The sequence below is a fragment of the Streptomyces cyaneofuscatus genome (assembly GCF_042718795.1).
Taxonomy (GTDB): domain Bacteria; phylum Actinomycetota; class Actinomycetes; order Streptomycetales; family Streptomycetaceae; genus Streptomyces; species Streptomyces cyaneofuscatus_A.
Genome location: NZ_JBHXOX010000006.1, coordinates 57251 through 284512 on the forward strand (window position 1 = coordinate 57251; position 227262 = coordinate 284512).

The following is a 227262-nucleotide window of genomic DNA, read 5'->3' on the forward strand; positions in this document are numbered from 1 at the left end:
GAAGGGGACGAGGAGGCGGGGCAGGTTGCGGCGGGCGACCCAGACGCGGTTGCGGGCGTTGAGTCGGTAGAAGGTGTCGTGCCGGGCGGGGTTGGTGGCGGGGTGGTGGACGACGATGTCGGGGACGTACCGGCCGGTGCAGCCCAGGTTCCACAGCCGCCAGGCCAGCTCGACGCCTTCATGGAAGAGGAAGAAGTCTCCGGGCCAGCCGCCGGCCCGGTCGTAGGCGTCGCGGCGGACCATGACGACGCCCTCGGCCATGACGGTGACGATGCCGGGCCGGGTGGGGTCCGAGGCCCGCAGGCGGGGTACCCAGCGGCGGAGGGTCTCACCGGTCACCGGATCGCTGATGCGCGGCTGTACGTACGCGAGCTGGGGGTCGCGGTGCAGTTCGGCGATGAGCCGGGCGAGGGTGTCGGTGTCGGGCAGGTGGGCGTCGTTGTCGAAGAAGAAGAGGTAATCGCCCTTGACGTTGTCGGCCCCTACGTTGCGGCCTTCGGGGATGCCGACGTTCTCGGGCAGCGTGACCGTGCGGACGCCTGCGGGGATCTGTTCAGGTGCGCAGCCGTTGCCGACCACGATGACGTCGAGGTCGATGCCTGCCTGTGCGAGGAGCGAGGCCATGGCCCGGGGGAATTCCTCGGGCCGGTCGTTCATGGTCAGGACGACCGCGCCGACCGTGGGACGCGAGGCGCCGGAGCTCACAAGGGTGCCCTTCTGCTTCTGTTCACGAGGAGTTCAACCCTAGTGTTCACCGGGGGTCGGCGGTGACGCCGTGGAGGTGCGGAGCGCGTGCGCCGCTGCGGCAAGCGCCGTGTGGAGTGCGTGTTCGGTGTCCGGCGAGTGCTGGCGCGGGCGGCGGTCGACGAGGGAGTCCGCGATGGCGAGGACGGTGGCGACGGCGACCGTACGGCAGTGGCCCACGGCGAAGACCGCGGCGGCTTCCATGTCGGCGGCGAGGATGCCTTCGGCTCCGTACCGGGTGACTTCTGCCGCTGTCTCGCGGTACGGGGCGTCTGTGGTCCAGATCGGCCCGCGGGTGACCGGCCGGTCGTGCGGGGCCAGTGCTTCGGTCAGGTGCTGGGTGAGGGTGGGCGAGGGTGAGGCTGTCCGGCCGGGTGGCAGGTAGTGGTGGGAGAGCCCTTCGTCGCGCAGCGCGGTCGCACCTACGACGAGGGCGCCGGGGCCGAGGTTGAGCTGGAGGGAGGCGGCGGTGCCGACGGTGATGATTCGCCGGGTGCCGAGCGCGGCGAGTTGCTCGACAACGAGGGCGGCGGCCGGGGCGCCGAGGCCGAAGCCGCCGCACAGGGCGAATCTGCGGCCCTGGTCCTCGACCAGGTGCAGGCCACCGCGCACCCACCCCGGGCGGGGGCGGGTGCGGTACGTACGCAGAGCGTGCTCCAGCAGCCGCCCCTGGTAGAGGAGGACCACTCCGTCGAGCGTGGAGAGGTCCGCATCAGGGTCGGTGGTGCGGACGTACGCGGCGTGCTCGGCCGGGTCGGGTACGGCGGGCAGGGCGTGCTTGCCCGGGTGGAGGGGGAAGCCGTTCACCCGAGAGTGCTCTCGCGCTCGTAGAGGGAGGTGGCCAGTTGCTGCTCGGCGGTGGTGCTGACGTGGTTGAGGGTGTGCCAGGGCAGGACGGGCTCGTCCATGTGCCGCAGGCGGCGGTCGTACGACAGGCCGCGCCGGGCGAGGGCCTCGACGAGTTGGCCCTTGGTCACCGTGTGCAGGTCGATGTTCGCGTCGTAGAGGTCTTCCAGGACCAGCCCGATCCGGCGGTCGCCTCGCGAGCAGATGACTTCGAGGTGCATGTGGCTGGCGCCGAGGTCGAGGACCCGGAAGTGCTGTTCCAACTTCTCGTCGCCGACGAGGGCGCGCAGGCGGTCCTCGATCTGTGCGGTGTAGGTGTGGACAAGGTCGGGGTCGCTCATCCGCAGGCGCTGGCTGGCGGTGCCGGGCTTGGGCATGAATTGGTGGAGCTTGACGATCACCGTGCCGTCGGGGTGCCCGAGCCGGTCCAGGACGTCCTGGGCGTAGTCGGCGATGGCGAGGCGGTCCGCGTCGCGCTCGCCCGGTGCGCCGACGATGAAATAGAGCATGACGGTGTTGACGTCCTTGCTCTTGCGACACAGTTCGATGGCGTTGTCGACGCGTTCGCGGCGCTGGGTCTTGCCGTACATCGCGACGAGGTCCGGGGAGGCCCACTCGGGGGCGATGGTGATGATGCCCCGGGCCTGGTCCAGGTTCAGCTCGGTGAACAGGTGCCCGAACTCTTCGAGTTCGGTGACCGACTCCAGATAGTCCGCGGTGAGTTCGTCTGCCCGGATGGAGCCGATGATGGTGGTGACCGTCTCCCCTTCGGCTGCCGCCCGCCGGGCGTAAGCGCTGATGTGGTCCAGGAGTTCGCGGCGGTGCCGGTACTGGGTGAACGTGGGCGAGCTGATGATGATCCGCCGGATCTTCCGCGCTTCGAGGCGGTCGATGTAGTCCTTGAGCATGCCGATGGGCGCGTGGCGGAACGGGGGGACGCCGAGGTTGCAGAAGTCGCAGGAGTGCCGGCAGCCGAGGGTGGGGTGGATACCGGCGGCGGTGCCGTCGCTCTTGGGGTAGACGAAGTGGGCGGGGTGCAGCTCACGTACGGGGAGGTAGGCGGGGCTGGCCTTCGCCGGGACGGTGAGCTTCTTCGGGGTGACCGCGGCCACGCCGCCGCCGGGCAGATACTCGCAGGTGTACAGCGACGGTACGTACAGGCCGGGGATGCGGGCCAGCTTCTCGTACAGGCTGACGCCGCTTCCGGGCTCCTCGCGGTGCGCGCGGACGACGCGCAGCAGTTCGAGCAGGGACTCTTCGGCTTCGCCGAGGGCGATGACGTCGAGGTAGTCGGCCATGGGCTCGGGGTCGGCGAGACCGGAGTTGCCGCCGACGATCAGCGGGTGCTCGCCGGGGATCCGGTCGGCGCTGCGCCGGGGTACTCCGGCGAGGTCGAGCTGCTGGAAGACGGAGTGCAGGCTGCCGGAGTTGATGACGGAGACGCCGATCACGTCCGCCGTGCCGACGGGTAAGGGTGACTCGATGCTGCGGTAGACCTCCCCGTCCGGCGTGGTCACGCGGTTTCCCTCGTGGATCAGGCACTCGTAGTGCAGGGCGCGCTCGGCGACGGCGGGGACGTCCTTCGTACGGTTGATGAGGTCGTGCAAGCCCATGGGGCCATTGCCCATCAGGCTGAAGGCGTGTCCGTACGGGATCATGAAGACCATCCGCAGGAGCCCGTCGGGATCCTTGAGTTCGTACGGGTCGACGAGGTGGATCTCGCGCTCACGGATGCCGTCGATTTCCTTCTTGAGCTGAGACATCAGCCGTTCTCCTTGATGGTGGCCGGGTGGAGTTGGGCGATGCTGGCGGTGGCCCGGCGGATGGCATCGCGGACCTGGGTCTCTTCGCCCTCGGTCATCTGCGGGTGGAGGCAGGGGCACAGCAGGCGGGCGGCGAGCTGTTCGGCGCGCGGGCAGTGCTGGCCGGCCGTGTGGGCGCGGATGAGGTCGTGGCCGAGGTAGGTGACCGGGTCGGAGACGATGCTGCCTACCCCGTACCGGTCGGCGAGCACATCCATCAGCTCGTCGCGGCTCCGGCCCGCCCATGCTTCGGGGACCAGGAGGTTGTGCCGGTAGTAGAGGTGCAGGTCCTCGGCGAGCGTCGGAGGCAGGGTCAGCTCGGGAATGTCGGCAAGGGCCGCCGTACGGTCGTAAGCCCGGGTGATCCGGGCGGCGTTCATCTCGTCCAGGCGCGCGAGCTGGACCAGGCCGACCGCGGCCTGGGCTTTGGTGAGCAGTTGGTTGGTACCCCAGCCAGCCCGCCCGCCGTACGTCCGTAGCCCGCGCAGCCGCTCGGCCAGGACGTGGTCGTCGATGGTGACCATGCCGCCCTGGCCGAAGGTGGTCATCAGCTTCTTCGACTCGAAGGAGAACACTGTCGCCCAGCCCTCAGCGCCGACGCGCGCTCCGGACGGGGTCCGGCCGCCGCAGGCGCGGGCGGCGTCCACGATCACGACCGGCGGCCCGTGCACCGGGTGTGGGTGGCGAGCGGCCAACTCGACGAAGCGGCCGATGTCCGCGCTCGCGCCGTTCCAGTGGGTCACCAGGATCGCCCGGGTCCGCGGGCCGATCCGTTCTTCGGTGTCGGCCAGGTCGAGGTTGAGGGTGACCGGGTCTGGCTCGGCCAGGACGAGTCGGCCGCCCTGCCCGATGACGGCGATGTGCGGTCCGACGAAGTTGATCGCGCAGGAGATCACCTCGTCCCCCGGCTTCAGCTCCAGGGCGCGGAGCACCATCTCCATAGCGGTGCCGCCCGAGTTGAACGCCAGGGCGTGACTCGCCCCGGTGTACCGGGCGAAGGCGTCCTCGAAGCTGGTGACGTACTCGCCACCCCTCCAGCCCGTGTGCCAGTCCTCCGAACTGGACATGGCCATGCGGATGGCATCGTGCTCGGCTCCCGTGTACCAGCCGCCCTGGGCTGGCTCGAACGGGATCGTCAACGCTGCGGTGGTGCGGGGAACGGTGCTCTGATTGGTCGGCATTGGCGCTCCTCGTACGGGTCAGGGAAGGGGCGGGGGGATGACGCGGCCGGTGCTCTCCAGGTCGTGGATCATCTGCACCTTGCGGGCGGCGGACGCGGTCGGGTCGAAGCGGTGGGCAAGCCATTCCTCGGCGAGCTGCTTGGCCAGGGCCAGGCCGATGATTCCGGCGCCGAAGGTGAGGACCTGGGCGTTGTTGGAGAGCACGGAGGCCCGCACGGACAGGGAGTCGTGGGCGGTGACGGCGCGGACGCCGGGCACCTTGTTCGCCGCGATGGCGACCCCGAGGCCGGTGTGGCAGATGAGCAGGGCCCTGTCGACGGTGGCCTCTGCCACGTGCCGGGCAGCCGCCTCGGCGATTTGCGGGTACGCCTCTTCGGTCCAGAGGTGTACGCCAACGTCGAGCACGGACGCGACGAGGTGGTGATGCTGCAGGTACGCACCGAGCGCGTCCTTGTACTCCTGACCGGCACGATCGGCGCCGATGGCCACGTGCAGGGGAGGCAGTACGTCGGGGCGGGCCACTGGCACCGGGCGGCGCGGGGTCACGGGAGCATTTCCTCGACGCCCGCGTTGCGGCTGCGGATGCGCGTCTGTGCGGTGTGCGGGGCCGTGACGACGGAGTTGTCGGGGACGGCGCGGATGGCGAGGGTGACGCCGCTGTCGATCTGGCTGTTGCGGCCGACGAGGACGCCGGGGCCCAGACTGATGTTGTTCCCGGTCTGCACCTTGTCGCCGATGACCGCGCCGAACTGTGTGGTCCCACACCGGTACATGCCCGCCGTGGTACGCAGGCAGATCTCGCGGTCCGGCCTGGACATGTTGGCGCTCACCGCGATGGCGGCCACCGTCACCCCGTCCGACAGGTGGGCTCGGTTGCCGACGATCGTGCGGTTGATGCCGATGCGATGGCCCAGGACCGCGCCCTCGCCGACGAACGCGGCGGTGACCTCGCAGTTGAAGCCGACGGACGCCCCGGCGCACAGCACGCTGCCCTTACGGACGGTGGAGAACTCGTACACGTTCACACCCGGGCCGATGATGACGTCGTCCCCGATGATCGCCTGCGGGTGGACGTAGGCGGAGGGGTGGATACGGTCGTCGCCGAGCAGGGCGAGGGCCTCTTCGTGCAGCTCCGGCCACCGGGCGAGGAAGTCTGCCAGGTCGTAGGTGTGCAGGCGCCCGTACGGGGTGGCGGCGAGCTGTCCGTAGGTGGGCGCGGTGACGTAATCGCCGAGCAGGAGCGGCTTCATGGTGTTCCGGCTTTCCGTGAGTTGGTCGTGGCGGGAGGGCCTGAGGGGGTCGCCCTTGCGGGGCGGGACGGCGGTCTACGCCGTGCGGCACCGGGCGGTCTGAACTCGGTTCGTCTAAAGGGGTGTTGTCTGCGACAACCAGTCCGGGGCGGCCTGCGGCGTGGTCTGCAGCCACCGCACGTAGCGCTCCACCCCGTCCGCGAGCAGCACCTTCGGCGCCCAGCCCAGAACGTTCTCCATGTGGTGGACCGAGGCGCAGCCGCCGAGCGGGTCACCGGCCGGCAGGGGCGTCTCCAGGAGTTCGGTGTCCGGGTAGTGGGCCCGGACCAGCTCCGCGACGTCCCGGATGCTGGTGGCGATGCCGGTGCCGATGTTGATCGTCTCGTTGTGGGCCCCGGGGCTGACCAGCGCGCGCAGCGTGCCCTCGGCGATGTCCTCGACGTGGGTCAGGTCCCTGACCTGGCCACCGCCGCCGTTCAGGTGGAGTGGCAGGCCGAGCGAGGCGCGGGCGGCGAACCAGGCGACGACCCAGGAGTGGCTGTTCGGCCTGATCGTCTGCGGCTCCCCGTACACGGAGAAGTGCCGCACGATGCTGTACGAGATGCCGACCTGGCCCAGCACGATCGCGGTCTGCTGCTCGCCCCACGCCTTCGTGGCGCCGTACATCCATACCGGGCGCATGGAGTCGAACTCGTGGAACTGGCGCGGGATACGGCCGCGGACGCTCTCCAGGAGCTGCCGCATGGCGAGCACCTGGCGGCTCTCCGTCTCCTCCGGTTCTCCGTCTCCATAGACGCTGCAGGAGGAAACGAAGACCAAGCGGCGCACGCGGCGGCTCGCGGTGACGGCGTCCAGGACGGCCTGGGTACCGGCGGTGTTGACGTCGATCGCGTCCGCCGGATCCCGAGTGCAGGCAGCGATGTCCGCGAGGGCGGCGGCCTGGATGACGTAGTCCGACTCGGGCGACCAGCTTTCGCACCAGGGCGGTCTCCCGTACGTCTCCGATCACCGTGTTCGCATGGGTGGTGTCGACGCCGAACACGCCGGAGTAGACGTGCTCGGGATAGGCGTTCATGTTGCGCAGGGCGATCGGGCGGGCTCCGGCCTGCTTGAGCCGAGCCGTGATCCGGGAGCCGATGAGCCCCGCGCCACCGGTCACCAGAACCGTGGCGCCGTTGAGTTCGGACAGGACGGAGCGGTTCTGCACAAGGCCTCCTGAACGATTCGGGATGGAGCGTGATGGTCGGGTCGGTCGGCCGCCGACTCCAGGTCGACGGCCGACCGGGGCTCCGCGCGGCGTGCTCCGCTGCGGTGCCACGCCCCTCCTGTCGTCGGGCTCTGCAGGGATCATCTGCGGAGCCGGAGGGGCCCCTTCGGAGGGTCGAATCTGTCGGGCGGGGGCCTTGGCAGATACGACCGGGTCAGAAGATGAGGGGAAAGTGCCACCTGCCACCCAGTTCGCGACCGGGGCCTTGAGGCTGAAGTCCAGGCTCAGAGGTGCCGAAGGCGCTCCGCCGCCGTCCCTGAGATTGCGGACCCCCGGCCGGGGAAGCGACGAAGTGGTTCGATGCCAGGCCCGTCCCGTCAGGAAAGTTCCCTCGGGCCTTCAGCGTCGGGCAGGCTTCGTCTTCAACATCCACAGCTCAGAGGCCTCTGAGCCCGACGAGCACGCGACCGAGCACGTTCAGATCCACTGGTGCGGCCATAGGCACCCGAGGCCCGGCGGACGGAAGTCGGCCGGAGGAACACTCCGTCCCCTTTTTCTCACCAAGCAGGCTCGCGGGGACGAGAGCGACCTCGGCCCACACCACCTTGCCGGGCATGTTCCGAGCCGGGTAGTGCCCCCAGTCCCTGCTCATCATCGCGACGATAAAGATGCCCCGCCCACCTGTGGCCTCGCCCCCGACCTCCTTCAGGACGGGCGGCCTCGTGTCGCGGTCCCACACCGAAAGCCTGACGGCGTCGTGAAGCATCTCCAGTAACAGCTCAAAGGACTGCACAGCGTTCTGTGAGGAGAACACCGAAGCCCACTCGTCGCTTTCCGTGGGATGCCGTACGGCATTCGTGGCCAGCTCCGACACCAGGAGCTGCGCCGTCTCCGCAAGGTCGGAGGGCACGCTCCAGCGGGCGAGGACCTCGGCAGTGTGCAGCCGCGCCAACCCGACAGCGTCGGGCGTCTCCGTCAGCGTGAGTCTGCTGTGCAAGTGTCGTTCCTGGGACACGGTGTGCCCTCCCGAGTTGAGAGAGGAGCGCTGATCCGTTGCCGGCTCTCGCGCTTCATGACGTGAATCAGAGTCGCCACACAGGCCGTTCGGATACCGTGTGATCAACTCACACCAACGATGAAAACGGCTGGGAGCCTCAATGGGGAGTCCCTGGATGGAGCCCCACACGCTGGCTCCGCAGGCCCCATCCAGAGCCGACCGGTGTCGTTGGCATCTATCCGCAGAGCAAACGGAAGTTCGCGGTGGGGGGAAGAGTGGGGCAACAGCCGAAAGAACTGACTCCAGGGGTGGGCCCATGGCACCGCTGGGGATACGAGTTACGCCAGTTCCGTGAGGCCCGTCGGCTGTCGCAACAGGCTCTCGCCAGAAAAGCACTGATCGACCGCTCACATCTGGGGCGCTTCGAGCGCGCTGAGCGTCCCGTGCCACGGCACGTGGCCATCGTCCTTGACGATGCCCTCGATGCCGCCGGCGCACTGGTCCGTGGCTGGGATGAGGCGGAACACGAGGCCCCCCAGGGTAATTCGGCCATGGCGTCCAGAGTCGAGACGACGACTCATGGGGCCAATACAAGGGGCCATGGAGCCAGCCGTCTGGCGCCCCTGGCATCGAGCGGGCTCAGGCAGGCAGTCTCACTCCGAGACGACACCGACACGGTCGTCGTCCCCGCCCGCATCCACGGAAGGATCCGCTTCGTGCCCGTGCCCCGCCGTGTCGTTCTCGCCTCCGGGCTGGCCGGCCTGGCTGCGACTGCCATCCCGGCCGCGACGGTGGCTACCGCCACCGAACTCGCTGACATGGGCTCTCCCTTCGAGCACTTCACACAGCTCCGCCGAGTGATGATCCAGACCGACAACCTCATCGGTCCCCGGCATGTTCTGCCCGCTCTTCAGCAACATCTCGTCTCCCTTGCCGCAAGGCGCCGAGCCGCCCGCGGCATCGATGCCGTCAAGCTCCTCTCCTTGGAGACGCGATACGAAGAGCTGGCGGGGTGGTTCGCCCAGGACATGGGCGACGAACGCACCGCCCACGGCCATACGGCGAAAGCACTCGACGCTTCCCACATCACCGGCGACGCCGATCTCACGGCCTACATCCTCGCCCGTAAGGCCCAGCTCGCGGTCGACACCGGACATCCCGCTGACGCCCTCGGACTCGCCACCGCCGCCCGACGCACCGCCCGGCCTGGGACCCGCCTGGAAGTCATCGCCGTTCTGCACGAGGCCCATGCGCGTGCCCTTCTCGGGGAAGGCGGTGAGGCACAAAGGGCTTACGAGGCCGCGCTCGCCCTTCTCGGTCGTGCAGACTCCGACGACGTCTGGGGTTCCTGGCTCGACACTGCGTACATCAACACTGCCAGGGCCCGTTCCCTTGCCGCGCTCGGCGACTTCGAGCAGGCCGCAGCCGGCTTCGACAACGCCATCGCAATGCTGCCACCCGCCTACCGCCGGGACCGCGGTGTCCACCTCGCCCGTGCTGCTCGTGCCCATGCAGGCACGGGCAACATGTCCCTGGCCGCCCGAATCGGGGCGCAGGCCGTGGGGATCGCAGCTGAGACAGGCTCCGCACGGATCTTCGATCAGCTCGACCGCCTTGATCAGACACTGACCCCCGCGGCAGGTGAGGAGGGCGTCACCGAGTTCCGGGCATCACTCGACCGCATCGTCCTGCATCCCGCCTGACCCACTCGTCCACACCCTCTGGAGACAGCGTGCCCCGCCCGTACATCCTGTTGTCCGCAGCCGTCTCGATCGACGGCCACCTCGACACCCGTCCGGGCGAGGCGAGGCTGATGTTGTCCAACAAGGAGGACTTCGACCGCGTCGACTCCGTACGAGCCGGCGTCGACGCCATTCTCGTGGGAGCCGGAACACTCCGGGCCGACAACCCCCGTCTTCTCGTCAACTCCGAAGAGCGCCGGGCCTCCCGGATCGCGGCCGGTCAGCCTGAGTACCCGCTGAAAGTCACCGTCACCGGTACGGGCGACCTGGACCCTGGCTGGAAGTTCTGGCACCACGGTGGGGACAAGCTCGTCCTGGCCGTGGGTGACGCGGCCACGGCGAAGGCACGGGCCAATGTGGGTGGCCTGGCCACTGTTCAGGGCCTCCCCACCGAGGGCACATGGCCGACCGCGCTCGACGTCCTCGGCAACGTGTACGCCGTCCAGCGGCTCATGGTCGAAGGCGGCGGCACCGTCCACACTCAGCTCCTCGGGGCTGGGCTCGCCGACGAACTCCAGCTCGTCATCGCCCCGCTCCTGGTCGGCCAGCCCGACGCCGTGCGCATGCTCGGTCCGGCGGGCTACCCCGGCGGACCCACCGCCCGACTCCGGCTTCTGGAGGCTCGCCAGATCGGTGACGTGGTTCTCATGCGGTACGCCCCCAAGGACACCTCTACGGCGCCCCGATGAGCCCTATCCCCTCGGCAGGTGCCCCAGGCACCGGCCGCAAGCCGAACACCGCGGACCGGAACTGGCTCGCTCTCGCCTGCGAACTGGCCGCCCTCTGCCCGCCCTCGACGACCGCCTTCAGCGTGGGGGCGGTCATCGTCGGGGCCGACGGGACCGAAATGGCCCGTGGCCACTCCCGTGAGCACGACCCCCACGACCACGCCGAGGAGGGCGCCCTCGCCAAGCTCCCCGCCGATGATGCCCGGCTCGCCACCGCCACGATCTACAGCTCCCTGGAGCCTTGCGCCGAGCGGGCATCCCGTCCTCGCCCCTGCGCCCAACTCATCCAGGATGCCGGGCTCCGCCGTGTCGTCACCGCCTGGAGCGAGCCGGACACCTTCGTCGCCGATGCCGATGGCACCGAGACCCTGCGAAGTGCCGGTGTGTCGGTTGTCGTACTGCCCGAGTACGCGGACGCCGCACAGGCCCCCAACCGGCACCTGCTCTGACCGCCCGGACGGATGGCGAAGCTGGGTACGCATTCCGAAGTCAGCGTCCTGGGACCGGTGCCTCTTCGCCCTCGCTGAGGGCGAAGACGGCTCTTTCGTCGGTCTCCTCCCGCTACTGCTTGCTCGCGATGCGCTCCTCCGCGGGCTCCTCGTGCACCTCGGCGGCCTGCTCCTCCGGCGCCGACTTGGGGAGCCAGCGCAGGGCGGCCGTTCCGAGGGCGGCGTGCAGGAGGCTCGCCACGACCACGACCACGTGCAGGCCGGTGACGAACGCGGACTTCGCGTCCTGGATCGCGGACGGGAGCAGGGAGGGGAGCTGGAGGGTCTCGTCGAGGGTGGGGGCGAGGTCCGGGCCCTGGAGGCGGAAGAGCAGTGCGGCCAGGGAGCCGAGGAGCGCGATGCCGAGGGCGTTGCCGATCTCGTTGCTGGTCTCGGCGATCGCGCCGGCCGAACCCGCCCGCTCCGCGGGGACCGCGCCGACCGCGGTGTCCGCGACGACGGCGAAGGAGATGCCGTATCCCAGTCCCGCGATCACGGTCGAGGCGATGTACCAGCCGATCCCGCCGGTGACCGTGGTGGGAAGCAGCATCAGCAGGCCGCCCGCGATGGAGAAGTGGCAGATGAGGAGCGCGGCCCGCTTGCCGATGCGCTCGACGACGGCCGGGGTGACGATGCAGGAGATGGTGAGGGCCGCCGCGCCCGGGAGGGCCAGGAGCGCCGCGTGCAGGACGCTCAGGTCCAGTACGGACTGGAGGTAGATGCCGGACAGGTACGCCGCCGCAGACCAGGCGGCCAGGGGCAGCAGGCCCGTGATGATGGCGATGGTGAAGACGCGGTCGCGGAAGAGGGAGAAGTCGATCAGCGGGTTGTCGAGGTTCCGTTGGCGCAGGCCGAAGAAGGTCAGTACGGCGATGCCGGCGATCACCGTGATGATCGGGAGGGCCGAGATCCCGTCGGCGGCCAGGTGCTTGATCCCGTAGATCGTGAGCAGCAGGCCTCCTGCGGAGGTCACGACGCTGAGCGGGTCGACGCGGCCCGTCCCGCCCGACCGGACCTCGCGGAGGAGGATCGGCGCGAAGACCAGGAACACGGCGATCACGGGGAGGTTGACGAGGAAGACCGAGCCCCACCAGAACTGGCCCAGCAGCGCGCCGCCGACGACCGGGCCGATGGCGAAGCCGGCCGCGAAGGCAGCGGCGAAGATGCCGATGGCCTGGGCCCGGCGCCGGGGGTCGGGGAACAGTTCGCTCAGTACGGCCAGCGCCGAGGGCAGCAGGGTGGCACCGGCCACGCCCATGAGCGCGCGGCAGGCGATGAGGAGTTCGGGGGTCGGTGCGAACGCGGCCCCGGCGGAGCCGAGTCCGAACACGGTCGCGCCGATCATCAGGAGCTTCAGCCGGCCGTAGCGGTCACCGATGCTGCCGAAGGCGACCAGCAGGGAACCGACGGCGAAGCCGTAGATGTCCAGGATCCACAGCGCCTGGTCGGCGGTGGGCGAGAGGGCCTGGCTGATCCGGGGCATCGCCAGGAACAGGATCGATCCGTCCATGGAGACGAGAAGAACCGGTCCGAGGACCACGGCGAGCCCGAGCCAGGCCCGCAGTCCGGGTGCGTCGTTCGTATGCTGTCGAGTCATGGTGCCGACACTCGGGCACGGCGTGGCCGACAGCCATCCCCATGGTGTGGGTACACCCGACAGGTACACCCACGGGGCGGGCGAGCGCCCTACGCTCGTAGGTATGGAGAGCCTCGGAACGTTCCTGAAGAGCCGCCGTGACCGGGTCACTCCGGCGGAGATCGGTCTGCTGACCTACGGCACCTCCCGCCGGGTTCCCGGCCTCAGACGGGAGGAGCTCGCCCAGCTCGCCGGGGTGAGCGCGGGGTACTACACGCGGCTGGAGCAGGGGCAGGCGGAGAGCGCCTCCGAGCAGGTGCTCGACGCGCTCGCCCGGGTGCTCCGGCTCGACGAGGTGGAGACCGTACATCTGCACAACCTCGCCCGGCAGTCGGTGAAGCCCGGTCTGGGCGATCCGCCCGCCGAGGAGCCGCACCCGCGGGTGCTGACCCTCCTGGAGTCGCTGGGCGATGCCACGCCCGCGGTGGTGCTCGGCCGGCGCGGCGACGTCCTCGCGTGGAACCGCACCGGGCACGCGCTGGTGGCCGAGCACATCCCCTTCGAGGCGCCGCGGAACGCGCAGGGGCGTCCGTCGATCCCCCGGATGTTCTTCCTCGACCCCCACACCCGCGACATGTACCGCAACTGGCCGGACCTCGCCAAGGTCCACGTCGCCTATCTGCGTCTCACCGCGGGCCGCTATCCGACGGATGCCCGGCTCGCCGGGCTGATCGGCGAACTCACCATGAGCAGCCCGGACTTCGGCGCGATGTGGGCGACGGGGGACGTCTCCGACTGCACGACGGGGGCCATGCATCTGCAGCATCCCACCGTCGGGGCGGTGAGCGTCGACTACCAGGTGTGGCTCCAGCCCGACAGCCCCGACCACCGGGTCGAGATCTACACGCCCAACGACGCGACCTCAGCGGACGCGTTGCGCGTGCTGAACCAGCAGAGCGGCCGGGGTGACGAGCCGGAGTCCACCCTCGTACGGGCCGAGCGGCGCTGAAACCGCCCCGCCCCGTCCGGGGGACGCCCGCGGAGGGGCGGGGGCGTCCGTACGGAGGGAGCGGGGCGGGGCGCTTGCGCGTACGCGGAGAGCACGCGGGGTGCGTGGGTTCAGGAGACGGTCTGCTCCTGCCGCTCCGGGGCCTCGGCCTTCGTGTCGCGCTCCTCGCGCGGCAGCCAGCGGATCGCGAGGATACCGAGCGCGAGCGTGAGGGCGGCCGCGACGCCGATCGCCGCGTGCAGGCCGGTGACGAAGGCGTCCTTGGCCTGCGCGGCGCTCTCGTCGGACAGGCCGGGGGTGGACAGGGTGGTGTCGAGCGTGCCCGCCGTGCCGGGGCCGAGGAAGCGGAAGAAGAACGCGGCGAGCGAGCCGAGCAGGGAGATGCCGAGCGCGCCGCCCAGCTCGTTGCTCATCTCCGCGATGGCTCCGGCGGAACCGGCGCGCTCCGCGGGCACCGCCGCGACGGCGGTCTCCGCGACCAGGCTGAAGGAGAACCCGTAGCCGACGCCCGCGATGACGGTGGAGGCGATGTACAGCGCCGCACCGGCGGTGGTGCCGGTGAACATCAGCAGCAGGAGTCCGGTGCCGATGAAGAAGTGCGAGGCGATCAGCGCGGACCGCTTGCCGATCCGGTCGACCACGCCCGCCGTGCCGATGCAGGCCACGGTGAGCACCGCCGCGCCGGGCAGGGCGAGGAAGGCCGCGGTGAGCACGGTGAAGCCGAGCACCGACTGGAGGTAGACACCGCTGAGGTATCCGGCCGCGGCCCAGGCGACCAGGGAGAGGAGCCCGGTCAGTACGGCGACGGTGAAGACCCGGTCACGGAAGAGGCCGAGGTCCAGCAGCGGCTCCTCCAGCGTGAACTGCCGACGCACGAACCACACCAGCACGGCGATGCCCAGCGCGCCGATGGCCAACTGCTCGATGGAGAACCCCTCCGCCGCGGCGGCCTTGACGGAGTAGACGGCGAGCAGGATGCCGACCGCCGACAGCGCCACGCTCAGCCCGTCCACCCGGCCGGGCCTGGCCTCGCGGACCTCCTTCAGGAGCTTCGGGGCGAAGGTCAGGAAGACCACTACGACCGGAAGGTTGATCAGGAAGACCGAGCCCCACCAGAAGCGGTCGAGGAGCAGACCGCCCGCGACCGGGCCGACCGCGAAGCCCGCCGCGAAGGTGGCCGCGAAGATGCCGATCGCCCGGGCCCGCTGCCTGACGTCGGGGAAGAGGTTGCTGACGATCGCCAGACCGGAGGGCAGCAGGGTCGCGCCGCCGAGTCCCATCAGTCCGCGGGAGGCGATGAGGAGTTCCGGGCTGGTGGCGAACGTGGCGCCCGCCGATCCGATGCCGAAGAGCATCGCGCCGCCGAGCAGGAACTTGAGCCGGCCGTGCCGGTCGCCGAGGTTGCCGAACGCGATGAGCAGCGAGGCCACCACGAAACCGTAGATGTCGACGATCCACAGGGCCTGGCTCGCGCTGGGCGAGATCGCGTCGTTGATGCTCGGCATCGCGAGGTAGAGCACCGAGTTGTCCATCGCCACCAGCCCGACGAGGCTGAGGACCAGGGTGAAGCCGAACCAGGCCCGGCGGGGTGTTGTGCTGTGTGTGGTCAACGTACTTCCTCCAGAGTGAGTGCGGCCGGGCCGCGGAGCGACGAGGGGGACGACCGCCCGACAAGAAACATAGTGCTCATTATTATGTTGGCATAGTAGCCGCTCCTTCGCCAGATCGGGTGATAGTCATGAGGCCGTGGAGAGGAGAAGGCTGTGCGCATAGCGCTGACGGGGGCCACGGGAACGGTGGGGGGCCAGGTGGCGCGCCTCCTCGCCCCGCGGTACGACCTGCGCTGCCTGACCCGCTCCCCGGCACGGGCGGCGGCCCGCCTACCGGGGAGCGGCCTGGCCGTCGAGGCGGATCTGGACGACACCTCCTCCCTGACACGGGCGCTGGCCGGGGCGGACGCGCTCCTGGCGGTGACGTTCGACCCGCTGCGGGACACCCATGACGAACACCTCCTCACCGCCGCACGCCGGGCCGGGGTCCGGCACGTCGTGAAGATCTCGGCCCTCGCGGTCACCGACCCCCGGGCGCAGGACGCGATCACCCGGTGGCAGCGGACGTGCGAGGAGCGCGCCCGGACGTCCGGGCTGTCCTGGACGCTGCTGCGCCCCCGCGCCTTCATGTCCAACTGCCTCGACTGGACACGGTCCGTGCGCGAGGAAGGCGTCGTACGTACGCTGCACGGCTCCTCCGCCAACTCCTGCGTGGACCCCCGGGATGTGGCCGAGGCGGCGGCCCGCGCCCTGACCTCCCCGCAGTGCGCGGGACGGGCGTACGCGCTGACGGGCCCGGCGCCCCTGTCGGCCCGGCAGCAGGCCGCGCAGCTCGGGGAGGTGCTGGGCCGGCCGGTGCGCCACGAGGAGCTGACCGAGGCGGAGGCCCTGGCCGCGTGGCGCGCCCGCTACCCCGACGCCATCGCGGCGGCGCTCCTCGAAAGCGCGGACCGGCAGGCCCAGGGGGCCAAGAGCGGCGTGGACCACGGGGTTCGGGAGGCGATCGGCCGGGAGCCCGGTACGTTCCGGGCGTGGGCCCGTCGTCATGGCGCCGCCTTCCGTGCGGAGGGTGCGGAGGAAGCGGTGGAGGGGTCCGTGGAGGCGCAGCCCTCGGCGTAGACGGTGTGCGGGAGGGCCGGGTCGGGGCGGGCCCTCCGGGATGGCCGGTGCGGCCGGGCCCTCGCGGACGACGGTCATGACAGGGCCCCCACCGGCGCGCCGGCCAGCTCGGACCGCACCGCCGAGGCGACCTCCGCCGCGGTGCGCCCGTGGGTGGACACCACGGCCCGGGCCACGGACAGGTACAGCGGGCGCCGCCGGGACATCAGGCCGAGCCACCGGCCGGCGAAGTCGTCCCGCAGAAGCGGACGGGAGTCGTCCGCCCCCAGGCGTTCCCGGACGTCCGCGAGCGTGGCGTCCAGGAAGACCACCGGCAGCCCGCGCAGCGCCGCGCGCGTCCCCGCGTGCAGGACGGCCCCGCCGCCCAGGGCGAGCACCCCGGAGTGCTGGTGGAGCGCCGCGCGGACCGCCTCGTGCTCGATGGCGCGGAAGTGCGGCTCGCCCCGTTCCGCGAAGATCTGGCTGACGGTCCGTCCGGTCAGCCGCTCGATGTCCCGGTCGGTGTCGCGGGCCGCCGTGCCCGTACGCGCCGCGAGGATCCGCGCGACCGAGGACTTGCCCACGCCGGGCGGGCCGACGAGCACGGCCAGGGGGGTGGTCATGCGATCTCCAGGTGGGTGAGGAAGCCGGAGACGTTACGACGGGTCTCGGCCACGCTGTCGCCGCCGAACTTCTCCGCCACCGCGTCGGCCAGGACCAGCGCCACCATCGCCTCCGCCACGATCCCGGCGGCCGGCACCGCGCAGACGTCCGAGCGCTGGTGGTGCGCGACGGCCGCCTCGCCGGTGCTGACGTCCACGGTGGCCAGGGGGTGCGGAACCGTCGCGATCGGCTTCATCGCGGCCCGTACGCGCAGGAGTTCACCGGTGGTCAGGCCGCCCTCGGTGCCGCCGGAGCGGCCGGAGGAGCGCCGGATGCCGTCGGCGGTGGGCACGATCGCGTCGTGGGCCAGCGAGCCGGGCACCCGGGCCAGCCCGAAGCCGTCGCCCACCTCGACCCCCTTGATCGCCTGGATGCCCATCAGCGCGGCGGCCAGCCGCGCGTCCAGCCGGCGGTCCCAGTGCACGTGCGAGCCGAGGCCGACCGGAACCCCGTGGGTGACGACCTCGACGACGCCGCCCAGGGTGTCGCCGTCCCGGTGGGCCCGGTCGATCTCCGCGACCATCGCCTTGGAGGCGTCCGCGTCCAGGCAGCGCACCGGATCCGCGTCGAGCCGCTCCACGTCGCCGGGCCGGGGCACGTCCCCGTAGGGGGCCCGCGCGGCGCCCAGCTCCACGACATGGCTGACGATCTGGATCCCGGCCGTATCCTTCAGGTACGAGCGGGCCACCGCGCCGAGGGCCACCCGGGCGGCGGTCTCCCGGGCGCTGGCGCGCTCCAGTACGGGGCGCGCCTCGTCGAAGCCGTACTTCTGCATCCCCGCCAGGTCGGCGTGGCCCGGACGCGGACGGGTCAGCGGGGCGTTGCGGGCCAGGCCGGCGAGCTCGGCGGGGTCGATCGGGTCGGCCGCCATCACCCGCTCCCACCGGGGCCACTCGGTGTTGCCCACCATGACGGCGACCGGGGAGCCCAGGGTGAGCCCGTGCCGGACGCCGCCGAGGAAGGTCACCTCGTCCTGCTCGAACTTCATCCGCGCGCCGCGCCCGTACCCCAGGCGCCGCCGCGTCAGCTCCTCCCGCACCATCCCCGTGGTGATGGGCACGCCCGCGGGGAGTCCCTCCAGCGTCGCGACGAGTGCGGGGCCGTGCGACTCCCCCGCCGTCAGCCAGCGCAGCCTGCTCATCCTCTCCCTGCTTTCCTCTTGCGCGTGTAGGCGGTCATCAGCGGTGATCCGGTACGTCGTAGGACGGGAAGAGCCGGGCCATCTCCCGGTGGAACCCGGGGAAGGTCTTCTTCACGCAGGACGGGTCGTCGAGGGCCAGCGGAACCTGTGCGGCCATCCCCAGGACCGAGAACGCCATGGCGATGCGGTGGTCGCGGTGGCAGGCGATGCGGGCCGGGCGCAGCGGGCCGGGGTGGACGGTGACCGAGTCCTCCGTCTCGTCCACCCGGACGCCGCAGGCGCGCAGGTTCTGCGTCACCGCCGCTATGCGGTCCGACTCCTTGTACCGGGCGTGCCGCACCCCGCCGATGGTCAGGGGGGCGTCGGCGAGCGGGGCGATGGCGGCGAGGGTCATGAAGGTGTCGGAGATGTCCCCCATGTCGAGGGTGAGGCCGCCGCGCAGCCGTCCGGTGCCCGTCACGGTGACGTCCCGGTCCGACACCTCCACCTGGGCGCCCAGTTGCCGCAGGGTGTCCACGAACCGCAGGTCGCCCTGGAGGCTGCGCCCGCACAGGCCGGGGACGGTCACGCGGTGCCCGGTCGCCGCGGCGGCGGCGAAGACGTAACTGGCGGTGGAGGCGTCGGGTTCGATGACGAGGGCGGCGGGCCGGTATCCGCCCGGCCGCACCTCGACCACCCCGGTGCCGGACTCCTGGACGTCGGCGCCGAAGCGCCGCATCAGGGACAGCGTCATGTCCAGGTAGGGGCGGCTGACGGAACCGCTCAGGTCGGCCCGGACCGGACGCCGCATCAGGGGGGCGCTCATCAGCAGGCCGCTGAGGAACTGGCTGCTCATGGAGGAGTCCACCCGCAGCTCGCCGCCCTCCAGCCCGGTGGCCCGTACGGTCAGCGGGAAGCGACCCGGGGCCGGGGTCTCCAGCTCGGCGCCGAGCGCGGTCATGGCCTTCATCAGCGGGGTCAACGGGCGGGCCCGGAGCTGTTCGGAACCGTCGAAGGTGAAGGTGCCCTCGCCGGTCGCGCTGAACGGGGGCAGGAAGCGGGCCGCCGTACCGGCGTCCGCGCACCACACCTCGCCCGCGCCGACGGGTCCCCGGCCGTGGCCGGTGACGTCCCAGAACTGGTCGCCGGGGCTGTTCTCGACCCGTACGCCGAGGTTCCCCAGGGCCTCCCGGAAGGCGAGGGTGTCGCGGCTGACCAGCGGGGCCCACAGGGTGCTGGTGCCCTTCGCGGCGGCGGCCAGCAGCAAGGCTCTGGTGGTGATGCTCTTGGAGCCGGGGATGCGCGCGGTCAGCGGGCGCAGCCGGGATGCCTGGGTCGTCATCGGCGGGCCGCCTTCTCCATGGCGGTCTCCACCTCGGCGGCGATCGCCTCGGGGGTGAAGCCGAACTCGCGGAAGAGCAGCGCACCGTCGGCCGAGGCCCCGAACCGCTCCAGGGACATCACGCGCCCCGCCTCGCCCGCGATGCGGTCCCAGCCGAGGCCGACGCCGGCCTCGACCGTCACCCGTACGCGGACGTCGGGCGGCAGCACCAGGTCCCGGTAGGAGCGGTCCTGCTCCATGAACCACTCCAGGCAGGGCATCGACACCACCCGGGCCGCGATGCCGCGCCGCTCCAGCAGCTCCTGGGCGGCGACCGCCAGGGACACCTCCGAACCGGTGGCCACGAGCAGCGCCCGCGGAACCCCGCCCTCGGCCTCGCGGAAGACGTAACCACCGCGCGGAACCTGGTCGTTGGGCCGGTAGACGGGCAGGTTCTGCCGGGACAGCACGATCCCGTGCGGGGCGGGGTCGGCGCTGTGCCGGCGCACGATCTCCGCCCAGGCCGCCGCCGTCTCGTTGGCGTCGGCGGGGCGTACGACGTTCAGTCCGGGGATGGCCCGCAGGGAGGCCAGATGTTCGACCGGCTGGTGGGTGGGCCCGTCCTCGCCGAGTCCGATCGAGTCGTGGGTCCACACGTAGGTGACCGGGAGCCGCATCAGCGCGGCGAGCCGTACGGCGGGGCGCATGTAGTCGGAGAAGACCAGGAAGGTGCCGCCGTAGACGCGGGTCGCGCCGTGCAGCGCCACCCCGTTCATCACGGAGCCCATGGCGTGTTCCCGGATGCCGAAGTGCACGGTGCGCCCGTACGGGTCGGCCTGCGGGAGGGCGTTGCCCAGCGGCAGGAAGGAGGAGGTGCTGTCGATGGTGGTGTTGTTGGACCCGGCCAGGTCGGCGGAGCCGCCCCACAGCTCGGGCAGCAGCGGCCCCAGCGCGGCGAGTACGGTGCCCGAGGCCTTGCGGGTGGCCACCGAGGTGCCGGGCTCGAAGACGGGGAGCTTGTTCTCCCACCCGGTCGGCGGCTCCCCCTGGGTGATCCGGTCGTACTCGGCGGCCCGGCGGGGGTCGGCGTCGCGCCACCGGGCCAGTCTCCCGGCCCAGGCGGTGTGGGCGGCGCGGCCACGGACCAGGGCGGTCCGGGTGTGCGCGAGCACCTCCTCCGGTACGTGGAAGGAGCGGGCCGGGTCGAGGCCGAGGACCTCCTTGGTGGCCGCGACCTCGTCCGCGCCGAGGGCGGCTCCGTGCGCGGCGGCGGTGCCCTTGGCCTGGGGCGCGGGCCAGGCGATGACCGAGCGCGCGGCGATCAGGGTGGGCCGGTCGCGTACCTCCTTGGCGGCGAGGAACGCCTCGCGCAGGGCGCGGGGGTCGAGGTCGCCGTCGGGCTTCGGCTCGACCCGCTGCACGTGCCAGCCGTAGGAGGCGTACCGCTGCAGGACGTCCTCGGAGAACGCGGTGCTGGTGTCCCCCTCGATCGAGATGTGGTTGTCGTCGTAGAGCACGACGAGATTGCCCAGCTTCTGGTGCCCGGCCAGTGACGAGGCCTCGGCGCACACGCCCTCCTGGAGGTCGCCGTCGCCCGCGATGACCCAGACCGTGTGGTCGAAGGGGGAGGTGCCGGTGGCGGCCTCGGGGTCGTAGAGCCCCCGCTCGTAGCGGGCGGCCATGGCCATGCCCACCGCGTTGGCGACGCCCTGGCCCAGCGGCCCGGTGGTGGTCTCCACCCCGGGCGTGTGCCCGCGCTCGGGGTGGCCGGGGGTGAGGCTGCCGTGCCGGCGGAAGGCCTTGAGGTCGTCGAGGGTCAGCGGGTAGCCCGCCAGCATCAACTGCACGTAGAGCAGCAGGCTGGCGTGCCCGGCCGAGAGGACGAAGCGGTCCCGCCCCTCCCAGCCGGGGTCGGCGGGGTCGTGGCGCATGACCTTCTGGAAGAGGACGTACGCGGCCGGGGCGAGGCTCATCGCGGTTCCGGGGTGTCCGTGCCCGGCGTGCTGCACGGCGTCCATGGCGAGGGCGCGGGCGGTGTCGACGGCCAACTCGTCGAGCGCGTTCCATTCCTGTGCGCTGCGGTCCTGTGCGCTCCGGTCCTGTGGGCTCCGGTCCTGTGCGCTGCGGTCCTGTGCGCTGCGGTCCTCGGTGCGCTGTGCCGGCTGATCCGGTGCGGTCTGCGGTGGTGACTGCATGGGGTCGTCCCTACGGAGTTCGGCGGTCCGGGAGAACCGCGGGCTGGTCGGGAGGCTCTGCCCGGGGCAGAGCTCGGTCGAGACATGCGGGCGTGCGTGTGCGGACTTGCAGGGGTGCGTGAACAGGCGTGCGGGGGTGCGTGCGTGAGCAGATGAGCAGGCGTGTGGGGGGGGGCTGGTCCGGGGTGGGCCCCGGTCCTGTGCCGGTCCTCGCTGTGGGGGGGGGCGGCGGCGTGCTGCGCGCCGGACGGGAGACCGGCGGCGGGGCGGCCCTCGGCGGGGCCGGGCCGTTCCTCGGCCGCCGCTCCAACTTATGGGGAGGCGGCGGGGCGTCCAAGCCGGATGTCGATAACTAGCGCGCCATGTGCGGAAGATGCCGGGCGGGGTCGCCCAGCATGGTCACGGCGTGGGCCGCCGAGGCGAGCGTGACGTGCCGGTGCCAGCCGGTGAAGGAGCGCCCGGTGAAGTCCCGGATGCCCACCCGGTCGGCCACCACCGCGGCGTCCCGGGCCGCCCGGGCCGTGAGCTGTCGCAGCCTGGCCAGATACTCCATGGGGACCGTGGTCAGGTTGGACAGCCACAGTTCGGCCGGCCAGCGACTGCCGTAGTCACCCATGCCCAGGAGTACGAGCTGCCGGTGCTCGGAACCCCGCGCGGATGCGGGGAGTTCGACGCGGACGGCGGCGGCGAGGGGCAGGCTCTTCACCATCCCGGGCAGCGGGCGCCTGCCCGGGACCGGACGCCGCATGTTGCCGGCCATCGCCATGATCCGGTGCGCGGGGAGCGTGCTCTGCTCCCGCCCGCCCATGACCCGGTCGACCACGGTGAGCAGGGTGTCCTCGCCCACCCTCGCCATGAGCGGCGCGTGGCTGGTGGCGAGCGTCTCCAGGAGCGGCTCGGGCGCCTCGTCCAGATCGAAGACGACGGGCCGCACCGGCAGCCCCCAGCCGAGCTGGGTCTCCCGGGACGCCTCGACCGCGCAGCCGTACAGGCTCTCCTCCCCCGCCCCCTCCGGGACCGCCGCCTGACTGCGCCGGGCGTCGTCGGTGTGCCATGAGGAGGGCAGGTACAGGCGCCAGTTGACCGGTACGCTCGCGGATTCCGACGCGGCCCAGACGCCGACGGCCCGCTGCGCGTTCAGGGTCTGGCCGAGCGCCGCCGAGAAGTGCTGGCCCACCCCCACGGAGTTCTGGCCGGCCTTGGGGATGGTCATGGGTCTCACCACCCAGGCCCGGGTCGGCAGGGCATCGTCCACGGCTTCGGCCAGGGCCCGGCGTATGGGCACCCAGTCCCAGGTGGAGTCGCTGATGAAGTGGTGCAGGTTCTGCTCGGAGGCCTGGGTGCCGAGCAACTTGGCGATGTTGCGGATCGACTTGCGCCCCTGGACGGTCAGCAGGCCGTCCAGGTACTGGAGGCCCTTGCGGCGCTGGTCGCTGCGGGGCAGCGAGGCCAGGACCCTGGAGGACAGTTGGGCGAGGACCAGGTCACGGGAGCCGGTAGGAGCCGGCGCCTGAGCCGGGAGCGCGTGACCGGTACGGACGGCGGACGGGTAGTGGTCGATCATGGGATTCCTCACTGTTGCCCGGGGGTGAGCCACCCGGGGGGATCGGCGTCGGGGCGGATCGGTGTCCGGCTGAGTGGCACCTCGGCCGCGCGAGGTGCCACTCGACGGGCCGCCGCTACGGGGCGCTCGTGCCCAGCAGCCGGCGGTAGAGGTAGGCGGCGGAGGCCAGCGTCATGTGGTGGTGCCAGCCCGGGAAGGAGCGGCCCTCGAAGTCCAGGAGACCCAGCTCGGTCTGCACGTCCCGGACCACGACATCGGTCAGGACGCTGCGGTGGGCCAGCCCGCGCACGGTGGTGGGCGGGGCGTCGCGCAGCGAGGTGATCCAGAACCGGGAGGGCCGTTTCGGCGCGGCGGCGACCTCCGCCACGAGCCGGTGGGGCTGGTGCGCGGCCGGTGCCGGGGGGCCGGGCGGCAGGAGGCGTACCGGGGCCGAGAACAACTGCGCCCGCCCGGGCAGCGCGGAGGTCGTCCGCCGGCAGTGCGCCGCGACGAGGGCCGCCGCGTCGCCGCGGGGCGCGGTGGCCGGGGAGGGGACGTCCCCGCGCGGGGACACCGGGGTGAGCGGCTGCCCGGGCGGCACCTCCAGGACGAAGTCACGCCGCTGGCGGGCGAGTTGCGAGACCACCTGGCGGACGCCCGGGGAGAAGTCACGGCCGAGCACCACGGGCGCGGACTCGGCCACCCCCGCGGCGGCGAACTGCTCCACCATCTCCAGCACGAGGGCCCAGGCGGGGCGGGGCGTCACCGTCTCCGGGATCCGCACGCGGCGGCGGCGCTCGGGGTCCTCGCACCATGCCTCGTCGAGGAGGAGACGCCAGCCGACCGGGATGCTGTGCCGGGCTCCGGTGAGGAACAGTCCGATGCCGACCTGGCAGTTCACCCGCCGACCGGTGCCCGGGGCGATGCCCTCGCGCACCCCCACCGAGTGGCTTCCCCGCTTGCGCAGCATCACCGGCTTGGCCGTCCAGACGGCGTCGGGCAGCAGTTCGGCGGCGATCCTGGCCAGCTCCACCCGCGCGGGTGTCCACTGCCAGGGGCTGGCGCTGATGAACTGCTGGAGAGCCTGCGGCGCACTGTCGGGCAGGTCCAGCGTCCGGGCCATCCGCCGTACGGTCTTGCGCCCGGGCGTGGCGAGCAGCCCCCGGAGGTAGGCGTCCGCCCAGCGGCGCTGATCGCTGCGGGGCAGGTATCCGAAGACCCGCTCCCCGTAGGCGGTCAGGCCCTCCGGCCCCTCGCGCCGCGCGCTCTCCGGTGCGCCGAGGATCACTGCGGCCCCTGCAGACATGGCTGGCTCCTTGAAGGCTCCCGGCCGGCGGTGACCGCCGGCGACAACAAAAACATAACCATCATTCTTGTTCTTTTGAAGAGTGAGGATGCCTTCCGGGTGCAAGTTCGTCAACTCGGCGTTGTGAACGGCGGATGACCCGGGGAGCGTAGAGAGTTGATCAGTGGACGAGAAGCAGGAGGTCACGGTGACATCGGACGGATCGGGAAGGAGGCCGGCGAAACAGCAGGAGAGATCCCTGCTGACGCGCGGCACCCTGCTGGACACCACCGCACGCGAGATCGACCGGCACGGCCACGGCAGCATCGCCATGCACCGCATCGCCCGTGAGGCCGGCCTCACGACCGGTGCGCTGACCTTCCACTTCCCCACGAAGGGGCAGCTCCTCACCGAGCTCAAGGAGCTCGGGCTCGCCCGGATCGAGGAGCGGGTGAGCGAGGCGGTCGCGCTCCCGGCGGCCCCCCTGCGCCGGGCCCACCTCCTGCTGCTCGCCCTGCTCGAACTGCTGCACCGCGACGTCGTGGTGCGCGCGGCCGTACGGCTCTCCGGGGAGCTCCCGGAGGGCGGGGACTGGTCGGATTCCTGGCTCCCGCCGGTGCGGCAGATGCTCCGGAGCGCGGGCGAGGAAGGAAGGCTGCGGGCGGGCGTCACCCCGGAAGCGGTGACGGAGATGGCCCTGCGCCTGGCCACCGGGACGGAGGTGCGCGCCCGGGGCAGCGATCCGGAGCCCGACGGCGCCGAGGCCGGCGGAGAGCACGTCGCCCACTTCTGCGACCTGTTCCTGTACGGGATCTCGGCCGTCCGCCCGCCAGAGACGGACCGCACCCCCCGATAGGGGCGACCCCGCCCGGACCCCCCGGCCCCGCCCGGATTCCTCCCGCCCCCGCCCCTGACACCCGCTAGCAAAAATACATAAGGACCATTATTCTTTTCTCGTCAGGGGGCCACCCGCGAGGGCGGCCCCGGGGGGTCAGATGCAGTCCATGGGGAGTGGGAGCTCGACATGACGAGGGACACAGGCTTACTGCGCGACAAGGTCATCATGATCACGGGGGCGTCCAGCGGGATCGGGGCGGCGGCCGGGCACGTGTTCGCCACCGAGGGCGCGACCGTGGTGCTCATGGCGCGGCGCGAGGAGCGGCTGCGCGAACTGGCCGACCGGATCGTCGCGGGCGGGGGCCGTGCGATGGCGGCCGTGGGGGACGTGACCCAGGAGGGCGAGGTCGAGCGGGTCGTCACCGAGGCGGTGTCACGCTTCGGCCGGCTGGACGGGGCGTTCAACAACGCCGGTTACGCGACGGCCGGCAGCCTGCTGCACGAGACGGACGGCGCGGCCTTCGAGCAGATCATGGCCGTGAACGTCCGGGGCGTGTGGAACTGCATGCGTCACCAGATCCCCGCGATGCTCCGCTCCGACCGCCCCGCGGCGATCGTGAACACCTCCAGCGTCGCCGGGGTGCTGGCCACGGGCGCCTCCTCGGCCTATGTGGCGGCCAAGCACGCGGTCCTCGGGCTGACGCGGGCGGCCGCGGCCGAGTACGGAGGGCGCGGGGTCCGCGTGAACGCCCTGGTGGTGGGCAGCACGCGCACCGAGATGATGGACCAGGTACTGAAGGAGACCCCGTCGCTGGAGGAGCAGTTCGTCGGGCGCTCCATGCAGCGCCGGATGGCCGAGCCGGAGGAGATCGCCCGCAACGCCGCCTGGCTCTGCAGCGATCAGGCCTCCTTCGTCACGGGGGTCGCGATGCCGGTGGACGGCGGCTGGACGGCCGGCTGACGCCGGGTCGGCCGCCCCGACGGCGACGGCGGCCCGCCCCCTTCGCGGGGGCGGGCCGCCGTCGCCGTGTCAGCGCGTACCGGAGAGGCGGGACCCGGGGGGGCTACCGCGGGAACGGGATGACCTCGCCACCGGCCCGGGCGAGGGCGCCGGCCCCGGGGCCGGCCTTCCGGGTGAGCCGCACCGTGGCGGTGAAGCACTCGACACCGTTCTGCCACAGCGAGACGACCGTACGGCGGTGGCCTTGCGCGTCCGGCTCCAGCGGCCGCGCCTCGATCCGGCACGGCGCGTCCAGCTCGACGTAGCGGGCGAAGGAGGTCTCCATGCCCAGCACGGACTGCGGGTGGTCGGCGGGAAGCATCAGGGCGGCCTGGCGCGCGGCCTCCAGGAGGAGCAGGCCCGGGGCGTGGTCGAGGGGGTGGTCGAAGAAGAGGGGGTGCGCGGTGTCCACCCGCAGCCGCCACCGGCCGAGGCCCACCGCGGGACTGAGGACGACGTCGCGGAGCCGGGTGCGCGCCAGGGCGGACGCCGCGATCGGCGCGATGGGGGCGGCGGGCAGCACGGCGACGGCCTCGGGGGTGGAGCGCCCGGCCCGCAGGCGCTGGTAGACGGCCGGGGACTGCACGGTCAGGCGCGTGCCGCACTCGGCGAGCAGCACCCCTTCCTGGACCACCGATATGAGCAGGGTCAGCGCCGCCGCCCGGCCGCCTCTTCGGGTCGACTCCCGGCAGGTGACATGGAGCTCGACCGCTCTGCTGTGGTCTCTCGGGGCCAGGGCGGCGGGAGTCAGCTCGTAACCGAAGGTGTCCCAGAGCAGGTGGTGGCCGAGGGGGACGTCGTAGGCGCTGTGGCACAGCAGGGGGAAGGCCTGCCGCACCGTCTCGGTGAGGAGCAGCGGGTCGAGCGCGGTCCGCCCGGTCGCGTAGAACTCGTGCACCTCGGGCCAGTGGGCCGAGACGACGAACCCGTCGCCCCCGTCGGGCCGCAGACCGGTCAGGAGCACCGAGCCGGGACGGGCCTTGTGGACGAGCTCCCCCGCGACGAACGCGACGGGCGGGGCAAGGGTGGCGGTGGCGGTGGCGGTGCTGAGCATGCGGATACTCCCCCGGTAGAGGCATGAGAGGTACGGACACAGAGCGCACGGGACACTGAGTGGGCGCACCCGCCTGGACGGCTGGGGCCCTGAGAGATAAAATAAGGATGATTCTTTTTTTTGTCCACACTTTGCTGATGAAAGGAGCCGGAACATGGAACGTCAGATGCAGGACCGTGCGGTGCGCACGAGGGAGATGCTGCTGCGCGCGGCGGCGGAGGAGTTCGACGCGTCCGGGTACGCGGGGACGGGTCTCAACAAGATCGCCAAGCGGGCCGGGCTGACGGTGGGCGCCCTCTACTTCCACTTCGAGTCGAAGGAGGGCATCGCCCGGGCGGTCATGATGGCGCAGCCCGAGAGCATCGAGCCGCACCTCGACACCCAGGGGCTGCAGCGCATCGTGGACATCACCCGGGTGTGGTCGCACCAGCTCCTGCAGGACCCGCTGCTGCGCGCCGGTGTCCGGCTCTCGGTGGAGCAGGGGAGCTTCGGCGTCCACGACATCACGCCCTACCTCCAGTGGCGGGACGTCATGGAGCAGTGCCTGTGCGACGCCCGGGACAGCGGGGAGCTGCTGCCGGGGATCGACCCGGGGCGGGTGGCGGAGTTCGTCGTCAGCGCGTGTACCGGCGTCCAGTTGTACGCGCAGCTCGTCAACGGCCGGGAGGACCTGCCGGAGCGCACGGTGGAGATGTGGCGGCTGCTGCTCCCGGGGATCGCCACGCCGGGGACCCTGCCCCGTATCGATCTCAGCCCGCACCTCGACAGGTCCTGAGCCGGCCGGCCGGCGTACGGCCCGCCGGCTCAGGACCTGTCGCGTCAGCGCGCGGCGACCGGCTCCGGGAGGTCCAGCAGCTCCGGTGCCTCCCGGCTCCAGGGAAAGCCACGGTGCAGTTGGAGGGCGGACGGTACGCCGGTGTCCGCGAGGAGGGCCACGGCCGCCAGCACTCCGCGCTCGGGTTCGAGCTCCAGGAACCGCCAGGGCAGCTCTCCTTCGGACTCCGGCGGCCGGAACGCCAGGACCCCTCGCTCCTCGTGCAGGGTGAAGGAGAAGCTGTCGAAGGGGAGCCCGAGGCCCAGCCCTCGGGCCTTCGCGTACGCCTCCTTGAGCGTCCACAGCCGCAGGGTCCGGCAGTCCCTGGGGCGGCCTGGCGTGGCGCGCGCCACCCAGTCGCGCTCGTCCCGCGCGAAGGTCTCGATGATCCCTTCGAGGCCCTGCTCACCCCGGTCGACCCGCTCCACGTCCACCCCGATCCGGTGACTGCGCACCACGCCGAGCAGGTTGTGGCCCTCGGCGTGGGACAGGTTGAAGTCCAGCTCCTGTCCGCCGCGCGGCAGTCCGACGGGGGGCCGCTGGAGGAACGGCCGCCCCCGCTCGGAGCGCCAGATCACGGCCTCCGCCTCGGGCAGACCGCTCTCCAGCGCGAGGACGCGCCGTACGAGGGCGTGGGCGACCAGATACTGCCGCCGGTCCTGTTCGAACAGGAAGCGGCTCGCGGTCTCCTGCTCCTCGTCGTCGAGCCAGTGCCGGGCCAGGGTGGTGGCCAGTACGTGGTCGAGCTCGTCGTTGGAGCAGTACCAGAGCTTGATGGGTTCATGGGCACCGCCGGGCAGCGGCAGGAACAACGGGGCCGAGGAGCCGGACGCCGGGGGATCGGGCGCCGAGGAGCCGGCTTCCGTTCCCGGGCCGGGTGCCTTGCGCCGTTCCGCGAGGAGCCACACGGCCTGCTCGCGCTCCAGAAGCCCGGCCTTGAATCGGGTGAGTATCTCGCGTTCGTCCATGGTCGTCGTCCGTTCACGCCCGGTGAGGCAGCCGCGTGAGCGCCTCGTCCACGGAAAGCCGGTCCGCGCGCACCGAGTCGAGGAGCGCGCCCAGTTCTTCGTCGGCCGCCGCGTCGTCGGTGGCGGGCGGTGCGTCCGCCCGGGCGGCGTGGGCGGCGTGGGCTATGTGGGCGGCGTGGGCTATGTGGGCGGCCATCGCGGCGAGGCCGGGGCGGTCGAGCAGGGTGACGGCGGGCTCGTTCAGGCCGTACGCGTCGTTGATGGCGGCGACGAACTTCGCCCCGCGGATGGAGTCGACGCCCAGCAGGTTGAAGGGGGCCGCAGGGTCCAGGGCCGCCGGCTCGCAGCCAAGGATCCCGGCCAGGCGCTCCCGCAGGAACCCGAGGATCTCCTGCGTGGCGGGCGCGGCGGGCTCGGCAGGCGCGGCGGTCGCGGCCGGCTCGGCAGGCGCGGCCGACGCGGTGGGCCAGGCGGACCGGGCCCCCCGCTCCCCCGCCCCGGTTTGGCGGGCCACGTGTCCGGCGAAGGCCGACAGCGTCGGGTGGGCGAACAGGGAGGTGGGGTCGAGGCCGGTTCCGTAACGGGCGTTGACCGCGGAGACGAACTGCGTGGCCGCCACCGATCCGACGCCCGCCGAACGGAACGTCAGTCCGGGATCGAGCTGCTCGGGCCGCACCTTCAGCACGTCGGCGAGCAGGGGCACGAGCTCGGCCGCCACCGCGGCCGGTGCCACGCCGGACACCGCGGCGAGGTTCTGGTGTTCAGGGGACATACGAGGACTCCAAAGTATCCGTGCGGGGTACGGCGGCCTGCCGCGCAGGCTCGTGAACGGCGGCGGCTCCCGGGCCCGGCCGTGCCGCCGGACCCGGGAGCGGCCGGTCAGCCGACGCGTGCGGCGGTCAGGCTTCCCAGAAGGGCGGCGAAGACCCCGGGGCCGTTCTGGGTCAGCACGGATTCGGCGTGGAACTGCATGGAGGCGAAGCCTTCGGCATGCAGACCGTGCACCTCACCCGTCTCCGGATCGCGGCTGATCCGTACGGGCCCGTACTCGGGGTGATCGAACCCGTCCACCTCGGCGTGGGCGGCGAAGGTGTTGTAGAAACCCACCCGCGCGCGGCCGCCGAACCAGTCGATCTCGTGCTGCACGCCCTGGTTGGGGACCGGCCTGCGGTGCAGCGGCAGGCCCAGGACGGTGCTGAGCACCTGGTGGCTCAGGCAGACGGCCAGGAAGGGCCGGCGCGCCGCGAGCAGCCCGGTGACGGCGCCCCGCAGATGGGCGATCTTGGGGTGCTCCGTCTCGCGCGGATCCCCCGGCCCGGGGCCCATGATCACCAGGTCGTGGGCGGTCACGTCGTACGGCTCGTCGAAGCGCCGCACCGTCACCTCACAGCCGAGCGAGCGCACCTGATGGGCCATCATCTGGGTGAAGGTGTCCTCCGCGTCCACCACCAGGACCCGCTGCCCCGCCAAGGGCTGCTCCTGCCCGCGGTGGCCGTCCGGTTCACGCAGCCAGAAGTCGGCGATGCCCTCGTTCCGCCGGTCGAGGGCCGTGCGGACGGCGGGGTGGGCGCCGAAGCGGACGGGCTCGGGTTCACCGAGCGCCGCGAGCAGTCCCTCGGCCTTCACCCGGGTCTCGCGCACCTCCGACCCGGGGTCCGAGTGGCGCACCAGGGTCGCGCCCGTCCCGATGCTCATCCGCCCGGTGGCGTCGATGTCGGCGGTACGGATGAGGATCGAGGAATCGAGGGTGCGGCCCCCGGCGGCGTCGCGGCCGATGAGGGCGGCGACTCCGCTGTAGTAGCCGCGTCCGACGGGCTCGTAGCGGCGGATCACCTTGGCCGCGCTCTCCAGCGGGGAGCCGGTCACGGTCGGGGCGAACAGGGTCTCGCGGAGGATGTCCCGGACGTCCCGGTCGGTCGTGCCCTCGATGAAGTACTCGGTGTGGGCCAGGCGCGTCATCTCCTTGAGGTAGGGCCCCACCAGCCGGGCGCCCGACGGGCAGACCCGCCCCATCATCTTCAGCTCCTCGTCGACGACCATGTAGAGCTCGTCGGTCTCCTTGCGGTCGTCGAGGAACTCCAGGACGCCGTCCAGGGAGGGACCGTCGGCGGGGTAGCGGTAGGTGCCGCTGATGGGGTTCATGACCGCCACGCCGCCGTGCACGCTGATGTGCCGCTCAGGGGTGGCGCCGACGAACGTACGCCCGCCCGTGTGCACGAGGAAGGTCCAGTACGCACCGGACTCGCGCTCCACCAGCCGACGGAAGACGGACAGGGCCACCTGCCGGGAGAAGTCGGGCAGTTGGGCGACGAAGGAGCGCTTGATGACGAAGTTGGCTCCCTCCCCGGTGCCGATCTCGTCGTCGATCACCCGGCGCACGATGTCCGCGTACTCCTCGTCGGGCACGTCGAACCGGCCGTCCACGACCTTGACCGGTCCGCCCGGCAGCCGGGACAGCGTCGCACCGAGGGGCGCCGTGGCCTGTTCCCGTACGGCCATGGAGAGCAGCGACTCACCGTCGTCGCGGGCCTGGTAGCCGCGCTCGGTGATCTGCCCGTACGGGATCATGACCAGCAGGTCGTGTCCCGCACCGGGCGCCGGCTCCGCCGCGACCGGCAGGTCCTTGAGGGCGGCGACCTCGGTCACCTCGCCGAGGAGGATCTCCAGGGTGTCGGCGCCGGCCTGCTCCGGCCGGTGCAGCAGGGCGAAGTCCGCCGCGCGGCCGTCGAGGACGCGCGCGAGGAGGTCGGGAGTCTCGTTCACTGATGCCATGGTGTTCCCCGTGGGGTGAGATGGTGCGGACTGCGCTGTCATCGGCCGGCTCCGGACGCGCCGAGGTCACCGGCTGCGCCGGGTCCACCGAGTTCGCCGAGTTCGCCGAGGGCGGTCTTGGTGGTGAGCACCCGGCCGGCGCGCCGGGCGACGTAGTTCAGGGCGAGACGGTGGTCCTCGGCCGAGAAGTCGGCCACGGCGTCCGCCACCAGGAAGGGCTGGATGTCGTGGGTGTACGCGTCCACGGCGGTCATCAGGACGCCGATGTGCGCGTACACGCCGCAGACGATCAGTTGGTCCCGCCCGTGGTGACGCATGCGCTCCAGCAGGTCGGACCGGTGGAAGGCGCTGTACCTCCACTTGGTGAACTCCCAGTCCTCCGGGCGGGGTTCGAGTCCGTGGACGACCCTGCGGTCCTCCGGGGTGGGGTTCATCCCCGGCCCCCAGAAGTCGAGGAGCAGACCGCGCTGCCGCGGGGTCATGCCGCCGGGCTGGGCGGTGTAGGCGACGGGGATGCCCAGCTCGGCGCAGCGCTCCCTGAGCAGGGTGGCGTTGGAGACGAGGGCGCCGCCAGGTTCGCCGCTGCGGGGGAAGGGCCTGAGGAAGAACTCCTGCATGTCGTGCAGCAGCAGCACGGCCCGGTCCGGGTCGGGCACCCAGCTCACGGTGTTGTCGGGGAGGTCCCCTTCCGCCGGCATGGGGTAGGGCTCGACGGGCGGTATATGAGGCATGGGCGGTCGCGTCCTTTCCGTGGTGAGTGGTGAGTGGTGAGTGGTGACGAGGGGGGCCGCCGGCGGTACGGCGTGGGGGGCGGGGGCCGCCGGCGGCCGTGTGGGGGGAGGTGGGGGGAGGTGGGGGGCGTACGGGCGGTGGTGGGGCTATCCGCGCCAGGCGGAGACGACCTCGACCGCCTGCTGCGGGTTGAGCCGCGGGTCGCAGAAGCTCAGGTACTTCTCACCCAGCCGCCCCAGCTCCGCCTCGTCGCGCACGCACTCGACGACGGCCTCCGGAGTGGTCTCCAGGTGCAGCCCGGCGGCCACCCCGCCGTTCCTCGTCACCGCCTCCTGGAAGTTCACGACCTCCTGGACCACGGTCCTCACCAGGCGGGTCTTGGTCCCGTCCGGTCCGCTGACCGTGTTGCCGTGCATGGGGTCCGACAGCCACAGCACCGGGTGGCCCGCTTCGTGGACCGCCTTGACCAGGGCGGGAAGGGTGCGGGCCGCGTGGTCCGCGCCCATCCGCGAGATGAGGGTGAGCCGGCCCGGCTGGCGCTGGGCGTCGAGGCGGTCGCACAGGGCCAGCAGCTCGTCCGGCGTCATCGTGGGCCCCACCTTGACCGCGACCGGGTTGGAGACGGCGGCGAGCAGCGCGATGTGCGGGCCGTCGAGCTGACGGGTGCGCTCCCCCACCCACGGCCAGTGCGTCGAGGTGAGGAGCAGGGAACCGTCCAGCTCCCGCCGCAGCAGGGGCACTTCGTAGTCGAGCAGCAGCGTCTCGTGGCTCGTGAACACCGGCGCGTCGAGGTCCGTCCTGCACTCGGTGCCCCGCCAGCCCAGGAAGTGCATGATGTCGCTGGCGGCGCGGTACCCGGTCAGCAGGTTCCGGGGGTCGGGGCGGCGCAGCTCCGCGTCGGGCTCGGGGCGGTTCACCATATGGCCCCGGTAGACGGGGAGTTCACGCCCGTCGACCATCTCGACGGGCGCCGAGCGGGGCTTGGCGTACTGCCCGGCGATCCGGCCGACCCGCAGCACCGGGAGGCCGGAGGCCAGACGCATCGTTCCGGCGAGGACGTCCAGCAGCGCGCCCTTGCGTCGGACGTCCGCCGGGGTCGCCTCCGCGGGGTCCTCCGCGCAGTCGCCGGCCTGGACGATCTGGACACGGCCCGCCGCGGCTTCCATGAGCAGGGAGCGCAGCCGCTGTGCGGCCTCGGCATCGACCAGGGCGGGCATCCGGCCCAGGTCCGTGCGGACCGCTTCGATGTCCGGATGGCCCTCCCAGTCGGGCTGCTGAAGTGCGGGCATGGAACGGAGGTAAGAGACTATGTCGATCATTGAGTTCCCTCGAATGGGCCGGACCCGGGTGGTCCGGCTGTCGACAGACCTGGTGATGCGCCCTGTCGGACGGAAGTGCGACGGAAGAGCGGGCGCAGAGGCAGAAGCAGAAGCAGATGCAGGTGCAAGCGCAGGTGCAGGTGCAGGTGCAGGTGCAGGTGCAGATGTAAGGAGTCGCGCGTTCTTCGGCGGCTTTCGGCAGGGGAATTCCCGCGCCGGACGAACGCCCATGGAGATCCCGGGTATGGAGCCGTGTGTCCACCGCTCACACGTGGAATTCCGACGCTTTTCACACCGTCGGCCGACCGGGACCGCCTCTCTGACGGACACCACTCTTGGCCGGACGGCGTCCGGTGGACAACTCGGCGGAAGGTAATCCGTCAGGTGGCCCTCGGCGGGGGCCTCGCTGCCGCCGAGGGGCGGGGCGCGGCGGGCGGGGCGCGGCCGGCGGACCTGACGGACTCCGGCTCAGGGGCTCGAATGTTCGGTTCGGCCGGTCCTAGCATCACGGCGCGCCCTGGGTGACGGGAAGGGGACTGCGCCGGCCTCGCCCCGCGCAATCACTTTCCTGTTCGCCCGGCATCGAGCGTCCGACGTCAAGAGTCGGCGTAATCCAGTTATGCGATACGGAGATTCATCATGCGACTTGCGCGAGTGATGGCCGACATCATGGAGCAGTATGCCGAGCGCCCCGCTCTCGGGGAACGCGTGAAGACACTCGTCGAGGAAGCCGGCACGGGCCGCACCCGTATCGGTCTGGTGCCGCGGTACGAGATGACCACCTACGGCGAACTCTGGCAGCGGGTCCGCTCGGTGGCGAGTGCGTGGCACCACGGCGGCGATGACGCGGTGCGGGCCGGGGACCGGGTGGCGATTCTCGGTTTCGCCAGCGTCGACTACACGACGGTCGACCTGGCCTGTGCCCATCTCGGCGCGGTCAGCGTCCCCCTGCAGACCAGCTCCGCGGTGTCACAGCTGAACACCATCGTCGAGGAGACCGAGCCGGTCACCGTCGCGACCAGCATCGAGCGCCTGGACACCGCGGTCGAACTGGCCCTGGCGAACCCGTCGGTGCGGCGCCTGGTGCTGTTCGACTTCGAACCGGCGGTGGACGACCAGTCCGACCGGTTCGCCGCCGCCCGGGCCCGCCTGGCGGAGCACGGGCGTGAGCTGGGCATCGACGTGCTGGAGGACGTACGCGTACGAGGGGCCGCACTCCCCGAAGCGCCGCTGTTCGACGTCGAGGGTGACGAGGACCCGCTCGCCATGCTCATCTACACCTCGGGCAGCACGGGAACCCCCAAGGGGGCCATGTACACCGAGCGGCTGGCCCGGGCCATGTGGGGCGGCGCCTGGTCGCAACTGTTCTCGGACGAGCACGCGGCGAACCTCCATTACATGCCGATGAGCCACGTCGCCGGGCATTCCTCGCTGAAGAACACTCTGGCCCGTGGCGGCACCACGTACTTCACGGCGAACAGCGATCTGTCGTCCTTCCTGGAGGACATGGCACTGGCGCGGCCCACCGAGATGTCCCTGGTTCCCCGCGTGTGCGAAATGCTCTTCCAGAAATACCAGAGCGAACTCGACCGCCGGTCGGCCCGGAGCGGCGACGGAGATCAGGAACGGATCGAGGCCGAGGTCAGGAAGGACATCCGCGAGAACGTCCTCGGCGGCCGTGTGGGGTGGGCCAGTTGCGGATCGGCTCCGCTCTCCGCCGAACTGAAGGAATTCACCGAGTCCCTGCTGGGGATCGATGTGCACATCATCTACGGTTCCACGGAGGCCGCCGCGGTCTCGGTGGACGGAAAGCTCCTGAAGCCCCCGGTCCTCGACCACAAACTCATCGACGTACCGGAACTCGGTTATTACCGGACCGATTCACCGCATCCCCGGGGCGAACTCCTCCTCAAGACCGAGGCGATGGTGCCCGGCTATTACCGCAGGCCCGACCTCAACGCCGAGATCTTCGACGAGGAGGGCTATTACCGGACGGGCGACATCGTCGCGGAGATCGAGCCGGGCCGGCATGTCGTCGTGGACCGGCGCAAGAACGTGCTCAAGTTGTCCCAGGGCGAGTTCGTCGCCACCTCCCGCCTGGAGGCCGTCTTCGCCGTCAGCCCGCTGGTCCGGCAGATATTCGTGTACGGGAACAGCGAGCGGTCCTATCTGCTCGCGGTGGTCGTCCCGACCGCGGACGCCCTCGATCAGTGCGGCGACGACGAGACGACGCTCAAGAAGCTCCTCGGGGAGTCGTTCCAGGAGATCGCGAAGGAGGTCGGGCTGAACTCCTACGAGATACCGCGTGACGTCCTGATCGAGACCGAGCCGTTCGGCCAGGAGAACGGCCTGCTCTCCGACCACCGCAAGCTGCTGCGCCCCCAGCTCCTGGCGAAGTACCGCCCGGCCCTGGAGGAGACGTACTCCGCCATCGCCTCCCGGGAGAAGGAGGAGCTGCGCGAGGTGCGCCGCGGCGGCAAGGACCGGCCGGCTCTGGAGACGGTGCAGCGGGCGGCCCGGGCGCTGATGTCCACCGCGACCTCCGCGATCGGTCCCGGCACGCGCTTCCGGGAGATCGGCGGAGACTCCATGTCCGCGGTCACCTTCTCCGATCTCCTCGTGGACATCTTCGGCATCCGTGTCCCCGTGGACCTGATCATCAGCCGCGGTACCGACCTGGGGCGGATCGCCGCCCATGTCGAGGAGAAGCTCGCGGCGGGGCCCCGGCGGGTGAGCTTCGAGTCGGTCCACACCGCGGGCGGCTCCCGCGTCCACGCCAAGGACCTCACCCTCGACAAGTTCATCGACGAGGAGACGCTCGACCAGGCCCTGTCCCTGCCCCGGACCTTCGGGGATCCGCACACCGTGCTGCTCACAGGGGCCAGTGGCTATCTCGGCCGGTTCCTCTGCCTGGAGTGGCTGCGGCGACTCGCCCCGGTGGGCGGCAAGCTGATCTGCGTGGTGCGCGGGGCGGACGACGCCGCGGCCCTGGCCCGGCTCGTGGAGGCGTTCGGCGACGGGGACGGCGAGGCCGCCCGCACCTTCCAGGACCTGGCCCGCGACCACCTGGAGGTCCTGGCGGGCGATATGGCGGAGCCCCGGCTGGGGCTGGGCGAGGAGGTGTGGCAGCGGCTGTCCGGAGAGGTGGACCGGATCGTGCACGCCGGCGCCCTGGTGAACCACGTGCTGCCCTACAACCACCTGTTCGACGCCAACGTGGTGGGCACCGCCGAGCTCATCCGGCTGGGGCTCACGGACCGGCTGAAGCCGTTCACGTACATCTCCAGCGTGGCGGTCGCGGCGTCCCTGCCCGGCGGCCGGGCCCTCGACGAGGACCGCGACGTACGGGTCGCCCTCCCCGACCAGCCGGTCGACGACGGCTACGCCAGTGGCTACGCGACCAGCAAGTGGGCCGGTGAGGTGCTGCTGCGGGAGGCGCACGACCTACACGGCCTCCCGGTCACGACGTTCCGGTCGAACATGATCCTGGCGCACAGCGACTACCCGGGACAGCTGAACATCCCCGACATGTTCACGCGGCTGCTGCTCAGCCTCGTCGTCACGGGCATCGCCCCGCGCTCCTTCTACGAGCCCGACGGCACGGGCCGCCCCCCGCGCGCCCACTACGACGGCCTTCCGGTCGACTTCACCGCCGAGGCCGTGGTGACGCTGGGGGGCGAGGCACGGGCGGGGTACCGGACGTTCAGTCTGGTCAACCCGCACGACGACGGCATCTCGCTCGACACGTTCGTCGACTGGCTGAACGAGGCCGGCCACCGCATCGACCGCGTCGAGGACTACGACGACTGGCTCGCGCGGTTCGAGACGGCGCTGCGCGCGGCGCCCGAGGTGCAGCGGACCCACTCCATCCTTCCGCTGCTCGACGCGCACCGGACGCCGGAGGTCGTCGTGAACGGATCGGCCATTCCCTCCGCCCGCTTCCAGGCCGCCGCCGAGAGCGCGCGCCTGGGCCGGACAGGCGCCGTTCCGCAGCTCTCGCCCGCTTTCATCAAGAAGTACGCGGACGACCTGGCGTACCTGATCGCTCCGTGACCGAGGGGCCGGACCCGTCCTAGCCGTTCCCCGTCGCGGCCCGCAGGGTCAGGCCGAGGCCGACGGCGACGACGAGGAGCGAGGTGACGACCGGGCCGGTCCGCGCCAGCTTCCTGAGCAGGGGGTGGTGGCGGAGGGACCAGGCCCGGTCGTGGCGCTCGATCCGTTCGCGCAGGCGGACGAGGAGGAGGCCGGCGAGGGTGAGTGTGGCGGCCATGCCGAGTCCGTAGCCGATGACGAGAAGGACGCCGAAGGCCGTACGCCCCAGGGCGACGGCACCGAGGAGGACGACGAGGGCGGACGGGCTGGGGACGAGGCCGCCCGCGATGCCCATGCCGATGAGGCCGGTCCTGCTCGTACGCCGGGGCTTCTCGGGGGCCGTCGATGTGGCCGGCGGGTGGTGGGGGTGGTGATCGTGGGTGTGGCCGTGGGTGTGGCCGTGGGTGTGGTCGTGGTCCGGCGGGGCCAGCGTCGCGACCGTGGAGTTGCCCCGGAGCTCCCCGGCCGGCGGTCGGGCGGGAGCGGGGACCGGTGTGGCGGGGCCGTGGTGGTGCGGGGGGGTGTGGTCGTCGCCTCCGGCACCGTGGCCGTGGCCTCCGGCACCGTGGCCGTGGCCTCCGGCACCGTGGCTGTGGTCGTGGCTGTGGCTGTGGTCGTGGTGATGGTGCCCGTGGCCGTGGTGATGGTGGTGGTGTTGCGGTCTGCCCCGGAGCGCGCCCAGGAGGAGCCAGAGGCCGATGCCCGTGACGAGGAGGCCGCTTGCGGCGCCGAGCCACAACAGGACGGTCTCACCCGCCAGATGGGTGGAGACCGGGAGGGCCAGGCCGAGGACGAGGACGCCTGCGGTGTGGGTGAGGGTGACGGTGGCGCCGACGGTCAGGGCGTCCCGTCCGGTGCCTCGGCGGCCCGCCAGGTAGGCGGCCATGATGGTCTTGCCGTGGCCGGGCATCGCCGCGTGGGAGGCCCCGAGGACGAGCGCCAGGAGCAGGGCCAGCAGTCCCACGGGGAGGGTGATCTCGCGGGCTCCGACGAGTGCGTCGAAGGCCCCGGTGACCTTGGCGAGCACCCCGCCGACCAGGTCGGCGCCGGGGAGGTCCGCCGCCACCGCCGGAAGGGCCCCCGTACCCCGCCCGGGCTCGCTGCGCAGTTCTGCCGCGCGCTGGTCCAGCGGGGAGACGAGGGGGTCCTGCGGGTACTGGCGCAGCTCGCGGGTGACGGAGGTGGCCGGTACGTCGGTCCGGGTGACGCGGACGCCCCGGCCCGTGGCCGTCATCTCGTGCCAGCCGATGCGGATCGTGTCGTAGTCCGTCCGGGCGCGGATGTCGGCGGGTCCGGTGAGATCGGCCGGGGTCGTCAGTGCGCAGGTGAGGCGGCTGGTTTTGAGGCCCGCCTCCCCGTTCGCGTACACCAGGGTGGCCGAGGTCCGCTTCCAGTCCGCCCGCGTGCCGCCCACGCTCAGGTGGAGCCGGCCGCTCAGGTCGGAGCAGGCCTTCTCGGCGTGGGCGCGCGATTCGCTGTCGCTTACCCTGCCGTCGTGGTCGGTGTCGATGGCGGGGCGTTCCTGGAGGGCGGAGATCTCCGCACGGTCGACCACGACCCGGGCGTCGATCCGGTCGGGACGGAGGACGAGGCCCGTGTGGTGGTTGACGCTGAAGTTGCCCAGCGGGTGGGCCGTGGCGGCGGGGGCCGACGCCACGCTCGCGACGGCGGCGAGGGCGGTGGCGGCCAGGGCGGTGAGGGCTCGGCGCGGGGTGTGGTTCATGGTGTGGTGTCGATTCGCTGGAGCAGGTCACGGGCGGTCGTGGCGTGCAGGGGGTGGAAGCGCGGCTCACGCAGCGCCTCGGTCAGGTCGCGGCGGGCCGCCTCGTCATCGCCGAGGGCGTGGTGGATGGCGGCGCGGTGGTAGCGGAAGAGGGCGCTGCGGGTGCCCAGGGCCAGGGCTCTGTCCGCCTGGGCGAGGGCTTCGGTGTGCCGGCCCGCCCGGTGCAGGGCCCAGGCGTACGCATCGTGTACGGCGACGAAAGGGCGGGCGCGCAGGGTTCGTTCGGCCAGGGTGACGGCGCGTCGCGGGCTGCCGTGATCGGCCTCGAAGAGGATCGCGTCGGTGTCCGCCGGGTCCCCGGCGGCTTCCCGGATGCGGTCCTGGGCACGTAGGAGGGCGTAGCTCTCCTCGGCCCGTTCGCCGTTCCCCAGGGACTGTTCGAGTTCGCCCAGGCCCAGCAGGTGGTGCGGCAGGGGGGCGATGGCGACGGCCGCCCGGTAGTCGGCGACGGCCTTGGTGGTGTCGCCCCGGGCCAGGTGGGCGCGGGCGCGGGTCTCCAGGAGGGCCGGATCGTCGGGGGCGGCGGTGAGCCCGGTCCGCGTCTCGGCCAGGGCTGCCCGGGGGTCGGCGTCCTGGAGGTCCAGGGAGGCCAGGACGGTGTGGGCGAACGCCCTCTCGGCCGGGGTGGCCGATGCCGCGAGGGAGCGCCGCATCAGGGCGCGGGCCCGGTCGGTGTCCCCCTTGAGCTCGAAGGCGTACGAGGCGCGGGCGAGGGAGGCGGCGTCCGGGCGCAGGTCCACCATCTTCTGGACGGCCTCGTCGGCTTCGTCGTAGCGGCCCAACTGGGTGTAGGCGTCGGCGAGTACACCGTGGGCGGAGGAGTTGTAGGGGCCGCCGGCGACGGCCTTGCGGGCCCAGCGCAGCGCGGTGGGGAAGTCGTGGCGGGCGGCGGCCAGGGCCCCCATGGCGGTCTCCGCGTCCGTGTTGTCCTCCCCCTGTACGGAGAGGGAGGTCCGCAGCGCCTTTTCGGCCCGGTCGTAGGTGGCCGGGTCGGCGGTGGTGCGCGCCTGCTGGACGTAGGCCATTCCCAGGGCGGCCCAGCCGCCCGGGTCCTTCGGCAGCCGGGCCACCCGGGCCTGGAGTGCTTCGACCGTCCCACCGGGCGCACCCGCCGGCCGGCCGTGGCTCGCCGGGCGGGGAGCGGTGGTCCCGTCGGGGGTCAGCAGGACCGCGCCGGCGGCGAACATCGCCGCGCCCAGGCCCAGGGTGACCGCGATGCTCCGCAGCCGCCGGCCGCCTCGGGAGGGGGCGGGCGGTGGCGTGGACGTGGGTGCGGCGGGTGTGGCGGGTGCGGTGTCGTCCGGGTGCACGAAAGGTCCTCCCCATGGTTCGGTGGCGCCCGGGCCGAGGTGGTGTTCCCCCGGCCCGGACACCTTCATGGCCTCGATCCGTGTTCTGCTACGGCCGGTTCAGCTGTCCTTGCCGCGGCGGCGGAGGCGGAAGCCGCCGACGCCGAGAAGCAGCGCACCGGCCCCGGCGAGCGCCGCCGCGTGGGTGGGCCGCAGGGCGGGGCTCGCCCCGGTGTTCTCCGCCGAGGACTGCTCGGCGTCGCGCCCGGCCGCTCCCGGGCCCCGGTTCACGTTCTTGGTGTGCGGCAGCGCGACGTACGGGAACGAGGCGCCGAACGGGACCTCGTTGGTGTCGACCTTGTCGCCGTCCGCGAGCGCGGGGACGAGGACACCGGTCTGCGCGGCGCCCTCGACGGCCTGGAGCGAGATGTCGATGACGTCGTCGGCGAGACGGCGCCCGTTCGGGAAGCCGGCCAGGTCGCCCGCGAGGACGCCGAGGCGCTGGGGCCTGGCGGTGGGCGGGATGGCCATGTTCAGGCGCAGCTCCTCCGCCGGGACGATCCGCTTGAGCGGGGCGTCCTTGTTGAGGCGGTGGGCGTTCAGGTCGGCCTTGATGGGACCGCAGACCTTGCAGATGCCCGTCAGGTAGATCTCCGCGAGGTCGTTGCGAGGCGTCTTGGGGGCCGGGACGCCGTAGACCTGCTGGATGAGCTTGGGCAGGATCGGGTCGTACACCTTGTCGACGACGGGCTGGACGGTGCGGTCCTGGCTGGGGTTGAGGGTGTTGAAGGCGTCCTTGAACTTCAGCGGTACGACGACCTCGTTGACCAGCGGGTTCCCGAGGCGGGAGACCTGCTTCCACTGCTTCGTGGCGCCCTTGTCCCGGGAGTCGTTGACGGTGACGCCCGCACGCTCGGTGGTCGACCACACGCCGATGACGGGGTTGCGGGAGGTGTTGCCCCTCAGGGCGAGCTGCTTCTTGGGGATCTGGATGGCGATGGTGTTGACGTTGTAGCCGGCCAGGGTGTCCTGTCCCCGCTCGCTCAGGTCGCCGCCGTACAGGAGGTCGAAGACGCGGAGGTCAGCGAAGAACGGGTCCTCGGCCTGTCCCGCGTACGTCCTGCCGCCGCCCGGCAGACCGAAGGTGGCCTGCTTGCGCAGCGCCGCGTAGTCGGGCATCGACGCCTGGCCGGTGCGGGACGGGGCGGCCGGCACCCCCGACAGGAGGGTCCGGCTCTTTCCTCCGGTGGTGACGACGAGGTCGTAGACCTGGCGGAAGTTCAGGTCCGGGTCGTTCAGCGAGGTGACCTGGCCGGTGTTGTAGAGGAACTGGTTCGCGTCGTCGCGGTAACTACCGCGGAAACGCCAGCTGTAGGTGACGTCGGCGACGCCGTCACCGGTGTTGTCGACCTTGATGTTGTAGCGCAGGTCGTCACCGAAGGCGTAGAAGTTCGGGCCGCCGTTGGGTTCCTCCATCGGAATCCAGTTCGCCACCATCGTGACGGTGTCGGCCTTGTCGGGACTGGTGAACGCGTACACGTCCGTGTTGTCCGCCCGCGGGTCCCCTGCGATGAGGGGAGCCTCACGGTGGCTGGAGGCGGCGCTGAGGCCCGGGGCGAGGGTCATCGCTCCGATTCCCGCGACCAGAGTGGTGGTGCCGAGAACGAGCAGGGACCGGTCCAGGACGCGTCGTGAACGGGGCCTGGCCTGGGAAACCTTCACAGAATTGCTCCTGTCCGCCGACCCCTGCTCCGGCATGCGCGAGCGCACGCCGGAGCAGGGGTCGGCTGATGGTGATGGCGTTCGGCACCGCGGCGAGACATCTCGCTCTGACCGGGCCGGGCCGAAAGGAGAGGATCAGCGGGCGGGCGGAGACCCGGTCCCGCTGTCACGCAAGAACTGCGCAGCCGTAGACAAGCACGCCGACATACCATCCCGTGCACATCCCGGCCGGATTCCCGGGCCGGACACCACGGTCCTCGGCGGAGAAAAAGGCCGGTGGGACCGGTGAATCGGCGAATTGGGCATCCCAGGAAAATCCCTGACGACACATCTGCCGACCATTGGGCCGAATGGGGCAGAACCCTCTTATTGCATGCTGTTCGCAATAAGGACGGCGGGGAAATCACCGAAACGCGACCCGCTCATCGCACGCCCGTGGCTCCGTTCGGGTGCCTCTCGGCATACGACCCATCCGCGCGGGTCCGGGCTCCGAACCAGCAGGGAAACCGCTCGGCATCCCGTGCCGGACACCGGACTTCCCCTGGAGCATCATGCGTACTCGTAGAACCGTCGTCGCTGTCTCCGTCGCCGTGGTCGCGGCCCTCTCCGTGCCCGCCCTGGCGTCCGCCGACGGCCACGGCGGACCCCGCGCGGACCACCGGAGCCACAAGGCGCTCACCGCCATCGGGCTCACCGCCGACCAGCGGCTGGTCGCGTTCGCCGTCGACCGGCCCGCCGGGGTCAAGGCGATCGGGAGGGTGTCCGGGCTGCGCGGGGACACCAAGGTCGTGGGCATCGACTTCCGCGTCCAGAACGGGAAGCTCTACGGTGTCGGCGACAAGGGCGGCGTCTACACGCTCGGCACCACCAACGCCAAGGCCGTGAAGGTCTCCCAGCTCACCGTCGCCCTCTCCGGCAGGCAGTTCGGCGTCGACTTCAACCCCGCCGCGAACCGGCTGCGCGTCATCAGCAACACCGGGCAGAACCTGCGGCACAACCTCGACGACAACGCCGCTCCCCTCGGCACCACCGCCGACGGCACGCTCACCAACCCCACCATGCCCCCCTCCACCGCCATGGGCGTGACCGGAGCGGCGTACACCAACAACGACCTCAACGCGGCGACCGCGACGACGCTGTTCGACATCGACACCCTCGCCGACCGCGTCTCCCTGCAGTCGCCCGCCAACGCCGGCACCCTCGCCCCGACCGGGAACCTCGGCGTGGACGCGGGCCCGGACGCCGGCTTCGACATCTACTTCTCGCCCAAGTACGGCACCAACCAGGGATTCGCCGCCCTGAACACCGCCGGCGCCGCCCGTCTGTACGCGGTCGACGTGCTCACCGGGGCCGCCCGTGATCTCGGCGCGTTCCCGCGGCGCCAGCAGGTGACCGACCTCGCCCTTCCGCTCGACCAGCAGCGCTGAGCAGCCGGCCACCGGGTCATACGCCCCGGTGGCCGGTCAGGCTGGCGTAGACGACGACGTTGTCCGCGTAGCGGCTGTCCTTCTCGGAGTAGGCGCCGCCGCAGGTGATCAGGCGGAGTCCGGCGTGGTCGAGGTTGCGGTAGACCTCGACCGTGGGGAAGTCGTCCTTGGGGTACGTGGCGGTCCGGTCGACGGTGAACTCCGCCGTCGTGCCGTCCTCGCGGCTGACGTCGATGCGGTCACCGGGTTCGAGTTCGGTGAGCTCGAAGAAGACGGCCGGTACTCCGTCCCAGGTGACATGTCCGGCGATCACCGAGGGGCCGATCGCGCCGGGGGTGGTCCCGGGTCGGTACCACCCGGCCTTCGCCGGGTCCTTCGGCGTCTCCATCGCGCGGTTCTTCCCCAGACCGAGCTGTTCGAGGTCCGAGGTGACCTTGAGGGACGGGATCGTGATGCTGACGGGCCGGGAGGGCGGCAACGGGGTCACCCGCGGCTCGGCGGAGGGTTCCGGTGAGCGCGGGGCGGCGGACGCGCCGGCAGGAGGGGCGCTCCTGCCGGCCGAGGGAGGCGGGGCGGGCTGCTGCCGGATGGTTCCCAGTGCCAGCAGCAGCCCGCCCGTCAGGAGCAGCGCGGCGATGGCCGCGAGAGGGACCCGACGCCGCCAGGACGGCCTGCGGGGCGGCTCCTCGTCGGGTGCCCTGTCCATCGCTTCACCTTTCCCTTTCCCTGTTCCCTGTCGCCTGTGCTCGGCCGTGACGGGTCGTCGATCAGGTGCGGAGCCGGTGGTCAGCCGTCGTGACGGGCGTCCGCGGTCCGCGTCCGGCGGCGTACGGCGAACAGTCCGCCGGCCGCGAGGACGGCCGCGCCGCCGGCGGCGAGCATGCCCGGGGACTCCACGCCCTCGGTGGTCCCGCCGCCGGTCTCGACACCGCCCACCGGCATGGAGCCGACGGCCGCGCCCTTGACCATGCCGCAGTTGGCGGGGGCGGTGGCCTCCTGGGGCAGCTTCGGGTCGAGTTCGCTCTTGCCGGCGCCGAAGTCGTACTTCCCGTCGCTGTTCCGGTCGATGCCGTGCTGCACGATGTGCAGGTCCTTGAGGTGGTCCGCCACGTCCTGGGAGACGGTGATCGTGCGGGAGTAGGTCAGCTTGCCGTCCTTGTCCGCGACGGGCATCCGGTCCACCGCGAGGCCGCTGTCCTTGGAGGTGTCGCCCTTGGTGGTCAGGGAGATGTTGATGTCTCCGTACTGCGGCAGGCCCTCGGCGGTGGTGACGATGCCGTCGCCGTCCTTGTCCGCGCTCTTGTCCGGGCAGCGGAAGTCGTGGCCGTCGGTGGAGCCGTGGATGTGCTGGGCGTGCGGCTGGCCGGGGACCAGCCCCTGCGCGTCGATCTTCACGGTCAGCTTGTCGCCTTCCAGGCTGACCAGGGCGGCGCCGCTGGCACCGGAGTCGTTCAGCTGCTCCAGGTCGATCTGGTACGTGTCGCCGTCGACCGCCTTGGTGGTCCCGGCGGGGTGCCCCTCATGAGCCAGGGCGGGCGCGGCCACCCCGAGGGTGAGCGCGGCGGGCAGGACGAGCAGGGCGGCGAGGCGGGTGGTACGGCTGGCTATCACGAAGACACATCCCCTTCCGGAAGTTCCGGCGCGGGGCCGGAACTTCGTTCGGTCGCTGATGTGGTCTATTCGGAGCCGACCACGGGATTGATTGGTCGGGTCACGACAAAATTCTCCGGGAGGGTGGCTTACTCAGGGCGGGTTGCTCCGGGAGGGTTCACCTCGCGGACGCGGCCCCGTCTTCTCCCTCACCGCCCCCGCGTCAACCGGTGGAGGCGCAGCGCCAGTTGGATCTCCAGCGCGCGCGGTGGCTCGTTCCAGTCCGGGCCCAGGAGGCGGCCGATGCGTTCCAGGCGCTGCACCACCGTGTTCACGTGGACGTGGAGCAGGGTCTTGGTGCGGGTGAGGCTCGCTCCCTGGGCGAAGTACGCGTCCAGGGTGGTGACCAGGTCCGTTCCGCGCGCCGTGTCGTAGTCGAGTACGGGGCCGAGCGTCCTGGTGACGTACCCGCCGAGATCCGCCTGGTCGCCCAGGAGTACGCCGATGAACCCCAGGTCCGCCGTGGCCCCGCCGCTCCCCGTGTGGCCGAGCGTGCGCAGGGCGGAGAGGCAGCGGTCCGCCTCGCTGTGGGCGTCGGGCAGTTCGGCCGGTCCGGTGGCGGGGCCAGCCGCGCCGACGGTGACCGGGCAGCCGGCCGCCTGGCCCAGTTCGGCGGCGAGCGCCTGGGCGTCGGGGCCCGGGGTGTCGGAGGGGGCGACCAGGACGACGTGGTCGTGGTGGAGGCCGGCCAGGCCGTTGCGGGTCTGGGCGCTCCGCGCGGCGGCGGCCAGCAGGCGGTGGCGGGGGGCCGCGTCGCTGTGGGCCACGAACACGCTGTGCAGGCGGCCCAGGTCGACGCCGAGGCGGCGGGCCCTGGCCGTCAGGGTGCCCGGGTCGCCGGTGCGGGAGAGCAGGTCGCCGAGCAGCTCACCCCGTACCCGGTCCTCCGTCTCGGCGACCGAGCGGCGCAGCAGCATCAGGAGCGCGGTGACCACGCTGGCCCGCTCGAAGAGGAGGCGGTCGGCGTCCGCGAGGCCCGCCCGGCCGGTCAGCGCGATGGAGCCGAGGAGTTCGGGCCCGGCGAGGACCGCGCAGACCCAGGTGCCGTTGAGCGGGACGGCCCGGCCCCGGGCCCGGGAGGCGGCGACCGCCGGGGTCGGCGGGGGGTGCGGTCCGGTGCGGGCGCGGGCGAGTTCGGCGCCGTCCGCGTCATGGATGAGGATGCCGCCGTCCAGGATGTCGGCGAGGGCGGCGGCCACGTCGTCGGCTCCGCCGCCGCGCAGGACGAGGTCGGTGAGCTGGTCGTGGGCCTCCTCGGCCCGCCGCATCGCCTCGCTGTGCGTCCGGATGGTCTCCGAGGCGGCGTTGAGGTCGACGAGCGCGGCCCGGGTCTCCTCCAGCAGCCGGGCCCCGTCGATGGCGATCGCCGCGTGGTCGGCCAGTGAGGAGAGCAGCGCCACCTCCCCGGCGGTGAACTCGCGGGGGGCGCGGTCGGCGGCGTACAGGACGCCGATGATGCGGCTGCCCAGGCGCAGCGGTACGCCGAGGATGGCGCGCAGCCCCTCGTCCAGGACGGCGCTGTCGATGGTGGTGGTGTGGTGGAAGCGGGGATCGGCCGCGTAGTCGCCGGTGGCGTACGGGCGGGCCGTCTGCGCGACGAGTCCGCCGAGCCCCTCGCCCATGCCGAGCCTGACCCGCTGGAACGCCTCGGCCACCGAGCCGTCGGTGACCCGCATATAGGTGTCGCCCGCCGCGTCGTCGTTGAGCGAGAGGTAGGTGACGTCGGTGCCGAGCAGCAGTTTGGCCCGGTGGACGATGGCCCGCAGGACGGCGTCCAGGTCGCGCAGGGCCGCGAGGTCGCTGGCCGTGTCGAAGAGGGCGGTGAGCTGGGCCTCGCGGACCCGGTGCTGGCTGAGGGTGCGCCGGATGCGCAGCGCCACGGTGGTGGCCTCCGCGATCCCGGCCAGTTCGGCGGCGGGGGCGCCCGCCTCCCGTGCGCCGGCGGCGGGCCGGTCGAACTCCTCGGCCGCCGCGCCCTGGGCCAGCAGGTCGAGGAGGTGGCGCAGGGCCGCTGCGGCGTGCTGGGGGGCGGGGGGTGTCACGCCGGTGAGCATACGGTGATCGCCTTCCGGTGGGACGGCCGCTCCCGCGCGCTCCGGGGAGCCGGGCGCGCGGGAGCGGGGTCGAGGTCAGCGGCCGAGCGGGACCGAGTTTTTGACGGTGGCGGCCGGCGCGGCCGGGACCGACTCCGCCAGGCCGTCCTTGGCCAGGTCGCGGCCCCGGGTCTCCTTCGCGATCCACACCGTCACCGCCGTGACCAGCGCGGCGAAGCAGAGGTAGAGCGAGATCGGGACGGACGAGCGGTAGTCCTTGAGCAGCTCGACCGCGATCAGCGGAGCGAGCGCGCCGCCGATGATCGAGGCGAGCTGGGAGCCCATGGAAGCGCCGGAGTAACGGACCTTCGTGTCGAACATCTCCGAGATGAAGGCCGCCTGCGGCCCGTACATCGCCCCGTGCAGCAGCAGGCCGACGGTGACCGAGAGGACGATCACCGGGAACGACTTGGTGTCGAGGAGAGCGAAGAAGCCGAAGGCCCAGACCGCCATGCCGAGTGCGCCGATCAGCGTGACCGGGCGGCGGCCCAGCCGGTCGGAGAGGGCGCCCCACAGCGGGATGGTGACGAAGTGGACCGCCGAGCCGATCAGTACGGCGTTCAGCGCGTCGCTCTTGGACATCTCCAGGTGCACGGTCACGTAGACCAGCAGGAACGCGGTGAGGATGTAGTACGAGATGTTCTCGCCGAACCGGGTGCCGATGGCGAGGAGCACCTCGCGCCAGCTCTTGCGGAACACCTCGACGACCGGGGGCTGTTCCTTGACGCCCGCCGCGGCCTGCTCCTGTGCCTTCTGCTGCGCCTCCAGGAAGACCGGCGACTCCTCGACGGAGATCCGGATCCACAGGCCGAGCATCACGAGGACGCCGGAGAGCAGGAACGGGATGCGCCAGCCCCAGGCGAGGAAGGCCTCGTCGGACTGGACGGCGGCGAGCAGCGCCAGGACACCGGTGGCGAGCAGGTTGCCGCCGGGGGCCCCTGCCTGCGGCCAGGAGGCCCAGAAGCCGCGCCGCTGGTCGCCGCCGTGCTCGGAGACGAGCAGGACGGCGCCGCCCCACTCGCCGCCGAGTGCGAAGCCCTGGACCAGGCGCAGGACGGTGAGCAGGATCGGGGCCCAGACGCCGATGCTGGCGTGGGTGGGCAGCAGGCCCATGGCGAAGGTGGCGCCGCCCATCATGAGCAGGCTGATCACCAGGAGCTTCTTGCGGCCGATCTTGTCGCCGTAGTGGCCGAAGACGACGCCGCCGAGCGGCCGGGCGGCGAAGCCGACCGCGTACGTGAGGAAGGCCAGGAGCGTGCCGACGAGCGGGTCGCTGCTGGGGAAGAACAGCGTGTTGAAGACGAGCGCGGCGGCCGAGCCGTAGAGGAAGAAGTCGTACCACTCGATGGTGGTGCCGACGAGGCTGGCCGCGACGATCCGGCCGATGCGGCTGGTGCCGGGCGGGGCCGCCGGGGCGGAGGGCTGGGCGGGGGTTGGGGAACCCATGGTGAGTCACCGTGTTTCGTTGGCAGGTGGGGCAGGGACGGGGGTGCGGGTGGAGCGGGGTGGTGCGTCCGGCTTCGGGTGGCTGCCGGGTGTGGGGTTCAGCGGGCGCCCCAGCCTCCGTCGACGGGGAGCGAGGCGCCGGTGATGTACGAGGTGTGCGGGCCGCAGAGCCAGACGCAGACGGCGGCGACCTCCTCGGGCTCGATCAGCCGCTTGATCGCGGACCGGTCCAGCAGGACGTCGGCGACGACCTCGTCCCGGGGGATGCCGTGCGCGGCGGCCTGGGCGGCGATCTGGCCCTCGACCAGGGGGGTCCGTACGTACCCGGGGTTGACGCAGTTGCTCGTCACCCCGTGCGGGGCGCCCTCCAGGGCGGCCACCTTGCTCAGCCCCTCCAGGCCGTGCTTGGCGGCGACGTACGCGGACTTGAAGGGGCTGGCCCGCAGGCCGTGCATGCTGGACACGTTGACCAGCCGGCCCCACCCCCCGGCGTACATGTGCGGGAGACAGTGCCGCATCAGGTGGAACGGGGCGGTCAGCATCACCTTCTGGATCAGCTCGAACCGCTCGGCCGGGAAGTCCTCGATGGGCGCCACGTGCTGGAGCCCGGCGTTGTTGACCAGGATGTCCACGGCCCTCGGCAGCGCCCCGACCGCCTCCGCGTCGGCGAGGTCCACGACATGGGCCACCCCGCCGGTCGCGGCGGCGACGGCCTTGGCGGCGTCGGCGTCGCGGTCGGCGACGTGCACCAGGGCCCCGGCCGCGGCGAGCGCCTCGGCGGTGGCCCGTCCGATGCCGCTGCCGCCGCCGGTGACCAGGGCGGTGCGCCCGCTGAGGTCCACGGCTCCGGGGCCCTGCGCGGGAGGGCCGGACGCTGCGGGAAATTGGCTCGTCATGGCCGGAAACGCTAGAGACACCCGGCCGGACATCCCATGGGGCGGATCGCCACAGTGGTGGCGGCCGGTATGGCGGCCGCCACCACTGTCTAGCCGCGCAGGGGGCAGTACGTGAGCAGCTTCCCGGCGTCCGCCCCGGCCGGCAGCTTCAGCGTGCGGCTCGACGGGGGCCGTACGCCGTGGTCCAGCCAGCGCTCCAGGGCGGTGGCCGCCGAGCGATGGCACGGCACCAGGGGGCGCACCCGGCCCGGGAAGGCGTCGGCGAGCGAGTCCACGTGCGTGCCCGCCTCGACGCGGTAGTACCGGTGGAGGTGGCCCCGGCCCTCCCGCTCCACCAACCGCGCGTAGACGTCCGAGCTGCGGGAGATCGGCAGAAGGACGTCGTAGGTGCCGTGGAAGCTGATCAGCGGTTTGCCGATCCGGCCGGTCAGGGCGATCTTCGCGACGGCCTGGTGGACCTCCTCCGGCCGCTCGGCGTAGACGTAATCGGCGTCGCAGGCCGGGGTTCCCGGTGCGCAGAACGGTGTCCCGGCCTCCGTCGCCCCGTCGAACCCCGGGTCCAGCTCCTCCCGGTAGATCCGCTGGGTGAGGTCCCAGTAGTACTGGTGGTGGAAGGGCCAGAGGAACTCCGAACCGGCCGGGAAACCGGCGTCCGTCATCGCCCGGTGGGCCTGCTCGGCGCCCGCGCCGCCGGCCGCGTACGAGGGGTAATGGCGCAGGGCGAGCGGGAGGAAGGTGAGGAGGTTCGGGCCCTCGGTGCGCCAGAGGGTGCCTTCCCAGTCCACCCCGCCGTTGTACAGCTCGGGGTGGTTCTCCAACTGCCAGCGCACCAGGTAGCCGCCGTTGGACATGCCCATCGCCAGGGTGCGGGTGGGCGGGCGGTGGTAGCGGCGGGCGACGACCTGGCGGGCGGCCCGGGTGAGTTGGGTGACCCGGTGGTTGCCCTCGGCCAGGGCGTCGCCGGGGGCCTCGCCGTCGCGGTGGAAGGCGGCGCCGGTCGCGCCCTTGTCGGTGGCGGCGAAGGCGTAGCCCTGCGAGACCGCCCAGTCCCCGAAGGCCCGGTCGTTGGCGTACTGCTCGCGCACGCCCGGCGCGCCGGAGACGACCAGGCCGCCGTTCCAGCGGTCGGGGAGGCGGATGACGAACTGGGCGTCGTGGTTCCAGCCGTGGTTGGTGTTGGTGGTGGAGGTGTCGGGGAAGTAGCCGTCGATCTGGATGCCGGGGACGCCGGTGGGGGTCGCCAGTCCGGCCGGGGTGAGGCCCGCCCAGTCGGCGGGGTCGGTGTGGCCCGAGGCGACGGTTCCGGCGGTGGTCAACTCGGTGAGGCAGGCGGCTCGCTGGTGAGCTGCTCCGGGGACCTTGAGCGTGTCGGTACGGGAGCAGAGGGCAGGTCGGGCGGTGTCCGGGGGCAGGGGGGCGGCGGTGGCCGGGGCGGCGGTCCAGGCGGTCAGGGCGGCTGCGGCGAGGGCGGCGGGGCGGAGCCATCGGCGGTGATGGTGTCTCCGGGGGGCGCGCGGCATCGGGAGAATCTCCTTCAGGTCAGGTCAGGTCAGGGGCAGGAGCCGGTGGCGATCGTGTAGTGGCCCGCCGGGGATTCCTTGAGGGTGCGGGTCACGAAGGTGTTGTAGAGGCCGAGGTTCTGGCCGGAGCCCTTCGCGTAGGCGTAGCCGCCGGTGGTGGTGGCGCGGCCCGCGCGGACGTGCTCGTAATTGCTGGCGGTCCAGCAGGCGGCGGGCTCGGTGGGCGGGTCCACGGGAGGCTCGGTGGGCGGGTCGACCGGCGGCTCGGTGGGCGGCTCGGTCGTCGTCCCGTCCAGGCCGAAGAATGCGGTGATCCAGTAGCTGGAGCAGATCGACGCGATGAAGTGCTGGGTGCCGGTGGCGCCGCACTGCTGCGGGCCGGTGCCCGGGGCGACCGGGGTGCCGTGGCCGATGCCGGGCACCTTGTTCACCTCGACGGCGGTCCGCCCGCCGGCCGTGACGTACTCGCTCCTGCGGGTGTTGTTCGGGCCGAGCGTGGAGGTGCGGGAGGGGGTCTGGCCGAGGCCGTGGACCGCCGTCCACTGGTCCCGGAGCTCGTCGGCGTTCCGGGGGGCGACGGTCGCGTCGTTGTCCCCGTGCCAGATCGCGACCCTCGGCCAGGGTCCGGCGAACCCGGGGTGCGCGTCGCGTACGGCCTGCGCCCAGGCGGCCGGGGTGCGGTCGGCGCCGGGGCTCATGCAGCTGAACGCCGAGACCACGTCGACCCCGCAGCCGTACGGGATACCGGCGACCACCGCGCCCGCGGCGAACACCTCCGGGTAGGCGGCGAGCATCACCGAGGTCATCGCCCCGCCCGCCGAGAGGCCGGTGACGTGGGCCTTGGCCGGGTCGGTGCCGTACGCGGCGGTGGCGTGGGCGACCATCTGCCGGATCGAGGCGGCCTCGCCCTGGCCCCGCCGGGTGTCGCCCGGCTGGAACCAGTTGAAGCACTTGTTGGCGTTGTTGGCGGTGGTGGTCTCGGCGTAGACGACCAGGAAGCCGTGCCGGTCGGCGAAGGTGTTGAGGCCGGAGTTGTCGGCGTAGAGCTGGGCGCTCTGGGTGCAGCCGTGCAGGGCGACGACGACCGGGGCGTCGGCGGGGAGCGCGGCGGGGCGGTGGACGTACATGGTGAGGGCGCCGGGGTTGGCGCCGAAGTTCGCGACCCGTTCGAGCGCGGCGGCGGCCCTCGGGGCGGCGGTCGGCGCGGCGGCGCGGGCCTCCGTAGCGGGGCTGAGCAGCGCGGCTCCGGTGGCGAGTGTGACCGCGGCGGCGAGCGCGGCGAAGAAGCGGCTCCGGCGGCCGCCGCCTCTCCGTGGTGGTGCCGGGTGCGATGGCATGACGTACGGCAACGTGACCTCCCGTGGCGCGGCGGCACGGGATCGCCCGTGATCCCGTGGCCCCGGAGGCGCTGTCCCGCAGAGCCCCCGAGGTCCGTCACCGTAGGAAGCGGGCGGTGGGCCGGGTAATGGCGGTGCGCGCCACAACCCGGCCCGGAACCAGGCGCCGCCACCCGTTGCGGCGGCGCGCTTCCCCCTGCTACACGCGTACGCCCCGCTGCTCCACGCCCGCGTCCAGCCGTACGGTCAACTCCGCGCCCGTGGCGGCCCGGACCTCGTCCACCGTGACCCCGTCCGCCACCTCCCGCAGCACGAACCCCTCGGCGGCGATGTCCAGCACCGCGAGATCCGTGATGACCTGGTGCACCACGCCCCGGCCGGTCAGCGGCAGCGTGCACTCCCCCAGCAGCTTCGGCGAACCGTCCCGCGCGGTGTGCTCCATCACCACGATGACGTGCCCGGCCCCGTGGACGAGGTCCATGGCCCCGCCCATCCCCTTGACCACCTTGCCCGGGATCACCCAGTTCGCCAGGTCCCCGGAGGCGGAGACCTGCATGGCCCCCAGGACCGCCACGTCGATGTGGCCTCCCCTGATCATCGCGAAGGAGAGCGCGGAGTCGACGCAGGAGCCGCCGGGCCGCAACGTCACGGTCTCCTTGCCCGCGTTGATCAGATCGGGCTCGACCTCGGACTCCTCCGGGTAGGGGCCGACGCCCAGCAGGCCGTTCTCCGACTGGATCACCACCTCCACGCCCTCGGGCAGGTAGTTCGGGATCAGGGTCGGCAGGCCGATGCCCAGGTTGACGTAACTGCCGTCGGCCAGCTCCCGGGCGGCGCGGGCCGCCATCTGCTCACGGGTCCGTGCCATCTCAGGCCTCCATGTGTACGGTGCGGCGCTCCACGCGCTTCTCCGCGCGCGGGTCACCGGCGGCGACGGGGACGACCCGCTGCACGAAGATCCCGGGCAGGTGGATGTCGTCGGGGGCGAGTTCGCCGGGCTCGACCAGCTTCTCCACCTCCGCGATCGTGACGCGTCCGGCCATCGCCGCCAGGGGGTTGAAGTTGCGGGCGGAGGAGTGGAAGCGGAGGTTGCCGTGCCGGTCACCGACGGCGGCCCTGACCAGGGCGAAGTCGGTGGTGATGCCCTCCTCCAGGAGGTGGTCGCGGCCGTCGAAGACCCGGGTCTCCCTGGGCGGTGAGGCGACGGTGACCGAGCCGTCGGCACCGTACCGCCAGGGCAGTCCGCCCTCCTCGACCCAGGTGCCCGCACCGGCCGGGGTGTAGAACGCGGGGATGCCCGAGCCGCCGGCCCGCAGCCGTTCCGCGAGGGTGCCCTGGGGGACCAGCTCCACCTCCAGCTCACCGTGGAGGTACTGCCGGGCGAACTCCTTGTTCTCGCCGACGTATGAGCTGGTCATCCGCGAGATCAGCCCCGCCCGCAGCAGGAGGCCGAGGCCCCAGTCGTCCACCCCGCAGTTGTTGGACACCACCCGCAGCCCGCCGACGTCCCGCTCCAGCAGGGCGTGGATCAGCACGCCGGGGATGCCGCAGAGCCCGAATCCGCCGACCGCCAGTGACGCCCCTGGCGCCACGTCCGCGACCGCGTCCGCCGGGTCGGCGACCACCTTGTCCACACTCATCCGTCCGTCCTCTCCCCGCCGCATCGAATGCGACGAGACTAGGAACGGAGGACGGCGTACGGCGATGGCGTCCGCCCACACATCGCCGCCGGTGAGGGTGGTTGTTGCCCATGCCCCCGGCGTATGCCCTACCGCCCCCGGCGTACGCTCTACCGCCCCCGCCGCTCCTTCGCCAGCCACGGCCCGAACTCGCTCTCCAGCACCAGCCGCCCCAGCTTCCGGTACTCCTGGAGCACCGCCGTGACGAGCTGGTCCATGGTCAGCGGCGCCCGCGACTCCGCCGCGAGGTAGGCGGCGGTCACCGCGCAGGCCCGGATCGAGCCGCCCGCCAGCTCGAAGCGGGCCGCGCAGAACTCCAGGTCCAGCGCCGGATCGCGCGGGATCGCGGTGCCCAGGCAGCGGTCCCAGAGGGCGAGGCGCTGCTCGGCGTCCGGGATCGGGAACTCCGCGATCACGTCCAGGCGACGGGTGAACGCCTCGTCCAGGTTGGCGCGGAGGTTGGTGGTGAGCACGGCGATCCCGTCGAAGGACTCCATGCGTTGGAGCAGGTACGCCGACTCCACGTTGGCGTGCTTGTCATGGGCGTCCTTGACCTGCGACCGCTTCCCGAAGATCGCGTCGGCCTCGTCGAAGAGCAGGATGCCGTTGACGTCGGAGGCCTCGACGAAGATCCGCTCCAGGTTCTTCTCGGTCTCGCCGATGTACTTGTCCACCACGGTGGAGAGGTCCACGACGTAGAGCTCCATGCCCAGTTCGCGGGCGATCACCTCGGCCGACATGGTCTTGCCGGTGCCGGACTCGCCCGCGAACAGGGCGATGACCCCGCGCCCCCGGCCACCGCCCGGCCGCATCCCCCACTGCCCGAGCACCTGTTCGCGGTGGCGGGCGCGCAGGGCGAGTTCGGTGAGCTGGGTGCGGGTGGCCGGGGGCAGGACCAGGTCGTCCCAGCCGACGGCGGGTTCGATGCGGCGGGCGAGCCGCTCCAGCCCGGCGCCGTTCTGGGCACGGACCGCCGTGCGCAGGTCGTCCGGGTGGACCGGGCGCTGCTCCTGGGCGGCGAGGCGGGAGGCGACGGTGGCGGCCTTCCGTAGCTGGTCGGAGTCGAGGCGGTAGGAGGCGGTGGCCTCGATCAGCCGGTCGTCGTCGGCCGGTGCCGGCGCGTCCGGCAGCCCCACCGCTCGGGCCGCCTCCGCGAGCGCCTGGCGCCAGCGGCGGGCCGCGCCCGCCGGGCCCGGGGGCAGGACGGCGACCGGGACCGGGCTGTCCCGGGTCCAGAGCGGGTCCCAGTTCTTCTTCCCGTACGCGATCAGGGGCGTGCCGCTCACCGCCGTACAGAGGGAGGCCAACAGGCTTGCGCCCTCCGGCCGTTCGGGGGCGAGCGCCTCCAACGGGCCGAGCACGACACCGCCGTGGGCGAGGCGGGCCTCGGCGGCCAGGGTCCGTACCAGCTCGGGCACCCGGTCGCCGGCCGCCGCGAGCACCGCGATGTCCACCACGAGGGGGCGGCGTCCGGTGGCGGTGAGCGCCTGGACGGCCAGCCCGGAGGGGTCGCCGCCTCGGTCGAGCAGGTGCACCAGGCCGCTGCCCGTGGCGAGGGCGGCGGCGATGCGGTGGGCCTCCGGGCGGTCGTCGGACTCGGCTGCGGGGACGGGCACATGGACCAGGCCGCGCAGCCTCCCGTCCGGTTCGTCGTCGCCGAGGAGGTGGGCGGTGATCCGGTCGGGCACCCGCAAGGTCCGGGAGAGCAGGGGGCGTTCGGGGTCGCCGATCTCCAGGAGGCCACCCGCGACGAGCGGGGCGGACGGCTGGAACCGGAAGCGTCCGGAGCCGGCCGCGGGCAGCCCGCAGAGCTCCAGGGCCAGGCCGATGGCAGGGCGGCGGCGGGTCAGGTCGTCGTTGAGGTAGCCGTAGAGGCGCTCGAACCGGGCGTCGATGTCCGGCGCCATCGCGACCAGCAGCAGCTCCACGTCCAGCTCCGCCAGACCGAAGCTCCGGACCAGCCCGCCGAGCCGGGAGCCCGGCTCCGTGACGTACGCCGGTGGCTCATCACCGTACGGAGGTACGGGCGCGAACGCGTCCCGCGACTCCAGGACGCGTTCGACCGCGTCGGGGGTGAGGTACTGCCCCCGGTACGGATCGTCCGGCTCCGGGTCGGTGGCGCGGCGGGCCGCCACCGTGTGCCGAACCCGCTGCTCGACGCGGCCCAGCCGCTCCCACAGCACCTCGACGTCCGCCATCGGCGGCGCGCTCTCCGTAGCGTGCACGGTCACCGTCATCGCGCCGCGCTCCCCCGCTTGCGCCGGCCGGGCGGCAGTTGCCGTTCCCGTGTCGCGGCGAAGCCCTCCGCGTCCAGGTCGGCCGCTCCCTCGTACCGCAGGCGGCGGCCCGGGTCGTCGGTGGCCGTGCCGTCCACGGCGGGGGCGGCCTTCATCACGAGGCCCTCGGTGACCGGCGGTCCGGCCGGGGCCCGTTCGCCGGCGAGCGGGGCGAGGACGCGCAGGTCGATCGCGGCCTTCAGCTCACCGCCGAGCGCCGACCACACGTCGGAGGCGGAGGGGCCGTCGGTGCGCGGGCCCGCCGCCTCCAGCTCCACGGTGAGGGCGAGCTCGGCGAGGCTGCCGGTGAGCATCGGGGCGGGCAGCGTGTCGTGCCGCATCAGGCAGCGCAACACCTCGGAGAGCAGGCGGTGTTCGTCCTGCGGGCGGTTGGTCCAGGCGGTGACCAGGTAGGTCAGCTCGAACCAGCGCGGCGGGGTGCGCCAGCCGATGACCATCCCGTTCTCGTCGTGGTCCTCGGCCGTGCCGGTGCGCCGCCTGCCGGCGTCCTCGCGGATGCCGTGCAGGAAGACGCTGATGGTGGGGGCGTTGCGCCGGGCCGACCAGTCCTTCGTCGGCGCGTCGAAGACCAGGTCGACCCCGCTCTCCTGGAGTCCGGCGTCGACCAGCAACAGCCTCAGTCCTTCGTCGACTTCGTGGATCATCGGCGGATCACCTCGTCCGGCGGGGTGATGGTGCCGAGCACCACGAGGAAGTCGGTGGTGACCGGGGAGAAGCCGGGGCCCCTGGCGGTGATGGTGCGCGGCCCGGTCCGGTCCTTGGCCAGGATGAGCAGTTGGGCGATGAACGTGCCGTCCGGGTTGGGCAGGGTCGGCGCGGCGGCCGCCGTGATGCCCGGCTTCCACCTGAGCTTCACGGGCGCGCCGGGCGGGAAGTCCTTGCCGCGCACCGAGGTGACGAATCCGGGCTTGCCGATGGCGGGCACCGCGATGATGCGGGGCTGGAGGATGCGCAGCGGGATGCGGGAGCGGTTGTCGCCCCGGTTCGCGTCCGTGCCGGTGGTGGTGAGCGTCGCGGTGATGGACGTGCGCAGCGCGCGGTCCGGGGAGAGGACGACGCGGACGACGGTGGAGGCGCCGGGTCCCAGGTCGGGCAGCGTGCACTGTCCGGCCGTGCAGCCTGCGGGGAGCGGGCCGGACGGGATGGTGTTGGGCAGGCCGAGCTGGAGCCGGAGGCCGGTGGCGGTGGCGGTGCGGCCGTTGCGCACGGTGTACGTGACGACGACCTTGCCGCCGACGTAGCCGGGGCTGGGCTGGGCCCGCACCACGACGCCGGGGCCGGCCAGGGGCGCGGGCGGCAGGGGGGCCGGGGGGCGCGGGGCGGGCGGGCGCGGGGCCGGGGGCGGAGGGGGTGCGGGCGCGGTGGTCGGGGGCGCGGGGGTGGGGGTCGGAGGCGTGGGAGGGGTCGGCGTGGGAGGGGTCGGGGTCGGAGGCTTGGGCGTCGGGCTCGGCGGGGGCGGATCCTGGACGGGTACGAGGGTGCCGGTGGCGTTGTCCGTCGGGTTCGGGTCGAGCACGGTGCCGGTGACGGACCAGCCGATCGGCTGGTCGCCGCGTGTGACGCCGGTCAGCTTGGCGGTGATCTCCACGCTCGCGCCGGGCGGGACGACACCCAGGGCGCACTGGGGCGAGCCGGCTCCACAGGTCCCGGCGGGCGTGGTCAGCTCCTCCAGCCGTACGCCGGGCGGGGGGTCGGCCGTGAAGACGGTGCCGGGCGAGGGCGAGGGGCCGTGGTTGGTGACGGTGACCTTCACCTCGACCGAGGAGCCGACCTCCACGGCGGGCCCGGTGGGCGGGGCCGTCACGGCGAGGTCGACCGACTGCTGGTAGCTGGGCTCCTTCTGCCGTCCGGCGTGCTCGTTGTCCAGGGGCGTCAGCTCACCAGAGGCGAGGTCCAGGACGGAGAGCTGCTCCATCGAGTTGACGGCCTGCTCCCGGCGCGAGGACAGCGCGATCCGGCTGCCGTCCGGCGACCAGGCCACGTCACGGGGCTGGAAGGGGCCGGTCCCGGTGGTGTCGGGGATCGGCAGTTCGCAGCCGAGCGGGTTGTCCCGCTCGGAGGAGGGCAGCACGACCCGGCAGCCGCCGCCGCTCAACGGCTTGACGATGATGCCCGCCCGCTCGTTGATCCGGCCGCCGCCGTCCTTGCGGTTGAAGGCCACCCGCGTACCGTCCGGGGAGAACGCCGGGCTGTCGTCGATGACTTCGCAGACGCCGGGGCAGATGGTGGCGCTGAGGTCCCGCTGCTGGTCGAGCCGGTTCACCGGCACGGTCCAGATGTGCTTGTTGCCGCCGTTGCCGTTGATCACCTGCGTACGGGTGAAGGCGAGGTTGACGCCGTCGGAGGACCAGGTCGGCTGGGCGTCGCCGCCCTGCTGCTGGCCCTCGGGCGGGCGGATCTCGTCGAGGATCGCGCCGGTGGCCACGTCGGCGATGAGGATGCGGCCCGGCCCGGCCGCCTCGCCCACGCCGCCGGGCGAGGTGCGGGTGAACGCCAGCTTGGTGCCGTCGGGCGAGAAGGTGGGGTCGGTGTCCCAGTCGCGCTCACCGCGTCCGGCGAGCGGGAGGGCGGCGCGGTTGGTGCCGTCGGCGTCGACCATCCAGATGCGCTGGACGCGTGCCTCGGGCGGGCCTTCGAAGCGGGTCACGACGATGCGGCGGCCGTCGGGGGTGTAGTTCTGCCGCTCGGTCCACGGGTCGTACCCGGCCGCCGGGTTGAAGAGCGGGTCGATCGCCGGGTCGGTGTTGGTGCGGGCGGCCGGGTCCTCGTTCAGGATGGTGAAGTTGAGGTCGCGCGGGTCCGAGCCGTCCTGGCGTACGTCCTGGAGCGTGACGGTGTTGGCCTGGGCGGCGGTGATCCGGGAGACGATGACGTCGCCCGTCCCGCTGTCGCTGCCGGTCCAGGTCGGGGACTCGACGTCGCGGTCCTCGGAGACCAGTTGCTCGGGCGTCTGCTCGGAGAAGGCCGGGCCCCGGTAGACGTGGTCGAAGTCGTCGCAGCCGCAGACGTGGAAGGGGCTGAGGAAGAGGACGTCGTCGCCGTTCGGCAGCCAGGAGACGGAGTGGCTGCCCCACTCCGCGTGGCCGCCCGCCAGCAGCGGCCGGTCGGTGCCGATGCCTTCGGTGACCCGCAGCCGGTAGCCCTTCTCCGGGTCGGGGTCGGTGATGTGGGTGTACGCGACCCGGCTGCGGTGGGTGGCGTCGTCCACCGGGTTCCAGGACGGGTCCTTGGCGTCGCCGGGCGGGCCGTCGCTGATCCGGGTCCGCTCGCCGCCCGCGAAGGGCTGCTCGTATATCTGCCAGCCCAGGGAGGCGTCGCCGTCGCAGGCGTACGCGATCCGGGTGCCGTCCGGGGAGAAGGTCGGCGACTCCTCGTTGTCGGGGGTGTCCGACAGCCGCCGCAGACCCGAGCCGTCGACGCCGACCGACCACAGGTCGCGCTGGACGGTGTCGTCGGGGCCGGGCTCGGCCGAGTCGAAGACGACGGTCCGCCCGTCCGGGGAGAGTTCGGGGTTGGCCGCGTCCCGGTCGGTGGTGAGCCGGCGTACGGTCCCGTCCGCGTCGCGCACGTACACCTGCGGCCGCACGCTGTCGCGGAGGCTGGTGAAGACGAGCACCCCGCGGCGGGCGGAGGGGTCCTGGTCGTAGTGGGTGGGCCCGTCCCCGAAGAGGGGGTCGGTGGCCTTGTCGCCGTTGGCCTGTCCGAGGCTGCGGTGCTCCGTACCGGCGAAGGCGATCCGCCCGGCCTCCGCCGGGTCGGCCTCCGCCGCCGCGGCGACCGCGTCGGCCGTCCCGTGCGGGGTGGCGGCCGAACCGACCACCAGCAGCGGCGCCAGCAGCACCACCGCGCCCGCCAGTCGGCTCCACCGGGAATGCTTCGCCGGGCCAGCAGTGCCGGTCACGGCCCACCTCACAGTCTGTTGATGACGCTCCACCGTCGAGCATCGCGCCCGCGCGGGGCAGGAAGACAGGCCTCAAGTACCCGGACCGGGGGAAGGAGCGGCTGCCCTTTGCGGCGCGCCCCCTCCCGCCGGAGGTCCGGTGGACCGCTCTCAGATCAGCCCGTGCCGCATCGCGTAGCCCACCGCGTGGGCGCGGTTGCGCAGTTCGAGCCGGGTCGCGACCTCGTGCAGCACGTTCTTGACGGTGCGTTCGGAGTACGAGGTCTTCTGCGCGATCTCCGAGGTGTCGAAGCCCTCCGACACCAGCCGGATCATCTCCGCCTCCCGCGCCGTGAGGGTGGAGAGGGTGAGCCCGCGGGGGTCCAGGACCGTCCGCTGGAGGCTGCTGACATGGTCCAGGAGCTTGCCCAGCAGGTCGCCCGGGAGGACGCCCTCGCCGTTGGCCATCGCCTTGACCAGATGGATCAGCCGGTCCTGGTCGGCCTCGCCGCGCCGCAGCACGGCGGCGACCCCGCACTCGATCATCGTCTGCAGCGCACCCGACTCGAAGAAGCCGACGACCAGCCCGGTGCGGGTGGAGGTGTTGCGCTGGAGGCGGTGCAGGAGCTGGACGGTGGCGTCGTCCACCATGTCCACCACCACCAGGGAGACCTGGGCCTGGTCCGCCTCGGCCTCCGGTATCAGTTCTATCTCCGGCCGCATCCGCAACTGGTGGACCATGCCGGTCTGGAGGATCAGGTCCTCCGCGTACACCGCCACGGTGACCCTTCCGCCGGTCCCCGCCCCGGGGGTGGTCCGGGCGGCCCGCCGGTCCGCGTCGGGCCTGCGGTACTGCGCGCGCTCAGCCGTCCTGCTCCTGGTGGCTGCCGTCTCCGCCGTGGCCCTGCTCTTCGCGTCCGCCGTCGTCATCGTGTCTGCCGTCGTCATCGTCATCGTTCCGCGCCGTCTTCCTCAGGTACTTCCGCCCGATATGCCTTCTCTCCGCCCCGACCGCACCGGTCTTCGGCAGGGGGCGCGGGCGCGGGGCGGGGGCGTGGGGCCACCGGGGCGGTGTGCGTTCGGGGCACCGGCCCTGCCCGCTCGTTGCCCTCGCGACCCTGCTGCGCGGCCGCAGGGGCGGCTTACGGTCGCAGGGTGACCACATCTGCCGAACTCGAAATGCCCACGGTGACGGTGTCGCCCGGCGGTACCGCGACGACGACCCTGACCGTGCGCAACGACGGTGACATCGTCGAGGCCTACACGCTCGAAGTCGTCGGCGACTGCGCCGCGTGGAGCACCGTCGAGCCGGCCCGCGTGTCGCTCTACCCGGGCACCTCCGAGACGGTGACCCTCACCTTCGCTCCTCCCCGCTCCCACGAGGTCAGGGCGGGCGAGACCCCGCTGGCCGTCCGCGTCCTGCCCGTGGAGCACCCGGAGTCGGTGGTGGTGCCCGAGGGCACGGTCACCGTCGAGCCGTTCCACGAGCTGCGCACCGAGCTGGAGCCGCGCCGCCGCCGGGGCTGGCTGGGCGCCCGCTTCCGTACCGCCGTGCAGAACAAGGGCAACACCCCGGTCGACGTCGCCTTCACCGGCAGGCAGGCCGGGGAGGAGCTGCGGCTGGGCTTCACGCCGGGTCAGAAGCGGCTGGAGCCGGGCGAGTCGGCCGAGATCCGGCTCAAGGTCCGTGCGGCCAAGCTGATCTGGTTCGGCGAGCCGGTCACCTGGCCGTTCGAGGTGGAGGCGGCCGAGGTCGTCGCGCCGGTGGAGGCGCCGGTCGCGGTGGCCGCCGGCAGCGGCGAGACCGTACGACCCGAGGCCGTACGACCGGAGACCGTACGTCCGGAGACCGTACGTCCGGAGACCGGGGGCGTGGAGGCCGTACGTCCGGAGCCGGTGCCCGGTGAGTTCCTCCAACTGCCCGTGCTGCCCAAGTGGCTGCTGATCCTGCTGGCCGCGCTGCTGGCGCTGCTGCTGGCCTGGTTCGCGCTGGTCCGGCCGGCGGTGAAGAGCACCGCGAAGCAGGCGGTGACCGAGGCCGCGCAGGAGGAGGCCGCCCGCGGCGAGCAGCAGCAGGGCGCGCCCACGCCGGGCGGCCCGGACGACCCGACGGGAGGCCAGGGACAGGGCACCGGCCCGGACGCGCCGGGCACGCCCGGGGGCACCGGCGGCTCCGGTACGGGACCGGGCACAGGCTCCGGGCCGGGCGGCACGGGCGCCGGGGGCACCGAGCAGAGCTCCGCGACGATCGACGTGGAGACCAACGCCGGGATCGAAGGGGTGGGGACGTACAAGGTGCCGGCGGGCAAGGTCTTCGGCATCACGGACATCGTGGTGGCGAACTTCCAGGGCGACGAGGGAGTGCTGACCATCTCCTTCGGAGAGCGGAAGATCACCACCATCGCGCTGGAAACCTTCCGCAATCAGGACTATCACTGGGTCACCCCCATTCAGGTTCCGGAGAACGCCACGGTCACCGCTGCCGTCACCTGCGCCAAGCCCGGCACTCCGGCGACCGGAACACAGGCCTCGGGCTGCCATCAGGTGATTAACGTCAGCGGTGTACTCAGCGATCTCGCACGGTAGAAGCTCGTCGGTGGAAGTACGTCGGTAGAAGTAGTCGGTAGAAGCACGGTAGATCCGCGGCGGAAACAGCGGCGCCGGGCACCGTGCTCCACCTATCCATGACGACAACAGCAGATACCCGGCCCCGGGGGAAACCCGGCGTGCCGAGCAATGGCGGATTCATCCTCCCGAATCCACCAAAGGTCTAGACCAATTCGGTCATCCCTGCCGCCGACGACCCCGGAAGAATATCCGGTTGCGGCCGACCGGATCACGAACGAGCCTGATCAGAGCCGCTCCTGACGGTTCGGGGGAAGACATCGGGCGCCCGATCGGAACCATCGGGCGCCCGTTTCCGTCGGCGGAACCTGGCCGGACGACCACCTGTTCTGGGCGCATTCTGGCCGAATCCCGTCAGTCCACCCCGATTGCCGGTGGGCCCCGTACGGCTTTTTACCGTTCGGCGTTCATCCAGAAAAAGAGATACCGAACACATACCCCCAGGGAAGCGGAACCTCTAATTCCGTCGAATCCCCGGAACGATGGCGGGAGCGGAAACAGTTCCGTGACCCGCCGTTCTCCTCCGCGTCATCTCGGGCCTCCCGAATACGCCCGCCGCCGCGAATGGGCGAGGGGCGCGGCCGGCCCGCCAAGGGCAGCATGCGCGGCAGCGGGGGTGACCGGGAAGGCAGCGTCATTGCCCCGCGCCCAGGACTTTGAGGCCTACTCCGCGCCGCCGCAGCCGGGCAAGACTGATCGGTGAACGAGTGACCACCCCGAAGGAGCGAGCATGCCGTCGTACCTCACCCCCGGTGTATACGTGGAGGAGGTGCAGTCCGGAGCACGGCCCATCGAGGGAGTCGGCACCGCGGTCGCAGCCTTCGTCGGCTTCGCCGAGACGGGCCCCTTCCACCAGCCGACGCTGGTGACCAACTGGGACCAGTACGTCCAGACGTTCGGCACCTTCACCGCCGACACCTACCTCACCCACGCCGTGTACGGCTTCTTCGCCAACGGCGGCGGCGCGGCCTACATCGTGCGCATCGGCGGCCCCGCGCAGGGCTCCTCCGAGGCCGCGGCGCCCGGTGCCGTCGGCCAGGCCCCGGCGCCCGTCGCGCTCGGCGGCTTCCTGGTCTCCGCCAAGTCCGGTACGAGCGACGGTCTCTCCGTCGAGATCGCGGACCCCGAGGGCGACAGCCCCCCGGAGGACCGTTTCCGGCTGCTGGTCCGTCAGGCCGGCAAGGTCGTGGAGACGTACGACGTCTCCACCCGCAAGAACGTCAAGGGCTACCTGGTCACCCAGGCCCGCGAGTCCAAGCTCATCCAGGTCACCGAGCAGCCCGGCACGGCCCAGAGCCGCCCCGAGAAGCAGACCGTCGCCCTCGCCTCCGCCCCCGCCACCGGCACCCCCGGTTCCGGCGTGGCGCGGCTCGACGCGTCCGAGTACGTCGGTGACCCCGCCGCCCGCACCGGGTTCGGCGGCCTCGAATCGATCGACGAGATCACCATGGTCGCCGTCCCGGACCTGATGAGCGCCTTCCAGCGCGGCGACATCGACGCCGAAGGCGTCAAGACCGTGCAGCTCGCGGTCATCTCGCACTGCGAGCAGATGGGCGACCGCGTCGCCGTCCTGGACACCCCGCCCGGCATGAACGCCCAGCAGGTCCGCACCTGGCGCAACGACGAGGCCGGCTACGACTCGCGCTACGCCACCCTGTACTACCCGTGGGTCAAGGTCTTCGACCCGGCGGCCGGCCGCAACTCCCTGGTCCCGCCGAGCGGTCACGTGGCCGGTGTCTGGGCGCGCAGCGACGGCGAACGCGGAGTCCACAAGGCGCCCGCCAACGAGGTCATCCGCGGTGCGGTGGACCTGGAGATCCGGCTCAGCAAGGGCGAGCAGGACCTGCTGAACCCGATCGGCGTCAACTGCGTCCGCGCCTTCCCCGGCCGCGGCATCCGCATCTGGGGCGCCCGCACCCTCTCCTCCGACCCGGCCTGGCGCTACCTCAACGTGCGCCGGCTCTTCAACTACCTGGAGGAGTCCATCCTCCTGGGCACCCAGTGGGTGGTCTTCGAGCCGAACGACGACCGCCTCTGGTCGAGCATCCGGCGCAACGTCACCGCCTTCCTCACCGAGGAGTGGCGACGCGGTGCGCTGTTCGGCCGCACGGCCGAGGAGGCGTTCTACGTCCGCTGCGACCGGAGCAACAACCCGCAGGAGTCGATCGACCTCGGCCAGGTCGTCTGCGAGATCGGCGTCGCGCCGGTGAAGCCTGCGGAGTTCGTGGTCTTCCGGCTCTCGCAGTTCTCCGACAGCACCAGCCTCGTCGACGAGTGACCCTCGCGGCCCCTTTCCACCACCCACAGCACCATCGCAACCGGAACAGGTGACACACAGTCATGGCAGAGGGCGACGCTCTTTCCACCCACGTCTTCGGCGTGCAGCTCGGCGGCTATCTCGTGGAGTCCATCCAGGAGATCAGCGGGCTGACCGTCGAGGAAGAAGTCGTCGAGGTCCGTCAGGTGACCGCCGAGGGCAAGCAGATCATCCGCAAGCAGCCGGGCGCGCGCCAGGCGGGCGAGGTGACGATCACCCGCGGGCTCGACCAGAGCAGCGAGTTCACCACGTGGATCAAGGAGACGCTCAACAACGGAGCCGTCGACACCGCGCGCCAGAACCTCACCATCGAGATCAAGGACTCGACCGGTGCCACCGTCCGGCGCATCCAGCTCATGCAGGGCTGGGCCTCCAAGTGGGAGGGCCCCTCGCTCAAGGCCGGCGAGTCCAGCGCCGCGACCGAGACGGTGACCATCACCTTCGAGGAGATCGTGGTCGAATGAGGCGCCGGACCGTCTCGCCGGGCAGCGGCCTCGAAGAGACCCTCGACAACCTGGCCGCCGCGACCGCCGCACGCCAGGAGGCTCCGGCCGCCGCGGCGCCCGCGGCGGCGGCCCCCGCCCGCGCACCCCGGCGCGAACGGGAGTCCCTGCAGACGGAGTTCGCCTTCGAGCTGCCCCGCGGGTACGTCGACGACGAGGGCCAGCTGCACCGGCACGGCACCATGCGGCTCGCGACCGCCCGGGACGAGTTGCGCCCGCAGATCGACCTGCGGGTGAAGGAGAACCCGGCGTACCTGTCCGTGGTGCTGCTGAGCCAGGTGATCACCCAGCTCGGCACGGTCACCGACGTGCACGCCGGGATCGTGGAGCGGATGTACGCCACGGATGTGGCGTTCCTCCAGGACTTCTACCGCCGGATCAACAGCGAGGGCCACACGCACGCCGCGGTGACCTGCCCGCTCTGCCACGGCTCGTTCGAGGTGGACCTCTCGGGTGGGCGCCTGGGGGAATCGTGACGTACGCGCTTCCCCGGTTGCGGGAGGAGATCGCGTACGTCGCCTACCACTTCCATTGGCAGCGTGAGGACATTCTCGACCTCACCCACGCGGAACGTCAGCAGTGGGTACGGGAGATAGCGCGGATCAACACCCGCGTCAACGAAGGCGGGTGATCGTGTGGGGCTCGGGGACTGGCTGCGCCGCCGGACGGACGGGCAGGGGGGCGGTGTCGCCGATGCGGTTGCCGGTCCGGCTGCCGGTCCCGGGGCTGTCGCCTCGGCTGATGCCGCGGCCGGTGTCGCGGCCGGTGTCGCGGCTGATGCTGCGACTGGCTCCGCTTCCGGCGGCTCCGACTGGGACGGGGGGTGGCGTCGGGTCGCCCCGCCCTCGGTGACCGTCGCCCGGTCCTCGATCGGGGTGAGCGACGGGCTGCGGTTCCGGTCCCAGCTCGCCTCGTGGCAGAACCCCGCCCTCGGCGGCGAACTGGGCCATGCCGTCCTGCCGTCCGCCCCGGTGGGCCTCATCCATGGCGTGACCCGCCCGGGCTCCGCGCGTTCCGCCTCGCCCGGTGGGCCGCTGCTGCTGCGGGCGGCCCGGCCGCAGGCGGAGGGTGAGGCGGAGGCCGGTCCGGCTGCGGCGGATCTGCCGTCCGCCTCGGCCTCGGCGGGGCGCGCGGGTGGCCGGACGCCGGGGCGGAGTGCCCCGGTCCAACGACGGGGGACGGGAACGGGGGCCGCGCCTGGCGCACGCCCGGAGCCCCCCTCGGCTGCGGGCGCGGGCGCGGCGGCCATGCCGACGGTGCAGCGGGCCGCGAAGGCGGGTGCGGCTCCGGCTTCTTCGGACGCCGTCGCCGCCGCTGCCTCGAACGCACCCGCTCCTTCGACTTCGACTTCGACTTCGGTTCCGGTTCCGGCTGTTGAGCGTGCGCGTCCCGCCGCCGTACGTCCTCGGCGGACCGCGCCTCCCCTGATCGTCGCCCGGCGCCCGGCGATGCGGCTGCGGCATATCACCGGGCTGCCGCCGGCTGCCCCTGCCACCGCCGCTCCCACCGCCACAACCGCCACTCCTTCCGCCCCGGCCGCATCTGCCGCTCCCGCCGCACCTGCCACTTCCGGCACCGTGCAGCGGAGCAGCGCGGCTCAGCCGCAGGCGGAGCAGCCGGCCGCGCCAGCACGGCAGGAGAGCCCCGGCCGAGCAACGGCTCCCGCACCCGAGGCCGTACGCCCTCCTCTGGGCAAGCCTCTGCGGGAACTGCCCTCAGGGGCCATCCCCGCCGGCCCGGCAGGGCAAGGACAGGTAGCGCCAACTGCCCCGGCAGGGCAGGAGGCGGCGGCCATGCCGGTGCTCCAGCGTCAGGCGTCGGAGACGCCGGCGGCAGCCGCACCGGTCTCTCCGGCCTCACCGGCGGCGACTCCGCCGCCGGGGCAGACACCGGCAAGCGCGTCACGCACACCCCAGCGCCCCAGCGCCCCCGTGCGCCCGGAAAGCGTGCAGCCCGCCGCCGCACCCGGCCCCCGTGGCCGTACGCGAGGCGGGATCGGCGCGCCCCTCACCTCGCTCCCGTCGACCGCCCGGGTCCAGCGCGACGCGCCGCTCCTCGGTGACCGTCGTCGTACGCAGCCGGGCCCCTCGGGCGCACCGGCACCGCAGGCCACGCCTCCGCAGGCCACCCCGCCACCGGCCGCCACGACCTCACCGAGCACGCCCGCCGCGATGCCGATACGTTCCTCCGCCGCCGCGCCCGTACAGCGCGCGGCGGAGGGCGAGCGCCGCCCCCACCCGCGTACGCCTTCGGGTACGAGTACGGGTACAGGTACGGGGCCGGGCACAGCGACGCCCGCACCCGGAACCGCCGCCTCCCCGGCCACTCCCCCGGCCCCGGTCCGTATCCGGAACATCGGCCCGAGGCAGGAGGCCGGACGGCCCCTCGCCACGCCCTCCGCCGGTACCGCCGCGCCGACGCCCACCGTCCAGCGTTCCCGCACCCTGCTCTCGGGCCGGGACCTGAAGGTGAACACCGGTGCGGCCGAAGGGTTCTCGGCCGCACCGACGGCAACAGCGGGCGGCAGCACGGCCCGCCCGGTCGTGGCAGCCACCTGGCGCCGCGACGTACAACAGCCCGGGCAGGCCGAGCCCGCGAACGCGCGAACCGACGCCCCGCGGCCCGGGGGGCACCAGACATCAGCGGGTGTGACGCCCCGGCGCAGCGCACCCCGCACCCGTACGCCCGGCGCGGCTCCCACGACGGCAGCGGCTCCGGCTCCCACGATGGCCCCGACGGCGGCAGCCCCCACGTCCGGCGCCACCGTCCAGCGTGCCGGGCACGCGGCCCCGGCGCCCCGGCGCACCACCGCCGGCGGACGCTCCACCACCGCCCCGAAGGCAGCGCCCGGGCAGCAGGCGCCCCAGGCCGAGCGCACCACGCGGACCGCCACCGCCCCGGCCAGGAGCGGGTCCGCCATCGGCGGCGCGCTCCAGCGGCTCGTACAGCGCCGTTCGGTACGGAATACGGCGACCACCACCCCGTCGTCGCCCAGCCCCCAAGCCCGCCCAGCAGGGCAGACACCGCAGCAGTCGGCATCGACGCGGCCGGCGTCACCATCGCCGTCGCCGTCGTTGTCGCCGCCTCGATCAGCCTCTTCCCAGCACAGCGGGCACAACACCCCCACCCCGCAGTCCGCCCCGCCCACCCGCGCGGTCCCGGTCGTCCGCCCCCATCCCCCCGTGGCACCCCCGCCCGGAGCCACCGTCGTACCCGTCCAGCGCATGCCGCTCCCGGTCGTGCCCGACCCCGCAGGCCCCCCGCCCGCAGGCCCGGCGCCCGGTGGCGACGCCCCCCTGGCCGGCCCGCCGGCCCTCTCCGTACGGGTTCCACCGCGCCCGCACACACCGGCCTCCGGACCGAGCGGCACAGGCCCGAGCCCCAGCGCCAGCGCCAGCCCCGGCGTCGGCACCACCCCAGGACGGCCCCCGACCCAGGCCCAGGTGCTGCAACGCGCCGCCGCCCAGGCCGGCCTCACCGGCATCCCGGTCACGGCAGTCCCGCCGAAGAGCACACGAACGGGCACACGAGCGGACACACAGACGGGCGCGCGAAGGAGCACCCAGCCCGGCGTCCCGAAGCCCGTTCAGCGCGCGGCCGACGACACTTCCGGCTTCGCCCCCACCTCCGAGACGCCGACGGAGAACGCGGCAAGCACCGCGAGCCGCCTCTCCGGGTCCGAGATCGAGGAGCTGGCCCGCCGTCTCCTCGACCCCGTGAGCCGGCTCATTCGCGCCGACATGCGCCGCGGCCGGGAACGTGCCGGGCGGCTCCACGACGGCCGCCGCTGACACCGCGCACCGCCCCGGCACGACCCGCACCAGCACCAGCACCAGCACCAGCACCAGCAGAGACGAAGAAGAAGAGAAACGGCATGACGGACAACATCTTCGCGACGAGCGTGTTCTTCAAGCTCGTGATCGGCGGCAGTGACCTGGGTGCCTTCCACACCTGCTCGGGACTGGGCGCCGAGGTCGAGATGGAGACGTACGCCGAGGGCGGCAACAACGGCTTCACCTGGCAGTTGCCGGGGCGCATCACCTGGACCAACATCACGCTGACCCGCCCGGTCACCGCCGACACGATGAAGATCGCGCGCTGGCTGAACGAGACGATCCGCCGGGTCGAGCCCAAGGACGGCGAGATCGTCGCGCTGCGGCCGGACCTCAGCCGGATCATCAGCTGGCAGGTGCAGGGCATCGTCCCCGTGCGCTGGCAGGGACCGTCGTTCGACCCCGCCAGCTCCCAGGCGGCGATCGAGACGCTGGAGATCGCGCACGAGGGCCTGGAGCCCTCCTGATGCTCCGTCACCTGATTACTTACCAGGCCCCCCAGGAAGGAGGAACGCCATGTCACCCGCTCTCCGTGCGAGCCGTGCGCGCGCGCAACTGACCATCATGGAACCGCCGTCCACCGTCGGCGCCAAGCCGGGCGGCAAACTCGCCCAGCTCACTCTCCAGTTCAACCCGAACAAGCTGTCGCTGAGCAAGAGCACCGAGTGGCGGCGCACTCCGTCCCGGATGGCCGGGCAGTCCGCGCTGCCCGAGTTCGTCGGGAGCGGGCCCCGCTCGCTCTCCCTGGAGGTCTTCCTCGATGCGACGGCCACCCATGACAACTCCGTGGAGAAGGCGGTGGAGCAGCTCATGATCGCCTGCGTGCCCACGCCGACCAGCCTCGCGCGCAAGACGCCCGCGAGCCCGTGGGTGCGGTTCGACTGGGGCACGTCGCGGACGACCTCGTTCGACGGCGTACTCTCCAACCTCTCCGTCTCCTACACCCTGTTCGACGTGGACGGGAAGCCGCTGCGCGCCACGTGCTCCCTCTCCATCAAGGAGGCGAGCGTCGATCCCGCGGGCCAGAACCCCACCTCGGGTTCGAAGGAGGCCCGGCGGACGCACCGGGTCGTGGCCGGGGACAGCCTGCCGCTGCTGGCCTGGCGCGAGTACGGCGATGCCACCGCCTGGCGCACGATCGCGGACGCCAACGACATCGACGACCCGATGCGGTTGGTCCCCGGCAGCGAGCTCCTGGTGCCGGGACTCGAGGACCACCTCGCGGAGGGCGGCCGATGAGCCCCGCCGCCCCCGGGCGTTCCTTCGCCGCCGACCCGATCGTGGAGATCCCCGCCGAGCTGCCGCTGGGCTGGGCCGCCCAGTTGGTGAGCTGTGTGGTCGACGAGAACGTCGGGCTGCCGGACACGGCGGTGCTGATGTACCGGGACCCGGACCACGATCTGCTCAGCGAGAGCGGGATCACCCTCGGCACTCCGCTGAAGATCTCCGTCGTCACCGTCCAGGACCGGGTCCGTGAGCGGCTGTTCACGGGTGAGGTCACGGCGATCGAGCTGGACCACGACACCACCGGCACGTTCACCGTCATCCGCGCGCTCTCCAAGGCGCACCGGCTCCAGCGCGGCCGGAAGGTGGTGGCGTACCGGAACATGAAGACGGCGGACATCGTCCGCAAGGTCGCCACGAGCGCCGGGCTGACCTGCGGCAAGGTCGAGGCGGCACCGATCACGTACAAGCAGCTCACGCAACCCAACGTCTCCGACTGGGAGTTCCTCCAGCATCTGGCGGCCGAGAGCGGCGCGCAGGTGCGGGTGGACGACCAGGGCGTGCTGCAGTTCACCAAGCCGAAGCCCGCCTCCTCGGCGCCCTCGCCGGACACCCGGGCCGCGAAGAACCCGATGGTCCTGGAGTACGGGGACAACCTGCTCGCGCTGCGGGCCGTGGTGACCGGCGCGGACGGGGCCGGGGACGTCGAGGTGCGCGGCTGGAACGTCGACACCAAGACGCGGCTCGTGGCACGGGAGCAGTCCGTGCGCAGCAAGACCGTGACGCCGGGGATGAGCCCGTCGGTGGCGGCCGGGGCGTTCGGGGCGAAGGCCCGGGTGACCGTCGCCGACACCCCGTACCGGACCCAGGCGGAGACCACGGCCGTCGCGGGTGCGGTGGCGGCCTCGGTCAGCTCCGGCTTCGGCGAGATCGAGGCGGTCGCCTTCGGCAACCCGCAACTGCGCGCGGGCGCGCCCGTGGCGCTCGGCAACGTCGGCCCGACCTTCTCCGGCCGCTACACCGCCACCGCCGCCCACCACGTCCTGGAACCGGACGGCGGCTACCGCACCACCGTGATCGTCAGCGCCTCCCCCGACCGCTCCCTGGCCGGGCTGACCGGCGGCGGGGCCCCCTCGCGCGGTCCGCGCATGCCGGGGCTGGCGATCGGCGTGGTCACCGACATCCGCGAGGGCAAGGGCCAACGGGGCTGGGTGCGGCTGAAGTTCCCCTGGCTGGACGACACCTACGTGACCGACTGGGTCCGTACGGTGCAGTGGGGCGGCAACGGCGGCGGCGGGGTGTTCAGCCCCGAGGTCAACGACGAGGTGCTGGTCGGCTTCGAGCAGGGGCTGCTGGACAGCCCGTACGTGCTCGGCGGCCTGTACAACGGGATCGACCGCCCCTCCGAGCATGACGTACCCCTCGTCGACAAGACCAGCGGCAAGGTCAACCGCCGCTCCCTGGTGTCCCGTTCGGGCAACCGGCTGGAGCTGCTGGACACTCCGCGCGGCCCGTCCGGCGTGCGGCTGGCCAGTGGCAACAAGCGGCTCGAAGTCACGCTCGACGAGCGGAAGAACGAGATCGCCCTCACCGTGTTCGCCCCCGGCTCCAAGCGCCCGCAGAGCTCCGTGACGCTCTCCTCGACGGGCATCACGCTCGACGCCGGTACGGGGAACGTCGAGGTCAAGGGCCGTTCGGTGACCATCAACGGCAAGACGGGGGTCACCGTGGACGGCGGACTGCTCGCGGTCCTGAAGGCCAAGATGATCCGCATCAACTGACGCCCGCCCCCTCGACCACCCAGCCTTTTCCACAGCAAGGAGAATCCCGGCCATGCCCCCCGCAGCCCGCTCGGGCGACAGCACCGTCCACGGCGGCGTCATCGGCCCCCCGCCGCCGGGCGCGCCGGCCGTGGCCACCGTGTGGATCGGCGGTCGGCCCGCGGCCGTCACCACGAGTGTCGCCCCGCCCCGACCCGGCACTGTGCACGCCTGCGTCATCCCGCCGCACGCGGCGCTCGCGGCCGCCAACGTGATCCTGCCCAACCCGGCGGCGGCGCTCAGGGGCCAGGTGCTGATCGGCGGCATGCCCGCAGCCCGGGTGGGCGACAAGACCACCTGCGGTGCGGTCATCCTCACCGGCGCGCCGAACGTCATCATCGGAGGCCCGATATGAGCGGCAGCGAATACGCCGGGCACGGCGGCGGCTTCATCGGGCGCGGCTGGGGCTTCCCGCTGCGGACCGGCGCGACGGGCGGGATCGCCCTGGTCGAACGGGACAAGGAGATCGAGGAGGCCATCGGGCTGATCCTCGGTACGGCACCGGGCGAGCGGCCGATGCGGCCGGAGTTCGGCTGCGGCATCCACGACTACGTCTTCGCGCCCGGCGACGGCGCGACCGCCGGGCGGATCGCCCAGGAGGTCCGTACGTCGCTGGAGCGGTGGGAGCCGCGCATCGAGGTGACGGACGTGGTGATCGCGTTCGACGCGATCGAGGAGGGCACGCTCTACATCGACGTGCGCTACACCGTGCGGGCCACCAACGACCTGCGCAACCTGGTCTTCCCGTTCTACACGATCCCGTCCGAAGAGGGCTCGTCGCAGGCGTCGCAAGCCCCCGAAGCAGAGGCGCGCTGATGGCCCTCCCCTCCCCCAACCTGGACGACCGCCGCTTCCAGCAGCTCGTCGACGAGGCCAAGCGGTACGTCCAGCAGCGCTCCCCCGAGTGGACCGACCACAACGTCTCGGACCCCGGGGTCACGCTGATCGAGACGTTCGCGTACATGGTCGATCAGCTCCTGTACCGGCTGAACCGGGTGCCCGACAAGAACTACGCGGCCTTCCTGGACCTGCTCGGCGTGACCCTGTTCCCGCCGACCGTGGCCCGGGCCGAGGTCGACTTCTGGCTCTCCGCACCGCAGCCGGAGACCGTGCACCTGGTCGCCGGTACGGAGGTGGCGACGGCACGCGGCGAGGCCGAGGAGCCGGTGGTGTTCACCACCTCCGAGGACCTGCCGATCGTGCCGAGCGAGCTGGTCCGGCTGGTCACCGCGCCGAAGACCGGCGAGCAGACCGACCGCACCGGGCCGCTCGGCGCGGGCAAGGACATCCCGTGCTTCTCGCCGCGCCCGGAGCCGGGGGACGCGCTGCTGTTCGGGCTGCCCGCCGCCGTACCGCGCTGCATCGTCGCCGTACGCCTGGACAGCCGGGTGGAGGGCGTGGGCGTCGACCCGCGTCAGCCGCCGCTGGTGTGGGAGGCGTGGGACGGGGCGCGCTGGGTGGAGTGCGCGACCGGGGACGACAGCACGGGCGGGCTCAACCGGCCGGGCGAGGTCATCGTGTTCGTCCCGGCCGGGCACACCGCGTCCGTGGTCGCGGGTACGCGAGCCGGCTGGCTGCGCTGCCGGGTGACGCCGGCCGAACCGGGCCAGCCGTTCTACTCCGAGTCCCCGACGATCCGCGAGGCCGAGATCTTCACGGTCGGGGGCACGGCGGCGGTCGAGCACGCGGAGACGGTCCTCGACGTGCCGCTCGGGGTCTCCGAGGGTGTGGCCGGGCAGCGGTTCTCGGTCAGCCGGGTGCCGCTGTTGATGGACGGCGAACCGCCGGTGGTCCAGGTGTCGACCGCCGAGGGCTGGCAGGTCTGGACGCCGGTCGAGCACTTCGGCGCCTCCGCGCCGGGCGACCGGCATGTCCGGATCGACGCGGTCTCCGGTGAGTTCGCGTTCCCGCCGGAGGTGCGGGAGGAGGACGGCACGATGCGTGCGTACGGCGCCGTCCCGGAGAAGGGCGCCCAGCTCCGCGTCCCGCGCTACCGCACGGGCGGCGGGTCGGCGGGCAACGTGGCCCGGGGCGCGATCTCCGTGCTGCGCAGCTCGGTCCCGTACGTCGCGGGGGTCGGCAACCGGGAGGCGGCGACCGGGGGCGTGGACGGGGAGACCGTCGAGAACGCCAAGGTGCGCGCGCCGAACATCCTGCGGGTGCAGGAGCGGGCGGTCACGGCCCGGGACCACGAGGTCATCGCCCGCGAGGCGGCGCCCTCGCTGCGCCGGGTGCGGTGTCTGCCGGCCGTCGCGGGCGAGGGCGGTGCGGTACGGGTCCTGGTGGTGCCGGACGCGGTGCCCGACGAGGGCGGCCACCTGCGGTTCGAGCAGCTCATCCCCTCGGACCAGGTGCTGGCGGCAGTGGCGGAACGCCTGGACGAACGCCGTCTGGTGGGCACCCGGCTGGTCGTGGAGCCGCCCGCCTACCAGGGCGTCACCGTGGTCGCCCGGCTGGTCGCGGCCCCGGGGGACGTGGACCGGGTGCGCGCGGAGGCGCTGGAGGCCCTGTTCCGTCACATCGACCCGCTGCGGGGCGGTGCGGACGGTACGGGGTGGCCGTTCGGGCGGCCCGTGCAGTACGGGGAGGTCTTCGCCGTACTCCAAGGAGTACGGGGCGCCGGTCTGGTGGAGGACGTCCGGCTGTTCCCGGCGGACCCGATCAGCGGGCGGCGCGGCGGGTCCGTGGACCGGATCGACGTGGCTCCGGGCGCGCTGGTCTTCTCGCACCAGCACCAGGTGATCGTCACGGCGAGCGGGCCGGGTGAGGGCGTATGAGCCGGGCCGCCGTACCCGGGCTGCCGAGCCGCTACCCGATCGGCGAGCTGCTGCCCGCCCTGTACGCCGACGACGACCTGGCCCAGCGGTTCACGGCGGGCCTCGACACGGTCCTGGCCCCGGTCCTGTCCACCCTGGACAACCTCCCGGCCTACTTCGACCCGGCTCTCACCCCCGCCGACTTCCTGCCGTGGCTGGCGACCTGGGTGGGCGCGGGCATCGACCCCGACTGGCCGCCGGAGCTGCAACGGGCGGTGCTGGCGCGCGCGGTGGAACTGCACCGGTGGCGCGGCACCAGGCGCGGCCTGGTCGAACACCTCCGCCTCTGCTTCGGCGTCCACGCCGACGTGCGGGACGGCGGAGGCGTGGCGTGGTCGTCCGAGCCCGGTACGGCCCTGCCTCCGCCCCCGACCGGTGAACTGCTCGTACGGGTCTGGCCGGCGGCCCCCGGAGCCACGGTGGACGAGAACCGGGTCCTGGACGTGGTGACGGCCTCGTGCCCGGTCCACCTCACCTGCCGGGTGGAGATCCTGCCGGGCCCGCCGGACACAGCACCCGAAGTGACACCCGTAGAGACAGGAGACTGACGCGATGCGCGCGTGCCCGGCATGCGGTACGGCCAACCGCGAGGACGACGACTTCTGCGGGAACTGCGGGTCGTACCTGGGATGGTCCACGGAGCCCAGGCGCACCCCGCCGACACCGTTCCCGGAACCGGAACCGGAACCGGAACCGGTCCCGGAGCCGGAACCGGCAGCCGTGCCGGAACCGGCGCGACGCCCGACCCCGGAACCACAGCCTCAGCCGACACCACAGGCAGAGACAGAGACAGAGGCACAGGCGACCCCGCCAGCGCCGACACCACAGCCCGAACCCGAGCCGAGCCATGCGCCGAGCCCGGCGCCCGAGCCAACACCTGCACCGGCACCGGCACCCCCACCCCCCTCGGCACCCCCGCGCCCCACCCCCGTACGCCCTCAACACCCCCCGCAGCCCGCCCCCCTACGCCCTGCCGCACCCCCGACGCCCCCCGTTCGACCCGCCCGCCCCGCACAGCCCACACCCACATCCACATCCGCCCCCACACCCACGCCCGAGGCCGAGGCGCCGATCGGGGCCGTTCAGCCGGCGAAGCCCGTGGCGCGGCGGCCCGTGGTCCGGCCGGTGGAGGAGGACGCGGCGTCGGACGGGCCGCCGTGCCCGAAGTGCGGTACGCCGAACCTGCCCGGGCGGCGGTTCTGCCGGCGCTGCGCGGCCCCCCTGCACCCCAAGGAGGAGCCCGCGCCCCTGCCGTGGTGGCGCACGGTGTGGCCGTTCCACCGCCGGGTGCGGGTCCGGTCGGGCCGGGCGCTGCGGCGGATCCTGCTGGTGCTGGCGGTCGTCGGGCTGCTCTTCGTGGGCTTCCTGTTCCTGCCGGCCGGCCGCGTGCTCTTCGAGGACGTCCGGGACAAGCTCGGCGGCACGGCGGAGATCAGCCCCTCCGGCGTGACGGCGAGCGGCGAGGCCCCCGGCCATCCGGCGGGAGCGGCCATCGACGGCCTGACCAACAGGTACTGGGGCGCGCCGTCGTTGGGCTCGTCGCTGACCGCCACCTTCGCCGCACCGTTCCGGCTGGTCGGGGTCGTCCTGTACACCGGGGCGTCGAAGGAGCCCGAGGAGTTCCGGCGCGAGCCGCGGCCGATCCGGGCGGAGCTGGTCGTCACCACGGCGGACGGCACGCGCCACAAGAAGCAGCTCACGCTCAACGACAAACCCGGCGAGCAGACGGTACGGACCGGCATCAGCGATGTCGTCTCCGTCCAGCTCGTCCTGCTGGAGGCGGCGGGCCGGGCCGAGGGCCGTCCGATCGCCCTCGGAGAGGTCGAGTTCTTCAAGCGCACCTGACCGGTATGGCCCCGGCGTGGCCCCGGTGCGACACACGGGGCCACGCCAGTGGTGTTCAGTCCCAGAAGACCTTCAACTGCTCATAGCTGCACAGCAGTTCTGACCGATGAAACAATTTCGGTCACATATGGCTTCCCTCCACCCCTCCACAAGGGGTTGACTATGCATCACGCATGGTGACGCGATCGGCCTCGCCGGCTCGCCGACCCGGCCTCGGCGCCCCGGCCCCGGCGGAGGAGAGAGGACAGCGATGACCGGCTCACCTCGTACGGTCATCCCTTGGCCAGGACCTGCGGACGCCCGGCGGCCGCCCTCCGGCGGGAGCGCGCCCGTGCGCGATCACCGGGAATGCGCGGTGCGCATCGCCCATCCGTACTCATTCGACGAGGGGCAGCAATGAGCCAGATAACGTTACCGGCGTTTCACATGCCGTTCGCCAGCGCTGGGTGCAATCCGGGTCTGGAGAAAACCAGGGAGGCCGCTTGGGAATGGGCGGAAGCGGAGGGACTGATCCTCTCTGTTCCGGCCCGCAGGAAGATGATCCGCACCCGGCCGGAACTCTGGATTTCCCTCATCTTCCCGGAAGCGTCGCAGCACCATCTGGACCTCTTCTGCCAATGGCTGTTCTGGGCCTTCCTGGTGGACGACGAGTTCGACGACGGCCCGGCCGGCCGTGACCCCCTGATGTGCGAGGCGGCGATCACCCGGCTGGTGGACGTGTTCGACGGGGCGGAGCCGCGCGGGCCCATGGAGCAGGCGCTCGCCGGGCTGCGCGAGCGGACCTGCCGCGACCGGTCCCCGCAGTGGAACCGGCAGTTCCGGCGGGATACGGCGGCCTGGCTCTGGACGTACTACGCCGAGGCGGTCGAGCGGGCGGCCGGGCAGGTGCCGAGCCGGGCGGACTTCGTCAAGCACCGCCGGGACTCGGTGGCCATGCAGCCGTTCCTGGATCTGCATGAGATCACCGCCGGAATCGATCTGCCGGATTCCGCCCGGAGCCTGCCCGCGTACATAGCGCTGCGGAACGCGGTGACCGATCATTCGGGGCTCTGCAACGACATCTGCTCGTTCGAGAAAGAAGCCGCGCTCGGCTACGAGCACAATGCGGTACGGCTCATCCAGCGGGACCGCGGCTCCACACTCCAGGAAGCCGTCGACGAGGCCGGAATTCAACTGGCACGTATTGCCGAGCGCGTGGTGCGGGCCGAAAAGGAACTGATCGAGGAAATCGACGCGGCGGGGATCGGTTCCACGACCCGGGCCGCCCTCGAACGGTGCGTCCAGGACTACCGGGGTCTCGTACGAGGCGACTTCGACTACCACGCGCGCGCCGAGCGCTACACCCGCCCGGACTTGGTGGAGCTGGACGCGCGGAACTCGATGTCCCGGTATTTCGCCGCCTGAGAGCGGCGCCCCGCCGCGCCTGCGGAGGACCAGGGCTTGGAGGGCGGACACCTTCCAAGCCCTGAAGTCCGCTCCCTCACCCCGGAGCAGGTCGATCAGAGCTCGATCCGGTCACATCGCAATCGATCGATAAAGAACAAGTCCGGTCAGAAGCGATCGCATGGAAGACTGTGCCGTGCAAGCATGTCCCGGGTCGCCCCACCGGCCGGGCCGGCCACTTCGCCGTGCCCCCGGTCAGCGGCTGACCGGTCGGAATGCCATGTCTTCCACCACAGTCCCCGGGAAATCACACGTGAGATCACAGCGAAGAATCTGGACCACGGCTGCCGTCGCGACCGCGGCCGTGACGGGCGTCCTGGTGTTCCAGGGCGTCGGTGGCAGCTCCACCCCCGACGGTGAGGCGGACGCCAAGTCCGCTCCCGCGAAGGTGGATGTCCACCGCACCCCGCTCAAGACCTCCGAGGACGGCGCCTCCGCCTCTCTCCCCCAGCGCTCCACCGAGCGGTTCAGCCTGCTCGGCGTGACCTGGACCGACCCCGCCGCCAAGGTGACCGGCCGGGTCGAGGCCCGTACCCGCTCCGCCGCCACCGGCGAGTGGACCGGCTGGCTGCCCCTCGACACCGAGATCGACGGCCGCACCGAGGCCGGCCGGGCCGGCGTCCGGGGCACCACCGAGCCGCGCTGGGTCGGCCCGTCCGACGGCGTCGAGGTCCGGATCAGCGCCGCCGACGGCGTCAGGGCCGGGCTCCCCGACGGGCTGCGGCTCGACACCGTCGACCCGGGCGGCAGCACCACCCCGCTCGCCGCCGAACCGGCCGCCTTCGCCGCTGAGCCCGCCGCGTTCGCCGAGCGGACGCCGACCGACGAGCCGACGCCGTCCGCCGAGCCCTCCTCCGATGAGCCGACCGAGGAGCCTTCCCCGGAGCCGCCCGCCCCCACCCCGACGACCGCGTCCCCGACGCCGCCGGCCTCGAGCCCCACCCCGACCCTGACCGCGACTCCGAGTCCGGCCCCCACCACCGCGTCGCCCACGCCGAGCGTCACGCCGACGCCGACGCCCACCGCCACCACGACCCCGACGCTGCCGCCCGCCCCGCCGTCCACGGCCCCGCGGCCGACGATCGTCTCGCGGGTCGCGTGGAAGGCCGACGAGTCGCTCAACAACGAGTCGCCGGCCTACACGAACGCGGTCAAGGCGGTGTTCGTCCACCACACCACGCAGAGCAACACCTACTCCTGCGCCGACTCCCCGGCGATGGTGCGCGCGCTGCACGCGTACCACGTGAACGGGAGCAAGTGGAAGGACATCGGCTACAACTTCGTCGTCGACAAGTGCGGCACGATCTTCGAGGGCCGCAAGGGCGGAGTCGACCGGCCCGTGATCGGAGCGCACGCCAGCGGCTTCAACCGGGACACCACCGGAATCGCCGTGATGGGCATGCACACGGACACTCCGGCCACGAGCGCCGCGACCGCCGCGGTCGCCCGAGTCGTCGCCTGGAAGCTCGGCCAGTACCAGGGTGAGCCGAACCGCACGGTGGAGCTGACCGCCGGGGTGGACGGCGGCAATCACGCGGGCAAGGAGTTCGCCGTCGGGAAGAACTACCCCTTCCAGCAGCTCTCCGGGCACCGGGACGCGTTCAACACCCAGTGCCCCGGACAGAGCCTCTACAACCAGCTCCCCGCCATCCGCTCGCAGGCCGCCGCCCTGCTCACCGACAAGGTCACCGGCCTCTCCGTCACCTCGGTGACCGGAGCGAGCGCCTCCGGCTCCACGTACTACACCAGGTCGGCCGTCACCGTCGGCTGGAAGGCGGCCACGCCCGCCGCCCTCGTGAAGCAGTACGAACTGCTCGTCGGCGGCAAGCCGGTGGCCACCGTCCAGGGCAACGTCGCCTCGGCCGCGGCCACCCTCGCGGTGGGCAAGCACTCCGTGCAGGTGCGGGCCACCCACCAGTCGGGCAAGGTCACCACATCGGCGGCCGCCACGGTCGTCGCCGAGCGGACGGCCCCGGTCTTCACCACCAAGCCGGCCCTGACCCTGCGCACCGGCACGGTGAACACGGCCGCCGTCCCGCTCACCCTGACGTGGAAGGCCACCGACGCCACCGCCCTCAAGGAGGTCCGGCTCACCGCGCCCGTCGCCAAGACGTACGGGCCGACGACCGGCAGCGCCTCGCACACCGCGAAGTCCGGTGCGGCGACGGCCTGGAAGATGACGGCGTACGACCACGCGGGCAACACGGCCGCCGCCTCGGTCTCCGGCACCGCGGTGATCCTCCAGGAGACCTCCGCCACGAAGAGCGGGAAGTGGACGGCGAAGTCCTCCGCCGGCTACCTGGGCGGCAAGTCCCTGACCAGCAGCACCAAGAACGCGAGCCTGACCTGGACGTTCACCGGCCGGTCAGCCGCCTGGGTGGTGTCGCGGGCCGCCACTTCGGGGCAGGCATACGTCTATGTCGACGGCAAGAAGGTCGCCACGGTGGACCTGAAGTCGGCCTCCACCAAGTACCGGGACGCGATCTGGACGCGGTCCTGGTCCACCAGTGCCAAGCACACGGTCAAGATCGTGGTGGTCGGTACGAAGGGCCGCCCGACCCTCACCATGGACGGGCTGGTCTACCTGAAGTGACCCGCTGAACCACCGCACCGCGAGAGGGGTTGGCACGCACCATGTCCGACATCGTGGAAGCCACGGCCAGGACCGTGCAGGGCACCGTACGCGGTGCGGTGGAGAAGGGGGTCGCGGTCTTCCGCGGCATTCCGTACGCGGCTGCGCCGGTGGGCGCCCGGAGATTCCGCGCGCCGGAGCCGCCGGAGCCGTGGGAGGGCGTGCGCGACGCCCTCGCGTTCGGGCCGACCGCCCCCAAGCGCCCCTACGCCCCACCGCTGGACCGGCTGCTGCCGGACCCGGCGGTGGCGGGCGAGGAGTGGCTCAACCTCAATGTGTGGACGCCGTCCACGGGGGCCGCGGGGCTCCCGGTCCTGGTCTGGATCCACGGCGGTTCGCTGCTGCACGGTTCCTCGGCGGTGCCGGTGTACGACGGGTCCGCGTTCGCCCGGGACGGGGTGGTGCTCGTCTCGGTCAACTACCGCCTGGGCGTCGAGGGCTTCGGCCTCTTCCCGGACGCGCCCGCCAACCGGGGGCTGCTGGACCAGCTCGCGGCCCTGGAGTGGGTGCGGGACAACATCGCGGGGTTCGGCGGCGACCCGGACCGGGTGACGGTGGCCGGGGAGTCGGCGGGGGCGGCGAGCATCGGCGCCCTGCTGGCCACGGACCGGGCGGCGGGGCTGTTCCGGCGGGCGGTGCTCCAGAGCGGGGTGCCCGCCGCCCTGGCCCCGGACGCCGCGCGCGGGACGACCGAGCTGATCGCCCGGCGGCTCGGCGTCCCCGCCACCGCCGCCGCGCTCGCCGCGGTGGACCCGGAGGCGCTGCTGACCGCGCAGACCGAGGTGACGAGCGGCGGCAACCCGCTGACCGGCCGCAACTCCTTCCAGCTCGTGGTGGACGGCGAACTGCTGACCCGGGACCCGGCCGAGGCGCTGCGTACGGGCACGGGCAGAGGCACCGGCACGGGTACGGGAAGTGGAACGGGAACAGGCACCGGCGCGGCGGCCGCCGGGATCGACCTGCTGATGGGGACGAACACCGAGGAGTACCGGCTCTGGTTCGTCCCCGGCGGCCTCACGGAACGGATCAGCAGGCTCAAGCTCCGCCTGGCCCTGCTGAAGTTCAAGGTCCCGAACGCGACCGCCCGCACCTACCGGGCCAACCGCCCCGACGCGACCCCCGGCGAACTCCTCGGCGCCCTCGCCACGGACCTGCTGCTCCGGGTCCCGCTCAACCGCCTGGCCGACGCGCGGGCCGGCGCCCCGGCCTCCACGTACGTCTACGAGTTCGGCTGGCCCTCCCCCGTACAGCGGCTCGGTGCCTGTCACGCGCTGGAGCTGGGTTTCGTCTTCGACACGCTCGCCCATCCCGACACGATGGCCCTGACCGGCCCGGACGCCCCGCAGGAGCTGGCCGGCGCGATGCACCGGGCGTGGGTGGACTTCGCGACGACGGGGGACCCGGGGTGGCCGTCCTGGGACGCGTCCCGGCCCGTACGGTTCTTCGGGCCCGGCGCCCCGGCCCTCGTCCTGGCCCCGCGCGACGACGAGTTGCGGGGCTGGGGACAGGGTTAGGGCCGTAGCGAGATCCCGTGCGATGCGGTCCCGGTGGCGGCGAGGGGCACGTACAGCCAGATCGCCAGGCGTGCGTCGCGGCGCCGATCTCCGGGCTGTACGCCTCCGGGTGGGCGCGGATGGCCTCCGCGCCGATGACGACGGCGAGCGCGGAGAAGAGGACGGTACGGAGCAGAGTGGTGACCCCGCGCCGGGTATCCGCAGCTTCCCGGTGCCGCGCGCGGCGAGCCCGGGGCCGAACACGGCTATCGGGGCGGCCGGATCGGCGGGAGGTCCGGAGACCATCACGGCTCGATCCTCTCCGGTGGCCACATACCCGGCAAGCCGCACAGGTCCCCCGGCCGGCCGAGGGCGGCCGGGGGTCCCGTCGTGGCTCAGGCCTTGTTCTGCGCGGCCCAGAACTCGTCGAAGGTGAGCAGGCCGTCACCGTTGCCGTCGTGGGCGTTGATGATCGCCTGCGCCACCGTCTCGGTGACGAACGGGTCGCCCAGCTGCGCCATCGCGCTCTTGTACTCGTTGGCCGTGATGAGACCGTCGCCGTTCGCGTCGAACTTCTCGAATACCGTCCGCGCCGACTCGATGTCCGCCACTGTTCCCGCCCCTTCGTGGTGCTGAATGTCGGGATCAGATTATCGGGCCGTACGGGTGACGGATGCGGCGGCCGGTGCCGGGGACGGGCGGCCCCTGGCGCCGGGGCCGGGCGGCCCGTGGCACACCGGCCTGACGTCAGCTCAGCAGCTCCGTGGCGGTCACCGCGCGCAGCCCGCGCCGCTCGATCTCGGTGAGGAGCAGGGGCAGCGCGGCGACGGTGTGGGGCCGGGCCAGACTCAGCCCCACCACGGAGCCGTGCCGGAGCTCGCCCGTCACCTTGCGCAGGACGGCCGGTACCCCGGTCGCGGCGTGGTCGAGCGACTCCACGTCGTACGAGAGGACGTGCGGGTATCCGGCCCGCCGGGCGAGGTGCTGGACGAGCGGGGTGGCGTCGGGGCCGGGCGAGGGGCGGAACCAGGTGCCGATGGAGCCGGTGAGCCGGCGCAGCCGCCGGGCGCAGGCGGTGATCTCCTCGTACGCGGCGCGCTCGTCGAGGGCGGCGAGGTCCCGGTGGTTCTGGGTGTGGTTGCCGATCTCGTGGCCGCCGTCGAGGATGCGGCGGGCCATGGAGGGGTGCGCGTCGAGCCAGTTGCCGACGGCGAGGACGGTGACCCGGGCGCCGGCCCGTTCGATCCGGCCGAGCGCGGCGGTGGCGAGGCCGGGGTCGCCGCGGCCCTCGAAGGTGAGGGCGACCCGGGGCCGGTCGCGGGGGCCGTGGGTGATGCGGGCGGGCAGGCCGGGGAAGCGGCGCGGGGCTCGCGCGGCGGTGGGGGCGTACGAAGGCGACGGTGAGGGCGCGGGCGCCCCGCCAGCCGCGGCGGCCGTACCCCCCGGGCTCCTCGCGCAGCCCGCCGCGAAGGCTGCCGCGAGGAGCCCGACCCCGGTGCCCAGCGCGTCGCGGCGGCGCATCGGCGCCCTGCGTCCGTCCATCCCGACCACCTCGCGTTCCACGGAGCCCTCGGATTCCCCGGATTCCCCGGAGCCCCCGGATTCCCCTGACTTTCCGGGACACAGTAGAGGCGGAGCGGGCGAAATATCCCGATTAACCGATTTTCGGAATGATCTATGAATCATTCATGGCGCGGCATGATGATGCATGGAAAGCCAGGCGAGTGACCGAGCCCACCTGCGATTCAGCCAAGAAATGCCCTGCATGTCCGAGAATCACCCGAAAGGCCTCTTTGGCACCGAGGTCGCCCGTCTGCCATAGTCGGAGCCACGACCCCCATTGACCCGGGCCGAGGTCGTCGCGAACGGCCGTGAACCCACCCCACCTTTCACGGCCCCCCACAGAAGCCCCCGCAGCGCCGCACCACGGCCGACCGGGGGCTTCTGTGCGCCCGGCACGTGTCAGTGGCCGGATCAGCGGTCAGCTCAGCGGTCGGAGATCCGCATCTCGAACCAGGTGGTCTTGCCGCGCGGCAGCAGATCGACGCCCCACCGGTCGGAGAGCTTGTCGACGAGGGAGAGGCCCCGCCCGCTGATGTCCATCTCGCGCACCGGCATCAGACACGGCAGTCCGCGCGAGGGGTCCCGCACCTCGATCCGGATCCAGCCCCGGCGGCGCACCATCCGTAACCCGAAGACGCGGGCGCCGGTATGGCGCACCGCGTTGCCGACGAGCTCGGAGACGAGGAGCACCGCGTACTCGGCGGTCTGCGGCGAGAGGGCCCACTGCCGGAGCACCACACAGGAGGTGAGCCGGCGGGCGGTCGCCGCGGACTCCGGCCGCGACGGCAGCCGGACTTCCCCCTCGGTCGGATTTCCGAACAACTCCAGCGCCTTGAACGCCTGTTCGTCATCCATACCCGACGTCCAGCGTGCCGCGGTCGCGCTGCTGCGCGGTCGCGGCTGATCCACACCCTCCAGGCCCGCCATGCCCACCATCATGGACGGAGAATGCGCACCCCGGGGCCGTTCCGAGGGAATCCGCCCCCCGGAACACCCCATTCCGCACAGGGCAGTTGGCATATGCCGGAGGCAAGGCGAGGCTCTTCGGGGCCTCGTTGAGCTGCGGCGATGCGCGGCCCGGGCGGGATGACCCCGAGGGATACGGCACCGGGCCTTAAGGTTGCCTTAAGACCCGGATAATCCGCTCGGAGGGATGAACCCGCGCCAGGAGTGCATCCGGAAAAAGCGGTGGGAGAAAATCAGAGGAACTTCGCCTTTCCGGGGCCCTCCTCCACGAAGCTGCGCATCCCGCGCTCGCGGTCCTCGGTGGCGAACAGCCCGGCGAACCAGTTCCGCTCGACGGTGAGCCCGGTGTCGATGTCCGTCTCCAGCCCCGCGTCGACCGACTCCTTGGCGGCGCGCAGCGCCAGCGCGGGCCCCTTCGCCAACTGGGCGGCCCAGGCGTGCGCCTGCTCGTAGACCTCGGCGGCGGGCACCACCCGGTCCACCAGACCGAGCGTCAGGGCCTCCTCCGCCTTGACCATACGGCCGGTGAAGATGAGGTCCTTGGCGCGGGACGGGCCGATCAGCCGGGCGAGGCGCTGGGTGCCGCCGGCGCCGGGGATCAGTCCGAGCAGGATCTCGGGCTGGCCGAGCTTGGCGTTGTCCGCGGCGATGCGGAAGTCGGCGCAGAGGGCCAGTTCGCAGCCGCCGCCGAGCGCGTACCCGGTGACGGCGGCGACGACGGGCTTGGGGATGCGGGCGACGGCGGTGAAGGAGTCCTGGAGCGCCTTGGACCGCACGACCATCGCCGTGTGGTCCATCGCCTGCATCTCCTTGATGTCCGCGCCGGCCGCGAACACCTTCTCGCCGCCGTAGAGGATCACCGCGCGCACGTCCTCGCGCCGGGTGGCCTCCTCGGCGAGCTCCCGCAGCCGGTCCTGGACCGCCACGTCCAGGGCGTTCATCGGCGGCCGGTCCAGCCGGATGGTTCCGACGTTGTCGCGTACTTCGAGAGTCACAGTCATGCAGGCAGGTTAACCAGTGCTAACGCGGGCGGACCCGGTGCCGTCGGTCACAGCACGGGCCGGAGCGATGTGACCCCTGGCTCCCGTGCAACAAACTGCTTGTCCCGGCTGGTTGATGACGCTTCTGTATCTACATCTACATCTACACGAACGCCGCCGATCCGCGGTGGCGCACCGGCATCAGGGGTGGGATCAGAGTTGAGGAACACGTTAGGAAGAAGCGGCCGCGGGCTGGCAGCGGTGCTGTTGACGGGTGTGCTGGCCGGGTCGGGGCTGACGGCGGCCACCGGTACCGCGTCGGCGGCTCCGGGGGCCGCGGCGGCTGCGGCGGCTGCCGTGGTGCCGGCGGGGCCGGGCATGGAGTTGTCGGCCACCTCGTTCACCCAGATGACGGTGGACGAGGCCGGTCGGCGCGTATGGATCGCCGGTGACCGGGTCTACCCGGACGGGTCGCGCCGGGGTGAGGTGGTCGGCCTGCTCTACGGGGGCGTGGGGCCCGCCGTCGCGAGCGCCGACGGGGCCGCCCCGCTGTCAGGTGTCGCGGTGGAGCCGGGCGGCTCGAAGGTCTATGCCGGGCAGTCGGACCACATCGCGAGCTACGCCCATGAGAACGGGTCCCTGTCGCCTCTCGACCCGATTCCCGCTCCGGCCGACGGCTGTGGGCGGGAGCTGGTGCACACCGGTGGGCGGCTGTTCTTCACCAGCCGGCCGGCTGCGTCGCCCGAGGACTGCTCCGGTGCGCAGGGAAGTGTCAGCGTCGCCGCGGCATCCACGGACGCCCCGGCCGGGGTGGTCATGTACACGGGCACCGAGGTCCATCTGGAGGGTGGGCCCGGAGGGCTGCTGGTGACCGCTCCGGAGCGCTGGTCCCCGACCGACGACCCCGACCTGGGGATCTACCGCGTGACGGACGGGGCGGACGGGGCCGACGGGTCGGACGGGAACGTGCTGGAGTTCCTGGGCGAGCGCCGGTTCGCCGAGGACGGCACGGGCGAGGGCATGGACTTCCGGGACGCCGACTTCTCCGCGGACGGCTCCGTCCTCGCGGTCGCCGACGGGGTCCGGGGGACGGTGCTGCTCGACAGCCAGGACGCCCGCTTCCGCGAGAACCCCTACGCGCCGCTGCCGCAGGGCGTGGCACCCACGGCCGTCGCCTTCAGCCCCGACGGCAAGTGGTTCGCCCAGGGCGGTGCGGCATCGGGCGACACAGCCGACCTGACCCTGGCGTTCGCCGACCCGTCGGTCGAGCACCAGCCGCTGCGCATCAGCTTCGAGGACGAGGCAGCCGGCCACCGCGTGGTCCCACGGGGCATGGAGTTCTCCGGGGACGGAGAACAGCTCTTCGTCGTGACCTCCAACCAGGAGGGCACGAAGTTCTGGCTGCACACGCTGCAGACCCGGGAGGCCCTGGCCCCGTCCCGCTTCGTGGACGTGACACACGGCCCGGCCGTCGCCGGGGCGCCGTTCAGGGTGACCGGACGACTGGAACTGGACGGACCGGAGCCGGCCGAGGCGCCGAAGATCACGGTCCTGCGGATGAACGGCTCCGAGGTCACCGACCTGCCGCCGGTCCCGGTCGCCGAGGACGGGACGTTCGTCCTCGAAGACGTCCTGCCGGACCGGGCCGGGGACGTCCTCTACATCCTCGGCTACGCGGGTGGCGAGCACCACCAGCTCTCGGAGCACTGGCTCGCGGTGGAGACGGTCGAGGCGCCGAGCGCGGTGCGCGACAGCGGGCGGTAGACGGCGAGCGGTAGACAGTCGGCGGGCCCGGTGCTGTGGGTCACAGCACCGGGCCCGCCGGGGTACAGCCGGGAAGTCGTAGGCGAGGAAGCCCTACTTCTTCCACTCCTCCCAGTCCATGTTCCAGCCGTTGAGGCCGTTGTCCGGCGCGATCTGCTTGTCCTCGGAGTTCTTCACGATGACCACGTCGCCGATCAACGACTTGTTGTAGAACCACGCCGCCGGCGTCTGGTTGTCGTAGCCGCCGCGCACATCACGCAGACCGACACAGCCGTGGCTGGTGTTGGTGGTGCCGAAGATCGAGGACGCGCCCCAGTAGTTGCCGTGCAGGAAGGTCCCGGAGGTGGAGAGCCGCATGGCGTGCGGCACGTCCTTGATGTCGTACTCGCCGCCGAAGCCGACGGTGTCGCCGTTCATCCGGGTCACCTTGAGCTTCTCGCTGATGACCATCTGACCGTTGTACGTGGTCGTCGCCGGGGCGCCCGCGGAGATCGGGATGTCCTTGATCTGCTTGCCGTCACGGACGACCTTCATCCGCTTGCTGCTCGCGTCGACGGTCGAGACCTGGCTGCGGCCGATGGTGAACGTCACCGCCTTGGCCTGCTTGCCGTAGACGCCGGGCCGTCCCTCCACGCCGTCCAGGTGGAGCTCCACGGTCACCTTGGTGCCCGGCGCCCAGTACTTCTCCGGGCGGAAGTCGAGGCGGTCGTTGCCGAACCAGTGGCCCTCGATCTCGACGGCGGGCTCGGCGGTGACCTTGATGGCCTTCTCCACCGCGGCCGGCTCGGTGATGCCCCGGGTGAAGTTGATCGAGACCGGCATGCCGACCCCGACGGTGGAGCCGTCCTCGGGTGTGTAGTGCCCGATGAAGGAGTTCTCCGGCACCAGCGTGGTGAAGGTGGTGTCCTTGGCCGACTCCCGGCCCTTCGCGTCCTTGGCGACCGCGTGCACCGCGTACTTGGTGGCGGCGGCCAGGTGCCGCTCCGGCACCCAGCTCGCGCCGTCGGCCGCGATCTCGCCCGCGACCGCGTTGCCCTTGGGGTCGGCGACCTCGACCGTGGTCAGCTTGCCCTGCGCGGCGGTGATCTTCAGCGCACCGCTGGTCGCCACCGACTTCGCGCCGTCCTCCGGCGCGATCGTCACCACCGCCTGCGAGGCCGTGGTGTCCTCCGCCTTCGCGCCGGCCTTGCCGCCGCCCTTGTTTCCCGCTTCCGCGTCCCCGCCGCACGCCGTCACCAGCAACAGCATGGCGCCCAGGGCCAGGGCCAGAGGCCCCGATCCGCCGCGCCGCTTTCTGCCCGCCCCGGCCGATGCCCCCGATATCGGCTGCACGTCCACTGTGGTGTCTCCCCTCGCAGGGCCTGGCTCCGAAGCCATGGCCCGCATCCCCCGCGCGCTGCACGTACGCGCTCCACCGCAAGATAATCACACCGTCGGCGCGGTGGATCCCCTCCGGAATGTCACCGTTCCGTCCCAAGTGGCGGGCAGAGCCGTGCAGGTGGGACGGGGTGCGGGGCGCCCCCGGGGGGCAGGGGCGCCACACCCGGGGGCAGCGTGCTGCAGGAGCGCCGCACCCGGGGGTCAGCGCGCGGCAGGGGGTCCGGGCCCCCAGGGGGTCAGCGCGCGGCGGGGGCAGCGCGCGGCAGGGGCGCCGGGCTCCCCGGGGTCAGCCCAGGGCGGAGCCCGCCTTCCACTTCTTCCAGCCCATGTTCCAGCCGCTGAGCCCGTTGTCCGGCGCGACCTTCCTGTCCTTGGAGTTGACGACCTCCACCACGTCCCCGATCAGCGTCCGGTCGAAGAACCAGCCGCCCGGCGTCGTCGCGCTGCCGCCCTTCGCGTCACGCAGCCCGATGCAGCCGTGGCTGACGTTCTCCTCACCGAAGACCTCCTCGTCGGCCCAGTAGTTGCCGTGCAGGAAGGTGCCGGAGGTGGTGAGCCGGATGGCGTGCGGGACGTCCTTGATGTCGTACTCGCCCTTGCCCTTCTTGTCCGTGAAGCCGACCGTGGCGCCGTTCATCCGGGTCACCTCGTGCAGCTCGGAGACGACCATCTTCCCGTTGTACGTGGTCGTCTTCGGGGCCCCCGCGGTGATCGGGACCGTGCTGACCAGCTCCCCGTCCCGGCGCACCTCCATGGTCTTGGCCTCCGCGTCGACGAGGGAGACCTGGGAGCGCCCGACGGTGAAGGTGACCGTCTTGTCCTGGCTGCCGTAGACCTTCGGCGCGCCCTCCACGTCCCGCAGTCCGATGTCGACGGTGACCGCGGTGCCCGGCTTCCAGTACGTACGGGGGCGGAAGTCGAGGCGGTCCTTGCCGAACCAGTGGCCGACGACCTCCACCGCCGGTTCGGCGGTCACCCGGATGGCCTTCTGCACGGCCGCCCGGTCGGCGATGGGCCGGTTGAAGGAGAAGGAGACGATCATGCCCGTGCCCACGGTGGACCGGTTCTCCGGCTTGAAGTAGCCGATGAAGCGGTGCTCGGGGACGAGCGTGGTGAACGTGGCGTGGCGGGCCGAGCGCTGTCCTGACGCGTCCACCGCCACCGCGTCGACGCTGTACTTCGCGGCCAGGGCGAGCCGGGCCGCGCCGGACTCCGGTTTCCAGGAGAGGCCGTCCCCGGCGATGCGACCGGCCACCGTCTGCTGCTGGGCGTCCTCGATCCGCATCACCTTGACGCTCTCCAGCCGGCCGTCGGGGATCTTCACCCGGATCGGGGTCTCCGCGTCGACCTCCTTCGCCCCGTCCTCCGGAAAGATGCTGATCACGTCGTTGGGAGAGCCTGGTTTGCCGTTGAGCAGCGCCTCTCTCGTATCGGTGCATCCGGTCAGCAGGACCAGCATGGTGAGCAGTCCTGCGCATGTCAGCACGGCGGCCGAGCCCGCCCGTGCGCTCTTCGCTGCGTGGTTCACGCTCCCCCAACGACCAGGGCCGGTCGGGGGAAACGTGAGTGCGGGGCCCCCGGTGGGCAGAACAGAGGGAAGGACCACCAGGAGAGGGCCGCGGCCGGGACGTCGCGCGCCCCCTTTCCGGTGCCCGTCCTCATGAGCCGCGGGAGGCGACACGGTGTCGAGCGCAGCCGAGCAGGAGGCAGTACAGGAACCGGCCGGGACGGCGGTGAGACCCGGGGAACCACCGGGCCGCCCCGCACCCGGCTCCCGTACGGACGTCACGGAGGCCGTACGCACTCAGTTCGCGGAGTTCACCGCGACCGTACGCGCCGAGCCCCGCGCCCCCGTCGTGTGGCCCGGGGCGCCCATGCCGCTCGGGGCCCGTTTCCGGGTCGGTCCGGACGGGGTGGCGGGGACCAACTTCGCGCTCTGGGCGGGCGGGGCCGAGGCGGTCGAGGTGTGCCTCTTCGAGGAGGACGGTGCCGAGACCCGCTGCCCGCTGACCGAGCTGACGCACGAGATCTGGCACGGCTTCCTGCCGGGCATCCGGCCCGGTCAGCGGTACGGCTACCGGGTGCACGGCCGCTGGGACCCGTGGACGGGCGCCCGCTGGAACGCGGCCAAGCTGCTGCTCGACCCGTACGCCCGTGCGGTCGACGGCGACTTCACCCTGCCGCCCGAGGTGTACGGCCATATGAGGGACTGGCCGGACCAGCATGTCGCCGACACCGTGCGCGACGACCGGGACTCGGCTCCGTACGTCCCCAAGGGCGTGGTCGTCCACGATGACGACGACTGGGTGGAGGACCGCCGCCCGAAGACCCCGTGGGCCGACTCGGTCATCTACGAACTGCACGTACGCGGCTTCACCAAGCTCCACCCCGACATCCCGCCCGAGCTGCGCGGCACGTACGCCGGGCTCGCGCACCCGGCCGCGATCGACCACCTGACGCGGCTCGGGGTGACCGCCGTCGAACTGCTGCCGGTCCACCAGTTCGCCCACGAGGACCATCTGCTCCGGCGCGGGCTGCACAACTACTGGGGCTACAACTCCATCGGTTACTTCGCGCCGCACGCCGGCTACTCCGCCTCCGGCACGGCGGGCGGCCAGGTCGGCGAGTTCAAACGCATGGTGCACGCCCTGCACAGCGCCGGGATCGAGGTCATCCTCGACGTCGTCTACAACCACACCGCCGAGGCCGGCGAGCTCGGCCCGATGCTCTCCCTGCGCGGCATCGACAACCGCGGCTACTACCGCCTCCAGAACGACCCCCGCCGCTACGCCGACTACACCGGCTGCGGCAACACCCTGCACGTCGTCCAGCCCCAGGTGCTGCGGCTCATCACCGACTCACTGCGCTACTGGGTCACCGAGATGGGCGTCGACGGCTTCCGCTTCGACCTGGCGGCGGCGCTGGCCCGCTCGATGCACGACGTCGACATGCTCTCCCCGTTCCTCGCGGTCATCGCCCAGGACCCGGTGCTGCGCCGGGTCAAGCTGATCGCCGAGCCGTGGGACGTCGGCAACGGCGGCTACCAGGTAGGCGCCTTCCCTCCTCTCTGGACCGAGTGGAACGACCGCTACCGCGACGCCGTACGGGACTTCTGGCGCGGCGCGCTCCCCGACGTACGGGATCTCGGCTACCGGCTGACCGGCTCCAGCGACCTGTACGCGTGGGGCGGCCGCCGCCCGTACGCCTCGGTCAACTTCGTCACCGCGCACGACGGGTTCACCCTGCGCGACCTGGTCTCCTACGAGCACAAGCACAACGAGGCCAACGGGGAGGGCAACCGGGACGGGACGAGCGACAACCGGGCGTGGAACTGCGGGGCCGAGGGCGAGAGCGACGACCCGGAGATCAGCGCGCTCCGCCGCCGCCAGCTCCGCAACCTGCTCACCACCCTGCTGCTCTCCACCGGGGTGCCGATGCTGGTGGCGGGCGACGAGATGGGCCGGACCCAGGGTGGCAACAACAACGCCTACTGCCAGGACAACGAGATCGGCTGGCTGGACTGGTCGCTCCTCGAACAGCCCGGGTGGCGGGAGCTGACCGAGCTGACGGCCCGGGTGCTGAAGCTGCGCCAGACCCATCCGGTGCTGCGCCGCCGCGCGTTCTTCTCCGGCCGGGCCCAGGCGCCGGACGGGCTGCGGGACCTGGCGTGGTTCACCCGGGACGGGCAGGAGATGACGGAGGGCGACTGGTACGCGCCCGCCGCCACGCTCGGCCTCTACCTCTCGGGCCGGGACATCCCGGGGCGGGACGCGCGGGGCGAGCCGGTCACCGACGACAGCTTCCTCGCCGTCCTGCACGCGGGCGCGGAACCGGTCGCCTTCGCGCTGCCGGGAGCGCCGTGGGCGGCGGCGTACGAACTCGTCCTGGACACCTCCCGCGAGGACCAGGCCGAACCGCCCGGCACGGTCCTCGAAGGCGGTACGGAGCTGGGCGTCCCGGCCCGCTCGGTGCTGCTGCTGCGGGTGGCCGCGTAAGGCCCCGGGAGGTCAGCCGAGGATGCCCCGGTCGTAGCCGACGGCCACGGCCGCGGCGCGGTCCTTGGTGCCGAGCTTGGCGAAGATGTGGGTGAGGTGGGTCTTCACGGTCGCCTCGCTGATGAAGAGTTCGGCGGCGATCTCCCGGTTGGTCGTGCCCTTCGCGACCAGCACCAGCACCTCGCGCTCCCGGCCGGAGAGAGAGGCGTCGGCGGGGGCGGCGGGGGTACGGACCCGGGTCATCAGGCGGGAGGCGACGGCGGGCGAGAGGACGCTGCGGCCGTCGGCGGCGGCCCGGACGGCGGCGAACAGCTCCTCGCGCGGAGCGTCCTTGAGCAGGTAGCCGGTGGCGCCCGCCTCGATCGCGGGGAGCGTGTCGGAGTCGGTGTCGTACGTCGTCAGCACCAGGACCTGGGAGCGGGCGCCGCGCCGGGTCAGCTCGGCGATGGCGGCCACTCCCCCGCCGCCGGGCATCCGCAGGTCCATCAGGACCACGTCGGGATCGTGGCGTTCGACGACGGCGAGGGCGTCCACGCCGTCGGCCGCCTCACCGAGGACGTCGAAGCCGGGTTCGGCGGTGAACATGCCGCGCAGGCCGTCGCGGACGACGGGATGGTCGTCGACGAGGACCAGGGTGATGGTGCGGGTGGGGTTCTCGGTCATGGCAAGGGCCACCGTACGGCCGCTCACACCTGCCTGACCAGGGGAACGCGGGCGGAGACCGCCGTGCCCCCGCCCGGTTCCGACTCCACCTCCACCGTGCCCGCGATGCGTTCCGCGCGGGCGCGCATACCGCCGAGGCCGAAGCCGCCGCTGCGGCTCGCCGGTGCGGCGGCGTCCGGGTCGAAGCCGCGGCCGTCGTCCCGTACGTCCAGGGTCAGTTCGTCGTCCATGAAGGAGAGCGTGATGCCGACCCGGGAGGCCCGGGCGTGGCGGCCCGCGTTGGCCAGGGCCTCGCCCGCGATGCGCAGGAGGGTGGCGGCGACCTCGTCGTGGACCGGTTCGGCGGTGCCGGTGACGGTGAAGTCGGCCCGTACACGGTGCTGTTCGGCCCAGGTGGCGACGGTCTTCTCCAGGGCGCCGGTCAGCTCGTCGTGCTCCAGGGCGACGGGGGCCAGGTTGTGGACGGAGCGGCGGGCCTCGCCGAGGCTGTGGCGGGCGAGGGCGGCGGCCCGCTCCAGGTGGACGCGGGCGGTCCGCGGATCGCGGTCCGTGACGGAGGTGACGACCTGGAGCTGGGCGATGATCCCGGTCAGGCCCTGGGCGAGGGTGTCGTGGATCTCGGCGGCGAGCCGGCGCCGCTCGTCGTCGACACCGGCCTCGCGGGCCTGGACGAGGAGCTGGGCGTGCAGGGCCGCGTTCTCCGCCATGGCCGCCTCCAGCCGGAGGTTGGTGCGCTCCAGCTCGGCGATGGTCGCGGCCTGGACGCGGGCCTTCTCCTCCTCCCGCAGGCCGACCTGCCAGAAGAAGAGGGCGAGGGTGGCGTTGACGACGTACAGCACGCCGAAGGCGATCCAGTTCATCAGGGAGGCGGGCGGCAGGCCGCCGCTCTGCGAACCGGCCAGGGTGAGGGCGGTGGTGAGCAGCCCGGCGCGGACGAAGCGCTTGGGAAGCAGGGGTTCGACGTCGAAGTAGCTGAGCGCCGCGTAGATCGCGAAGAACGGGTTGAGCCAGGACAGGGCGAAGGCGAGGAGGGTCCGCCCGGTGTAGTAGGCCACCCCGGCCGGGGCTCCCGGAGCGGTACGCGGGCGGGCCCGGCCCCACCAGGCCTGGAGCCCGTACGCGGCGACGGCCAGGACCCCGGCGGCGTACATCTCGGTGCGGGTCATGATCAGGTCGGCGGCGACAGCGGCGACCAGGACGGCGAGGGTGAGGACGGCGTAGGGCCCGTACCGGTGGAACTGCTCCCAGCGCTGCTCGACCGTGGCGGGGGCCGCCGGTGCCGGCACGAAGGGGGCGGTACGGCGGGGCGAGGACGTCATGCGGGCAGTCTCCCCCGGCCGCACCGGGCCCACCAGCCCCGCCTGCTCCCCGCCCCCGCCCCCACTCACTGCCACCGGAACAGACGGCTCGCGGCGGCGCCCATCGCGGCGGTCCACAGGGCGACGATCCCGAGGTGGATCCAGCCCGGCCAGCTCCCGGACGCGGCCTGCTCCAGCGCCTGGGAGGCGGCCCCGAACGGGGTGATCTCCACGATGCGGCGCAGGAGGTCGGGCATCGTCCGGACGGGCAGCCAGACCCCGGCGGTGAACATCATGACCAGGTAGGCGGCCGAGCCGACCGCCGTGGCCGCCTTCGCCGTCCGGGCCAGGGCGCAGATCATGGCGCCCAGGCTCAGCGCGGCGGCGACGGCGAGCAGCAGCGCCAGCAGGTAGCCGGGGAGTTGCCCGGGCAGCGCGACCCCGTAGGCGGCCCGGCCGACGACGGTGACGAGGAGCGCGGAGCCGAGGCAGGCCGCGCCGTGCAGCAGGATCTGGGCGGTGAGCAGGGCGGAGGGCCGTACCGGGGTGGCGGACATCCGGCGCAGGATGCCGCGCTCGCGGTAGGCGGTGAGGACCGGAGGCATCGCCTGGATCCCCGCCGTGATCATGGCGAGCAGGATCGAGATGGGGACGTACAGGTCGATGACGCGCCGTCCGCCGAGCTCGTCCCGCACCTCCTTGAAGGCGGGCACGAAGCCGAGGATCACGAGGAGGAGGGAGGGGAAGACGAAGACCCAGAAGAGGCTGCCCGGTTCGCGGAGGAAGAGCCGGGTCTCGGCGATGAGGACGGCGGTCGTGGGACCGCGTCGCCGGGCGGCGCGGGGCTCGGGGGCGGTGTCCGGTGCGGTGGTGGTCGATGCGGTGGTGGTCGATGCGGTGCTGGTCGATGCGGTGCTGGTCTCGGTCTGCATGTCAGGCGTCCTGTCCGGTGAGGTCGAGGAAGGCGTCGTCGAGGCTGGTCTCGGTGATGCGCAGCCGGTGGGCGGTGACGGCGAGTTCGGCGAGCAGGGCGACGAACGGGGTGACCGTCTCGTCGGTGCCGTGCACCGTGAACGTCTCCTCGCGGTCGGGCGGGGTCACGGACGCGACGCCGGGAAGCGCGGTGAGCCGGGTGAGGTCGGGGCCGGTGAGCGCCCGGGAGGGCGTGAAGGAGATGACGGTGGAGCCGGTGGCCCGCCGGATCAGCCCCGCCGGGGTGTCCAGGGCGACGACCCTGCCGCGGTCGATGACGGCGATCCGGTCGCAGAGGCGCTGGGCCTCCTCCATGAAGTGGGTGACGAGCAGGACGGTCACCCCGCCGTCGCGGATCTCCTCGATGAGCTTCCAGGTGTCGCGGCGGGCGCGCGGGTCGAGGCCGGTGGTCAGCTCGTCGAGGACGACGACCTTCGGGTCGCCGATCAGGGCGAGCGCGATGAACAGCCGCTGCTTCTGGCCGCCGGAGAGCTTGGCGAAGCGGGTGGTGAGCTTCTGGTCGAGGCCCAGCCGGGCGGCGAGCGGGCGCCAGTCGACGGGGGCCGGGTAGAACGAGGCGTAGAGCTCCAGCGCCTCCCGTACGGTCAGTTTGGCCTGGAGCTCGCTCTCCTGGAGCTGGGCGCCGAGCAGCCGCGTCACCCGGTCGTGGTCGGCGACGGGGTCGAGCCCGGCGACCTTGACCGTGCCCGCGTCGGGGATGCGCAGGCCCTCCACGCACTCGACGGTGGTGGTCTTGCCCGCCCCGTTGGGACCGAGGATGCCGAAGATCTCGCCCTCCTCGACGGAGAAGGAGACCCCGTCGACCACATGGCGGCCCGCGTAGGTCTTGCGCACCTCGTCGACTTCGATGATTGCCATGCCCCCAGGGTTCCGGCGGGCGGTGGCGGGCGGTATCCGTCATCACGCTCGACGCTCCATCAACCGATCGGTTGACCCGGGGGTACGACCCGGAGGTGCGCGCCGCGGCGGGGTCTTCGGCTCGCGACGCCGCGGCCTCCGGCGGAAATGGGGAGGCCCGATGTCAGTGGTGAAACGTACAGTCAGTTCTGATGCCCGAAAAGCCTGCAGAGCACACGGACCGGTCCGCCGTGCGCTCCCTCCTGCGTCTGTGGCCTTATGTCCGCCCGGTACGGGTCCGCCTGTTCACCGCCGCCTTCGTGGCGATCGTGGCGTCCTGTCTGTCGCTGGTGATCCCGCTGATCCTGAAGTGGATGGTGGACGGCCCGGTCGCGGACCGGGATCCGGGCGGCGTCTGGCTGGGCGCGCTGTACCTGCTGCTGCTCGGCATCGCGGAGGCCGTGCTGTTCGGGTTCCGGCGGTGGCTGGTGGCACGTCCGCTGGCCGGGGTCGAGGCGTCGATGCGCGCCGACCTCTACCGCCATCTGCAACGGCTGCCGGTGGCCTTCCACGACCGCTGGCCCTCGGGCCAGCTCCTGTCGCGGGGGACGACGGACCTGATGCTGCTGCGGATGTTCCTGGCGTTCCCGCTGACCTTCCTGGTCGTCAACGCGGCGACGATCCTGGTCGGTTTCGTCATCCTCTTCGCGCAGGACTGGTCGCTCGGGCTGGTGCTGCTGGCGCCCGCCGTGCCGCTGATCATCCTGTGCTCGGTCTTCGAGACGAAGTACTCGCTGGTGGCGCGGAAGGCCCAGGACCAGGTCGGTGATCTGACCACGGTCGTCGAGGAGAGCGTGCTCGGCATCCGGATCGTCAAGGGCTTCGGCCGCCACCGCAGCCAGGCGAAGGCCTTCAAGGCGCTGTCGCAGCGGCTGCGCTCCACGGAGCTGGGCAAGGCGCGGCTGCTCGCCGGGATCTGGGCGCTCATCACCACCATCCCGGAGCTGGCGATCGGGGCGGCGCTGGTGCTCGGCACGGTCCAGGTGGCGGACGGCTCGCTCTCGGCGGGCACCCTGGTCGCCTTCCTCTCGACGGCGCTCGCCCTGCGATGGCCGGTGGAGTCGATCGGGTTCCTGCTGGCGATGAGCCAGGAGGCGGCGACCGCGACCGACCGGTACTTCGAGGTGATGGACGCGGCGGAGGAGGAGGACGCGGCGGCCGCCCGCAAGGATGCTCCCGACGCGCAGGACGCGCCCGCCGGGCTGGTGTTCGAGGGCGTGGAGTTCCGCTACCCGGACGCGGAGCCGGGCTCGCCGCCGGTCCTCGCCCGGATCGACCTGCGGGTGCGGCCCGGCGAGACGATGGCCCTGGTGGGCGGTACGGGCTCCGGCAAGACGACGCTCACCGCGCTGGTCCCCCGGCTGCACGAGGTGACCGGCGGGCGGATCACGCTGGACGGTGAGGACATCGCCACGATGGAGCGGACGCGGCTGCGGGAGCTGGTGTCGGTGGCGTTCGAGGAGCCGACGCTGTTCTCGGCGACCGTCGGCGAGAACGTGCTGATGGGGGCCAAGGACGCGGACGAGGACCAGGTGCGCCGGGCGCTCGCGGTGGCGCAGGCCGACTTCGTGCACGCCTTGCCGAAGGGCCTGGACACGGAGGTCGGCGAGCAGGGCCTGAGCCTCTCCGGCGGCCAGCGCCAACGCCTCGCCCTGGCCCGGGCGGTGGTGGGCCGGCCGCGCTTCCTGGTGCTGGACGACCCGCTCTCGGCGCTCGACGTGCACACGGAGACGCTGGTGGAGGCGGCGCTGCGCCAGGTGCTGGAGGAGACCACGGCGGTGGTGGTGGCGCACCGGCCGTCGACCGTGATGCTGGCGGACCGGGTGGCGCTGCTGTCGGAGGGCCGGATCACGGCGGTGGGCACGCATCAGGAGCTGCTGCGGTCGAACGCGGAGTACGCGTGGCTGATGTCGGGGGCGGAGCCGGGCGGGGGCGGTGGGGACCCCGTTGCCATGGCCCCCGGTGACCCTGTCGCCATGGCCCCCGGGGACCCCGTCGCCACGGCCCCCGGGCCCGTGACCACCAAGACCACCACCGACACCCCCACCCAGCAGGTCCCCGTCGAGGAGGGCAGTAGCCGATGACCACCACCACCGACGACGCCGCGCGCCCCGCCCCCGGTGACGACGAGGGCCCGGAGCCCGGCCGAACGGCCCAGGCCCAGACTCCGACCCCGACCCCGACCCCGACCCCGACCCCGACCCAAGCATCCGCCCAGCCACCCGCCCCGGACGGCCCCGGCGACCCCTTCGACCAGGACGACCTGCCCGCCCCGCGCGGCGCGACCCGATCGCTCCTGTTCTCCCTGCTCCGGCCGATGCGCGGCCGGGTGGCGGTGGCCGCGCTGATGCTGATCCTCCAGCAGGCGGCGGTCCAGGCGGGCCCGCTGCTGGTGGCGTACGCGATCGACAGCGGCGTCCCGGCGTTCCGGGACCACGACTACGGGCCGCTGATCGCGGTGGCGGTGGGCTACCTGCTCTGTTCGGTCGGCGCGGGCGTGCTCCAGTACGCGTTCATCCGGGGCTCGGCCCGCATCAACCAGGACGCGCTGCTGGACCTGCGCGGCCGGATCTTCCGGCACGCCCAGGTGCTGAGCGTGGACTTCCATGAGCGCTACACCTCGGGGCGGCTGATCTCGCGCTCCACCACGGATGTCGAATCACTCCAGGAGCTGCTGAGCGAAGGGCTCCAGGAGCTGATCACCGTGGTCCTCTCCTTCGTGTCGATCGGGCTGGTCCTGCTCTGGCTGGACCTCGGCATCGGGGGGATCGCGGTGCTCTCCTTCGTACCGCTGTATCTGCTGGTACGGCTCTACCGGCGGCGGGCGGGCATCGTGTACGGGGCCAGGTCCACGGCCATCGCGTCGGTGATCGTCAAGTTCGCGGAGACCATGAACGGCATCCGGCCGGTCCAGGCGTTCCGCCGGGAGCGGTCCAACGACACCGCGTTCGCCTCGCTCAACCACGTCCACGAGCGGCGCAACGGTGACGCGCTGCTGGAGATGGCGCGGTACGTGGTCGGCTCGCGGCTGGTCGCGAACACGGCGGTCGCCGGGATGGTCCTGTGGGGCGCCTACCGGGTGGCCGACGGGACGCTGGCGCTCGGGGTGCTGGCGGCGGCGGTGCTGTATCTGCGCCGGCTCTACGACCCGATCGACCGGCTGGGGATGTTCCTCAACTCCTACCAGTCGGCGGCGGCCTCGCTGGAGAAGATCGCCGGCCTGCTGGCCCAGACCCCGACGGTCCCGGTGCCGGCGGACCCGAAGGAGCTGCCGGCCCGGTCCGACGGCCACCCGGGCCGGGAGGTCAACTTCGACGGGGTGCGGTTCGCCTACCGTACGGGCGGCGAGGTGCTGCCCACGTTCGACCTGCGCATCCCGGCGGGCGCCACGCTGGCGGTCGTCGGCTCGACGGGCGCGGGCAAGTCGACCCTGGCCAAGCTGCTGGCCCGGTTCTACGACCCGACCGACGGCCGCGTCCTGCTGGACGGCGTGGACCTGCGGGACCTGGCCACGGCCGAGCTGCGCAAGGGCGTGGTGATGGTGACGCAGGAGGCGTTCCTGTTCTCCGGGACGGTCGCGGAGAACATCGCGATCGGCCGCCCGGACGCCACCCCGGACGAGATCGAACGGGCGGCGAAGGCGATCGGCGCGCACGACTTCATCGCCGCGCTGCCCGACGGCTACGACACCGACGTACGCAAGCGGGGCGGCCGGATCTCGGCGGGCCAGCGCCAGTTGGTCGCCTTCGCCCGCGCCCTGCTGGCGGACCCGGCGGTCCTGATCCTGGACGAGGCGACCAGCTCCCTGGACATCCCCGGCGAGCGGGCGGTGCAGCGCGCCATGGACACGGTCCTGCACGGCCGCACGGCGGTGGTCATCGCCCACCGCCTCTCCACCGTGGAGATCGCGGACCGGGTGCTGGTGATGGAGGGCGGCCGCATCGTGGAGGACGGCGCGCCGGCCGAACTCATCGGCGGCACGGGCCGGTTCGCGGGACTGCACCGGACGTGGAAGGAGAGCCTGGTCTGAGCGTGGTCCGAGCCAGGTTCCGCGCTTTCGTGAGCACTTCCGCGTGATCACCCGGCAGCCGGCACCCGGCTCCCGGCTCCCGGCTCCCGGCTCCCGGCTCCCGGCTCCCGGCTCCCGGCAAGTGGACAGCGTGTTCGCGCCCAGCCGCCAGGTCGCCGAGGCGCAGAGGCGCACAGGCGCAGAGGCGGCGGACAGCGCCGGTGGCCGCGCTGCGGAACGGCGTCCTTCCTGGTTGACTGAACGAAAAGGTGGGCCTTTGCCTCAGGGGCAAGTCCGGCCCGTCCGATTCCGGCGGTGGATGTGCCCAAGCTGCTGATCGTGGAGGATGACGCGGCGACCGTCGTGGCGCTGGAAGGGCTGCTCGGGCCGTGCGGGTACGACGTGGTGTCGGCGTCCGACGGCCGGGAGGGGCTGCGGCTGCTGTTCGCGCAGCGGCCCGACCTGTTGCTGCTCGATCTCGTGGTGCCGGGGCTGGACGGCTGGCGGGTGCTGGCGCGGGTCCGTGACATGAGCGACCTGCCGGTGCTGGTGCTCTCCGGCAGGGGCGACGTGGCGGACCGGGTGAGGGCGTTGCGTGCGGGCGCCGACGACTATCTGGTCAAGCCCTGTGACGGTGAGGAGCTGGTGGCGCGGGTCGGGGCTCTGCTGCGCAGGGCGGGACACCGGCAGTGGGCCGGTGAGCGGGTGGGCGAGCACCTGCGACTCGTTCCTGAGCGGCGGGCCGTGGTGTGGTACGGCGGCGAGGTACCGCTCAGCGAGATCGAGTACCGGCTCCTGCAGATCCTTGTCCGCAACCGGGGCCGGGTCGTGACCACGAAGCAACTGCTGACCCGGGTATGGGACGACGAGAGTGCCGTGGGTGGCGACCGGGTCAAGTTCGGGGTGCTGCGGCTGCGCCGGAAGCTGCGCGGGGCGGCCGGTCAGCAGGGCCGGGACCCGGTCGAGGCGGTACGGGGGCTGGGGTATCGCTTCGTCCCCGCGGAGGAATCCGAATCCGACGGGGAGAAGGGCCCCTGACTTCCAGGGCGAAATACCGGGACAAAGATCCCATATTGGTTGAAAGTGCACTTAGCAACCGTTGGGCAACCGAGGCGCACCGATCGCAGCAACCGCCGCGGGCGAAGCTCCGGTCATGACTTTCTCCGCAGAACGCACTGTCGCCGTCGTCCTCGGGACCCGCCCTGAGCTGGTCAAGCTCGCGGGAGTGATCCGCCTGCTCGGCCCCGCCGCCCGGGTCATCCACACCGGCCAGCACTACGACGACGCACTGTCCGCCGACTTCCTGGACGAGCTGGGGCTGCCCGAACCGGAGTATCTGACCGGTGTGGGCGGGCAGCCGCGGGCGGTGCAGGTCGCAGCCGCTCTGGCCGCGCTCGACGAGCGGTTCGCGGCCGATCGGCCGCTCGCCGTGATCGTCCAGGGTGACACCAACGCCGCGCTCTCCGGCGCTCTCGTCGCGAACGCGCGGTCGGTCCCGCTGATCCATGTCGAGGCGGGGCTGCGCAGCCACGACCGCGCGATGCCCGAGGAGCACAACAGGGTGCTCATCGACCGGCTGGCGGACGTCCTGTGCGCGGCGACCCCGCAGAACCGGAACCTGCTGCTGGCCGAGGGGGTGGCCGACGAGCGCATCGAGGTGACCGGCAACACCGTCGTGGAGGCCGTACGCGACAACCTGCCGCCGCGCCGGGAACGGGCACGGCTGCTCGGCGGCCTCGGCCTGGAAGCGGACGGATACGTGCTGGCGACCGTGCACCGCCCGGAGAACACCGACGACCCCGCCGTACTGGCCGTGATCCTCCGCGAACTGGCCGCTCTGGGCCGTACGCTTCCCGTCGTCCTCCCCCTTCACCCGCGCACCCGGTCCCGGGTCGAGGGCGCCGGTCTGCGGCCGCTCCTCGACGGGATGACGGTGATCGACCCGACCGCGTACGGCACGTTCCTCGCGCTGGCCCGGCACGCCGCGCTCCTCGTCTCCGACAGCGGCGGGATCCAGGAGGAGACCACCGTCCTCGGCCGCCCCCTGATCGTGGTCCGCCGGTCCACCGAGCGGCCCGAGGCGTTCGCCGACTTCGCCGACCTCGTCGCACCCGGGCCCGGCATCGGCGCCGCGGGGCACCGCCGCCTCGCCGAGGGCCCCGAGGGACTGCACCGCCTGGCGTCCCTCCCCAGCCCGTACGGCGACGGCAGCGCGTCGCGCCGGATAGCGGACCTGGCGACCGCGACGATCCTGCGCGACACGCCGCTGGGAGCCGCCCGAGGCCTGCTGGTCGCCGCCTGAGCGACGACGGCCACGAGCCACGCGCCGAGTCCGACCACCCGTCACCGCCCCCGACTGGAGGGATCGCATGCTCCCGGAGTACATCCTCTACATCTTCCCGTTCGTCCTCCTGGGCTGCTTCCTGCTCTACTGGGCCGGCTCCCGGCACGCCTACGCCCGTCGCCGCCCCACCGAGGCGGGCGATCCCGGCGCACACGACTGGCACTTCTTCGTTCCGTGCCGGGACGAGGAAGTCGTGATCGCGACCACGGTCACCCGGCTGCGGACCGACTTCCCCGCCTCCCACGTCTGGGTCATCGACGACGCCAGCGACGATCGCACCGGTGAGATCGCGGCGGCTCTCGCCGCCGAGGACACGTATGTGCGTCTCGTCTCGCGCCGCCGCCCCGACGCCCGTATCGGGAAGGGCGCCGCGCTCAACGCGGCGTACGAGGCGATGAACACCCACCTCGGCGACGTGGACCGCTCCCGCGTCATCGTGTGCGTGATCGACGCCGACGGCCGGCTGGCACCCGACGCGACGAAGTACGTCAGCGGCCCGGACGGCTTCGGGGACCCGGAGACGGGCGATGTGCAGATCGGCGTACGGATGCGGAACGTGGAGGACCGACGTCCGCTGCCCGAGCGCGGCCGGCTCGCCAACGCCTACGCGCGTCTGCTGATCCGGATGCAGGACGCGGAGTTCGCCGTCTCCAACACCGGGATGCAGTTGCTGCGCCGCCGCACGGGATCGGTGGGCCTCGGCGGCAACGGGCAGTTCACCCGGCTCACCGCACTCGACCGGATCGCCGCCGCGGAGCGCCGCCCCTGGAAGCAGGACGCCCTGCTGGAGGACTACGAGCTCGGTATGCAGATGCGCCTGGCGGGCTACCGGGTCACCCACGTTCCCGACGCGTGGGTGACGCAGGAGGCCCTGCCCCGCACCCGCCGGTTCCTCACCCAGCGCACCCGCTGGGCCCAGGGCAACATCCAGTGCGTGCGGTACGCGGGCCGGATCGTCGGCTCACGCCACTACCGCGCCCGCGGAGTCCTGGAGTCGCTCTACACGTTCTTCCAGCCGATCGCCCACCTCACGGTCCTCGCCCTGACCACGGTCCTGGTCTTCATCCTCCTCACCGGTGTCACGGGCGCCGTCCTCTTCGCCGCGTGGCCGCTCGCACTGGCGCTCGGGATCCTGTCCGTCGTGCCCTTCGTGCTGTGGGGCCCGGTCTACCGGAAGGAGTTCGCCCCGGACCGCTCACGCCTCACCGGGGTGCTGTGGGGCATCACCCTGTGGCTGTACGCCTACCACCTGTTCATCGTCTCCGCTCGCGGCTCCGTACGCCTCCTGCGCGGCAGGACCGGCTGGGCCAAGACCCGGCGCAACGCCGAAACAGCCGGTACCGGCCCCACCGCCACCGAAGCCTGATCCGTGCCCGAAACCGAAACCCCGGACAAGGAGCAGTTGTGAAGACGCCCGCCGTACCCGCCCCCCGGCACACCGACGGTGCGTGCGTGGGCGCCCTGCTCGCCATCGCCGTGGCCGACGTGCTCCTGGGGCCGAGCGTGACTCTCCTGGCCCTCTTCGCGGCCGCACCGGCTGTCGCGGCTTCCCGGACCACGGCACGCGCCGTTGTCGGCACCGGGCTGTTCGCTGCCCTGATCGCCGTGACGGTCAGCCTCCATGAACGCCTGCTCGGCTCCCCGGAAGGCTTCCTGCCGCTGCTGGCGCTGGGAATCGTCACCCTGTTCTCCGCCGCCGCCGCCCGCACCAGGGCCCGCCAGCAGCACCGGCTCACCCAGCTGAGCGATGTCGCCGGGGCCGCGCAGCAGACCATCCTCGGGCCGCTGCCCGCCACGTCCGGTCCCGCGCGCATCGCGGCCTCCTACGAATCCGCCGCGGACGGCGCGCAGGTCGGCGGCGACTTCTACGATGTGACCCCGGTCCGCGACGGCGTGCGCCTGGTGGTCGGAGACGTCCAGGGCAAGGGCCTCGATGCCGTGAAGACGGCCGCCACCGCCCTGGCCGCCTTCCGCGAGAGCGCCCCGGTCTCCTCCCGCCTGGAGACGGTCGGCCTGAAGATGTCCTGCGCCCTGGCCCGCAGGGGCACCGAGGACCGGTTCGTCACCGCGGTCCTCGCGGAGCTGTCCGACGACGGCACGCTGACCCTCGTCAACTACGGCCACACCGCACCACTGGTGCCGCCCGCACCCGGCGGAATGGCAGAGGCGGCCCCCGACCACCCCGGCATGCCGCTCGGCCTGGACGCGCTGGGGGACGGCAGGCCGGGCCGATACCTCCGTACCCTCGCGCCCGGAGACCGCATGCTCTTCCACACCGACGGCCTCGACGAGGCCCGTGACGCCACCGGGCGGTTCTACCCTCTGGCCGCCCGCACCGACCTCCTCCGGGTCGGCACCCTGGCCACCGGCCTCGAAGCACTCCGCACCGACGTCCACCGACACACCGCACCCGCCTCCCCGGCGGACGACTCCGCGCTGCTCCTGCTCGAATACACCGGAACGCACAACGCCTCCCCGCAGCGGCGGCCGGGACCTCTCCTCGGAGTCACCCGGTCGGCGTGCGAGAAGTGCGCGGTCACCGACTGCGCGATACCTCCCCGGCTCCGCCCCCACCACAACCCGCCCGAATGACCCAGTCCGAAGGCCGGAAGAACGCCTGCCTCGACGCCACCGTCCAAGCCGATGACGGCAGGATGACCCTCATCAACGACAGCCACCCCGCACCGCCGGTGCCGCGGAGGACCGCAATGAGCTTCACGTTCTTCGGCCGCCCGATCACAGCCGCCCTCGCCTGGGCACGGCCCCTGGCCCCGCGGCTGCTGCCCTTCTACATGATCGCTACCGGAATCGTGTTCCAGCTGGTCACCCAGTACGTTCCGGCTGCCCTCGGCCTGTCCGACATGGCCGAGGACCCCTCCCCGCCCGACGTACAAGAATTTCCCCCAGGCTCAACGCTCCTGCTGTACACCGACGGCCTCTCCGAAGCTCGCGACATGAGCGGTACCTTCTACGACCCGGTCACGTCGCTGACCGGCCGCACCCATGCCACCCCCGAACATCTCTTGAGCGCCCTCTCCGAGGACGTACGACGCTTCTCCGGCACGGACACCTTCGACGACATGGCCCTGCTCGCCGCACACCGCCCCGGAGAAGGGCCCGCGGCACCGGCCGCCGGGCGCGGTGCTCGCGGTCGTGAGGCAGTGGTGCGGCGTGTCCCACGCACGGGGCAGGGGCGGAGTCGGCCCTGACCTACCGCGTGTCCGGAAAGTAGTGGTTGACAGCGTTTTGAATCTCCGGGGCGGCTGGGCGGCGTAGGCCGGTGTTCACCGGGCGGGGATCAGCCCAACGCGTCGGCCACGGTCCGCCCTTGGGCAGCGGCGCACACGACGGGAGGGCGGCGGGCCTGCCTGTGCGGAGGCGCCCTCGGACGGAATCTCGACCGAACGGAGTTGCGTCATGGCCCTGGTGACCGTCACCGACGACACCTTCGACACCACGGTGGTCCATGCGGGCGGGCCGGTACTGGCCTACTTCTGGGCGGAATGGGCGGGACCGTGCAAGATCATGACCCCGGTCCTGGAGGACCTCTCCGACGAATACGCCGGACGCCTCACCATCGCGGCCCTCGACATCGACCACGACCCGGGCACCCTGCCCCGCTACAAGGAAGACTCCGTCCCGACCATGCTGCTGTTCAAGGACGGCACGGTCATCGGCAAGAGGATCGGTGTGCACAGCAAGGGCCAGATGCGGGAGTTCCTCGATGCGCACCTGTGACCTGTTCCTGTTGCCGGGGTAGCCGGGGGCCGGACACCAGGAGAGACCGAGGCCTTCCGTACGGGGACGGCTTGCCGGACGAACTACGGTGTGCGGCCCTGCCGGGCAACCGCGGCCGCTCGTAGGAGCTTCTTGTCGGGCTTGCCCGCGTCGGTGAGCGGCAAGGCGTCGGCGAAGTCGACGTGATCGGGTTCGTACAGAGGGCCGCGGCCGTCCCCGACCCACGTCCGCAGCTCCTCTGCGGTGACCGTGGAACCGGGTGCGGTCACCACGGTGGTGTGGATGCGTTCGTGGCCGCCCGCGCTCCGCACGCCGTAGACGGCGCTCTGCCGCACGGCGGGGTGGGTGTTGAGGAAGTCCTCCAGTTCGATGGTGTACACATGGCCGCCGACCACCGGGATCATGTCCTTGATCCGGTCGACGACGCTCAGGTAGCCCCGCTCGTCGAGCAGGCCCAGGTCGCCGGTGTGCATCCAGCCGTCCCGCAGGACCTGGGCGGTGAGTTCGGGGTTCTTCCAGTAGCCCTCCATCATCTGGTCGGAGCGGACACAGATCTCCCCGACCTCGCCGGCCGGCAGAACCCGTCCGGCCTCGTCACGGATCTCGACCTCGACGCCGGGTACCGGGCGTCCGGCCGTGCGGAGGATCTCCGGCCGGTCCGGGGCGTGTTCGGCGGCGGGCAGCACGCTGACCGCGCCCGCCTCGAACTGCCCGTACCCCTGCTGCAGGACGGGGCCCAGCCGGCGTACGGCCTCGGCGATCCGGGCCGGTGAGGACGGCGTGCCGCCGTAGGTGATCTGACGCAGGCTGGAGAGGTCGGCGTGCTCGATGTCCGGGTGGTCGAGCACCTGGTACAGCAGCGGCGGCAGGAGCATCATGTTGGTGATCCGCTCCCGGGCGATCGTGGAGAGGATGTCGGCCGGATCGAAGACGTAGTGGAGCACGACCGTCCCGCCGGCGGACAGGGTGCTGTCCGCGATGAACCCGGCGGCATGGGACAACGGCGTGCACACCAGATCCCGCCGGCCCGTTCCGCTGAACAGCTCACGGGTCCGCGCGATGCCCTCCTGCATCCTGCCGAACGTACTGCGCACCCCCTTGGGGTGACCGGTCGTACCGCCCGAATGGCGGATGAAGCACAGGTCGTCGGCGCGCGCGGCACTGGCCACGGGGGTGCCCGGCTGCTTCTCGGCGAGAGCGAGCAGGTCCTCGCCCAGCTTCCGCTCCTCCCCGTCCGCACCCGCGGGCGCGCCGCCCAGCAGCAGGACATGCGCCACGGGCGGCACCCGGCCGAGGAGTTCGGCCGCCCGGTCCGCGAGCCGGGGATCGACGATGAGCGCGTACGTGTCGACATCGGCCATCATCAGGGCCTGCACGTCGGCCGAGAGCCGGTTGTACAGGTGGTTGAAGTGCGCGCCCAGCAGGTTGACCGCGTACCGCACGGCCATCGTCTCCGGGAGATTCCCGCACAGCAGCGTCACCGTCCGTCCCGGACCGACCCCGCACTCCCGCAGGGCGTGCGCCAGCCGGTGGACCAGTGAACGGAACTCGCCCGAGGTGAGGCGGTGTTCGCCGCTCACAAGGATCTCGTGGCCAGGCTCCTCGGCCAGGCCGTCGAGGATGATGTCGACGTAGTTGCGGAACACGGGCGACACAGACAAGGGGTGTCCTTTCCGAGGCACCGGCCGCAAGGCGTGCCGGCCAGGTGCCGCGCTCCTTCGCGGGCAGCGCCCCCGCGGTGATCGGCCGGCGTATTGCCGTCCACGAGCACCCTCTCCCGTCATGGTCCCGGCCGTACCGCATACGGCAGACCCAGGCGGTCGAATTCCGGCCGTCCAGCCGGCGGGACCGATTCCCCTCCTTGAGCCGAACCGTTCCTGCCGCCGCAAACGGCTCGCGACGACGGAGGGGGGTGCCGTTGCCCGGCCGGGCAGCGGCACCCCCCTCGCGTTCGTACGTCAGGCGGTCGCGTCGCCCTTGCGGCGGCGGCCCAGCGCGAAGACGACACCGGCGCCGGCGAGGATCGCCACGCCGCCGATGGTCGCGATGACCGGCAGGTTGGAGTCCGACCCGGTCTGGGCGAGGGTGCCCTCGGGCTTGATCTCCGTGTTGCCGACGGGCTTGGCCGGGACCGGCCTCTTGCCGCCCGTCTGGGGCTCGGCCTCGTTGGGCTCGCCCGCGTCGGCGTCGGCGGCGAGGACGTCGAACTCGTAGAACTCCTGGCCCTCGGGGTAGACGCAGTTGCCCTCCTCGTCGGCGTAGAGGCCGATGATGAAGGCGAAGCCGAAGCCCTCGGGCGCCTGCTTGTCGACGCTCAGGCGCAGGTCGATCGAGAAGGACTCCTTGGCCCGGATGCCGGTGTAGCCGATGTAGCCGATGACCTCGTCGTCCTGGTCGAGCGAGATGTCCGTCCAGACGCCCGTCTCCGGGTCCTTGAACTGGAGCGTGAGGTGGTCGGTGTTCGGCAGCCAGTTGTCGTCGTCGATCTGCGCGGCGATGAGACCGAGGTCGACCCGCTGGTAGGCCTTGCCGCCCTTGTTCTCCACGTTCAGCTGGAAGCCGTGGAACCCGCTGCCCGCGATGACCTCGGTGGGAAGACCGGAGAGCGAGGTGCGCAGGTTCTCGTCGGTCTGCGGCTCCTCCGTGTCCTGGCAGATGTCACTGGGCGAGGTGACGGACGGGGCCGGGGTGGGCGGGGTGGCGGAGGGGGACTCGGGCTTGTCCCCGGGCTTCTCCTCCTCGCCCGAGGGCTTCTCCGCCTGCTTCTCCTCGTCCTGCTTCTCCTCGTCGGCCGGGAGCTTCTCCTCACCCTCCTCCTCGGCAGGGAGGTTCTCCCCCTCCGGGGCGACGGGCACGGTGTCGGTCTCCTCGTCCGCGGGCGGCGTCCCGGGCTCCTCCGACGCGGTGGCGGTCTCGGTCGCCTCCGGGGTGGGGCTCGGGGTCGCGAAGGCGGCCGGGGACGAGAGCAGGGTGACCGGGGCGAGAACAGCGGTCGCTGCTGCGACGGCCAGAGCGCGGCGGATCTTCATGGGGCGAGGTCCTCTGGGGAGTCTGGGGGCCGCCGCAACGGCCCGAAGGCTGGGAGGGCCGTCCGGTTTCGAAGGTGTGGAGGAGACACGGGTGAGGCCAATGGGTGTGACTGTCACCGGTGGTGCGGGGTTGCACCCGACAGGCGACCGATTCGTGTGAGACGACACACATCCCGCACACAGGAACACCACATTCCACGCCTACCGGTCACGCCTTCACCCCGGAAGCAGCCGCACCGCCCCGTTCCGCAGCCGGGTCCGCTCCGCACTCATGAAGCGGTGCAGGGTCCGGGAGGCGAAGGCGGTCCGGACACCCCGGCGGCAGCGGGACTGGACGACCTGGACCGCTTCGTACGGGAACTCCTCGACGCGGTGTATCCGGCGGACGCAACTCCGGCCCGACCGTTCCGCTGGCGACATCTGGCCAGAACCCGCCCCCGTCTCACCAGCTGGGCGGTAACTGCTTCCGGGGGCACCGTTCGCTTGTGCCCCCGGCGCACCGAACCTGTGCGCACCCTGTGAATACGGGCCTTCCCACACCCCGGCAACATTCCGGCAATGATCGGCGAAACGTCCGCTTAACGAACATGACCTTTCCGGCAACGAACGAATTCCGGCCAACTTGTTGACGCGCTCCTGACAGGCGCACGGATCTGCTGACACTCTTCACCCCGTTCTGCGCACCGCCTGCACCGTCCCGGACGGCTCATCCAGCGCCGCCGGGTAACCCCCCTCGCAGAAGGAGTCCGCGTGAGATCCACGCCCAGCCGTCGCACCACCGCGACCGGCGCTCTGATAGCCGCAGCAGCCATGATCGCCGTCGGACTGCAGTCCGGCGCCGCCACCGCCACCCCGGCCTCGGCCGCCCCGGCCGGCGGGATCACCGCCGGCACGAAGGCCGACCCGGGTTCGCTCCCCGCCAAGCTCTCCCCCGCCCAGCGCGCCGCGCTCCTCAGCGAGGCCGACGCCACCAAGGCGGCCACCGCCAAGGAGCTCGGGCTCGGCGCCACGGAGAAGCTCGTCGTCCGCGATGTCGTCCAGGACCGGGACGGCACGACGCACACCCGCTACGAGCGCACCCTCGACGGGCTCCCCGTCCTCGGCGGCGACCTGGTGGTCCAGGAGACGACGGCCGGCAAGACCCTCAGCGTCGTCAAGGCGTCGAAGGCGACCACCGCCCAGCTGAAGGCCGTCGGCCTTGACCCCGACGTGGCCCCGGCCGCCGCCGAGAAGCAGGCGCTCGGTGCGGCGAAGACCGAGGGCTCGAAGGCGACGAAGGCGGAGAAGGCGCCGCGCAAGGTCGTCTGGCTGGGCAGCGGCTCCCCGCAGCTCGCCTACGAGACGGTGGTCGGCGGACTCCAGCACGACAGCACCCCCAACGAGCTGCACGTCATCACCGACGCGGCCTCCGGCGAGAAGCTGTACGAGTGGCAGGCCGTCCACAACGGGACCGGCAACACCCAGTACAGCGGCCAGGTGACGCTGGGCACCGCGCCCTCGTACACGCTGACCGACACCGCGCGCGGCAGCCACAAGACGTACAACCTGAACCGGGGCACCTCCGGCACCGGTTCGCTCTTCACCAACTCCACGGACGTGTGGGGCAACGGCACCCCGCAGAACCTGGAGACGGCCGGCGCCGACGCCCACTACGGCGCCGCGCTCACCTGGGACTACTTCAAGAACGTGCACGGCCGCAACGGCCTGCGCGGCGACGGGGTCGGCGCGTACTCCCGCGTCCACTACGGCAACAACTACGTCAACGCGTTCTGGCAGGACAGCTGCTTCTGCATGACGTACGGCGACGGCGACGGCAACGTCAAGCCGCTGACCTCCATCGACGTGGCCGCCCACGAGATGACCCACGGCCTGACCTCGGTCACGGCCAAGCTGGTCTACAGCGGTGAGTCCGGCGGCCTCAACGAGGCGACGTCCGACATCTTCGCGGCCGCCGTCGAGTTCAACGCGAACAACGCCCAGGACCAGGGCGACTACCTGGTCGGCGAGAAGATCGACATCCGGGGCAACGGCACGCCGCTGCGCTACATGGACAAGCCGAGCAAGGACGGCAGCTCCAAGGACGCCTGGTACTCCGGCATCGGCGGCATCGACGTCCACTACTCCTCGGGCCCGGCCAACCACTGGTACTACCTGCTCTCCGAGGGCAGCGGCGCCAAGACGATCAACGGCGTCAGCTACGACTCGCCGACCTCCGACGGGCTGCCGGTCACCGGCATCGGCCGGGACAAGGCCTCGCTGATCTGGTTCAAGGCGCTCACCACCAAGTTCACCTCGACGACCAACTACGCCGCCGCCCGCACCGGCACGCTCGCGGTCGCCAGTGAGCTGTACGGCGCCACCAGCCCCGAGTACACGGCCGTGGCCAACGCGTGGGCCGGCATCAACGTGGGTGCCCGTCCCGGCGGCGGCGACCCGGGCGGCAAGGTCTTCGAGAACAACACCGCCGTGAACATCCCGGACGCGGGCGCGGCCGTCACCAGCACGGTCAACGTCACCGGTGTCACCGGCAACGCCCCGAGCACCCTCAAGGTCGACGTCAACATCACGCACACCTACCGCGGTGACCTCGTGATCGACCTGGTGGCCCCGGACGGCACCGCCTACCGGCTGAAGAACTCCTCCTCCGGCGACTCCGCGGACAACGTGGTGGCGACCTACACGGTCAACGCCTCGTCCGAGGTGGCCAACGGAGCCTGGAAGCTGAAGGTCCAGGACGTCGCGCGAGCGGACACCGGCCGCATCAACAGCGTCAAGCTCACCTTCTGACCCCACGGGATCACCGCTCCACCGCACGAGACCGAACGGCCCGGCAGGGGTTCTGCTCGCCTGCCGGGCCGTTCGCCATGCTCAACGCACCGACCGTCAGGCCGGGTTGTCGGCCTGGGGCCCGGCACCGCGCCTCGCGGTAACGGGCCCCACGTCCGCTCGACTCAGCGCATCAGTACGCCCGCACCCTCCCCCGTCGCCTCGTTCGGCACCGCGACCAGGCCCAACTCGGCTCCGGTGGCCAGCAGTTCGTGCGAGGGCAGGACGCGCACCGTGTAGCCGTACGGTCCCGTCCGGTCCAGGGCGAGCGGGCCCTCGTACAGCCAGCGGTCCTCCAGGTCATGGCCGCCCGCCGGCTTCAGCGGGAAGACCTGGGCGTCCACGATGGCGTCGGCCGAGTCGACCCGGCCCGCCACCACCTGCACCTCGACGTCGTCCGGGTCCAGGCCGCCGAGGGCGATCCGCACCCGGAGCGACAGGGTCGCCCCCAGCTCCGCCGAGCCGCCCGCCACGGTGCCGGTGACCGACTCCACATGGTCGACGGAGACCTCCGGCCAGGCCGCCCGGACCTTCGCCTTCCACTGAGCCAGGTCCCGCGCCACCGCCGGGCCGAGCGCCCGCCGGGACTGTGCGGCGGGGGCGTAGAGCCGCTCCACGTACTCGCGCACCATCCGCCCCGCGAGCACCTTCGGCCCCAGGTTGACCAGGGTCGAGCGGACCATCTCGATCCACCGGTCGGGCAGCTCCGTGGCGCCCCGGTCGTAGAAGCGCGGGGCGACCCGGTCCTCGATCAGGGCGTACAGGGCGCCCGCCTCCAACTCGTCGCGGCGGTCCTCGTCGACCGCCGAGCCGTCGGCGGTGGGGATCTCCCAGCCGAAGTCCGGGTCGAACCACTCGTCCCACCAGCCGTCGCGCACGGAGAGGTTGAGGCAGCCGTTGAGCGCGGCCTTCATCCCGCTCGTGCCGCACGCCTCCAGCGGGCGCAGCGGGTTGTTGAGCCAGACGTCGCAGCCCGGATAGAGCTTCTGCGCCATGCCCATGCCGTAGTCCGGCAGGAAGACGATCCGGTGGCGCACCCGCGGGTCGTCCGCGAACCGCACCAGCTCCTGGACCAGCCGCTTGCCACCGTCGTCGGCGGGGTGGGCCTTGCCCGCCACCACGATCTGGATCGGGTGCGTCGGGTGCAGGAGGAGCTCCCGCAGCCGGTCGCGGTCGCGCAGCATCAGCGTAAGACGCTTGTACGAGGGGACGCGGCGGGCGAAGCCGATGGTGAGGACGTCCGGGTCGAGGACGTCGTCGATCCAGCCCAGCTCGGCGGTGCCCGCGCCGCGCCTGCGCCAGGAGGCGTAGAGGCGGCGGCGGACCTCGGTCACCAGTTGGCCGCGCAATTCGCGGCGCAGCTCCCAGATCTCCTGGTCGCCGATCCCGCCGACCGCGTCCCAGCGGCGCGGGGTGCCTGCCTGCGGCGAGGAGGAGGCCTCACCGTCCACCGGTCCGCCCGCCAGGACCTGGTGGGCGCGGCCGGTGCCGACCTGTCCGGCGCCGAGGCGGAAGACCTCGGGGGCGACCCAGGTCGGGGCGTGCACCCCGTTGGTGACGGAGGTGATCGGCACGTCGGCGGGGTCGAAGCCCGGCCAGAGCCCGGAGAACATCTCCCGGCTGACGGCCCCGTGGAGCGTGGAGACGCCGTTGGCGCGCTGGGCGAGCCGAAGGCCCATCACCGCCATGTTGAACAGCTCGGGCTCCCCGCCGGGGTAGGTCTCCCGGCCCAGGCGCAGGATCTTCTCCACGGGTACGCCGCTCAGCTCGCCGTCGTCGCCGAAGTGGCGGGCGATCAGCTGCCGGTCGAAACGGTCTATCCCGGCGGGTACCGGGGTGTGGGTGGTGAAGACGGTCCCGGCCCGGACCACTTCGAGGGCCGCCTCGAAGTCGAGCCCGTCGGCGGCCAGTTCCCGGATGCGCTCCAGACCGAGGAAGCCGGCGTGGCCCTCGTTGGTGTGGAACACCTCCGGCTCCGGGGTCCGGGTGAGCCGGCACCAGGTGCGCACGGCGCGCACCCCGCCGATGCCGAGCAGCATCTCCTGGAGGAGGCGGTGGTCGCTGCCGCCGCCGTAGAGCCGGTCGGTGACGTCGCGCTCGCCCGGCGCGTTCTCCTCGACGTCGGAGTCCAGGAGGAGGAGCGGGACGCGGCCGACCCGGGCCAGCCAGATCGAGGCGTACAGCGAGCGCCCGCCGGGCAGGGCGAGCACCACCCGGGCGGGGGTGCCGTCGGCCTCGCGGACCAGGTCGAGCGGGAGTTCGTTGGGGTCGAGGACCGGATAGTGCTCCTGCTGCCAGCCCTCGCGGGAGAGGCTCTGGCGGAAGTAGCCGTGGCGGTAGAGCAGTCCGACACCGATGAGCGGAACGCCCAGGTCGCTGGCGGCCTTGAGGTGGTCGCCGGCGAGGATGCCGAGGCCGCCGCTGTACTGGGGCAGTGCGGCGGTGACGCCGAACTCGGGTGAGAAGTAGGCGATGGCGGAGGGGAGTTCGGCGCCGGCCGCCTGCTGTTCCTGGTACCAGCGGGGGCCGTCCAAATACTCCTTCAGGTCGGCGGAGGCCTCGGCCAGGCGGCCCAGGTACTCCTCGTCCCGGCCCAGTTCGGCCAGGCGCCCGGCGGTCAGGGAGCCGAGCAGCCGTACGGGGTCGGCGTCCGCGGGCCGCCACCCCTCGGGGTCGGCGGACCGGAACAGCTCGCGGGTCTCGGTGTGCCACGACCAGCGCAGGTTGCGCGCGAGGTCGTGGAGGGGTCGGAGGGGTTCGGGGAGGACAGGACGCACGGTGAATCGACGAATGGCCTTCACGTACTCCACCTTTACAGGGGACTTGCGCATCCGAGCGGACGCACCACGGTGTGCGTCCCTTCCGTCACCCTCGACGGTAGCGGCCGTCCGTGGCCGCCTGCCACGGCGCGTGGACGGCTCACACAGTCCGGGAGCGGGCGCCGGGCGCCTCCCCCCAGCAGCACCACGCGCACCACCGGCCGTCTCCCACCCCACCCTTCACCTGCGGGTTTGGCCGATTTCGTTCCCGTACGCAGCCTTGTGGACCTTCCTGTCACAGGGAAGGCTGCCGTGTGGCGCCGCAGAGCGGGTATCCGGAACCTGTGAGGGCGCTTAGGTCTCCCGTACGCCGTGGGGCGTACGCCGGGCGCCACCGGACCCCGACCCGGACCTGACCGAGCGGTTACGACCGAGTAGTTAACACGGCGCCGGATTTCCCGCGGACGAACGCGGGGAAGGCTTTCCCGGTGTTCCCAGGACTCTTCCCGGCACTTCCCCGTACGCAGCACGACCCGGCCCGCACACCCTCCCCAGCGCATCCGAAACATGCGTGAAACCCCCGTGACCCACCCATTCGAGTGCCATTCGGGTGAACGCGGACAGGAGCGGCCATGCCCACAGCCCGTCAGCAGTCAGCTGAGCAGCTACAAAGGACAGATTCCCATCATCGCGGCACGCGCGGTCGGTCCTCCGCATCCGTGCCGTCTCCCCTGCACGCCGAGCTCCTCCAGCCCCCAGGTGATTCCATGATCGGTCGTATTCCCGTCCTGGACGTCCGTCCCCTCGTCGACTGCGGCAGACGGCCGGCGAAGGCGGTCGTCGGTGAGACCTTCCAGGTCACCGCCACCGTCTTCCGCGAAGGCCATGACGCGGTGGCGGCCAACGTCGTCCTGCGCGATCCGAGCGGACGGGTGGGACCGTGGACCCCGATGCGCGAGCTGGCCCCGGGCACCGACCGGTGGGGCGCGGAGATCACCCCGGACGCCGAGGGCCGCTGGACGTACACGGTGGAGGCGTGGAGCGACCCGGTCGCCACCTGGCGCCACCACGCGGCGATCAAGATCCCGGCGGGCATCGACACCGATCTGGTGCTGGCGGAGGGCGCGGCGCTGCTGGAGCGGGCCGCCGCCGGCGTACCGAAGAAGAACGGGCGTGAGGCGGTGCTCGCCGCGGTGGACGCGCTGCGCGACACCGGCCACTCCCCGGCCGCCCGGCTGGCCGCCTCCCTGACCCCGGCCGCCGAGGCCGTCCTCGGCCGCCACCCGCTGCGCGAACTGGTCACCCGGTCCAAGCCGCTGGCGGTGCGCGTGGAGCGCGAGCGGGCGCTGTACGGGTCGTGGTACGAGCTGTTCCCCCGCTCGGAGGGGGCGAAGCGGGTGCCGGTGGACCCGGCCGACACCTCGCCGGGCGCGGAGACGCGACTGGTCAGCGGCACCTTCCGGACGGCGGCCGAGCGGCTGCCGGCGGTCGCCGCCATGGGGTTCGACGTCGTGTACCTGCCCCCGATCCACCCGATCGGGACGACCCACCGCAAGGGCCCGAACAACACCCTGACGCCCGGTGAGCACGATCCGGGCGTGCCGTGGGCGATCGGTTCGCCGGACGGCGGGCACGACGCGATCCACCCGGAGCTGGGCACCCTGGAGGACTTCGACCACTTCGTGGAGGTGGCCCGCAACCTCCGGATGGAAATCGCGCTGGACTTCGCGCTCCAGTGCTCGCCGGACCACCCGTGGGTCAAGGACCACCCGGACTGGTTCCACCACCGGCCCGACGGCTCGATCGCGTACGCCGAGAACCCGCCGAAGAAGTACCAGGACATCTACCCGATCGCCTTCGACAAGGACATGCGCGGTCTGGTGGCGGAGACGGTACGGATCCTGCGCCTCTGGATGGACCACGGCGTACGGATCTTCCGCGTCGACAACCCGCACACCAAGCCGGTGGTCTTCTGGGAGAAGGTGATCGCGGAGGTCAACGGCACCGACCCCGATGTCATCTTCCTGGCGGAGGCGTTCACCCGCCCGGCGATGATGCACACCCTGGGCGCGGTCGGGTTCCAGCAGTCGTACACGTACTTCACCTGGCGGAACACCAAGCAGGAGCTGACGGAGTACGTCACGGAGCTGTCGGGGGACGCCGCCTCGTACATGCGGCCCAACTTCTTCGTGAACACCCCGGACATCCTGCCGGGCTACCTCCAGCACGGCGGCCGCCCGGCCTTCGAGGCACGGGCCGTGCTCGCCGCCACCCTCGCCCCGTCCTGGGGCGTCTACGCGGGATTCGAGCTGTGCGAGAACACTCCGGCCAAGCCGGGGAGCGAGGAGTACCTGCACTCGGAGAAGTACGAACTGCGCCCGAGGGACTGGGAGTCGGCGGAGCGCGAGGGCCGTACCCTGACGCCCCTGATCACCTCGCTGAACCGGATCCGACGACGCAACCCCGCGCTCCAGCAGTTGCGTGACGTCCACTTCCACCACGCCGACAACGAGTCGGTGATCGTCTACAGCAGGTGTTCCGGTTCGAACACCGTTCTGGTGGTCGTGAACCTCGACCCGCACCACACCCAGGAGGCCACGGTCTCGTTGGACATGGAGCGGCTCGGCCTTCAGGGGCACGAGCGCGTACCGGTGCGCGACGAGCTCACCGGCGACACCTATCACTGGGGCAGGGCCTTCTATGTGCGCCTAGAGCCGGGCATCACGCCCGCGCACATCGCCGTCCTGCGACCGTCCCCGCCGACCGGAGGGTCACCCACACCATGATCGTCAATGAGCCTGTCCACGACACGTTCGAGGACACCCCCGCCAAGGACCGTGATCCCGACTGGTTCAAGCGCGCCGTCTTCTACGAGGTGCTCGTCCGGTCCTTCCAGGACTCCAACGGCGACGGAATCGGCGACCTCAAGGGCATCACCGCCAAACTGGACTACCTCCAGTGGCTCGGTGTCGACTGTCTCTGGCTGCCGCCGTTCTTCAAGTCGCCGCTGCGCGACGGTGGTTACGACGTCTCCGACTACACCGCCGTGCTGCCGGAGTTCGGCGACCTCGCCGACTTCGTGGAGTTCGTGGACGCCTCGCACCAGCGGGGCATGCGCGTCATCATCGACTTCGTCATGAACCACACGAGCGACCAGCACGAGTGGTTCCAGCAGTCCCGCACCGACCCGGACGGGCCGTACGGCGACTACTACGTCTGGGCGGACGACGACAAGCAGTTCCAGGACGCCCGGATCATCTTCGTCGACACCGAGACGTCCAACTGGACCTTCGACCCGGTGCGCAAGCAGTACTACTGGCACCGCTTCTTCTCACACCAGCCGGACCTCAACTACGAGAACCCGGCCGTGCAGGAAGAGATCATGGCCGCCCTGCGCTTCTGGCTGGACCTGGGCATCGACGGCTTCCGGGTCGACGCGGTGCCCTACCTCTACCAGCGCGAGGGCACCAACTGCGAGAACCTCCCCGAGACCCACCACTTCCTCAAGCGGGTCCGCAAGGAGATCGACGCCAACTACCCGGACACCGTGCTCCTCGCCGAGGCCAACCAGTGGCCGGAGGACGTCGTCGACTACTTCGGCGACTACGAGGCGGGCGGCGACGAGTGCCACATGGCGTTCCACTTCCCCGTCATGCCGCGCATCTTCATGGCCGTGCGCCGCGAGAGCCGCTACCCGGTCTCGGAAATCCTGGCGAAGACCCCGGAGATCCCGAAGAACTGCCAATGGGGCATCTTCCTGCGCAACCACGACGAGCTGACCCTCGAAATGGTCACGGACGAAGAGCGCGACTACATGTACGCGGAGTACGCCAAGGACCCGCGGATGCGCGCCAACATCGGCATCCGGCGGCGCCTGGCCCCACTGCTGGACAACGACCGCAACCAGATCGAGTTGTTCACCGCGCTGCTGCTGTCGCTGCCCGGCTCCCCGATCCTCTACTACGGGGACGAGATCGGGATGGGCGACAACATCTGGCTCGGCGACCGGGACGCGGTCCGCACCCCGATGCAGTGGACGCCCGACCGCAACGCCGGGTTCTCCTCCAGCGATCCGGGGCGGCTCTACCTCCCCACGATCATGGACCCGGTCTACGGCTACCAGGTCACCAACGTCGAGGCGTCGATGGCCTCGCCGTCCTCGCTGCTGCACTGGACCCGGCGGATGATCGAGATCCGCAAGCAGAACCCGGCCTTCGGGCTCGGCGAGTACACCGAGCTGCCGTCCTCCAACCCGGCGGTGCTGGCGTTCACCCGTGAGTACAAGGACGACCTCGTCCTGTGCGTGCACAACTTCTCGCGGTTCGCGCAGCCGACGGAACTGGACCTCCGATCGTTCAACGGACGTCATCCGGTGGAATTGATCGGCGGGGTACGCTTCCCGGCCATCGGCCAGTGGCCCTACCTGCTGACACTGGCGGGACACGGCTTCTACTGGTTCCGGCTGCGCAAGGACGCGCCGCCGGCCTGATGTGTCCGCGACCCGTGCGGGGCGGTTTCCGCCGTCCCGCACGGGGCACCCGTCCCGTACCGGGCCTTCCCGGCCCAGCGCTTCACGGTTCGGCCGTTCGAGTCCCTCAGCACCTTCCTGTCCCGACACGTCCCGCACAGCCGGACAGCCATTGCCGCAATCCGGGACACTCTTCGCATCCTGTGTGCCCGGGGAAAGGACGCGATGCCATGTCGGAGCGTGCATCCACTCACGTCGCCCTGGCGAAGAGCACGAGGAACAGCGCGACCCCGAGCAGTACGGTGGACGGCGCCCTGCTGCCGTCCCTCGCCCCCCTGCTCCATCAATGGCTGCCGCGGCAGCGGTGGTTCGCCGGAAAGGGCCGGCCGGTCACCGGTTTCGCCCTGGTCGCGGCCACCGAGATGCTGCCGCTGGACGGCAGCGCCGGGCCCGGTCTGCTCCATCTGCTGGTCCGGGCCCAGCAGCCGTCGCCGTCGGACCGCCCGGCGGACGACTGCTACCAGATCCTGATCGGCGTACGGAGTTCGCTGCCGACCACGCTCGCCGGAGCCCTGATCGGCCGGGTGGAGCGCGGACCGCTGGCCGGGCGGACGGTCTACGACGCGCTGCACGATCCGCGCCTGGCGGACCTCCTGCTGGAACGGTTCCGCGTATCGGGGACTCTCGGCGCCCTCCGCTTCGAGCAGACCGCCGCGATCCCGGCCGGTCTCGCGCCCCGGGTGCTGGACGCCGAACAGTCCAACACCTCGCTGGTCTACGGCGATGCGTACATCCTCAAGATCTTCCGCCGGGTCTTCCCGGGCACCAACCCGGATCTGGAGCTGCCGCTCGCCCTGGCCCGCGAGGGGTGCGACCGGGTGCCGGCGCCGGTCGCCTGGTTCGAGGCCCCCGGCCCCGAACCGCTCACCCTCGGTGTCCTCCAGCCGTTCCTGCACGGCGCACGGGACGGCTGGCAGCTCGCCCTGACCGCGCTCACGGCGGGCCGCGACTTCATCCCCGAGGCACGGGCGCTGGGCCGGGCCACCGCCGAGGTGCACACCGCGCTCGCCGCGGCCCTGCCCACCCCGGCACTGCACGGCACGCAGACCCGGCAGCTCATCGCCCAGATGACCCAGCGTCTGGAGGCCGCCGCCCAGGCGGTGCCCGCCCTCGTCCCGTACGTCCCCGCCCTGCGCACCGCGTTCGACGCCGTCACGGCGCTCGGGCACCGGGGCGGCGGCTGGGCGCAGCACCGGGTGCACGGCGACCTCCATCTCGGCCAGGCGCTCCGCTCCCCCGACGGCTTCTGGTCGCTGATCGACTTCGAGGGCGAACCGGCCCGCCCGCTGGACGAGCGCCGCCGCCCGGCCCCCCCGGTCCGCGATGTGGCGGGCATGCTGCGCTCCTTCGACTACGCGGCCCGCTCGCACCGCCCGTGGAACCCCGAGTGGGCGGCCCGCTGCCGTGCCGCCTACTGCGAGGGGTACGCGCTCGCGTCGGGCACCGATCCGCGCGGCGAGCCGGAGCTGCTGCGCGCCCATGAGACGGACAAGGCGGTGTACGAGGTGGTGTACGAGGCCCGGCACCGCCCCGACTGGCTGCCGGTCCCGATGGCCGCCATCCAGCGCCTGGCCCAGTCCGCCGCGGCCTGAGCCCCCACTCCCCTCATCTCCCCTCCGCCCTCCGAACCCCTCCGAGGAGGCAGTCCCTGTGACCGCCCGCAAGCCGTCCCGTAAGGGATCCCGCAAGACCGCCGAAGCCGCCGCCCCCGAAGCCGTGAGCGTGGAGACCGTGCCCGCGACCGCCCCTGCGGAAACCGCCGAGGCCGCGGAGGCCGCCGCGACGACGACCGAGCCCGCAGCCGCACCCGCGCCCGCTTCCGCTTCCGCTTCCGCTTCCGCTTCCGCCAAGCGTGCCCGGCCGGGGCGCGCGGCCGCCGTCCCTCCGCTCCCCCGGCAGGCCGGCGACGCGAGCGCCCGTCCCGCACCGGCCCTGGACCTCGCCGACCGCGGCCGGCTGCTGGCCGGTGACCACCACGACCCGCACGCCGTGCTCGGCGCCCGGCCGATCCCGGGCGGGGTGCTGGTCCGGGCGCTGCGCCCGTTCGCCCGCTCGGTGACGGTGCTGACCGATGACGTACAGGCCGAACTGCACGACGACGGGGACGGGTTCTTCTCCGGGGTGGTGCCGGTGAAGGAGGTCCCGGCCTACCGTCTCCGGGTCGCGTACGAGGACAACACCATCGAGGTGGACGACCCGTACCGCTTCTGGCCCTCGCTGGGCGAGCTGGACCTGCATCTGATCGCGGAGGGCCGCCACGAGGAGCTGTGGCGGGCGCTCGGCTCGGAGCCGATGGTCCACCAGGGGGTGGCCGGGACCCGGTTCACCGTGTGGGCGCCGAACGCGCGCGGGGTGCGGGTGACCGGTGACTTCACGTACTGGGACGGTACGGCTCTGCCGATGCGTTCGCTCGGCTCGACCGGGGTGTGGGAGCTGTTCCTGCCCGGGATCGGCGAGGGCGCGCTCTACAAGTACGACATCTGCCGCCCGGACGGTTCGCACACGGTCCGGGCCGACCCGATGGCCCGTCGCACCGAGGTCCCGCCCGCGACCGCCTCGGTGGTCACCGCCTCGCACCACGAGTGGCGGGACGATGACTGGATGGCGCACCGGGGCGACCGCCCGGTCCACGAGGCCCCTTTCTCCGTCTACGAGGTCCACCTCGCCTCCTGGCGACCGGGCCTGACCTACCGTCAACTCGCCGACCAGCTTCCCTCGTACGTCAAGGACCTCGGCTTCACGCACGTCGAGCTGATGCCGGTCTCCGAGCACCCCTTCGGCGGCTCCTGGGGCTACCAGGTCACCGGCTTCTACGCGCCGACCTCCCGGATGGGCACCCCGGACGACTTCCGGTATCTGGTGGACGCCCTGCACCGGGCGGGTATCGGCGTCATCATGGACTGGGTCCCGGCCCACTTCCCGCGTGACGACTGGGCGTTGGCCGAGTTCGACGGGCGGCCGCTGTACGAGCACGCCGACCCGCAGCGCGCGGCGCACCCGGACTGGGGGACGCTGGAGTTCGACTACGGCCGCACCGAGGTACGCAACTTCCTGGTCGCCAACGCCACGTACTGGTGCGAGGAGTTCCACATCGACGGGCTGCGGGTCGACGCCGTCGCCTCGATGCTCTACCTCGACTACTCCCGCGAGGACGGCCAGTGGTCGCCCAACGACCAGGGCGGGCGCGAGAACTGGGACGCGGTCGCCTTCCTCCAGGAGATGAACGCGACGGTCTACCGGCGCAATCCGGGCGTCGTGACGATCGCCGAGGAGTCCACCGCCTGGGACGGCGTCACCCGGCCCACCGACAGCGGCGGCCTGGGCTTCGGGCTGAAGTGGAACATGGGCTGGATGCACGACTCGCTGCTGTACGTGGCGAAGGAGCCGGTGCACCGCAAGTACCACCACAACGAGATGACGTTCTCGATGGTGTACGCGTACAGCGAGAACTACGTGCTGCCGATCTCGCACGACGAGGTGGTGCACGGCAAGCGGGCGCTGGTGGCGAAGATGCCGGGCGACTGGTGGCAGCAGCGCGCCACGCACCGCGCCTACCTGGGCTTCATGTGGGCCCACCCCGGCAAGCAACTCCTCTTCATGGGGCAGGAGTTCGCCCAGGGCGCGGAGTGGTCGGAGGGCCACGGACCGGACTGGTGGCTGCTCGACCCGACGTACGAGGCCTCCGGCGACCACCGCGGGGTGCGCAACCTGGTGGGCGACCTGAACGCGGTGTACGGGGCGGTGCCCGCGCTGTGGCAGCGCGACACCGTGCCGGAGGGGTTCAGCTGGGTGGACGGCGGGGCGGCCGAGGACAACGTCTTCGCGTTCCTGCGCTACGACGCGGACGGCTCGCCGCTGCTCGCGGTCTCGCACTTCTCCCCGGTGGTCCGGCACGACTACCGCCTCGGGGTGCCGGAGACCGGGACCGAGGGCTGGGTGGAGGTCCTGAACACGGACGCGGACCGGTACGGCGGCAGCGACGTACGCAACGCGGAGCCGCTCAAGGCCGAAGCGGTGCCCGCACACGGCCGCCCGTCCAGCATCTCCCTGACGCTGCCGCCGCTGGCGACGGTGTGGTTCCGGCCGACGTGAGGGGCTGAGCCACGGTGAAGGGGCCCGTCCCGTGTCATGGCCGACACGGGACGGGCCCCTTCTCCGCGCTGCCGGTCACGCGGCGGCGAGGACGTCCTCCAGTTCCTGGAGCAGCTTGCGCTTCGGCCGGGTGCCGACCATCGACGTCACCGGTTCGCCCGCCCGGAAGACCATCAGGGTCGGTGTCGCCATCACGCCGAAGCGGACGGTGACACCGGGGTTGCGGTCGACGTCGAGCTGGACGACCCTGATCCGTCCGGCCTCCTGCCGGGCGATCTCCCGGAGCACCGGGGCGAGTTGGCGGCAGGGGCCGCACCAGTCGGCGGTGAACTGGACCAGCACCGGCAGAGCGGAGCCCAGCACCTCCGCCTCGAAGGTCTCGTCGTTCACGTCGGCCACGTCGGTCACGTCGGTCAGGTCGGTCGCGTCGGTCGCGTCTTCGGTGCGGATCATCGTTCGTCTCCCAGTTCGCAGCGGGGCGGCGGACCACCGGGCAGGCCGGCCGACGCCTCCAGTTCGGCTCGGGTGAGCTGGAGGCCGACCTCGGCACGTACCGAACGCAACTGGTCGATCAGCGCGTCCAGTTCGTCGAGCTTGCGCCGGTAGACGGCGAGCGAGGCGGGACAGGAGTCCCCGGCCGGGTGGCCGGCCCGCAGGCAGTCGACGAAGGGCCTGGTCTCCTCCAGGTCGAACCCGAAGTCCTGGAGGGTCCTGATCTGCTGGAGGAGACGCAGGTCGCCCTCGTCGTAGCTGCGGTAGCCGTTCTCCGCCCGCCGCGCGGGCAGCAGCCCGCGCGACTCGTAGTAGCGGAGCGTCCGCGTCGTCGTCCCGGCCCGTTCGGCCAGCTCCCCGATTCGCATGGGCCGACCGTAATCCTTGACGCCGACGTCAAGGCAAGGCCGGCGCCGGGAGCGCGCGGCCGTCAGCTCGCGCGGGCCGCCGGCGCCTCGGTGACGCGCAGCGGCAAGGACACCCGTACCGGGGGATACGGGTGTCCTTGGGTGGGGGGTGTCGCAGTGGCGGGAAAGGGCCGGTCAGACCTTGGCGGGCTCGGCCGCCTTCTCACGCGGCTCGGGGACCTCGGTGGAGTCGGCCGGGGCGCCGTGGCCGTCGTCGACCAGGGTCCGCTCGTCGAACGGGAACTGTCCGGCGAGGACCGCGCCGACGCGCTCCTTGTCGATCTCCTTGGTCCAGTGGCCGACCAGGACCGTGGCGACCGCGTTGCCCGCGAAGTTGGTCAGGGCGCGGGCCTCGCTCATGAAGCGGTCGATGCCGACGATCAGGCCGACCCCGTCGACGAGTTCGGGGCGGTGCGACTGGAGGCCGCCCGCGAGGGTCGCGAGGCCGGCGCCGGTCACACCCGCCGCGCCCTTCGAGGCGATGACCATGAAGATCAACAGCGAGATCTGCTCGCTCGCGCTCAGCGGGTCGCCCATCGCGTTGGCGATGAAGAGCGAGGACATCGTGAGGTAGATCGCTGTGCCGTCGAGGTTGAAGGAGTAGCCGGTCGGCACGGTGATGCCGACGACGGGCTTGCTGACCCCCAGGTGCTCCATCTTCGCGATGAGCCGCGGCAGGGCGGACTCGGAGGAGGAGGTGGAGAGGATGAGCAGGAACTCGCGGCCCAGGTACTTCAGCAGGGCGAACAGGTTGACCCCGGCGACCAGGCGCAGAATCGCGCCGAGCACGACGAAGACGAAGAGACCGCAGGTGACGTAGAAGCCGATCATGATGATGGCCAGGGACTTCAGGGCGTCGAGGCCGGTCTCGCCGACCACCGCCGCGATCGCGCCGAACGCGCCGAACGGGGCGGCCCACATGATCATGGCGAGGATGCGGAAGACGAGCCGCTGGATGTGGGTGATGCCGCGGATGATCGGCTCGCCCGCCGAGCCCATGGCCTGGAGCGCGAAGCCCGCGAGCAGCGCGACCAGCAGGGTCTGGAGCACCTCGCCCGCCGTGAAGGCGGAGACGATGGTGGTCGGGATGATGCCGAGCAGGAAGTCCACGGTGGACTCGCTGGCACCGGACGCCTGCTTCTCCCCGGCGGCGCGGGCCGCCTCGGTGATGTGGAGGGTGGAGCCGGGCTCCAGGAAGTTGCCGACCAGCAGGCCGATGGCGAGGGCGACGGTCGACATGACCAGGAAGTAGCCGAGCGCCAGGCCGCCGACCGCGCCGACCTTGGCCGCCTTGCGCACCGAGCCGACGCCCAGCACGATCGTGCAGAAGATGATCGGCGAGATCATCATCTTGATCAGGTTCACGAAGCCGGCGCCGATGGGCTTGAGCTCGACGGCCACCCCGGGGGCCACGAAGCCCACCAGGATGCCGAGCGCCACGGCGGCGATCACGGCGATGTACAGGTAGTGGGTACGGTCCCGCTTTTTGGCTGCCACAGCCATCGTGGGGCTCCTCGGCTCGGTCACGGCTCGCGCGCCCCGTCCCCGGGGCTTCCGTCCCCCGTCCCTGGGGGCTCCGGCGACTATCCACCGCCCTGTGACCCCGGTCACCCTTGCGTTCATATCGTTCACGGGCGCTTTCGAGCCACTGGGAGAGCGCGCTCCGGCCGAGGCAGACTGTGGGGCATGCGCCTCCCCCGTACCCGCCCCCGCAGCCTGGCCGGGCAGCTCTTCGCCATGCAGGTCGTGCTGATCGCCGCGGTGGTGGCCGGGTGCGCGGTCTTCGCGTACGTCTCCGGCTCCGCACAGGCCGAGGAGACGGCCGCCCGGCAGGTACGGGTGGCGGCCCTCGCCGTGGCCGACTCCCCCTCCGTACGGGAGGGCATCCGTGGCCCGGACCCCTCCGCCGTTCTCCAGCCGTACGCGGAGCGGGTGCGCCGGGACACCGGGATCGCCTTCGTCACGATCATGGACACCGAGCGGCGCAGGTGGACACACCCGGACACCCGCCAGATCGGGGACACCTTCCTCGGGAACACCGCGAAGGCCCTGCGCGGACAGACCTTCACCGAGACGTACACCGGCACCCTCGGCCCCTCGATACGGGTGGTCACCCCGGTCCGCGACGGCGAGGAGATCATCGGCCTGGTCAGCGCGGGCATCACCGTGGACCGGGTCTCCTCGCAGGTACGCGAACAGCTCGGCGCCCTCGCGCTGGCGGCGGGCGGGGCGCTGGCGCTGGGCGGGATCGGCACGTACGTGATCAACGCCCGGCTGCGGCGCCACACCCACGGGATGAACGCGGCCGAGCTCAGCCGGCTGCACGACTACCACCAGGCCACCCTGCACGCGGTGCGCGAGGGGCTGCTGATGCTGGACGGGCAGCGGCGGATCGCGCTGATCAACGACGCCGGGCGGGAGCTGCTGGGCATCGCCCCGGAGACCGAGGCGCTCGGCCGGACCGTGGACGAGCTGGCCCTGCCCGCGCCGCTGACCGGGGCGCTGCTGGCCTCTCAGGCGCGGGTGGACGAGCTGCACCTGACGGCGGAGCGGGTGGTCGTCGTCAACACCCGTCCGGTGGTGGGCGGGGAGCGGCGCGGCACGGTGGTGACCCTGCGGGACCACACCGAGCTCCAGGCACTGACCGGTGAGCTGGACTCCGAGCGCGGCTTCACCCAGGCGCTGCGCTCGCAGGCCCACGAGGCGGCGAACCGGCTGCACACGGTGGTGTCGCTGATCGAGCTGGGCCGGGTGGAGGAGGCGGTGGAGTTCGCGACGGCGGAGCTGGAGCTGGCCCAGGTGCTGACCGACCGGGTGGTGGGCGCGGTGGAGGAGCCGGTGCTGGCCGCGCTGCTGCTCGGCAAGGCGGCCCAGGCGAACGAGCGCGGGGTGGAGCTGGAGCTCGCCGAGGACAGCCTGATCGACGACGGGGCGCTGCCCGCCTCGCTGGCCCAGCGGGATCTGGTGACGATCCTCGGCAATCTGATCGACAACGCGGTGGACGCGGCCTCGGAGGGGGACGCGGTGGCGGCCGTTCCGGCGCAGCGTACGGCTGCGCCGGGCGGAGCCCGGCGGGCCCGGGTCACCGTGACCGCGCTCGCCGACGACCGGGAGCTGCTGCTGCGGGTCTCCGACACCGGGGCGGGCATCGGGCCCGAGGAGGCGGACGAGGTGTTCCGGCGCGGCTGGTCCACGCACGGGGCGGGGCGCGGGCTCGGCCTCGCGCTGGTGCGGCAGGCGGCCCACCGCAACGGCGGGTCGGTGGAGCTGGACCGGGCGCCGGAGGGCGGGGCGCGGTTCACGGTGCGGCTGCCGCTCGGGGACCGTACGGCTTCCTGCGGCGACCGTACGGCTGCCGCTCGCGCGAAGGAGGTCACCGCGTGATCCGGGTCCTGGTGGTGGAGGACGATCCGGTGGCCGCCGACGCGCACCAGCTGTACGTGGAGCGGGTCGCCGGCTTCACGGTGGCCGCCGTGGCCCACACCCGGGCGGAGGCCGTACGGGTCCTGGAGCGCACCCCGGTCGACCTGCTCCTGCTGGACCTGTACCTCCCCGACGGGCACGGGCTCGGGCTGCTGCGCTCGCTGCGGGCCGCCGGCCACGGGGCGGACGTGATCGCCGTGACCTCGGCGCGGGACCTCGCGGTGGTGCGGGAGGGGGTGTCGCTGGGGGTCGTCCAGTACGTCCTGAAGCCGTTCACCTACCCCACGCTGCGGGACCGGCTGGTCCGGTACGCGGAGTTCCGGGGCGCCGCGGGTGAGGCCAGCGGGCAGGAGGAGGTGGACCGGGCGCTGGGCGCGCTGCGGGTCACCGAGCCGGCCGCCCTGCCGAAGGGGCTCAGCGGGCCGACCCTGGAGGCGGTGACCCGGGTCCTGCGGGAGTCGGCGGAGGGGGTGACGGCGGCGGCCGCCGGGGAGCGGCTCGGGATCTCGCGGATCACCGCGCGCCGCTATCTGGAGCACCTGGTGACCGTGGGGAGCGCGGCGCGGCGTCCACATTATGGGCAGGTCGGCCGACCTGAACTCCACTACCGCTGGCTGGCCGGAAGTCGTTGAGCGTCGGGCGACAGAACATATCGCAAGCGCTTGCCACAAGGGCGCACGGAGGTATTCGGGTAGTGATACCGGTGGTAAGGAAAGCGCTGGTGGGACCCATGATTGCGTACCGCCCGCCCGGTTCGCGCTAGGAGGTTCCTACGAAGCGTGTTCTGCGCGGAACAGACCGTAGCCAGGACGGAAATGGACTCCTACGGTGGGGCCGTGCACCCCACCCCGCCCTTCAACGCCCCCGCCGCGCGCCGTCTCCGCGAGGCACTGGGGATGGCTCCCGGACATGTCGCGTACGGCCTCGCCGCCCAGTACGGGCTCCGGATACCCGCCGAGACCGTCATCGCCTGGGAACGCGGTCTCGCGACCCCCGGTGAACGTGAACTGACCGCCCTGGCCGGTGTCCTGTGGTGCGCCCCCGGCGAGCTGCTGGCCGCCGCCTCCACCCTGCGCGAGCACCGGATGAGCCGGGAGCTCTCGGTGGACGACCTGGCACGGCAGCTCGGGATGACCGGGGCCTCGTACCTGCGGATGGAGGAGACGGGGCGCTGGAAGGGCAACGAGCGGCAGTCCACCGCGCTGTGCCGGGCGCTCGGCATGTCACCGGCCCAGTTCCTCACGGCGACGGGCCGTGACGAGGAGCTGGCCGAGCTGCTGACGAGTGCGGTCACCACGCGCTGGCAGGCGTACGTCCGGCCGGTGGCGAAGATCGTCCCGCTCGACCGGGCCCAGATCCAGGACGTCCTGGAGCAGATGCACGCCGACTACCAGGCCCTGATGGTCTCCACCCTGAGCTGGAGCAGCACGGGCCAGGAACGGTCCGGGTCGACGGGCGACGCGGGACGGGCGTTCCTGGCCCGGGTGGTGGACCAGTTCTGGCGGACGGCGGGGGTGTGAGGCCCGCAACCGGTCGGACGGCCGGCGTGTGAAACCCGTACGCCTCAGGCCGCAGAGGTCTAGAACACCGACTCCGCCTCGTACATCCGGTCCAGCGGGACCGTCTTGAGCCGCGTGACCGCGTCCGCGAGCGGGACCATGGCGATCTCGGTGCCGCGCAGGGCGGTCATCCGGCCGAAGTCGCCGCGGTGGACGGCCTCCACCGCGTGCCAGCCGAAGCGGGTGGCGAGGACCCGGTCGTACGCGGTGGGCGTGCCGCCGCGCTGGACGTGGCCGAGAATGACCGGTCGGGCCTCCTTGCCGAGCCGGGTCTCCAGCTCGACGGCGAGGCGGTTGCCGATGCCCTGGAAGCGCTCGTGGCCGAACTGGTCGATGGCGCCCTTGGCGTACGGCATCGAGCCCTCGGCCGGGTGCGCGCCCTCGGCGACACAGATGACGGCGAACTTCTTGCCGCGCGCGAACCGCTCCTCGACCATCTTGACCAGGTCGCCGACCTCGAAGGGGCGCTCGGGCAGGCAGATGCCGTGGGCGCCGCCGGCCATCCCGGACTCCAGCGCGATCCAGCCCGCGTGGCGGCCCATGACCTCGACGACCATCACCCGCTGGTGGGACTCGGCGGTCGTCTTGAGACGGTCTATGGCCTCGGTCGCGACGCCGACGGCCGTGTCGAAGCCGAAGGTCCGGTCGGTGGCGGAGATGTCGTTGTCGATGGTCTTCGGGACGCCGACGACGGGCATGCCCGCGTCGGAGAGCATCCGGGCCGCCGTCAGGGTGCCCTCGCCGCCGATCGGGATGAGCGCGTCCAGGCCGTAACGGCGGGCCAGCTCCTCGCAGTTCTCGGCGGCCTCGCGGAGCCGGTCGCGCTCCAGGCGGGCCGAGCCGAGGATGGTCCCGCCGCGGGCGAGGATGCCGCTGACCGCGTTGAGGTCGAGGGGGCGGACGTGGCCGTCCAGCAGCCCCTTGAAGCCGTCCTCGAAGCCGATGACCTCGTCGCCGTGGCCGACGACGGCCCGGTGGACGACCGACCGGATCACTGCGTTCAGGCCGGGGCAGTCGCCGCCCGCGGTGAGAATTCCGATGCGCATCGAGGTGTGTCTCCTGCTCGTTAGTCGCGCTTTTCCGGGAGGCCGACCGAGGCGGCCTCCGTGCCCTGAACCAGGTCGATTGTCCCATGCCGGGCACGTGCGCCGCGCTTTCGGCCGGGCCGGGGCAAGGATCGGGCAGCGGGTAGGAGGGATCCGGGGCCGGAAACCTCCGGCGGGCGGCATAGCGGCCCGCGCAGGTATCGTCAAGAGGCAATGCAGGCCAATGGCCGCACCCCTCGGAGCGCCGGGGACAGCGCGGGGAGGATCCCCCACGTCCTGGACGGACCGCGGGTCGCGGCACCGCACAACGACGGGAGAGCACGCGTGGCGCGCAGCGTGTACGTGACCGGGATCGACCGGGGGGACGGCCGGCAGGTCGTCGAGCTGGGAGTCATGGAGCTACTGACGCGCCAGGTGGACCGGGTCGGGGTCTTCCGCCCCCTGGTCCACGACGGGCCCGACCGGCTCTACGAGCTGCTGCGGGCCCGCTACCGGCTCTCCCAGAGCCCCGCCTCCGTCTACGGCCTGGACTACCACGAGGCCTCCACCGTGCAGGCGGAGCAGGGGACGGACGAGCTGGTCTCGCGGCTGGTCGAGCGTTTCCACCAGGTGGCCCGCGAGTACGAGGTGGTCCTCGTCCTCGGCAGCGACTTCGCCGCCACCCAGCTCCCCGACGAGCTGGCGCTCAACGCCCGCCTGGCCAACGAGTTCGGCGCCTCGGTGATCGCGGTCGTCGGCGGCAAGGGCCAGACCGCGGAGTCCGTCCGCGCCGAGACCCGTAACGCCTACCGCGCCTACGCCGGCCTCGGCTGCGACGTGCTGGCGATGGTGGTGAACCGGGTCGCCCCCGAGGACCGGGCGGTGATAGCGGAGCGGCTGGCGGCCCGGCTGCCCGTGCCCGTCTCCGTGCTGCCGGACGACCCGGCGCTCTCCGCCCCGACGGTCGCCCAGATCACCGCCGCCCTGGACGGCACGGTGCTGCTCGGCGACGACGCGGGGCTCGCGCGGGACGCGCTGGACTTCGTCTTCGGCGGGGCGATGCTGCCGAACCTGCTGAACGCGCTGACGCCCGGCTGCATGGTGGTCACGCCCGGGGACCGGTCCGACCTGGTGGTGGGGTCGCTGGCCGCGCACAGCGCCGGGACGCCGCCCATCGCGGGCATCCTGCTGACCCTGAACGAGCGCCCCGGCGAGGAGATACTCACCCTGGCCGCCCGGCTCGCACCGGGGACCCCGGTCGTCTCGGTGGCCGGCGGCTCCTTCCCCACGGCGGCCGAACTCTTCACGCTGGAAGGGAAGTTGAACGCGGCGACGCCCCGTAAGGCGGAGACCGCGCTCGGCCTCTTCGAGCGGCACGTGGACACCGGCGCGCTCCTTGAGCGGATCTCGGTGGCCCGCAGCGGCCGGGTCACACCGATGATGTTCGAGCACGAACTGCTGGAGCAGGCCCGCTCCGACCGCAAGCGCGTGGTCCTGCCCGAGGGCGGCGAGGAGCGGGTGCTGCGCGCGGCCGACGTCCTGCTGCGCCGCGACGTCTGCGACCTCACCCTCCTCGGCAACGTGGACACGATCCGCAAGAAGGCCGCCGACCTCGGCATCGACCTCGCCGAGACCCAGATCATCGACCCGCACACCTCCGAGCTGCGCCAGGCCTTCGCCGAGCGGTACGCGCAACTGCGCGCGCACCGGGGGGTGACGGTGGAGCTGGCGTACGACGTGGTGGCGGACGTGAACTACTTCGGCACGCTGATGGTGCAGGAGGGGCTGGCCGACGGGATGGTGTCGGGCTCGGTGCACTCCACGGCCGCGACGATCCGCCCGGCCTTCGAGATCATCAAGACGAAGCCGGACGCCTCGATCGTCTCCTCGGTCTTCTTCATGTGCCTGGCCGACAAGGTGCTCGTCTACGGCGACTGCGCGGTCAACCCGGACCCGAACGCCGAGCAGCTCGCGGACATCGCGGTGCAGTCGGCGGTGACGGCGGCCCGCTTCGGCGTCGAGCCCCGGATCGCGATGCTCTCGTACTCCACCGGCACCTCCGGCTCCGGCGCCGACGTCGACAAGGTGCGCGAGGCGACCGAGCGGGTGCGGGCCGAGCGGCCCGAGCTGCGGGTGGAGGGGCCGATCCAGTACGACGCGGCGGTCGAGCCGACCGTGGCGGCGACGAAGCTGCCGGAGTCGGAGGTGGCCGGGCAGGCCACCGTCCTGATCTTCCCGGACCTGAACACCGGTAACAACACCTACAAGGCCGTGCAGCGCTCGGCGGGCGCGGTGGCGGTCGGCCCGGTGCTCCAGGGTCTGCGCAAGCCGGTCAACGACCTCTCCCGGGGCGCGCTCGTCCAGGACATCGTCAACACGGTGGCGATCACGGCGATCCAGGCGCAGGGCGAGGAGCGCCCCGCATGACGACTCCCTCCATCCCCCAGCACGAAGGTACGGCCCCTGTGGAACCGCATCGCGTCCTCGTCCTCAACTCCGGCTCCTCGTCGGTGAAGTACCAGCTCCTCGACATGCGCGACCGCTCGCGGCTCGCCTCCGGTCTGGTCGAGCGGATCGGCGAGGAGACCTCCCGCCTGGTGCACACCCCGCCGGCCGGCGGCGGCGACGGGCCCCGGGAGCGTACCGGCCCGATCGCGGACCACGACGCGGCGCTCAAGGCGGCGGCCGAGGAGCTGGCGGCGGACGGGCTCGGCCTGGACTCCCCCGAACTCGCGGCGATCGGGCACCGGGTGGTGCACGGCGGGCTGAAGTTCTCCGAGCCGACCGTGATCACCGACGAGGTGCTGAAGGAGATCGAGCGCCTCGTCCCGGTCGCCCCGCTGCACAACCCGGCCAACATCACCGGCATCCGTACGGCGCAGGCGCTGCGCCCGGACCTGCCGCAGGTCGCGGTCTTCGACACGGCGTTCCAAACGACGATGCCGGAGGCGGCCGCCCGGTACGCGATCGACGTGGAAACCGCCGACGCGCACCGCATCCGCCGCTACGGCTTCCACGGCACCTCGCACGCGTACGTCTCCCGGAAGACGGCCGAGCTGCTGGGCAAGGCGCCCGAGGACGTCAACGTCATCGTGCTGCACCTGGGCAACGGGGCCTCCGCCTCGGCCGTCGCGGGCGGGCGGTGCGTGGAGACGTCCATGGGGCTGACCCCCTTGGAGGGGCTCGTGATGGGTACGCGCTCCGGGGACATCGATCCGGCGGTCGTCTTCCACCTGAAGCGGGTGGCGGGCATGTCGACGGACGAGGTCGATGTCCTGCTCAACAAGAAGAGCGGGCTGGTCGGGCTCTGCGGTGACAACGACATGCGGGAGATCCGCCGCCGGATCGAGGAGGGCGACGAGCAGGCCGCGCTCGCCTTCGACATCTACATCCACCGGCTGAAGAAGTACATCGGCGCGTACGCGGCGGTGCTCGGCCGGGTGGACGCGGTGGCGTTCACGGCGGGGGTCGGGGAGAACTCGGCCCCGGTGCGGGAGGCTGCCATCGCGGGTCTGGAGGAGTTCGGCCTCGCGGTGGACGCCGGTCTCAACGCCGTACGGTCCGGTGAGCCGCGGCTGATCTCGCCGGAGTACGCACGGGTGGCGGTCGCCGTGGTGCCGACGGACGAGGAGCTGGAGATCGCCGGCCAGACGTTCGCGCTCGTCGCCCCGTAGGTCGACGTACAGCTCGCCGTACGGGTCGACAACTGAGCACCCCCGCGCCCCTTTGTATCTTCCACCAGACGGAATATTCCGCAACGAAACAAACCGATAGGATCCGCCTCATGCGCCGTTCCAAAATCGTCTGCACCCTCGGTCCCGCCGTCGACTCCCATGAGCAGCTCGTCGCTCTGATCGAGGCCGGCATGAGCGTGGCCCGTTTCAACTTCAGTCACGGCACCCACGAGGAACACCAGGGCCGGTACGACCGTGTCCGCAAGGCGGCCGCCGAGACCGGCCGCGCGGTGGGCGTGCTCGCCGACCTCCAGGGTCCGAAGATCCGCCTGGCGAAGTTCGCCGAGGGCCCGGTCGAGCTCGTCCGCGGGGACGAGTTCACCATCACCTCCGAGGACGTCCCCGGCGACAGGTCGATCTGCGGCACGACCTACAAGGGTCTGCCCGGCGACGTCACCAAGGGCGACCCGATCCTGATCAACGACGGCAACGTCGAGCTGAAGGTCGTCGCGGTCGAGGGCCCCCAGGTCAGGACCATCGTCATCGAGGGTGGTGTCATCTCCGACCACAAGGGCATCAACCTGCCCGGCGCGGCGGTGAACGTCCCGGCTCTCTCCGAGAAGGACGTCGAGGACCTGCGCTTCGCCCTGCGGATGGGCTGCGACCTGGTCGCCCTCTCCTTCGTCCGGGACGCCGACGACGTCAAGGACGTGCACAAGGTGATGGACGAGGAGGGCCGCCGGGTCCCCGTCATCGCCAAGGTGGAGAAGCCGCAGGCGGTCGAGCACATGGAGGGCGTCGTCATGGCGTTCGACGGTGTGATGGTGGCCCGTGGCGACCTGGCGGTGGAGTACCCGCTGGAGAAGGTCCCGATGGTGCAGAAGCGCCTCATCGAGCTGTGCCGCCGCAACGCCAAGCCGGTGATCGTGGCGACCCAGATGATGGAGTCGATGATCACCAACTCCCGCCCGACCCGCGCCGAGGCGTCCGACGTCGCCAACGCGATCCTGGACGGCGCGGACGCGGTCATGCTGTCCGCCGAGTCGTCGGTGGGCGCGTACCCGATCGAGACGGTCAAGACGATGTCGAAGATCGTCTGCGCCGCCGAGGAGGAGCTGCTCTCCAAGGGCCTCCAGCCGCTGGTGCCGGGCAAGAAGCCCCGTACGCAGGGCGGCTCGGTGGCCCGCGCGGCCTGCGAGATCGCGGACTTCCTGGACGGCAAGGCGCTGGTCGCCTTCACCCAGTCCGGCGACACCGCCCGCCGCCTCTCCCGCTACCGCACGGCCCAGCCGATCCTGGCCTTCACCACGGACGAGTCCACCCGCAACCAGCTCGCGCTGAGCTGGGGCGTCGAGTCGCACGTGGTCCCGCACGCGGACAACACCGACGCGATGGTCGACCTGGTCGACGCGGAGCTGCTCAAGCTCAACCGCTACAACACCGGCGACACGATGATCATCACGGCCGGTTCGCCTCCCGGTATCCCGGGCACCACGAACATGGTCCGGGTGCACCACCTGGGGGGCGGGGAGGGCTAGTCCGCCTCCTCAGCCGGTCCGAGGGGCGGTGTTCCGGAGCGATCCGGTGCACCGCCCCTCGGCGTTCGTGCTGCTCCCCATCGGCATGCCATGGTGTAGCACACCATGGCATGGCCGGATAGCGTGGTCGTCATGAGCGCCCGGCCCGAGATCACCCAACGGGATCTCCGCAACAGGTCGAAAGAGATCATGGATGCCGTACAGAACGGCAAGGCGTTCACGGTGACGCGCGACGGTCATCGCATCGGTGAACTCATCCCCCTGCGACGGCGCAGGCGTTTCGTGCTCCGCGAGGAGTTCTCGGCGTTGTCCCGGTCGGCTCCGGATATCTCCCTCGATGCCTTCCGTGAGGATCAGGACATCACCGCCGAGCGGGGGCAGGGGCAGGACGACCGGTATGCCGGCTGAGCCTTCACCCGACGCGTCCGCCGTCCACCGGCGCGTCCCGCTGTCCTCCACGACAGATGTCCGTGGGCCGGGCCCCTCGTAAGGGACACGGCCCACGGCTCTGTGCGGCTCCCGGACGGGATCAGGTGGTGGCGGCTAGCTGCGGCCGCCGTCCAGGTAGTTCTGCAGGCCCGGGACCTTGAGCGTGCCGCCGAACTGGCCGGCCTGAGTGACCTTGACCTTGGTGAAGAAGGCGAAGGGGACGTTCAGGGGCGGCGGCGTCTGCGGGTTGAAGGTGATGGGGATGAGGCCGAAGAGGTTGCCCTTCAGCTCCTCCGTGTACATCGTCACCGTGCCGTTGCGGATGGTCGACGTGGAGCCCGGACGCGACTTCACGTGTCCTGTCGTGCCCGCCGGTCCGACGGTGAGCTGGTGCAGGTCCTTGATGTCGATGGAGCTCGCGGTGAACTTCAGCACCTTCTTGACGCTGCCGTCCGCCCGCTTCACCTCGACGATGCCTTTGTAGTCCAGGCCGTTGAGCGTGAGCAGCGAGGACTCCAGGACCCACGGTTCGGCCGGGAGCAGCGGGATGCCGGGCTCCAGGGACGCCGCGGCGAGGGCCTCCGGGTCGGGTTCGGGGCAGGGGAAGCGCGGTTTGGCGCCGTCGGGGATGTCCTCGTCCTTCTTGGGGTCGAGTCCCTTGACGTCGTCGTCGAGTTCCTTGACGTCCTTGCCGGCCTTCTCGGCGGCCTCGCGGATGGCGTCGGCCGCCTTGCCGGCTTCTTCCTTCGCCTGGTCGGAGGCGTCCTTGGCGGGGTCGTTCGCCGGGTCCTTCGCCTCGTCCTTCTCCGGAGCCTTCGGCTTGTCGGCCGGCTTCGGGGACTCGGCCGTGGGGCTCGGGGACGGGCTCGCCGCCTCCTCGGGCTTCTCCTCGGCCTTGTCCTTGCCCTTGTCCGGGTCGAAGAGGTCCCTGAGGGCGTCGCCCAGGCCCAGCGGGTCGAGCGGGTTCTTCGACTTGGTGGGCGTCGGGGTGGGGCTCGGCTCGTCGGCGGGCTTCTCGTCGGCCGTGTCGGGCTTCTGCCCCGCGTCCGGCTTCTCGTCGGCCGCCGGGTCCTCCGTGGCCGTACCGCTCTCCGTGGGCTTCGGGTTGGCGCCGCCGCCCTGGCCCGGCTTCTCGCCCTGGTCCGGCTCGTTCGTGGGTGTCGCCGACGGGGTCGGGGTGGCCTTCGGGGACTCGGACTCCGACGCGGACGGGTCGGGCTCGTCGGACCGGGTGACACAGGGGCCCGGGGCGAAGGGGATGTCGGGGTTGCCGTCAGCCATGGCGAGCTTGGGCGTGAGGCCCATGCCGACGAAGACGGCGGTCGGCATCGCGGCGAGCGCGAGGGCCTTCTTCCCGCTCGGCAGGTGCAACTTCGTCAGCAGCGACTTCTTGGGGGCCGCGTGGCGGGGCCCTTTGCGTACCGGGAGAAGCTCCTCCGCGTACGCATTCGGCTGCTGTTGGTCGTCACCCCGCACGGTGGGTCCCCCCGTCGTAGCCGGAGGCCGCGTCGTGGTCACCCGCCGGCTGCTGCGGGACGGCGGAGCCGTGCAGGGCACCCTCGGGGGCGTACTCGCGCTCCGGCCGCTGCTTGTCCAGCGACAACGGGGCGTCGTGCAGGGCCGCTTCGTCCGCCGCCGGCTCGCCCGGCGCCCAGGAGATGGACAAGGCTCCGCCGATGAGCGCGAGGAGGAATCCGACGACGAAGCCGCCGATGTTGGCGACCGGTATGGAGATCAGAGCGAGGAGGATGGCCGCGACCCCGGCGAAGACCCGCACGATGGAGTGGAACCACATCGTCAGGCCGAGCGTGACCAGCAGGACCCCGATGATGAGGGATCCGGCGCCCGCCGTGGTGGACATGGCCAGCGTCACGTTGCCGAGATGCATGTTGGCGTAGGGGAAGTAGGCGATGGGGATGCCACCGGCCATGGTGAACAGACCGGCCCAGAACGGCCGGTTACCCCGCCAGGCGCGGAAGCGTCGCCGATAGACGCGGATGTGGTGCTCGTTCTGCCCTGTGGACTCGGGGCTCATGGAAAACAGCTCCCTGGAACCGGTAGTGCTGTGAGAGGAGAAGGGTGGGTGGCCGGAAGCCGCCGAGGTGCGGGCTCCGGCCACCCGGCCGGGGTGCTTAGTAGCATTCCTTTTCGGTACCCGAGTACAGGCGCAGCTTCAGACCGCTCAGGTTGAAGGTGCCCGCCGTCGTGGCCCACGCCTTCTGCTCGACCCCCTTCAGCACGGCCTTCTCGGCCCGCTGCGCGAAGCCGTTGGGGTTGGCCTCGGTGTTGGGCTGGATGCCCGTCTTGGTCTCCTTGCCCCCCGGGAACTTCTTCAGCGAACCGGCGGCGACACCGATGTCGATGTTTTTGAACTCGGCGTCGGCGTCCAGCTCCGAGACATCGAGGTAGAGGTCCTTGGCGTAGACACGGTCGTGACCGGCGCCGCCGGCCTCCAGCCTCAGGGTGACGCTGCCGAGGCCGAACGGCAGGTTCGGCGTGACCACCGACTGGCACATGTTCGTGATGTAGGCCTCGCTGAAGCCCGACACCGCGACAGGCGCGTTCATCGGCTTGCCGTCGAGCGTCTTGCCCGAGGCCACGTTGCCGTACTGGACGAAGTCCCAGCCCTCGAGCTCGGTGGCCTTGACCTTGAACTCCTGGCCGGACACGGCGAAGGACGCGGCCAGCGCGCCCTGCGCCAGGCCGATGCCCACCGCGGCCGTCGCGGCGACGCTCGGCACCATGACCAGAGCGAACCGCTTCCATCTCGTCCCACCGCGAACCTGGGAACTCATAACTTGCTCCTTCTTCTCGGACGTACATCTCCGGGCGGGCGGGAAACCCGTCCTGGGATGGGAGAAGTGCTACGTCCTCGGGAAGAAGAGCGCCCGCGGGCGGAGGCATGTACCGCATCCGCCGCACCGGCGTTCACCCCCGAGCGACAACCACTGGCTGCACGGTGTGTACAGCCGGTCGGACAGGCCCCGACTGTCGGCGGGAACCCCCCTGCCCACGGCCGGCTCCACTGCCGCCGGCCCACTCGGTGGGGACCCAACAGGCCCCTCGGCACCGGCTGGAGACCGGGCCGAAGGTATGGGACCGAGCGTGGCCGATCGTGGTCCATTCGGCGCCGCCGCACAAGGGGGGTCGTTACTTGCCAGTAACGACCTGATAACCGTGGCGCGACGAGACGACATCATCCGGCCACACAGGGTGGCACGAAAGGGACATCGAAAAGGAAGGAAACTTGACGGAAACAGGACAGAGCGGCCACGACGACTTACTGCCAGTAACACTTGGTTCCATTGTCAAGTTTTGGTAAAGGGGCGGTGACTCTTAGCGTTCGGACGGCAAAACGGCCGCGATACCCGAAGGGCATCACGACCGTCTTGTCACATCGGAACAATCGGCTCGCGACCGCAGAAATCAGCTCGCGATCGGCCCGCCGTCACACTCGGCGATCAGAACAGCACGCGCGCCAGCGCGGTGCGGGCGGCGGTGACCCGGGGGTCGTCCGGGCCGATCACCTCGAAGAGCTCCAGCAGCCGCAGCCGGGCGGTGTTCCGGTCGTCGCCGGTGGTGCGGCGGACCGCCTCGACGAGCCGGCCGAAGGCGTCCTCGACATGGCCGCCGACCAAATCCAGGTCGGCGGCGGCGAGCTGTGCGGTCACATCGCCCGGGTTGTCCGCCGCATCCTTGCGGACCGCGTTCGGGTCCACCGCCTGGACGCGGGCGAGCAGCTCCGCCTGGGCCAGGCCCAGCTTGGCCTCCGGGTTGGCCGGGTCGTCGGCGAGCACGTTCTTGTACGCCTGTACGGCGCCGCCGAAGTCGTTGGCGTCGAGCGCGGAGGCGGCGGCCTCCAACAGGTGGTCGTACGGGCCGGCCGGCACCTCGGCCGGGACCGCGTCCGGCGAGGCGTCCGGGTCGACGGCGATCCCGGTGAGGCCGAACCGCTCCTCGCCGACCTGGATCAACTGGTCCAGCGTCTCGCGGATCTGGGCCTCGGGGGCCGCGCCCTGGAAGAGCGGCAGGGCCTGCCCGGCGACGACGGCGAAGACCGCCGGGATGCCCTGGATGCCGAACTGCTGCATCAGCATCTGGTTGGCGTCGACATCGACCTTGGCCAGCAGGAAGCGGCCGTTGTACTCGACGGCCAGGCGCTCCAGCAGGGGGCCGAGCTGCTTGCACGGCTCGCACCACTCGGCCCAGAAGTCGATGACGACGGGTACTTCGGCGGAGCGCTGGAGGACATCGCGCTCGAAGCCTGCTTCATCGACGTCGATCACCAGGGCGGCGGGCGCCACGGCACCGGCGCCCCCTGTGCGGGCGGCCTGCGCACGGGCCTGCTCCGCCTTGGCCTTGGCCTCGCCGGCCGCCTTGACAGCGGCGAGGTCGACGACGCCGCTCATGGACATGTTCCTAGGCTGCATACGTACATCCTCCCCCCTGAGCACACCGTTCCGGAAAGCGATACGGGAACCGGCCAGGTCCGCGGCGCCGGCCGGTGTGCCGGCGGGCGGACGAAGACGGTCCCCGGGGGCCCTGAAGAACCCCCTGCGGGGCTCCGAAAAGACCCCGGTGGAACAGAGACGGGTCCCGATGAGACCCGGTGGACCCTCCGGATCCCCATCCGGCCGGTCCGTGCGGCCCCGGGTCCCCACCCGGCGCCTGGGCCTTGGTGAAGGCCCTGGTGGCTGTCGCTCGTTCGTTCCGTGGCGTACGGGGCGGGCCTGCCGCCTTCCTTACGCTACGACCCGTAGCGTAACTGCCGATCGGTCCGCCGGAACAGGCCCTCCCGGTGATCTGTCTCACGGAACCCGGGGCGGAACGGACCTCCCTACCGGCCGGTATGGTCGCCGCATCATGAGCCGCACCGACCCCCATAACGCCCGAACAGGACGCCCCCGCTCCCCCGAGGCCGATGCCGCGATCCTGGAGGCGACGCGCGCCTCCCTGGTCGACCTCGGCTGGTCGAAGCTGACCATGGGCGACGTGGCGGCCCGGGCCGGCGTCGCCAAGACGACCCTCTACCGGCGGTGGGCGGGGAAGAACGAGCTGGTGGTGGACGCGGTGGCGGTCCTCTTCGACGAGCTGGAGCTCCCCGACCGGGGCAGCCTGGCCGCCGATGTGCAGGGCGTGGTGCTCCAGTTCGCCGCCCTGCTGGAGCGGCCGGAGACCCGCACGGCGCTGATGGCGGTGGTCGCCGAGTCCACCCGGGACGACTCGCTGCGGGTGCGGATCCGGGACTCGATCGTGGACCGGCAGAAGCGGCTGGTGCTGGAGGGACGGCAGCGTGCGCAGCGGCGGGGCGAGCTGCCCGTCGAAGCGGACGCGGTGGTGGCTGACCGCACCGCCGACCTGATCTTCGACGTGATCGCGGGGGCGGTGGTGCACCGGATGCTGGTGAGCGCCCAGCCCGTCGACACCGACTGGGCCCGGCAGTTCACGTTCCTGCTGCTGTCGGGGCTGGGCGCGGGAGCGATGGAACGGCGTCCCGGGAGCTGACGCCGTCCTCGTCCTGCGTGGTGGGCCGGCTGTCAGACCTGGTAGCGGCCCGGGGCGAAGAGGTGGAGGTGGTCGGCCACCCAGGCCGACGTGCGCTCCAGCCCCTCCTCCAGGGTGACTTCGGGTTCCCATCCTGCCCACTCGCGGGCCCGGGTGTTGTCGGAGAGGAGCCGGTGCACCTCGCTGCCGGAGGGCCGCAGCCGCGCCGGGTCCACGACGATCTCGGCGTCCCGGCCGGAGGCGGTGATGAGAGCCTTCGCAAGGTCACCGATCGAAATCTCCCGCCCGGTACCGAGGTTGACGCTCTCCCCCAGGGCCCGGTCGCAGTCGGCCAGCGCCAGGAATCCGGCGGCGGTGTCGGTGACGTACGTGAAGTCGCGGGTCGGAGTCAGCGAGCCGAGCCGGATCTCCCGGGCGCCGGAGTGCAGTTGGGCCAGGATCGTCGGGATGACGGCGCGGGCCGACTGGCGGGGTCCGTACGTGTTGAACGGCCGCACCACCGTGACCGGCAGCTCGAAGGCATGCCAGTGCGACAGCGCCATCATGTCCGCGCCGATCTTCGAGGCGGAGTACGGCGACTGCGGCTGGAGCGGGTGGTCCTCGCTGATCGGGGCGGTCAGGGCGGACCCGTAGACCTCGCTGGTGGAGGTGTGCAGGAGGCGGCGTACGGAGTGGCGGCGGCAGGCCTCGGCGATGTTCTCGGTGCCGACGACGTTCGTACGGACGTACGCGCCCGGCGCGTCGTAGCTGTACGGGATGCCGATCAGCGCGGCGAGGTGGAAGACTGTGTCGCAGCCCTTGACGGCGTCCATCACGCGGCCCGCGTCCCCGACGTCTCCGGCGATGAACTCGACCGGGCTGTGCGGGTCCTGGAGGTAGCGGGCGAGGTGGCCCTTGTCGGCGTACGGCTTGTAGTGGACGAACGCCCTTACCCGTGCGCCTCGTTGGACGAGCAGGTCCACGAGGGTGGAGCCGATGAAGCCTTCGGCTCCGGTGACGAGGACGGTCCGGCCGGTCCAGTCGGCGGTGGTGCTGGTCATGCGGTGAACTCCCTTGTGGTGGTGGGTTGTGCGGCGAGGCGGATGACGGTCTCCGCCAGCAGGTCGGCCGCTCGCGCGTGGTTCCCCGGGTCGGCCGCGCGCCCCATCACGGCGAGCCGCGCCGGGTCGGCGAGCAGCGGGTCGATCAGCTCGGCCAGCCGGTCGGCGGTGGTCTCGGCGTCGGGCACGAGATGGGCGGCACCGGCGTCGGAGAGGACCCGGGCGTTGTGGGTCTGGTGGTCGCCGGGGGCGTGCGGGTACGGCACGAGGACGGCGGGCACCCCGGTCGTCGCCAGCTCCGCGATCGTGGCCGAGCCGGCCCGGCAGACCACCAGGTCGGCCACCGCGTAGGCGAGGTCCATCCGGTCGAGGTAGGGCACCGCCTGGGCGACGGGGCCGGAAGCGGCGTCGGCCGGCTGCTGACGGACCTCCCCCTGCGCGACGGCCCCCGCACCCGCGTCGACGAGCTTCCGCCGGGTCTCCGCCAGCGCGGCCGGCCCCGTCTTGATGAGCAGGTGGACGTCCCCACGACCCCTCCACCGGGCGGCGAGCCCCACCGCGGCCGCCGTCAGCCGGGCCGCCCCGAGGCTCCCGCCGTTGAAGAGGACCACCCGCGCCCCCTCGGGTATCCCGAACGCGCGCCGGGCCTCCGCGCGCAACGCGGGCCGGTCCAGCGCGGCCAGCGACGCGGCGATCGGCACACCGACGGTCAGGGCGCGCTCGCCGCCCGACAGATGGGCGCGGCTGCCGTCGAAGGCGACGGTGAGGTGCTCGGTGAGGCGGGCGGCGAACTGGTTGGCCCGGCCCGGGACCGCGTTGGACTCGTGGATCACGCTGGGCAGCCCGGCCAGCTTGGCGCCGACGATCGCCGGGGCGCTCGGGTAGCCGCCCATCCCGACGACGACCTGCGCCCGCTGCCTGCGCAGGACCGAGCGGGCCTGGGCGCCGGAGCGCAGCAGCGCCGCCGGGAGGAGGAAACGCTTCGCGCCGAGCGCGGGGTCGAAGGGGATCATGTCGACGGTGTGGAGGCGGTGGCCGGCAGCGGGGATCAGGGTCGTCTCCAGGCCGCGTTCGGTGCCGATGAAGGAGATGACCGCGTCCGGGTCGGCGCGGCGCAGGGCCTCGGCGAGGGCGAGACCCGGGTAGATGTGGCCGCCGGTGCCGCCCGCACCGATCACGACGGAGAGTGGTGTGCGCATGGCCGCCACTCTCGGGAGGCGGCCTAAGAAGGTTCTAAGAGTCCGGTTTGGCAGGCTTCGGGCTATGAACAGGATTCTGGTGGCCGAGGACGAGCCGGAAGTGCGGGCCGCCGTGGAGGACGGGCTGCGGATCGAGGGGTACGAGGTCCGGGGCGTCGGCGACGGGCTGGCCGCGCTGTCGGCGGTGGCCGCCTGGGAGCCGGACGCGGTGGTCCTGGACGTGATGATGCCGGTGCTCGACGGTCTGGCCGTCTGCCGGAGGCTGCGGGCGGTGCAGGACCGGACGCCGGTGCTGGTGCTGACCGCGCTGTCTTCGGTGGCCGAGCGGGTGGACGGTCTGGAGGCGGGGGCCGACGACTATCTGGTGAAGCCGTTCGCGCTGGACGAACTGGTGGCGCGTGTACGGGCGTTGCTGCGGCGGGCCGCGTCGCCCGCACCGGACGGGGACCTGGCCTTCGCGGACCTGACCCTGGATCCGGTGACGCGGACGGGGCGGCGGGCGGGGCGGCCCGTGGAGTTCAGCCGCACGGAGGCCGCCCTGCTGGAGCTGCTCCTGCGCCACCCCGGTCAGGTGCTGCCGCGCGAGGTGATCCTGGAGCGGGTCTGGGGCCAGGACTTCGGGCCGGACTCCAACTCGCTCGCGGTGTACGTGGGTTATCTGCGGCGGAAACTGGAGGCGGGCGGTGAGGCGCGTCTCGTCCACACCGTGCACGGGCTCGGCTACCGGCTGGACGTGGCGTGAGCGGGGTGCGGAGGCTGGGCAGCCGGTGGCGGCGGAGGCGGCCACTGCGTACGCGGCTCGCGCTGGCGGCCTCGGCGGCGGTGGCGCTGGTCGCGGTCGGGGTGTGCGCCGCGGCGTTCTTCGTCATCCGCTACGAGCTGCTGCACCAGTTGGACCTGTCCCTGACCCAGTCCGCGACCCGGGTGGTCCAGGAGAACCGGGGCGAGGGCCCGCAGATCATCGCCGGTGAGTGCCGCTACCTCTCCGCGCCCGCCTGCGCCCAGGTCGTCCCGGCCGACCCGGCGGCGGACCCGGAGGCCGCCTATCTGCTGCCCGTCGCCGCCCCCGTACGGGAGGTGGCGGCGGGGACGCGGGCCCCGTACTTCAGCAACGTCACCCGGTTCGGGCAGCCGCTGCGGATGCTGACCACCCCGTTCGGGGACGGGCGGGCGCTCCAGGTGGCGCTGCGCGCGGACCCGGTGGAGAAGGGAGTGCGGCAGGCGGCGGTGCTGCTGGCGGCGGTCGGCGGGGCGGGGGTGCTGCTGGCGGGGCTGCTCGGGTACGCCGTCTCGCGCACGGGCCTGGCTCCCGTCGCCCGTCTGACCTCGACCGCCGAGCGGATCGCGGCGACCCGGGACCCGCGCCACCGCATCGAGCTGCCGCCGGGGCCGCCGGGGCGGCAGGACGAGGTGACCCGGCTGGCGGCCAGCTTCAACACGATGCTCGGGGAGCTGGAGCAGTCGGTGAGCGCCCAGCGCCGGCTGGTCGCGGACGCCTCACACGAGCTGCGGACCCCGTTGACGGCTCTGCGCACCAACGCGGAGCTGCTGGCCCGCGCCGACCGACTCACGCCCGCGCAGCGCGAGCGGGCCTCGGGGGCGCTCGGGCGGCAGATCCGGGAGGTGGCCGGACTGGTGAACGACCTGATCGAGCTGGCCCGGGACGAGGAGCCGTCGCCGCTGCTGGAGGAGGTGCGGATCGCGGAGCTGGCGGAGCAGACGGTGGCCATGGCCCGGACGCACTGGCCGCGCGTCCGGTTCGAGCTGTCCACAAGTCCCGGCGCGGCGGGGGCGACACGGCCCGGCGTACCGGCGCGGCTGGCCCGGCTGCTGACCAACCTGCTGGACAACGCGGCCAAGTTCAGCCCGCCGGACGCGCCGGTGGAGGTGGGGCTGACCGCCTACGAGGGTGGGCTTGAGCTGACGGTCCGGGACCACGGGCCCGGGATCGCGCCCGAGGATCTCCCGTACGTCTTCGACCGCTTCTACCGCGCCGAGGCCGCCCGCGCTCTCCCCGGCTCGGGGCTGGGGCTCGCGATGGCCCGGCAGATCGCCCGCGCGCACGGGGCGGAGCTGACAGCGAGGGCGGCGCCGGGCGGCGGGGCGCTGTTCACGGTGGTGTTCGGCGGGGAGGGCCCGTAGGAGCTGAAGGGCCCTCCCGAAACGTCCCCGTACGGCTCAGAACCCCGGCGGCTCCGTGTACGTGCCCCACTCCTCGCGCAGCGTCTCGCAGATCTCGCCGAGCGTGGCCTCGGCCCGTACCGCGTCCAGCATCGGCGCGATCATGTTCGAGCCGTCGCGGGCGGCGGCCAGCATCGCGGCCAGCGCGGCGCCCACCTTCGCGTCGTCCCGGGCGGCCTTGCGGGCGGTGAGCTGGCTGACCTGGTCGCGCTCGACCTCGTGGCTGACCCGGAGGATCTCCAGGTCGCCGGTGACGGAGCCGTGGTGGACGTTGACGCCGACGACCCGCTTGTCGCCCTTCTCCAGGGCCCGCTGGTACTGGAAGGCGGACTCGGCGATCTCGCCGGTGAACCAGCCGTCCTCGATGCCGCGCAGGATGCCGGAGGTCATCGGTCCGATCGGGTGCTGCCCGTCGGGGTGGGCCCGGGTGCCGCGCTCCCTGATCTGGTCGAAGATCTTCTCGGCCTCGGCCTCGATCCGGTCGGTGAGCTGCTCCACGTACCAGGAGCCGCCCAGCGGGTCGGCCACGTTGGCGACGCCGGTCTCCTCCATCAGCACCTGCTGGGTGCGGAGCGCGATCTCGGCGGCCTGTTCGGAGGGAAGGGCGAGGGTCTCGTCCAGGGCGTTGGTGTGGAGCGAGTTGGTGCCGCCGAGCACGGCGGAGAGGGCTTCGACGGCCGTCCGTACGACGTTGTTGTACGGCTGCTGCGCGGTGAGGGAGACCCCGGCGGTCTGGGTGTGGAAGCGGAGCCACTGCGCCTTGTCGGTCCTGGCGCCGTACGTCTCCTTCATCCAGCGGGCCCAGATGCGGCGGGCGGCGCGGAACTTGGCGATCTCCTCGAAGAAGTCGAGGTGGGCGTCGAAGAAGAAGGAGAGCCCGGAGGCGAAGGTGTCGACGTCCAGGCCCCGGGAGAGGCCGAGCTCCACGTAGCCGAAGCCGTCCGCGAGGGTGTACGCCAGCTCCTGCGCGGCCGTCGCCCCGGCCTCGCGGATGTGGTAGCCGGAGACGGAGAGCGGCTTGTAGGCGGGGATGGCGGAGGCGCAGTGCTCCATCAGGTCGCCGATGAGGCGCAGGTGGGGCTCGGGCTGGAAGAGCCACTCCTTCTGCGCGATGTACTCCTTGAAGATGTCGGTCTGGAGCGTGCCGTTGAGCACCCCCGGGTCGACGCCCTGGCGCTCGGCGGCGACCAGGTACATGCAGAAGACGGGGACGGCGGGGCCGCTGATCGTCATGGAGGTGGTGACGTCACCGAGGGGGATGTCCTTGAACAGGATCTCCATGTCGGCGGCGGAGTCGATGGCGACCCCGCAGTGGCCGACCTCGCCGAGCGAGCGCGGTTCGTCGGAGTCGCGGCCCATCAGCGTCGGCATGTCGAAGGCGACGCTGAGGCCGCCGCCGCCCGCCGCGAGGATCATCTTGTAGCGCTCGTTGGTCTGCTCGGCGTTGCCGAAGCCGGCGAACTGGCGGATGGTCCAGGTGCGGCCCCGATAGCCGGTCGGGTGCAGGCCCCGGGTGAAGGGGTACTCCCCCGGCCAGCCGATCCGCTCGAACCCCTCGTACGTGTCGCCGGGGCGCGGCCCGTAGACCGGCTCCACCGGGTCCCCGGAGAGCGTGGTGAAGTCCGCGTCACGCTTGCGGGCCTTGTCGTAACGGGCCTGCCAGCGGAGGCGGCCTTCCTCGATCGCGTCAGCGTCCATGCTTCGAATTTACTAGGACGTCCTAGTAAATGTCGATGGCAAACCGCCCGGCGCTTTGCGCGGGGCGGTGAGGGGTGCCAGGGGTGCCTCGCGGATCAGGCTTTCGCGGGCTCCGCGGCGGGCTTGGTGACCAGCGCCTGGGCCTCGCGGCTGACCTTCGGCTCGACGAAGAAGGAGGCGAAGGGGATGCAGCCGGCCGCCAGCACCCACAGGAGCTTGCCGAACGGCCACTTCGCCTTGGAGCCGAGGTCGAAGGCGAAGATGACGTAGACGATGAACAGCACGCCGTGGATCTGGGAGATCACCATGGTGTCGCCGGTGTCGAAGGCGTACTTCGCGATGATCGCCACCGTGAAGACGAGCAGCCAGATGGCGGTGACGTAAGCCATCACCCGGTAGCGGGTGAGCACGTTCTGTTTCATGGACACGAGCGTAACGGGACGGCCGGGGCGATCTTCGCGCACCCCCCGGAGCACGCCGGAGCGCGCCCGGAGCACCCCAGGAGCACGCCCCGGAGCGCGCCCGGAGCACCCCCGGGCCTCGCTCACCCCTCGTCGAAGTCCTGCGCCGCCACCCGCAGCGGCCGGAGCATCGCGAAGATCTCCCCGCACTCCTCCGCGTCGTACACCCCGAGGCCGAAGTCCATCGCGACCAGGTCCTCGGTGGCCGACTCGACGACCTCGCGCCCCTTGTCGGTGATGGAGGCGAGCGTGCCGCGCCCGTCGTTCGGGTTGGGGCGCTTGCTGACCAGGCCGGACTTCACCAGCCGGTCCACCGTGTTGGTGACCGAGGTGGGGTGCACCATCAGCCGCTCCCCGATCTTGGACATCGGCAGCTCGCCCGCCTTGGAGAAGGTGAGCAGCACCAAGGCCTCGTACCGGGCAAAGGTCAGACCATACGGCTTGACGACCGCGTCCACCTCCGCCAGCAGGATCTGCTGCGCCCGCATGATCGAGGTGATCGCCCCCATGGAGGGCACGGGCCCCCAGCGCTGATGCCAGAGTTCCTCGGCACGGGCGATGGGATCGAAAGGAAGGCTGAGCGGCTTCGGCACGGCATCGACCTTACCGACTGGTCATATGCCGGTCAGCCCCGTCTCGCCTTTCGGTATCGGACATCTGTCCGGGGGTCGTACGGCGGACCTCGGCGGCGACGAGGAGCGTGACGACGGTACCGATGATTCCGGATCCGGCGACCACGTGGTGCACCGGGAAGAAGTCGGCCGCGAGCCCCGCCAGCGCCATCCCGGCGCCCTGGATCGTCATCAGTCCGGCGGTGAGCAGCGTCATGGCCCGGCCGCGCAGCTCCGGCTCCACGGCGTCCACGAACCACTGGTCGAGCCCGATGACGTACGCCGCCCCCGTCCCGGCCAGCGCGAGGGCGGCGAGCGCGAGCGGCAGGCCGGGCCGGACCACGTACACCACCAGCGGGAGCAGGCCGACGGCGGCGATGGGCAGCACGATCCGGGAGCGGGTACGGGGGCGGAGCGCGGATCCCACGAAGAGCTCGGCGCCCACGTGCCCCACCGCCATCGCGCAGAGCAGCAGCCCGAGTGCGGCCGGACCGGCGCCGATCTCGGCCACGTACGGGGCGGCCAGCGCCTCCGGGGCCACCACGAACATCGCGGGCAGCCAGAACAGGAGCAGCAGCGCCCGGATGCGGCGGTCGCCCAGGATCAGCCGGGCGCCGGAGAGCGACTCCCGGAGCAGGGTGGTGGAGCCGCCGCCGGAGACCGTACGGGCCGGGCGGTCGCGGGTGCCGAGGCGGAGGAGGGCCGCCGAGCAGAGGAAGGTGACCACGGTGACGGTGATCGCGCCGCGCGGGGAGAGCACGGTGAGCAGCGCGCCGCCCGCACCGAAGCCGATCAGCATCGCGCTCTGCGAGACGATCCGCAGGAGCGAGCGGCCGAGGACGTAGAGGTCGCCGTCGCCCAGGATGTCGGTGAGCGCGGCCATCCGGGTCCCGGTGAAGACCGGCGCGATCGCGGCCACCAGGCAGCGCAGGGCGAGGAGTCCGGCGACCGGAGTGGCGGGCACCAGCATCACGGCGACGCAGGCCGCGCAGACGAGGTCGCAGACGACGAGGACGCGGCGGGCGGGGTAGCGGTCGGCGACCCCGGCGAACAGCGTCCCGCCGATCACGTACGGGAGCAGCCCCAGCGCGAAGGTCAGGGCGCTGAGCAGCGGGGAGCCGGTGAGGTCGTAGACGAGCACGGTGAGCGCGAGTTCGCTGACGACGACGCCGAGGAGTGAGAGCAGGTGGGCGGCGAAGACGGCCCGGAACTCGCGGACGCGGAAGACGGCGCGGTAGCCGGTGGGCGGGGTGGAGGAGGGCGGGGTGGACGAGGACGGCTGGGTGGACGAGGACGGCTGGGACATGGCAGGAGCCTGAGGCGGGACGGCCGCGCGCTCTAGACTTTCGGCTGGGGACGAATCTTCGACGCGTGGGCGGGGGCCGGTATGCCGTTCCGGTTGCACTTCGACGAGAGCGACCTGCTGCGCTGCCGGTTCGCGCTCTCGCCGCTGGTCGAGACCCAGGAGGCGGTGCGCACCCTGGCCCGCCACCACCGCCACGGCTACCACCTGCCGTGGCTCCGGCGGATCCGGGACGCGGCGGCGGCGCTCGACCTCGAACCGCTCTGGCTTCTGATGCCCGACGGCGGCCACAACCCGGACTTCATCTGCCCGCCCCCGATCGGCCCGCTCGCCACCTTCGAGGAGGAGATCGCGGGCGTGCGGGCGGTCGATCCGGAGGTGGCGCGGGCGGACATGGAGCTGGCGCTTCTGGAGCGGCCCGGCGCCCGGGAGTCGGCGACCGGCCGCCGGCTGCTGGCCGATCCGGCGCGGAGTGTGCGGAAGCTGGCCGATCTGCTGGAGCGGGCCTGGCAGGCGCTGATCGAGCCGTACTGGCCCCGGCTGCGGGCGCTGCTGGAGGCGGACATCGCGTACCACTCGCGCAAGCTCGCGGACAGCGGGCTCGCGGGGCTGCTGGGCGAGGTGAGTACGCAGCTGAGCTGGAACGGTTCGACGCTCACCGTCAAGGGCACGCGCGGCGACCACGAACAGGTGCTGGGCGGCCAGGGCCTGGTGCTGATGCCGAGCGTCTTCGTCTGGCCCGAGGTGGTGGGCGGCCACCTGGAGCCGTGGCAGCCGGGGCTGATCTACCCGGCGCGCGGGATCGGCGGGCTGTGGAGCGAGGCCGGCGAACAGACGCCGCAGGCCCTGGCCCGGCTGCTGGGCCGGGTCCGCGCGGACGTCCTGTGCGCGCTGGACGAACCGGCCGGGACGAGCACCCTGGCCCACCGGCTCGACCTCGCGCCGTCCTCCGTGTCGGCGCATCTGTCGGTGCTGCGGGGGGCCGGGCTGCTGACGTCGCGGCGGTACGGACACCAGGTGCTGTACGAGCGGACGCCGCTGGGGATCACGCTGGCGGCCGGCGTCTGAGCAGGCCGATGCCTCAGCGGAGGCCGGTGACGGATGGTGTCGTGGCACCACTCTCGGTGACCGATATGTCACGATTGCTGACGTCTGCCCGCGCTCAGCCTTCCGCTGTGCCGTCCGGCACCACGCCGTCCCGTATCCGTGAGAGCCACCGCCGTCCGAGGGGGCTGGATGTCCGGCCGTAGAACCGTTTCCCGAGTCCGCAGTGTCTTCGGGGTTCCCCCCGCCCTGGCCGCCGCCGCTCTCGCGGCCGCCCTCACGGCGGGCTGCTCCGCACCGGGCGGCGCGAGCCCCACGGCCGCCGAGGCCGACCCCGTACGCGGGGAACCGGCGCCGAGCGCGGCCTCCCCCTACTGGGTGGACCCGGACAGCGACGCCGCCCACCAGGTGCGTGCCTGGGACCGGGCGGGCCGGGAGGACGACGCGAAGGCGCTGCGGCGGATCGCCGACCGGCCGGTGGCGCTCTGGCCCGCCTGGGACGCGCCCGGGCCCGAGATCGTCGCCGCCGCGAAGGCCGCGGCCGAGACGAAGAAGAGCGTCCTGCTCGTCGCGTACAACATCCCCCACCGCGACTGCGGGCTCTACTCCGCGGGCGGGGCCAAGGACGCGGACGCCTACCGGTCCTGGCTCGGTGAGTTCGCCGAGGCCATCGGCGACGCCCCGGCCACCGTCATCCTGGAGCCCGACGCCCTCCCCCACATCGCTGACGGCTGCACCCCGCCCGAGCACCACGCCGAGCGCTACCAACTGCTCTCCGAGGCCGTGGACACGCTCAAGGCCCAGCCGCGCACCAAGGTCTACCTGGACGCGGGCAACCCCGACTGGATCAAGGAACCGTCCAAGATCGCCGAGCCGCTGCGCCAGGCCGGGATCGACCGGGCCGACGGCTTCTCGCTGAACGTCTCCAACTTCCAGTCGAACGCGAGCGTGAAGGAGTACGGGGCCCTCCTCTCCGACGCCGTCGGCGGCGGCGCGCACTACGTGATCGACACCAGTCGCAACGGCGGCGGCCCCCTCACCGGGGACCGCGCCGAGGCCTGGTGCAACCCGCCCGGCCGGGCGCTCGGCACGCCCCCGACCACCGACACCCGCGACGACCGGCTCGACGCCTACCTGTGGATCAAGCGGCCCGGCGAGTCGGACGGCACCTGCCGGGGCGGCCCGGAGGCGGGCACGTGGTGGCCGGAGTACGCGCTGGGACTGGCTGAGCGCGCGAAGTCCTGAACCAGGCGCGCGGTGTCGTGGCCCTTGGAGCACGACACCGCGCGCTCAGCGGGTCAGGAACAGCGGGGCCGGTCCCGCGCCCTGGACTCCGCCGGCGGCGTCAGTGGCGCGGGCGCCGGCGCAGCTTCAGGGCCAGACCGCCGGCAGCGGCCAGCAGCGCGCCGCCCGCGAGGAAGCCCATGCCCGACGATCCACTGTTCGCCAGTTCGTGGTCGGGTCCGTGTCCGTAGGGGTCCGAGGGCGTGGGGTGCGGGTGCTCGCTCGACCAGGTCGGGCCGGGAGTGGGTTCGGTCGGCGAGGGAGTGGGAGTCGGCTCAGTCGGGGTGGGAGTCGGCGTGGAGTCTGTGGGGGTCGGCGTCGGCTCGGTCGGCGTCGGCGTCGGCTCGGTCGGCGTCGGCGTCGGCTCGGTGGGGGTCGGAGTCGGGGTGGGGGTGGAGGTGCACACGATGTCCGCGTCGAAGGGGAACTCATGGATCTCGCCGGCGTTGACCGCACCTGAGCCACCCCCGGTCAGCGGCCCCGCGATCAGCTCCCTGGCGATGATCTGCCCCTCGATGTTCGAGGGGTCCAGGTCGGTGACCTTGGCACGCGGCGCGTAAAGGGTGCCTTCGAGGGAGTCGCCGTCCGTGATGGTGATATCGGTGGCGTCGGGGAAGTTCCACAGGATGTAGGGGGCCTGGTTGCCCGAGACGCCCGCCAGCTCCGGGATGCTCCAGGAGTAGGTGCCCGCGCTGCCGGTGGTGTCCACATTGATCACCAGCGGGGTGGAGGCGGTGGGCTCGTCGTCGAAGTCGAGTTCGGCGAGGTTGTCGAGGTTCTCGCCGGTGATGTTCAGGACGTTGGTCTGCCCGGCGGCCAGTCGGATATGCGCCCGGCTGCCGAGCGGTACGGCACCCTGGTCGGGCAGCGGCTCGCCCTGGTCGTCCCGGAGGAGGACGTCGGCGGAACAGGCGGCGATGTCCGTGGAGCGCTCCCGGAAGGCGGCGAAGGCCGCGCCGAAGTCCATGAGGCCGCTCTGGTGGACATTCGCCTCGCTCTGGCGGGCCGTCGTCTCGATGCGCGGCGTGGAGTCGTAACCGGCGCCTTCCACGACCTCGCGCGTGCTGACCTGGGCTCCGTTGGCGTCCTGGTTCAGGGCGTCGCTGCCGGTGGGGTCGCCGACCTTGAGGTAACCGTTGCTGAGGACGCGCAGCACGCCCTGCTGGGAGCTGCCTGCCCAGTCGACCTGGCCGTTCACCAGAAGGGCGGTCGGCACGGCGTCGCCGGGAGCGGTGAAGGTGCCGGGCGTTCTGAGGCCCACGTTGTATCCGGGGCCCATGGTCAGGTTGCCACCGATGGCGACGGCACCCTCGGTCTCGGTGCTGCCCAGGGTGGCGTCGCCTTCGACGACGACGCCGAACCCGTTGCTGCCGCCCAGCGGGTTGCCCGTGTAGTCGGCGGAGGCCGGTGCGGCTGCCGCCAGGCACAGGGTGCATGCGGTCACGGTGATCAGACTCGTCCGATTCATGCTGCGGACCGTAGGCAGAGCGCCCCAGGCGTCACGGGGCACCTCACCACCACCGTCGCCCGAACGGATGTTTGAGATTGGACCGTACGGTCGCATGCGAGCGCCGTGACCGCTCCCGCCGAACGAGCGGAAAAGCTCTCATATGACGATCCGATCGCCACGCGAACCGCAGGGGCGCGGTTTCCGCAGGGCCCGCTACCTCGTCGTCGTACCGTGTGCGAGGCCTCCGGCCCTCAGGACGCCTTGACCCACTTCGCCTCGGACGGGATGCCGTCGGTGTCGGTGACGAAGAGCATGTACCAGCCGGGCGGCACCAGCGTGGGGTCGTCCGGCACGCTCACGCTGACCTCGCCCTTGCTCTTCTTCAGGCCCAGCTCGATGGAGCGCTGCTCCACGTCCGTGGTGTGGGTGACCGCGCTCGGCCGCATCAGCCGGGCCGTCGCGATCCGGTCCGCTTCGGCGCTCTTGTACGTGACCGTCTGCCCGCGCTCGACCGCCTCGGGGCCGTCCCCGATCACCGGCCGCTTGTCCTTGCCCCGGTGCAGGGCGGGCGGGGTGTAGACCTCCATGCGCTGCTCGAACTTGCCGAGCTTGGTGTTGTCCTTGTCGCCGTAGAGCGAGTCGGAGCCGAAGGTGGCGACCCGGCCGTCGGGCAGCAGCAGCGCCTCGGAGTGGTAGTTGCGGCCGACCGTCGGCTCGGCCGCCTCCTTGAAGGTGTTGGTCTTCGGGTCGTAGGACTGCGCCTTGAGGATGTTGCTGTTGCCGCGCCCCCGGTAGTCCTCGGATCCGCCACTGGTGAAGACGGTGTCGTCCGGCATGATCACGCTGTTCAGGTAGCGCGTACCCTGCGGCAGATCGGGGCCCGGCTTGAAGGCCGGGCTGGCCTGCTTCAGGTCGATGACGGCCGTGCGGGCCGTGGACTTCTTGGACTCACCGACCCCGCCCCCGCCGAGCACCATCACCCTCTGGTCCTGCACGGGCGGCAGCAGCAGCGAGGCCGCCGTCTCCAGCTCGTCGGTGTCGGTCAGACCGGGCACCTTGGTGAAGGTGTTCTTCCTGATGTCCCAGATCCCCGGCTCGCGCCCCTTGTCGGCCGGTCCGTAACCCGCGTTGGCGCCCGGGTAGAAGAGCTTGCCGCCCTTGGTCAGGAAGAGCGCCGGGTAGGTCGGGAAGTAGTGGAACGGACCCTTGGACCACTTCTTGGTCTTCGGGTCGTAGATCTCGTTGTCGCCCGGCAGGATCGCGCCGACGTCGTCGAGACCGGAGACGGAGAGCACCCGGCCGTCCTCCAGGCCGACGAGCGTCGGGTACCAGCGGGCCTCCTTCATCGGGTCGACCTTGATGTACTTCTCCGCCGTCGGGTCGAACTCGTAGGCGGCCCTGATCCCCTGGAAGTCCTGCTTGTCCATGGTGATCTTCTCGGCGATCCCGTACGAGTTGGCCGCCTCCTTGCCCTTCAGCCCGACGATCTCGTACTGGGCGGCCTCGGCCGCCACCGCCTCGACGCCGTCGTTCACCGCCTCCACGAAGACCCGCTGCTCGGCCGCCGTCACCTTCGTCTTCCACGGCTTCATCTGGCCGCTCTCGAAGTACGTGACCTCGAAGTCGCGCTTCGCCCTGGGCACGGTGACGTCGAACTTGGCGGCGTACTCGACACCGGCCGGCGAGCGGAAGACCGTGCCCTTCTTCAGCTTCAGCGGCTTGTCCGGGTTCTCGTTCTTGACCCGCATCCCGCCGCCGGCCCGCTTCACCTTGTCGTCCAGGACCTCGTAGCGGGCGGTGCCGCCGGCGATCAGGAGGCGCCCGTCGGGGAGCTGGGCGTGGCCGCCGCAGAAGAAGTCCTCCGGGGTGGGGATCTTCTGGAAGACGTTCTCGGCCGGGTCCCACAGCACGGTGTCGAAGGTGCCCGCGTCGAAGTTCTTCTCGTCGTTGCCGGAGCCCGCCACGATCAGCACCTTCCCGGTGTGCAGGAGCGCCGCGTGGATGGCGTTGGTGCGGTACTCCTCCGGGATGTCGACCCGCTTCCAGGAACCGTACTCCGCCTGGTACTTCGGCTGGGCGATCTTGTACGCGTGGTACTGGTCCTCCGCGAAGGAGAGCGCCGCCGGGGCGTTGAGCCCCGCCAGCACGACCACGGCGCCGCCGCCCAGGAGCGTCTTCCGCATCTTCTTCGAAGGCCGGTAGGCCATGGGTCAGTTCCCTCCTGCCGTGGTGGCGGCGGTGGCACCGGCACTCGCGCTGCTGGTCGCCGGGGCGCTGGTCGTGGTCGTGGTCTTGGTGGTCAGATACGTCGGCTCGGGCAGCGCCTGCTGTACGGGGGCGGGCGCGGGCGCCTGAGCAGGCGCGGGAGCGGGTGCGGGTGCGGTTGCGGTTGCCGTTGCGGGGACGGCGCTGCGTGCCCGCGTACGCCGGTCGCGCCACTCCGTCCAGACCCACACCGCGACCGGCGACAGGGATATCGCGAGCCCCAGCGTCGCCCAGGTCCGCATCGCGACATGTGTGTGGTCCAGGTAGACCGAGGCGGCGAGCGAGGAGAACAGCACCGCCGCCCAGGCCAGATGGATACGGAAGGTGAGCAGCCGGTCCGGGGAGACCTGGCCGCCCTTGGGCGTGACGACGAACCGGCCCTCCGTGCGCAGCACCGCCGAGCCGAGCGACTTGAGGTAGATCGGCGCGGAGAGCGCGGACATGGCCATCCCGGCGAGGCCGCCGGAGCCCTCGGGCTCGTGCGGGGAGACGTTGTGGCGCCGGTTCCAGAGGTAGAGCCCGATCTGGAGGGCCGCCGCGTCGCTGTAGAGCATCAGCCAGATGGAGGCGGCGACCTGGGTTCCGGACGCGCCGAACCAGAGGAAGAGCACACAGCTGAGCACACCCAGCAGCCAGTTGACGGCCGTCATGGGGTAGTAGACGAGCATCAGGGTGTAGCTGAGGAGCCGGCCGGGCGGCACCCGGAACAGCGCCTTGCCGTACTGCTTGAACAGCGTCTCGTACGTCCCCCGCGACCAGCGCAGTTGCTGGGTGAAGAAGTCCGTCCAGGACGCGGGCCCCTCGCCGACGGCCAGCACGTCGGGGGTGTAGACGGAGCGCCAGAAGCGGCCGGTGAGGGGGTTGCGGCGGCGGTGCATCTCGAAGCCGGTCGCCATGTCCTCGGTGATGGAGTCGTACAGCCCGCCGACCTGGCGTACGGCGGCGGTGCGGACGACGTTGTTGGTGCCGACGAACATCGGGGCGCCGTAGCGGTTGCCCGCGCGCTGGATCAGTGCGTGGAAGAGGAACTGCTGCGATTCGGCGGCCTTGGTGACGGCCGAGTCGTAGTTCCCGTAGACCTGCGGGCCGACGACGAAGGCGACGTCCGGGTCGCGGAAGTAGCCCAGCATCCGCTCCAGGAAGTTGGGCATCGGCACATGGTCGGTGTCGACGGAGGCGAAGAAGTCGTAGGCGTCGCCGTGCAGGGCGATCCAGGCGTTGTAGTTGCCGTGCTTCGTCTTCGCCTTGTGGACGCCCTTCTTACGGTTCCACTCGGGCACCCCGCGCCGGGTGAAGTGGTGCACCCCCAGCTCCGCACAGAGCATCCGGGCGGCCGGGTCGTCGCCCTCGTCGAGGAGCCAGATGTCCAGCGGCCCGTCGTGCGTGAGGCGCACCGCGCCCTTCAGGGTGGCGCGCACCATGGAGAGCGGTTCCTTGCCGGGGACGTACGTGGTGAGGAAGGCGACCCGGGTGCCCGGCTCGGGCGTCACGGGTACGGGGTCGCGCGCGACCATCGTGGCGTGCGCGATGGAGACCACGTTGACCAGCATGAAGAGCCCGATCAGGCCGATCGAGACCAGCATCGCGGTGTCGGCGACGACGAGCCACCGCTCCCCGTTCTCCCGCTCGGTCCAGTGCGTGGGCCAGACCAGGTAGAGCATCAGGGTGGCGGTGAGCACCGGGGCGAGCGTCATCAGGAGGACGGCCCTTATTCGGTGCTTCTCGCTCGAGAGCAGGGATCGGTACCGGACTCGGTATCCCTCCGGGTCCGGCTCGGTGAGCGGACCCGCGAGCCGGCTGTAGGTGTCGTAGTCGTAGCCCTCCGACCGCACCGTGCCTCCCACTGTCGAACGGGTTGATATCCCCACAGAAGGGGACAGGCAACGGCGTGTCGACTTGGCAGGTCCGAGTGAGGGGTTTTTGATCCGGGACCGGAAAAGCCCCCGGCCGTGTGGCGCCGGGGGCTTATCGGGTGAACGCGGGCCGGCCGCGGGCCGACGGGACGTCAGGGGGCGAGATACCGCTCCACCGTCTCGACCTTCGAGGTCAGGCCGTCGGTGACACCAGGTCGGATGTCGGCCTTCAGTACCAGGGAGACGCGTCCGGCGCGGGCCTCGACGACGGCCACGGCGCGCTTGACGACGTCCATGACCTCGTCCCACTCCCCCTCGATGGAGGTGAACATGGCGTCGGTCCGGTTGGGCAGACCCGACTCCCGTACGACCCGCACGGCGTCGGCGACGTACTCGCCGACGTCCTCACCGACACCGAGCGGGGAGACCGAGAAGGCGACGATCATGCGCTGACCGTGCCCTCGCGGCGGGCGCGGGCGGCGATGACGCCGTCGGCCTCGTACTTCTTGAGCAGCTTGTCGCCGTAGAGGCCGCCGAAGGGGATCAGCGACAGGACGAAGAAGAGGGCGACGCGCTTGAGCGGCCACTTGGCCTTCATCCAGACGTCGAGCAGGAACACGGCGTAGATCACGAAGAGCACGCCGTGGATCATGCCGAGCGGCATCATCAGGAAGTCGATGTCCGAGACCCGGCTGAGGACCGAGCCGAAGAGGATCAGGGCCGGGAAGGACAGCGCCTCGGGAATCGAGATGAGGCGCAGCCGGTGCAGGGCGGAAGCGGTCTTGATGTCCACAGGGGCACCTTCGGTGGGAGGGGGTCGCGTGGGCTTGTGAACGCGGGCACAAGCCGCTCCCATTGTGGCATCGCGCCGCCCCGCCCCGGCCGCCGGGGGCCTGGCGCGTGCGCGGGCGCGCGTATCGCCGCATATCAGGGCCGGTCGGGGCGCGCATCATCAGGACCGGTCCAGGTGCGCATCAGGGGAGCATCAGGGGCGTAACGGTTCCGTGGGACCTGGCCGGAGCGGGGGGCGGGCGGCTACCTTCGTCGCGTGGCGATGTTCCGACTCCAAGGCAGCAAGACGCTCGCCGTCGATCTGACGGGCGATGTGGTCAAGGCGAAGAACGGCTCGATGGTCGCGTACGACGGCCGGGTGAGCTTCAAGAAGCTGTCCGGCGGCGGTGAGGGCCTCCGTGGGATGGTGACCCGCCGGCTGACCGGCGAACAGATGACGGTGATGGAGGTGTCCGGGCAGGGCACCTGCTACTTCGCCGACCGGGCGAGCGAGATCAGCCTGGTCTCCCTGCACGGCGACAAGCTGTACGTGGAGGCGAGCAACCTGCTGGCCACCGACTCCGGCCTGCGCACGGGGACCACGTTCACCGGCCTGCGCGGCGGGGCGAGCGGCAACGGCCTGTTCACCACCACGGTGGAGGGCACCGGCCAGGCGGCGATCACGTCGGACGGCCGGGCGGTGATCCTGCGGGTGACCCCGCAGTATCCGCTGATGGTCGACCCCGGCGCGTACATCGCCCACCAGGGCCACCTCCAGCAGCACCTCCAGTCCGGGGTGAACTTCCGGACGCTGATGGGCGAGGGCTCGGGCGAGGCGTTCCAGATCCGCTTCGAGGGCGACGGCCTGGTCTACGTACAGCCGAGCGAGCGCAACACCGTCGGGGGCGATGTCTGATGCCGTTCCGGGAGATCAACTCCAAGATGATCGAGGCCACGGTGGTCCCGGGCCAGAAGCTGTTCAGCCAGCGCGGCGCGATGCTGGCCTACCGGGGCGAGGTCTCCTTCACCCCGAACATCCAGGGCGGCCAGGGCGGCTTCGCCTCGATGATCGGCCGCCGGGTGGCGGGCGAGGCGACCCCGCTCATGACGGTCGAGGGCTCGGGGACGGTGATGTTCGGCCACGGTGGCCACCACATCCAGGTGATCAACCTGGCCGGCGACACCCTGTACGTGGAGGCCGACCGCCTCCTCGCCTTCGACGGCTCCCTCCAGCAGGGCACGATGTTCATGGGCTCGCAGGGCGGGGTGATGGGCATGGTGCGCGGCCAGGTGACCGGCCAGGGCCTGTTCACCACCACCCTCAAGGGGCACGGCGCGGTCGCGGTGATGGCGCACGGCGGGGTGATCGAACTGCCGATCACCCCCGGCCGGGACATCCACGTGGACCCGCAGGCGTACGTCGCCCACCACGGGGACGTACGCAACAAGCTCTCCACGGCCGTCGGCTGGCGGGACATGGTGGGGCGCGGCTCCGGCGAGGCGTTCCAGCTCGAGCTGAGCGGGAACGGCGCGGTGTACGTCCAGGCATCGGAGGAGAAGCTGTGAGCACGCCGGTGACCGTCGGGGAGAAGCCGATCGAGGAGAAGTCGTGAGTACCCCTGTGATCTTCGATCCGATGACGCTGCCGTCGGACGACAACGTCAACTCCTACACCTTCTGCGTGGAGCTCAAGGGGAGCCGGTGGTTCCTGCAGAAGGGGAAGATGATCGCCTACTACGGGCAGATCAACTTCGACGGCATCGGGCACGGCCGGTTCGACCGGCTGGTGCGCTCCAGCTTCCACTCGCCGCTGCACGCGAGTGACTGGGTGGTGGCCGAGGGCAGCGGGAAGATGCTGCTCGCGGACCGGGCCTTCGATGTGAACTCCTTCGACCTGGACGAGGGGAACCTGACGATCCGGTCGGGGAACCTGCTGGCGTTCGACCCGTCGCTGGCGCTGAAGCAGTCGATCGTGCCGGGGTTCGTGACGCTGATCGGTACGGGGAAGTTCGTGGCCGCGTCGAACGGTCCGGTGGTCTTCATGGAGCCGCCGCTGCGGGTCGACCCGCAGGCGCTGGTGGGCTGGGCCGACTGCCCCTCACCGTGCCACCACTACGACCACGGGTACATGACGGGCGTGATGGGCGGAATCCGGTCACTCACGGGCATCGGCGGCACCTCGGGAGAGGAGCACCAGTTCGAGTTCGTGGGGGCGGGCACGGTGCTGCTCCAGTCCAGCGAGGCACTGATGGCCGAGCAGGCGACGGGCGCTGTGCCGGGTGAACCGGGCGTTCCGGGCGGCGGATCCGCACCACGCATGCCCGGCCAGCTGGGGGACCTCCAGCGTCGCTTCGGCTTGTGAGCGGTAGGCTGCGGAGTGTGACGTCGAACGTCTGCACCCAGCCGTCGGTCCTTGCATGCCACCCCGTCGACACTCCGCCGGTTCCGGGGTGCCTGTCGTCACACCTCTTAATTTCGTCCGGCTTTCAACATCTTAGGTAGAATCGATATATGGAGACCGAGACGGCCACCCGCTGGCTGAGCGACACGGAGCAGTGCGCCTGGCGCACCCACCTGGACGTCAGCAGGCTGCTGATGCACCAGTTGGAGAAGGACCTCCAGCCGTTCGGCCTGACCATGAACGACTACGAGATCCTGGTCAACCTCTCCGAGTCCGAGGACCAGCGGATGCGGATGAGCGACCTCGCCGCCGCCACCCTGCAGTCCAAGAGCCGGCTCTCGCACCAGATCACCCGGATGGAGAGCGCGGGCCTGGTCCGCCGTACGCACTGCGAGTCGGACCGGCGCGGGCTGTACGCGGTCCTCACCGAGCTGGGCGCGGAAACCATGCGCAAGGTCGCCCCGCACCACGTCGAATCGGTGCGCAACCACTTCATGGACCTGCTCTCCCCGGAGGCCCTGGCGGAGCTGCACGCGGCGCTGACGCCGATCGCGGAGCACCTGCGGGGGCGGCGCGGGAAGCCGTGACGCCTGCGGCCTGACCGGCGCCTTCGCGGGGCCGGTCAGGCCACAGGGCCGGTCAGGCCGCGGCGGCGTACGGCTTCGGTCAGGCCACGTTCACGCCGCGCGCGGCAGCCAGAGCCGGAACGCCGCGCCGCCTTCCGGCGCCTCGTGGATCGTGAGCGTTCCGCCGTGGCGCGTGGCCACGTCCCGGGCGATGGCGAGGCCGAGACCGGCGCCGCCGTCGTCACGGCTGCGGGCGTCGTCCAGCCGGACGAACCGTTCGAAGATCCGCTCCCGCTCGTCCTCCGGAACGCCGGTCCCGTCGTCACGGACCTCCACCCGCACCCCGGACCCGTCGGCCGCGACCCGGACGGCGACCAGGCTCTCCGCGTGCCGCTGGGCGTTGTCCAGCAGATTGCCGACGACCCGGGCCACCTGCCCGCGCGACCCGTTCACCTCGTACGAAGCGCCCTCGGCCGCCTCCACCTCCACCGTCACCGGGATCCGGTCGCCGGTCCGCTGGGACACCTCCTCGCGCACCAGCGCCCCCACCTCCAGGCGGGCGGCGCCGGGCTTCTCCCCCGCGTCCAGCCGGGCCAGCAGCAGCAGATCCGCCGCCAGCACCTGGAGGCGTACGGTGTCGGCGACCGCGCCCGGGAGGTCCAGCAGCTCCGGGTGGGCCTCGGCCACCTCCAACTGGGTACGGAGCGAGGCGATCGGGGAGCGCAGCTCGTGCGAGGCGTCCGCGACGAACCGCCGCTGACGCTCCACGGACGCCTCCAGGACGGTGAGCGTCTCGTTGGTGGTCCTGGCCAGCGCGGCGATCTCGTCGCGTGAGCCGGGCTCCGGGACGCGGCGGGCCAGGTCCTCGGATGCGGTGATCGCGGCCATCTCGCGGCGGATGCCCTCGACGGGCCGCAGCGCGCGCCGGGTCACCAGCCAGGTCACCCCGGCGACGACGGCCAGCAGCAGCGGCAGCCCGGTCAGCATGGCCCCGCGCACGGTGTTCACGGCCTCCTGCTCGGCGGCGAGCGGGGCGCCCGCGTGGACGGTCAGCGTGAGTCCGGCGGGGGTGGTCGCCTCGACGGCGGCGAACCGGTAGTCGGCCCGCTTGCCGTCCACGGTGGCGGTGCCGTCGGAGAAGTCCGGGTCGTCGGAGGAGACCTCGCCGCGTGCGGGCCGCGCGCTGTCGCCACCGTCCTCGTCGTCGCCGTCGTCATCGTCGTCCCCGGGCGAGGGGGTGGCGCCGGCCGAGGCGGAGGGTACGGGGCTGACGCCCGGCGAGGCGGTCCCGGAGATGGCCCGCAGCCCCTGGGACACGAACACCACCCGCCCCTCCTCGTCGGTCACCTGGACCGGGTGGTCCTCCTCGTCGTCCAGGTCGAGATCGGCGAAGGCGGTGTCGAGGGCGAGCTGCCCGGCCACCTCCCGGGCGGCGACCTCCGCCTGGAGGTCCGCCTGGTCGATCAGGTTGGTCCGCAGCACGGAGAGCACGGCGAGCCCGGCGGCGACCAGGGCGACGGCGACGACCAGGGTGGCGCCGATGGCGGCCCTGGCCCGTACGGACCTCATCCCGCCTCCAGCCGGTAGCCGGCGCCACGCACCGTACGAATGGAATCAGCGCCCAACTTGCGGCGCAGGGTGGAGATGTAGACCTCCACGATGTTCGGGTCGCCGTCGTAGGCGAAGTCCCAGACGTGTTCCAGGATCTCCGCCTTGCTGACCACCTGCCCGGCGCGCAGGGCGAGTTGCTCCAGCACCGCGAACTCCTTGGCGGTGAGCGTGCATTCGTCCTCGCCCCGGTGGACTCGGCGGGCGGCGGTGTCGATGCGGAGGGTGCCGACGGTGAGGACGGGGGCGGCGGTCCCGGCGCCGCGTCGGCGCAGCAGGGCGCGGACCCGGGCGACGAGGACGACGTAGCTGAAGGGCTTGGTCAGGTAGTCGTCGGCGCCGGTGTCGAGCCCCTCGGCCTCGTCGTACTCGCCGTCCTTGGCGGTCAGCATGAGGATCGGCACCTCGTGCCCGGCGGCGCGCAGGGCACCGCAGACCCGGTAGCCGTTCATGCCGGGCAGCATGATGTCGAGGATGACGAGGTCGTAGCCGCCTTCGCTCGCCCGGTGGAGCCCTTCGAGCCCGTCGTGCACGACGTCCACGGCGAAGCCCTCGGCGGTGAGTCCCCGGGCGAGGGACACCGCGAGACGCTTCTCGTCCTCCACGATCAACAGGCGCATGCGCACAGCCTCGCAAACTCCACCTGAAGACGCCTTCAGGAGGCTTCAGGCTGCGTTCAGCAAGAGGTCGGCAGTGTGGACCCCGTCAACCAGCACAGCACAGCAGCTCTCGGGGAGGACCCTCATGAAGCGCAACGTCACCATCGCCGCCGTCACCGCCGCCGTCCTCATCGGCGGCACGGCCGCCGCCACCGTCGCCTTCGCGGACGACGGCGACGACCGCAGGACCGGTACGTCGGTCCAGCAGCCGACGACGGACGGCAAGGACCAGGCCCCTGCCAGGACCACCTCCGTCACGCTCGACCAGGCCGTGGCCGCCGCGCTGAAGAGCGCCCCCGGCACGGTCACGGAGGCCGGTCTCGACGACGATGACGATGACGACGACGGCGGCCGTACGGTCTGGGAGCTGGACGTCCACGGCTCCGACAAGACCTGGCACGACGTGACGGTGGACGCCACCACCGGCAAGGTCCTCAAGACCCGCGAGGACGACGACAACGACGACCGCGACCGCAACGCGCCCCGCGCCTCCACGGTCACCCTGAACCAGGCGGCGGAGGCGGCCCTGAAGACCGCGCCGGGCAGCATCACGTCGATCGACCTGGACGACGATGACGATGACGACGACAGCGGCCGCAAGGGCAGCGTCCTGCGCTGGGACGTCGACATCACCGGCAAGGACGGCAAGCAGCACGAGCTGAAGGTCGACGCGAAGACCGGCAAGGTCACCGTGGACCGCGACGACGAAGGGGACGACGACCGGGACGACCGCGCGGACGACCGCGACGACCGGAACGACGACCGCGACGACGACTGACCGCCCGCCGCCCGGAACCTCCGCACCACCACGGCCCCCTGTCGCAGCCGCGATACGGGGCCGTTCGGCATCACCTCAGGCTCAGGAGCTCCCCGTCAGCCCCGCCACCAGCTCGTCCGCCGCCGCGTACGGGTCCAGGTCCCCCGCCACGATGCGCTCCGCCAGGGCGTGCAGACGGCGGTCGCCGCGCAGGTCCGCGATGCGTTCCCGCAGCGCCGTGACCGCGATCGTCTCGACCTCGTGGGAGGCGCGGGCCGCGCGGCGCTCGGCGAGGACGCCGTGCTCCTCCATCCAGGCGCGGTGCTTCTCCAGGGCCTCCACGACCTCGTCGATGCCCTCGCCCCGGGCGGCGACCGTCTTCACGATCGGGGGGCGCCAGTCGCCGGGGCCGCGGGACTCCCCCAGGCCCAGCATGTGGTTCAGCTCGCGGGCGGTGGCGTCGGCGCCGTCGCGGTCGGCCTTGTTGACCACGTAGACGTCGCCGATCTCCAGGATTCCGGCCTTGGCCGCCTGGATGCCGTCGCCCATGCCGGGGGCGAGCAGGACGACGGAGGTGTCGGCCTGGGAGGCGATCTCCACCTCGGACTGGCCGACGCCGACCGTCTCGACGAGCACCACGTCGCAGCCCGCCGCGTCCAGCACCCGGATCGCCTGCGGGGCCGACCAGGCGAGGCCGCCGAGGTGGCCCCGGGTGGCCATGGAGCGGATGTAGACGCCGGGGTCGGAGGCGTGGTCCGACATCCGGACCCGGTCGCCGAGCAGGGCGCCGCCGGAGAACGGGGAGGACGGGTCGACGGCGAGGACGCCGACCCGCTTGCCCGCCCGGCGGTAGGCGGAGACGAGAGCGGACGTGGAGGTGGACTTGCCGACGCCCGGCGAGCCCGTCAGCCCGACGACGTACGCACGGCCCGCCAGCGGGGCCAGAGCGGCCATCACCTCGCGGAGCTGCGGGGACGCCCCCTCCACCAGCGAGATCAGCCGGGCCACCGCACGCGGCCTGCCTGCTCGCGCCTGCTCGACCAGCGTGGGGACGTCCAGGTCCACGTTCACCGCTCCGTTCTCGCCTTGCCCTCGTCTTCGTACGGTGTATCCGTACGGTGTTACTTGCCCGGGACGCGGATGATCAACGCGTCGCCCTGGCCGCCGCCGCCGCAGAGCGCCGCGGCACCCGTGCCGCCGCCGCGCCGCTGCAGTTCCAGGGCCAGGTGCAGGACGACCCGGGCGCCGGACATGCCGATCGGGTGGCCGAGCGCGATGGCGCCGCCGTTGACGTTGACCTTGTCCGAGCTGACGCCGAGGTCCTTCATGGACTGGACGGCGACGGCGGCGAACGCCTCGTTGATCTCGATCAGGTCGAGGTCCTCGACGGCCAGGCCGTCCTTCTTCAGGGCGTGCCGGATGGCGCCCGAGGGCTGCGACTGGAGGGAGTTGTCCGGGCCCGCGACGTTGCCGTGGGCGCCGATCTCGGCGATCCACTCCAGGCCCAGCTCCTGCGCCTTCGCCTTGCTCATGACGACGACCGCGGCGGCCCCGTCGGAGATCTGCGAGGAGGTGCCCGCGGTGATCGTGCCGTCCTTGGCGAAGGCCGGGCGCAGCTTGCCGAGGGACTCGACGGTCGTCTCGGGGCGGATGCCCTCGTCCTTCGCGAAGACGACGGGCTCGCCCTTGCGCTGCGGGATCTCGACCGAGGTGATCTCGGCGTCGAAGATCCCGTTCTTCTGGGCGGCGGCGGCCCGCTGGTGGGAGAGGGCGCCGATCTCGTCCTGGGCGGCGCGGTCGAGGCCGAGTCGGCTGTTGTGCTTCTCGGTGGACTCGCCCATGGGGATGTTCTCGTACGCGTCGGTGAGACCGTCGTACGCCATCGAGTCGAGCATCTCGATCGCGCCGTACTTGTAGCCCTCGCGGGACTTGGGGAGCAGGTGCGGGGCGTTGGTCATGGACTCCTGGCCGCCGGCGACCACGACGTCGAACTCGCCGGCGCGGATGAGCTGGTCGGCGAGCGCGATGGCGTCGAGCCCGGAGAGGCACACCTTGTTGATGGTGAGCGCGGGCACGTTCATCGGGATGCCGGCCTTGACGGCGGCCTGGCGGGCGGGGATCTGGCCCGCGCCGGCCTGGAGCACCTGGCCCATGATCACGTACTGGACCTGGTCGCCGCCGATCCCGGCCCGGTCCAGCGCCGCCTTGATCGCGAAGCCGCCGAGGTCGGCCGCGGAGAAGCCCTTCAGGGAGCCGAGGAGACGGCCCATGGGCGTCCGGGCGCCCGCGACGATCACTGAGGTGGTGGTACCGGTCGTTGCTGGCATGGGCTCGGCCCCTTGGGATCGGATGTGAACGAGGGTTTACCTGAATGTACTGAGCGGTACCGCGCCCGTCATCCGGCAGCCGGTGTGACGGCGCGCACGTTGTGTAACCGTGGCGGGAGCGGGGGTGCGAAGCCATGCTGAATCCATGCTGACGCGAATCGACCACATCGGGATCGCCTGTTTCGACCTGGACAGGACGGTGGAGTTCTACCGTGCCACGTACGGATTCGAGGTGTTCCACAGCGAGATCAACGAGGAGCAGGGCGTCCGGGAGGCCATGCTCAAGATCAACGAGACCTCGGACGGCGGGGCTTCGTACCTCCAGCTCCTGGAGCCGACGCGGGAGGACTCCGCCGTCGGCAAGTGGCTGGCAAAGAACGGGGAGGGCGTCCACCACATCGCCTTCGGAACGGCGGACGTGGACGGGGACGCCGCGGACATCCGCGGGAAGGGCGTCCGCGTGCTGTACGACGAGCCCAGGACGGGTTCGATGGGGTCCCGGATCACGTTCCTGCACCCCAAGGACTGCCACGGCGTCCTCACCGAACTGGTCACGAGCAACCCGGAGCACTGACCCGGCGCATACCCGGCCCGGTAGAGTGGGCGGTTCCGGGCCGGGGCCGGGTCGGGGCCGTGCCGCGTCCTCGTCGTTTGTCTGTCACCATTCCCCGGGGGACCGCTCGCCGGCGAGCGGTCCTGTGCGGAGTTACGACCAGGGTTGGTCCCCTGCTCGAACGAAGTTGAGAGCTCGGGGAAGGATGGGACCGCGCAGTGCGGGGCTACGAAAGCCAGGAGAGCCACCGAGCTGAAGACGACCATCTCTCGCGGTTCGAAGCCGAGATGGACCGGCTGAGGACCGACCGGGAGAAGGCCGTCCAGCACGCCGAGGACCTCGGTTACCAGGTCGAGGTCTTGCGCGCCAAGCTGCACGAGGCGCGGCGCAGTCTGGCGACCCGTCCCGCCTACGACAGCGCGGACATGGGCTACCAGGCCGAGCAGATGCTGCGGAACGCGCAGATCCAGGCCGAGCAGTTGCGCAGCGACGCCGAGCGCGAGCTGCGCGAGGCCCGGGCCCAGACGCAGCGCATACTCCAGGAGCACGCCGAGCACCAGGCGCGCCTCCAGGCGGAGTTGCACAACGAGGCCGTCCAGCGCAGGCAGCAGCTCGACCAGGAGCTGGCCGAGCGCCGGCAGACCGTCGAGTCGCACGTCAACGAGAACGTCGCCTGGGCCGAGCAGCTCCGGGCCCGCACCGAGTCGCAGGCCCGCCGCCTGCTCGACGAGTCACGCGCCGAGGCCGAGCAGGCGCTCGCCGCCGCCCGGGCCGAGACCGAGCGGCTGGCGCAGGAGACCCGGCAGCGCGTCGGCTCGGAGGCCGAGAGCGCCCGGGCCGAGGCCGAGGCGATCCTGCTGCGCGCCCGCAAGGACGCCGAGCGCATGCTGGGCGCCGCCTCCGCGCAGGCCCAGGAGGCCACCAGACACGCGGAGCAGCTGCGCTCCAGCACCACGGCGGAGACCTCGCAGGCCCGCCAGCAGACGGCCGAGCTGAACCGGGCCGCCGAGCAGCGGCTCCAGGAGGCCGAGACCCGGCTGCGCGAATCCCGTCTCGAGGCCGAGAAGGTCCTCGCCGAGGCGAAGGACGCGGCCGCCAAGAAGCTGGCCGCCTCGGAGTCGCAGAACGAGCAGCGCACGCGTACGGCCAGGTCGGAGATCGCCCGGCTGGTCGGCGAGGCCACCAAGAGCGCCGAGACGCTCAAGGAGGAGGCCGAGCAGGCCCTCGTCGATGCCCGGGCCGAGGCCGACCGGCTGGTCGCCGAGGCGGCCGAGAAGGCCCGTACGGCGGCCGCCGAGGACGCCGCCGCCCAGCTCGCCAAGGCCGCCCGCTCCGCCGAGGAGGTCCTCACCAAGGCCTCCGAGGACGCGCGGTCCACGACGAAGGCCGCGAGCGAGGAGGCCGAGCGGATCCGCCGCGAGGCGGAGGCCGAGGCGGACCGGCTGCGCGGCGAGGCCGCCGAGCAGGCCGATGAGCTCAAGGGCGCGGCCAAGGACGACACCGAGGAGTACCGGGCCAAGACGGTCGAGCTCCAGGAGGAGGCCCGCCGGCTGCGCGGCGAGGCCGAGCAACTGCGCTCCGAGGCGGTCGCCGAGGGCGAGCGTATCCGGGGCGAGGCCCGCCGCGAGGCGGTCCAGCAGTTGGAGGAGGGCGCGCGCAAGGCGGAGGAGCTGCTGACCGAGGCGCGCTCCGACGCGGACGAGCTGCGCACCAAGGCGAACGGCGAGAGCGAGCGCATCCGCGCCGAGGCCGCCGAGCGCGCGGCGACCCTGCGCAAGCAGGCCGAGGAGACGCTGGAGCGCACCCGCGCCGAGGCCGACAAGCTGCGGGCCGAGGCCGAGGAGCAGGCCGAGGCCACCACCGCCGAGGCCGAGCGGGCCGCCGCCGAGCTGCGCGAGGAGACCGGGCGCGCGGTCGCCGCCCGGCAGGCCGAGGCCGCCGACGAGCTGAACCGGCTGCACACCGAGGCCGAGACCCGGCTCGCGGCCGCCGAGGAGGCGCTGGGCGAGGCGCGTACGGAGGCGGAGCGCATCCGCCGCGAGACGAACGAGGAGGCCGAGCGGCAGCGTGCCGAGGCCGCCGAGCGCGTCCGTACGCTGACGGAGCAGGCCGAGGCGGAGGCCGAGCGGCTCCGTGACGAGGCCGCGGCGGACGCTTCGCAGTCCCGTGCCGAGGGCGAGAACATCGCCGTACGGCTGCGGAGCGAGGCCGCCGCCGAGGCCGAGCGGCTCAAGACCGAGGCGCAGGAGACCGCCGACCGGGTGCGCGCGGAGGCCGCGGCCGCCGCCGAGCGGGTCGGCGCCGAGGCGGCCGAGGCGCTGGAGGCCGCCCAGGAGGAGGCCACGCGCCGGCGCCGGGAGGCCGAGGAGACCCTCGGCGCGGCCCGGACGGAAGCGGGCCAGGAGCGCGAGCGGGCCCGCGAGCAGAGCGAGGAGCTGCTGGCCTCCGCCCGGAAGCGGGTGGAGGAGGCGCAGGCCGAGGCGCAGCGGCTGGTTCAGGAGGCGGACGCCCGGGCGACCGAGCTCGTCTCGGCGGCCGAGCAGACCGCCCAGCAGGTACGCGACTCCGTCTCCGGGCTGCACGAGCAGGCCGAGGAGGAGATCGCCGGGCTGCGCTCGACGGCCGAGCATGTCGCGGAGCGCACCCGCGGTGAGGCGCAGGAGGAGGCGGACCGGGTCCGCGCCGACGCGCACGCCGAGCGGGAGCGGGCCTCCGAGGATGCCGTACGGCTGCGCCAGGAGGCGAACGCGGAGGCGGCCCGGCTCCGGCAGGAGGCCCACGACGAGACCGAGGCCGCCAAGGCGCTGGCCGAGCGGACGGTCTCCGACGCGATCACCGAGTCCGAGCGGCTGCGCGCGGACACCTCGGAGTACAGCCAGCGGGTGCGTACGGAGGCGTCCGACGCCCTCACGTCGGCGGAGCAGGACGCGTCGAAGGCCCGGGCCGAGGCCCGGCAGGACGCCAACCGGATCCGTTCGGAGGCGGCGGCCCAGTCGGACCGGCTCATCGGGGAGTCGACGACCGAGAGCGAGCGCATCCGGGGCGAGGCGGCCCAGGCGTCCGAGCAGCTCGTCGTCGAGGCCACCACCGAGGCCAACCGGCGCCGCAAGGACGGAGGCGAGCAGGCCGACCGGCTGCTGGCGGAGGCGGGCGAGGAGGCCGAGCGGCTCCGTACGGAAGCGGCCGAGCACCTCGGCTCCGCGCAGGAGCACGCCACCCGCACCCGCGAGGAGGCGACACGGCTGCGCGCGGACACGGAGTCGGCGGCCGAGGCACTGCGCTCCGAGGCCCGCGCCGAGGCGGACCGGGTGCTGGACGAGGCGCGCGAGGCGGCGGCCAAGCGCCGGGCGGACGCGGCGGAGCAGGCGGACCAGCTCATCAACAAGGCCCGCGAGGAGGCGCTGCGTACGGCCACCGAGGCCGAGGCCCAGTCCGACACGATGGTCGGCGCGGCCCGCAAGGAGGCCGAGCGGATCACCTCGGAGGCGACCGTCGAGGGCAACACCCTCGTCGAGCGCTCCCGTACGGACGCCGACGAGCTCCTGGTCGGCGCCCGGCGCGACGCGACCCAGATCCGGGAGCGGGCGCAGGAGCTGCGGGCCCGGCTGGAGAGCGAGATCGAGGAGCTCCACGAGCGGGCCCGGCGTGAGACGTCCGAGCAGATGAAGACCGCCGGTGAGCGCGTCGACAACCTGATGAAGGCGGCGACCGAGCAGCGCGACGAGGCCGAGGCGAAGGCCAAGGAGCTGATCGCGGAGGCCAATTCGGAGGCGAGCAAGGTCCGGATCGCCGCGGTGAAGCGGGCCGAGTCGCTGCTGAAGGAGGCCGAGACGAAGAAGGCCGGGCTGATCCGCGAGGCGGAGAAGCTGCGGGCCGACGCGGCGGCCGAGGCGGAGAAGACCGTCGCCGAGGGCAAGCGCGAGCTGGATGTCCTGGTGCGCAGGCGCGAGGACATCAATACGGAGATCTCCCGTGTCCAGGACGTGCTGGAGGCGTTGGAGTCTTTCGAGACTCCGGGCGGCGGCGCGAAACCGGTGCCCGGCCCGTCGGGAGGCGGCAAGGCCCCCGCCGCGGCGGGCACGCGCTCGGGGGGCAAGTCCTCGGAGAGGTAGCGGTCGTACGGGGGGCGGCGCGGGAACGTACGAGAGCAACGCGGGAACGTATGGGGAACGCGCGGGAACGTACGAGGGCAACGCGGGAACGTACGGGGGACAACGCGGGAACGTACAAGGGCAACGCGGGAACGTACGGGGAACAGCAGACGTACGGGGGAGAACAGAACAGGATGTCCGGGGGCGGCAGGCGTTCGGGGGCGCGTGCTCGTCATCGACATTCAACCCTTCGAGTGGCAAGCACTCCAGGGGTCAGCCACTCAAAAGGGGTGTCATTCTCCAGATCAAACCAGTATCTGCACGCTGACACGCCGCAATGGCCCCTAGGATTCCCCTATCACCTCAACCGGTCTCATTCGACAGGAACCCCATGAGTGACCCTTCCTCCCCCTTCGGCTTCGAGCTCGTGCGACGTGGTTACGACCGCGGTCAGGTGGACGACCGCATTACCAAGCTCGTCGCCGACCGTGATAGTGCCCTGGCCCGCATCACGTCTCTGGAAAAGCGCATCGAGGAGCTGCACCTCGAAACGCAGAACGCCCAGGCCCAGGTGAACGACGCCGAGCCGTCGTACGCCGGGCTCGGTGCCCGTGTCGAGAAGATCCTCCGCCTCGCCGAGGAGGAGGCCAAGGACCTGCGTGAGGAGGCCCGTCGGGCCGCCGAGCAGCACCGCGAGCTGGCCGAGTCGGCCGCCCAGCAGGTGCGCAACGACGCGGAGTCCTTCGCGGCCGAGCGCAAGTCGAAGGCCGAGGACGAGGGCGTCCGCATCGTCGAGAAGGCCCAGGGCGAGGCGAACACGCTCCGCTCCGACGCCCAGCGGGACGCGCAGCAGAAGCGCGAGGAGGCCGACGCCCTCTTCGAGGAGACCCGTGCCAAGGCCGCGCAGGCCGCCGCCGACTTCGAGACGAACCTCGCCAAGCGGCGCGAGCAGTCGGAGCGCGACCTCGCGTCCCGTCAGGCCAAGGCCGAGAAGCGTCTCGCCGAGATCGAGCACCGCGCCGAGCAGCTCCGCCTGGAGGCCGAGAAGCTCCGCACGGACGCCGAACGCCGGGCCCGTCAGACGGTGGAGACCGCGCAGCGCCAGGCCGAGGACATCGTGGCCGACGCCAACGCCAAGGCCGACCGGATCCGCAGCGAGTCCGAGCGCGAGCTGGCGGCGCTCACCAACCGCCGTGACTCGATCAACGCGCAGCTGACCAACGTCCGCGAGATGCTGGCGACGCTGACCGGTGCCGCGGTGGCCGCCGCCGGCTCCCCGGTGGACGACGAGCCCGCCCAGCGCGGCGTTCCGGCCCAGCAGACCCGCTGACCTGCCCCGGAACGGTTCCTTCCGCGCGCCCGGTTCCGCCTTTGTGGTGGCGCTGGGCGCGCGGCCGTTCTAGCGTGTCCGCATGATCGAGCTCGAGGGACTGACCAAACGATTCGGCAGCAAGGTTGCCGTCGACCATCTGACGTGCCAGGTCAGACCGGGTATGGTGACCGGCTTTCTGGGCCCCAACGGGGCGGGCAAATCCACCACCATGCGCATGATGCTCGATCTGGACAACCCGACCAGCGGTACGGTGCGCATCGACGGCCGGCCGTACCACGAGTTGCAGGAACCGCTGAAGTACATCGGGGCGTTGCTCGACGCCAAGTCGATGAACGGCGGCCGCAGCGCGTACAACAACCTGCTCTGCCTGGCGCAGAGCAACCGCATCCCGAGCAGCCGGGTCGCCGAGGTGCTCGACACCGTCGGTCTGAGCGCGGTCGCGAAGAAGAAGTCCAAGGGCTTCTCGCTCGGCATGGGCCAGCGCCTCGGTATCGCGTCGGCGCTGCTGGGCGATCCACGGATCCTGATGTTCGACGAGCCGGTCAACGGCCTCGACCCCGAGGGCATCCACTGGATCCGCAACCTGATGAAGGCGCTCGCCGCCGAGGGCCGGACCATCTTCGTCTCCTCGCACCTGATGAGCGAAATGGCGCTGACGGCGGACCACTTGATCGTGATCGGCCAGGGCAGGCTGCTCGCCGACACCTCGATGGCGGACTTCATCCAGGAGAACTCCCGTAGTTACGTACGGCTGCGCTCGCCGCAGCAGGAGCGGCTGCGGGACGTGCTGCACCAGGAGGGGTTCACCGCCGTGGAGGCGGACGGCGGCACGCTGGAGATCGACGGCGCGACCACCGAGGAGCTCGGTGAACTGGCGGCCCGTCACCAGTTGGTGCTGCACGAGCTGAGCGCCCAGCGGGCCTCCCTGGAGGAGGCGTTCATGCAGATGACCGCCGGTTCCGTGGAGTACCACGCCCACTCCGGGCCGGGCGGCGCCGAACCCCCGCCGACGGTGGGGGCGGGCTGGGGCGAGGGCTGGCAGCAGCCGGGCGCCACCGCACCCGGCACCACCGCACCCGGCTCCACCGCACCGGGGGCCACCGCACCCGGCTCCATCGACGGCACCGAGAACAAGGGGGCCTGACGACGATGGCTTCGGTACCCGCGGTCCTCACCTCCGAGTGGACCAAGATCCGTACGGTCTCCTCCACCACCTGGACGCTCATCAGCGCGTTCGTCGTCACGGTCGCCATGGGCGCGGGCGTGAGCGCCTTGGTGAACGCCACGTTCGACGATCTCTCCGAGTCCGAGCAGCTCACCTTCGACCCGACGCTCATCAGCTTCTCCGGGACGGTCCTCGGCCAGCTCGCCATGATCGTGTTCGGCGTGCTCGTGGTCGGTACGGAGTACAGCTCCGGCATGATCCGCACCTCGCTGGCGGCCGTGCCGCAGCGCGGAACGCTCCTCTTCAGCAAGATCACGGTGGCCGGTGTGCTGGCCCTCGTGATCGGCCTGCTCACCAGCTTCGTCTCGTTCCTCCTCAGCCAGGCCGTGCTGGGCGACCGGGGCACCGACCTCGGCGAGGAGAACGTGCTGCGCGCGGTCATCGGCGCCGGTCTCTACATGGGGCTGATCGCCGTCTTCTCCATGGGCGTGGCGGCGATGCTGCGCAGCCCCATGCTCGCGATGGGCATCCTGATCCCGTTCTTCCTGCTGATCTCCAACATCCTGGCTGCTGTGCCGTACGCCAAGGACGTCATCCGGTACTTCCCGGACCAGGCCGGGTCGAAGATCATGCAGGTCGTGCCGGAGGCGATGGGCAGCGACCCGTCGCCGTACGGGCCCTGGGCCGGTATGGCGATCATGGTCGCCTGGGTGGTGGCGGCGGTGCTCGGCGGCTACCTGGTGCTGAAGAACCGGGACGCGTAAACCCCGTAACGGCCCGCTCGCGCGCTGTGCGGAACTTGGCCGGAACCGTCAAGGCCTGGTTATCCTCCTAACTCTTACGGGGGTGTGCGGCCAGGTGGCCCGAGCCCCGAACGACAGAGTGAGTCGATGGGGCTGGAGAATGATCGAGGCAGTCGGCCTGACCAAGCGCTACGGCGCGAAGACGGCCGTGGACGACCTTTCCTTCCAGGTGCGGCCGGGGGCCGTCACCGGCTTCCTCGGTCCCAACGGGTCGGGCAAATCCACGACCATGCGGATGATCCTCGGCCTGGACCGGCCGACGGCGGGCCACGTCACGATCGGCGGGCACCCGTACCGGAGCCTGCCGAACGCGCCACGCCAGGTGGGCGCGCTGCTGGACGCCAAGGCGGTGCACGGCGGCCGGACCGCCCGCGCCCACCTGCTGTCGCTGGCCCAGCTCGCCGGGATCCCGGCCCGGCGGGTGGATGAGGTGCTGGGCGTCGTCGGCCTCCAGGACGTCGCCAAGCGCCGCTCCAGCGGCTTCTCCCTCGGCATGGGGCAGCGCCTCGGGATCGCCGCGGCGCTGCTCGGCGACCCCCAGGTGCTGCTCTTCGACGAGCCGGTCAACGGTCTCGACCCCGAGGGCATCCACTGGGTCCGCAACCTGATGAAGACCCTGGCGGCCGAGGGCCGTACGGTCTTCGTCTCGTCCCACCTCATGAGCGAGATGGCCCTCACCGCCGACCACCTGATCGTGATCGGGCGCGGCCGGCTGCTCTCCGACATGAGCGTCACCGACTTCATCTCGGCGAACTCCGCCGACTTCGCCCGCGTCCGGGTCCCCGAGAACGCCCCCCAGGAGCGGGAGAAGCTGACGTCCTCGCTCATCGAGGCGGGCGGCAGCGTGATGTCCGAGCCGGACGGCGCCCTGCGCGTCACCGGCCTCCCGCTGCCGAGGATCAGCGACCTGGCCCACGGGGCCGACGTACGGCTCTGGGAGCTGTCGCCGCACCGGGCCTCGCTGGAGGAGGCGTACATGCGGATGACGCAGGGCGTCGTGGACTACCGCTCGACGGACGACGCCAAGGCCGGGCTCCTGGAGCCCCCGCAGGCGCCGTACGGGTCCCCCGGGTCCTACGGGGAGGCTCAGGGCGGTTACGGGGCCGCACCGGGCTACGCGCAGCCCCAGCCGGCGGAGGCGCCGCAGCAGAGCTGGTACGCCCCGCCGCCCCCCGGACAGAACCCGTACGCCACCCCCGGCCCGGCGGCCGCACCGCACCCGGCTACCCCCGGCCCCGTGGCCGCTCCCGGCCCGGCCGCCGCACCGGCCCCGGGCCCGGCCCCCGAACACTCCCCCGCCGACGCGGCCGGGACGAAGACCAGCGAGGACCCCCGATGACGACGCCGGCCGCCCCGCGCGCCCACGAGCAGCAGCCGCACCCGCCGCAGCCGCCGCACGGCCTGCTGGGGTACTACGAGTCGCCCATCCCGATCCGCCGCGCCACCCTCGGTGACGCGATCGCCTCGGAGTGGACGAAGATCCGCTCCGTCCGCTCCACGCTGTGGACCCTCGGCGTGATGATCGTGCTGATGGTGGCGATCGGGCTGATGTCCGCGCTGCTGATCGCCGCCGCCGACACCGACATGGCCGGCGAGCCGGTCGTGGCCCTCGGCTTCTTCGGGGTGCTGCTGGGCTCGATCTGTGTGATCACCCTCGGCGTGCTGACCATCGGCTCCGAGTACAGCACCGGCATGATCCGTACGACGCTGACGGCCTGCCCGAGCCGGGCCCGGGTGCTCACGGCGAAGGCGATCGTCTTCTTCCTGCTCGCCTTCGTCATCACCACGGTGACCGCCACGGTCGTCGCGGTGTTCCAGACGGCGATCCTGGGCGCCGGGCTCGACTCCGGCTCGGTGTGGCTGCGCGCCACCATCGGGGTCGGGCTCTACATCGCGGCCCTCGGCCTCGTGTCCCTGGCGGTCGGCGCGATCATCCGGCACTCGGCGGGAGCCATCACGGTGATGATCGCCGTGGTGCTGCTGCCGCTGGTCCTCGCGATGTTCATGTTCGCCGACAGCCTGCGCGACCTGCAGCGCTTCCTTTTCGAGTACTCGATCCCCAACCAGCTCGGCGCGTTGTACGGCACGGCGGTCACCGAGTCCGGCCCGTCGGGCTGGGAGCCGCTGCTGCTGATGCTCGGCCTCGCGGCCGTGGCGATGGGCGGTGCCTACCTGGCGCTGGACCGGCGCGACGTCTGAGCGGCCGTATGTGACTCAGTAGCGCGGCGCGTTCCTGGACCGCTGCACCCGCGTGGTGCGGCGGTCCTTCGCGTTCCAGCAGGCCTTGTGCCAGTGCCTGCGGTCCTCGATGCCGCCGAACTCGGGCCAGGCGACGAGGTGCGGGACGCCGGACGGGATCTCCTGGTCGCAGCCGGGGCAGCGGTACCGCTTGCCCTGGGCGCTCGCGCCGCTCACCGGGCGCACCGACCACTCCTCGCCCTGCCAGCTCTCGGTGGCCCCTCCCCCGCCGTACCGTCCCGGCGCCGTACCGGGGTGGTCGTCGGGACTCTCGCCGCCACGGGGGCGGTTGCGGCGCGGGGACACAGGACACCTCACGGGGGCGGCTCGGGCACGGTTTGCCCCAAGCCTAGAGGCTGGCGCCGGGGGCAGGTGCCGGGTGGGGCGGGGCGGCGCGACCCGGCACGGTCCGGCACGATCGGGCACGGGAGTGAGTTAGCGGAAAATCGCAACAACTTCGCGCCGGACCGTGCCTTTGGCACGTGTCAGACGTTGTTGCCCGTGGGGGAGACATGCGTCGGCCGCGAGGAGGCAACACGCGATGCGCATCGGAACGTTCGTTCTGGCAGCTCAGTTCCCGGGCCAGGGGCCGGGCGAGGCCCTGCACCGGGCCGTCCGGTCCGCCGAGGCGGCGGAGGAGTCCGGGCTGGACTCGGTCTGGCTGGCCGAGCACCACTTCGTGCCGTACGGGGTCTGCCCGTCCGCCACCACGCTGGCCGCGCTGCTGCTCGGCCGGACCCGGCGGATCCGGGTCGGCACCGCCGTCAGCGTGCTGCCCACCCACCACCCGGTCGCCCTCGGCGAACAGGCCGCGCTGCTGCACCTGACCAGCGGCGGACGGTTCTCGCTCGGGGTGGGCCGGGGCGGGCCCTGGGTGGACCTGGAGGTCTTCGGCGGCGGTCTCGACGCGTACGAGAACGGCTTCCCCGAGGCGCTGGAGCTGCTGCTCGACTGGCTGCGGGAGCCGCGGGTCGCCGGGCGCGGGGAGCGGTTCGGCTTCCGCGAGGTGGCGGTGGTGCCGCGCGCGGACGAGCTGCTGGACCACGGCTCGGCACCGGGGCCCGAGGTGATCGTGGCCTGCACCTCGCCGAAGACCGTGCGGCTGGCGGCAAGCCGGGCGCTGCCGATGCTGCTGGGCATGCACTGCGGGGACGAGGAGAAGGCGGAGATGGTCGCCCTGTGGCGTACGGCGGCCCGGGAGGCCGGCCATCCGCCGGAAGTGGTGGAGGGGGCCGCACATGTGTCCGCCGGGGTGGCCCAGATCGCGGACGGGCCCGGGGACGCCACGGAGACGCTGGTGAAGACGATGCCCGGGTGGCTGCGTCAGGGGCTGGACGCCCATGTCACGGTCGACGACCGGCACCGCGTGATGCGGGACCCCGTCGCGTACACGGAACTGCTGTGCGGGCTGCACCCGGTGGGCCCGCCGAAGCTGGCCGCCGACCGGCTCGCGGCCACGGCCGAGCGGACCGGCATCACCCGCTTCGCCCTCCTGGTGGAGGGGTCGGGAGACCTCGCGGCGACCGAGGAGAACGTACGGCGCCTGGGCGCGGACGTGCTGCCGCTGCTCACCTGACCTGCGCCGCCTGTACATGCGAAACGACCTCGCGTGGAACCTGGAGCATGGAGCATGGAACGTGGTGCGGTGGTACGGGAGCTGCCGCCCCGGAGCCAGTTGCACCTCCCGCGGCCCGAAGCGGCAGCAGGAGCGTTCAGCAGTCCCGTAGTTCGGGCGACTGGTTGAGCAACTGGCCCCTCACCGAAGTGAACTTGGCCAGCCGGTCGTCGACCGAGGCGTCCAGCGGGAACACCGCGACGCGGTGGCAGTTCTGGAAAGCGATACGCACTCCGAAGTGCCGCTGGAGCGCGCCGCGTATCGCATCACTCGCGAGCGCACGCAGCAGCTGACCACGTGCCTGCTCGTCCGGCGGCGGCGTCTGGTTGTCGGCGAACTGACCGCCGTCCACCTTCAGCTGAGCCACCAGCGAGCTGATCATCTCCCACGCGAAAGGCAGGGAGGTCCGGACGCAGTCGACGAAGTCGGCTTCGTCGACCTCGCCTCGCTCGGCCTGTTCCAACAGCGCCGGTGAGACGTCGAGCGACATGGGTTCTCCTCTCGCGACCCCGGACGGTGACCGGGGCCTTACGGGCAGGGAAGAAGGGCGACGACGCAGCGTGCACGGGCGGCGACCTCCTGCATCCACGGTAAGCGCGCGATAGAAGCCGCACCAGGAGATTGGGAACACAACCGGCCACGATCGAAGGGGCGCAAAGAGGGGCAAGCCCGCTCGGCCGCCCGATGGTGAGGAGCGAGTGACAGGGGTCGACTGATGGGGAAATCGCGCCGGGCCCCCGTCGTCGAGTAGCGTTGCCGACCATGCGTCTCGTCATCGCCCGTTGCTCCGTCGACTACGCGGGCCGGCTCACAGCCCACCTGCCCTCCGCCCCCCGTCTGATCCTGGTGAAGGCGGACGGCAGCGTCTCGATCCACGCCGACGACCGGGCGTACAAACCGCTCAACTGGATGTCCCCGCCGTGCACCCTGAAGGAGGGCACCGGCGAGGAGGCCGGTGTCTGGACCGTGGTGAACAAGGCGGGCGAAAAACTGATCATCACGATGGAGGAAATCCTCCATGACTCCTCGTACGAGCTGGGCGTCGACCCTGGGCTCATCAAGGACGGTGTGGAGGCGCACCTCCAGGAGCTGCTCGCCGACCGGATCGAGATCCTCGGCGAGGGCCACACCCTGATCCGCCGTGAGTACCCCACCGCCATCGGCCCGGTGGACATCCTCTGCCGCGACGCGAACGGCGGGACGGTCGCCGTGGAGCTGAAGCGGCGCGGCGACATCGATGGCGTCGAGCAGTTGACCCGCTATCTGGAGCTGCTCAACCGCGACCCGCATCTCGCCCCGGTCCGGGGCGTCTTCGCGGCCCAGGAGATCAAGCCCCAGGCGCGCGTGCTCGCGACCGACCGGGGCATCGGGTGCCTGGTCCTCGACTACAACGCGATGCGCGGCATCGAGGACGACAAGCTGCGCCTGTTCTGACCGACCGTCCACGGCCGGGTGTCCCCTACGGGGGCACCCGGCTTCCGTGTGTCAGGCCGCTGCCTCGGTGGGGTCTTCGCTCTCGGCCGGGGCTTCGGTGGTGGCGGTGGCGGTTGCGGTGGCGGTGGCCGATTCGGCGGGGCCGCTGGCGGAGGAGGAGGTGTCCGGCGGGGGCGGAGGCTCCTCGGTCGGCGTCTCGGTCGGCGGGGTCGTCGGCGTCTCGGTGGGCGGCGTCGTCGGCGGTGTGGTGGGCGGGGTCGTCGGCGGCGTCGTCGGCGTGGTCGGCTTCCCGCTCGGGGACGGCCCGTCGGAGGTCGGGTCCTCCGTCGGCCGCGTGGCCGACGGCTCCCCCGTACCCGGTGAGCTGCCGTCCGGCGACGAGGGGGACGGGGAGGGCGAGCCGGAGGTGCTGGGCGTGGCGGATGCCGAGGGGCCCGGGGTGGCGGGTGCCTCCTCGCCGGGCGCCCCGCTGTCGGGGGCGGGGCCGTCGTCCGGCTCGTCGGCGGGGGTCTCGTCGTCCGGGGTGGACTCGGGGGACGACTGCTCGGTGGTGACGTTACGGCTGCCGCCCGGCTCCTCGGGGTCGCCCGCGGTGAGGCCGAGGGTGACGACGGTGCCGAGCACGGCGATCAGCAGCGCGCCGGCGCCCGCGGCGGCCAGGTTGCGCCGGGCACCGCCGAGGATCGCGCGCCCGCCGCCCGCCTTCGGTGCGGCGGCCGGGAACGGGGCCACCACGGTCGGCTCCGCCATGGCCGTCTGCCGGGTGAAGAGCGGCGCAACCGGGAGGCCGAGCGGCGGCGTACCGGCGAGGAGGTCGTGCCGTACGGCGGGCACCTCGTCGGCCGGCTGGGGCCGGACCGGGGGCGCGAAGCCGCCGGAGCGGTCCGCCACCAGGGCGAGGGCGCGGCGGCCGGCCACCGCCCCGGACCTGTCGGCGAGCGCGCCGCGCATGGAGATGGAGGTCTCCAGCTCCGTACGGGCCCGGTCGAGGTTGCCGGAGCAGAGCGCGAGGACACCCAACTCGTGGTGGAAGTAGGCCTCCTCGGCGACCTCGCCGGCGATCCTGGCGGCCTCCTGGCCCGCCCTGAGCGCCTTCTCCCAGGCGCCCCAGCTCATCCCCGCCGCCAGTGCGGGAGCGGCGCTGCGGGCCAGCAGGACGGCCGCGCTGGCCTGGCCCGCCTCGCCGTCGGGGACGAGGCGGCCCATCGCGGCGACGATCGCGTCGGACTCGGCGACGGCCCGCTGCGGGGTGACCGAGGGGTGCGAGACCCACCAGGCGTAGTGCTGGGCGGCCGTACGGGCGTGGGCGGCGGCCTCCTCCGCGTATCCGCCGGCCTCCAGTTGGGCGAGGACACCGGCGGCGAGCCGGTAGCGCGGGCCCGCCGGGGAGAGCAGTCCGCACCCCGCGAGTTCGCCGAGGGCGGCATCCGCGTGGGTGTCGCCCACGAGGGCCGGCAGATGGGCCTGGTGGGGCACCTCGCCGCCGAGCGCGACGGTGAAGCGCAGGGTCTCGCGGGCCGCCTCGCTGAGCCGGGAGGCGAGCAGGACGGCGGGCGCCGCCCCCTCGCCGAGGCTCGGCAGGGGCACGTCCAGGGTCTCCGGGGTGGGCGCTTCGGGGACCGGGGGCGCGTCGTCCGGGCGTGGCTCGAAGTAGTCGTACTCGTCGAAGGCCGCGGGGTCCGTGTTGAGCAGGTCGCGCTGGCGCAGCAGCGATCCGGCCTGGACGAAGCGGAGCGGCAGCCCCTCGGACTCGAACCAGAGGTCGCCGGCCCAGTTCCGCTCGTCCTCGGTCAGCGGACGCTCGACGACCTTGGCCAGCAGCTCCAGGGAGGCGGCGCGGCCGAGGCCGGCGAGGAGGACCTCCTCCAGGTGGGCGTCGACGCCGGGCGGGGTGAGGTCGGGTGTGGTGCCGAAGAGGAAGGCGCACTCAGGGGTGGCTTCCAGGAGTCCGTCGAGGGCGGCGCCGCCGATCTCCAGGTCGTCGACGATCACGACGGCCCCGATGGAGCGGACGAGGGTGAGCAGTTCCTCGGGGCCGGGGCGGTGGAGCGGGGCGAGGTGGGTCGCGTCGAAGAGGCCGTAGAGCAGGTCGGCGGCGGTGCGCCGGTGGCCGCTGAGGCGGACGACACCGTCGGGGGCCAGGTCCGTGCAGTCGGCGGCGACGGCGTCGAGGAGCGCGGTGCGGCCGGATCCGGCCTGGCCGGTGAGGCGGACGCTGCGGCCGCGGGCCAGCAGGCTCACCAGCCGCTCGCGCTCCTCCTGGCGTTCCAGCAGGGGGAGCTGCGGGGCGGGCGGGCCCGCCGGTACGGGTGGTGCGCCGGCGCGCTCGTGGGCGGCGCGTTCGGCGGGGGTGCGGCGGACGGGCGTCTCGGGTTCGTACCCGGGCGGGCAGGCCTCGACCTCGCTGCCGTCGACGGGGTTGACCGTGAGCAGGAGGTCCCCGACCGTGACCTGGACGACGCGGACCTGCTGCGGTGTCGGCTGGCCGAAGTCGGCGGCGTTGGACTCCCGGGACGGCCGGCGACGGCCGTCGGAGGGGTCGGAGCTGTCGGTGCCGCCGGAGCCGTCAGGGCCGCCGGGGGTCCGCCCGTACTCTCCCGGCCCCTGGTGTGTCGGGTCCATCAACAAGTCCCCCAGACGCGTCGCGCTCGGTCAGTCCCTCCGGCCTCGCACGCCCCGCTGTCGCTTCCGGTCCGGTGTCTGCCTCGGGTGGGTGTCATGGGGCAGACGGCCGAACCCTAGACCTTCGCACAGTATCCACGCACAGGCGGGGTGCCATGCCGTCCGGGACGTCACATTCCGGTGAGGATTGCGCGACTTCTGCCCCGACGGTCCGGGTACGTACTCAGACGCGCGGCAGCGAATCGGCGGCGATCCCGCCCTCGATCGCCAGGATGCGGTGCAGCCGGGTGGCCACCAGGAGGCGCTGCATCTGCGGCGGGACGCCGCGCAGCACGAGACGGCGCCCGGCCCGGCCGGCTCTGCGGTGGGCCCCCATGATGACGCCGAGCCCGGTGGCATCCCAGGAATTCAGCTCGGTCAGGTCCAGCACCAGATCGCCGGCTCCGTCGTCGACGGCCGAGTGCAGGACCGTACGGGCGTCCGCCGCGCTTCGGACGTCGAGGCGGCCCCCGACGACCAGCTCGGCGTGGTCGCCCCTGATATGCATATGCGCTCCCCTGCTTGCTCCGTGGCGAGGTCCGTCTGTCTGTTCTTCTCTTCCACAACTGACTGCCGCAGCGACAGGGAAGTTGCCGTCTGTAAGCGAACCGATACCGAATTCACTCGGTGGAGTGACGTCGGTTCGCCGGAGACCGGACACCGCCGGGTACACTCCCCGCCCCGACGGCGGCGGGCCGAGGGGGCAGGGGTGCGGCTGCGGTCAGTACGTGTAGAAGCCCTGCCCGCTCTTGCGCCCGATGTCACCTGCGTCGACCATCCGGCGCATCAGCTCAGGGGCCGCGAACTTCTCGTCCTGCGATTCGGTGTAGATGTTGCCGGTGGCGTGGAGCAGGATGTCGACGCCGGTCAGGTCGGCCGTGGCGAGCGGGCCCATGGCGTGGCCGAACCCGAGCTTGCAGGCGGTGTCGATGTCCTCGGCCGTGGCGACGCCCGACTCGTACAGCTTCGCGGCCTCGACGACGAGCGCCGAGATGAGCCGGGTGGTGACGAAGCCCGCCACATCGCGGTTGACGACGATGCAGGTCTTGCCGACCGACTCGGCGAACTCCCGGGCGGTGGCGAGGGTTTCGTCGCTGGTCTTGTAGCCGCGTACGAGCTCGCAGAGCTGCATCATCGGGACCGGCGAGAAGAAGTGCACGCCGACGACGCGCTCCGGACGCTCCGTCACGGCCGCGATCTTCGTGATCGGGATGGCGGAGGTGTTGGAGGCCAGCACGGTGTTCTCGCCGACGACCTTGTCCAGGGCGCGGAAGATCTCGTGCTTGACCTCCAGCTTCTCGAAGACCGCCTCCACGACGACGTCCACGTCCGCGACGGCGTCGAGGTCGGTGCTCGTGGTGATGCGGGCGAGGGCCGCCTCGGCGTCGGACGCCTCCAGCTTGCCCTTGGCGACGAACCGGTCGTACGAGGCCTTGATGCCGTCCAGGCCGCGGGTCAGCGCCGCGTCGGTCACATCCCGCAGCACGACGTCCCAGCCCGCCTGGGCGGAGACCTGCGCGATCCCGGATCCCATGAGTCCGGCACCGATGACGGCGAGCTTCCTGGCCACGTTCGCACCCCTTGTTCTCTGTCCGCGTTCCCGGTCCGCCCCTGCGGCATCTGTTCACGGCGGTTCACATTGCTCTCCGGCGGAGATTAGTACCCGTCGGGGGCGCTGTGGCCGTGAAGAGATGCGCGTCACGTCTCGAATGACGGACATCACACCGAGACGCGTCATTCGGCTCCGTGCCACGCGTAGTTGAGGGTGCGGGCCTTAACTACGCTGGGCCCATGGTCAATCTGACGCGCATCTACACCCGTACCGGCGACCAGGGCACCACGGCCCTCGGCGACATGAGCCGCACCGCCAAGACCGATCTGCGGATCGCGGCGTACGCGGACGCCAACGAGGCCAACGCGGTGATCGGGACCGCCGTGGCGCTGGGGCAGCTCTCCGAGGACGTGGTGAAGGTCCTCGTACGGGTCCAGAACGACCTCTTCGACGTGGGGGCCGACCTGTCGACGCCGGTGGTCGAGGACCCGAAGTACCCGCCGCTGCGGGTCGAGCAGTCCTACATCGACAAGCTGGAGGCGGACTGCGACCGCTTCCTGGAGGAGCTGGAGAAGCTGCGCAGCTTCATCCTCCCCGGGGGTACGCCGGGGGCCGCCCTGCTCCACCAGGCCTGCACCGTGGTCCGGCGCGCCGAGCGGTCGACCTGGGCGGCGCTGGAGGTGCACGGCGACGTGATGAACACCCTGACCGCCACCTACCTCAACCGCCTCTCCGACCTCCTGTTCATCCTGGCGCGCAGCGCCAACAAGGAGGTCGGGGACGTGCTGTGGGTGCCGGGCGGGGAGCGTTAGAGCCGATCGGCCGGCTCGCGTTCGACCGCGTCCGTGTCCGTGCTCTTCGGAGCCTGCTTCGGGAAGAGCGTGTAGCCGCCGGCGATGATCACGTTGATGCCGATCACCAGGAGCATCTTCTGCTGCCAGCTCTGGAGCGAGCTGATGGCGCCGCCCGGACCGACGTACCAGACGGCCGCCTGGAGCAGGCCCAGCGCGACCGCCGCGGCGAGGATCCAGCGGGCGGCGGTGCGCCACTCGTGGACGGCTCGGGCCCTGCCGTACTTCGGCGGCTTCACCGGCGGCGGGCCGCCGAACCAGCGGTGCGCGACCCAGGCGTCCACCTTCTTGATGGTGTGGTGGCCGAGACCCACCGTGAAGCCGATGTAGACGGCGGCCAGCCCGTGCTTCCAGTCGGGCTCGGCGCCGTTCCTCAGGTCGATCACCGTCACCACGAGCAGCACCACCTCCAGCAGCGGCTCGCAGAGCAGTACGGCCGCGCCGAGCTTCGGCCTCCGCGCGACGTACCGCAGCGCGAGACCGGCAGCCAGCAGGACCCAGAACGCGACCTCGCAGGCCACGACCAGTAGGGCGATCACAGCTCTCTCCTCCCGTTTTCCTCCAGCCTTCCGTCCGCCGGGGCCGGAAGCGTCGTCGGCGGTGAGGAAACGGGACTGCATCCTTCGATGTAGTGGTCCTCGGCCTGCGAAGGGAGGCCCGGCGCCGGTGCTCCGTGTTGGATGGAGAAGTGTTCACCTCGATCCGCCCCGACCGCGACGCCGTGGCCCTCGCCGTCTCCGGGCTGCTCGGTGGGCTGCTCCTGTGGCGGCTCGGCCTGCACACCCAGGGCGGCCGGCCCTTCTCCGCACCCTGGATCACCCTCGTACCGCTGACCGTCATGGCCTCGGCCGAACTGCTGCGCCGCACCGCACCGCGCACGGCTCTCACCGTGGGTGTGCTCGCGCTGGTCGCGGACCAGTTCACCCGGGGCAGCCTCGCCACCGTCCTGATGTTCACGGACGTCATGTACGCGGCCGTGCTGTACGGGACCCCGGCCGCCGCCCGCCGTATCCCGGTGGCCACGCTCTTGATCACCGTGGCGTCCACGATCGGGTTCCTGGCCTGGTTCCGCAGGCCCGAGGCGCTGCTGATCGGCCTGGTCATCGGGCTGGTCTCCTACATCCCCGCCCTCACCGGGGTCAGCGTCCGCAGCCATCGCACCGCCGCCGACGCCGCCCGGCTGGCCGCCGTCCAGACCGCGCGGCTGGCCGAGATGGACCGGGTGCAGGCGGTGATCGCGGAGCGGGCCCGGATGGCGCGCGAGCTGCACGACATGGTGGCCAACCATCTTTCCGCCGTGGCGATCCACTCCACGGCGGCCCTGTCCATCGACGACCCGGACACCTCGCGGAACGCGCTGAAGGTGATCCGGGAGAACAGCGTGGAGGGGCTCGCGGAGATGCGCCGGCTGATCGGGCTGCTGCGCGAGGGCGGCGAGGACAGTGCCCCGGCGGCCGCTCCGACGCTGGCGTCGCTGGACGCGCTCATCGAGCAGGCGAACGTGAACGGGGCGGCGGCCGGGCTCCTCTGCACGCTGGACGACGCCCGGGCGGCGGACGGCGACGCGCTGCCGACGCCGGTCGAGCTGGCCGCGTACCGGATCGTGCAGGAGTCCCTCACCAACGCCCTCAAGCACGCGGCGCCAGGGCCGGTGACCGTGCGGCTCGGCCTCTCCGGCGACGTGCTGGCGGTCGAGGTGACCAGTGTGTCCGGCAGCCGGCCCGGACCCACCGCGCCGGGGTCGGGGGCCGGTCTGGTGGGGATGCGGGAGCGGGTGGCACTGCTCGGCGGAACGTTCGAAGCGGGCCGCGACGGGCCGGAGTTGTGGCGGGTGCGGGCCGAACTGCCCGTACGGGAGAGGGAGATGCGGGAATGACGATCCGGGTACTGGTGGCCGAGGACCAGGCGGCGGTACGGGCGGGGCTGGTGCTGATCCTCTCCAGCGCGCCGGACATCGAGGTCGTCGGGGAGGCGGGGGACGGCGAGGCGGCGGTGCGCCTGGCGCGTGAACTCCGGCCGGATCTCGTCCTGATGGATGTGCAGATGCCGCGGCTGGACGGGGTGGCGGCGACCCGGCAGGTGGTGGCGGAGGAGCTGGCGGACGTCCTGGTGCTGACGACGTTCGACCTGGACGCGTACGTCTTCGGGGCGCTGCGGGCGGGGGCCTCGGGCTTCCTGCTGAAGAACACCGACGCCCGCGACCTGCTGGAGGCGGTACGGACGGTGGCGCGCGGCGAGGGGCTGATCGCGCCGGCCGTGACGCGGCGGCTGATCGCGGAGTTCGCCGGTGCCACGCACGTACGGTCCGGGAGTTCGGCCGATCCGGCGATGCTGGAGGCGCTGACGCGACGGGAGCGGGAGGTGCTGGGGTGTCTCGGCGAGGGGCTGTCGAACGCGGAGATCGCGGCGCGGCTGGCGATGGCGGAGGCGACGGTGAAGACGCACGTCAGCAGATTGCTGGCCAAGCTGGGGCTGCGCAGCCGGGTCCAGGCGGCCGTGCTGGCACAGGAGTTGGGGGTCTGACGGCGGGCGGCTCGCGGACGCGGCGCGGGGCCGCGCAAGGCCGGATTCCGGTCCGATTTCGGGCCGGTTCCGGCCTTCGATCTTTGGTCCAGACCTCTTGACGATTGGTCCAGACCTTCCTAATGTCACCCATCACACACTGCGGTGAGTACGAGAGCACCCGTACTCAGGGCGGCGCAGGGTTTGCAGTCCACGAATCATCCCCGTTTGCTGGACCTCACCCGAGGAGCACCGTTGAGCACTGAAACTCCCCCACGCCGTTCCCGCTTCAGATGGATTCCGCTGCGGAGCGGCCGGTCCAAGGTCATCGCCGGTCTCACCGCGCTGGCCGTGCCGTTCGCCGCGATGGTGGGTCTCGCGACTCCGGCCGCGGCGGCCACCTCGGCCACCGCCACGTTCACCAAGAAGTCCGACTGGGGCGGCGGCTTCGAGGGCCAGTGGACGGTGAAGAACACCGGCACCACGGCGCTCTCCTCCTGGACCATCGAGTGGGACTACCCCGCCGGGACCCGGGTCAACTCCGCCTGGGACGCCACCGTCACCAACTCCGGCAACCGCTGGACCGCCAAGAACCTCGGCTGGAACGGCAACATCGCGCCCGGCGCCAGCCTCAGCTTCGGCTTCAACGGCTCCGGCCCCGGCGCCCCGTCCGGCTGCAAGCTGAACGGCGCCTCCTGTGACGGCTCCACCGTCCCCGGCGACAACCCGCCCTCCGCCCCCGGCACCCCCACCACCAGCGACGTCACCAACACCTCGGTGAAGCTGAGCTGGAGCGCGGCCACCGACGACAAGGGCGTCAAGAACTACGACGTCCTGCGCAACGGCGCCAAGATCGCCACGGTCACCGGCACCACGTACACCAACACCGGGCTGACCGCGGGCACCGACTACACCTACGCGGTCCAGGCCCGGGACACCATCGACCAGACCGGCCCGATCTCCGCCTCCGTCTCGGTGCGCACCACCGGCGGTGGCGGCGGCGAGGAGCCCCCGCCCGGTGACAAGATCAACCTGGGCTACTTCACCAACTGGGGCGTCTACGGGCGCAACTACCACGTCAAGAACCTGGTGACGTCCGGCACGGCCGCGAAGATCACGCACATCAACTACGCCTTCGGCAACGTGCAGAACGGCAAGTGCACCATCGGTGACTCCTACGCCGACTACGACAAGGCGTACACCGCCGACCAGTCCGTCGACGGCAAGGCCGACACCTGGGACCAGCCGCTGCGCGGCAACTTCAACCAGCTCCGCAAGCTGAAGGCCCAGTACCCGCACATCAAGGTCCTCTGGTCGTTCGGCGGCTGGACCTGGTCCGGCGGCTTCGGCCAGGCCGTCCAGAACCCCGCCGCCTTCGCCCAGTCCTGCTACGACCTGGTCGAGGACCCCCGCTGGGCCGATGTCTTCGACGGCATCGACCTGGACTGGGAGTACCCCAACGCCTGCGGTCTGACCTGTGACACCAGCGGCCCGGCCGCGATCAAGACCATGGCCGACGCCATGCGCGCCAAGTTCGGCCCGAACAACCTGGTCACCGCCGCCATCACCGCGGACGGCTCCAGCGGCGGCAAGATCGACGCCGCCGACTACGGGGGCGCGGCCCAGTCCTTCGACTGGTACAACGTGATGACGTACGACTTCTTCGGCGCCTGGGCGGCCAAGGGCCCGACGGCCCCGCACTCCCCGCTGACCTCGTACACCGGCATCCCCCAGCAGGGCTTCACCTCCGCCGACGCGATCGCCAAGCTGAAGGCCAAGGGCGTCCCGGCCAAGAAGCTGCTCCTCGGCATCGGCTTCTACGGCCGCGGCTGGACCGGCGTCACCCAGGCCGCCCCGGGCGGCACGGCGACCGGCGCGGCCCCGGGCACGTACGAGGCGGGCATCGAGGACTACAAGGTCCTCAAGAGCACCTGCCCGGCCACCGGCACCATCGCCGGCACCGCGTACGCGCACTGCGGCACCAACTGGTGGAGCTACGACACTCCGGCCACCATCGGCTCCAAGATGACCTGGGCGAAGAGCCAGGGCCTGGGCGGCGCGTTCTCCTGGGAGTTCTCCGGTGACACCACCAACGGTGAACTGGTGAGCGCCATCAGCAACGGTCTCAAGTAGCCGACACGCGGTAACCACACCAGCGCCACCCCCCGAAAAGCGCCGGGGAGACGGGTCCGCCCCCCGTCTCCCCGGCTTTTCGCTGTGTACGTACGCGGCTTCTACGCCACGTTCACCCTCTGGCCCGGCGGCGCCGCCTCCAGCCAGGCGAGGAAGCCGGTCAAGGCGTCCTCGCTCATCGCCAGCTCCAGGCGGGTCCCCCGGTGGAGACAGCCGAGCACGACGGAGTCGGACAGGAGCGCGAGCTCCTCCTCGCCCTCCGGCAGCCGGCGGGCGATCACCTCGATCGCAGAACGCTCCAGGCCCCGGCGGGGGCGAGGAGCGTAGGAGAAGACACGGAACCAGTCGACGCGGTCGCCGCTGTAGCGGGCGACGCCGTAGACCCAGCCTTTGCCGGAGGGGTCCGGCTCCTCGGAGACGTCCCAGCGCAGCGAGCAGTCGAAGGTGCCTCCGGACCGCTGGATCAGCCGCCGGCGCAGACCGAAGACGAACAGTCCCACCAGGACCAGCACGATGACGGACACGCCCACCCACAACGCGAGGACCATCTCCACCGACCTCCTCGCATCGTCGAGTAACGGGTAACGCGTAACGGATAACGAACCGATTCGAACTGAACCGCACCTGCATCGCCTCAGCCGCGACACGGCTGGATTTCTCCAGCGCGGGCCGCGGCTGAGTAAAAACATCTCTCCGTGGGGGTGCTAGTGCACCGCCACCGCGCGCAGACGGATCTCGGCGCGCCGCTCAGCAGCGGCGTCCGCGTCCGACTTCGCGCGCTCCAGCGCACGCTCGGCGCGCTGGACATCGATCTCGTCCGCCAGCTCGACGATCTCGGCCAGCAGCGACAGCTTGTTGTCCGCGAACGAGATGAAACCGCCGTGCACGGCAGCGATGACGGTACCGCCCTCGCTCGTGCGGATCGTCACCGGGCCCGATTCCAGCACACCGAGAAGCGGCTGGTGACCGGGCATGATGCCGATGTCGCCGGACGTGGTTCGCGCGACGACCAGGGTGGCCTCGCCGGACCAGACACTACGGTCCGCGGCGACCAGCTCGACATGCAGCTCAGCAGCCAAGGGGGCTCCTCGGGTCACCACCCGGCCGCGCGGCCGGGTGTCGGTTCAATTCTACGGGGCGTGGTGAGGGGGGCGGGACCAGCCCCACCCCCCTCGGTGAGCCGGAGGCTCAGGAGACGCCGAGCTCCTTGGCCTTCGCCTTGAGGTCGTCCAGGCCACCGCACATGAAGAACGCCTGCTCGGGGAAGTGGTCGTAGTCCCCGTCGCAGATCGCGTTGAACGCGGAGATCGACTCGTCGAGCGGGACGTCCGAACCGTCCAGGCCGGTGAACTGCTTGGCGGCGTGGGTGTTCTGCGACAGGAAGCGCTCGACGCGACGGGCACGGTGGACGACGAGCTTGTCCTCCTCGCCCAGCTCGTCGATACCGAGGATCGCGATGATGTCCTGGAGGTCCTTGTACTTCTGCAGGATCCCCTTGACGCGGCTGGCCGCGGCGTAGTGGTCCTGGGAGATGTAACGCGGGTCCAGGATGCGGGACGTGGAGTCCAGCGGGTCCACGGCCGGGTAGATGCCCTTCTCGGAGATCGGACGGGAGAGAACCGTCGTCGCGTCGAGGTGGGCGAACGTGGTGGCCGGGGCCGGGTCGGTCAGGTCGTCCGCGGGGACGTAGATCGCCTGCATCGAGGTGATCGAGTGACCACGCGTCGAGGTGATGCGCTCCTGGAGCACACCCATCTCGTCGGCCAGGGTCGGCTGGTAACCCACCGCGGACGGCATGCGGCCGAGCAGCGTGGAGACCTCGGAACCGGCCTGCGTGAAGCGGAAGATGTTGTCGATGAAGAGCAGCACGTCCTGCTTCTGCACATCGCGGAAGTACTCCGCCATGGTCAGGGCGGACAGGGCCACGCGCAGACGCGTCCCCGGCGGCTCGTCCATCTGGCCGAAGACGAGCGCGGTCTTCTCCAGAACGCCCGACTCGGTCATCTCGTCGATGAGGTCGTTGCCCTCACGGGTGCGCTCACCGACACCGGCGAACACCGACACACCGTCGTGCAGCTTCGCCACACGCATGATCATTTCCTGGATGAGGACCGTCTTGCCGACGCCCGCACCACCGAACAGACCGATCTTGCCGCCCTTGACGTACGGGGTCAGCAGGTCGACGACCTTCAGGCCGGTCTCGAACATCTCGGTCTTGGACTCGAGCTGGTCGAAGGCCGGGGCCTTGCGGTGGATCGGCCAGCGCTCGGTGATCTGCGCCTCGGCCTCCGGCTCGTTCAGGATCTGACCGAGGGTGTTGAACACCTTGCCCTTGGTGATGTCACCGACGGGGACGGTGATGCCCGTGCCCGTGTCGGTCACCGGGGCCTGGCGGACCAGGCCGTCGGTGGGCTGCATCGAGATCGCGCGGACCACGCCGTCGCCCAGGTGCTGGGCGACCTCGAGGGTCAGCGTCTTGCGGGCGCCGGCCTCGGCCGGGTCGTCCACCTCGACGTGCAGGGCGTTGTAGATCTCCGGCATCGCGTCGACGGGGAACTCCACGTCGACGACCGGGCCGATGACCCGGGCGACGCGGCCCGTGGCAGCGGCCGTCTCAACTGTGGTCGTCATTACTTGTCACTCCCCGCGGTCGCGTCGGCCAGAGCACTGGCACCGCCGACGATCTCGCTGATTTCCTGGGTGATTTCGGCCTGGCGGGCCGCGTTGGCAAGCCGGGAGAGGCTCTTGATGAGGTCCCCGGCGTTGTCGGTGGCCGACTTCATCGCGCGGCGGCGGGCAGCGTGCTCGGAAGCGGCGGCCTGCAGCAGCGCGTTGTAGATACGGCTCTCGACGTAGCGCGGCAGAAGGGCGTCCAGGACGTCCTCGGCCGACGGCTCGAACTCGAACAGCGGAAGGATCTCGCCCTTGCGGGTGCTCTCCTGCGCCACCTCGTCGAGCGAAAGCGGCAGCATCCGGTCGTCGACCGCGTTCTGCGTCATCATCGACACGAATTCCGTGAAGACGATGTGCAGCTCGTCGACGCCGCCCTCGGCCGTCTCCTTCTGGATGGCCTCGATCAACGGGGCGGCGATGCGCTTGGCATCGGAGTACGCCGGGTTGTCGGTGAAGCCGGTCCAGGATTCCTCGACCTTGCGCTCGCGGAAGCCGTAGTACGCGACACCCTTGCGGCCGACGATGTACGTGTCGACCTCCTTGCCCTCGGAGGCAAGGCGCTCCCGCAGCCGCTCCGCCGCCTTGATGGCGTTGGAGGAGTAGCCGCCGGCCAGACCGCGGTCGCTCGTGACGAGCAGGACCGCGGCGCGGGTCGGCGCTTCGGCTTCGGTGGTGAGCGGGTGCTTGGCGTTGGAGCCGGTCGCCACCGCGGTCACCGCACGGGTGAGCTCGGTCGCGTACGGCATCGACGCCGCCACCTTGCGCTGCGCCTTGACGATGCGCGAGGCGGCGATCATCTCCATCGCCTTGGTGATCTTCTTGGTCGCGGTGACGGCTTGGATGCGGCGCTTGTAAACGCGAAGCTGAGCGCCCATCGATCAGCCCTCGCCCAGGAGCTTGCCGTCCGAGGTCTCGAACTGCTGCTTGAAGGCGGCGATCGCGTCGGCGATCGACTGCAGCGTGTCGTCGGACATCTTGCCGCCCTCGGCGATGCTGGTCAGGAGGTCCTTGCGCTCGCGGCGCAGGTACTCCAGCAGCTCGGCCTCGAAGCGACGGATGTCCTCGACCGGGACGTCGTCCATCTTGCCCGTGGTACCGGCCCAGACGGAGACGACCTGCTCCTCCATCGGGAACGGGGCGTACTGCGGCTGCTTCAGCAGCTCGACCATGCGCTTACCGCGCTCCAGCGAGGCCTTCGAGGCCGCGTCCAGGTCGGAACCGAAGGCGGCGAACGCCTCCAGCTCACGGTACTGGGCGAGGTCCACGCGGAGCCGGCCGGAGACCTGCTTCATGGCCTTGTGCTGGGCGGAGCCACCGACTCGGGAGACCGAGATACCGACGTTGAGCGCCGGACGCTGACCCGCGTTGAACAGGTCGGACTCCAGGAAGCACTGGCCGTCGGTGATGGAGATGACGTTGGTCGGGATGAACGCCGACACGTCGTTCGCCTTGGTCTCGACGATCGGGAGGCCCGTCATCGAACCGGCACCCATCTCGTCGGAGAGCTTGGCGCAGCGCTCCAGCAGACGCGAGTGCAGGTAGAAGACGTCACCCGGGTAGGCCTCACGGCCCGGCGGGCGGCGCAGCAGCAGGGACACGGCGCGGTAGGCGTCGGCCTGCTTCGAGAGGTCGTCGAAGATGATCAGGACGTGCTTGCCCTGGTACATCCAGTGCTGGCCGATGGCCGAACCGGTGTACGGCGCCAGGTACTTGAAGCCAGCCGGGTCGGACGCCGGGGCGGCGACGATGGTCGTGTACTCCAGCGCGCCGGCCTCTTCGAGCGCACCACGCACGGAGGCGATGGTGGAGCCCTTCTGACCGATGGCGACGTAGATGCAGCGGACCTGCTTGTTCACGTCTCCGGAGCGCCAGTTGTCGCGCTGGTTGATGATCGTGTCGACGGCCAGAGCGGTCTTGCCCGTCTGACGGTCGCCGATGATCAGCTGACGCTGGCCGCGGCCGATCGGCACCATGGCGTCGACGGCCTTGTAGCCGGTCTGCATCGGCTCGTGCACCGACTTGCGGACCATGACGCCAGGGGCCTGCAGCTCGAGGGCGCGGCGGTCGTCGGTCGCGATCTCGCCGAGACCGTCGATCGGCTGGCCGAGCGGGTCGACGACGCGGCCGAGGTAGCCCTCGCCGACGCCGACGGAGAGCACCTCACCGGTGCGCTGCACCGGCTGGCCCTCCTCGATACCGCTGAACTCGCCGAGGACGATGGCACCGATCTCGCGCTCCTCGAGGTTGAGGGCGAGACCGAGGGTACCGTCCTCGAACTTCAGCAGCTCGTTCGCCATGGCGGAGGGCAGGCCCTCCACCTTCGCGATGCCGTCGCCGGCAACGCTGACCGTACCGACCTCCTCGCGCGAGGCCGCGTCCGGCTGGTACGACTGGACAAAGTTCTCCAGTGCGTCCCGGATCTCCTCCGGCCGGATCGTGAGCTCCGCCATCTGGGTTCCCTGCTCTCCTTGTTGGGCCCGAAGTTTCTTAAGGGGGTCTGGGGGCCGACCCCCAGGAATCTTCTGCAATTTCTGCACGGCCCAACCGGGCCGCTGGTCTTGCTTGTTCTGCTGCCTTGCTCTGCTGCGCCGTGTCAGCCGGCCATGCGCCGGGTCGCCTCTTCGAGGCGCTCCGCGACGGTGCCGTTGATGATCTCGTCACCGACGCGCACCGAGATCCCGCCGAGGACCGCGGGGTCCACGTCCAGGTTCAGGTGCATCTCGCGGCCGTACAGCTTGGCCAGAGCGGCGCCGAGACGCTGCTTCTGCCGGTCGCTGAGCGGCACCGCCGAGGTGACGACGGCGACCGCGCGGTCGCGGCGCTCCGCGGCGAGCTTGGACAGGGATTCGATCCCTGCCTCCAGGCTACGTCCCCGCGGCTGCGTCACCAGACGGACGATGATCCGCTCGGTGACCGGCTGCGCCTTGCCGCCGAGCAGGCTGCGGAGCAGCTCGCCCTTGGCGGAGGCGGTGGCCGTACGGCTGGTGAGCGCGGAACGCAGCTCCGTGTCGGAGCCGACGATCCGGCCGAACCGGAACAGCTCGTCCTCGACGTCGTCGAGTCCGCCCGCGCGCTGAGCCGCGGTGAGGTCTGCGGTGTTCGCCAGCTCCTCGACCGAGTCCACCAGGTCGCGGGACTGCGACCAGCGGGAGCGGACCAGCCCGGAGACCAGGTCGACGGCTTCGCCGCTGACCTGACCGCTGAGCAGGCGCGCGGCCAGCTCGGCCTTGCTCTCGCCGCTCTGGGCCGGGTCCGTGAGGACCCGGCGCAGGGAAACTTCGCGGTCGAGCAGCGCGGTGACCGAGGCCAGGTCGTCGGCGAGGGCCGCCGCGTCGACCGACGTGTTGTCGGTCAGCGCGTCGAGCCGCTCACGTGCGGCGGCCAGTGCCTCGCGGCTCGCACCGTTCATCGGGCGGCCTCGGCCTTCGCCTCGAGCTCGTCGAGGAAACGGTCGACGGTGCCGCTCTGCCGGGCGTGGTCCTGGAGGGACTCACCGACGAGCTTGCCGGCCAGGTCGGTGGCGAGCTTGCCCACGTCCTGACGCAGCGCGGAGGACGCGGCCTTGCGGTCGGCCTCGATCTGGGCGTGGCCGGCGGCGATGATCTCTTCGCGCTGCCGCTGACCTTCCGCCTTCATCTCCTGGATGATGACGGCACCCTGCTCCTGCGCCTCCTGGCGCAGACGAGCGGCCTCGTGGCGGGCCTCGGCGAGCTGAGCCTTGTACTGCTCAAGAACGCTCTGCGCCTCGGTCTGAGCCGCTTCGGCCTTCTCGATGCCACCTTCGATCGCCTCGCGACGCTCGTCCAGGGCCTTGTTGATGGCCGGGAGGAGCTTCTTGTAGAAGACGAAGAAGACAATGCTGAAGCAGATCAGGCCGATGACAATCTCGGGCCAGACCGGAAACAGCGGTGACTGCGGCTCCTCAGCTGCCAGATGCAACATGGTGGACCTTTCGTCGAAAACGTATCGTCAGGTCGCCTGGACTACTTCGGGTAGATGAAGGGCGCGACGAAGCCGATGAGCGCCAGGGCCTCGATGACCGCGAAGCCGAGCAGCATGTTCTGGCGGATGATGCCGGCCGCCTCGGGCTGGCGGGCGATGGCCTGCACACCGTTACCGAAGATGATGCCGATGCCGACGCCGGGGCCGATCGCCGCGAGGCCGTAACCGATGGTGCCGATGTTGCCCGTGACGGCTGCGAGAGTCTCAGACATGGATCTGTGATTCCTTCTCTTGAGTGGCCGGTGGAGATTGCATCCACCGGACGTCTGGGGGGTGTCCGGGTGGTGGCCCGGGTGTCCTCAGTGCGCTTCTTCGAGCGCCTGGGACAAGTACGTGGCGGTCAGCACGGTGAACACGTAGGCCTGGAGCGCCTGAATGAACATCTCGAAGACGGTCAGGGCCAGCGTGACGGCGAACGACGCGGTGGCGTAGACGGTGCCCAGCACCGTGCCCAGCATGTACCAGGTCGCGATCGTGAAGACCAGGATGAGGATGTGGCCGGCGAACATGTTGGCGAAGAGTCGGACCGCCAGCGTGAAGGGGCGCACGAAGATGTTCGAGACGAACTCGATCGGCGTCAGGATCACGTAGATCGGCTTGGGCAGGCCGCTCGGCACGCACAGGTTGCGGATGCCGCCGACGAAGCCGTTGTTCCGGAAGGTCACCGACATGTAGACGACCCAGACGAGCAGGGCCAGTCCGACCGGGTAGGCGATGAGCGAGGTCACCGGGAACTGTGCGAGCGGGATGATCGCCCACAGGTTCATCACCCAGATGAAGAAGAAGAGCGACACAAGCAGCGGGACGAAGGGCTCGCCCTTCTTGCCGATGATCTCCTTGGCGATGCCTCGGTGCACGAAGTCGTAGAGGATTTCGGCGACCGACTGCAGCTTGCCGGGAACGACCTTGGGCTTGGAGAAGCCGGCCCAGAACAGGCTCACGATGACGATCGTCCCGATGATCGCCAGCAGCATCGGCTTGTTGAAGTCGACCGGACCGATACTGAAGATCGGGTCGAAGATGAACGACCACGCGCTCGGGGCTGGGAATCCGCACGAGCCCTGGAACAGGTGGCAGTCAACCTCGAAGGCGAGCGTCTGGGCGTCAGCAGTCACCAGGAGCTCCTTCTGCATGGCGCATGGATACGGCTACCTCGTTGTATCGGAGCGGCTGGCAGCCGCAGGTCGGCACCGGACTGGTTCTTACGGTGAGGAGGCGGCGGCCGGGCCCGAAGCCTCGCGATGAATCAGGCGACAGCCGTGTTGTCCGCGCCCGCAGTACCGCAACCGAGACCGGACGATAGCAGCATGTCGAACAGGGCTTTATCCCGGCCCTACTGGTCATGCTTCCCCTTGGTTCCACCCGGGGCGTTCCGGCTCTCCGCCTCCGGATCGACGTACAGGGTCTTGCTCCTGGCGTGCAGCACGGTCTGCGTGATGATCCAGGTGATCACCGAGGCGACCAGCGTGAGGGCGAAGACCTGGAGATCGAAGAGAGTGGTGTTCCTGATGGCCATGATCAGGCCGAGCAGGAGCACCAGTTGGACCGAGTAGACCAGCAGCCCCATGCCCTGGAAAAGGTGCGGCATCGACTTGGCGACCCACTGCAACGCCAACTGTCCGAGGGCCATGAAGAGAATGACCACCACGCAGCCCATGACCGCGCCGATCGCTCCCTTGCCGCCGGCGACGAGCCCGCCGACGAGCGTGGCGATGGCTCCCACCGCGGCGGTGGGGGTGGCGATGCGCAGTACTTCGCGCATGTCGGACTGCATGGCGGCAGCTCCACTGGTCTAAGGGAGGAATGGGGCGTCGTCATGGACGAGCTTAGGCCCGGTCCGCGAGGCGGTTTTACGGGTACGAGGACCGTCTCACTAGGGTCCTTCGGCTCCGCCACCGGGTCTCGTGAACGGTATCACAAACTATTTGATGAGGTCTTTACCTGGAAAGTGTGCCAACTGTCACACATGAGGACTAGTCCGCGCGTGTGTGCACGGCAAGGCAGCGCAATGTCTGGTAATGCGGCGGGGAGCCCGAATAGTCAGCGCGCGGAATCGATGGACCGGCGCTCGGAGAAACGCGAACGGGCGCCGATCGCGGTCGCCCCGTTGACGCGGGACACCCCGACCGCCACAGGGGCCCGTTCGGGGCTCTCCTCGCCCATCTGAGTGTCCTCCGGGGCGTGTTGGGCGCCGGAGGTCACGAGGGCCGGCTTCTCGTCGTGCGAGGGGGAGGAAGCCTGCTCCGGGGCGGGGCGGCGGTAGCGCGGGGGTACGAAGCGGTTGGCCCAGTGCGGGGTGCGGGGGGTGAAGCGGGGCATCAGGAGCAGGACCAGACCCACCGCGCTCGCCGCCATGATCACGAAGACGATCCACATCGAGGCCGAGTGCACCGAGTAGCCGACGGCGCCGAAGGCGATCAGGGCCGACCAGAAGTACATGATCAGCACGGCCCGGCTGTGCGAGTGGCCGATCTCCAGCAGGCGGTGGTGCAGGTGGCCCCGGTCGGCGGCGAACGGCGACTGGCCGTTCCAGGTGCGCCGGACGATGGCCAGGATCAGGTCCGCGGCCGGGATCGCGATGATCGTCAGCGGCAGCACCAGCGGGATGAAGACCGGGAGCATCGCGTGGGTGGCGCCGCGCTCGCTGCCGTCGAAGAAGAGCCGCATCGTGTCCGGGTCGACCTGGCCCGTGATCGAGATCGCGCCCGCCGCCAGCACCAGGCCGATCAGCATCGAGCCCGAGTCCCCCATGAAGATCCGCGCCGGATGCATGTTGTGCGGCAGGAAGCCGATGCACATGCCCATCAGGATCGCCGCGAAGAGCGTCGCGGGGGCCGCCGCCTCGATCCCGTAACCCATCCAGAGGCGGTAGGCGTAGAGGAAGAACGCCGTGGAGGCGATGCACACCATGCCCGCCGCGAGCCCGTCCAGGCCGTCGACGAAGTTGACCGCGTTGATCGTGATGACGACCAGCGCCACCGTGAGGAGCGTGCCCTGCCACTGGGTGAGGGCGACCGTGCCGACGCCGGGGATCGGCAGCCACAGGATCGTGAGGCCCTGGATGACCATGACGGCGGCGGCGATCATCTGGCCGCCGAGCTTGATCAGGGCGTCGATCTCGAACTTGTCGTCGAGCACGCCGATCAGCCAGATCAGGGCGGCGCCGGAGAGCAACGCCCGTGGCTCGTTGGAGAGTTCGAAGACGCCCTTGAGGTTGAAGAGGTGGTCGGCGACGATCAGTCCCGCACACAGTCCGCCGAACATGGCGATCCCACCGAGCCGGGGTGTCGGCTCCCGGTGGACGTCGCGCGCACGGATCGCGGGCATCGCCCCGACCGCGATGGCGAACTTACGCACCGGTCCGGTCAGCAGATAGGTCACCGCTGCCGTGACACAGAGCGTCAGCAGGTAATCACGCACGGGCTGCCCCACAGAATTCGCCGGCCATCCAAAACCCACACCCTAGTCTCAGGAACAAGGACTCCACGGTACGGGTGATGGTTGCACAGGGTTCGGCTGACCCGGATACGCCGGAGTCCACTACTCCGGAAACGGTCCGGGCGACTACTCCGGGTACGGCGGTTTGCGCGCCGCCAGTTCCCGGACCTCCGCCGCGACCGGGCTCACATCGCCCGGCTCCCGCACCGCCGCCCCGAACAGCGCCGCGATCCTCGCCATGTCCCCCTCGTCCATCCCCTGCGTCGTGACGGCGGCGGTCCCCAGACGGATGCCCCGGGCCTCCCCGTACGGCAGCGCACACGTGTCCAGGACCATGCCGGCCGCCGAGAGCCGCATCCGGGCGGTGCGGCCGTCGACGCCCAGCGGGGCCGGGTCCGCGACGATGATGTGGGTGTCCGTGCCGCCGGTCGTCACCTGGAAGCCCTCGGCCTCCAGACCTGCGGCCAGCACCCGGGCGTGCGCGACCACCTGGTGTGCGTAGAGCGTGTACGCCGGTGTCGCCGCCTCGCCGAACGCGACCGCCTTCGCCGCCACCGTGTGCATCTGCGCGCCGCCCTGGGTGAACGGGAACACCGCGCGGTCGATCCGCTCCGCCAGCTCCGCGCCGCACAGGATCATGCCGCCGCGCGGTCCGCGCAGCACCTTGTGCGTGGTCGCGCAGACGACATCCGCGTACGGGACCGGGCTCGGCGCCGCTCCCCCGGCGATCAGCCCCATCGGGTGGGCGGCGTCGACGATCAGGTACGCGCCGACCTCGTCGGCGATCTCCCGGAACAGCTCGTAGTCCGGGTGGCGCGGGTAGGAGATCGAGCCGCAGACGATCGCCTTGGGGCGGCGGGCGCGGGCCAGGGCGCGGAGCCGGGAGTAGTCGATGAGCCCGGTTCCCGGGTCCACGCCGTAGCCGACGAAGTCGAACCAGCGGCCGGAGAAGTTGCCGGGCGCCCCGTGGGTGAGGTGTCCCCCGTACGGGAGTCCCATCGCGAGCACCGTGTCCCCCGGGCGCAGCAGGGCGGCGTAGGCGGCGAGGACGGCGGAGGAGCCGGAGTGCGGCTGGACGTTGGCGTGTTCGGCGCCGAAGAGGGCGGTGGCGCGGCGTACGGCGATGCGTTCGGCGGCGTCGGCGTGCTCGCAGCCGCCGTGGTGGCGGGCGCCCGGGTACCCCTCGGCGTACTTGTTGGCGAGCGGGGAGCCGAGGGCGGCCAGGACGGCGGGCGAGGTGAAGTTCTCGGCGGCGATCAACTGGAGGCCGGCGGCCTGCCGGTTCCGCTCGGCGAGCAGGACCCCGGCGATCTCCGGGTCCTGGCGGAGCAGGGCCCCGAAGTCCTGGGGCAGATCCTCGGACGCGTCCGGCACGGCAGCCGGAACGGATGCGGAAGCGGGTGCGGCGGGAGAGGTGACCGGCATGGGACGGCTCCGGGCCTGGAGGAGGGTGTGCCGGCGAGGGGCCGGTGTCAGCTCCAATGTAGGCCGGGGCGGAGCGGTGTGCCCGCTGTCGCGAGGTCCCGTACGCCGGTCGGCGCACCGGCGCTCCCTACGGGCTCCGTGCGGGGGCGCGTACGCCGGTCCGCGCACAGGGGCTCCGTACAGCGCGCGTACGTCCGTCAGTGCCGGAGCTCGTACGCCGGTCCACGCCGGGCGCTCAAGGTCTCAGTGCGGCGCGCGTACGCCCGTGAGCGCCGTGACCACCGGGTCGAGCGCCTGGTTGATCTCGTCGCCGATGGAGCGGAAGAAGGTGATGGGCGCGCCGTAGGGGTCGTAGACCTCGTCCGCCTCGGCGGTCGGGGCCAGCAGCCAGCCGCGCAGCGCGGCGGCGGCGCGGACCAGGGCGCGGGCGCGCTCGACGACGCCCTCGTCGAGCGGGTCGGGCAGGGTGGCGGGGTCTATCGCCCGCACCAGCCGGGTGAACTCCTTGAGCGTGAAGGTCCGCAGGCCCGCGGAGTGGCCCATGGAGATGACCTGGGCGCGGTGGTCGCGGGTGGCGGTGAGGACCAGGTCGGCGCGGATCACGTGCTCGTCGAGCAGTTCGCGGCCGACGAAGCCGGTGGCGTCCGCGCCGAAGTCCGCGAGGACCACCTCGGCGTTGGCCTCCATCGGCGCGCCCTCATGGCCCCAGGTGCCCGCGCTCTCCACGATCAGGCCGCCGCTGAGCGGGTCGCCGAGGCGGCCCACCAGGGCATGGCGGGTCAGCCGCTCGGTGATCGGTGAGCGGCAGACGTTGCCGGTGCTGACGTGGAGGATGCGGAAGGTGTCGGTCCGCCCCGCTATGCCACGCCCCTCGGGCGCGGTCAATTGGCCACCTCGAGGTCGGGGACCACCTTGCGCAGCTCCTCGACGGAGAGCGCGCCGGCCCGCAGGAGGACCGGGACGGCGCCGGTGACGTCGACGATCGAGGACGGCACGATGCCGGGCGTCGGGCCGCCGTCGAGGTAGACGGAGACGGAGTCGCCGAGCATGCCCTGGGCGGCGTCGCAGTCCTCGGGTGAGGGGTGTCCGGTGAGGTTGGCGCTGGAGACGGCCATCGGGCCGACCTCGGTCAGCAGCTCGATGGCGACCGGGTGCAGCGGCATCCGGATCGCGACGGTGCCCCGGGTGTCGCCGAGGTCCCACTGGAGCGAGGGCTGGTGCCTGGCGACCAGGGTGAGCGCGCCGGGCCAGAAGGCGTCGACCAGCTCCCAGGCCTGCTCGGAGAAGTCGGTGACCAGGCCGTGCAGGGTGTTCGGGGAGCCGATGAGGACGGGGGTGGGCATGTTGCGGCCGCGCCCCTTGGCGTCCAGCAGGTCGGCGACGCCCTCGGCGCTGAAGGCGTCCGCACCGATCCCGTACACGGTGTCGGTGGGCAGCACGACCAGTTCGCCGCGGCGGATCGCGGAGGCGGCCTCGCGCAGCCCCGTGGTCCGGTCGGTGGCGTCGTTGCAGTCGTATCGCCGTGCCATCAGCCGGCCTCCTGGAGCGTGTACGGGTACGGGGTGTGGAGCCGGGGGCCGGTCACGGCATGGCCTTACGGGCGGTGGCGAACCGGGGCCGCTTGTTCAGGTCGGGGTGGTCGGCCGCGTCGGCCCAGCCCCGCTCCTCGGTGAAGATCCACGGCACCTGGCCGCCCTGGGTGTCGGCGTGCTCGATGACGACGAGGCCGCCGGGGCGGAGCAGCCGGTGGGCGGTGCGCTCGATGCCGCGGATGGTGTCGAGGCCGTCCTCGCCGGAGAAGAGGGCCATCTCCGGATCGTGGTCGCGGGCCTCGGGGGCGACGTACTCCCATTCGGTGAGCGGGATGTACGGCGGGTTGGAGATCACCAGGTCGACCTGGCCGTCGAGCTCGGGAAGGGCGCTCAGGGCGTCTCCCTTGTGCACGGTGACCCTGGACCCCTCGGCGTTCTTCCTGGTCCACCTGAGGGCGTCCTCGGAGAGCTCCACGGCGTGCACGCGCGAGCGCGGGACCTCCTGCGCCATGGCGAGCGCGATCGCGCCCGATCCGGTGCACAGGTCGACGACGACGGGCTCGACGACGTCCATCGCGCGGACGGCGTCTATGGCCCACCCGACGACCGACTCGGTCTCCGGCCGGGGCACGAAGACGCCGGGTCCGACCTGGAGCTCCAGGTAGCGGAAGAAGGCGCGGCCGGTGATGTGCTGGAGCGGTTCGCGGGCCTCGCGGCGGGCGATCGTCTCCCAGTACCGGGCGTCGAAGTCGGTGTCGGGCACGGAGTGCAGCTCGCCCCGCTTCACGTCGTGCACGAAGGCCGCGAGTTCCTCGGCGTCGAATCGCGGTGAGGGGACACCGGCGTCGGCCAGCCGCTGGGTGGCCTGGGCCACCTCGGCGAGCAGCAGGTTCATCGCGGTTCTCCGTACGGTTCACGTGTGCGGGGCGGGCGGTGCGGTCAGCGGCTCACGCGTTGGCGAGCTTGGCGGCGGAGTCGGCGTCGACGCACGCCTGGATGACGGCGTCGAGCTCTCCGTCGAGCACCTGGTCCAAGTTGTACGCCTTGAAGCCGACGCGGTGGTCCGAGATGCGGTTTTCCGGGAAGTTGTACGTCCGGATCTTCTCGGAGCGGTCGACCGTACGGACCTGGCTGCGGCGCACGTCGGAGGCCTCCTGCTCGGCGGCCTCCTGGGCGGCGGCCAGCAGCCGGGAGCGCAGGATGCGCATGGCCTGCTCCTTGTTCTGGAGCTGGCTCTTCTCGTTCTGGCAGGAGGCGACGACGCCGGTCGGCAGGTGCGTGATGCGGACGGCGGAGTCGGTCGTGTTGACGGACTGGCCGCCGGGCCCCGAGGAGCGGTAGACGTCGATGCGCAGGTCGTTGGCGTGGATCTCGACCTCGACCTCCTCGGCCTCGGGGGTGACGAGCACGCCCGCGGCGGAGGTGTGGATACGGCCCTGGGACTCGGTGGAGGGCACGCGCTGCACCCGGTGCACCCCGCCCTCGTACTTCATCCGGGCCCAGACGCCCTGGCCGGGCTCGGTGGCCCCGTTGCCGCCCTTGGTCTTGACGGCGACCTGGACGTCCTTGTAGCCGCCGAGCTCGGACTCGGTGGAGTCGATGATCTCGGTCTTCCAGCCGATGCGCTCGGCGTAGCGGAGATACATGCGCAGGAGGTCGCCGGCGAAGAGGGCGGACTCGTCGCCGCCCGCGCCCGCCTTGATCTCCAGGAGCACGTCCTTGTCGTCGCTGGGGTCGCGCGGGACCAGGAGGAGGCGGAGCTTCTCCGTGATCTCCTCGCGCTGCTTCTCCAGCTCCTTGACCTCGGCGGCGAAGTCGGGGTCGTCCGCGGCGAACTCGCGGGCGGTCTCGATGTCCTCGCCGGTCTGCTTCCAGGCCCGGTACGTGGAGACGATCGGGGTCAGCTCCGCGTAGCGCTTGTTCAGCTTGCGCGCGTTGGCCTGGTCGGCGTGGACCGACGGGTCGGCGAGCTTCTTCTCAAGACCGGCGTGTTCACCGATCAGTTCCTCGACCGCCTCGAACATTCGGGGGCTCCTGGTTGGTCTGAAATCTGCGGGCCTGCTGGAGGGCGTGACTGCCCGGTGGGGTGTACGGAAGGGCTTTCACCGCATTACGGAGCGCCCCCCGCACACCCGACCGGAAAAAACGCCGGTTCCGACGCCCCCGGGAAGAGGGCGCCAGGAACCGGCGCAGTGGCTCGCTACTTGCTGGCGGAGCCGGCAGCCTTGCCGAAGCGGGCCTCGAAGCGGGCCACGCGGCCGCCGGTGTCGAGGATCTTCTGCTTGCCCGTGTAGAACGGGTGGCACTCGGAGCAGACGTCGGCACGGATGGTGCCGTTGTCGATGGTGCTCCGGGTGGTGAACGACGCACCGCAGGTGCAGCTGACCTGCGTCTCGACGTACTCGGGGTGGATCTCGCGCTTCAAGGTGTCTCCTAGTTTCGGGAGGGCGCCGGGTCGTCCGCGCGGATTGCGCGGCCGTGAACCGGGGCCGACGTACCAGTCTGCCAGGACCGGCCGTATCTCCCAAAACCGGGGGCGGGCCGCAGGTATTCCCCGGGGGCCTCAGCGCACGGTCCGTCCGGCCGCAGCGCACCGTCCGTCCGGCGTCGGCGCACGGTCCGTCCGGCGTCAGCGCACCACTTGTCCGGCCTCTCCCTTGTCCCCGGCGGACTTCTCGGTGGCGGAGGCCGGGATCGGCCGGTCCTGCTTCAGCGCGGCCCACACCTGCTTGCCGGCCTTCTCCTGCGGGAGGACCCGGTTCGGGTCGGCGGGGTCGTACTCCACCGGCAGGGTCACCATGTGCACGTTCTGCGCGCCGAGCCCCTTGAGGCCGTTCGCGAACCCGGTGAGCTTCTTGACCGAGCCGAGGCCGGAGTCGGTGGTGACCGCCTTGGTGGCGGCGTCCGCGAGGCCGAACAGCTTCTTCGGGCTGGAGAACACCCCGACGCTCTTCGCCTGCTCCATCAGCGCCTTGATGAAGGCCTGCTGGAGCTGGATCCGGCCGAGGTCGCTGCCGTCCCCGACGCTCTTGCGGGTACGGACGAGGCCGAGGGACTCCTCGCCGTCCAGGGTGTGGGTGCCCGGCTCCAGGTCGAGATGGCTCTTGGCGTCGTTGATCGCGCTCTTGGTGGTGATCTCGACGCCGCCCAGCTCGTCGATGAGCTTCTCGAAGCCGGTGAAGTCGACCTCGACGTAGTGGTCCATGCGGATACCGGACATCGATTCGACGGTCTTCACCGCGCAGGCCGGTCCGCCGACCTCGTACGCCGTGTTGAACATGGCCCGGTGCTCGGCGGGGACCGTCTCGTCCGTCGTGTCACTCGCGCAGGAGGGGCGCTCGATCAGGGTGTCGCGCGGTATCGAGACGACGCTCGCCGACCTGTGGCCCTTGTCGACGTGCAGGACCATCGCCGTGTCGGAGCGGGCGGCACCTTCGTCGGCGCCGTACTTGCCGTTGTCACCGGAGCGCGAGTCGGAGCCCAGCACCAGGATGTCCTGCGAGCCGTCGTCCACGTCGTCGGGGCGGTCGGTACCGAGCTTGGCGTCGATGTCGATGCTGGAGAGGTTGCCGTCGAGCGTGACGTACGCGTATCCGAGCCCGGCCCCGCCGACGACCACCACGCCCGCCGCGGTCCAGGCCGCGATGACCTTCGTCCGGTGCCGGCGGGAGGGCTTCTTCCGGCGGGTGCCGGTGCCGCGTATCCGCCCCGGGGTCTTCTTGTGCTCGCTCACGCGTCTCCCTCGTCACGGCGCTCCACCTGCTCCTCACCCCCGGCCCCGGCCCTGCATGACGGTTCCGGGAGGGTTTGTCATCTCTTGATCAGACGGCGAAGCAGCAAGAAGGGTTGCACAGGGCTCTGTGTGTCCCGCGTGAGCGGCGAAGGGCGCGAGCGGGTCGGCGGGCGGGCCGCGATTCCGCGTTCACCTGCGGTTTCGTGGCCCTGGCACGTATCGGCGGAGGCGCCGTGCGCCGGGCCGGCGTGTGGCAAAGGTCTCGGGGCGGGCGCCGGGAACGCCAAGGGCCCCCGGCACCGTGGTGCCGGGGGCCCTTGGCGTCAACTGCCGTGGCCGCGTCAGTCGTTGCCGTTTCCGCTGCCCGGTGTCGTCTTCTGGATCTGGAGCAGGAACTCCGCGTTGGACTGGGTCTTCTTCATCCGGTCCAGGAGGAGCTCGATCGCCTGCTGCTGGTCGAGCGCGTGCAGCACCCGGCGCAGCTTCCAGGTGACCGCCAGCTCGTCGGTGCCGAGCAGGATCTCTTCCTTACGGGTGGAGGACGCGTCGACGTCCACCGCCGGGAAGATGCGCTTGTCCGAGAGCTTCCGGTCGAGCTTGAGCTCCATGTTGCCGGTGCCCTTGAACTCCTCGAAGATCACCTCGTCCATGCGCGAGCCGGTCTCGACGAGCGCGGTGGCCAGGATGGTCAACGAGCCGCCGTCCTCGATGTTGCGCGCGGCACCGAAGAAGCGCTTCGGCGGGTACAGCGCGGTCGAGTCGACACCACCGGAGAGGATGCGGCCGGAGGCGGGCGCCGCGAGGTTGTACGCGCGGCCCAGACGGGTGATCGAGTCGAGCAGGACGACCACGTCGTGACCCAGCTCCACGAGACGCTTGGCGCGCTCGATGGCCAGCTCGGCGACGGTGGTGTGGTCCTCGGCGGGGCGGTCGAAGGTCGAGGAGATGACCTCGCCCTTCACCGACCGCTGCATGTCCGTGACCTCTTCCGGACGCTCGTCGACCAGGACGACCATCAGGTGGCACTCGGGGCTGTTGACCGTGATCGCGTTGGCGATGGCCTGCAGGATCATGGTCTTACCGGTCTTCGGCGGGGCCACGATGAGGCCACGCTGACCCTTGCCGATCGGGGCCACCAGGTCGATGATCCGCGTCGTCAGGACGTTGGAGTCGGTCTCCAGACGGAGCCGGTCCTGCGGGTACAGCGGGGTCAGCTTCTGGAACTCGGGGCGGCCCCGGCCGGACTCGGGCGCCATGCCGTTGACCGAGTCGAGGCGGACCAGCGCGTTGAACTTCTCGCGCCGCTCGCCGTCCTTGGGCTGACGGACCGCACCGGTGACGTGGTCGCCCTTGCGCAGGCCGTTCTTACGGACCTGGGCGAGCGAGACGTACACGTCGTTCGGGCCCGGGAGGTAGCCGGAGGTCCGGATGAACGCGTAGTTGTCGAGGATGTCCAGGATGCCCGCGACGGGGATCAGGACGTCGTCGTCGGCCACCTGCACATCGCTGGCGAAGTCGTCGCGGCCACGGCGGCCACGGCGGTCGCGGTAGCGGCCGCGGCGGCCGCGGCGGCCACCCGCCTCGTCGTCGAAGTCGTCCTGCGGACCGTTGTCACGGTTCTGCTGGCCCTGGCCGCCCTGACCCTGGCCCTGGCTCTGCCCCTGGCTCTGACCCTGCCCCTGGCGCTGCGGGCGCTGCCCGCCGCCGCCCTGCTGGCCCTGGTCGTCGCCCTTGCCCCGGCGGTCGCGCCGGCCCTCGCGGCGCTCCCCGCGCTCGCCCCGGTCACCGCGCTCGCGGTCACCACGGCCCTGGCGGTCGCCACGGCGGCCTTCGGCGGTGTCGGCGGCGGCCTCGGCCTTGGCGTCGCCCTTGGGCTCGCCGCGGTCCTCGGTCTTCTGCTCGGCCTGGGGCTCCGCCTTGACCTCGGTCTTCGCCTCGGTCTTGGTCTCGGGGCTGCCCGCCTGCGCTGTGGCGCGGCGGCGCCGGCGCTCGCCCGTGGGCTGCTCGTCGCTGGCCGGCTGGCCGGGGATGTCGATCTGCTGCTGGGCCGCCTTCTCGGCGGCGGCCTCGTCCCCGGTGCGCGCCTTGGAGGTGGCACGCCGCTTGGGCTTGCTCTCCGCCGCCTCGGCGGCGGGGGCGTCGTCCCCGGTGCTGGCCTTGGCGGAGGCCTTGGGGGCGGAGGATCCGCCGCCCGCCTGCGCCTCCTTGATGACCTCGATCAGCTGGCTCTTGCGCATCCGCGCGGTACCCCTGATGCCGAGGCCGGACGCGACCTGCTGCAGCTCGGCCAGGACCATGCCGTCAAGGCCGGTGCCGGAGCGGCGGCGCCGTGCGGTGGTGCCAGAGGCAGCACCTTCGGCGGGCGCGGCGCTGTCGACGTTCTTGTCGGCAGTGACGCCCATCAGATCGGTGGTGTCGCTCACGAAGGGTCCTTCCCTGGAGCGGACGTCGGCCTTCTGGCTCGGCGACCGGTTGTGCTGTCCGACTGGTCTGTTGATCTTGCTGGATCGCGGACCTTGCCGGGGCGGTGGTCCGCCGGGTACGGCGGAGAGATGAACGTGCGGGGTCCGGCGCGAGATCCCCCTGCTCGGCCCACTCCTGGACGAGCGAGGGGTGTCGTGCCGGTTCCGGAGCGTGCTCGAAACTGCTCAGGCAGGCTGCTCAGGCAGTTGGGGAGGCTCTCGGAAGAATGGTGGTCCCGGAGGGGGACACGAAGCAACGCGCCTCAAAGACGTCGGTTGCAGACTTGAGGTTAACACTACCGGCTCCAACAAACATTCCCCCTCTCGGCCACCGGTAATCACATGCGGTCACGCGGCCAGCGGCAGCACGGTGGCGCCCGCGACGTCGAGGGCCAGCCGGTTCGCGGCCCAGCCCTCCCCCGCCAGTCGGGCGACCTTGTCGGCGGATCCCTCCTCCGTCAGCGCGAGCACCGTGGGGCCCGCGCCGGAGATGACCGCGGGCACGCCGTCGGCGCGCAGCCGGTGCACCAGCTCGACGCTCTCGGGCATCGCGGGGCCCCGGTACTCCTGGTGGATCCGGTCCTCGGTGGCGGCGAGCAGCAGCTCGGGACGCCTGGTCAGCGCCTCGACGAGCAGGGCGGCGCGGCCGGCGTTGAGGGCGGCGTCGACGTGCGGGACGGTGCGCGGGAGCAGTCCGCGCGCCGTCTCGGTGAGCACGGGCCGGCCGGGCACGAAGACCACCGGAACGACGGACTCCGCGGGGTCCATCCGGATCGCCCGGGCCGCTCCGCCGTCCATCCACGCGAGGGTGAACCCGCCGAGCAGACAGGCCGCGACGTTGTCGGGGTGGCCCTCGATCTCGGTGGCGAGCTCCAAAAGTGCCTCGTCGTCGAGCCGGGCGTCGCCGCCGGTCGTCACGGCGCGGGCGGCGACGATTCCGGCGCAGATGGCGGCGGAGGAGGAGCCGAGGCCGCGGCCGTGCGGGATGCGGTTGGCGCAGACGATCTCCAGGCCGCGGGGCTGGCCGCCGAGCAGGTCGAAGGCGGTGCGCATCGAGCGGACGAGCAGGTGGCTCTCGTCCCGGGGCAGCGTCTCGCCGCCCTCACCCGCGATGTCGATGTGGAGCCCGGAGTCGGCGACCCGGACGACGACGTCGTCGTACAGCCCCAGCGAGAGGCCGAGGGCGTCGAAACCCGGGCCCAGATTGGCGCTGGTGGCGGGGACGCGCACCCTGACGGCGGCGGCTCGGAAGGCGGGACCGGCCATCGGCTGGATGACTCCTTGTAAGGCGGCGGGGATCGCGGTGCGGTGGCTCTGCGGCGGTGGGTGTCCGCCGGGGGGCTGCGGGGGTGGGGATGGGGCCGGTGGCCCGGCCCGTAGGCGCCGTCACGACGGCGATCGCACCGCGGCAGACCCGTCGGACGGATGTCCGGGGGATGTCGGGCGGATGGGGTACAGCTTATCGAAGGAAGGTTCCCTCGCGACATAGGGCGCACAGGAGGCGCACGATGCGTGTCGCCCGCCTCCTATGCGCTCTCCGCCCCGAAAAGAGGGTGGTTGAGCTGGGTTGTCTCGTGTTGACCGGACGTGTCGCCGGACGGATCAGACGAGGCCGAGCTTCTGGGCCGCGGTGGCCGCGTCGACCGGTACGGTGACCGGCTGCGGGGCGCCCGCGACGGCCCAGTCGGGGTCCTTGAGGCCGTTGCCGGTGACCGTGCAGACGATGCGCTGGCCGGGGTCGACCTTGCCCTCCTCGGCGGCCTTGAGCAGACCGGCGACGGACGCGGCCGACGCGGGCTCCACGAAGACGCCCTCCTGGGAGGCCAACAGCCGGTAGGCGGACAGGATCTGCCGGTCCGTCACCTCGTCGATGAAACCGCCCGATTCGTCCCGGGCGGCCAGGGCGAAGTCCCAGGAGGCCGGGTTGCCGATGCGGATCGCGGTGGCGATGGTGGACGGGTCCTTGACGATCTCGCCGCGCACGAGCGGCGCGGAACCGGAGGCCTGGAAGCCCCACATGCGCGGGGCGTGCGTGGAGACGCCGTCGCCGGCGTACTCGCCGTACCCCTTCCAGTACGCGGTGATGTTGCCCGCGTTGCCGACCGGCAGGACGTGGATGTCGGGGGCGTCGCCGAGCGCGTCGACGATCTCGAACGCGGCGGTCTTCTGGCCTTCGATACGGACCGGGTTGACCGAATTGACCAGCGCCACCGGGTAGTTGTCCGAGAGCGAGCGGGCCAGCGTGAGGCAGTCGTCGAAGTTGCCGTCGACCTGGAGGATCTTGGCGCCGTGGACGAGCGCCTGGCCCATCTTGCCGAGCGCGATCTTGCCCTGCGGTACGAGGACGGCGCAGACCATCCCGGCCCGCACCGCGTACGCGGCGGCGGAGGCCGAGGTGTTGCCGGTGGAGGCGCAGATGACGGCCTTCGCCCCCTCCTCCTTGGCCCGGGTGATGGCCATGGTCATGCCGCGGTCCTTGAACGAACCGGTGGGGTTGGCGCCCTCGACCTTGAGGTGCACCTCGCAGCCCGTGCGCTCGGAGAGGACCTGCGCCGGAACGAGCGGCGTACCGCCCTCACGAAGCGTGACGACCGGCGTCGTGGCCGTGACCGGAAGCCGGTCCCGGTACTCCTCGATGATGCCGCGCCACTGGTGGGTGCCCTTGCTGGTCATGGGTCCTTTACTCCCCTTCAACACGCATGATGCTGGCGACACCGCGCACGGTGTCGAGCTTGCGCAGCGCTTCGACGGTCCCGGAGAGGGCGGCGTCGGGCGCGCGGTGGGTGACGACGACGAGGGATGCCTCGCCGCCTCCGTCTGGACGTCCTTGCTGGCGGACGGTATCGATCGATACGCCCTGCTCGGCGAAGACCGTTGCCACCTGGGCGAGTACACCCGGCTTGTCGGCCACGTCGAGGCTGATGTGGTAGCGCGTGACGACCTCGCCCATGGGGCTGACCGGCAGGCGCGTGTAGGCGGACTCACCGGGTCCGGTCGCCTCGCCCAGTTTGTTGCGGCAGACCGCGACGAGGTCGCCGAGGACCGCGGAGGCGGTCGGGGAGCCGCCGGCGCCGGGGCCGTAGAACATGAGCTGCCCGGCGGCGTCCGCCTCGATGAAGACCGCGTTGTACGCCTCGCGGACCGAGGCCAGCGGGTGGCTGAGCGGGATCATCGCGGGGTGGACGCGGGCGGTGACGGAGGCACCGTCGGCGGCGCGCTCGCAGATGGCGAGGAGCTTGACCGTACAGCCCATGCGGCGGGCGGAGGCGATGTCGGCGGCGGTGACCTCGGTGATGCCCTCACGGTGGACGTCGCCGATCTTCACCCGGGTGTGGAAGGCGATCCCGGCGAGGATCGCGGCCTTGGCGGCGGCGTCGAAGCCCTCGACGTCGGCGGTCGGGTCGGCCTCGGCGTACCCGAGGGCGGTGGCCTCGTCGAGCGCCTCGGAGTAGCCGGCGCCGCTGGTGTCCATCTTGTCGAGGATGAAGTTGGTCGTGCCGTTGACGATGCCGAGCACCCGGTTGACCTTGTCACCGGCGAGCGACTCGCGCAGCGGCCGTACCAGCGGGATGGCACCCGCGACGGCGGCCTCGTAATACAGGTCGCGGCCGTACTTCTCGGCGGCGGCGTGCAGGGCCGCGCCGTCCTCGGCGAGCAGTGCCTTGTTGGCGGAGACGACGCTCGCGCCGTTCTCGAAGGCGGTGGTGATGAGCGTGCGGGCCGGCTCGATGCCCCCGATGACCTCGATCACGACGTCGAGGTCGCCGCGCCGCACGAGCGCGGTCGCGTCGGTGGTGATCAGTGCGGGGTCGATGCCCTCACGCACCTTCGAGGGGCGGCGGACGGCCACGCCGACGAGCTCCACGGGTGCGCCGATGCGCGCCGCGAGGTCGTCGGCGTGCGTCGTCATGATGCGCGCCACCTCTGAGCCGACCACTCCACAGCCCAGCAGCGCCACCTTCAGCGGACGCGTACGCATCATCCGACCTCTTTCTCATCAAGCTCACGTGTGGACCAGTCTCACTCACCGGACGGGCGTTTCTGACCCCCGTCCGGATCCTGAGATGACTATTTCATCAGCCGACATCGAGACGCAGGAGATCTTCCTCCGTCTCGCGCCGGACGATGACGCGCGCCTCTCCGTCCCGGACGGCGACGACCGGGGGGCGCAGGGCGTGGTTGTAGTTGCTCGCCATCGAGCGGCAGTACGCGCCGGTGGCGGGGACGGCGATCAGGTCCCCGGGTGCCAGGTCGGCGGGGAGGAACGCGTCCTTGACCACGATGTCCCCGCTCTCGCAGTGCTTGCCGACGACCCGGACGAGCATCGGCTCGGCCTCCGAGGTGCGCGAGACGAGCGCCACGCTGTACTCGGCGTCGTACAGCGCGGTACGAATATTGTCCGACATTCCGCCGTCGACGCTGACATACGTGCGCAGCCCTTCGAGGGGCTTGATCGTGCCGACCTCGTACAGCGTGAACGCGGTGGGTCCGACGATGGCGCGCCCCGGCTCGACGGAGATGCGGGGGGTGCGCAGCCCCGCTGACTCGCATTCGCGGGTGACGATGTCGCTGAGCGCCTTGGCGATCTCGTGCGGCTCGCGGGGGTCGTCGTCCGAGGTGTACGCGATGCCGAGGCCGCCGCCGAGGTCGATCTCGGGCAGCTCGACGCCGTGCTCGTCGCGGACCTCGGCGAGCAGCTGCACCACGCGCCGGGCGGAGACCTCGAAGCCGGCCATGTCGAAGATCTGCGAGCCGATGTGCGAGTGGATGCCGATGAGTTCGAGGCTGTCGAGCCCGAGCGCCCGGCGCACGGCTTCGGCGGCCTGCCCGTCGGCCAACGCGATGCCGAACTTCTGGTCCTCGTGGGCGGTGGCGATGAACTCGTGGGTGTGCGCCTCGACGCCGACGGTGACCCGGATCTGGACGCGCTGGCGGACGCCGTGGCTCCGCGCGATGTGGGCGACGCGGACGATCTCCTGGAAGGAGTCGAGCACGATCCGCCCGACACCGGCCTCGACGGCCCGCTCGATCTCGGCGACGGTCTTGTTGTTGCCGTGGAAGGCGATGCGCTCGGCGGGCATCCCGGCGTCGAGCGCGGTGGCCAGCTCGCCCCCGGAGCAGACGTCGAGGTTCAGCCCCTCCTCCTGGAGCCAGCGCACGATGGCGCGGGAGAGGAAGGCCTTCCCAGCGTAGAAGACGTCGGCGTCCGGCCCGAAGGCGTCGGACCAGGCCCGGCAGCGGGCGCGGAAGTCGCTCTCGTCGAGGAAGTAGGCGGGGGTGCCGAACTCCTCGGCGAGCCGGGCGACGGCGATCCCGCCGACGGTGAGGGCACCGTCCGCGTCGCGGGTGACGGTACGCGACCAGACCTTCTCGTCCAGGACATTGAGGTCGGCGGCAGGGGCGGAGTAATGGCCCTCGGTGAGGACGTCGGCGTGACGGGGACCGGCGGGGTGTGCGGAGCGGCTCATGGTGAGGTCTCTCGGATTCTTCGGAGTCGTCAGAGGTGTGCGGGCGCACGGATACCGAGCAGGGACAGGCCGCCTGCCAGCACCGTTCCGGCGGCTTCGGCGAGGGCCAGCCGGGAGCGGTGGGCGGCCGAGGGTTTCTCGTCGCCCGAGGGCAGCGGCGGACAACTGTCGTGGAAGTCGAAGAACGCGTGGGCGACGGCTTCCAACTGCCGGGCGACCCGGTCGGGCGCTCGGTGACGGGCTGCGGCGAGGAGGACGCGGGGGTGGTCGGCGAGGAGGTCGAGGAGGGGGCGGGCGGGGCCTTCGTACGGAGCCACGTCAGACGTGAACCCGTACGGAGCCGCGTCTGACGCCGACGTGAAACCGAGGGCGACGGCGCCCCGGGTGAGCGCGGTGGCCCTGGCGTGGGCGTACCGGACCCGGAAGAGCGGGTTGGCCTCCGCCTGGACGAGCAGCTCGTCGCCGAGCGGGGCGCGGTCGTGCGAGGCCGGCCGCAGCAGCCCCCAGCGGGTGGCGTCGGCCCCGAGCCGCTCCAGCAGCTCGGCGGCGGTGGCGCCGGCGGGCACCGGGCGTAGGAGGGTGAGTGGGGCGGACGGGCCGGCAGGCGAGGTGACAGGCGGGGTGCCGTGGGCGTCGACGGTGACGCCGAGCAGACCCCATTCCGCCTCCCCCGCCTCCTCACAGCTGATCCGGACCCGGGCGCCCTGGGAGAGGACGAGCCGGCGCACCGCATCGGCGGTGACCGCGGCGCGCACCTCGCGCGCGTGGTGGAACTGGAGGACCTCGTCACGGAGCGCGTCCCCGTGTCCGTACGCGCTCCCCTGCTCCCGTACGGCGTCGAGCACGGCCCGGTCGCTGTCGCCGGGGGCGTCGAGGGTGAGGCTCAGGAACCCGGGCCCGGTGACCTCGACCCGCCCGATCCCGGGCTCGGCGGCGACCCGTTCGCGCAGGATGCGGGCGACCTCCAGGGCCGGCAGCCCGGCGTCCCCGGCAAGCTGGAGCGCGACCGCACAGGCGTAGTCACCGCTGCCCCCGGGCCGCGTCCGCTCCACCCGCACGCGCGCGGGCACGGGCACGCGCAGCGCATTCTCGGCGACCGCGCGGTGCACGGCGTGCAGCACGGTCCGGGAGAGATCGGCGGGGGTCACGGGACAAGCGTAGGGGAGGAGGAGGGGCACTCCGCGACCCGGTTTCGCCATGCGGTCAGGTGGTGCCGGTCACCATGGGGTCAGCGGGTGGCGGTCTCCGGGCGCCCGGGCCGGTCGGCCCGTGGCGGTCGCCGGAAGGCCGGGCCGGTCAACTCCCTGGCGGTCGCCGGAAGGCCGGGCCGGTCAGCCCCTGGTGCTCCCCGCCCGCCCGGCACCGCTCCGCCCTTCGCACGACGGCCGCTCCTCCCTCGTCGCCAGCCGGTGCACCATCCGCACGAGCTCGCTCGGCTCGAACGGCTTCGCCAGGAACGCGTCGATCCCGGCGGACACCCCCGCGTCCACCTCGTACGGCGTGCAGGCGCTGATGACGGCGATGGGCACAGGGCGGGTGCGGGGGTCCGAGCGCAGCACGGACGCGGTCTCCAGGCCGCCGAGGCGGGGCATCACGACATCGAGGGTGATCACATCGGGACGGATCCGGTGGACCAGGTCCAGGCACTCGACACCATCGGCCGCGGTCACGACCTCGAAGCCCTCCAGCTCGAGATTGACCCTGATCAGCTGCCGGATGACCTTGTTGTCGTCGACAACAAGCACGCGGCCGTACGCCCCTGACACCCTTCGAGAGTAGGTCGGCCCCCGTGACCGCGTCCGGCGTTTGCCCACTTCCGCCCCGGAAGGGGGACGGGCTGACGCGACGGAATACCTGTTCACGGAGACCTATCGGGAGCTGGTAGTGTTTCACCCGTCGCAGAGCAACACCGCGATACGCCCCCGTAGCTCAGGGGATAGAGCATCGGCCTCCGGAGCCGGGTGCGCAGGTTCGAATCCTGCCGGGGGCACTCCGGATCAAGGCGCTGACCAGCAGAAATGCTGGTCAGCGCCTTTTTGTTCATGCCAAAACAGCACCGGTCTCGTAGCCGTGTGCGATTGGCTTCCCTGGCCCTCTGACCTGGGACTTTATGCCGCCGTTCGGAGAGATGGACGGCATCTCGGTGGCGCTGCCCCTGCGGCGGGACCCTTGGTGGGACACGCGTGGGACGAACGGGGGCATCGGACTTGGCACACGGGGTGATCACCGCCGTGAACTGCACTTTCGTACAGCTCGTGAAGTGTGGGCACCCGGCGTCGGGGACCGCGTGCCTTCCCTCCTAGCGTCAATGGCAAGAGGAACGGAATCACCGGACACGAGCGTCGTATCGATCCGGTTCCCATGCAGCCAAGAGCGTGGAAGCAGGCGCTGCCCAGTCCTCGGCATCACCCAGCAAGTCGACGGTCCTCAAGGAGGTTGCTGCAGTTAGGAGTTGGTGGCCGATACCCGGTGGCACCCAGAGGGCCACGACAGCCCTGTGCCAGTCCGCGGTGACTTGGTAGACCGCAATGACCGCCAGTTGCCACGAGGTCAGTGCCTGATAGGCGCTTCCGTCGCGCCGGGCCAGGGGCCGTGGAGGAACCCGCACGCCGATCAGGCACCACGGTCGCCCTGCCGTTTGCTCGGCCGCTGCCAGGCGAGCTGCTGCGGCCCACGTTTCTGTCAGCCGCTGCAGCGACTGCTTGGCCTCGTCGACCCCGTTCCGACGACGTCCCAGTGCCTCGTCCAACGCCTCTTCGGCCGATAGGGCTGCCACGGAGAGTGCTCTGGCGTCCGTTGTTGCACTGACGCACCATGCCCTCCACACCGCGCTCATTGCAGATGAAGCTTGATCGCCGAAGATCCCAAAACCTCCGTCGGGGGGAAGAGCGGGTGCAGGCAGGCCGTCGACGGCTGCGGCATCGGCCAGCGCCTTCGGGACGTAAAAACGAGTCGCCGTCAGCCGTAGTTTTTCCGCGGCGGCGGCACGTACATCCACGTGCGCCGCTGCCCACTGGCGCAGCCAAGGGCAGGCATCCAAGCTCGCTGCTGCCGTAGCCAGCCGGTCCTGCGCGTCCTGCCAGCGGGCCAGCCATTCGTCGCGGCAACGCCAGGCTTCCTCGTAACGCCTCCAGACGTCGCCGTCTTCTTCCTCCTGGGGGTACTCACCCAGGGACAGGACATGCACCGCTGCGGCGATCTCGGCCTCCTCCAGGGTCGGCTCCGCCTCCTCTTCGTCGATCCTGAGTCGAGACAGAGCATCCAGGGCATCGAGGAAGCGGGCCAGTGACCGTCCCCGGGCACCTCCCAGCGGCAGCGCCCATTCGAGCAGAGCCTTGCGAGTGAGTCAGAGGTCAGGGCGAAGCGCACTAGGTGGACCGCCGGTGCCTTTGCCAGGCGGGAGCAGTCCGCGACCGCATGAAGGCGGCCGGTACCTGAGGACGGGGAGAAGCCCGAAAGCGGGGTACCTTCCAGGGGGCCGAGCGGCGTTCCGGCTTCGACTCTGTTCCCCAGCGCGATGATCAGTTTTCCGGGTTTCGACGTGGTCATGCGACGACGATAGTTTGCGTGCACGGAGCAGCGACTGCGGAGCGTGACAGATCTTTACAGTCGGCAAATCCAGCGAGCGGACCTGCTACACAACTACGCATATTCGTTCAAAAGGTTTTCGATGCGCTGGTTCGAAATCGCAGTCCGCCCGTACAGGCACTTGGCGTACCTGTTCATCAGCACCTCAACGCTGTTGCCCGCACGTTGGGCGACCTCAGTGGGGTCGACGCCCGCGTTCAGCCAGGTCGACAACGCGGAGTGGCGCAAGTCGTAGGGCCGGGCCGCAAGAGGGCTCTGCACCAGGTCGGGTGGTAGGGCGAGGAGGCGCGCAGGGCGCCAAACACGGCTGTAGGTGCCGGCCGCGACGATGCCACCACGTTCGTTGAAAAACAGGCGCCCGTCGTCCGCGATGCCGAACGTGTCGATGCCCTCCCGCCACAAGCGGACGAGCTCAGGTGGCAGCGGGACCGGCCGGGTGTCGCCGGCCGGGCGGTTCTTCAAGCCTCGCTCGTCGTAGACCCGGCCGGTATCGGTCCACCGGGCGCCCGCTTGCGGGAGGGTTCGGTGCAAGGTCACCGCGCCCCAGCCGTGACCGGGAAGAAGGCAGTCCTGACGGCACACTGCAACGGCCTCGGCCGTTCGCAGCCCTGCGTAGTACATGCCTGCGAACAGTCCGACGAGCCGCCGCCCACGTGCACGGTTGAAGCACCCAATGTAGGAAACCGCGCTCAGCAGGACACGGGCCTGAGCAGGGTTGGCGACAACCCGCGGGTCAACCTGATCGACAGTCTCCGCTACACGCCATTGAATCGGCGTAAGTGGATCTGCTTCCAGCTTGCGCTGCTCTACGGCGTAGTGCACCGCGTGGACCAAGACCTTGTGCTTGCGCCGCTGTGTCTCAGCGGCTGCGACCGCGCCATCCTGCTTCGAGCGGAGGGCGGCGAGAACAGCTCGCATCACGACCGGATCCAGCAGGTCAGCGAGCGGGCGGGAGGCTCCTGCCACCCACCGGAGAGCCTGGCGGACGTCAGTCGCGGCACGGCAGCCGGCTCGGGCCCAGGTACGACAAAGACACAGACCCTCATCGCCCGCGCCAGTTCTGCGCTGCCACCCACACCTGTGCTGAGCGTCCTGTCTTCGCCGACGACGCTGCCTGCATCCGCCAATACGGCTGCGAGCTCGTCGGCGAGTTCGCTGACGACGCGCGCCCTCACCGCACTATGGCTCGTGCCGAGTGGCTGAGCTATGCGACTGCGTGCGGAATGTGCTCTCCTCGGCACCCTCGGTAGAGCATCTCCGTGGCGTCTCCTCATAGCGTCCACCGCCTTCCTATTGGTAAACGCACCGGCCACCTTGGTTCATGGCACCCTGGAAGGCATTTCATGGGCCAGGGCTCAGTAGTCCGAATCTCGCGGCTCCTGACCGTCAGCGCCGGTGTCCCCAGCGATTTACAGCCCTAGTCTCGCGCTTTCATGAAGCAGGCTGTCCGACCGGTGGCCGGGCAAGCAAAAAATGCCTCTGAACAGCAAGAATGAGGATTGTCGAGGTCCTTGTTCCTGCCACAGTCAGAGGCACTTTCCCAGGTGAAGAAGCGTATCGGGCCCTATCCCCGCGTCCGCGTTGAGGGCGGCGGCCATGCGGTGGTGTCCCAGGCCGGGGCTGTACTGCTGCTCGAGACGGTCCGCAGGCCGGGCTGGACCAGGCGATATCGGCGGCACTGACGCCATGGCGACGCCCGAGGGCGGTCACGATCCGGGCAAGATCCTGCTGGACGCGGCCCCGGCGGTCGCTCTGGGCGGGGACTGCCTCGCGGATGCCGGAATGCTGCGGGCCGCGCCGGCCGTGTTCGGCCCGGTGACCTCCGACCCGACTGTACTCCCGACTCATCGACACCCTCGCCGCGGCCGGGCCGAAGGATCTGACCGCGGCGAGGGCCGCGCGGGCCGACGCGCGTGAGCACGTCTGGAACGTGGCCAAGAGCGCGGCCCCGGATGCCGCAGGGCAAGTGATCGTGGACTTGGACTGGGTGCTCGTGCTGGCCCACTCCGAGAAGCGGGACGCCACCGCGACCTGGAAGAAGACCTTCGGCCACCATCCCCTGATGGGGTTCGTCGATCACGGAGGTGGTGGCAACGCAGGCAGCAATGCCGCCACCAACTCGAACGACCGAAACGGCCCGCGAAGAAACCGACGGTCCGTCACGAAAGATCGAGGCTAACTGATCGTTTCAGTATGAGGCCGACGGTCAGTCGCCATCGAGCCGCTGAAGGACGGGCGTGAAGTCACCACAATCGAGCAGACCGGTCAGCACGTGCGCGATGTTGTCGATGCCTGCGCCTCGAACGATGAGGCCGTCGGAGCACCAGAAGTAGCGGCGGCTCAGGGACTCGCCGGTTCGGGAGTCCTTTTCCATGGGGCGCTCGACCTCAGCAAGAGTGAACACGGTCGCGCTCCAGCGTGAGTCGTCCGCTGTCAGCCGGACCTCGACATCGACGTTGCAGACGGCATCCAGGGGCTCGTCCGCGCTGGGCAGGAATGATGCCCGGAATCGATCTGTTCGGACGTGATACCAGGGAGCGTCCCATCCCTGCTCAGTGGCTTCGGCCCCGTTGCTGGTCGTGCGTGGAGTGTGTCGAGCTGGCCCGGAGAGCTCAACCGGATTCTCTGGCAGGCTTCAGCATCGTGACCAAAAGCCTTGTCCCCGACGAACTGTGGGACCGGATAGCCCCGCTGCTGCCAGCACGACCCGCGTGCCGACACCGCCACCCCGGGAGGCTCCCCGTGCCGGACCGGTCGCACTGGCCGGCATCATCTACGTCCTGCGCAAGGGTGTGGCCTGGCGTGACGTACCGAGCACCGTCGCGGGTTGCTCCAGTGTGACGGCCGGTTGCGTGACTGGACCGAGGCCGGTCTCTGGGCGCGCCTGCATGCCGCCCTCTTGGGCGAACTGCGCCGCGCGGACTTGCTGGACATGGACGACTGCGCCGTGGGCCGCTCGCACATCCGGGCCCTCAAAGGGGGGGACCACGTCGGTCCCTCGCCCGTCGACCGTGCCCGTCCCGGTTCCAAACCCCACCTGATCATCGGCCGCCATGGACATGGAGCCCCGCTCGCAGTCACACTTACCGGCGGCAACCGCCATGACGTCACCCAGCTCCTGCCGCTACTCGACGCCGTCCCGTCGATCCGACGTCTGCGGGGACGCCCTCGGCGCCTGTATGCCGACCGGGGCTACGACTTCGACAAGTACCGCCGCCTGCTTTGGAAACGCGGCATCAAGCCGCTGATCGCCCGCCGCGGCGCGGCCCACGGTTCCGGACTGGGCAAGGTCCGCTGGGTCGTCGAGCGCACATTCGCCTGGCTGCACCAGTTCAAACGACTCCGCATCCTCTACGAACGGCGCGCCGACCTCCGCCAACGTCTCCTCCAACTTGCCTGCAGCATCATCTGTCTCCGACGGCTTCGGGCGGCATTCTGAAACGATCAGTAAGGCCCGCTCCATGTGATGTCGGGTCGGACGTAGTTGGCCCCGGTGTCCTGTGTCTTTCCCCGTTGCTTCGCGCCTAGCCCTGTCGTTGGGCCGAACGAGTTGTCGGCGGAGGGGCGGGGACATTCATGCGCCAGGGGTGGCCACCCGAGGACATGGTGGTGTGCTGGACGTCGGCAGGCCCTGACCGAAAGCCGGTGACTCCTGGCCATAACAGCTGTAAGCGGTTCCGCGCCGTCAGGGAGATCCGGTCGATCCGGGCAGGTAGCCTGGCAGCTGGCCAGGTGCAGTCAGCCTAGTGCGGCAACTGAGATGTATATGAAGGCAGTTGGGTAGCGACTACGGTGAGGGGAGCTGGGAGGCATGGAGATTGAGATTGCGGTGAGGGGTGGCGACAGCGTCGCTCTGGAAGAACTGCGCGGCACCCTGGAGCGGCATCCGGCAATGCGTGGAGTGCCCGTACGGCCCGCGGCGACGCAGGGCGAGCCTGCGGACGATGTCCGGCCCGGTGGCATGGCCGCCTTCGAAGTCATCAACGCCGTGCTCTCCCTAGCGGCAGATTACGGTGCGTTGGCGGTCGCGCTGTACACGGCGCTGAGGAACGGCCGGTTGGCTGGTACGGTCGGCGGACAGTCGTCGACGGTCACGGTCACCCGGATCGGGAGCAGTAAGAGCGTGACGCTGAGCGGGGATCTTAACCCGGAGGAGATCGAGCGGCTTTTGCGTGCGCTCGGTGACGACGCGGGGCTCGAACGACCGGCCTCGGATTCGTGAAGCTTCCCGAGCCGGATGTCTCCCGGGCGGTGCTGATCGGTGCATACAAGTACGCACACCTGCGAGATCTTCCTGGTGTGAAGGGCAACATCGAGGCGCTGCAAGAATATCTCACCAGTGCGGACGGCTGGGGTCTGCCCGTCGGCCACTGCCTGGCCCGCCCGCAGCCCAATGACCCGAGCACGTTGAGCGATGAGCTCTATGACGCGGCGGAGGCCGCGACCGACACCCTGCTGATCTACTACGCCGGGCACGGTGAGCGGGGCCGGGGCAGCGATGCCTCAGAGCTGCTGCTCGCTCTGCCCGGTGCCCGCAACGACCGGCCGGGACAGTGGCTGCGCTACGCCGATGTACGCGAGGCTGTGAGACGATCCCGTGCGAAGCGCCGGATCGTCATCCTGGACTGCTGCTACGCCGGGCGCGCCATTGACGGCGGCATGTCCGCCGACAACGACGGCCAGGACAGTCAGGTGGCAGGCAAACGACTCGTCGCTCTGGCCGACATGGACGGTGCAGTTGTCCTGACCGCCGCCTCGGGCGTGGAGGAGGCAATGTGCCCGCCGGGCTGGCCTTTCAGTGCTTTCACCGGCGCACTCATCAATTTGCTGCGCGAAGGTGTCACTGGCCCGGTACCCAACCACCCCGAGGGGCGCGAAGGTGAGGAACTGCAGGTCCTGGACATGACCACGGTCTACGCCTGTCTGCGTGAGCACCTGACCGGCAAAGATGTGAACGGCCACCCGCTGTCCGAGCCTCAGCTGGGCACTCGCAACCAGGGCGGTGTGATCGGACTGGGCCCCAACCCGGCATACACCGGTCCCTCGCAACCGACGGTATCGGCGCCGTCGACTCTTTTCGCCCCGGACCCGGTGTTCATTGGCCGCGACGACGACCTGGCGCGCCTGGAGAATGCCGCTGACAGCGTACTGGCTGAGGGGGGCGGCCCCGTGACGTGGCTGGTGCACGGCATGGGAGGAGTCGGGAAATCCGCTCTCATTGAGCAGGCCGCAGCCAGGTTGAAGGACCGCTTCCCCGACGGCCGCATCGAGATCAACCTCAACGGCTTCGAAAGCGAAACGGACACCGACGGCACCCTCCGGCGGGCCGAACCCGTCAGTCCGGAAAGGGCGCTGGAAAGGCTACTCAGCATCATCCAACACCCCAAGATCCCCGCCGACCTTGCCCAGCGCGCAGACGAGTGGCGCGGCTGGCTGTCGGGCAAGCGTGTCCTGCTCGTCCTGGATAACGCCGCCGAAGCGGCGACGATCGCTCCTCTGGTCCCTGGGGCGGATGCCCAGTGCCTCGTCCTCGTCTCCAGCCGCAACCAGGACTTCCCCGTCCCGCCAGGGAATCGGATCGCCCTGGGCGGCCTCGACGAGGACACGGCCGTCAACCTCCTCCGCGCCACGGGTGACAGCCCGGCCGAGGCCACGCCCGAGTCCCTCGCCGAACTCGCCCGCCGCTGCTGCTATCTCCCCGTCACCCTCCGCCCCATCGGTGCCGCCCTGAGAGTCAGCCCCGTTGCCACTGTCCTGGCCGCCATGGACGACAACGTTCTGGGGGAGTTCCCCCTGGTCGAGACGGCCGTCCGCGGTGCCTTCCAGGTCTCCTACGACTCGCTGCCAGCTGATCTGAGCGACATCCTGCATCACTGCGCCTGGCACCCGGGCCGCACCTATTCAGGCGAAAGTATCGCCGCCATGCTGAACCTCCCCGCCGAGAGGACCGCTATTCGGTTGGGCCGCCTCGTGGATATCCACCTGCTGCAGCGCACGCAGGACGCAGTGACCTTTCACGACCTTTACTTGCCTCTGACCACGGCGGCGGCCGAAGCAAACGCACCGACCACACGCCACACCGCGCGCCGGCGACTGTTTGAACACCTGCTGACACACCTCGCCGCGGCCCTGCTGCCCCTGTTCGGGGAGGACCCCGAACGGGTTGCCTCAGCCGGGACTATCCGCTTCGACGACCCGCAAGCAGCCCTCACCTGGCTTCGTAGCCGGTCCGCCGAGGTGGAAGCGGTAACAATCGCTGCGCTGGACGACGGATGGGAACACGCCGGCCAACTCACCGCCGATTGCGGCCGGTGGCTGCGCTACGACAACCGCTACGAACTGGCTGCCGAGGTGTTCCAGCGGGCCTTGGACGTGGCCCACGCCACCGGCAACCGCCTCCAGCAGGCGGAAGCGCTCACCGGCCTCGCCGACTCCCACCGGATGCAGGATGAGTACGGTGAGGCTATCGAGGTCTACCAGCGGGCCTTGGACCTGGCCAACACCACCGGCAACCACCTCCAGCAGGCGGAAGCGCTCACCGGCCTCGCCGAGTGCCTCATGGTGCAGGATGAGTACGGTGAGGCAGCCGAGATGTGCCAGCGGGCCTTGGACCTGGCCAACACGACCGGCAACCACCGCCAGCAGGCGGACGCGCTCACCGGCATCGGTCAATGCCACCTGCTGCACCATGAGTTCGGTGAGGCAGCCGAGGTCTACCAGCAGGTTTTGGACCTGGCCAGCACCACCGGCAACCGCCTCCAGCAGGCGGCCGCGCTCACCGGCATCGGTCAATGCCACCTGCTGCAGCGTGAGTTCGGTGAGGCAGCCGAGGTCTACCAGCAGGTCTTGGACCTGGCCAACACCACCGGCAACCACCGCCAGCAGGCGGCCGCGCTCACCGGCAACGGTCAATGTCACCAGATGCAGGATGAGTTCGGTGAGGCAGCCGAGATGTACCAGAGGGCCTTGGACCTGGCCCACGCCACCGGCGACCGCCTCCAGCAGGCGGGCGCGCTCATCGGCATCGGCGAATGCCACCAGGCCCAGGATAGGTTCGTTGAGGCAGCCGAGATGTACCAGAGGGCCTTGGACCTGGCCCACGCCACCGGCGACCGCCTCCAGCAGGCGGGCGCGCTCATCGGCATCGGCGAAT

The 227262-nt window shown here is 71.6% G+C and carries 179 protein-coding genes, 1 tRNA gene and 8 pseudogenes (1 of these 188 running past the window's edge); 79 read left to right on the plus strand and 109 right to left on the minus strand.

Annotation, left to right across the window (positions count from 1 at the left end):
* From ACFWRT_RS07920 to ACFWRT_RS07955, 8 genes and pseudogenes are all read right to left on the minus strand, one after another.
* Nucleotides 1–705: the 5' portion of a glycosyltransferase family 2 protein gene (locus ACFWRT_RS07920; RefSeq protein ID WP_380950978.1), read on the minus strand. The gene continues 174 nt to the left of window position 1, outside the view; 705 of the gene's 879 nt are visible here — the first part of the coding sequence; the start codon lies at nucleotides 703–705; the stop codon falls past the left edge of the window.
* Nucleotides 706–744: 39 nt separating this feature from the next.
* Nucleotides 745–1551, minus strand: a complete 807-nt coding sequence (locus ACFWRT_RS07925) for a nucleoside phosphorylase (protein WP_380950979.1) — start codon at nucleotides 1549–1551, stop codon at nucleotides 745–747.
* Nucleotides 1548–3353 (minus strand): B12-binding domain-containing radical SAM protein, encoded by a 1806-nt coding sequence (locus ACFWRT_RS07930; protein ID WP_380950980.1) that lies wholly within the window; start codon nucleotides 3351–3353, stop codon nucleotides 1548–1550. Before ACFWRT_RS07930 ends, ACFWRT_RS07925 begins: the two co-directional genes overlap by 4 nt.
* On the minus strand, nucleotides 3353–4573 hold the full coding sequence (locus ACFWRT_RS07935; protein ID WP_380950981.1) for a DegT/DnrJ/EryC1/StrS family aminotransferase: 1221 nt from the start codon (nucleotides 4571–4573) through the stop codon (nucleotides 3353–3355). Before ACFWRT_RS07935 ends, ACFWRT_RS07930 begins: the two co-directional genes overlap by 1 nt.
* 18 nt (nucleotides 4574–4591) lie before the next feature.
* On the minus strand, nucleotides 4592–5119 hold the full coding sequence (locus tag ACFWRT_RS07940; RefSeq protein WP_380950982.1) for an RpiB/LacA/LacB family sugar-phosphate isomerase: 528 nt from the start codon (nucleotides 5117–5119) through the stop codon (nucleotides 4592–4594).
* Nucleotides 5116–5823, minus strand: a complete 708-nt coding sequence (locus tag ACFWRT_RS07945) for an LbetaH domain-containing protein (RefSeq protein ID WP_380950983.1) — start codon at nucleotides 5821–5823, stop codon at nucleotides 5116–5118. The genes ACFWRT_RS07940 and ACFWRT_RS07945 overlap by 4 nt, the downstream gene beginning before the upstream one ends.
* Before the next feature lie 114 nt (nucleotides 5824–5937).
* Nucleotides 5938–7174, minus strand: a pseudogene (locus tag ACFWRT_RS07950) (NAD-dependent epimerase/dehydratase family protein).
* Nucleotides 7175–7466: 292 nt separating this feature from the next.
* Nucleotides 7467–8027 carry an ATP-binding protein gene (locus tag ACFWRT_RS07955; protein ID WP_380950984.1) on the minus strand — a complete coding sequence of 187 codons (561 nt, stop codon included), beginning with the start codon at nucleotides 8025–8027 and terminating at the stop codon, nucleotides 7467–7469.
* A gap of 308 nt (nucleotides 8028–8335) precedes the next feature.
* Between ACFWRT_RS07955 and ACFWRT_RS07960 the strand changes: the two are divergent.
* From ACFWRT_RS07960 to ACFWRT_RS07970, 3 genes and pseudogenes are all read left to right on the plus strand, one after another.
* A pseudogene (locus ACFWRT_RS07960) lies at nucleotides 8336–8473 on the plus strand (helix-turn-helix domain-containing protein); the annotation flags it as partial.
* Nucleotides 8474–8743: 270 nt separating this feature from the next.
* Nucleotides 8744–9730 carry a tetratricopeptide repeat protein gene (locus ACFWRT_RS07965; protein ID WP_380951001.1) on the plus strand — a complete coding sequence of 329 codons (987 nt, stop codon included), beginning with the start codon at nucleotides 8744–8746 and terminating at the stop codon, nucleotides 9728–9730.
* 29 nt (nucleotides 9731–9759) lie between these two features.
* Nucleotides 9760–10946 (plus strand): annotated as a pseudogene (locus ACFWRT_RS07970) (dihydrofolate reductase family protein).
* 112 nt (nucleotides 10947–11058) lie between these two features.
* Here ACFWRT_RS07970 and ACFWRT_RS07975 read toward each other — a convergent pair.
* Nucleotides 11059–12582: an MFS transporter gene (locus tag ACFWRT_RS07975; protein WP_380950985.1), complete on the minus strand. Its 1524-nt coding sequence runs from the start codon at nucleotides 12580–12582 to the stop codon at nucleotides 11059–11061.
* A 103-nt stretch (nucleotides 12583–12685) separates the two neighbouring features.
* On the opposite strand from ACFWRT_RS07975, the gene ACFWRT_RS07980 reads away from it, so the two are divergent.
* Nucleotides 12686–13570: a helix-turn-helix transcriptional regulator gene (locus ACFWRT_RS07980; protein WP_380950986.1), complete on the plus strand. Its 885-nt coding sequence runs from the start codon at nucleotides 12686–12688 to the stop codon at nucleotides 13568–13570.
* 110 nt (nucleotides 13571–13680) lie between these two features.
* Here ACFWRT_RS07980 and ACFWRT_RS07985 read toward each other — a convergent pair whose 3' ends face one another.
* Nucleotides 13681–15180, minus strand: coding sequence for an MFS transporter (locus tag ACFWRT_RS07985; protein WP_380950987.1), 1500 nt, complete (start codon nucleotides 15178–15180; stop codon nucleotides 13681–13683).
* Nucleotides 15181–15333: 153 nt separating this feature from the next.
* Between ACFWRT_RS07985 and ACFWRT_RS07990 the strand changes: the two genes are divergently transcribed.
* Nucleotides 15334–16239, plus strand: coding sequence for an NAD(P)H-binding protein (locus ACFWRT_RS07990; RefSeq protein WP_380950988.1), 906 nt, complete (start codon nucleotides 15334–15336; stop codon nucleotides 16237–16239).
* Nucleotides 16240–16313: 74 nt separating this feature from the next.
* On the opposite strand, the gene ACFWRT_RS07995 is transcribed toward ACFWRT_RS07990, so the two are convergent.
* The 6 genes from ACFWRT_RS07995 to ACFWRT_RS08020 all read right to left on the minus strand — a co-directional run bounded on the left by ACFWRT_RS07995 (nucleotide 16314) and on the right by ACFWRT_RS08020 (nucleotide 24366).
* The gene (locus tag ACFWRT_RS07995) at nucleotides 16314–16841 is read right to left on the minus strand and encodes a shikimate kinase (RefSeq protein WP_380950989.1); all 528 of its coding nucleotides are present in this window, start codon (nucleotides 16839–16841) and stop codon (nucleotides 16314–16316) included.
* Entirely contained in the window at nucleotides 16838–18022 is a 1185-nt protein-coding gene (aroC, locus tag ACFWRT_RS08000) for a chorismate synthase (protein ID WP_380950990.1), read from the minus strand. Before aroC ends, ACFWRT_RS07995 begins: the two co-directional genes overlap by 4 nt.
* Before the next feature lie 37 nt (nucleotides 18023–18059).
* Entirely contained in the window at nucleotides 18060–19343 is a 1284-nt protein-coding gene (gene aroA / locus ACFWRT_RS08005) for a 3-phosphoshikimate 1-carboxyvinyltransferase (protein WP_380950991.1), read from the minus strand.
* Nucleotides 19340–21517, minus strand: a complete 2178-nt coding sequence (gene tkt, locus ACFWRT_RS08010; protein WP_380950992.1) for a transketolase — start codon at nucleotides 21515–21517, stop codon at nucleotides 19340–19342. The genes aroA and tkt overlap by 4 nt, the downstream gene beginning before the upstream one ends.
* Before the next feature lie 352 nt (nucleotides 21518–21869).
* Nucleotides 21870–23081: an IS701 family transposase gene (locus ACFWRT_RS08015; RefSeq protein ID WP_380950993.1), complete on the minus strand. Its 1212-nt coding sequence runs from the start codon at nucleotides 23079–23081 to the stop codon at nucleotides 21870–21872.
* Between the two features lie 115 nt (nucleotides 23082–23196).
* Nucleotides 23197–24366, minus strand: a complete 1170-nt coding sequence (locus tag ACFWRT_RS08020; RefSeq protein WP_380950994.1) for an IS701 family transposase — start codon at nucleotides 24364–24366, stop codon at nucleotides 23197–23199.
* Between the two features lie 163 nt (nucleotides 24367–24529).
* On the opposite strand from ACFWRT_RS08020, the gene ACFWRT_RS08025 reads away from it, so the two are divergent.
* Nucleotides 24530–25201 (plus strand): TetR family transcriptional regulator, encoded by a 672-nt coding sequence (locus ACFWRT_RS08025; protein ID WP_380950995.1) that lies wholly within the window; start codon nucleotides 24530–24532, stop codon nucleotides 25199–25201.
* A 168-nt stretch (nucleotides 25202–25369) separates the two neighbouring features.
* Complete coding sequence (locus ACFWRT_RS08030; protein WP_380950996.1) at nucleotides 25370–26143, plus strand: SDR family NAD(P)-dependent oxidoreductase; 774 nt, start codon at nucleotides 25370–25372, stop codon at nucleotides 26141–26143.
* A 103-nt stretch (nucleotides 26144–26246) separates the two neighbouring features.
* Here ACFWRT_RS08030 and ACFWRT_RS08035 read toward each other — a convergent pair whose 3' ends face one another.
* A complete protein-coding gene (locus ACFWRT_RS08035; RefSeq protein WP_380949926.1) occupies nucleotides 26247–27236 on the minus strand; it encodes a ScbA/BarX family gamma-butyrolactone biosynthesis protein in 990 nt (329 codons plus the stop codon).
* A gap of 154 nt (nucleotides 27237–27390) precedes the next feature.
* Here ACFWRT_RS08035 and ACFWRT_RS08040 point away from each other — a divergent pair, with 154 nt between their 5' ends.
* A complete protein-coding gene (locus tag ACFWRT_RS08040; RefSeq protein WP_380949927.1) occupies nucleotides 27391–28011 on the plus strand; it encodes a ScbR family autoregulator-binding transcription factor in 621 nt (206 codons plus the stop codon).
* 44 nt (nucleotides 28012–28055) lie between these two features.
* Here the strand turns inward: ACFWRT_RS08040 and ACFWRT_RS08045 are convergent, their stop codons facing one another.
* From ACFWRT_RS08045 to ACFWRT_RS08065, 5 genes are all read right to left on the minus strand, one after another.
* Complete coding sequence (locus ACFWRT_RS08045) at nucleotides 28056–29018, minus strand: 4'-phosphopantetheinyl transferase family protein (protein WP_380949928.1); 963 nt, start codon at nucleotides 29016–29018, stop codon at nucleotides 28056–28058.
* Nucleotides 29019–29031: 13 nt separating this feature from the next.
* Entirely contained in the window at nucleotides 29032–29790 is a 759-nt protein-coding gene (locus ACFWRT_RS08050; protein ID WP_380949929.1) for an acyl carrier protein, read from the minus strand.
* A 107-nt stretch (nucleotides 29791–29897) separates the two neighbouring features.
* The gene (locus ACFWRT_RS08055) at nucleotides 29898–31790 is read right to left on the minus strand and encodes an anthranilate synthase family protein (RefSeq protein WP_380949930.1); all 1893 of its coding nucleotides are present in this window, start codon (nucleotides 31788–31790) and stop codon (nucleotides 29898–29900) included.
* Nucleotides 31791–31828: 38 nt separating this feature from the next.
* Nucleotides 31829–32521 carry an isochorismatase family protein gene (locus ACFWRT_RS08060; RefSeq protein ID WP_380949931.1) on the minus strand — a complete coding sequence of 231 codons (693 nt, stop codon included), beginning with the start codon at nucleotides 32519–32521 and terminating at the stop codon, nucleotides 31829–31831.
* A 147-nt stretch (nucleotides 32522–32668) separates the two neighbouring features.
* Nucleotides 32669–33841, minus strand: a complete 1173-nt coding sequence (locus ACFWRT_RS08065; protein ID WP_380949932.1) for a 3-deoxy-7-phosphoheptulonate synthase — start codon at nucleotides 33839–33841, stop codon at nucleotides 32669–32671.
* A gap of 624 nt (nucleotides 33842–34465) precedes the next feature.
* On the opposite strand from ACFWRT_RS08065, the gene car reads away from it, so the two are divergent.
* The gene (car, locus tag ACFWRT_RS08070; protein ID WP_380950079.1) at nucleotides 34466–37894 is read left to right on the plus strand and encodes a carboxylic acid reductase; all 3429 of its coding nucleotides are present in this window, start codon (nucleotides 34466–34468) and stop codon (nucleotides 37892–37894) included.
* 19 nt (nucleotides 37895–37913) lie between these two features.
* Here car and ACFWRT_RS08075 read toward each other — a convergent pair whose 3' ends face one another.
* The 3 genes from ACFWRT_RS08075 to ACFWRT_RS08085 all read right to left on the minus strand — a co-directional run bounded on the left by ACFWRT_RS08075 (nucleotide 37914) and on the right by ACFWRT_RS08085 (nucleotide 42727).
* Nucleotides 37914–39656 carry a HoxN/HupN/NixA family nickel/cobalt transporter gene (locus ACFWRT_RS08075; RefSeq protein ID WP_380949933.1) on the minus strand — a complete coding sequence of 581 codons (1743 nt, stop codon included), beginning with the start codon at nucleotides 39654–39656 and terminating at the stop codon, nucleotides 37914–37916.
* Nucleotides 39653–41026, minus strand: a complete 1374-nt coding sequence (locus ACFWRT_RS08080) for a tetratricopeptide repeat protein (protein ID WP_380949934.1) — start codon at nucleotides 41024–41026, stop codon at nucleotides 39653–39655. Before ACFWRT_RS08080 ends, ACFWRT_RS08075 begins: the two co-directional genes overlap by 4 nt.
* A 99-nt stretch (nucleotides 41027–41125) precedes the next feature.
* Nucleotides 41126–42727, minus strand: coding sequence for a DUF4331 domain-containing protein (locus ACFWRT_RS08085; protein ID WP_380949936.1), 1602 nt, complete (start codon nucleotides 42725–42727; stop codon nucleotides 41126–41128).
* 551 nt (nucleotides 42728–43278) lie between these two features.
* Here ACFWRT_RS08085 and ACFWRT_RS08090 point away from each other — a divergent pair.
* Nucleotides 43279–44154: a DUF4394 domain-containing protein gene (locus ACFWRT_RS08090; protein ID WP_380949937.1), complete on the plus strand. Its 876-nt coding sequence runs from the start codon at nucleotides 43279–43281 to the stop codon at nucleotides 44152–44154.
* Nucleotides 44155–44170: 16 nt separating this feature from the next.
* Here the strand turns inward: ACFWRT_RS08090 and ACFWRT_RS08095 are convergent, their stop codons facing one another.
* From ACFWRT_RS08095 to ACFWRT_RS08155, 13 genes are all read right to left on the minus strand, one after another.
* On the minus strand, nucleotides 44171–44860 hold the full coding sequence (locus ACFWRT_RS08095; protein WP_380949939.1) for a class F sortase: 690 nt from the start codon (nucleotides 44858–44860) through the stop codon (nucleotides 44171–44173).
* Between the two features lie 80 nt (nucleotides 44861–44940).
* Nucleotides 44941–45765 carry a hypothetical protein gene (locus tag ACFWRT_RS08100; RefSeq protein ID WP_380949940.1) on the minus strand — a complete coding sequence of 275 codons (825 nt, stop codon included), beginning with the start codon at nucleotides 45763–45765 and terminating at the stop codon, nucleotides 44941–44943.
* Nucleotides 45766–45953: 188 nt separating this feature from the next.
* Nucleotides 45954–47858: a helix-turn-helix domain-containing protein gene (locus ACFWRT_RS08105; protein WP_380949941.1), complete on the minus strand. Its 1905-nt coding sequence runs from the start codon at nucleotides 47856–47858 to the stop codon at nucleotides 45954–45956.
* Between the two features lie 75 nt (nucleotides 47859–47933).
* Nucleotides 47934–49343, minus strand: a complete 1410-nt coding sequence (locus ACFWRT_RS08110; RefSeq protein ID WP_380949942.1) for an MFS transporter — start codon at nucleotides 49341–49343, stop codon at nucleotides 47934–47936.
* A gap of 98 nt (nucleotides 49344–49441) precedes the next feature.
* A complete protein-coding gene (locus ACFWRT_RS08115) occupies nucleotides 49442–50239 on the minus strand; it encodes a 3-hydroxybutyrate dehydrogenase (protein ID WP_380949943.1) in 798 nt (265 codons plus the stop codon).
* An 89-nt stretch (nucleotides 50240–50328) separates the two neighbouring features.
* The gene (locus ACFWRT_RS08120; RefSeq protein WP_380949944.1) at nucleotides 50329–51759 is read right to left on the minus strand and encodes a 3-hydroxybutyrate oligomer hydrolase family protein; all 1431 of its coding nucleotides are present in this window, start codon (nucleotides 51757–51759) and stop codon (nucleotides 50329–50331) included.
* Nucleotides 51760–51788: 29 nt separating this feature from the next.
* Nucleotides 51789–53108 (minus strand): extracellular catalytic domain type 1 short-chain-length polyhydroxyalkanoate depolymerase, encoded by a 1320-nt coding sequence (locus ACFWRT_RS08125; protein ID WP_380949945.1) that lies wholly within the window; start codon nucleotides 53106–53108, stop codon nucleotides 51789–51791.
* A 187-nt stretch (nucleotides 53109–53295) separates the two neighbouring features.
* Nucleotides 53296–53964, minus strand: a complete 669-nt coding sequence (locus ACFWRT_RS08130) for a CoA transferase subunit B (protein WP_380949946.1) — start codon at nucleotides 53962–53964, stop codon at nucleotides 53296–53298.
* Nucleotide 53965: 1 nt separating this feature from the next.
* Complete coding sequence (locus ACFWRT_RS08135) at nucleotides 53966–54736, minus strand: CoA transferase subunit A (RefSeq protein ID WP_380949947.1); 771 nt, start codon at nucleotides 54734–54736, stop codon at nucleotides 53966–53968.
* A 149-nt stretch (nucleotides 54737–54885) separates the two neighbouring features.
* Nucleotides 54886–57012: an ATP-binding protein gene (locus ACFWRT_RS08140; RefSeq protein ID WP_380949948.1), complete on the minus strand. Its 2127-nt coding sequence runs from the start codon at nucleotides 57010–57012 to the stop codon at nucleotides 54886–54888.
* A complete protein-coding gene (locus ACFWRT_RS08145) occupies nucleotides 57009–57716 on the minus strand; it encodes a Pvc16 family protein (protein WP_380949949.1) in 708 nt (235 codons plus the stop codon). Before ACFWRT_RS08145 ends, ACFWRT_RS08140 begins: the two co-directional genes overlap by 4 nt.
* Nucleotides 57713–60973 carry a hypothetical protein gene (locus tag ACFWRT_RS08150; protein ID WP_380949950.1) on the minus strand — a complete coding sequence of 1087 codons (3261 nt, stop codon included), beginning with the start codon at nucleotides 60971–60973 and terminating at the stop codon, nucleotides 57713–57715. Before ACFWRT_RS08150 ends, ACFWRT_RS08145 begins: the two co-directional genes overlap by 4 nt.
* A 150-nt stretch (nucleotides 60974–61123) precedes the next feature.
* Nucleotides 61124–61882, minus strand: a complete 759-nt coding sequence (locus tag ACFWRT_RS08155; RefSeq protein WP_380950080.1) for a helix-turn-helix transcriptional regulator — start codon at nucleotides 61880–61882, stop codon at nucleotides 61124–61126.
* A 249-nt stretch (nucleotides 61883–62131) separates the two neighbouring features.
* On the opposite strand from ACFWRT_RS08155, the gene ACFWRT_RS08160 reads away from it, so the two are divergent.
* The 18 genes and pseudogenes from ACFWRT_RS08160 to ACFWRT_RS08245 all read left to right on the plus strand — a co-directional run bounded on the left by ACFWRT_RS08160 (nucleotide 62132) and on the right by ACFWRT_RS08245 (nucleotide 83524).
* Nucleotides 62132–63538 carry a COG1470 family protein gene (locus tag ACFWRT_RS08160; protein ID WP_380950081.1) on the plus strand — a complete coding sequence of 469 codons (1407 nt, stop codon included), beginning with the start codon at nucleotides 62132–62134 and terminating at the stop codon, nucleotides 63536–63538.
* A 769-nt stretch (nucleotides 63539–64307) separates the two neighbouring features.
* Nucleotides 64308–65855 (plus strand): phage tail sheath family protein, encoded by a 1548-nt coding sequence (locus ACFWRT_RS08165; protein ID WP_380949951.1) that lies wholly within the window; start codon nucleotides 64308–64310, stop codon nucleotides 65853–65855.
* A gap of 62 nt (nucleotides 65856–65917) precedes the next feature.
* Nucleotides 65918–66358 carry a phage tail protein gene (locus ACFWRT_RS08170; RefSeq protein ID WP_366387576.1) on the plus strand — a complete coding sequence of 147 codons (441 nt, stop codon included), beginning with the start codon at nucleotides 65918–65920 and terminating at the stop codon, nucleotides 66356–66358.
* On the plus strand, nucleotides 66355–66873 hold the full coding sequence (locus ACFWRT_RS08175; RefSeq protein WP_380949952.1) for a hypothetical protein: 519 nt from the start codon (nucleotides 66355–66357) through the stop codon (nucleotides 66871–66873). The genes ACFWRT_RS08170 and ACFWRT_RS08175 overlap by 4 nt, the downstream gene beginning before the upstream one ends.
* Nucleotides 66870–67028 carry a DUF6760 family protein gene (locus tag ACFWRT_RS08180; RefSeq protein WP_018492281.1) on the plus strand — a complete coding sequence of 53 codons (159 nt, stop codon included), beginning with the start codon at nucleotides 66870–66872 and terminating at the stop codon, nucleotides 67026–67028. Before ACFWRT_RS08175 ends, ACFWRT_RS08180 begins: the two co-directional genes overlap by 4 nt.
* A gap of 1300 nt (nucleotides 67029–68328) precedes the next feature.
* Nucleotides 68329–70188 carry a hypothetical protein gene (locus ACFWRT_RS08185; RefSeq protein WP_381121240.1) on the plus strand — a complete coding sequence of 620 codons (1860 nt, stop codon included), beginning with the start codon at nucleotides 68329–68331 and terminating at the stop codon, nucleotides 70186–70188.
* Nucleotides 70189–70271: 83 nt separating this feature from the next.
* Entirely contained in the window at nucleotides 70272–70697 is a 426-nt protein-coding gene (locus tag ACFWRT_RS08190; RefSeq protein WP_380949955.1) for a phage tail protein, read from the plus strand.
* Nucleotides 70698–70746: 49 nt separating this feature from the next.
* Nucleotides 70747–71469: a CIS tube protein gene (locus tag ACFWRT_RS08195; RefSeq protein WP_380949956.1), complete on the plus strand. Its 723-nt coding sequence runs from the start codon at nucleotides 70747–70749 to the stop codon at nucleotides 71467–71469.
* A complete protein-coding gene (locus tag ACFWRT_RS08200; RefSeq protein WP_380949957.1) occupies nucleotides 71466–73235 on the plus strand; it encodes a VgrG-related protein in 1770 nt (589 codons plus the stop codon). Before ACFWRT_RS08195 ends, ACFWRT_RS08200 begins: the two co-directional genes overlap by 4 nt.
* A 52-nt stretch (nucleotides 73236–73287) precedes the next feature.
* Nucleotides 73288–73629: a PAAR domain-containing protein gene (locus ACFWRT_RS08205; protein ID WP_380949958.1), complete on the plus strand. Its 342-nt coding sequence runs from the start codon at nucleotides 73288–73290 to the stop codon at nucleotides 73627–73629.
* Nucleotides 73626–74090, plus strand: coding sequence for a GPW/gp25 family protein (locus ACFWRT_RS08210; RefSeq protein ID WP_380949959.1), 465 nt, complete (start codon nucleotides 73626–73628; stop codon nucleotides 74088–74090). Before ACFWRT_RS08205 ends, ACFWRT_RS08210 begins: the two co-directional genes overlap by 4 nt.
* On the plus strand, nucleotides 74090–76051 hold the full coding sequence (locus ACFWRT_RS08215; protein WP_380949960.1) for a putative baseplate assembly protein: 1962 nt from the start codon (nucleotides 74090–74092) through the stop codon (nucleotides 76049–76051). Before ACFWRT_RS08210 ends, ACFWRT_RS08215 begins: the two co-directional genes overlap by 1 nt.
* Complete coding sequence (locus tag ACFWRT_RS08220) at nucleotides 76048–76638, plus strand: phage tail protein (protein ID WP_380949961.1); 591 nt, start codon at nucleotides 76048–76050, stop codon at nucleotides 76636–76638. Before ACFWRT_RS08215 ends, ACFWRT_RS08220 begins: the two co-directional genes overlap by 4 nt.
* Nucleotides 76639–76642: 4 nt before the next feature.
* Nucleotides 76643–76705: pseudogene (locus ACFWRT_RS08225) on the plus strand (zinc ribbon domain-containing protein); the annotation flags it as partial.
* 483 nt (nucleotides 76706–77188) lie between these two features.
* Complete coding sequence (locus ACFWRT_RS08230) at nucleotides 77189–77935, plus strand: zinc ribbon domain-containing protein (protein WP_380950082.1); 747 nt, start codon at nucleotides 77189–77191, stop codon at nucleotides 77933–77935.
* Nucleotides 77936–78472: 537 nt separating this feature from the next.
* Nucleotides 78473–79339, plus strand: a complete 867-nt coding sequence (locus ACFWRT_RS08235; RefSeq protein ID WP_463287847.1) for a terpene synthase family protein — start codon at nucleotides 78473–78475, stop codon at nucleotides 79337–79339.
* Nucleotides 79340–79631: 292 nt separating this feature from the next.
* Entirely contained in the window at nucleotides 79632–81971 is a 2340-nt protein-coding gene (locus ACFWRT_RS08240) for an N-acetylmuramoyl-L-alanine amidase (protein WP_380949963.1), read from the plus strand.
* 41 nt (nucleotides 81972–82012) lie between these two features.
* On the plus strand, nucleotides 82013–83524 hold the full coding sequence (locus tag ACFWRT_RS08245; protein WP_380949964.1) for a carboxylesterase/lipase family protein: 1512 nt from the start codon (nucleotides 82013–82015) through the stop codon (nucleotides 83522–83524).
* Between the two features lie 374 nt (nucleotides 83525–83898).
* Here the strand turns inward: ACFWRT_RS08245 and ACFWRT_RS08250 are convergent, their stop codons facing one another.
* From ACFWRT_RS08250 to ACFWRT_RS08265, 4 genes are all read right to left on the minus strand, one after another.
* A complete protein-coding gene (locus ACFWRT_RS08250; RefSeq protein WP_018509815.1) occupies nucleotides 83899–84114 on the minus strand; it encodes an EF-hand domain-containing protein in 216 nt (71 codons plus the stop codon).
* A 136-nt stretch (nucleotides 84115–84250) separates the two neighbouring features.
* Nucleotides 84251–85045, minus strand: coding sequence for a polysaccharide deacetylase family protein (locus ACFWRT_RS08255; protein WP_380949965.1), 795 nt, complete (start codon nucleotides 85043–85045; stop codon nucleotides 84251–84253).
* Between the two features lie 444 nt (nucleotides 85046–85489).
* Nucleotides 85490–86005 (minus strand): ATP-binding protein, encoded by a 516-nt coding sequence (locus tag ACFWRT_RS08260; RefSeq protein ID WP_380949966.1) that lies wholly within the window; start codon nucleotides 86003–86005, stop codon nucleotides 85490–85492.
* Between the two features lie 260 nt (nucleotides 86006–86265).
* A complete protein-coding gene (locus ACFWRT_RS08265) occupies nucleotides 86266–87033 on the minus strand; it encodes an enoyl-CoA hydratase/isomerase family protein (protein WP_026241053.1) in 768 nt (255 codons plus the stop codon).
* A gap of 240 nt (nucleotides 87034–87273) precedes the next feature.
* Between ACFWRT_RS08265 and ACFWRT_RS08270 the strand changes: the two genes are divergently transcribed.
* A complete protein-coding gene (locus tag ACFWRT_RS08270; RefSeq protein WP_380949967.1) occupies nucleotides 87274–88776 on the plus strand; it encodes a WD40 repeat domain-containing protein in 1503 nt (500 codons plus the stop codon).
* Nucleotides 88777–88869: 93 nt separating this feature from the next.
* On the opposite strand, the gene ACFWRT_RS08275 is transcribed toward ACFWRT_RS08270, so the two are convergent.
* Complete coding sequence (locus ACFWRT_RS08275) at nucleotides 88870–90114, minus strand: L,D-transpeptidase (protein WP_380949968.1); 1245 nt, start codon at nucleotides 90112–90114, stop codon at nucleotides 88870–88872.
* 328 nt (nucleotides 90115–90442) lie between these two features.
* Nucleotides 90443–91684 (minus strand): L,D-transpeptidase, encoded by a 1242-nt coding sequence (locus ACFWRT_RS08280; protein WP_380949969.1) that lies wholly within the window; start codon nucleotides 91682–91684, stop codon nucleotides 90443–90445.
* 154 nt (nucleotides 91685–91838) lie between these two features.
* Between ACFWRT_RS08280 and glgX the strand changes: the two genes are divergently transcribed.
* Nucleotides 91839–94151 carry a glycogen debranching protein GlgX gene (glgX, locus tag ACFWRT_RS08285; protein WP_380949970.1) on the plus strand — a complete coding sequence of 771 codons (2313 nt, stop codon included), beginning with the start codon at nucleotides 91839–91841 and terminating at the stop codon, nucleotides 94149–94151.
* A gap of 12 nt (nucleotides 94152–94163) precedes the next feature.
* Here glgX and ACFWRT_RS08290 read toward each other — a convergent pair whose 3' ends face one another.
* From ACFWRT_RS08290 to ACFWRT_RS08305, 4 genes are all read right to left on the minus strand, one after another.
* On the minus strand, nucleotides 94164–94814 hold the full coding sequence (locus tag ACFWRT_RS08290) for a response regulator (RefSeq protein WP_380949971.1): 651 nt from the start codon (nucleotides 94812–94814) through the stop codon (nucleotides 94164–94166).
* Nucleotides 94815–94837: 23 nt separating this feature from the next.
* Nucleotides 94838–96133: a histidine kinase gene (locus tag ACFWRT_RS08295; RefSeq protein ID WP_380949972.1), complete on the minus strand. Its 1296-nt coding sequence runs from the start codon at nucleotides 96131–96133 to the stop codon at nucleotides 94838–94840.
* 65 nt (nucleotides 96134–96198) lie between these two features.
* Entirely contained in the window at nucleotides 96199–97044 is an 846-nt protein-coding gene (locus tag ACFWRT_RS08300) for an ABC transporter permease (protein ID WP_380949973.1), read from the minus strand.
* A gap of 1 nt (nucleotide 97045) precedes the next feature.
* Complete coding sequence (locus ACFWRT_RS08305; RefSeq protein WP_380949974.1) at nucleotides 97046–97963, minus strand: ABC transporter ATP-binding protein; 918 nt, start codon at nucleotides 97961–97963, stop codon at nucleotides 97046–97048.
* A 191-nt stretch (nucleotides 97964–98154) separates the two neighbouring features.
* On the opposite strand from ACFWRT_RS08305, the gene ACFWRT_RS08310 reads away from it, so the two are divergent.
* From ACFWRT_RS08310 to ACFWRT_RS08345, 8 genes are all read left to right on the plus strand, one after another.
* Complete coding sequence (locus ACFWRT_RS08310) at nucleotides 98155–100086, plus strand: ABC transporter ATP-binding protein (protein ID WP_380949975.1); 1932 nt, start codon at nucleotides 98155–98157, stop codon at nucleotides 100084–100086.
* On the plus strand, nucleotides 100083–102032 hold the full coding sequence (locus tag ACFWRT_RS08315; RefSeq protein ID WP_380949976.1) for an ABC transporter ATP-binding protein: 1950 nt from the start codon (nucleotides 100083–100085) through the stop codon (nucleotides 102030–102032). The genes ACFWRT_RS08310 and ACFWRT_RS08315 overlap by 4 nt, the downstream gene beginning before the upstream one ends.
* 294 nt (nucleotides 102033–102326) lie before the next feature.
* Nucleotides 102327–103049: a response regulator transcription factor gene (locus ACFWRT_RS08320; protein WP_380949977.1), complete on the plus strand. Its 723-nt coding sequence runs from the start codon at nucleotides 102327–102329 to the stop codon at nucleotides 103047–103049.
* A gap of 115 nt (nucleotides 103050–103164) precedes the next feature.
* Complete coding sequence (gene wecB, locus ACFWRT_RS08325) at nucleotides 103165–104313, plus strand: non-hydrolyzing UDP-N-acetylglucosamine 2-epimerase (protein WP_380949978.1); 1149 nt, start codon at nucleotides 103165–103167, stop codon at nucleotides 104311–104313.
* 67 nt (nucleotides 104314–104380) lie between these two features.
* Nucleotides 104381–105721 carry a glycosyltransferase family 2 protein gene (locus ACFWRT_RS08330; protein WP_380949979.1) on the plus strand — a complete coding sequence of 447 codons (1341 nt, stop codon included), beginning with the start codon at nucleotides 104381–104383 and terminating at the stop codon, nucleotides 105719–105721.
* 38 nt (nucleotides 105722–105759) lie between these two features.
* Complete coding sequence (locus ACFWRT_RS08335) at nucleotides 105760–106947, plus strand: PP2C family protein-serine/threonine phosphatase (protein WP_380949980.1); 1188 nt, start codon at nucleotides 105760–105762, stop codon at nucleotides 106945–106947.
* Nucleotides 106944–107564, plus strand: a complete 621-nt coding sequence (locus ACFWRT_RS08340; RefSeq protein WP_380949981.1) for a SpoIIE family protein phosphatase — start codon at nucleotides 106944–106946, stop codon at nucleotides 107562–107564. Before ACFWRT_RS08335 ends, ACFWRT_RS08340 begins: the two co-directional genes overlap by 4 nt.
* A gap of 208 nt (nucleotides 107565–107772) precedes the next feature.
* Nucleotides 107773–108093, plus strand: coding sequence for a thioredoxin family protein (locus tag ACFWRT_RS08345; RefSeq protein WP_380949982.1), 321 nt, complete (start codon nucleotides 107773–107775; stop codon nucleotides 108091–108093).
* 83 nt (nucleotides 108094–108176) lie between these two features.
* On the opposite strand, the gene ACFWRT_RS08350 is transcribed toward ACFWRT_RS08345, so the two are convergent.
* From ACFWRT_RS08350 to ACFWRT_RS08360, 3 genes and pseudogenes are all read right to left on the minus strand, one after another.
* Nucleotides 108177–109754, minus strand: a complete 1578-nt coding sequence (locus tag ACFWRT_RS08350) for an AMP-binding protein (protein WP_380949983.1) — start codon at nucleotides 109752–109754, stop codon at nucleotides 108177–108179.
* A gap of 297 nt (nucleotides 109755–110051) precedes the next feature.
* Nucleotides 110052–111122: an LPXTG cell wall anchor domain-containing protein gene (locus tag ACFWRT_RS08355; RefSeq protein ID WP_380949984.1), complete on the minus strand. Its 1071-nt coding sequence runs from the start codon at nucleotides 111120–111122 to the stop codon at nucleotides 110052–110054.
* Between the two features lie 216 nt (nucleotides 111123–111338).
* Nucleotides 111339–111443: pseudogene (locus ACFWRT_RS08360) on the minus strand (FAD-dependent monooxygenase); the annotation flags it as partial.
* On the opposite strand from ACFWRT_RS08360, the pseudogene ACFWRT_RS08365 reads away from it, so the two are divergent.
* Nucleotides 111426–111515: pseudogene (locus ACFWRT_RS08365) on the plus strand (TetR/AcrR family transcriptional regulator); the annotation flags it as partial. The pseudogenes ACFWRT_RS08360 and ACFWRT_RS08365 overlap by 18 nt on opposite strands.
* A 357-nt stretch (nucleotides 111516–111872) precedes the next feature.
* Nucleotides 111873–113909: a M4 family metallopeptidase gene (locus ACFWRT_RS08370; protein WP_380949985.1), complete on the plus strand. Its 2037-nt coding sequence runs from the start codon at nucleotides 111873–111875 to the stop codon at nucleotides 113907–113909.
* Between the two features lie 164 nt (nucleotides 113910–114073).
* On the opposite strand, the gene glgP is transcribed toward ACFWRT_RS08370, so the two are convergent.
* Complete coding sequence (glgP, locus tag ACFWRT_RS08375) at nucleotides 114074–116749, minus strand: alpha-glucan family phosphorylase (RefSeq protein ID WP_380949986.1); 2676 nt, start codon at nucleotides 116747–116749, stop codon at nucleotides 114074–114076.
* Nucleotides 116750–117474: 725 nt separating this feature from the next.
* On the opposite strand from glgP, the gene ACFWRT_RS08380 reads away from it, so the two are divergent.
* From ACFWRT_RS08380 to glgB, 4 genes are all read left to right on the plus strand, one after another.
* Nucleotides 117475–119493 (plus strand): alpha-1,4-glucan--maltose-1-phosphate maltosyltransferase, encoded by a 2019-nt coding sequence (locus ACFWRT_RS08380; RefSeq protein ID WP_380949987.1) that lies wholly within the window; start codon nucleotides 117475–117477, stop codon nucleotides 119491–119493.
* Nucleotides 119490–121196, plus strand: a complete 1707-nt coding sequence (treS, locus tag ACFWRT_RS08385) for a maltose alpha-D-glucosyltransferase (RefSeq protein ID WP_380949988.1) — start codon at nucleotides 119490–119492, stop codon at nucleotides 121194–121196. The genes ACFWRT_RS08380 and treS overlap by 4 nt, the downstream gene beginning before the upstream one ends.
* A gap of 209 nt (nucleotides 121197–121405) precedes the next feature.
* The gene (locus tag ACFWRT_RS08390) at nucleotides 121406–122827 is read left to right on the plus strand and encodes a maltokinase N-terminal cap-like domain-containing protein (RefSeq protein WP_380949989.1); all 1422 of its coding nucleotides are present in this window, start codon (nucleotides 121406–121408) and stop codon (nucleotides 122825–122827) included.
* Nucleotides 122828–122885: 58 nt separating this feature from the next.
* The gene (gene glgB, locus ACFWRT_RS08395) at nucleotides 122886–125327 is read left to right on the plus strand and encodes a 1,4-alpha-glucan branching enzyme (RefSeq protein WP_380949990.1); all 2442 of its coding nucleotides are present in this window, start codon (nucleotides 122886–122888) and stop codon (nucleotides 125325–125327) included.
* A gap of 75 nt (nucleotides 125328–125402) precedes the next feature.
* Here glgB and ACFWRT_RS08400 read toward each other — a convergent pair whose 3' ends face one another.
* From ACFWRT_RS08400 to ACFWRT_RS08410, 3 genes are all read right to left on the minus strand, one after another.
* The gene (locus ACFWRT_RS08400; RefSeq protein ID WP_380949991.1) at nucleotides 125403–125780 is read right to left on the minus strand and encodes a thioredoxin family protein; all 378 of its coding nucleotides are present in this window, start codon (nucleotides 125778–125780) and stop codon (nucleotides 125403–125405) included.
* Complete coding sequence (locus ACFWRT_RS08405; RefSeq protein ID WP_380949992.1) at nucleotides 125777–126187, minus strand: MerR family transcriptional regulator; 411 nt, start codon at nucleotides 126185–126187, stop codon at nucleotides 125777–125779. The genes ACFWRT_RS08400 and ACFWRT_RS08405 overlap by 4 nt, the downstream gene beginning before the upstream one ends.
* Before the next feature lie 174 nt (nucleotides 126188–126361).
* Nucleotides 126362–127729 (minus strand): cation:dicarboxylate symporter family transporter, encoded by a 1368-nt coding sequence (locus ACFWRT_RS08410; RefSeq protein ID WP_380949993.1) that lies wholly within the window; start codon nucleotides 127727–127729, stop codon nucleotides 126362–126364.
* Nucleotides 127730–127912: 183 nt separating this feature from the next.
* Here ACFWRT_RS08410 and ACFWRT_RS08415 point away from each other — a divergent pair, with 183 nt between their 5' ends.
* The 3 genes from ACFWRT_RS08415 to ACFWRT_RS08425 all read left to right on the plus strand — a co-directional run bounded on the left by ACFWRT_RS08415 (nucleotide 127913) and on the right by ACFWRT_RS08425 (nucleotide 131169).
* Entirely contained in the window at nucleotides 127913–129610 is a 1698-nt protein-coding gene (locus ACFWRT_RS08415) for a sensor histidine kinase (RefSeq protein ID WP_380949994.1), read from the plus strand.
* Nucleotides 129607–130281: a response regulator gene (locus ACFWRT_RS08420; protein WP_380949995.1), complete on the plus strand. Its 675-nt coding sequence runs from the start codon at nucleotides 129607–129609 to the stop codon at nucleotides 130279–130281. Before ACFWRT_RS08415 ends, ACFWRT_RS08420 begins: the two co-directional genes overlap by 4 nt.
* A gap of 183 nt (nucleotides 130282–130464) precedes the next feature.
* Nucleotides 130465–131169, plus strand: coding sequence for a helix-turn-helix domain-containing protein (locus ACFWRT_RS08425; RefSeq protein ID WP_380949996.1), 705 nt, complete (start codon nucleotides 130465–130467; stop codon nucleotides 131167–131169).
* Nucleotides 131170–131228: 59 nt separating this feature from the next.
* On the opposite strand, the gene ACFWRT_RS08430 is transcribed toward ACFWRT_RS08425, so the two are convergent.
* Nucleotides 131229–132254, minus strand: a complete 1026-nt coding sequence (locus tag ACFWRT_RS08430; protein WP_380949997.1) for an ATP-dependent 6-phosphofructokinase — start codon at nucleotides 132252–132254, stop codon at nucleotides 131229–131231.
* A 324-nt stretch (nucleotides 132255–132578) separates the two neighbouring features.
* Here ACFWRT_RS08430 and pta point away from each other — a divergent pair, with 324 nt between their 5' ends.
* From pta to ACFWRT_RS08450, 4 genes are all read left to right on the plus strand, one after another.
* The gene (pta, locus tag ACFWRT_RS08435; RefSeq protein WP_380949998.1) at nucleotides 132579–134660 is read left to right on the plus strand and encodes a phosphate acetyltransferase; all 2082 of its coding nucleotides are present in this window, start codon (nucleotides 132579–132581) and stop codon (nucleotides 134658–134660) included.
* Nucleotides 134657–135907, plus strand: a complete 1251-nt coding sequence (locus tag ACFWRT_RS08440) for an acetate kinase (RefSeq protein ID WP_380949999.1) — start codon at nucleotides 134657–134659, stop codon at nucleotides 135905–135907. Before pta ends, ACFWRT_RS08440 begins: the two co-directional genes overlap by 4 nt.
* 110 nt (nucleotides 135908–136017) lie before the next feature.
* Nucleotides 136018–137445 carry a pyruvate kinase gene (gene pyk, locus ACFWRT_RS08445; RefSeq protein WP_380950000.1) on the plus strand — a complete coding sequence of 476 codons (1428 nt, stop codon included), beginning with the start codon at nucleotides 136018–136020 and terminating at the stop codon, nucleotides 137443–137445.
* Nucleotides 137446–137577: 132 nt separating this feature from the next.
* On the plus strand, nucleotides 137578–137853 hold the full coding sequence (locus ACFWRT_RS08450) for a type II toxin-antitoxin system Phd/YefM family antitoxin (protein WP_380950001.1): 276 nt from the start codon (nucleotides 137578–137580) through the stop codon (nucleotides 137851–137853).
* A 135-nt stretch (nucleotides 137854–137988) separates the two neighbouring features.
* Here ACFWRT_RS08450 and ACFWRT_RS08455 read toward each other — a convergent pair whose 3' ends face one another.
* From ACFWRT_RS08455 to ACFWRT_RS08470, 4 genes are all read right to left on the minus strand, one after another.
* Nucleotides 137989–139350 carry an MSCRAMM family adhesin gene (locus tag ACFWRT_RS08455; protein ID WP_380950002.1) on the minus strand — a complete coding sequence of 454 codons (1362 nt, stop codon included), beginning with the start codon at nucleotides 139348–139350 and terminating at the stop codon, nucleotides 137989–137991.
* On the minus strand, nucleotides 139340–139909 hold the full coding sequence (locus ACFWRT_RS08460; RefSeq protein WP_380950003.1) for a DUF6114 domain-containing protein: 570 nt from the start codon (nucleotides 139907–139909) through the stop codon (nucleotides 139340–139342). Before ACFWRT_RS08460 ends, ACFWRT_RS08455 begins: the two co-directional genes overlap by 11 nt.
* Before the next feature lie 97 nt (nucleotides 139910–140006).
* Complete coding sequence (locus tag ACFWRT_RS08465; protein WP_380950004.1) at nucleotides 140007–140669, minus strand: DUF6230 family protein; 663 nt, start codon at nucleotides 140667–140669, stop codon at nucleotides 140007–140009.
* Nucleotides 140670–141335: 666 nt separating this feature from the next.
* The gene (locus tag ACFWRT_RS08470; protein WP_380950005.1) at nucleotides 141336–142304 is read right to left on the minus strand and encodes a tetratricopeptide repeat protein; all 969 of its coding nucleotides are present in this window, start codon (nucleotides 142302–142304) and stop codon (nucleotides 141336–141338) included.
* A gap of 433 nt (nucleotides 142305–142737) precedes the next feature.
* Between ACFWRT_RS08470 and ACFWRT_RS08475 the strand changes: the two genes are divergently transcribed.
* On the plus strand, nucleotides 142738–143379 hold the full coding sequence (locus ACFWRT_RS08475; protein ID WP_380950006.1) for a TetR/AcrR family transcriptional regulator: 642 nt from the start codon (nucleotides 142738–142740) through the stop codon (nucleotides 143377–143379).
* A gap of 32 nt (nucleotides 143380–143411) precedes the next feature.
* Here ACFWRT_RS08475 and ACFWRT_RS08480 read toward each other — a convergent pair whose 3' ends face one another.
* On the minus strand, nucleotides 143412–144419 hold the full coding sequence (locus tag ACFWRT_RS08480; RefSeq protein WP_380950007.1) for a GDP-mannose 4,6-dehydratase: 1008 nt from the start codon (nucleotides 144417–144419) through the stop codon (nucleotides 143412–143414).
* Nucleotides 144416–145618 (minus strand): UDP-N-acetylglucosamine--N-acetylmuramyl-(pentapeptide) pyrophosphoryl-undecaprenol N-acetylglucosamine transferase, encoded by a 1203-nt coding sequence (locus ACFWRT_RS08485; RefSeq protein WP_380950008.1) that lies wholly within the window; start codon nucleotides 145616–145618, stop codon nucleotides 144416–144418. Before ACFWRT_RS08485 ends, ACFWRT_RS08480 begins: the two co-directional genes overlap by 4 nt.
* Before the next feature lie 64 nt (nucleotides 145619–145682).
* Here ACFWRT_RS08485 and ACFWRT_RS08490 point away from each other — a divergent pair, with 64 nt between their 5' ends.
* Nucleotides 145683–146360 carry a response regulator transcription factor gene (locus tag ACFWRT_RS08490; protein ID WP_380950009.1) on the plus strand — a complete coding sequence of 226 codons (678 nt, stop codon included), beginning with the start codon at nucleotides 145683–145685 and terminating at the stop codon, nucleotides 146358–146360.
* Nucleotides 146357–147760 carry a sensor histidine kinase gene (locus ACFWRT_RS08495; protein ID WP_380950010.1) on the plus strand — a complete coding sequence of 468 codons (1404 nt, stop codon included), beginning with the start codon at nucleotides 146357–146359 and terminating at the stop codon, nucleotides 147758–147760. Before ACFWRT_RS08490 ends, ACFWRT_RS08495 begins: the two co-directional genes overlap by 4 nt.
* A 36-nt stretch (nucleotides 147761–147796) precedes the next feature.
* On the opposite strand, the gene ACFWRT_RS08500 is transcribed toward ACFWRT_RS08495, so the two are convergent.
* The 4 genes from ACFWRT_RS08500 to ACFWRT_RS08515 form a co-directional block, all read right to left on the minus strand.
* Nucleotides 147797–149497, minus strand: coding sequence for an acyl-CoA mutase large subunit family protein (locus ACFWRT_RS08500; RefSeq protein WP_380950011.1), 1701 nt, complete (start codon nucleotides 149495–149497; stop codon nucleotides 147797–147799).
* Between the two features lie 95 nt (nucleotides 149498–149592).
* Complete coding sequence (locus ACFWRT_RS08505; protein ID WP_032758652.1) at nucleotides 149593–149919, minus strand: DUF3817 domain-containing protein; 327 nt, start codon at nucleotides 149917–149919, stop codon at nucleotides 149593–149595.
* A gap of 122 nt (nucleotides 149920–150041) precedes the next feature.
* Nucleotides 150042–150551 carry a MarR family winged helix-turn-helix transcriptional regulator gene (locus ACFWRT_RS08510; RefSeq protein ID WP_161268193.1) on the minus strand — a complete coding sequence of 170 codons (510 nt, stop codon included), beginning with the start codon at nucleotides 150549–150551 and terminating at the stop codon, nucleotides 150042–150044.
* Nucleotides 150552–150561: 10 nt separating this feature from the next.
* Nucleotides 150562–151875 (minus strand): MFS transporter, encoded by a 1314-nt coding sequence (locus ACFWRT_RS08515; protein WP_380950012.1) that lies wholly within the window; start codon nucleotides 151873–151875, stop codon nucleotides 150562–150564.
* A gap of 81 nt (nucleotides 151876–151956) precedes the next feature.
* Here ACFWRT_RS08515 and ACFWRT_RS08520 point away from each other — a divergent pair, with 81 nt between their 5' ends.
* Nucleotides 151957–152940, plus strand: coding sequence for an ArsR/SmtB family transcription factor (locus ACFWRT_RS08520; protein WP_380950013.1), 984 nt, complete (start codon nucleotides 151957–151959; stop codon nucleotides 152938–152940).
* A 168-nt stretch (nucleotides 152941–153108) separates the two neighbouring features.
* A complete protein-coding gene (locus ACFWRT_RS08525; RefSeq protein WP_380950014.1) occupies nucleotides 153109–154161 on the plus strand; it encodes a glycoside hydrolase family 6 protein in 1053 nt (350 codons plus the stop codon).
* Between the two features lie 100 nt (nucleotides 154162–154261).
* Here ACFWRT_RS08525 and ACFWRT_RS08530 read toward each other — a convergent pair whose 3' ends face one another.
* The 5 genes from ACFWRT_RS08530 to ACFWRT_RS08550 form a co-directional block, all read right to left on the minus strand.
* A complete protein-coding gene (locus ACFWRT_RS08530) occupies nucleotides 154262–155668 on the minus strand; it encodes a collagen-binding domain-containing protein (protein WP_380950015.1) in 1407 nt (468 codons plus the stop codon).
* Between the two features lie 233 nt (nucleotides 155669–155901).
* Nucleotides 155902–157857, minus strand: a complete 1956-nt coding sequence (gene glxA, locus ACFWRT_RS08535) for a radical copper oxidase GlxA (RefSeq protein WP_380950016.1) — start codon at nucleotides 157855–157857, stop codon at nucleotides 155902–155904.
* A gap of 3 nt (nucleotides 157858–157860) precedes the next feature.
* Complete coding sequence (locus ACFWRT_RS08540; protein ID WP_380950017.1) at nucleotides 157861–159747, minus strand: glycosyltransferase family 2 protein; 1887 nt, start codon at nucleotides 159745–159747, stop codon at nucleotides 157861–157863.
* Between the two features lie 173 nt (nucleotides 159748–159920).
* Complete coding sequence (locus ACFWRT_RS08545; protein ID WP_380950018.1) at nucleotides 159921–160214, minus strand: MTH1187 family thiamine-binding protein; 294 nt, start codon at nucleotides 160212–160214, stop codon at nucleotides 159921–159923.
* Entirely contained in the window at nucleotides 160211–160561 is a 351-nt protein-coding gene (locus tag ACFWRT_RS08550) for a DUF3817 domain-containing protein (RefSeq protein ID WP_047178856.1), read from the minus strand. The genes ACFWRT_RS08545 and ACFWRT_RS08550 overlap by 4 nt, the downstream gene beginning before the upstream one ends.
* Nucleotides 160562–160822: 261 nt before the next feature.
* Between ACFWRT_RS08550 and ACFWRT_RS08555 the strand changes: the two genes are divergently transcribed.
* The 4 genes from ACFWRT_RS08555 to ACFWRT_RS08570 all read left to right on the plus strand — a co-directional run bounded on the left by ACFWRT_RS08555 (nucleotide 160823) and on the right by ACFWRT_RS08570 (nucleotide 163527).
* Nucleotides 160823–161455: an AIM24 family protein gene (locus ACFWRT_RS08555; RefSeq protein WP_380950083.1), complete on the plus strand. Its 633-nt coding sequence runs from the start codon at nucleotides 160823–160825 to the stop codon at nucleotides 161453–161455.
* Nucleotides 161455–162105 carry an AIM24 family protein gene (locus ACFWRT_RS08560; protein WP_202591728.1) on the plus strand — a complete coding sequence of 217 codons (651 nt, stop codon included), beginning with the start codon at nucleotides 161455–161457 and terminating at the stop codon, nucleotides 162103–162105. Before ACFWRT_RS08555 ends, ACFWRT_RS08560 begins: the two co-directional genes overlap by 1 nt.
* 43 nt (nucleotides 162106–162148) lie before the next feature.
* The gene (locus ACFWRT_RS08565) at nucleotides 162149–162901 is read left to right on the plus strand and encodes an AIM24 family protein (protein WP_356832126.1); all 753 of its coding nucleotides are present in this window, start codon (nucleotides 162149–162151) and stop codon (nucleotides 162899–162901) included.
* Between the two features lie 149 nt (nucleotides 162902–163050).
* Complete coding sequence (locus tag ACFWRT_RS08570; protein ID WP_380950019.1) at nucleotides 163051–163527, plus strand: MarR family winged helix-turn-helix transcriptional regulator; 477 nt, start codon at nucleotides 163051–163053, stop codon at nucleotides 163525–163527.
* Between the two features lie 90 nt (nucleotides 163528–163617).
* Here the strand turns inward: ACFWRT_RS08570 and ACFWRT_RS08575 are convergent, their stop codons facing one another.
* Together ACFWRT_RS08575 and ACFWRT_RS08580 are read right to left on the minus strand one after the other, a co-directional pair.
* Nucleotides 163618–165075: a sensor histidine kinase gene (locus tag ACFWRT_RS08575; RefSeq protein ID WP_380950020.1), complete on the minus strand. Its 1458-nt coding sequence runs from the start codon at nucleotides 165073–165075 to the stop codon at nucleotides 163618–163620.
* Nucleotides 165072–165734, minus strand: coding sequence for a response regulator transcription factor (locus tag ACFWRT_RS08580; RefSeq protein WP_380950021.1), 663 nt, complete (start codon nucleotides 165732–165734; stop codon nucleotides 165072–165074). The genes ACFWRT_RS08575 and ACFWRT_RS08580 overlap by 4 nt, the downstream gene beginning before the upstream one ends.
* Nucleotides 165735–165858: 124 nt before the next feature.
* Here ACFWRT_RS08580 and ACFWRT_RS08585 point away from each other — a divergent pair, with 124 nt between their 5' ends.
* A complete protein-coding gene (locus tag ACFWRT_RS08585) occupies nucleotides 165859–166551 on the plus strand; it encodes a PepSY domain-containing protein (protein WP_380950022.1) in 693 nt (230 codons plus the stop codon).
* An 81-nt stretch (nucleotides 166552–166632) separates the two neighbouring features.
* On the opposite strand, the gene meaB is transcribed toward ACFWRT_RS08585, so the two are convergent.
* The gene (meaB, locus tag ACFWRT_RS08590) at nucleotides 166633–167601 is read right to left on the minus strand and encodes a methylmalonyl Co-A mutase-associated GTPase MeaB (protein ID WP_380950023.1); all 969 of its coding nucleotides are present in this window, start codon (nucleotides 167599–167601) and stop codon (nucleotides 166633–166635) included.
* 50 nt (nucleotides 167602–167651) lie between these two features.
* On the minus strand, nucleotides 167652–168857 hold the full coding sequence (locus ACFWRT_RS08595; protein ID WP_380950024.1) for an acetyl-CoA C-acetyltransferase: 1206 nt from the start codon (nucleotides 168855–168857) through the stop codon (nucleotides 167652–167654).
* A gap of 145 nt (nucleotides 168858–169002) precedes the next feature.
* Between ACFWRT_RS08595 and mce the strand changes: the two genes are divergently transcribed.
* The 7 genes from mce to ACFWRT_RS08630 all read left to right on the plus strand — a co-directional run bounded on the left by mce (nucleotide 169003) and on the right by ACFWRT_RS08630 (nucleotide 179001).
* On the plus strand, nucleotides 169003–169431 hold the full coding sequence (gene mce / locus ACFWRT_RS08600) for a methylmalonyl-CoA epimerase (RefSeq protein ID WP_380950025.1): 429 nt from the start codon (nucleotides 169003–169005) through the stop codon (nucleotides 169429–169431).
* 197 nt (nucleotides 169432–169628) lie between these two features.
* Entirely contained in the window at nucleotides 169629–173522 is a 3894-nt protein-coding gene (gene scy, locus ACFWRT_RS08605) for a polarized growth protein Scy (protein ID WP_380950026.1), read from the plus strand.
* Nucleotides 173523–173892: 370 nt separating this feature from the next.
* On the plus strand, nucleotides 173893–174831 hold the full coding sequence (locus ACFWRT_RS08610; protein ID WP_356444016.1) for a coiled-coil domain-containing protein: 939 nt from the start codon (nucleotides 173893–173895) through the stop codon (nucleotides 174829–174831).
* Between the two features lie 82 nt (nucleotides 174832–174913).
* Nucleotides 174914–175978, plus strand: coding sequence for an ABC transporter ATP-binding protein (locus ACFWRT_RS08615; RefSeq protein WP_380950027.1), 1065 nt, complete (start codon nucleotides 174914–174916; stop codon nucleotides 175976–175978).
* A 5-nt stretch (nucleotides 175979–175983) separates the two neighbouring features.
* Nucleotides 175984–176763 carry an ABC transporter permease subunit gene (locus tag ACFWRT_RS08620; protein ID WP_380950028.1) on the plus strand — a complete coding sequence of 260 codons (780 nt, stop codon included), beginning with the start codon at nucleotides 175984–175986 and terminating at the stop codon, nucleotides 176761–176763.
* Nucleotides 176764–176902: 139 nt separating this feature from the next.
* Complete coding sequence (locus ACFWRT_RS08625) at nucleotides 176903–178141, plus strand: ABC transporter ATP-binding protein (protein WP_380950029.1); 1239 nt, start codon at nucleotides 176903–176905, stop codon at nucleotides 178139–178141.
* Nucleotides 178138–179001: an ABC transporter permease subunit gene (locus tag ACFWRT_RS08630; RefSeq protein ID WP_380950030.1), complete on the plus strand. Its 864-nt coding sequence runs from the start codon at nucleotides 178138–178140 to the stop codon at nucleotides 178999–179001. Before ACFWRT_RS08625 ends, ACFWRT_RS08630 begins: the two co-directional genes overlap by 4 nt.
* 15 nt (nucleotides 179002–179016) lie before the next feature.
* Here ACFWRT_RS08630 and ACFWRT_RS08635 read toward each other — a convergent pair whose 3' ends face one another.
* Nucleotides 179017–179346, minus strand: a complete 330-nt coding sequence (locus ACFWRT_RS08635) for an ATP/GTP-binding protein (RefSeq protein ID WP_380950031.1) — start codon at nucleotides 179344–179346, stop codon at nucleotides 179017–179019.
* A 235-nt stretch (nucleotides 179347–179581) separates the two neighbouring features.
* Between ACFWRT_RS08635 and ACFWRT_RS08640 the strand changes: the two genes are divergently transcribed.
* Entirely contained in the window at nucleotides 179582–180616 is a 1035-nt protein-coding gene (locus ACFWRT_RS08640; RefSeq protein WP_380950032.1) for an LLM class flavin-dependent oxidoreductase, read from the plus strand.
* Between the two features lie 136 nt (nucleotides 180617–180752).
* Here ACFWRT_RS08640 and ACFWRT_RS08645 read toward each other — a convergent pair whose 3' ends face one another.
* On the minus strand, nucleotides 180753–181145 hold the full coding sequence (locus tag ACFWRT_RS08645; RefSeq protein WP_003966234.1) for an SCO5389 family protein: 393 nt from the start codon (nucleotides 181143–181145) through the stop codon (nucleotides 180753–180755).
* 272 nt (nucleotides 181146–181417) lie between these two features.
* Between ACFWRT_RS08645 and nucS the strand changes: the two genes are divergently transcribed.
* Nucleotides 181418–182089 (plus strand): endonuclease NucS, encoded by a 672-nt coding sequence (nucS, locus tag ACFWRT_RS08650; RefSeq protein ID WP_380950033.1) that lies wholly within the window; start codon nucleotides 181418–181420, stop codon nucleotides 182087–182089.
* A gap of 51 nt (nucleotides 182090–182140) precedes the next feature.
* On the opposite strand, the gene ACFWRT_RS08655 is transcribed toward nucS, so the two are convergent.
* From ACFWRT_RS08655 to ACFWRT_RS08665, 3 genes are all read right to left on the minus strand, one after another.
* A complete protein-coding gene (locus tag ACFWRT_RS08655) occupies nucleotides 182141–184711 on the minus strand; it encodes an ATP-binding protein (RefSeq protein ID WP_380950034.1) in 2571 nt (856 codons plus the stop codon).
* Nucleotides 184712–184934: 223 nt separating this feature from the next.
* A complete protein-coding gene (locus ACFWRT_RS08660) occupies nucleotides 184935–185258 on the minus strand; it encodes an STAS domain-containing protein (protein WP_018492200.1) in 324 nt (107 codons plus the stop codon).
* Nucleotides 185259–185471: 213 nt separating this feature from the next.
* Complete coding sequence (locus tag ACFWRT_RS08665) at nucleotides 185472–186320, minus strand: 3-hydroxyacyl-CoA dehydrogenase family protein (RefSeq protein ID WP_326703479.1); 849 nt, start codon at nucleotides 186318–186320, stop codon at nucleotides 185472–185474.
* 221 nt (nucleotides 186321–186541) lie between these two features.
* Between ACFWRT_RS08665 and ACFWRT_RS08670 the strand changes: the two genes are divergently transcribed.
* The gene (locus tag ACFWRT_RS08670) at nucleotides 186542–187114 is read left to right on the plus strand and encodes a cob(I)yrinic acid a,c-diamide adenosyltransferase (RefSeq protein ID WP_161264493.1); all 573 of its coding nucleotides are present in this window, start codon (nucleotides 186542–186544) and stop codon (nucleotides 187112–187114) included.
* Here ACFWRT_RS08670 and ACFWRT_RS08675 read toward each other — a convergent pair.
* Nucleotides 187111–187692 (minus strand): hypothetical protein, encoded by a 582-nt coding sequence (locus ACFWRT_RS08675; protein WP_380950035.1) that lies wholly within the window; start codon nucleotides 187690–187692, stop codon nucleotides 187111–187113. The two genes, ACFWRT_RS08670 and ACFWRT_RS08675, sit on opposite strands and share 4 nt — an antisense overlap.
* A 149-nt stretch (nucleotides 187693–187841) precedes the next feature.
* Here ACFWRT_RS08675 and ACFWRT_RS08680 point away from each other — a divergent pair, with 149 nt between their 5' ends.
* The 3 genes from ACFWRT_RS08680 (at nucleotide 187842) to ACFWRT_RS08690 (ending at nucleotide 191788) form a co-directional block, all read left to right on the plus strand.
* Nucleotides 187842–189029, plus strand: a complete 1188-nt coding sequence (locus ACFWRT_RS08680) for a sensor histidine kinase (protein WP_380950036.1) — start codon at nucleotides 187842–187844, stop codon at nucleotides 189027–189029.
* Nucleotides 189026–189676 (plus strand): response regulator, encoded by a 651-nt coding sequence (locus ACFWRT_RS08685; RefSeq protein WP_380950037.1) that lies wholly within the window; start codon nucleotides 189026–189028, stop codon nucleotides 189674–189676. The genes ACFWRT_RS08680 and ACFWRT_RS08685 overlap by 4 nt, the downstream gene beginning before the upstream one ends.
* Nucleotides 189677–189910: 234 nt before the next feature.
* Complete coding sequence (locus ACFWRT_RS08690) at nucleotides 189911–191788, plus strand: glycoside hydrolase family 18 chitinase (RefSeq protein ID WP_380950038.1); 1878 nt, start codon at nucleotides 189911–189913, stop codon at nucleotides 191786–191788.
* A gap of 101 nt (nucleotides 191789–191889) precedes the next feature.
* Here ACFWRT_RS08690 and ACFWRT_RS08695 read toward each other — a convergent pair whose 3' ends face one another.
* The 25 genes from ACFWRT_RS08695 to ACFWRT_RS08815 all read right to left on the minus strand — a co-directional run bounded on the left by ACFWRT_RS08695 (nucleotide 191890) and on the right by ACFWRT_RS08815 (nucleotide 218266).
* Nucleotides 191890–192336, minus strand: a complete 447-nt coding sequence (locus tag ACFWRT_RS08695; RefSeq protein ID WP_030569125.1) for a DUF2550 domain-containing protein — start codon at nucleotides 192334–192336, stop codon at nucleotides 191890–191892.
* A gap of 156 nt (nucleotides 192337–192492) precedes the next feature.
* The gene (locus tag ACFWRT_RS08700; RefSeq protein WP_015611381.1) at nucleotides 192493–192867 is read right to left on the minus strand and encodes a F0F1 ATP synthase subunit epsilon; all 375 of its coding nucleotides are present in this window, start codon (nucleotides 192865–192867) and stop codon (nucleotides 192493–192495) included.
* Between the two features lie 109 nt (nucleotides 192868–192976).
* Complete coding sequence (gene atpD / locus ACFWRT_RS08705) at nucleotides 192977–194419, minus strand: F0F1 ATP synthase subunit beta (protein WP_380950039.1); 1443 nt, start codon at nucleotides 194417–194419, stop codon at nucleotides 192977–192979.
* Nucleotides 194419–195336 carry a F0F1 ATP synthase subunit gamma gene (locus ACFWRT_RS08710; RefSeq protein WP_380950040.1) on the minus strand — a complete coding sequence of 306 codons (918 nt, stop codon included), beginning with the start codon at nucleotides 195334–195336 and terminating at the stop codon, nucleotides 194419–194421. Before ACFWRT_RS08710 ends, atpD begins: the two co-directional genes overlap by 1 nt.
* 3 nt (nucleotides 195337–195339) lie before the next feature.
* Nucleotides 195340–196911: a F0F1 ATP synthase subunit alpha gene (gene atpA / locus ACFWRT_RS08715; RefSeq protein ID WP_380950041.1), complete on the minus strand. Its 1572-nt coding sequence runs from the start codon at nucleotides 196909–196911 to the stop codon at nucleotides 195340–195342.
* A gap of 143 nt (nucleotides 196912–197054) precedes the next feature.
* A complete protein-coding gene (locus ACFWRT_RS08720; protein WP_380950042.1) occupies nucleotides 197055–197870 on the minus strand; it encodes a F0F1 ATP synthase subunit delta in 816 nt (271 codons plus the stop codon).
* The gene (locus tag ACFWRT_RS08725; protein WP_030569139.1) at nucleotides 197867–198403 is read right to left on the minus strand and encodes a F0F1 ATP synthase subunit B; all 537 of its coding nucleotides are present in this window, start codon (nucleotides 198401–198403) and stop codon (nucleotides 197867–197869) included. Before ACFWRT_RS08725 ends, ACFWRT_RS08720 begins: the two co-directional genes overlap by 4 nt.
* A gap of 41 nt (nucleotides 198404–198444) precedes the next feature.
* Nucleotides 198445–198675, minus strand: coding sequence for an ATP synthase F0 subunit C (gene atpE, locus ACFWRT_RS08730; protein ID WP_015611375.1), 231 nt, complete (start codon nucleotides 198673–198675; stop codon nucleotides 198445–198447).
* A gap of 87 nt (nucleotides 198676–198762) precedes the next feature.
* Nucleotides 198763–199596: a F0F1 ATP synthase subunit A gene (gene atpB, locus ACFWRT_RS08735; RefSeq protein WP_015611374.1), complete on the minus strand. Its 834-nt coding sequence runs from the start codon at nucleotides 199594–199596 to the stop codon at nucleotides 198763–198765.
* Nucleotides 199597–199796: 200 nt separating this feature from the next.
* Nucleotides 199797–200237: a hypothetical protein gene (locus ACFWRT_RS08740; RefSeq protein ID WP_380950043.1), complete on the minus strand. Its 441-nt coding sequence runs from the start codon at nucleotides 200235–200237 to the stop codon at nucleotides 199797–199799.
* A gap of 266 nt (nucleotides 200238–200503) precedes the next feature.
* Nucleotides 200504–201895 (minus strand): MraY family glycosyltransferase, encoded by a 1392-nt coding sequence (locus tag ACFWRT_RS08745; protein ID WP_380950044.1) that lies wholly within the window; start codon nucleotides 201893–201895, stop codon nucleotides 200504–200506.
* Between the two features lie 132 nt (nucleotides 201896–202027).
* Nucleotides 202028–203326 (minus strand): serine hydroxymethyltransferase, encoded by a 1299-nt coding sequence (locus ACFWRT_RS08750; RefSeq protein ID WP_380950045.1) that lies wholly within the window; start codon nucleotides 203324–203326, stop codon nucleotides 202028–202030.
* 243 nt (nucleotides 203327–203569) lie between these two features.
* Nucleotides 203570–204211 (minus strand): arsenate reductase/protein-tyrosine-phosphatase family protein, encoded by a 642-nt coding sequence (locus tag ACFWRT_RS08755; RefSeq protein WP_030569157.1) that lies wholly within the window; start codon nucleotides 204209–204211, stop codon nucleotides 203570–203572.
* Nucleotides 204208–204855, minus strand: coding sequence for an L-threonylcarbamoyladenylate synthase (locus tag ACFWRT_RS08760; RefSeq protein WP_030569160.1), 648 nt, complete (start codon nucleotides 204853–204855; stop codon nucleotides 204208–204210). Before ACFWRT_RS08760 ends, ACFWRT_RS08755 begins: the two co-directional genes overlap by 4 nt.
* Nucleotides 204856–204907: 52 nt before the next feature.
* Complete coding sequence (gene prmC / locus ACFWRT_RS08765; RefSeq protein WP_380950046.1) at nucleotides 204908–205753, minus strand: peptide chain release factor N(5)-glutamine methyltransferase; 846 nt, start codon at nucleotides 205751–205753, stop codon at nucleotides 204908–204910.
* Nucleotides 205754–205805: 52 nt separating this feature from the next.
* On the minus strand, nucleotides 205806–206882 hold the full coding sequence (prfA, locus tag ACFWRT_RS08770; protein WP_326703491.1) for a peptide chain release factor 1: 1077 nt from the start codon (nucleotides 206880–206882) through the stop codon (nucleotides 205806–205808).
* A 176-nt stretch (nucleotides 206883–207058) separates the two neighbouring features.
* Nucleotides 207059–207283 carry a 50S ribosomal protein L31 gene (gene rpmE / locus ACFWRT_RS08775; RefSeq protein WP_356748002.1) on the minus strand — a complete coding sequence of 75 codons (225 nt, stop codon included), beginning with the start codon at nucleotides 207281–207283 and terminating at the stop codon, nucleotides 207059–207061.
* Nucleotides 207284–207487: 204 nt separating this feature from the next.
* Nucleotides 207488–208591 carry an LCP family protein gene (locus tag ACFWRT_RS08780; RefSeq protein ID WP_380950047.1) on the minus strand — a complete coding sequence of 368 codons (1104 nt, stop codon included), beginning with the start codon at nucleotides 208589–208591 and terminating at the stop codon, nucleotides 207488–207490.
* Nucleotides 208592–208932: 341 nt separating this feature from the next.
* Nucleotides 208933–211014, minus strand: a complete 2082-nt coding sequence (rho, locus tag ACFWRT_RS08785) for a transcription termination factor Rho (protein ID WP_380950048.1) — start codon at nucleotides 211012–211014, stop codon at nucleotides 208933–208935.
* A 387-nt stretch (nucleotides 211015–211401) separates the two neighbouring features.
* Nucleotides 211402–212319, minus strand: coding sequence for a homoserine kinase (thrB, locus tag ACFWRT_RS08790; protein WP_380950049.1), 918 nt, complete (start codon nucleotides 212317–212319; stop codon nucleotides 211402–211404).
* Between the two features lie 336 nt (nucleotides 212320–212655).
* The gene (gene thrC / locus ACFWRT_RS08795; RefSeq protein ID WP_380950050.1) at nucleotides 212656–213726 is read right to left on the minus strand and encodes a threonine synthase; all 1071 of its coding nucleotides are present in this window, start codon (nucleotides 213724–213726) and stop codon (nucleotides 212656–212658) included.
* Nucleotides 213727–213733: 7 nt separating this feature from the next.
* The gene (locus ACFWRT_RS08800) at nucleotides 213734–215035 is read right to left on the minus strand and encodes a homoserine dehydrogenase (protein WP_380950051.1); all 1302 of its coding nucleotides are present in this window, start codon (nucleotides 215033–215035) and stop codon (nucleotides 213734–213736) included.
* A gap of 94 nt (nucleotides 215036–215129) precedes the next feature.
* Nucleotides 215130–216521 carry a diaminopimelate decarboxylase gene (gene lysA, locus ACFWRT_RS08805; RefSeq protein WP_380950052.1) on the minus strand — a complete coding sequence of 464 codons (1392 nt, stop codon included), beginning with the start codon at nucleotides 216519–216521 and terminating at the stop codon, nucleotides 215130–215132.
* A gap of 29 nt (nucleotides 216522–216550) precedes the next feature.
* The gene (gene nrtL / locus ACFWRT_RS08810; protein WP_380950053.1) at nucleotides 216551–217669 is read right to left on the minus strand and encodes an ArgS-related anticodon-binding protein NrtL; all 1119 of its coding nucleotides are present in this window, start codon (nucleotides 217667–217669) and stop codon (nucleotides 216551–216553) included.
* A gap of 183 nt (nucleotides 217670–217852) precedes the next feature.
* Complete coding sequence (locus tag ACFWRT_RS08815) at nucleotides 217853–218266, minus strand: response regulator (protein ID WP_380950054.1); 414 nt, start codon at nucleotides 218264–218266, stop codon at nucleotides 217853–217855.
* Between the two features lie 173 nt (nucleotides 218267–218439).
* Between ACFWRT_RS08815 and ACFWRT_RS08820 the strand changes: the two genes are divergently transcribed.
* Nucleotides 218440–218511 (plus strand) — tRNA-Arg (locus ACFWRT_RS08820).
* Between the two features lie 336 nt (nucleotides 218512–218847).
* Here ACFWRT_RS08820 and ACFWRT_RS08825 read toward each other — a convergent pair.
* Together ACFWRT_RS08825 and ACFWRT_RS08830 are read right to left on the minus strand one after the other, a co-directional pair.
* Complete coding sequence (locus tag ACFWRT_RS08825) at nucleotides 218848–219708, minus strand: hypothetical protein (protein ID WP_380950055.1); 861 nt, start codon at nucleotides 219706–219708, stop codon at nucleotides 218848–218850.
* A gap of 455 nt (nucleotides 219709–220163) precedes the next feature.
* The gene (locus tag ACFWRT_RS08830; RefSeq protein ID WP_380950056.1) at nucleotides 220164–221075 is read right to left on the minus strand and encodes a tyrosine-type recombinase/integrase; all 912 of its coding nucleotides are present in this window, start codon (nucleotides 221073–221075) and stop codon (nucleotides 220164–220166) included.
* A gap of 578 nt (nucleotides 221076–221653) precedes the next feature.
* On the opposite strand from ACFWRT_RS08830, the pseudogene ACFWRT_RS08835 reads away from it, so the two are divergent.
* Nucleotides 221654–222228 (plus strand): annotated as a pseudogene (locus ACFWRT_RS08835) (transposase); the annotation flags it as partial.
* Nucleotides 222229–222315: 87 nt separating this feature from the next.
* Here ACFWRT_RS08835 and ACFWRT_RS08840 read toward each other — a convergent pair.
* The gene (locus ACFWRT_RS08840) at nucleotides 222316–222741 is read right to left on the minus strand and encodes a hypothetical protein (protein ID WP_380950084.1); all 426 of its coding nucleotides are present in this window, start codon (nucleotides 222739–222741) and stop codon (nucleotides 222316–222318) included.
* Nucleotides 222742–222752: 11 nt separating this feature from the next.
* Here ACFWRT_RS08840 and ACFWRT_RS08845 point away from each other — a divergent pair.
* The 3 genes and pseudogenes from ACFWRT_RS08845 to ACFWRT_RS08855 all read left to right on the plus strand — a co-directional run.
* Nucleotides 222753–223548, plus strand: a pseudogene (locus ACFWRT_RS08845) (IS5 family transposase).
* 372 nt (nucleotides 223549–223920) lie between these two features.
* Entirely contained in the window at nucleotides 223921–224331 is a 411-nt protein-coding gene (locus ACFWRT_RS08850) for an effector-associated constant component EACC1 (RefSeq protein ID WP_380950057.1), read from the plus strand.
* On the plus strand, nucleotides 224328–227262 hold a 2935-nt coding region (locus ACFWRT_RS08855; RefSeq protein ID WP_381121242.1), incomplete at its 3' end, for a caspase, EACC1-associated type. The genes ACFWRT_RS08850 and ACFWRT_RS08855, both read left to right, overlap by 4 nt.

Bases quoted from the DNA above. Each gene is read 5' to 3' on its own strand.
- ACFWRT_RS07995 (WP_380950989.1), bottom strand. From the start codon at position 16,841: ATGACCACCCCCCTGGCCGTGCTCGTCGGCCCGCCCGGCGTGGGCAAG.
- pyk (WP_380950000.1), top strand. From the start codon at position 136,018: ATGCGCCGTTCCAAAATCGTCTGCACCCTCGGTCCCGCCGTCGACTCC.
- ACFWRT_RS08710 (WP_380950040.1), bottom strand. From the start codon at position 195,336: ATGGGCGCTCAGCTTCGCGTTTACAAGCGCCGCATCCAAGCCGTCACC.
- ACFWRT_RS08330 (WP_380949979.1), top strand. From the start codon at position 104,381: ATGCTCCCGGAGTACATCCTCTACATCTTCCCGTTCGTCCTCCTGGGC.
- ACFWRT_RS07945 (WP_380950983.1), bottom strand. From the start codon at position 5,823: ATGAAGCCGCTCCTGCTCGGCGATTACGTCACCGCGCCCACCTACGGA.
- ACFWRT_RS07975 (WP_380950985.1), bottom strand. From the start codon at position 12,582: ATGACTCGACAGCATACGAACGACGCACCCGGACTGCGGGCCTGGCTC.
- ACFWRT_RS08465 (WP_380950004.1), bottom strand. From the start codon at position 140,669: ATGAGTTCCCAGGTTCGCGGTGGGACGAGATGGAAGCGGTTCGCTCTG.
- ACFWRT_RS08480 (WP_380950007.1), bottom strand. From the start codon at position 144,419: ATGACCAGCACCACCGCCGACTGGACCGGCCGGACCGTCCTCGTCACC.
- tkt (WP_380950992.1), bottom strand. From the start codon at position 21,517: ATGCAGTCACCACCGCAGACCGCACCGGATCAGCCGGCACAGCGCACC.
- ACFWRT_RS08695 (WP_030569125.1), bottom strand. From the start codon at position 192,336: ATGGTCCTCGCGTTGTGGGTGGGCGTGTCCGTCATCGTGCTGGTCCTG.
- ACFWRT_RS08430 (WP_380949997.1), bottom strand. From the start codon at position 132,254: ATGCGCATCGGAATTCTCACCGCGGGCGGCGACTGCCCCGGCCTGAAC.
- aroC (WP_380950990.1), bottom strand. From the start codon at position 18,022: ATGAGCAGGCTGCGCTGGCTGACGGCGGGGGAGTCGCACGGCCCCGCA.
- ACFWRT_RS08585 (WP_380950022.1), top strand. From the start codon at position 165,859: ATGAAGCGCAACGTCACCATCGCCGCCGTCACCGCCGCCGTCCTCATC.
- ACFWRT_RS08050 (WP_380949929.1), bottom strand. From the start codon at position 29,790: ATGTCCCCTGAACACCAGAACCTCGCCGCGGTGTCCGGCGTGGCACCG.
- ACFWRT_RS08560 (WP_202591728.1), top strand. From the start codon at position 161,455: ATGCCGTTCCGGGAGATCAACTCCAAGATGATCGAGGCCACGGTGGTC.
- ACFWRT_RS08515 (WP_380950012.1), bottom strand. From the start codon at position 151,875: ATGTCCCAGCCGTCCTCGTCCACCCAGCCGTCCTCGTCCACCCCGCCC.
- ACFWRT_RS08525 (WP_380950014.1), top strand. From the start codon at position 153,109: ATGTCCGGCCGTAGAACCGTTTCCCGAGTCCGCAGTGTCTTCGGGGTT.
- ACFWRT_RS08155 (WP_380950080.1), bottom strand. From the start codon at position 61,882: ATGACGACGGCGGACGCGAAGAGCAGGGCCACGGCGGAGACGGCAGCC.
- ACFWRT_RS08615 (WP_380950027.1), top strand. From the start codon at position 174,914: ATGATCGAGCTCGAGGGACTGACCAAACGATTCGGCAGCAAGGTTGCC.
- ACFWRT_RS08490 (WP_380950009.1), top strand. From the start codon at position 145,683: ATGAACAGGATTCTGGTGGCCGAGGACGAGCCGGAAGTGCGGGCCGCC.
- ACFWRT_RS08065 (WP_380949932.1), bottom strand. From the start codon at position 33,841: ATGATCGACATAGTCTCTTACCTCCGTTCCATGCCCGCACTTCAGCAG.
- ACFWRT_RS08520 (WP_380950013.1), top strand. From the start codon at position 151,957: ATGCCGTTCCGGTTGCACTTCGACGAGAGCGACCTGCTGCGCTGCCGG.
- glxA (WP_380950016.1), bottom strand. From the start codon at position 157,857: ATGGCCTACCGGCCTTCGAAGAAGATGCGGAAGACGCTCCTGGGCGGC.
- ACFWRT_RS08610 (WP_356444016.1), top strand. From the start codon at position 173,893: ATGAGTGACCCTTCCTCCCCCTTCGGCTTCGAGCTCGTGCGACGTGGT.
- ACFWRT_RS08340 (WP_380949981.1), top strand. From the start codon at position 106,944: ATGACCCAGTCCGAAGGCCGGAAGAACGCCTGCCTCGACGCCACCGTC.
- ACFWRT_RS08220 (WP_380949961.1), top strand. From the start codon at position 76,048: ATGAGCCGGGCCGCCGTACCCGGGCTGCCGAGCCGCTACCCGATCGGC.
- atpD (WP_380950039.1), bottom strand. From the start codon at position 194,419: ATGACGACCACAGTTGAGACGGCCGCTGCCACGGGCCGCGTCGCCCGG.
- ACFWRT_RS08215 (WP_380949960.1), top strand. From the start codon at position 74,090: ATGGCCCTCCCCTCCCCCAACCTGGACGACCGCCGCTTCCAGCAGCTC.
- ACFWRT_RS08740 (WP_380950043.1), bottom strand. From the start codon at position 200,237: ATGCAGTCCGACATGCGCGAAGTACTGCGCATCGCCACCCCCACCGCC.
- ACFWRT_RS08475 (WP_380950006.1), top strand. From the start codon at position 142,738: ATGAGCCGCACCGACCCCCATAACGCCCGAACAGGACGCCCCCGCTCC.
- ACFWRT_RS08415 (WP_380949994.1), top strand. From the start codon at position 127,913: ATGCGCCTCCCCCGTACCCGCCCCCGCAGCCTGGCCGGGCAGCTCTTC.
- ACFWRT_RS08500 (WP_380950011.1), bottom strand. From the start codon at position 149,497: ATGGACGCTGACGCGATCGAGGAAGGCCGCCTCCGCTGGCAGGCCCGT.
- ACFWRT_RS08260 (WP_380949966.1), bottom strand. From the start codon at position 86,005: ATGATGGTGGGCATGGCGGGCCTGGAGGGTGTGGATCAGCCGCGACCG.
- nucS (WP_380950033.1), top strand. From the start codon at position 181,418: ATGCGTCTCGTCATCGCCCGTTGCTCCGTCGACTACGCGGGCCGGCTC.
- treS (WP_380949988.1), top strand. From the start codon at position 119,490: ATGATCGTCAATGAGCCTGTCCACGACACGTTCGAGGACACCCCCGCC.
- thrC (WP_380950050.1), bottom strand. From the start codon at position 213,726: ATGACCAGCAAGGGCACCCACCAGTGGCGCGGCATCATCGAGGAGTAC.
- atpE (WP_015611375.1), bottom strand. From the start codon at position 198,675: ATGTCTGAGACTCTCGCAGCCGTCACGGGCAACATCGGCACCATCGGT.
- ACFWRT_RS08015 (WP_380950993.1), bottom strand. From the start codon at position 23,081: ATGATCGACCACTACCCGTCCGCCGTCCGTACCGGTCACGCGCTCCCG.
- ACFWRT_RS08090 (WP_380949937.1), top strand. From the start codon at position 43,279: ATGCGTACTCGTAGAACCGTCGTCGCTGTCTCCGTCGCCGTGGTCGCG.
- ACFWRT_RS08145 (WP_380949949.1), bottom strand. From the start codon at position 57,716: ATGATCCACGAAGTCGACGAAGGACTGAGGCTGTTGCTGGTCGACGCC.
- lysA (WP_380950052.1), bottom strand. From the start codon at position 216,521: ATGAGCCGCTCCGCACACCCCGCCGGTCCCCGTCACGCCGACGTCCTC.
- ACFWRT_RS08400 (WP_380949991.1), bottom strand. From the start codon at position 125,780: ATGATCCGCACCGAAGACGCGACCGACGCGACCGACCTGACCGACGTG.
- ACFWRT_RS08115 (WP_380949943.1), bottom strand. From the start codon at position 50,239: ATGACGAGCCAATTTCCCGCAGCGTCCGGCCCTCCCGCGCAGGGCCCC.
- ACFWRT_RS08595 (WP_380950024.1), bottom strand. From the start codon at position 168,857: ATGCCAGCAACGACCGGTACCACCACCTCAGTGATCGTCGCGGGCGCC.
- ACFWRT_RS08265 (WP_026241053.1), bottom strand. From the start codon at position 87,033: ATGACTGTGACTCTCGAAGTACGCGACAACGTCGGAACCATCCGGCTG.
- ACFWRT_RS08195 (WP_380949956.1), top strand. From the start codon at position 70,747: ATGTCACCCGCTCTCCGTGCGAGCCGTGCGCGCGCGCAACTGACCATC.
- ACFWRT_RS08460 (WP_380950003.1), bottom strand. From the start codon at position 139,909: ATGAGCCCCGAGTCCACAGGGCAGAACGAGCACCACATCCGCGTCTAT.
- ACFWRT_RS08570 (WP_380950019.1), top strand. From the start codon at position 163,051: ATGGAGACCGAGACGGCCACCCGCTGGCTGAGCGACACGGAGCAGTGC.
- ACFWRT_RS08620 (WP_380950028.1), top strand. From the start codon at position 175,984: ATGGCTTCGGTACCCGCGGTCCTCACCTCCGAGTGGACCAAGATCCGT.
- ACFWRT_RS08030 (WP_380950996.1), top strand. From the start codon at position 25,370: ATGACGAGGGACACAGGCTTACTGCGCGACAAGGTCATCATGATCACG.
- prfA (WP_326703491.1), bottom strand. From the start codon at position 206,882: ATGTTCGAGGCGGTCGAGGAACTGATCGGTGAACACGCCGGTCTTGAG.
- ACFWRT_RS08170 (WP_366387576.1), top strand. From the start codon at position 65,918: ATGGCAGAGGGCGACGCTCTTTCCACCCACGTCTTCGGCGTGCAGCTC.
- ACFWRT_RS08425 (WP_380949996.1), top strand. From the start codon at position 130,465: ATGGACTCCTACGGTGGGGCCGTGCACCCCACCCCGCCCTTCAACGCC.
- ACFWRT_RS08255 (WP_380949965.1), bottom strand. From the start codon at position 85,045: ATGGACGGACGCAGGGCGCCGATGCGCCGCCGCGACGCGCTGGGCACC.
- ACFWRT_RS08725 (WP_030569139.1), bottom strand. From the start codon at position 198,403: ATGTTGCATCTGGCAGCTGAGGAGCCGCAGTCACCGCTGTTTCCGGTC.
- ACFWRT_RS08505 (WP_032758652.1), bottom strand. From the start codon at position 149,919: ATGAAACAGAACGTGCTCACCCGCTACCGGGTGATGGCTTACGTCACC.
- ACFWRT_RS08530 (WP_380950015.1), bottom strand. From the start codon at position 155,668: ATGAATCGGACGAGTCTGATCACCGTGACCGCATGCACCCTGTGCCTG.
- ACFWRT_RS08485 (WP_380950008.1), bottom strand. From the start codon at position 145,618: ATGCGCACACCACTCTCCGTCGTGATCGGTGCGGGCGGCACCGGCGGC.
- ACFWRT_RS08630 (WP_380950030.1), top strand. From the start codon at position 178,138: ATGACGACGCCGGCCGCCCCGCGCGCCCACGAGCAGCAGCCGCACCCG.
- ACFWRT_RS08290 (WP_380949971.1), bottom strand. From the start codon at position 94,814: ATGACCGAGAACCCCACCCGCACCATCACCCTGGTCCTCGTCGACGAC.
- ACFWRT_RS08075 (WP_380949933.1), bottom strand. From the start codon at position 39,656: ATGAACCACACCCCGCGCCGAGCCCTCACCGCCCTGGCCGCCACCGCC.
- ACFWRT_RS08645 (WP_003966234.1), bottom strand. From the start codon at position 181,145: ATGTCGCTCGACGTCTCACCGGCGCTGTTGGAACAGGCCGAGCGAGGC.
- ACFWRT_RS08750 (WP_380950045.1), bottom strand. From the start codon at position 203,326: ATGCCGGTCACCTCTCCCGCCGCACCCGCTTCCGCATCCGTTCCGGCT.
- ACFWRT_RS08670 (WP_161264493.1), top strand. From the start codon at position 186,542: ATGGTCAATCTGACGCGCATCTACACCCGTACCGGCGACCAGGGCACC.
- ACFWRT_RS08355 (WP_380949984.1), bottom strand. From the start codon at position 111,122: ATGAAGATCCGCCGCGCTCTGGCCGTCGCAGCAGCGACCGCTGTTCTC.
- ACFWRT_RS08800 (WP_380950051.1), bottom strand. From the start codon at position 215,035: ATGATGCGTACGCGTCCGCTGAAGGTGGCGCTGCTGGGCTGTGGAGTG.
- ACFWRT_RS08110 (WP_380949942.1), bottom strand. From the start codon at position 49,343: ATGGGTTCCCCAACCCCCGCCCAGCCCTCCGCCCCGGCGGCCCCGCCC.
- ACFWRT_RS08210 (WP_380949959.1), top strand. From the start codon at position 73,626: ATGAGCGGCAGCGAATACGCCGGGCACGGCGGCGGCTTCATCGGGCGC.
- ACFWRT_RS08045 (WP_380949928.1), bottom strand. From the start codon at position 29,018: ATGGACGAACGCGAGATACTCACCCGATTCAAGGCCGGGCTTCTGGAG.
- ACFWRT_RS08470 (WP_380950005.1), bottom strand. From the start codon at position 142,304: ATGCAGCCTAGGAACATGTCCATGAGCGGCGTCGTCGACCTCGCCGCT.
- ACFWRT_RS08640 (WP_380950032.1), top strand. From the start codon at position 179,582: ATGCGCATCGGAACGTTCGTTCTGGCAGCTCAGTTCCCGGGCCAGGGG.
- thrB (WP_380950049.1), bottom strand. From the start codon at position 212,319: ATGGCCGGTCCCGCCTTCCGAGCCGCCGCCGTCAGGGTGCGCGTCCCC.
- ACFWRT_RS08305 (WP_380949974.1), bottom strand. From the start codon at position 97,963: ATGGCAATCATCGAAGTCGACGAGGTGCGCAAGACCTACGCGGGCCGC.
- ACFWRT_RS08580 (WP_380950021.1), bottom strand. From the start codon at position 165,734: ATGCGCCTGTTGATCGTGGAGGACGAGAAGCGTCTCGCGGTGTCCCTC.
- atpA (WP_380950041.1), bottom strand. From the start codon at position 196,911: ATGGCGGAGCTCACGATCCGGCCGGAGGAGATCCGGGACGCACTGGAG.
- ACFWRT_RS08555 (WP_380950083.1), top strand. From the start codon at position 160,823: ATGTTCCGACTCCAAGGCAGCAAGACGCTCGCCGTCGATCTGACGGGC.
- ACFWRT_RS08390 (WP_380949989.1), top strand. From the start codon at position 121,406: ATGTCGGAGCGTGCATCCACTCACGTCGCCCTGGCGAAGAGCACGAGG.
- ACFWRT_RS08130 (WP_380949946.1), bottom strand. From the start codon at position 53,964: ATGGCACGGACCCGTGAGCAGATGGCGGCCCGCGCCGCCCGGGAGCTG.
- ACFWRT_RS08405 (WP_380949992.1), bottom strand. From the start codon at position 126,187: ATGCGAATCGGGGAGCTGGCCGAACGGGCCGGGACGACGACGCGGACG.
- ACFWRT_RS08160 (WP_380950081.1), top strand. From the start codon at position 62,132: ATGCCCACGGTGACGGTGTCGCCCGGCGGTACCGCGACGACGACCCTG.
- ACFWRT_RS08120 (WP_380949944.1), bottom strand. From the start codon at position 51,759: ATGCCGCGCGCCCCCCGGAGACACCATCACCGCCGATGGCTCCGCCCC.
- ACFWRT_RS08440 (WP_380949999.1), top strand. From the start codon at position 134,657: ATGACGACTCCCTCCATCCCCCAGCACGAAGGTACGGCCCCTGTGGAA.
- ACFWRT_RS08165 (WP_380949951.1), top strand. From the start codon at position 64,308: ATGCCGTCGTACCTCACCCCCGGTGTATACGTGGAGGAGGTGCAGTCC.
- ACFWRT_RS08035 (WP_380949926.1), bottom strand. From the start codon at position 27,236: ATGCTCAGCACCGCCACCGCCACCGCCACCCTTGCCCCGCCCGTCGCG.
- ACFWRT_RS08310 (WP_380949975.1), top strand. From the start codon at position 98,155: ATGCCCGAAAAGCCTGCAGAGCACACGGACCGGTCCGCCGTGCGCTCC.
- ACFWRT_RS08245 (WP_380949964.1), top strand. From the start codon at position 82,013: ATGTCCGACATCGTGGAAGCCACGGCCAGGACCGTGCAGGGCACCGTA.
- ACFWRT_RS08105 (WP_380949941.1), bottom strand. From the start codon at position 47,858: ATGCTCACCGGCGTGACACCCCCCGCCCCCCAGCACGCCGCAGCGGCC.
- ACFWRT_RS08625 (WP_380950029.1), top strand. From the start codon at position 176,903: ATGATCGAGGCAGTCGGCCTGACCAAGCGCTACGGCGCGAAGACGGCC.
- ACFWRT_RS08200 (WP_380949957.1), top strand. From the start codon at position 71,466: ATGAGCCCCGCCGCCCCCGGGCGTTCCTTCGCCGCCGACCCGATCGTG.
- ACFWRT_RS08175 (WP_380949952.1), top strand. From the start codon at position 66,355: ATGAGGCGCCGGACCGTCTCGCCGGGCAGCGGCCTCGAAGAGACCCTC.
- ACFWRT_RS08450 (WP_380950001.1), top strand. From the start codon at position 137,578: ATGAGCGCCCGGCCCGAGATCACCCAACGGGATCTCCGCAACAGGTCG.
- mce (WP_380950025.1), top strand. From the start codon at position 169,003: ATGCTGACGCGAATCGACCACATCGGGATCGCCTGTTTCGACCTGGAC.
- ACFWRT_RS08850 (WP_380950057.1), top strand. From the start codon at position 223,921: ATGGAGATTGAGATTGCGGTGAGGGGTGGCGACAGCGTCGCTCTGGAA.
- ACFWRT_RS08095 (WP_380949939.1), bottom strand. From the start codon at position 44,860: ATGGACAGGGCACCCGACGAGGAGCCGCCCCGCAGGCCGTCCTGGCGG.
- aroA (WP_380950991.1), bottom strand. From the start codon at position 19,343: ATGACGACCCAGGCATCCCGGCTGCGCCCGCTGACCGCGCGCATCCCC.
- ACFWRT_RS08575 (WP_380950020.1), bottom strand. From the start codon at position 165,075: ATGAGGTCCGTACGGGCCAGGGCCGCCATCGGCGCCACCCTGGTCGTC.
- ACFWRT_RS08140 (WP_380949948.1), bottom strand. From the start codon at position 57,012: ATGACGGTGACCGTGCACGCTACGGAGAGCGCGCCGCCGATGGCGGAC.
- ACFWRT_RS08685 (WP_380950037.1), top strand. From the start codon at position 189,026: ATGACGATCCGGGTACTGGTGGCCGAGGACCAGGCGGCGGTACGGGCG.
- ACFWRT_RS08135 (WP_380949947.1), bottom strand. From the start codon at position 54,736: ATGAGTGTGGACAAGGTGGTCGCCGACCCGGCGGACGCGGTCGCGGAC.
- ACFWRT_RS08295 (WP_380949972.1), bottom strand. From the start codon at position 96,133: ATGACGTCCTCGCCCCGCCGTACCGCCCCCTTCGTGCCGGCACCGGCG.
- wecB (WP_380949978.1), top strand. From the start codon at position 103,165: ATGACTTTCTCCGCAGAACGCACTGTCGCCGTCGTCCTCGGGACCCGC.
- ACFWRT_RS08655 (WP_380950034.1), bottom strand. From the start codon at position 184,711: ATGGACCCGACACACCAGGGGCCGGGAGAGTACGGGCGGACCCCCGGC.
- ACFWRT_RS07930 (WP_380950980.1), bottom strand. From the start codon at position 3,353: ATGTCTCAGCTCAAGAAGGAAATCGACGGCATCCGTGAGCGCGAGATC.
- ACFWRT_RS08040 (WP_380949927.1), top strand. From the start codon at position 27,391: ATGGAACGTCAGATGCAGGACCGTGCGGTGCGCACGAGGGAGATGCTG.
- ACFWRT_RS08205 (WP_380949958.1), top strand. From the start codon at position 73,288: ATGCCCCCCGCAGCCCGCTCGGGCGACAGCACCGTCCACGGCGGCGTC.
- ACFWRT_RS08235 (WP_463287847.1), top strand. From the start codon at position 78,473: ATGATCCGCACCCGGCCGGAACTCTGGATTTCCCTCATCTTCCCGGAA.
- ACFWRT_RS08660 (WP_018492200.1), bottom strand. From the start codon at position 185,258: ATGCATATCAGGGGCGACCACGCCGAGCTGGTCGTCGGGGGCCGCCTC.
- ACFWRT_RS07935 (WP_380950981.1), bottom strand. From the start codon at position 4,573: ATGCCGACCAATCAGAGCACCGTTCCCCGCACCACCGCAGCGTTGACG.
- ACFWRT_RS08720 (WP_380950042.1), bottom strand. From the start codon at position 197,870: ATGAACGGTGCGAGCCGCGAGGCACTGGCCGCCGCACGTGAGCGGCTC.
- ACFWRT_RS08345 (WP_380949982.1), top strand. From the start codon at position 107,773: ATGGCCCTGGTGACCGTCACCGACGACACCTTCGACACCACGGTGGTC.
- ACFWRT_RS08410 (WP_380949993.1), bottom strand. From the start codon at position 127,729: ATGGCTGTGGCAGCCAAAAAGCGGGACCGTACCCACTACCTGTACATC.
- ACFWRT_RS08315 (WP_380949976.1), top strand. From the start codon at position 100,083: ATGACCACCACCACCGACGACGCCGCGCGCCCCGCCCCCGGTGACGAC.
- ACFWRT_RS08020 (WP_380950994.1), bottom strand. From the start codon at position 24,366: ATGTCTGCAGGGGCCGCAGTGATCCTCGGCGCACCGGAGAGCGCGCGG.
- ACFWRT_RS08055 (WP_380949930.1), bottom strand. From the start codon at position 31,790: ATGGCATCAGTGAACGAGACTCCCGACCTCCTCGCGCGCGTCCTCGAC.
- prmC (WP_380950046.1), bottom strand. From the start codon at position 205,753: ATGAACCTGCTGCTCGCCGAGGTGGCCCAGGCCACCCAGCGGCTGGCC.
- ACFWRT_RS07980 (WP_380950986.1), top strand. From the start codon at position 12,686: ATGGAGAGCCTCGGAACGTTCCTGAAGAGCCGCCGTGACCGGGTCACT.
- ACFWRT_RS08300 (WP_380949973.1), bottom strand. From the start codon at position 97,044: ATGCAGACCGAGACCAGCACCGCATCGACCAGCACCGCATCGACCACC.
- ACFWRT_RS08190 (WP_380949955.1), top strand. From the start codon at position 70,272: ATGACGGACAACATCTTCGCGACGAGCGTGTTCTTCAAGCTCGTGATC.
- ACFWRT_RS08060 (WP_380949931.1), bottom strand. From the start codon at position 32,521: ATGCCTCATATACCGCCCGTCGAGCCCTACCCCATGCCGGCGGAAGGG.
- atpB (WP_015611374.1), bottom strand. From the start codon at position 199,596: ATGCAGAAGGAGCTCCTGGTGACTGCTGACGCCCAGACGCTCGCCTTC.
- ACFWRT_RS08380 (WP_380949987.1), top strand. From the start codon at position 117,475: ATGATCGGTCGTATTCCCGTCCTGGACGTCCGTCCCCTCGTCGACTGC.
- ACFWRT_RS08545 (WP_380950018.1), bottom strand. From the start codon at position 160,214: ATGATCGTCGCCTTCTCGGTCTCCCCGCTCGGTGTCGGTGAGGACGTC.
- ACFWRT_RS08760 (WP_030569160.1), bottom strand. From the start codon at position 204,855: ATGGCACGGCGATACGACTGCAACGACGCCACCGACCGGACCACGGGG.